Source organism: Streptomyces sp. NPDC033165, assembly GCF_055577965.1.
Genome location: NZ_JBVIPK010000004.1, coordinates 344,741 through 570,831, shown reverse-complemented (window position 1 = coordinate 570,831; position 226,091 = coordinate 344,741). Strand labels below are relative to the sequence as shown.

The following is a 226,091-nucleotide window of genomic DNA, read 5'->3' as shown; positions in this document are numbered from 1 at the left end:
CGGGCGAGAGCGGCACGCTGGCCGGGAAGATATCCGCCGACGGCCGGACCTGGACATCCGAGCGGGTGGCCGCACCGGGCACCGCGTACACGGTGCAGGCGAAGGACTCCGACGGCGGCAGTGACCAGGCAGTCTTCACCACCGCCGGGGCCGAGAAGGTCAACAAGCTGTCGCTCGCGCCCGGGAAGGACACGACCGTGGGCATCGCCCAGCCGCTGTCCGTCGTCTTCGACCACCCGGTGAAGAACAAGGCGGCCGTGGAGAAGGCCCTCAAGGTGTCCACCTCCAACGACACCGAGGGCTCCTGGGGCTGGCTCCAGGACTACTCGGGCAAGGACCGTGTCGACTGGCGGCCGAAGGAGTACTGGAAGCCCGGCACGAAGGTCACCCTGGACGCGCAGCTGAACGGCATCGACACGGGTACGGACGGCGGCTGGTTCGTCCGCGACTACAGGACGACGTTCACCGTCGGCGCGGCCCAGGTCGTCAAGGTCGACCTCGACCGGCACCGCCTCGCCCTGCACCGGGACGGGAAGCAGGTCCTGGACATCCCGATGTCGGCGGGCACCCCGGGCGGCGAGAAGGCGTCCTGGCGGGGCACCGCCGTCCTGATGTCGAAGGAGGGCACGATCAACATGCGCTCCGAGACGGTGGGCCTCGGCGACGCCTACGACAAGATGGTCGACTACTCGATGCGGCTGACGTGGTCGGGGATGTACGCGCACGCGGCCCCGTGGAACGCGGGCTATTTCGGCCAGGCCAACCGGAGTTCGGGCTGTGTCGGAATGAGTGACGCGAACGCCTCCGCGCTGTACGGACAGGTGCGGGTGGGCGACCCGTTCGAGATCACCGGAGCGGACGCCAAGGGCACCGTCGCCGAGGGCAACGGATACGGCGCGTGGAACGTGTCGTGGGCCGACTGGCAGGCCAAGAGCGCCCTGAAGTAACCGCGCGGGCCGCCACGGTCACCGGCACGAAGTCGAGCGGCACCCTCGTCGCGTATCTCCACGACGTGGGGCCGCTCGGCGTCTTGCATCGAGCACAACCCGACCGGCACGCAGCTGACCTTCTCCTCTCCCGTACGGACCCGGGTCATCTCCCGGTCCCGCCGCGCGAGAAGTGATCACCGACTGCTGCCGGGCGGGCACTGCCCGGCTACTGCCCTCCTGGCAGCAGCGTCCCTGGTTCGGCCGGGGCCACCTCGACCGCTTTGGTCTTCAGGTTGCGCCGCTGCCTCCTGGCCACCCAGGTGGCGAACCACGAGAGCAGCATGCACATCCCGATGTAGATCGGAGAGATCACCATCACCACAGGGATGAAAGGAAGATCGTAGTCGAGGTTCGACGCGATCAGCTTCCCGGCGTGGAGGAATTCCTCGTAGGTGATCAGATAGCCCAGTGAGGTGTCCTTGAGCGCGACCACCAGCTGACTGATGATGGTCGGCAGCATCGCGCGCACCGCCTGCGGGGCCAGGACGAAGGTCGTGACCTGCGTCTTGCGCATCCCCAGGGCGTACGCGGCCTCGCGCTGGCCCCGGTCCACGGAGTTGATCCCGGTCCGGAACACCTCGGCGAGCACGGAGCCGTTGTAGAGCGTCAGCCCGGCGACCAGGGCGGGCAGCGCCTGCACCTTCAGCGCGACGAAGATGAAGAAGATCATCACCAGCACCGGCATGGCCCGGAAGAACTCGACCAGCACGGTGGAGATCCAGCGGACCGGCCGGTGCACGGAGAGCCGGCCGACGGCGAGGACCGCTCCCAGCGCGAGGGAGAGGACCGCGGCGTACGCGAAGGCCTTGAGGGTGTTGCCGAGCCCGCGCAGCAGCAGTTCCTGGATGCCCGTGTACGCGAAGGGCCGCCACTTCTCCGCGGTGAACTGGCCGGTGTCGAACAGCAGGTAGAGGATCCAGCCGAACAGCGCGAGGATCACCGCCGTCGAGGCGATCCCGTAGGTGAGGTGCCGCTTGCGGGCCACCGGGCCGGGGATGTCGTAGAGCGCGGTGGCCGCGGGCAGCGACGGCTTGCGGGTACGGGTACGGGTACGGGTACGGGTACGGGTACGGGTACGGGTGGCGGTCATCGGGCGACTCCCCAGCGCTTCTCCATCACGTTGAACAGCGCGCTGATGGTCAGGGTGATGATCAGGTAGCCGACGGCGATCCAGACGAAGGTCCAGATGATGCTGTAGCCCAGCTCGTTGAGCGTCTTGTAGGTGCCGAGCAGCTCGGTGACGCTGAACGCCCCGGCGATCGCGGAGTTCTTGGCCAGCGCGATCAGCGTCGAGCCGACCGGCGGGATCACCGACCGGAACGCCTGCGGCAGCACCACGGTGCTCAGGGTCTGGCCGAAGTTCATGCCGAGGCTGCGGGCTGCCTCGCCCTGACCCTTGGGCACGGTGTTGATGCCGGAGCGCAGCACCTCGCAGATGAACGCCGAGGTGTAGCAGCCCAGCGCGATGACCGCGAAGACCTGGAACGGCAGGACGAGCCCGAAGCGGGGCAGGCCGAGCAGGACCGCGAAGAACAGCAGCGTCAGCGGGGTGTTGCGGAGCACGGTGACCCAGACGGTGCCGAAGACCCGGAAGGAGCCGACGGGCGCGACCCGGAAGGACGCCATCAGGAAGCCGAGGACGAGCGCCAGCGCGGAGGCGTAGACGGTCAGTTCGACGGTGCCGAGGAAGCCCTCGCCGTAGAGGGAGAAGTTGTCGGTCAGTACATCCATGAGTGGGGCCGTCCCCTCAGTTCGCCGGGTAGCGGTCGATGGGCGGCGGGGTCGGCGCGGGCACTCCGGAGAGGCCGAGCGTCGCTTCGAACGCCTTCTTCCAGTTGCCGTTCTCCTCGTTGGCCTCCAAGGCGTCGTCGAGGGCGAGCCGCAGGGCGTTGTCGTTGCGCGGGACGCCGACGCCGTACGGCTCCTCGGAGAACGGCTTGCCGACGACCTTCATCTCGTCGGGCGCCTTGGCAGCGAAGCCCAGCAGGATCGCGTCGTCGGTGGTGACGGCGTCGACCTGGTAGGTCAGCAGGTTGTCGACGCAGATGGAGTACGTGTCGTAGGCGACGAGCACCGCCTTGGGGAAGTCTGCGGCGATGCGCTGGTAGGGCGTGGAGCCGGCGGCCGAACACACGGTCTTGCCGTCCAGGTCCTGGGGGCCGTTGATGTCGTCCTCGTCGGTGCGCACCAGCAGGCCCTGACCCGCCATGTAGTACGGCCCGGCGAAGCCCACGAGCTTCTTGCGCATGTCGTTGATGGTGTAGGTGCCCACGTAGTAGTCGATCTGGCCGTTCTGGAGGGCGGTCTCGCGGTTGGCGGAGGCGATCGTGCGGAAACTGATCGTCTTCGGCTCGAAGCCGATCGAGGCCGCCAGCATCCGGGCGATCTCGATGTCGAACCCGGAGTAGATCCCGCTCGCCGGGTCCTTCTCCCCCAGGTACGGCTGGTCCTCCTTGGCGCCGATCACCAGGTGGCCGCGCCGCTTGGCCTTGGCCCAGGTCGGCGATTCGGGCAGCTCGAAGCCGGTGTCGACCTCGTACACCGGCAGCGCTTCGAGCCTGGGGCCCTTGACCGGGGGGCTGCCGTCCTTGCCGCAGCCCGCGGCGAGTGCGGCGAGCAGGAGACCGGCCACGAGGGCGGCGGCCCGGCCCGTACGCGTGTTCCTCGTACGCAACATGGAAAGCCCCCCTCAGTGCTTGAGGATCTTGGACAGGAAGTCCTTGGCGCGGTCGCTCGACGGGGACGTGAAGAAGTCCTCCGGGGTGCGGTCCTCGACGATGCACCCGTCGGACATGAACACCACGCGGTTGGCCGCGGAGCGGGCGAAGCCCATCTCGTGGGTGACCACGACCATGGTCATGCCCTCCCGGGCGAGCTGCTGCATGACCTCCAGCACTTCGTTGATCATCTCCGGGTCGAGCGCCGAGGTGGGCTCGTCGAAGAGGAGCGCCTTGGGGTCCATGGCCAGGGCGCGGGCGATGGCCACGCGCTGCTGCTGGCCGCCGGAGAGCTGGGCGGGGTACTTGTCGGCATGGGCGGAGAGACCGACCCGCTCCAGCAGCTCCCGGGACCGCGCGTCGGCCTCGTCCCGCTTGCGCTTGCGGACCTTGAGCTGCGCGAGGGAGACGTTGTCCAGCACGGTCTTGTGGGCGAAGAGATTGAACGACTGGAAGACCATGCCGACTTCGGCGCGGAGCTGGGCCAGGCCCTTGCCCTCCTCGGGGAGGGGTCTGCCGTCGATCGTGATCCGGCCGGACTCGATCGTCTCCAGGCGGTTGATCGCCCGGCAGAGCGTGGACTTCCCGGAGCCGGAGGGGCCGATGACCACCACCACCTCCCCGCGGCCGACGGTGAGATTGATGTCCTGAAGTACGTGCAGCTCTCCGAAGTGTTTGTTGACGTCCCTCAGTTCGATCAACGGATCGTCGGCCATGCGCTGCCCTACCCACTTGTCGCTGTGTCTGTCGCTGTGTCGAGGTCAGCGCAAACTATCCATCGCGACAAGGGACTTCGCAGCCGACACGCGCAAATGGTGCAATAAGGCTGTTTATCTAGATTAGGTGACGGGAGACGGCTCGCCGGTCAGCTCTCGGCGGACTCCGCGTAGACCTGGGACAGCTCGGGGCTGCCCGAGATCGCCCAGTCGAGACCGGCCGCCACGACGTCGATCTCCCGGCCGGAGATCAGCCGCACGACGGGCCGGCCGCTCGGCCAGATGTCCCACGTGGCACCCGTGACGGTCCGCACGATCACCGTGCCGAGGTAGAGACCGGCGTCGTTGCCGAGCCAGGGCAGCTCCTCCGGGTCCTCGCGCCAGCGGGGCGACAGCTGGTCGAGTGCGGACAACGAGGCAGGGGTGTCGTCGAGTTCGAGTCCTTGCTGCCCCGCCCGGACACGCAGCAGTTCGCACTCGGCGAGCAGTTCGGCCACGCCGTCGGGATCCGCCTCGACGGCGGCCGCGAGCCCGCTCCCCTGCGTACCGCCCTGACGCTTACGCCAGTTGTCCAAGAAGGGGATGTTCATACCACTAGGGTCCCATCCCGGCCAGTTTCCGCACCACAGGGCGCGCGGCCTTCACCGTTCCGGCACCCTGCCCCGGCCCCGCCCCCGAGCGGGCGCTTAGGGTACGGACATGAGTTCACAGGGGTACGTGGCGGAACTGTTCTCGCTGGAAGGCCGGGTGGCGGTGGTGACCGGCGGCAGCTCCGGCATCGGGCGGGCGATCACCGGCGCACTGGCCCGGGCGGGTGCGTCCGTCGTCGTGGTGGCCCGCCGGGAGGCCGAGCTGAGGGCGACCGTCGACGAACTGACCGCGGAGGGCTGCCGGGCGGCCTGGGTGAGCGCGGACCTGAGCACCGCCGAGGGGGTACACACGGGCGCGGCGGGGGCCGTCGAGCCCTTCGGGGAGCCGGACATCCTGGTCAACTGCGCGGGGGTCAACCTCCGCCCGCCGATGAACGACCTCGGCGAGGACGTCTGGGACACCACGATGGCGGTGAACCTGAAGGCCCCGTTCCTGCTGGGGCAGCGCTTCGGTCCCGGCATGGCCGAGCGGGGTTACGGGCGGATCATCCACGTCACTTCGCAGCAGGCGCACCGGGCCTTTGTCGACAGCGGTGCGTACGGGGTGTCCAAGGGCGGTCTGGAGTCGCTGGCCCGGTCACAGGCGGAGGCGTGGTCGCCGCACGGCGTCACCGTGAACACCCTGGTACCCGGGTTCGTGCTGACGCCGCTGAACGCGCGGCTGCAGTCGGACCCGGAGAAGGTCGCGTCGCTGGCCGCCCGGACCCTGGTCGGGCGCAACGGGCTCGCGGACGACTTCGCGGGGGCCGCGGTGTTTCTGGCGGGGCGGTCCTCGGCGTACGTCACCGGGCAGTCGGTGTTCGTGGACGGCGGGTTCTCGGTGCACTGAACCACTTCTCGACGGCCTCGCTCAGACCATCGAGGCGAACGCAGGGTGCGGCGGGAAGAGGCTGCGTCATGCGGCAACCCAAGGGTTGACACCTCAGGGGTGTCAACCTTGGGTTGCCACGCGATGCGCAGCGCGCTCTTCCGCCTCCCCGGGCTCAGAGATCGAGGTCGACCACCACCGGGGCGTGGTCGGACGCCCCCTTGCCCTTGCGCTCCTCGCGGTCGACGTAGCTGTCCTTGACGGCGGCGGTGAAGGGGGCGTTGCCGAAGGTCAGGTCGATCCGCATGCCCTTGTTCTTGGGGAACCGCAGCTCGCGGTAGTCCCAGAAGGTGTACGCGCGGTCGTACTTGAGGGGGCGGGGCAGGACCTCGCTCAGGCCCTCCGCCTCCAGGGCCGCGAGGGCGGCGCGCTCGGCGGGGGTAACGTGCGTGGCCCCCACGAAGAGAGCCGGGTCCCAGACGTCCTCGTCGGTCGGGGCCACGTTGAAGTCGCCCAGGACCGCGAACGGGAGGGTCCCCGCGGCGTCCGCCGCCACGGCCTTGCGCAGCGCCTCCAGCCAGGCCAGCTTGTACGGATAGTGCGGGTGCTCCACCTCCCGGCCGTTGGGCACGTAGACCGACCACAGGCGCACCGGCCCGCAGGTCGCGGAGATCGCGCGGGGCTCCTCCACCCCGTCGTACTCCGGGCCGCCGGGCAGCCCCGTGACGACGTCGGAGAGGCCGACCCGGGAGAGGATCGCGACTCCGTTCCACCGGCCCGTGGCGTTGACGGCGGACTCGTACCCCAGCTCCCGCAGGGCGTCGGCGGGGAACTGCTCCGCCGCGCACTTGGTCTCCTGGATGCACAGCACATCGGTGCCGCTGCTCTCCAGCCAGGCCAGCAGCCTCGGCAGCCGGGCGGTGATCGAATTGACGTTATAGGTGGCGATGCGCATGGCAGTAAACCTATCGGCTCCCACTGACAGCGGGGCTCACAGCTCGGTGACCCCGCCCGGGGCGAGCCGCCCGTGGTCCGCGCCGCCCAGGGCCCCGATCTGGTTGTCGTAGATCGGCCGCGCGAGATCCGTCAGCAGGGCGTCGTGCACGTCGATGGCGCGCCGCGGCTTCACTTCGCGTACGTAGTCGATGACCTCGGAGATCTTGTTCCAGGGGGCCATCACCGGCAGTAGCAGGGTGTCCACGGGCCGCTCGGGAACGGTGAGCGCGTCGCCGGGGTGGAAGACCGAACCGTCGACGAGATAGCCGATGTTGGTGATCCTCGGGATGTCCGGGTGGATCACCGCGTGCAGTTCGCCGTGCACGGTGACGTCGAACCCGCCGGCCGAGAACGCGTCGCCGTCGCCCACGGTGTGCACCCGTCCGGGAAAGGCGGCCGAGAGCTGGTCGGCCACGCTGCGCAGGGTCCAGATCTCGGCCGCCGGGTTCGCCTCCAGGCCCGCCCGCAGCCGGGCCTCGTTGAAGTGGTCCGGGTGCTCGTGCGTGACCAGCAGAACGTCGGCACCGATGGCCGCGTCGTCCTCGGAGAAGCCGCCGGGGTCGATGACCAGGACGCGCCCCTCCTTCTCGATCCGCACGCAGGAGTGGGTCTTCTTGGTGAGGGTCAGTGCCCGAGGCGATGCGTTCATGGGGCCATCCTGCTACGCGGGCGGGGTGGTTTCCTCCTGGATCACGGACTGCGCGACGGAGAAGGCGGCGCCTGCTGCCGGGACGCCGCAGTAGACGGCGGTCTGGAGCAGCACCTCCTTGATCTCGACGGGCGTCAGGCCGTTGCGCAGGGCGGCCCGGGTGTGGGCGGCCAGGCCCTCCAGACGGCCGGAGGCGACGAGCGCGGTGAGCGTGATGACGCTGCGGGTACGGCGGTCCAGGCCCTCGCGGCTCCAGACGTCGCCCCAGGCGTACCGGGTGACCAGCTCCTGGAAGTCCTCGGTGAAAGCGTCGGCCGAGGCGTTCACCGCGTCGACGTGGGCGTCCCCCAGCACCTCGCGGCGCACCTTCGTCCCGCGCTCGTACCGATCGTCCGGTGCCGGCGCCGGTGCCTCGGGCGCCGCGGTGGCCGGGGCGATGTCGGCCACGGGCGCGAACGGGGCGACCGGGGCGGCGGGCCCGGGGACGGAGGGCAGCACGGGGATCGCGGCCGAGGTGTCCTGCTGCCAGGCGGTGGAGAAGTGCGTCAGGAGCAGGTCGCTGACGGCGGCGGGCTGCTCGACCGGGGCGAGGTGGGACGCGCCGGGCACGAGCGCGAGGCGCGCGTCCGGTATCCCGGCGACCAGCGTCCGGGCCTCGGCGGGCCCGGTGACCTGGTCCTCCGCCCCGACGAGCACGAGGGTGGGCACGCCGATCCGGCCCAGCGCCCCACGGATGTCGAACGCCGCGAGCGCCTCGCAGGCCGCGATGTAGCACCCCGGATCAGTGGTGCGGACCATCTGCACGGCCCACTCGACGATCGCGGGCTGCGCGGCGGCGAACCCTGGGGTGAACCACCGCTCCGGTGCGGTGCGGGCGATCGGCTCCAGCCCGTTGGTGCGCACGATCACCCCTCGCCGACGGAACTCGTCGGCCGTGCCGAACCGGGGCGAGGAGGCGACGAGCGCCAGCGAGGCGACCCGGTTCGGGTGCCGCAGCGCCAGGTCGGCACCGATCGCCCCGCCGATCGAGCAGCCCACGTAGCCGAAACGCCGGACCCCGAGCCCGTCCAGCGTGGCGAGCAGCCGGTCGCCCAGCTCGGCGACGGAGGCGGCCACGTCGGCCGGGGCGCCGCCGTGGCCGGGCAGGTCGTAGCGGAAGACCCGCCAGTGCTGGGACAGCTCGGGAGTCTGGCGGTCCCACATGTGCCAGGTGGTCCCGAGCGAGGGCCCGATCACCAGGACCGGGGCGTCCTCGGGCCCGTCGAAGCGGTACTGAAGCGTCCGCGGGGCCCCGGCCGGGGGTGCTGCCTGCGGGGCGGGCGAGGCGGGTACGACGGCCTGCGGGACGGCCGGGCCGAGCGGGGCGGGAGCGGCAAGCGAGGCGGGCGACGCGGGTGCGGTGGCCTGCGGGGCGGGGTACCCGGGCACGGCGTCCGGTCCCTGCTGCGGGGCCGGGGCCACCGGCTGAGGTGTTCCGGGGTGCGGGGCGGGCCCACCGGGGCGGGGGGTCTGCGCGGGCTGCGGGGTCGTCTCGCTCACTTCGCTCACTCGCTCCAGGTTAGTGAGCGCGCCTCCGGCTCCGGGTCAGGGGGTCGCCGCCGAGACGACATAGATGACAGGGCTGGCCGGATCGGTCATATTGACCGTGATGTTCTGGGTGGGGCGCGGCTTCTTGTTGCGGTGCGTGGTGCTGGCCCAGTGCTGGTCCGGGCCGAAGTGCCAGCCGGTGATCCTGATGTCCCGCGCGCTGATGTCGATCTCGTCGGGTTCCAGCGCCGCGCGTCCGGTGCCGACGCCGGTCAGGAAGCGGTCGAGACCGGCGGATGTCGTCCGGAACTTCACGTACATCCGGCTGGCTTTCCAGTTGTTCGTCTCGTAGTACTGGACCCCGCTGCCGTTGCCGGGGATCGGTACCTCGAAGATCCGGCGCTGCATCTTGGAGGGCCAGCCCTCGCGGAGGCCCTGGGCGGCCGCCTCGGCCTCCTTGTCCTTGCCCGAGCGGCGGCTCTGGCCCGCCGAGATCAGCAGGTAGCCCGCCGGGATGCCGATCAGCAGCACGATGATCGTGGCGGTGATGAACCGCCGCTTGAAGACCCGTCGGCGGTCCTCCGGCGGCTTGCCCTCGCCGTCTCCCGGAGACTCCGGCTGGTGGCGCACCACGGGGTGCTCGGCTGCGATCATGATCAGGTGGTCCCTAGGGTGCTGCGGTCATGGCGTTGGGGTGGGACGCCGGAGGGGCGGCCCCGGTTCAGTCGGCGGTGCGGGTGGAGCGGGTGTTGCGGATGGTGCTCGCCGCCTGGTCGTAGATCTGGGCATACCGCTCGTAGCGCTCGACGCGGCGCCGGTTGGCGCGGCGGAACCGGCGGGCGACCAGCCGCGCCAGGTCCGCGGCGCCGACCATACCCGCCTCGGGGCCGAGCTGTGCCTTGGCGATCCTGGCCTCGGGGCGGTAGCCGCGTCCGGTGAGGTGGCGTTTGAAGGCGTCCCGGGCGGGGTTGATCAGCAGGTCGTCGGCGGCGCTGACGCCGCCCCCGATGACGAAGCACGAGGGGTCGAGCGCGGCGGCCAGGTTGGCGATGCCGACGCCGAGCCACTGGCCGATGTCCTGGAGGAGCTCGATGCACATCGCATCGCCCTCGCGGGCCAGTTCGGTGATGAGCGGGCCGGTGATGTCGGGGATGTTCCCCTTGACGCGGTCCAGCAGGTAGTGGGCGACCGGGGAGTCGGCGGCGGCCAGCTCCCTGGCCTCGCGGACCAGGGCGTTGCCGGAACTGTACTGCTCCCAGCAGCCCCGGTTGCCGCAGGGGCAGCGGTGGCCCGAGGGCACGACCTGCATGTGGCCGAACTCACCGGCCACGCCGTACTTGCCGCGCTTGACCTGGCCGCCCTCCAGGATCGCGCCGCCGATCCCCGTACCGAGGGTGATCATGACGAGGTGGTCCTCGCCCCGGCCCGCGCCGAAGCGCCATTCCGCCCAGGCCGCCGTGTTGGCGTCGTTGTCGACCATGACGGGGACGACGAGGCGGGAGGCGATGGCGTCGCGCAGGGGTTCGTCGCGCCAGGCGAGGTGCGGGGCGAACAGGACCTTGGAGCGGTCGGCGTCCACCCAGCCCGCCGCGCCGATGCCCACCGCGTGGACGTCGTGGCGGTCGGAGAGGTCCAGGACCAGTTCGACGATGGTGTCCTCGACGACCTTGGGGCTCTTGGACTTGTCGGGGGTCTCGGTGCGCAGCTGTTCCAGGATGTTGCCGTCGGCGTCGACGACGCCCGCCATCACCTTCGTACCGCCGATGTCGATCCCGACCGTGGGGACTCGGGGCGCGGTCAGGTGCGAGCGGCGTTCCTTGGTGCCGACCGTCTTGAGGACGGTGGCGCGGGCGGAGCCGCGGTGGGCGAAGTCGCGGTACGTGCTCATCGTCCCTGCGTGGTTGAGGAGGCCGGTCGGCTGGGGCACCCGGCGGCGGACGGCGCCCGCCGCGCTCGATTCTGCCACTGCCGGGCCCCGGGGGCCGCCGGTCGGGGTCGGCCGCGCCGGGGCGGGTCGGCCGTCAGGACGCTTCGTCGGTCGCGGCCGGGCTGCCCGGGAGGGTGGGTGTCGGGGTGCGTTCCAGCTCGTGGCTGAGCTCCTCCAGCTCGCTGCCGCCCGCCATCTGCCGGGTCAGCTCGTCGAGCGTGACGCTCTCCTTGGTGTGGCTGCCGGACATCGCGCCGCGCTTGAGCAGGATGAACCGGTCGCCGACGAGGTGGGCGTGGTGCGGGTTGTGCGTGATGAGGACCACGCCGAGCCCGGCGTCGCGGGCGGCCGCGACGTACTTGAGGACCACGCCGGACTGCTTGACGCCGAGGGCGGCGGTCGGCTCGTCGAGCACGAGGACCTTGGCGCCGAAGTAGACGGCACGGGCGATGGCCACGCACTGGCGCTCGCCGCCGGACAGGGTGCCGATGGGCTGGTCGACGTCGCGCAGGTCGATGCCCATGCGGAGCAGTTCCGTACGGGTCGTCTCGCGCATCCGGCGGACGTCGAGGCGCTTGAAGGGGCCGACGCCGGTGGTCGGTTCGGAGCCGAGGAAGAAGTTCCGCCAGACCGGCATCAGCGGGACGACGGCGAGGTCCTGGTAGACGGTGGCGATGCCCCGGTCCAGGGCGTCGCGCGGGTTGGCGAGCGCGGTCTCCTCGCCGTCGATCAGGAAGCGTCCGGCGTCGTGCCGGTGCAGCCCCGCGATGATCTTGATCAGGGTGGACTTGCCCGCGCCGTTGTCGCCGAGGACGCAGGTGATCTCGCCCGCGTGGACCTCCAGCGAGACGTGTTCCAGGGCCTTGATGTTGCCGTAGAACTTGGCTACGTCGTCCAGCTCGACCAGCGGGCCGGGGGCCGGTCCGGAGGTCTCTTCGGGAGTGGCCGTCATGACGTCGCCTCCGCGCGCTTGCGCACCCACGCGTTGAGCAGGGTGGCCAGGAGCAGCATCGCTCCCAGGAAGAATTTGAACCAGTCCGGGTTCCACTCGGCGTACACGATGCCCTTGCTGGTCATGCCGAAGATGAAGGCACCGACCGCCGAGCCGATCGCCGAGCCGTAGCCGCCGGTGATCAGGCAGCCGCCGATCACGGCGGCGATGATGTACGTCAGCTCGTTGCCGACGCCCTCGCCGGACTGGACGACGTCGTAGCTGAACAGCAGGTGCTGGCCGGAGACCCAGGCGGCGAAGGCGACGCCGAGGTAGAGCCCGATCTTCGTACGGGTGACGGGGACGCCGACCGCGCGGGCCGCGTCGGCCTCGCCGCCGACGGCGAAGATCCAGTTGCCGAAGCGGGTACGGAGCAGGATCCAGGTGGCGATCGAGACGAGCGCCGCCCACCACAGGATCGTCACCTTGAACTCGACGCCGCCGAGGGTGAGCGTCGATGCGAACAGGGACCGGGCGGACTCGAAGCCCTCCATGTCCCCGATGGCCTTGGTGGAGACGGTGCCGCTGATCAGCTTGGTGAAGCCGAGGTTGAGGCCCGTCAGCATCAGGAACGTACCGAGCGTGATGATGAAGCTGGGCAGCCCGGTGCGGGTCAGCATGAACCCGTTGAACGCGCCGATGGCGAGCGTGACCAGCAGCGACACGAAGACGCCGACCCAGACGTTGGCCGTCATCTGGTAGCTGAACATCGAGGAGATCAGCGCGGAGCTGGTCACCATCACCCCGGCGGAGAGGTCGAACTCGCCGCCGATCATCAGCAGCGCCACCGGCGCGGCCATGATGCCGAGGACGGAGGCCGCGTACAGCACGGTCCCGAAGCTGGAGGCCTGGAGAAAGCTGTCGGCGACGATCGCGAAGAAGAGGAAGACGGCTGCCGCGCCGACGACCGAGCCGAGCTCGGGGCGGCCGAGCAGCTTGCGCAGTGCTGAGGTGCGCACCAGCCGCTCGTCCACCTGCGTCGGCTTTTCCGGTGCGGCGGTGGAGCCGCTCATCGGGTGCCCCGCTTGGTGTAGCCGGCCAGGGCTTCCGCGTCGTCGGCGGTGATGACCTGCGGCCCGGTCAGGACGGGCCGGCCGCCGCCGAGGACGTTGAGGTTGGAGCGGTAGAGCCAGAGCAGGTCGACGGCCTCGTACCCCTGGAGGTAGGGCTGCTGGTCGACGGCGAAGCCGAGCTTGTCGGTCTGGAGGCCGGTGGCGACCTTGGCGTTCAGGTCGAAGGTGTTGATCTCCGCCTTGCTGCCCGCCGTCTGCTTGGCCTGGACGGCGGCGTCGGCGAAGGGGGCGCCGAGGGTGACGACCGCGTCGATGCTCTTGTCGGACTGGAGCTTGGCCTCGATGGACGCGGTGACGTCGGGCATGTTGGTGCCGTCGACGTACAGGTTCTGCATCGTGCCGTCGAAGGTCTTCTTCGCCCCGGCGCAGCGCTGCTCGTGGCCGACGTTGCCCTGCTCGTGCAGGACGCACAGGGCCTTCCTGCGGCCCCGCTCGTTCAGCTCGTCGCCCACGGCCTCGCCGGCGACGGACTCGTCCTGGCCGATGTGGGTCAGGGCGCCGAACTCCCTGGACTCCGCGGAGCCGGAGTTGACCGTGACGACCGGGATGCCCGCCTTGACGGCCTTGGCGACCACGGCCTTCATGGCGTCCGGCTTGGCCAGCGAGACGATCAGCCCGTCGACCTTCTTGTCGATCGCGGTCTGGACGAGTTGGGCCTGCTGGTTGGCCTCGTCGTCGTGCGAGTAGAGGAAGTTGATGTTGTCCTTGACGGCCGCCTGCTCGGCGCCCTTCTGGACGATGTCCCAGAAGGTGTCACCGTCGCCCGAGTGGGTGACCATGGCGAAGGTCCAGCGGGGCGTGTTCACCGCGGCCCGCCCCTCGGCGGCCTCGGCCGCGCGCTCTTCCGCCCGCTTGCCGCCGGTGCTGCTGCATCCCGCGAGGGAGGCGCCGAGCACCACTGCCAGCACGGCGCCCATCGCGCGTACCCCTGTCCGAACCCTTGCCACGACGCGGTGCCCTTCTCCTGCTGCTCGCTGTGCGCTTGACCGGGCCGGGGAGCGTACGGCCCCGGGCCGACTGCCCAGTATCCCCGAGCCGGGAGGGCGCCCGCCCGGCAGGGGCCGGTCCCCCGCCCGCCCGGGCCCTTCCAGCCCGCCCGGGGCCCGCCCCAGCCCGTCCGGCGTTCGAGGACGGGGCCGTCGACGTGCGCGTCGGTTGCCCTCGGGAATCCCCTGCCTCAGGATCCTCCGCCCGCGGGCCCGGCCGCGCAAGGGTCCGTCCTCCGACACCGGGCGGGCTTGATTCGGCGCTCCGCTCAGGCGCGTACCAGCAGCTGGAACTCGAACGCGTACCGCGCCGCCCGGTAGACGTGCGAGCCGAACTCGACCGCCCGGCCAGTGTCGTCGTACGTCGTGCGCGCCATCGTCAGCAGCGGCGCGCCCGGCTCCTCGTGCAGGGCCCGCGCCTCGCCCGCCGTGGCCGCGCGTGCTCCGACCGACTGGCGGGCGCTGTGCAGGGTGATGCCCGAGGCGCGCATCAGCCGGTACAGACCGGTGGCCTCCAGCTCCTCGGCGGTGAGGGGGAGCAGGCCCGGGGGCAGGTGGTTGCGCAGGAGGGCCATCGGCTCGTCGTGGGCGCTGCGCAGCCGCTCGACGACCTGGACCTCGCTGCCCTCGGCGACACCGAGCGCGGCGGCGACCTCGGCGGTGGCCGGTTCGGTGGTGTTGCGCAGGACGCGGGTGGCGGGGCGCTGACCGGCCGCCTCCAGGTCGTCGTAGAGCGAGCTGAGCTCCAGCGGACGGCGGACCTGGCTGTGGACGACCTGGGTGCCTACGCCGCGCCGGCGCACCATGAGCCCCTTGTCGACCAGGGACTGGATGGCCTGGCGGACGGTGGGACGGGACAGACCGAGGCGGGCGGCGAGGTCGATCTCGTTGCCGAGCAGCGTGCCGGGGGCCAGCCGGCCCTGTTCGACGGCGGCCTCCAGCTGCTGCGCCAGCTGGAAGTAGAGCGGCACCGGGCTGGTGCGGTCCACGCTCAGCGGCAGCGGCTGATCGGTTCCTTGTGCGGTCACGGGGCGAGCGTAGTTCGCTTGTCCGGACAAAGCCATGGCGCGTCGGGGCGGGAACCGCGATCGATGCGGCCGCCATTTGTCAGGACAAACGCTTGACATGATGACCGGGCGAACGCCACCTTGGGGGCCATGCGCATCGGACTGATCGGAACGGGACGGATCGGCACGTTCCACGCGGAGGCGCTCAGCCGTCACCCCGCCGTGGACGCCCTGCTGCTGGCGGACGCGGCCCCGGAGCGGGCCGCCGGAGCCGCCGCGCGGACGGGGGCCACGGCCGTACCGGTGGACGCGCTGTTCACGGGCGGGGGCGAGGCGGGGGCCGGGGGTCTGCCCGACGCGGTGGTCATCTGTTCGGCGACCGCCGCCCACGCCGGGCTCATCGCCCGGGCCGCCCGCGCCGGACTGCCCGCGTTCTGCGAGAAGCCGATCGCCCTGGACCTGCCCGGCACGCTGACCGCGCTGGCTGAGGTCGAGGCGGCGGGCACCGTCCTCCAGCTCGGCTTCATGCGCCGCTTCGACGCGGGGTACGGCGAGGCCAGGGCCGCCGTACGGGAGGGCAGGCTCGGACGGCTGCACACCGTGCGGGCGGTCACCTCGGACCCTGCCCCGCCGCCCGCCGCCTATCTCCCGCTCTCCGGCGGGCTGTACCGGGACTGCCTGGTCCACGACTTCGACATCCTGCGCTGGGTGACCGGCCGCGAGGTGTCCGAGGTGTACGCCACCGGGTCGGACCGCGGGCCCTCGGTGTTCCGCGCGGCGGGCGATGTGGACACCGGCGCCGCCCTGCTCACCCTGGACGACGGCACGCTCGCCACGGCCACCGCCACCCGGTGCAACGGCGCCGGGTACGACGTACGCATGGAGCTGGCCGGTGAGCTGGACCAGATCGCCGTCGGCCTGGACGACCGCACGCCCGTGACCTCGGCCGAGCCGGGGGGTCCCGGCGGTCCGGCGAAGCCCTGGCCGGGCTTCCTGGAGCGGTTCGCCCCGGCGTACGAAGCGGAGCTGGACGCGTTCCTGCGCGTGGTGCGCGGTGAGCTGGCCAACCCGTGCGACGGGCGGGAGGCCCTGCACGCCCTGCGCATCGCCGAGGCGTGCGAGCTCTCCCGCCGCGAACGCCGGCCGGTGGCGATGGCCGAGATCCCGGGTGAGTGAGCGGGGGCGGATGCTCCCGGGCCCCAGCTCCCTGCCGGGCCCGCCCTCCTCACCAGGCGACCGGGCAGGCTCAGCGGCCCCCGCATCGGCATCCCGGTCCGCCGGGCGAGCGTCACCGGGGAGCCGGTCGCCGTCCCCGTCGGCGGTGTGGATCAGCGCGCTCGGCAGATTCATCGCAGGGCGGAGGGACATCCGCATACGGGATGTGTTCGGGCGTTCCGACAACGCGGCCGGGTGCCGTCGCTGTCGTCGTGTGCCCCCCGGGGATCACGGGACAGCCCTCAGAGGTCGCCCTCACCCTCGTCGCCCGGGTCGAGGAGCCCGGCGTCATGGACCAACAGGGCGATCTGTACGCGGTTGTTGAGTTCGAGTTTGGCGAGAACGCGCGAGACGTGGGCCTTGACGGTGGCGACGCTGAGGTAGAGCGAGCCCGCGATCTCCGCGTTGGAGCTGCCGCGTGCCACCGCGACGGCCACCTCCTGCTCCCGTTCGGCCAGTTGGGCGAAGCGCCTGCGTGCTCGGTCGGCGCGGTTCGCCCGCTCGTCGTGCGCGCCGCCCGCGGCCCGGTCCATCAGCTGGCGGGTGACGGCGGGCGAGAGGACCGGGTCCCCAGCGGCGACCCGGCGTACGGAGTCCACGATCCGGGCGGGCGGGGTGTCCTTCAGGACGAATCCCGCCGCCCCGGCCCGGATGGCCCGGAGCACCTGTTCATCGGCGTGGAAGGTGGTGAGGACGACGACTTCGGGGGCCCCGGGGCGGCCGCGCAGCTTCTCGGTGGCGGTGAGCCCGTCCATGCCCGGCATCCGGATGTCCATGAGGACGACGTCGGGGTGGAGCCGTTCGACCAGCTCCGCGACCTCGTCGCCGTCCGCGCCCTCCCCCACGATGTCGATGCCTTCGTCCCCGCCGAGCATCAGGGTCAGTCCGGCCCGGACGAGCGGGTCGTCGTCGACGATCAGCAGCCGTACGGGCGGGCCGGGCGAGGGCGTTGCGTTCATGACGGCCACCGTAGCCAGCCGGCGCCCCTCCTCATCCTGCGGGCCACGGCAGCCGGGCGCGGACCGCGAATCCGCCGTCCTTCGTCGGGCCGTGCTCCAGGCCGCCCCCGGCCAGGGTGGCGCGTTCGGTGAGGCCGATGAGCCCCTGGCCGGAGCCGGGGACGCGCTCGAAGGGTTCGACGGGAGCCGGGTTCGCCACCGCGATGGTGAGGCCTTCGCCGGGGCCGCCGGTCACGGTGACGGTGACCTCGGTGCCGGGGGCGTGCTTGCGGGCGTTGGTCAGGCATTCCTGCGCGATGCGGTAGACCGTGCGGCCGGTGGCGGCGGGGGCGCCCCGCGGATCGGTGACCCGGTTGTCGAGGGCGACCTTCATGCCCGCGAGCCGGGACTCGTCGACGAGGGCGTCCAGACTGGTGAGGGTGGGTTGCGGGCGCTCGCCCTCGTCGGTGTCGCCGGGGCCGCGCAGGACGCCGATGATCTCGCGGAGGTCCTGGAGCGCCTCGTGGGCGCTGTCCCGGATGACCCCGGCGGCCCGGCCGATCTGGGCCGCCGGGGCGTCGGGCCGGAATTCCAGCGCCCCGGCGTGCACGCTGAGCAGGGTGAGGCGGTGGGCCAGGACGTCGTGCATCTCGCGGGCGATGGCCTCCCGGGCGAGGCGCTGGGCCTGCTCGGCGCGGAGTTCCGCCTCCGCCTCGGCGCGGTGGGCCCTCTCGTGGAGGGTCAGGACGAGCTGGCGCCGCGACCGTACGCCCATGCCCCAGCTGAGCGCCAGCAGGATCAGCATGATCCCGAAGAGGACCGAGACGAGGAAACCGGTCTGCGGGTCGGGGCGCAGGAGGGGCTGGACGGGCACCGTGAGCAGCGCGCCCGCGCCGACGATCAGCGTCGGCTTGAGGGGGCGGTGGACGGCCAGGCTGAACAGGGCGACCAGCATCGCTCCGGCGGCGACGGGCTCGACGAGGGAGAGGACGGTCAGGGACACGGCGAGCCCGACGGGCCAGCGCCGCCGGAGCCAGAGCGCGCAGCACGCCGCCGCGCCCACCACGGAGTCCACGAAGACCACCACGTCCGCCGTGGTCTCGTCGGCGTCGACCGCGGCGAGGGCGAGCATGCCGATGAACGCGGCGGAGAGGAAGGCCGCGATGTCGACGACCCAGTCCCGCACGGTCCGGCGCGCCCGGGCACGGTCGCCGGGCAGCTCGGGGTCGGCCATCGCCGAGGGGAGCAGCCAGCGGTACTCGGTGCGCGTCATATCGACAAAGTTACGCAGAAGGGCGGCCCGGAAGGGCAGCGCGCGGCGCGAAGGCGACCAAAGTCGTCCGGCTCGCTACTTTCGGCGCGGCGGACGGGACCGGTGGCCGAAGCGGCGGGCCCGGGGTGGCCGCAAGGCTCGACGTATGAAGAAAATCGTCGAGACGATCGGGTTCCTCGTCTTCATCCAGGGCGTCGGCGGGCTGGTCTTCGAGTGGACGGGCTGGTTCCGGCTGTGGACGGTGGTGCGGCACATCGACTTCCTCAGCGACCGCGGGCTGTTCGTCAACATCGTGCTGATCGTGACTGGGGCGGCGGTGATGATCGCCGCGGACGCGATCAAGACCTGACCGGGGCGCCCCGGCTCACGCCCCGCCGCGCTCCCGGTCCGCGCTGCGCCGGCCCCAGGCGGTGCCCGCCAGGACGAGGACCGCACCGGCCACCCCGACGACGCCCAGCCGCTCCCCGCCCAGGCTGATCCCGACGGCGGCGGCCCACAGCGGTTCCGTACCGAGCAGCAGGCTGACCCGGGACGGCGAGGTGCGGCGTACGGACCACATCTGCACGAAGAACGCGAACAGCGTGCAGAACACCGAGAGGAAGACCAGGCCCGCCCACTCCCGGGGGCCGAAGTCCGCCGCCGCGCTCCAGGGCGAGGCGCCGGTTCCCGGGACGGCGGCGAGGACCGCGAAGACCGCGACCGCGCTGCCGAGCTGGACGGTGGTCAGGGAGAGCGAGTCGGCGCCCTCGACCGCCTTGATGCGGGCCATCGCCAGTACGTGCACGGTACGGGCGAGGGCCGCGAGCAGCATCAGCAGATCACCGGTCGAAGGGCTGGTGAACCCGCCGCCCTGGGTCAGCAGCACCACCCCCGCCACCGAGAGCCCGGCCGCCGCGACGAAGCCCCCGGACGGCCGGACGCGGGTGACCGCGGCCTCGGCGAGCGGCGTGAAGATCATGGTGAGACTGATGATCAGCCCGGCGTTGGTGGCGGAGGTGTGCACCACCCCGTACGTCTCCAGCAGGAAGATCCCGCTCAGCACCAGGCCCAGCAGTCCGGCACCCCGCCACTGCGGGAGGGTCAGCGCCCGCAGCTTGCGCCATCCGGTCGCCACGAGCACCGGCAGCACGATCGCGAAGCGCAGGACGAGGACGGCGATGACGGTGTGCGCGGTGGTGATGCCCTTGGCGGCGAGGTAGCTGGCTCCCCACACGACGGCGACGGCGAGCACCGGCAGGTCGGCGCCCCAGGCGCGGCGCGGGGTTGCGAGGTCGGGCACGGCGACAGCGGACACCGGGTTCTCCTGGATCTCCACGGAAGGTGTTGTGGAGACCTCACCGGCTCGCACTGGGAACGATCACGCTACCCGCCGGGCTCCGAAGAAGGGAACACCTGTCTCAGCGGTCGGATCATCGCGAGGCATTGCCCGTGGTCACAGGGGCAATGCCCGTGGTCAGGGCCGTCCGGACGGCCGGACGGGGGTCCGGCGCCCGCTCCCCCGTTCCCTAGACTGACGCCTCGATAACTCTGAGACACGGAGTGGTCACATGGCGTTGGTCAGGGCGGACGGGCGGGTCGAGCGGGGGAACCAGACCCGGCGGATGATTCTGGGACGGGCGGTGCAGATCGCCTCGGTCGAGGGTCTTGAGGGGCTGTCGCTGGGGCGGCTGGCGACCGAGCTGGGGCTGAGCAAGAGCGGCGTGTTCGCCCTCTTCGGCTCGAAGGAAGAACTCCAGCTGGCCACCGTGCGGGCGGCGGTCGCCGTCTACGTCGACCATGTACTGCGCCCCACCCGCTCGGCGCCCCCGGGGCTCCGCCGGGTCTGGCGGCTGTGCGAGGCGTGGACCGCGTACTCCCGCGAGCGGGTCTTCCGGGGCGGCTGCTTCTTCTACGCCGCCACCGCCGAGTTCGACGCCCGCAGCGGCAAGGTGCACGACGCCCTGGCGTCCGCGCAGACGGGCTGGGTCACGTTCGTGGAGCAGACGATCGACGAGGCGAGGGCCGCCGGGGAGCTGGCCCCGGACACCGACGTGTGCCAGCTGGCGTTCGAGGTCATCGCCTTCCTGGAGCTGGCCAACGCCGAATCGGTGCTCCAGAACAACAACCTCGGCTACCACAAGGCGGCCCGGTCCATCCTGGGACGCCTGCGAAGGGCGGCGACGGACCCGACGCTGCTGCCGGACACGCCGCACCAGCCGGACTCACCCGTGGCGTAGGGACGTTCCGCTCGTAGGGGCGTTCCGCGTCATTCGCCGATGGTGCCGAACCGCGCCGGGCCGCCGCGCCGGTACGTCTGGATCGCGATGCCGCTCGACGTGGTGCGGGCCGAGGTCAGCTCCAGGGCCGTCGGGGCGCCGCCCTCGCCGAAGAGCCGCCGCCCCGCGCCGAGGAGGACCGGGAAGACGAGCAGGCGGTAGGTGTCGATCAGCCCCGCCTCGTGCAGGGCCCGGGCGAGCTGCCCGCTGCCGTGCACCTGGAGCTCACCGCCCCGCGTCTGCTCCTTGAGGCGGGTGATTTCCGTGACGAGGTCGCCGTCGAGCACGGTCGTGCCCTGCCACTGCGGGTCCCGGAGCGTCGAGGAGACGACGTACTTGGGCAGCTCGTTGAGTCCGGCGGCGATGGGGTCGTTCTCCTCGGTGGCCTTCGGCCAGTACGCGGCGAAGATGTCGTAGGTGCGCCGGCCGAGCAGGAAGGCCGCGGGGTGCCGGAACACCTCCTCCATGAACGCACCCATCTCCTCGTCGGCGTACGGGAAGACCCATCCCCCGTACGCGAAGCCCCCGCTGGTGTCCTCGTCGACACCGCCGGGGGCCTGGTACACGCCGTCCAGGGTGAGGAACGTGGTGAGCGTCAGCTCGGCCATGGCGGATCTCCTTCGGCTGTCGGCCGGACCTCGTGGCGGTCCGGCGGTCCTGCCCTTACGACCCGGCTCCCGGCCGGAACTCATCGGTCCGGCCGGAAGCCGCCTCCGCGCACCGGCCGTGGGTGTCCGATACCCGCCGGTACGCAACGTCCCACCGCAGTTGGCTGGGGACATGCCGTCGGAGCGACGGCGTCCCCGGAACAAAGGAACCAGTCATGTCCAGCACCCCTTCCACCAGCATTTCCCCGCGGGCCGCACTCGTCACCGGAGGCAGCCGGGGCATCGGCGCCGCGACCGCGCTGCGGCTCGCCCAGGACGGCGCGGACGTCGCGGTCACCTATGTCCAGGACGAGGCGGCGGCCCGCGCGGTCGTCGCGAAGATCGAGGGCTTCGGCCGCCGCGGTGTCGCCCTGCGCTGCGACGCGGCGGACGCCGGTGCCGCCGCCGGGGCCGTGGACCGGGCGGCGGACGCGCTCGGCCGGCTCGACGTCCTGGTCAACAACGCGGGCATCGGCGTCCTCGGCCCGATCTCCGCGCTCGCCGGGCCGGAGGTGGACCGGGTGCTGGCCGTGAACGTGCGGGCGGTGTTCCTCGCCTGCCGGGCGGCGGCGGAACGGATGGCCGACGGCGGCCGCATCGTCTCCGTCGGCACCGCGCTGAGCCGGTACGCGGGCGGGCCGGGCGGCACGCTCTACGCCCTGAGCAAGTCCGCCCTGGCCGGGCTGACCAAGCCGCTGGCCCGGGAACTGGGGCCGCGCGGCATCACGGTGAACCTGGTCCAGCCCGGGCCGGTCGACACCGATCTCAACCCGGCCGACGGACCGCTCGCCGAGGGCCAGCGCGCGGCCACCGCCCTGGGCCGGTTCGGGACCGTGGACGAGGTCGCCTCGCTGGTCGCGTATCTCGCGAGCCCGGACGCGGCCTTCATCACCGGGACCGAGGTCGTCGTGGACGGCGGCCACGCGGCCTGAGTCCGGCGGCCCCCGGAGGCGGGGCGCGCCCCGCCGAGCTGCCCCGCCACGGCCGCGCCCCTACGCTGGCCGGGACGGGGCAGCGACGGGAAGGACGGGACGGGCATGTCCGGCGCACCGGTTCACACGCTCAACGACGGCACCGAGATCCCGGCGGTGGGGCTCGGCACCTACCCGCTGGACGACGACGCCGCCGAGGAGGCCGTCGCCGGGGCCCTGGAGCTCGGGTACCGCCTGGTCGACACGGCCCTGAACTACGGCAACGAGACCGGCACCGGGCAGGGCATCGTCCGCAGCGGCGTCCCCCGCGAGGACGTCCTCGTCACCACGAAGGTCCCCGGCCGCCACCAGGGGTACGAGGAGACCCTCGCCTCGTTCGAGGCGTCACGGGCCCGCCTGGGCGTCGAGTACGTCGACCTCTACCTGATCCACTGGCCGCTCCCCCGTGTCGACAAGTACGTGGACACCTGGAAGGCGATGATCAGGCTCCGCGAGGACGGTTTCGTCCGCTCCATCGGCGTGTCCAACTTCACCGCCGGTCATCTGGAGCGGCTGGAGCGGGAGACGGGCGTGCTGCCCTCGGTGAACCAGATCGAGATGCATCCCCTGCTCCCGCAGGAGGAGCTGCGGGCGGTGCACGCGGCGAAGGGCGTCGTCACGGAGGCCTGGAGCCCGCTGGCCCGGGGACGCGAAGTGCTGGACGACCCCTCGACCGTGGCGATCGCGGAGGACCACGGGGTGACCCCCGGCCAGGTGGTGCTGCGCTGGCACACCCAGCTGGGGGCGGTGCCGATCCCGAAGTCGGCGGACCCGGGGCGGCAGCGCGAGAACCTCGACCTGTTCGGATTCGAGCTGAGCGCCCAGGAGCTGACGACGATCGCGTCCGGGCGGCAGCGGCGCTTCGGTGGCGACCCGGAATCGCACGAGGAGTTCTGAGGGCTGCCCCGGCTCAGCGGTTGCGCGGGGTGACCTCCGCCATCCGGGACCAGCCGGTGCCTTCCACCTCGACATTGATGATCTCGGGGACCTCGGCCACCATCTCCGACATCGTCTCGATCGCCGCCTTGAAGTGGTCGGAGTTCACGTGTGCCTCCCCGGCCGCCGCGTCGGCGAAGGCCTCCAGCAGGACGAACTCGTTGGGGTTCTCCACGCTGTAGGACCAGTCGAAGAAGACGTTGCCGGGCTCGCTGCGGGTGGCGACGGTGAAGCCCTCCAGCCTGGGGAGCCAGTTGTCGCGCTCGGCGACGAGGGCGGTGAACTTGACGGCGATGAAGATCATGGGGGGGCTCCTGGTCGGGACGTCGGAAGGTGCGGCGAGAGACCCGCTGAGGCCTTGCTCGCCGCACCCGTACCAGGGTGGCACACCCTCACGCAAGGGGACCGTGCGGGCACACCGCGATCCCCCGGCGACCGCGATGGCACTCCGGTCCGGTGTCAGCCCCCGAGCTCGCGGTGACGGGCCGCCAGCCCCGTCGCGCCCTCGTCCGTGAGCGATCCGTACAGCCGGAGCCGGGAGATCCCGCCGTCCGGGAAGATGTCGATCGTGACGTGGGTGGCACGCACCGGCCCGTCCAGGACGAAGCGGTGGTTGGTGTCGGGCTGGAGCCGGGTCCGGGGCAGGACCTCGGTCCAGTCGCCGCTCTCCCCGTCCCGTACCGAAAGGCTCGCCCAGCCCGCGGAGTTGCCCTTGAGGTAGGCGGTGTCGATCTCGACGGCCCGGATCTCGGACTGGGCGGCGAGGCGGTAGCGGATCCAGTCGTTGCCCTTGTCGCGCCGGCGGCGGGTCTCCCAGCCGTCGTCCATCTTGCGGGAGCGGCCGGGCTGGATGGTGTTGGTGGCCGGGGAGTAGAAGCGGTCGGAGGCGTCCTCGACCTGGCCGCCGTTCTCCAGGGCGGCGAGGTCGAACGTGCCGAGGGCCCTGAGCCAGGCCGGGTCCGGGGCGACCTCGCCGTAGACGCGCAGCCGGGCGATCCCGCCGTCGGGGTGCTGGTTGACCCGCAGGTGGGTGAAGCGCTGCTCGGCGTCGACGGCGAACCCGTTGGCCGCGTGGCCGCCGACCGGCGTGCGCGGGACGAGCGTCGTCCACTTCACGTCGGGGGCGAGGAGGTCCTCGGGGGACGGGGAGCCGGGCAGGGACACCGCCTCGACGGAGACGGCCTGCGGGTAGTTGCCGCGGAAGTGGGCGGTGTCCAGGACGATGCCCCGGATGACGCCGGGCGCGCCGAGGCGGACGAGGGCCCAGTCGTGGTCGTCGGCGGTGGGGTGCGGCTCGGCTGCGCTGACCCCACGTCGGCGGCGGGTCTCCCAGCCGTCCATGATCTTGCCCTTGTGCCCGAAGTGCTCCGGGTCGAAGACGGCGGGCTCGGGCTTGAGCAGGTTCTCGCGCTCGGCGAAGAACTCGTCGTTGGCGGCGATGACCCCGGCCCCGAGGCGGCGGTCGGCCAGGTCCACGAGGTGGGTGAAGGGAAAGTCGGCCGTGCGGTGGTCGGCGTAGGGGTCGCCGCCCGCGTACGGGTCGGCGTCACCGGTGAAGCGGGGTATCGCGGCGTCCGTCATGGTCGGGGGTTCCTTTCGGGGGCGGTCGGTGGTCTCGTACGAGGGGGCGTCCGGGGCGCGGTCAGTGGTCCCGTACGGGAACGGGGCCGGCGGGCGCGGTCACTGGTCGCGGTCGAGGAGGCGGCCGGTGGGCTCGGCGAGGACGCCGTCGGAGGCGATGCGGACACCGCGCAGCCAGCTGGAGCGGACCACGCCGTGCAGGGTCTTCCCGGCATAGGCGGTGACCTGGTTGCGGTGGAAGAGCTCGGCGGGGTCGACGGTGAAGGTGGCCTCGGGGGCGAGGACCGCGAAGTCGGCGTCACGCCCGGCCTCGATGGCGCCCTTGCGGGTCAGCCCGGCGAGCTCGGCGGGGGCGGCGGACATCCAGCGGGCGACGTCGTCGAGACCGTGGCCGCGCCTGCGGGCCTCGGTCCAGATGGCGGGCAGGCCGAGCTGGAGGGAGGAGATCCCGCCCCAGGCGGAGGCGAAGTCCGGGGTCTTCAGGTCGGTGGTGCAGGGCGAGTGGTCGCTGACGACGCAGTCGATCGTGCCGTCGGCGAGCCCGGCCCACAGGGCGTCCTGGTTGGCGGCCTCGCGGATGGGCGGGCAGCACTTGAACTCGGTGGCCCCGTCCGGGACCTCCTCGGCGGTGAGCGTGAGGAAGTGCGGGCAGGACTCGACGGTGACGCGGACGCCCTCGCGCTTGGCGGCGGCGATCAGCGGCAGGGCGTCGCTGGAGGAGAGGTGCAGGACGTGGACCCGGGCGTCGAGCCGCTTGGCGTGGGCGATGAGCCCTTCGATCGCGGTGTTCTCGGCGTCGCGCGGGCGGGAGGCGAGGAAGTCGGCGTAGGCGGGCCCTGGGCGCTGCGGGGCCTCGGCCAGGTGGTGCGGGTCCTCGGCGTGCACGATGAGCAGGCCGCCGAAGCCGGTGATCTCGGCCATGGAACGGGCCAGCTGCTCCTGGTCCAGCTCCGGGAACTCCTCGACGCCCGAGGGCGACAGGAAGCACTTGAACCCGAAGACCCCGGCCTCGTACAGCGGGCGCAGGTCCTTGACGTTGGAGGGGATCGCACCGCCCCAGAAGCCGGTGTCGACGTGCGCCTTGGGGGCGGCGACCCGCTGCTTGATCCGCAGGTTCTCGACGGTGGTGGTGGGCGGCAGCGAGTTGAGCGGCATGTCCAGGAGCGTGGTGACACCGCCCGCCGCGGCCGCGCGGGTGGCGGTGTAGAAGCCCTCCCACTCGGTGCGGCCGGGGTCGTTCACATGGACGTGGGTGTCGACGAGGCCGGGCAGCAGGACGTCGTCGCCGAAGTCCTGCAGCCGGGCGCCCGCGGGCACCTCGGTGTCGTGCGGCAGGACCGCGTCGATCGTCCCGCCCGCGACGGCCACTGCCGCGGGGCGGGTGCCCTCGGGGGTGACGACGCGCGTCGAGCGCAGTATCAGGTTCACGTCCGCACCGGACACCTGTGCTCCTTCACTCCAGGAATTCAACGAACTGTTGAAGCTTCGATGGAGTCTTCACTCGGGAATCGCCCTCGTCAAGACCCACCTTCCGGCACGGAGGGCCGACCGGCCAGCCCTGCCACCCCGACTGGAGGTTTCCACAAAGTAAAAGTCATATTTCGAACTGCGGAACGTAGCATGGGCCAGAAGGGGCACGGCCGAACCGCTCGTACCGACCGTCTCCACCCGGACAAAACAGGCCCTGACCGGCACGGACGCCAGCCGGGAGCTGTGGGCCGACCGGGCAGGGCCCGGTAGGCTGCTGCCTTGCCTTCCGCTTCGAAAGGATCGCCCACGTGCCGCCGTCCCACGCCAGCACAGCCGACTCCAAGCCCTCCGGTTCCAGCGGTGGGGTGCAGTCCCTTGAGCGCGCCTTCGATCTGCTGGAGCGGATGGCCGACGCCGGGGGCGAGGTCGGGCTGAGCGAGCTCTCCGCGAGCAGCGGTCTGCCCCTGCCGACCATTCACCGGCTGATGCGCACCCTGGTCGTCTGCGGCTACGTACGCCAGCAGCCCAACCGCCGTTACGCGCTCGGCCCCCGTCTGATCCGGCTCGGCGAGTCCGCCTCCCGGCTGCTCGGCACCTGGGCCCGCCCCTACCTCAGCCGACTGGTGGAGGAGACCGGCGAGACGGCCAACATGGCGCTGCTGGACGGGGACGAGATCGTGTACGTCGCCCAGGTGCCGTCCAAGCACTCCATGCGGATGTTCACCGAGGTGGGCCGCCGGGTCCTCCCGCACTCCACCGGCGTGGGCAAGGCGCTCCTCGCGCACACCCCCGCCGACGAGGTCCGCGCGCTCCTGTCCCGTACGGGCATGCCCGCCGCCACGGAGAAGACGATCACCACGCCTGAGGGCTTCCTCGACGCCCTGGAGCAGGTGCGCCGGGCCGGATACGCGGTGGACGACAACGAGCAGGAGATCGGGGTGCGGTGCCTCGCGGTCTCCGTGCCGAACTCCCCCACCTCGGCCGCCATCTCCATCTCGGGCCCGGCGGGCCGGGTGACGGAGCAGGCGACGGAGCGGATCGTGCCGATCCTCCAGCAGGTCGCCGAGGAGCTGTCGGACGCGCTGGCGAGCAGCGGTACGAACGGGGGCTGAACCCGCCCCGCCGTACCGCCGCTCGTCTCAGACCCTCGCCGGTACGGTCAGCCGCCCGTCGTCCATCGTCACCGTGCGGTCCATCCGGTCCAGGTGGGCCAGGTCGTGGGTGACGAGCACTGTGGCGGTGGCGCGCTCCCGGGTCAGGGCCACCAGCAGGTCGAGCACGGCCGCGCCGCGCTCGTGGTCGAGCGCGCTGGTCGGCTCGTCGACGAGGAGCACCTCCGGCTCGTTCATCAGGGCCCGGGCGATGTTGATCCGCTGGCGCTGGCCGCCCGAGAGCTGGTGCGGCCGCCGGTCCGCGAGGTCGGCCAGACCGACCGCGTCCAGCAGCTCCAGAGCCCGGCGGCGCGCGGCGCGCGCGGACCCGCCGGACAGGTGCCGCATCACCTGGAGCTGCTCGGCGGCGGTCAGCGATGGCAGCAGGCTGGGCTGCTGGAAGACGATGCCTATGTGCTCCCGGCGCAGGGCCGCCCGCCCGGCGCGGCTCAGTCCGGCGGTCCGGACGCCGGCCACGGAAACCTCCCCGGAGTCCGGGGTGACCAGGGTCGCGGCCGCCGCGAGCAGGCTGGACTTCCCCGAACCGGACGGCCCGACGACGGCCGTGAGAGTGCCGGGGGGCACGTCCAGCGAGACCCGGTCCAGGGCGGTGAGGCGGCCCTCGCCGTCCGGGTAGGTGAGGGTGACGTCGGTCAGGGTGAGCGTCATCGGGCACTCCCGAGTGCGGTGAGCGGGTCGACGGCGGTGATCCGCCGGATGGACAGGGCGGCGCCGAGCGCACCGAGGGCGATCATGACGGCGGCGGGGACGAGGACGGTCGCCGCGTCCAGGACGAACGGCACGGCTCCCCCGCCGATCAGGGCCCCGGCTCCGGCGGCGAGGGCGGTGCCCAGTCCCGTACCGAGGACGAGCATCACCACCGCCTGCCCGAGGGCGTCGCGCAGCAGGTACGGCGTCGATGCGCCGAGCGCCTTCAGTACGGCGACATCGCCGCTGCGCTGGATGGTCCAGACGGTGAAGAAGGCTCCGATGACGAGGGCGGAGATGGCGAAGAGGAAGCCGCGCATCAGTTGCAGCGAACCGTTCTCCGCCTGGTAGGAGCCGATGGCGGTGAGGGAGTCGTCGAGGGAGAGCGTGCGGGTGCCCGCCGCCTCGTCCCCGGCCGCCAGGTCGGCGCCGCCCGTGGTGGTCAGGGCGATCACGGTCGCCTGCTCGGCGGGCCCGGCGCCGTCGTGGCCGATCTGCTGCCAGTCGTCGAGGCTCGTCCAGACGACGGGCGTGTGGCTGTACGAGGCGTCCGTGGCGACGGCGGCGACCTCGCGCTCGGCCCGCCCGAGCGCGATCCGGTCACCGGCCGAGGCGCCCAGCTCCTCGGCCGCCTTCCCGGAGAGCACGACCCGCCCCGGGCCGATCCCCTCCGGCCCGAGGGTGCCGTCCGGCTCGACGCCGAAGGCCGACACGGCGGCCGTACGCTCGCCCGCCGCGGTGGCGTTCAGGGTCCGGATGCCGACCGGCTGCGCGGCCTCGACCCCGGGCCGCCCGGCCCAGGCCCGCCAGTCGTCCTCCCTGACCGTCGAGTTGGTGAAGGACACCGGCTGATCGCCCGGCGGTGCGGCGAAGGCGAGGTGGTCGGCGTCAAGTCCGGTGACGGCCGAGGTGTTCTCCCGGGCCAGACCGGCGGTGAGGCCGGACAGCAGGCCCACGAGCAGCGTGATCAGGACCACGACCGACCCCATGAGCGCGAACCGGCCCTTGGCGAACCGGAGGTCTCTCCATGCGACGAACATGGCTCCATCGTCGGTGGCCCGGGGCGCGGAAAACATCGCGCGGCGGACGGGCCCGGTATCAACCTTTCGATTGACCGGCCCCCGGGCCGCCGCCGCTAGGCTGGACGGACCATGGATTCGCGATCGCACACCCACGTCACCGCCGGTCTGCGGCTCTGTCTGCACGCGCTGCTGACGGGCCTGCTGGCACTGGCCGCGCTCCGCGCGGTGGGCCGGGACGCACCGCACGCCGTGGCGGTCGTGGGCCTGTCGGTGCTGATGGCGGGCCTGTACGCGGCGGGTGCGCTCGCCGGATCGGTACGGCTGCGAAGCCGGGCCGAGGAGCGCGATGCGGCGGCGAAGAAGCCCGAGGATGCGGCGGCGTCGCGAAGCCGAGCAGACGGGCGCGCGGCCACAGCGGCTGCGCGTGCCGCCTTCGCGGCTCCGCTCGGGGCCGGGGTCGCGGCCCTCTGGCTGGCCGGGCTCTGTGCCCTCTGGCTCGCGTTGCTCGTGCTCTCGCCGGACGCCCTGTGGGTGGCCTTTCCGCTCTACTTCCTCCAGCTTCACCTGCTGCCGACCCGCTGGGCGCTGCCCGCCGTGGTCGTCACCGCGGCGGCCGCGATCACCGGTTTCGTCGTGCACCGGCAGGAGGTCGCGCCCGGCGCGTTCATCGGCCCGCTGCTCGGTGCGGCCGTCGCCGTCGCCACGGTCCTCGGGTACGACGCCCTGTTCCGGGAGAGCGAGCGGCGGCGCGAGCTGATCGTGGAGCTGGTCGCCACCCGGGCGGACCTGGCCGAGGCGGAACGTACGGCGGGCACGCTCGCCGAACGCGAACGTCTCGCGCGGGAGATCCACGACACCCTCGCCCAGGGCCTGTCCAGCATCCAGTTGCTGCTGCGGGCCGCCGAGCGCTCGCTGCCCGACGCGGACCCGGCCGCCGTGCATGTCCGGGCCGCCCGCGAGGCCGCGCAGGCGAACCTCGCCGAGGCCCGTTCCTTCGTACGCGCCCTGACTCCGCCGGATCTGGAGCACGGTTCGCTGGCCGCCGCGCTGGAGCGGCTCTGCGCCCGGACGACCGGGCCGGAGCTGACCGTACGGTTCGCGGTCAGCGGCAGCCCGGCGGAGCTGCCGACGCCGTACGAGGTGGCGCTGCTGCGGACCGCGCAGTCGGCGCTGGCCAACACGGTGCGCCATGCGCGGGCCGGGCGGGCGGAGATCACCCTGAGCTTCATGGACACCTCGGTGGCGTTGGACGTCGTGGACGACGGACAGGGGTTCGACCCGGCCGGGGCGCCGGTCCAGGAGCGCGGCGACGGCGGCTTCGGGCTGCCCGCGATGCGCGCCCGGGCCGGTTCGCTGGGCGGGGTGCTGAGCGTGGAGTCGGCGCCGGGCCAGGGCACGGCGGTGGCGGTCACGCTGCCGCTGCCCGTGACGGACCGGGAGCGGGCGGCATGAGCGGGGACGAGATCAGGCTGTTGCTCGCGGACGACCACCCGGTCGTCCGGGCGGGGCTGCGCGCGGTGCTGGACACCGAGCCGGACTTCCGGGTCGTCGACGAGGCCGCGACCGCCGAGCAGGCGGTCGCCCTGGCGGCGGCGGGCGGCATCGACGTCGTCCTGATGGACCTCCAGTTCGGCCCGGGTCCGGGGATGCACGGCTCCGAGGCCACGGCGGCGATCACCGCCGTACCGGAGAACCCCCGTGTCCTGGTCCTCACCACCTACGACTCCGACGCGGACATCCTGGCGGCCGTCGAGGCGGGGGCGAGCGGCTATCTGCTCAAGGACGCGCCGCCGCAGGAGCTGGCGGCGGCGGTGCGTACGGCGGCGGCGGGCCGGTCCGCGCTGGCGCCCTCGGTGGCCCACCGGCTCATGGACCGGATGCGCACCCCGGCCGAGGCGCTGACCCGGCGGGAGCTGGAGGTGCTCCAGCTGGTCGGGGAGGGGCTGTCGAACCTCCAGATCAGCAAGAGGCTGTTCCTGAGCCAGGCGACGGTCAAGTCCCACCTGGTGCACATCTACGCGAAGCTGGGCGTCGACTCGCGTACGTCCGCGGTGGCGGCGGCCACGGCCCGCAGGCTTATCCGCCGCTGACCCGCCGCGCCCCGCCGGTCACCCGCGCGGCGGCTCCCCGAAGAGGTCCACCGCGTTGCGCACCTCGCGCAGGGCCGCGGCCAGGGCGCTGACCGAGCCGATCGCCCCCGCGATCAGTAACAGGGAGCGGCGCAGCCGGGGGATCTCGGGAACACCGCCGACGGCCATGGCGTCCAGCGCGGCCAGCTCGTCCTCGGCGATCGGCCGGTCGGGGAATTCGGCCCGCAGCCCGGCCAGTTCGCGGCGGAGGCGGGAGACGGCCATGCGCAGCTCAGCCACCCTCGGGTCCTCGGCGCTGCCGGTCACCCGCTTCTGCCCGACGCTTCGCAACACAGCACTCCCCCTCGCACATCCTCGTGCCGGTGTGTCCCCTCGGGCCTGTGGCCAAGTCCCCGGGTTCGCCCGCAAGTTAACGCCATAACAGGCAGTGCGCGCCAGCCCACGGAAAGAAGTCGGGGTGACCCCTGAGGGTGACATGCGTGTCGCGTGTGCGAAGGACTCAGTGGTATTCAGACCCCATGGTTACGGACATGACGTCAGACGCGGCTTTCGGGGCGAGGAATCCCAAGGTCGCCGGGGTGCTGCTGGCGGCCGGCGGCGGGCGGCGGCTCGGCGGCCGCCCCAAGGCGCTGCTGGAGCACCGGGGGCGCCCCCTGGTCGAGCACGCCGTGCGCTCCCTGCGCAACGGCGGTTGCGGCCCGCTGCACGTGGTGCTGGGCGCGGCGGCCGACGAGGTGCGGGCCCGCGCCGATCTCACGGGGTGCGCGGTGACGGTGAACCCTGGCTGGGAGGAGGGCATGGGCTCCTCGCTGCGGCTGGGGCTGGCGGCCCTGACCGGGACGCACGCGGACGCGGCGCTCGTCCTGCTGGTCGACCAGCCGGGCATCGGGGCGGAGGCGGTGGCCCGGGTGCGTTCGGCGTACCGCTCCCGGGCGAGTCTGGTGGCCGCCGCGTACGACGGGGAGCGGGGCCATCCGGTGCTGTTCGGGGCGGACCGGTGGGCGGGCATCGCGGCAGGGGCGCGAGGCGACCAGGGGGCGCGGGCGTATCTGCGCGAGCACCGCGATGCGATCACGCTCGTGGAGTGTTCCGATGTGGCCGAGGCGTACGACATCGACACCGCGCAGGACCTGAAGCATCTGGAGTGACGATCCGGGGCGGCGGAGACGGTGCGTGGCCGCACTGGCACGCTGCGCCGCCGATGGAAGGTTTCTGTCGACCCGGAGAATCTCGATATCAACAAACCATTGAACTTCCACTATGAGGAAACTACTATCCACTGGTCAGAAGCCCTCTGAACCTCAGACGGCACCCACGGCCGTATCTCGGAGCCATGGCACGCCGTGCCGTCTCAGGCGACCCGGCGGCCATGAGACGCCGCCGCCCGCTGAAGGAGTGACAGCTCATGTCCGCACCAGCGCCGTCCACGCTGGCCATCGTCGATGCCGAGCCCCTGCCCCGGCAGGAAGAGGTCCTGACCGACGCGGCCCTCGCGTTCGTGGCCGAGCTGCACCGGCAGTTCACCCCGCGCCGCAATGAGCTGCTCGCCCGGCGCGGTGAGCGCCGCGCCGAGATCGCCCGCACCTCCACGCTGGACTTCCTGCCCGAGACGGCGGCGATCCGCGCGGACGACTCCTGGAAGGTCGCCCCGGCTCCGGCCGCACTGAACGACCGACGGGTGGAGATCACCGGTCCGACCGACCGCAAGATGACCATCAACGCGCTGAACTCCGGCGCCAGGGTCTGGCTCGCCGACTTCGAGGACGCGTCCGCTCCCACCTGGGAGAACGTGGTCCTCGGCCAGCTCAACCTGACCGACGCCTACGAGCGCCGCATCGACTTCACCGACCCGGGGTCCGGCAAGTCGTACGCCCTCAAGTCCGCCGACGAGCTGGCCACGGTCGTGATGCGCCCGCGCGGCTGGCACCTGGAGGAGCGCCACCTCCAGGTGGACGGCGTCTCCGTGCCCGGGGCGCTGGTCGACTTCGGCCTCTACTTCTTCCACAACGCCAAGCGCCTGATCGACCTCGGCAAGGGCCCGTACTTCTATCTGCCGAAGACGGAGTCGCACCTGGAGGCCCGCCTCTGGAACGACATCTTCGTCTTCGCCCAGGACTACGTCGGCATCCCGCAGGGGACGGTCCGCGCGACGGTCCTGATCGAGACGATCACCGCCGCGTACGAGATGGAGGAGATCCTCTACGAGCTGCGCGACCACGCCGCCGGACTCAACGCGGGACGCTGGGACTACCTCTTCTCCATCGTCAAGAACTTCCGTGACGGCGGAGCCAAGTTCGTCCTGCCGGACCGCAACGCGGTGACGATGACCGCCCCCTTCATGCGGGCGTACACCGAACTCCTGGTCCGCACCTGCCACAAGCGCGGCGCGCACGCGATCGGCGGCATGGCGGCCTTCATCCCCTCCCGCCGCGACGCCGAGGTCAACAAGATCGCCTTCGAGAAGGTCAAGGCCGACAAGGACCGGGAGGCGCACGACGGCTTCGACGGCTCCTGGGTCGCCCACCCCGACCTGGTCCCGATCGCCCTGGCCTCCTTCGACGCGGTCCTCGGCGAGAAGCCGAACCAGAAGGACCGGCTGCGCGAGGACGTCTCGGTGGCGGCGGGCGATCTGATCGCCATCGACACCCTCGACGCCAGGCCCACGTACGAGGGCCTGCGCAACGCCGTGGCGGTCGGCATCCGCTACATCGAGGCCTGGCTGCGAGGGCTGGGCGCGGTCGCCATCTTCAACCTGATGGAGGACGCGGCCACCGCCGAGATCTCGCGCTCGCAGATCTGGCAGTGGATCAACGCGGACGTGGTCTTCGACAACGGCGAGCACGCCACCGCCGACCTGGCCCGCAAGGTCGCCGCCGAGGAACTGGCCGCGATCCGCGAGGAGATCGGCGAGGAGGCCTTCGCCTCCGGGAAGTGGCAGCAGGCCCACGACCTCCTGCTCCAGGTCTCCCTGGACCAGGACTACGCGGACTTCCTGACCCTGCCCGCGTACGAGCAGCTGCGCTGACCTCTGCGCACGCGAGCCCGTACGGACGCGCGACGGAACCGCCCCCGGCACCGCACAGCGCCGGGGGCGGTTCGCGTACCCGGCGGGTTCAGCCGCGGGCGCGGTGCAGGGTCATCTCCCACAGATCGTCCGCCGAACTGAAGCCGGACCCCGAGCCGGTCTTCCGGACCGCCGTGAGCCCCGCGTACTCGTTCACGGCCACGGGCGCGATGCCCGGCTCCAGTTCGATGTCCTGCCCGCTGCGCGCGTCGAGGACCACCGGGCCCGAAGCGGTGCTCGCGTAGACCCGGCCCTGCCGGACCGCGGTGACCTCGGGGGCGATACGGCCCGCCGCCCTGTCGGGCAGCTCCCACAGCACCTTGGCGCCGGCGACGTCGACGGCGAAGACCTCGGCCGCGCGCCGGGCCGCTCCGGGGTGCCGCCCGCACACGACGACGGACTTCCCGTCGTAACGGCACTCCACGGGACGTTCCTTGTCGGCCAGGGGCTTCTCCTTGCCCGTCTTCGCGTCCACCAGGACCAGCTGGCTGCGGGACGAGAAGATGCCGCTGCGCGTCACCTTCGTGGTGATGATCCGGTCGGGCCCCGCCGACGTCATCCACTGCGCCTGGAACGCGGGGTTCACGCCCGCGGAGCGCTTGTGGGAACGGTCCTGCCACGCCGTGTCGCCGTCCTTCATGCTCACAGCTGTCAGCACCTGGTACCGCGCGCCGTTGTCGTTCGAGGCGCCGACCGCGTTTCCCCCGGCCACGGTGTACGCCTCGAAGCCCCACTCCTCCCAGAGGGACCTGGGCCGGTCCGGGTCACTGAGGTCGACGCCGAAGGTGGTCCGGTTCGTGTTGGGCGAGGGCCGCTGGTCGTGCACGCGCGCCGAGACCGCCACCGTCCCGCCCTGCGCCCCGACCACCCGCGTCGCCGTGGCGCGGTTCCGGAAGCCGTCGCCCAGCGGGATCTCCAGGCTGCTGCGCAGCTTGCCGGTGCCGGAGTCGATGACCAGCAGCTCGACGAAGTGCCGGGAGGCCGTGGTGCCCCGGGCCGCCTTGGACACGTGGTACGGAACGAGGACGAGCGGATCGCCGCCCGCCCGCTCCAGCACGAAGGGGGCCAGGTCGTCCCGCCGGTCCGTCTTGCGGAAGTAGTCCTTCGGGAACACCCGCTGGACGGTGTTGCGCGGGGTCAGCTCCGGCCCCGCCTGCTGCCCCGTGGCCACATCCCGGACCTGGACGCCCACGATGCCCTTGGTGAAGAGGTAGCGCCCGGCCAGCGTCGAACTCAGCAGGGGCCCGGTCTGGCCGAACGATTCGCCCGTGGGATCGGCGGCGAACTTCACGGGGGCTTCGTACGCCGTGAGTTCCGGCTTCTCGGCGGGCTTCGAGGCGGCGCTCCGGCCGCCCTTGCCGTCTTTCCGGGCACCGGCGTCCGCCTCCCCGGAACTGCATCCCGCCACCGCCAGGAGTCCCACAACCAGCAGACCGGACAAGCCACTTCGCGCGCTTCGCATCTCCCCGCCCTTCACGTACCACGACCGGTGATCCAGAGTAGGCGAGACCTCTCAGGTCCACACCGCCCCCAGCGCCACGAACCCGCAGATCAAGGCGGCCAGGATCGCCAGCAGCGGCCAGACGAAGCGCAGGTACCTGTCGTAGCCGATCTTGGCCAGGGCCACCCCGCCGATGGTGACCGCCGTCGTCGGGACCCAGAGGTTCATCCAGCCGCTGGCCGCCTGCCAGGCCGTCACGACCACCGCGCGGGAGACGCCCGCGAAGTCGGCCAGGGGGGCCAGGATCGGCATCGCGAGGGTGGCGTGCCCGGAGGTGGAGGGGATGAGGAAGGCGAGCGGCAGGTTGACGAGGAAGACGTAGACCGCGAAGAGCGCCGAGGAGGTCCCCGAGACCACGCCCTCGATGGAGTGCAGCACGGTGTCGGTGATCTGCGAGTTGTTCATGATGACCGTGACGCCACGGGCGAGGACGATGACGAGCGCCGGGGAGATGAAGTCGGCCGCGCCCTGGATGACGGTCGCGCTGAGCTTCTGCTCGCCGAACCGGGCGACGACGCCCACGAGGACCGCCGCGACCAGGAACAGGGCGGCCAGTTGCGGGAAGGACCAGCCGAGTTCGAAGCCGTACGGCGTGGCGTCGGCGTCGCCGGTGAGGGCGCTGGACCAGGGGACGACCGAGAAGATCATGAAGGTGAAGACCAGGGTGACCAGGATCAGGATGATCTGGTGGAGCCGGGTCAGCTCCGGGGGCTCCGCCGCGTCCGCCGCGTTGTGGTCGCGGTCGCCGGGGAGGAAGCCGGAGAGCGAGCGTTCGGGGTTCCTGCGTACGCGGTTGGCGTACCGGATGACGTAGGCGATCGTCACCGCGGTGAGCACCACCCACATGATCGCGCGCAGCACGATGCCGTCGCCGAGCGAGATGTCCGCGGCGGACGAGGCGACGCCGGTGGCGAAGGGGTTGACCGTGGAGCAGAGCACCCCGACGCCCGCACCGAGGATGATCGTGCCGGTGGCCACCATGCGGTCGTAGCCGAGGGCCAGCATCAGGGGGATGATCAGGCCGTAGAAGCCGAGCGTCTCCTCCGCGAAGCCCTCGACCGTACCGAGCAGCGCGAAGACCAGCATCACCCCGGCGATGAGCAGCGCGCCCCGGTCGCGCAGCCGGTGGGCGAGGCGGCCGATGCCCCGGTCCAGGGCTCCGGTGGCGAACACCACCGTGATGAACGCGCCGATGGCGAGCACGAACAGGAACACGCCCGCGCTGCCGTACAGTTCGCCCGCCAGATCCGGGCCCACCTGGCCCGTCTGCGCGTCCTGGACGCCGTAGAGGCCGTTGACCGGGGAGAGGAAGAGGTCGTTCAGGCGGTCGACGAAGCTCTGGTCGGAGTCGACGCGGTGGTACGTGCCCTGGACCGGGGCGCCGTCCTCGTCGCGGTCGTAGGCGCCGGGCGGGACGAGGAAGGCCAGGGCCCAGACGGCGAGCGTGACGACGGCGAGGATCGTGAGGGCGCTGGGAAAGGTGAACTTCGGCCCGGCCGGGGGCTCCTCCTCCGGAGCCGGTTTCGTGTCGGCGGCGCTGCTCATGCGGTGCTCCCCCGGGTGCGGGAGGCGTACGTCGCCGCGTACTCCCTCAGGAACGCGGCCTCCGCGATCACCGCCGACCGCAGCTCCGAGAAGAGGACGCGTTCGTTGGGGGCGTGCAGGTTGCACATGCTGTCCTGGGCTCCGAAGAGGAGCACCTCGGCGTTCGGGACCGCCTTGGCCAGGCCGTTGACCAGCGGGATCGAGCCGCCGCTCGCGACGAAGGACGGCTCGCTCCCCCAGCCCTCCCGCAGTGCCGTGAGGGCCGCGCGGTAGGCCGGTCCGTCGGTCGCGGGTTCGAATCCGGGGCCCGTGTCGCCGGGGGTGACGGTGAGCGGGATACCGAACGGGCGCAGGGACTCCAGATGGGTGACGAGCAGGTCGCGTGCCTGTCTCGGGTCCTGCTCGGGGTGGAAGCGCAGGTTCAGCTTGGCGCGGGCGTACGGGACGACGGCGGAGGCCGCGTGGTCGACGCTCGGGGCGTCGATCCCGATGACGGTGATGGCCGGGCCGCTCCAGAGGCGTTCACCGAGGCTGCCGGAGCCGATGAGGGGCACGCCCTCCTGGACTCCGGCGAGGGAGCGGAATTCTTCCTCCGTATAGGTGGTACCCCTCCAGTCGTCGCGGCGCAGGCCCTCGACGGCGACGTCACCGTGGACGTCGTGGAGGGTGGCCAGCGCTTTGAGGAGGGCGAGCAGGGCGTCGGGGGCGGCTCCGCCGAACTCGCCGCTGTGCCGGGGCTCGGCGAGCGTGCGGACCTCGACGACGACCTCCGCGGCGCCGCGCAGGCCGGTGGTGAGGGTGGGGCTGCCGGGGCGGAGGTTGCCCATGTCCGCGATGACCATCGCGTCGCAGGCGAAGCGGTCCGGATCGGTGGGCGGGTAGTCGTCGAAGGCGCTCCCGTACTCCTCCTGGCCCTCCAGGACGATCTTCAGGCCGACCGGAGGACGCCCCTCGTAGGCGCGGAGTACGCCCAGGTGGACGATGATGTTGGACTTGTCGTCGGCGATGCCCCGGGCCCGCAGACCGCCTTCGACGGGCGTGGGCTCGAAGGGCGGGGAGAGCCACAGCGCCTCGTCGCCGGGCGGCTGTACGTCGTAGTGGCCGTAGAGCAGGACCGTCGGCGCTCCGGCGGCCGGCGGCGGGACCTCCGCGATGACGACCGGTGCGGTGTCGGGCAGGTCCAGCCGCTCCACGTGCTCCACGCCCGCGCCCCGCAGCAGCTCCACGAGGAGGTCGTGGGCCTGCCGCACGGGCTCGGGCGGGAAGCCGGGGAAGGCGATGGACGGGATGGCCGTCAGCCGTTCCAGGTCGGCGACGAGACCGTCCATCAGCGCGTCGGCCCGCGTACGCAGGTCGTCTCCCAGGTCCATGGTTCAGCCCCTTCGATCCCTCGGTCTTCTGGCCCTTCTGGGATCAATGGACCATAAGGGGCGGATCACCGCATGCCTGCGGCAGCCGGAGCGCCGACCCGCGTCAGTCGGCCAGGACGACCGTGCGCTGGGCCGAGAAGTCGCCCCACTTGCCGTCCGGCAGCTTGGCCCGGAGCTTCATGGAGTACCGGGTGCCGGGAGGGTCCGCGAGGTTCAGCCGGTAGGCGGCCCGGCCCTTCGGCGGCGTACCGCCCCAGACGATGATGGTGGTGAGCCTGCCGTTCAGATACAGCTCGTAGGCCGGTACCGCCCCGCCCGTCTCCGGCTGGTCCCAGGAGAGGTCGACGGTGAACTCCGCACCCTCCTTGCCGATCTCGGTGCGCAGCCCGGTGGGGGCGGTGCTCGCGGGGGCGCCGGGGGCCGAGGCGGTGGTGAGGTCGGCGGTGTTGCTGTCGGGCGAGGACTTGTCGGAGGCGTCGCGGGCCCGCACGGTGAAGCTGTAGACGGTTCCGGGGCGCAGGCCGGTCAGCTTCGCGGTCGTCGCGTCGCCCGGCACGCTGTGGATGCGGGAGTCCTCCTGGTAGACGTCGTACGAGGTGACGCCGACGTCGTCCTTGGCCGCCTGCCAGGTCAGGGTGGCCGCGTGGCTGCCGTCGGCCCTTCCGGTCAGCTTCGCGGGGACGGTGGGGGGCGCCTCGTCCTCGGGCGGGGTGGCCCGGGTGGTGACGGGGATGGCGGCGCTGGGGGCGGAGAGGTTCCCGGCGGTGTCCTTGGACCGGACGGTGAAGGTGTAGTCCGTCGAGGCGGTCAGCCCGTCGACGTCGATCATGCGCTTGGCCGCGGGGACGGCCTTGACCTTGGTCTTTCCTTGATAGACCTCGTATCCGGCGATCTCCCTGTCGTCGGTGGCGGGCTCCCACATCACGTGCACCGAGGTGGAGCTGCTGGCCTGCGCGGTCACGCCCTCCGGGGCGCTGGGCCGCTGGGTGTCGGCGTCGGCGGTGCCGCCGCACGCGGTGAGGGTGGCGAGGAGCAGGACGGCGGAACAGGTCAACGCGGCAGATATGTGGGGGCGTTGCACGGGGGTGCCTTCCATCCGGACAGCAATGGTCCAGACCTGTATGGCATGGTGTGGGGGCCGCCGACAAGGGTCGGGCCGGGGAACCTTCCGCTGTCCGGCGGTGTGCGCGCCGATGAGTTTCCGGCGGCGACGGAGTCTGCCCTGCATGGATACGCATGAGACTTCTGTGTCCGGCACCGCTTCGGCCCCGGACCTGGGACCGGCCGCCAGGCGGATCGCGGGCCTGCTCAGCGCGGTCGACGACGCCCGCCTGGACGCACCCACCCCCTGCCCCGACTACGCGGTGCGTGAGCTGCTCGGCCACCTCGCCATGCTCGCCGCCGCCTTCCGGGACGCGGCCCGCAAGGACCTCGGGCCCAGCACGGCCGTCGCCCCGGACAGCGCGCTCCCCGTCCTCGACGACGACTGGCGGGAGGTCCTGCCCAGGCGTCTGGAGGAGGTGGCGGCGGCCTGGCGCTCCCCCGATGCCTGGACGGGCATGACCAGGGCGGGCGGCGTGGACCTGCCCGGCGAGGTGGCGGGGGCCGTGGCGCTCGACGAACTCGTCGTCCACGGCTGGGACCTGGCCCGGTCGACGGGTCAGCCGTACGAGGCGGGCGAGGCCGAGCTGCGCTCCTGCGAGGCGCTGCTCGCCCCGGACGAGGACGACCCGGACCGCGGGGGCATCTTCGGGCCGCCGGTCGCGGTGCCGGCCGGCGCCCCGCTGCTGGACCGGGTGATCGCCCTCAGCGGCCGCCGCCCGGACTGGCGGCCGGAGGGCTGAGCGGGCGACGGCGAAGCGCCGCGGGGCCGGTCCTCAGCTGGTGAAGAACTCCGTGATGTGCGCGGCCACCTGGTCCGCGCGGGTCTGGTGCATCCGGTGGCCGCCCGGGACCGTGATCAGCCGGCAGTCCGGAATCAGGGAGGCCGTGTCGGCCTGGCGGTGCTGTTCCATCGTGCTCTCCGGGCCGCCGCCGATGATCAGCGTCGGGGCGACGATGTCGCCGAGGCCGTCCGCGGCGTCCGGTCCCGGGTCGGAGAGCTGGTCCCGTACGGCCGCCACCGCGTTCTCGTCGTAGTCCACCGGGCCCTCGGGCCGCCCCGCCGGGCCCGGGTCGCCGGGGAACGGCGCCGGGGTCTCCACCAGCACGAGCCGCTCCACCCGGTCCGAGTGCTCCTGGGCCAGCAGCCGGGCGGCGACGCCTCCCATGCCGTGGCCGACGAGGCCCACCCGGTCCAGCTCCAGTTCGTCGAGGAACCCCACGACGTCCTCGGCCATCAGCTCCAGGTCGTACGCGTCGGGCCAGTCGCTCTCGCCGTGGCCGCGCAGGTCCAGAGCGAAGACCCGCCACTCCTGGCCCAGCAGGGAGCCGGCCGCCTCCCAGTCCGCGGCCGAACCGCCCAGGCCGTGCAGCAGCACGACGGGCGAGCCGTACGAGTCGCCCCAGGTCCGGTACGCGAGGCGTACATCGCCGACATCCACCACTGACTGATCTTCCATGCCCCTGACGCTACAGCCGCCGGGCGGCGGGCGGCTCCGGGGGGCCGTCGCAGAGCCGGGTCGGACACGGCCGAGGGCCCCGCGTCGTGCGCGGGGCCCTCGCCGAGTCGGCCACCGGTCATGTCGTCAGTGGACGCCCGCCCCGGCGGGCGCCGGGACCACGTGTTCCCCGCTGTGCCGTTCTTCGTCCTCCGCGTCGGGCCTGCGGCCGAAGTGGTTGAAGGCGAGGTTCAGCACGATCGCCACCACACAGCCGGTGGAGATGCCCGAGTCGAGGACGACCAGCAGGTCCTCGGGGAAGGCGTGGTAGAACTGCGGCGCGGCGATCGGGATCAGGCCGATACCGACGGCGGCGGCGACGATCAGCGCGTTCTCGCCCTTCTCCAGGGCGGCGGTGGCCAGGGTCTGGATGCCGCTGGCCGCGACCGTGCCGAAGAGGACGATGCCCGCGCCGCCGAGCACCGGCAGCGGTACGAGGGCGATGACCGAGGCCGCGACCGGGACCAGGCCGAGCAGGATCAGAATCCCGCCGCCGACCGCGACGACGAAGCGGCTGCGGATCTTCGTCATGGCGACCAGTCCGACGTTCTGGGCGAAGGCGCTGCACATGAAACCGTTGAAGATCGGGCTGATGGCGCTGCCCAGGGTGTCGGCGCGCAGACCGCCCTCGATGATCCGCTCGTCGGCCGGACGGCCGACGATCTTGCCGAGGGCCAGCATGTCCGCGGTGGACTCGGTCATGCAGACGAGCATCACGATGCACATGGAGATGATGGCCGCGATCTCGAACTGGGGGCCGCCGAAGGCGAACGGCGTCGGGAAGCCGACCACATCGGCGTTCCTGATGGCGCCGAAGTCGGTGATGCCCGCCGGGATGGCGATCAGGGTGCCGATGATCAGGCCGAGCAGGATCGCGATCTGCTGGAGGAAGCCGCGGAGCAGCTTGCGCATGGCCAGCACGATCACCAGGGTCACGGCGGCCATGGTGATGTTGGTCATCGAACCGTAGTCGTCCGCCGCGGCGTTGCCGCCCTGGGACCAGTTGAAGGCGACGGGCAGCAGTGAGACGCCGATCAGGGTGATGACCGTGCCGGTGACGACGGGCGGGAAGAAGCGGACCAGTTTCCCGAAGTACGGGGCGAGGACGAACCCGAGCAGGCTCGCGACGATGATCGCGCCGAAGATCACGGCTATCCCGTCGTGCCCCCGGTCCTTGCCTATCGCGATCATCGGGGCGACCCCGGCGAACGAGACGCCGTTGACGAAGGGCAGCCGGGCGCCGACCTTCCAGAAGCCGATGGTCTGGAGCAGGGTGGCTATGCCCGCGGTGAACAGGCTCGCCCCCATCAGGAAGGCGGTCTCCTCGGCGGTGAGGCCGACGGCCGGCCCCACGATCAGCGGCGGGGCCACCACGCCCGCGTACATGGCGGCCACGTGCTGGAGGCCGCTGGTGAACATCTTCAGTGGGGGGAGGGTCTCGTCGACCGGATGCTTCCGGTCGGTTCCTGCCTCTGCGACGGCATCGTCCGCTGCTTCGGCGGCTGCATCTGCGTCTTTGTGAAACCTGGGCTTGGCGGCCACGGCGGTTCCTCCGGTCGGTTACACGTCGTCGGCGACGCGGGTGTCAGGGAGGTGGTGCGTAGGAGTGCGGTGGTGCGGCTCTCTCAGGTGGTGCAGGTGGTGCAGGTGGTGCAGGTGGTGCGCTTGTTACGGGCGGGCGGCGCGGTGGGGGCGCGTACGGGCAGGGGTCTTCACCGGTCCGGCGGGCGCGCACCATGGGGTGCGCGTCCGCCGGACCGGCTGCCGTGGACCCCGCTCGGGTCCACGGCGGCCGGTCTCGGGCCGTCCCCCTCGACCGGCCGGTCGGGGATTCCGCCGGGGACCAGTGGCTGCCCGGCGGTTCGGGGGTTCCGCCGGAGTCAGGCCCCGGCGGCGATCTGCGCGAGGCGGCGGGCCTCGTCGCGGGTGACACGGGCGATGGCGTCCTCGTCCACCGTGGTGAGGTGGTTGCCCTCGACGACCGGCTTGCCGTCGACGAGGGAGAGGGTCACCGGGGCGGCCGCGCCGAAGACGAGCGCGGTCACCGGGTCGGCGATCGAGGAGTGGGCCAGGGTGTCCAGCTTCCACAGGACGAGGTCGGCGAGCTTGCCGGCCTCCAGGGAGCCGATCTGGTCGGCGCGGCCCAGGACCTGGGCGCCGCCGAAGGTCCCGAGGCGCAGGGCCTGACGGGCGTTCAGGGCGGCCTCGCGGTGAGCGCCGAGGCGGTTGATGAGCAGGGCGTTGCGCAGCTCGGTGTGCAGTTCGCCGGACTCGTTGGAGGCGGTGCCGTCCACGCCGAGGCCGACCGGAACTCCCGCGGCGAGCATGTCGGGGACCCGGGCGATGCCCGCGGCGAGGCGGGCGTTGGAGGACGGGCAGTGGGCGACGCCCGTACCCGTGCGGGCGAAGGCGGCGATGTCCGAGTCGTTCATGTGGACGCAGTGGGCCATCCACACGTCGCTGCCGAGCCAGCCGGTCGACTCGAAGTAGTCGGTCGGGCCCATCCCGAACAGTTCCTTGCAGAACTGCTCCTCCTCGACGGTCTCCGACCCGTGGGTGTGCAGCCGGACGTTCTTGCGGCGGGCCAGCTCGGCACCCTGGCGCATCAGCTCGGTGGAGACCGAGAACGGCGAGCAGGGGGCGACGGCGATCTGCGTCATCGCGTCGAAGGAGGCGTCGTGGTGGGCGTCGATCGTCGCCTCGGTGGCGGCGAGCGCGCCCTCCAGGGTCTCGACGGCGAAGTCCGGCGGCAGGCCGCCGTCCTTCTCGCTGCGGTCCATGGAGCCCCGGGCGAGGGTGAACCGTACGCCCATCTCGCGGGCGGCCCCGATGATCGCACCGGACAGGTCGCCGGAGCCCTTCGGGAAGACGTAGTGGTGGTCCATGGCGGTGGTGACGCCGCCCCGGGCCAGCATGGCCAGCGAGCCCTGCGCGGCGGCGCGGGCCATCGGCTCGTCGATGCGCGCCCAGGTCGGGTAGAGGGCCACGAGCCAGTTGAAGAGGTTGTGGTCGGTGGCCAGGCCCCGGGTGATCCACTGGTAGAAGTGGTGGTGGGTGTTGACCAGGCCGGGCGTCGCGAGGTGCCCGGTGGCGTCGATGCGCCGGACGACCCCGGCGAGGCCCTCCGGTGCCTTGCCGGCGCCGACGGACTCGATGCGGTTGCCCGCCACGACGATGTAGCCGGAGGCGTACTCCGTGTCGTTGGCGTCGACGGTGGCGATCGAACAGTTCTCGATGATGATGCGCTGAGGGTCTGCCGAAGCTGCCATGGTGCTTCCTTCTTCTTTCTGTGGCGATGTGGGCACGGCAGGACCCTAGGAGGATTTGAGTGCCACAGCGGTGCGGCTGTGGGTGCCGAGATGGTGGAAGAACAGGTTGAGCACGACGGCGACCAGCGCTCCCGCACTGATTCCGGAGCCCAGGACGGTCTGCGCCCAGGCCGGGAACCCGGCGTAGAAGGTGGGCGCGGCGAGCGGGATGATGCCCGCGCCGAGCGCGACGGCGACCAGGATGATGTTGGAGCTGTCGTCGAGTCCGGCCTCGGAGAGCGTACGGATGCCGCTCACGGCGATGGAGCCGAACAGGACGATGCCCGCGCCGCCGAGCACCGGCATCGGGACGAGCGAGACGACCGCGCCGAGCACCGGGAAGGCGCCGAGGATCAGGAGCGCGCCGCCGGCCGCCGCGACCACGTACCGGCTGCGTACCCGGGTCAGCGAGACGACGCCGACGTTCTGGGCGAAGGCGCTGGTGGGGAAGGAGCCGAAGACCGGGCCGATCAGGGTCGCGATGCCGTCGGTGCGCAGCCCCCGGGTGATCGTACGGCCGTCGGTGCGGCGCTCGCAGATCTCGCCGAGGGCCAGCATGCCTGCGGAGGACTCCGTCATCAGGACGAGCATGACGATGCAGAGGGAGAGGATCGCGGCGGGCTGGAACTCGGGCGCGCCGAAGGCGAAGGGGGTCGGCAGGGCGGCGAGCGGGGCGGACTTCAGCGCGGAGAAGTCGGCGAGTCCGAACGGGATCGCGGCCAGCGTGCCGACGAACATGCCCATCAGAAGGGCGACTTGCTTGAGAAAGCCGCGCCCGAAGCGCTGGATGAGCAGGATGACGACGAGGGTGAAGGCGGCCAGCGCCAGGTACTTCATGGCGCCGAAGTCGGCGGCGGTGGCGTCGCCGCCCTGCGCCCAGGCGACCGGGACCGGCATGAGCGTGACGCCGATGAGGGTGATGACCACGCCGGTGACGAGCGGCGGGAAGAAGCGCAGCAGCCTGCCGAAGAACGGTCCGACGGTCAGGCAGAATGCTCCGGCGACGAGCACCGCCCCGTAGATCGCGGGTAGTTGGTGCCCGGGGGCGCTGGTCTCGGCGATGGCGAGCATCGGGGCGATACCGGCGGAGGAGGCGGCGTTGACGAACGGCAGGCGGTTTCCGGCGAAGCGGCCGAGGCCGATCGTCTGGAGGATGGTGGCGAGTCCCGCGATCAGGAGGCTCGCCGCGATGAGCCGGGTCATTCCGGCGGCGTCCAGGCCGACGGCCTGGCCGATGATCAGCGGAGGGGTGACGACGCCCGCGTACATGGCGGCGATGTGCTGGAGCGCGGCGGGGACGAGCCGCGCGGGAGGAAGCTTCTCGTCGACGGGGTGAACCGCCGTGTCGGCAGTGGTGGCCGGTGAGGTTCTGGCTGGGCCTTCTGCCGGCCCCGATGCAGGCTGTGCCATGGGTGTTCCCTCCGGGATGACCGGCCCCCGCCCGACTGCGGGCGGACGGGGGCCGGTTCAGTGCCGCGTCAGAGGTTGGTCATGTCGACCGGGATCTTCGGCTCGACGCCGTCCCGGAGCACGGTGGCCTCGATCAGACCGTAGGGACGGTCCGCCGCGAAGTAGACCTCATTGTCGTTCTTGAGGCCGAACGGTTCGAGGTCCACCAGGAAGTGGTGGTTGTTCGGCAGCGAGAAGCGGATCTCGTCGATCTCGCTGCGGCTGTTGATGATGCGCGAACCCATCTGGTACAGGGTCTGCTGGAGCGAGAGGGAGTACGTCTCGGCGAAGGCCTGGAGCATGTGCTTGCGCGCCTGCTCGTAGGACTTCTCCCAGTTCGGCATGCGCTGCTCGTCGCTGGTCCAGTTGTAGCGCCAGCGCGCGGAGACGTCGGTCGCCAGGATGCGGTCGTACGCCTCCTTCAGCGTCGTGTACTTGTCCTTGACGTAGCCCCAGAACTCGGAGTTGGTCGAGTTCATCACCGTCAGGTCCTTGAGGCCCGAGATGACCTCCCAGTTCTCACCGTCGTAGGTGATCTGGGATACGCGGGTCTCCTGGCCCTTGCGGGCGAAGGAGTGCTTGACGTCGTCGGCGCCGATGAACCTGGAGTTGCCGTCGGAGGTCGCGATGCGCTCCCAGGCGTACTCCTCTATCCGGATCCGGGCGCGGTGGATCGGCTCCTGCGAGGAGACGAAGTGCCGGGCGAGGTGGATGCCGAACTGCTCGGCGGACTCGATCCCGTGCTCCTTGGCGAACGCGAACACCGTGTTCTTGGTGGTGTCGGTCGGCAGGACGTTGGCGTTGGAGCCGGAGTAGTGCACGTCGTCCATGTCGCCGGAGAGGGCGACCGAGACGTTCAGGTCCTTGATGTGGTGGGTGTCGCCGTCCCGCACGATCTTGACGACGCGGTTCTCTGCTTTGCCGTACTGGTTCTGGCCGAGAATCGTGGGCATGTCGGTGCTAGCTCCCTCGGTAAACGGAGTAGCCGAACGGGTTGAGCAGCAGCGGTACGTGATAGTGCTCGCCCGGGACGACCGCGAACGCGATCGTCACTTCCGGGAAGAACGCGCCGCTGTCCCTTACGCGGGGGGCGTCCTGCTGCGCCTCGGCTTGCTTCTTGGAAAAGTACGTCTCGGTGTCGAAGTCGAGACGCACGTGGGTGGTGCCCTCCGGCAGCGCCGGCAGGTCCTTGCAACGCCCGTCCGCGTCGGTCGCCGAGGCGCCGAGCGTCACATACGGCGCGTCGCCGCCGCTGCGGGCGGCGAGCGATACGGCGACGGAAGCGGCGGGGCGGCCGATGCTGGTGTCCAGGATGTGCGTGGACACCGATGCGGTCGTGTCGGTACTCAAGACCGTCACTCTCCTAGATCTCAAGAGTCCTGTGCGGGAGCGCCCTCTGCGAGGGTCTCCTCCACGAGACGGGTCAGCCGGATGCGGTTGATCTTGCCCAGTTCGGTGCGCACGATCTCCTGCTCCTGCTCGGGCGAGTTCCCGATCCGGGACTTCACCGCGTCGCGCATCTGCTCACCGGTGGCGCCGGTGGCGCAGATCAGGAAGACATGCCCGAACCGCTCCTGGTAGGCCAGGTTCAGTTCGAGCATCTCGGTCTTGAGCTCCTCGGAGGCGCCGGCCATCCCCCGCTGCTCGCGGGAGGAGGTCGGGTCGCCGGGCTTCGGGCGGCCGATCGGCGGGTGGCCCGCCATCGCTTCGGCCAGATCCTCCGCGGTGAGCTCGGCCATGGCGGCATCGCTCGCGGAGAGGAGGGCTTCCACGGTGGCGTACGGGCGCCCGGCGAGAATGGTGCTTCCCCAGGTCCCACTGGCACACACCTCGTGGAGTACGGGAGTGGCCTCGCCGACCGCCAGGGCGTTGAACCGGGTGAGGCCCGGTGTGGAGCTCGAAGTCACGGGAGCCTCCGTGGCTGTTTTTCGCTGTGCGTTGTTCGGGCTGCGGATAGCTAACGCCCTCCACAACACGACGTCAACACTTTGTTGAAATCTCGCGAACGAAGAAAGCCGCCGTCCCGGCATGCGGACAGCGGCTTTCCTATGCGTTCGGCGTGTTCGGCCGACTACTCACCCTTGGGTGAAAGTTCCCGGTTGAGGTAGTTGTACACGGTGAACCGGGAAACCCCCAGGGCTCCGGCCACGGTTTCCACGCCATGCCGTACGGAGAAGGCACCGCGTGCCTCCAGGGTCCGGACGACGGACTGCTTGGCCTTGCGGTCCAGGTCGGCGAGCGGCATCCCGTGCCGCCTGGCCATGGCGGCGAGGATGTGGTCCAGCGAGTCGGACAGCTGGGGCAGGCGCACGGCTATGACGTCCCGGCCCTCCCAGGCGAGCACCACGTCGTCCGGCTGGGCCTGCTCGGGACCCAGCAGCTCCGCGCCCATCGCGTCGACGAGCGGCTTGACCGCGGAGACCAGAGGGTGATCGACCGGTCCGGAGGAGCGACCGGCTACCCCATGGGGCTGATCGGCGGATTCGGTCACGGCGTACCCTCCCCGATCACGTTGACCTGGAGCGAGACCCGGGTGGCGCCCGAGGCCAGGGCCTGGCGCAGCAGGGAGTCCACGGCGGTGAGCACCTCGTCCGCGCCCCCTTCCGCCGTGTTCCCGAACGGGCCGACGTCCACCGCGTCGAGCTCGACTCCCTGGATGACCTCGCGGGCCACCACCGCGTGGGCGGGCGCCTCGTCGAGATCGAAGGGCTCGGTGGTGAATTCCACCCTCAAGCGCACTGTGCCTCCCTGATGTCCTCGCCGCGGGTGCGGGCTCGCGCGGCTCGGCCACGACTGTAGCCGCTGGAGCGGACCCGCTCCCGGTGTGCGCCTGGGGCGTCCGGCCGCACCCGTCGCACAGCGGCCGGAGACCGGGCGGGCGCGACGGACCGGCGGCGGAAGGCGCCCCGGCGACCGGTTCCGCACGCCGCCGACCGGGGCGAATTTCGCGGCACCCCCTTGACAGCCCCGCCGCCCTGCGGGCAATCTTCCGTTAAGCAGAAACTAACTTCCGCAATACGGAAGGAGCGCCGAAATCCTCATGGGATACCCGGACCAGCGCTTCGATGTGAACCTTTCGATCCTCTTCACGGAACTCCCGCTCCTGGAGCGTCCCGCGGCAGCCGCCGCGGCGGGCTTCACTGCGGTCGAGCTGTGGTGGCCCTGGATCGAGACCCCCACCCCGCCGCAGGCGGAGCTCGACGCCCTCAAGAAGGCGCTCGACGACGCCGGCACCCAGCTGGTGGGGCTGAACTTCTACGCCGGACAGCTGCCCGGCCCCGACCGCGGCGCGCTCTCCGTGCCCGGCGCGGAGTCGGACCGCTTCCGGGCCAACATCGAGGTGGCGGCCGACTTCGCCGCCTCGGTCGGCTGCAAGGCGCTCAACGCGCTGTACGGCAACCGCGTCGAGGGCGCGGACCCGGTGGTGCAGGACGCGCTCGCCCTGGAGAACCTGGTGCTGGCGGCCCGCGCGGCCGACCGCATCGGGGCGATCCTCCTCGTCGAGACCCTGAACAAGCCGGAGTCGCCGCTCTATCCGCTGGTCAGCGCACCGGCCGCGATCGAGGTCGTCGACAAGGTCAACGCGGCGACGGGCCTCGGGAACGCGAAGTTCCTGCTGGACCTGTACCACCTCTCGATGAACGGTGAGGACCTGAGCCAGGTCATCAAGGCGTACGCCGCGAAGACCGGTCACGTCCAGATCGCCGACAACCCGGGCCGCGGCGCGCCGGGCACCGGCTCGCTCCCGCTGGAGCGGCTGCTCGACGAGCTGAAGGACGCCGGCTACACGGGCTGGGTCGGCCTGGAGTACAAGCCGGGCGACCGCCCGAGCGCCGACTCCTTCGACTGGCTCCCGGCGTCGGCCCGAGCGGCCCGCTGAGCGGCCGCGGGCGGGCCGGGTCCACCGGCAGGTGAGCCCAACCCCCCTTACGTACACACGTTTTTCAGGAAGGCACCCTCATGAGCAACAACCTCCCCAAGGTTGCGTGGATCGGTCTCGGCATCATGGGCTCCCCCATGTCGGAGAACCTGATCAAGGCCGGTTACTCCGTCACCGGATACACCCTGGAGCAGGACAAGATCGACCGGCTGGTCGCGGCCGGCGGCACCGGCGCCGCCTCGATCGCGGACGCGGTCGGGGACGCCGACGTCGTCATCACGATGGTGCCCGCTTCCCCGCAGGTCGAGGCCATCGCGTACGGCCCCGACGGCATCCTGGAGAACGCCAAGCGCGGCGCGCTGCTGGTGGACATGTCCTCCATCACCCCGCAGACCTCGGTGGACCTCGCCAAGAACGCGGCCGACAAGGGCATCCGGGTCCTGGACGCGCCGGTCTCCGGCGGCGAGGCCGGTGCCATCGAGGCGGTCCTGTCCATCATGGTCGGCGGTGAGCAGGCGGACTTCGACACCGCGAAGCCCCTCCTGGAGGCGCTCGGCAGGACGATCGTGCTCTGCGGCCCGCACGGCTCCGGCCAGACGGTGAAGGCCGCCAACCAGCTGATCGTCGCCGTCAACATCCAGGCGTGCGCCGAGGCCGTGGTCTTCCTGGAGAAGTCCGGCGTGGACCTCGCCGCCGCGCTGGACGTCCTCAACGGCGGTCTGGCCGGTTCGACCGTACTGACCCGCAAGAAGGACAACTTCCTGAAGCGGGACTTCGCCCCCGGCTTCCGGATCGACCTGCACCACAAGGACATGGGCATCGTGACCGACGCCGCCCGCAACGTCGGCGCGGCCCTGCCCGTCGGCGCGGTGGTCTCCCAGCTGGTCGCCTCGCTGCGCGCCCAGGGCGACGGCGGCCTGGACCACTCGGCGCTGCTCCGCTCGGTCGAGCGGCTGTCCGGCTCCCAGGTCTGAACGCCTCCGGCCCCGTGAGGGGGCGACCGGCCACGATCGCCGGTCCGCCCCCCGGGGCCACGGCCCGCACGACGGGCCCCCACAACTCCGGGCCGCGGTGGCGCTGACACCTGTCCTGTCGCGCCCAGGCGCTGCCGCGGCCCGGAACCACAAACTTCGATTTCAACAAACTGTTGACGTTGCTTCGCGGCGAATCTACGCTCCTCAAGCCGTCAGCAGCTCGTACGAAAGGTCACCCCGCCACATGGCTAAGCGTGTGCTCACGACCGAGTCAGGCGCCCCGGTCGCCGACAACCAGAACTCCGCCACCGCCGGTGTCGGTGGACCGATCCTGCTCCAGGACCAGCACCTCCTGGAGAAGCTCGCCCGCTTCAACCGTGAGCGCATCCCGGAGCGCGTGGTCCACGCCCGCGGCTCCGGCGCGTACGGCTACTTCGAGGTCACCGACGACGTCACCGGCTTCACCCGCGCAGACTTCCTCTCCTCGGTCGGCAAACGCACCGAGACGTTCCTCCGCTTCTCCACCGTCGCCGACTCGCTCGGCGGCGCGGACGCGGTCCGCGACCCGCGCGGCTTCGCCCTCAAGTTCTACACGGACGAGGGCAATTACGACCTGGTCGGCAACAACACCCCGGTGTTCTTCATCAAGGACCCGATCAAGTTCCCCGACTTCATCCACTCGCAGAAGCGCGACCCGTTCACCGGGAAGCAGGAGCCGGACAACGTCTGGGACTTCTGGGCGCACGCCCCCGAGGCGACGCACCAGATCACCTGGCTGATGGGCGACCGCGGCATCCCCGCCTCGTACCGTCACATGAACGGCTACGGCTCGCACACCTACCAGTGGACGAACGCCGAGGGCGAGGCCTTCTTCGTCAAGTACCACTTCAAGACCAACCAGGGCGTGCGCTCCCTCTCCGCCGAGCAGGCCGCCGAGCTGGTCGGCAAGGACGCCAACTCGCACCAGACGGACCTGCTCCAGGCCATCGAGCGAGGCGTGAACCCGTCCTGGACGCTGTACGTCCAGGTGATGCCCGCCGCCGAGGCCGCGGACTACCGGTTCAACCCGTTCGACCTCACCAAGGTGTGGCCGCACAGCGACTACCCGCTCCAGCGGGTCGGCCGCCTGGTCCTGGACCGCAACCCGGACAACGTGTTCGCCGAGGTCGAGCAGGCCGCGTTCTCCCCGAACAACTTCGTGCCCGGCATCGGCCCGTCCCCGGACAAGATGCTCCAGGGCCGGCTGTTCGCCTACGCGGACGCGCACCGCTACCGCCTGGGCGTCAACCACACCCAGCTGCCGGTGAACGCCCCCAAGGCGACGCAGGCCGACAACTACGGCCGCGACGGGCTGCACGCGACCCGCAACGGCTCGCGCCACGACAAGAACTACGAGCCCAACTCGTACTCCGGTCCGGCGCAGACCGACGCGGCGCTCGCCGCACCGCTCGCGATCCACGGCTGGACGGGCACGTACGAGACGGCCGCCCACGCCAAGGACGACGACTTCTTCCAGGCGGGCGAGCTCTACCGGCTCATGTCCGAGGACGAGAAGGGCCGCCTGGTCGCGAACATCGCCGGAGGCCTCTCGCAGGTCACCCGCGACGACGTGATCGAGAAGAACCTCGCCCACTTCCACGCCGCCGACGCCGACTACGGCAAGCGCGTGGAGGAGGCCGTCCGCGCCCTGCGCGAGGACTGAGCCTCTCATACAGGCCCCTGCCCGTACCGCGCACCCGGATGAGGGGTGCCGCGCGGCACGGGCAGGACGACGAGGCCGCGGCGGCTGTGCGATGCCAGTGCGGTGGTGAAGGTTCCGGGGACCGTCTTCTGACCTGAAGGAGACGCCCACACCCGGGGCCGATCGCCGCCGCCGCGGTCCCTGTCACCCACGAACGAGGGCGCGAAGTGCGGATACGGTCCCGCACTGCGCGCCCTTTTCGGCGCGCCCGCACCACCTCAGCCCGCCCGGCGCTTGAGGTGGTGCGGGTCCGCACTCGCACGCTCAGCAGGCTGGGGCGGCCGAGTTGACTTTCGTCGTACGCGACGGTGACGAACGGGTGCAGCACTCCGCCGGGGCGCCCTCTAGCGTGGCGGCGTGACTCGTGTGCGGCAGAGGGACCCGATGAAGGCGGCGGACAAGAGCGTCACGGCGCGGCTCAGGGCCGCACCGCGACGCCTGCTCCAGGTGGGCCGTGCCCTGCGCGACCCGGCGCTGTGGAGCCGTCGGCGGATGGCGGGCGAGGCGCTTCTCGCCTTGGTGCTGGCGCTTCTGGGCTGGGCCTTCACCGTGCTCCACCACGGCGCCGTCATCGCCGTGGCCTGCGGGATCGGCGTCGCGGCGCTCGGCCTGCTCCGCCGCGTGCTGCCCGCCTCGGTGCTCCTGACCGCCGCCGTCGCCGCGCTGCCGCTGGACGGATTCAACGTGCTCCTGCCGATCGCTGCCTGGTCGGTGGGACGCCGTGTCGACTCGCTGGTGCGGGCCGCCGTCGCCGTCACCCTGGCTCTCGCGGTCCAGCTCGGCGAGGCGGTGGCGGACTCGCTGCCGCACTTCTCCGGGCTGTACGCGGTCTTCGCCTTCCTGACCCTGCTCATCGTCATCGCCGGCCCGGCCTTCGCCGGCCGCTACTGGGCGCAGCGCCGCACCCTCGCCGACACGCTGCACGAGTACCGCGCCCAGATCGTCCGCGAGAACCACATGATCGCCAATGAGGCGCGGTTGCGGGAGCGGCAGCGCATCGCGCGCGACATGCACGACAGTCTCGGCCATCAGCTCGCCCTGATCTCGGTGCGGGCCGGCGCCCTGGAGGTGGACGCCGAGCTGACCGAGCGGCACCGGGAGTCCGTGGGCGTCCTGCGCGAGGCGTCGGTCGCGGCGATGCGGGAGCTGCGGGAGGTGGTCGGCCTGCTCCGGGACGGCGTGGAACCGGACTCGGGGACGGCCGGTGCGGAGGAGGCCCGGAAGGGCGTGCCACGGCTGCCCGATGCGGAAGGCGGCCGTGGGGTCGAGGGCATCGAGCGTCTGACGGATGCCTCGCGCGCGGCCGGAACGGCGGTGCGGCTCCTGCGTACGGGCGAACCCCGGCCGCTGCCTCCGGCCGCCGACCACGCGGCGTACCGGGCGGTGCAGGAGGGGTTGACCAACGTGCTCAAGCACGCGCCCGGCGCGGCGGTCACCGTGGAACTGCGCTACGAACCGGACTCCTTGGTGGTGGAGGTGGCCAACGGCCCGTCGTCGGCGCACCCGGCGGCTCGCGGCCACCGGACGGTGGTGAGCGGCGGACGCGGGCTGACCGGACTCACGGAGCGGCTGCGCCTGGTCGGCGGCATGGTGCACGCGGCACCCACGGACGAGGGCGGCTTCCGGCTGGCCGCCGTGCTGCCGTACACCCTGCCCAAGGACCCGGGCCCGGACAGCGCGTACGACACGACGTTCGTCGCGGGGACGGGCGACTTTCGCGAGCAGTCCGGGGCGACGGCCCTCGGCGACAGTGGTGCGGTCAACAGGACCGACCTGGCGAAGGACGTGGCGAGAGCGATGAGCAGGGACAACCGGAGGAAGGGACTGGCCGTGGGCTGCGGAGTGGCGGTGGCCGTCGTGCTGCTGCTGGGGGTCGCCGTGGCGGTGGGCGGCTACTTCCTGTTCAAGGAGGCCGACAAGGCCATGATCGAACCCGAGGAGTACGATGCCGTGAAGGTCGGTATGTCCGAGGCGGAGGTCCGCGACCGGCTTCCGCACGGTGACTCCTTCCTCACCGACGGCCTGGACAAGGGCGCGCCGTCCGAGCCCGCGGGAGCGACCTGCCTGAGTCTCAACTCCTCGGCGATGGGCAGCAGCTGGGACAGGTCTCCGGTCTTCCGGTTCTGCTTCCGGGACGGCCGACTGGTGGAGAAGAAGGCCTTCGAGATCAAGGAATGAGCACACCGCCGGGCGCGGCGGTGGAGGACCGAGGCGCGGCCCCGTGAACGGGCGGCCCGACATGTTCAGGAGCACAGTGATCAGGGTCCTCGTCACGGACGACGAACCACTCATCCGGGCAGGCATCCGCATGATCCTCTCCTCCGCGGAGGACATCGACGTCGTCGCGGAGGCGGCCGACGGGCGGGAGGCCGTCGGCCTGGCCCGGGAACTGATGGTGGACGTCGTCCTGCTCGACCTGCAGATGCCGGTGATGGACGGTCTGACGGCGCTGGCGGAGCTGCGCCGCACCGTGCCCTCGGCGCAGGTGCTGATCCTGACGACGTTCGGCGAGCGGGAGAACGTCCTGCGGGCGCTGACCGGCGGCAGCGCGGGCTTCCTCCTCAAGGACTCCGCGCCGCCGGACCTCCTGCGCGCGGTGCGCGCGGCGGCCGCCGGCGAGGCGTACCTCTCCCCGGTCACCACCCGTCAGGTCGTCGACCTGGTGGCGTCCGGCGACGTCGCCCACCGGGCCGGTGAGGCCCGCCGCCGCCTGGAACGTCTCTCCGAGCGGGAGCTGGACGTCCTCGCGTTGCTCGGCGAGGGCCTGTCCAACGCCGACGCGGGCCGCCGTCTGCACATGAGCGAGGGCACGATCAAGACGTACGTCAGCCGCATCCTGTCCAAGCTGGACTGCGAGAACCGCGTCCAGGCGGCGCTCCTGGCCCGGGACGCGGGCTTGCGCGGGAACACTCCCTGACCGTGAAGGCCGGCCGGTACCCCCAGCGAGGCCCCCGCACCGGATTCCTCTCCGGTGCGGGGGCCTCGTTCCGGGGTGACGGGTGATCAGGACACCGTCAGCGGGCGGATCGCGGTCGGAGCGTGGGACGGGTCCGTGGCGATGTCCTCGAACTCGTTGACCGACGCGATGTCGCTGCCGCTCATCGCGATGTTCGTGACCCGCTCCAGGATCGCCTCGACGACCACCGGCACCCGGAACTCCGCGGCCAGCTTCTTCGCCTCCTCGAAGGCGGGCAGCAGCTGGTCCGGCTCGGTGACCCGGATCGCCTTGCAGCCGAGGCCCTCGACGACCTTGACGTGGTCGACGCCGTAGACGCCCAGCTCCGGGGAGTTGAGGTTCTCGAACTCCAGGTTGACCTGGAAGTCGATGTCGAAGTTGCGCTGGGCCTGGCGGATGAGCCCCAGGTAGGAGTTGTTCACCAGGACGTGGACGTACGGGATGCGGTGCTGCGCGCCGACGGCCAGCTCCTCCAGCATGAACTGGAAGTCGTAGTCGCCGGAGAGGGCGACGACCGTGCCCTCCGGGTCCGCGGTGGCGACACCGAGGGCGGCCGGGATGGTCCAGCCGAGGGGGCCCGCCTGGCCGCAGTTGATCCAGTGGCGCGGCTTGTAGACGTGGAGCATCTGCGCGCCGGCGATCTGGGAGAGGCCGATGGTGGTGACGTAACGGGTCTCGGGGCCGAACGCCCGGTTCATCTCCTCGTACACGCGCTGCGGCTTGAGCGGCACGTTGTCGAAGTGGGTGCGGCGCTGGAGGGTCGCCTTGCGCTCCTGCGTGGAGGCGGCCCAGGCCGAGCGGTCCTTCAGCCTGCCCGCGGCCTTCAGCTCGCGCGCCACCTCGACGAAGAGCTCCAGCGCGGCCTTGGCGTCGGAGGCGATGCCCAGGTCCGGGGCGAAGATCTTGCCGATCTGGGTGGGCTCGATGTCGACGTGGACGAAGGTGCGGCCCTGGGTGTAGACGTCCAGCTTGCCGGTGTGGCGGTTGGCCCAGCGGTTGCCGATGCCGAGGACGAAGTCGGACTCCAGGAAGTTCGCGTTGCCGTAGCGGTGCGAGGTCTGGAGGCCCACCATGCCGGCGTTCAGCTCGTGGTCGTCGGGCAGGATGCCCCAGCCCATCAGGGTCGGGATGACGGGGACGCCGGTCAGCTCGGCGAACTCGACCAGGAGCTCGGAGGCGTCGGCGTTGATGATGCCGCCGCCCGCGACGAGCACCGGGCGCTCCGAGGCGTTCAGCAGTTCGACGGCCCGCTCGATCTGCTTGCGGGACGCGGCCGGCTTGTGCACCGGGAGGGGCTCGTACAGCTCGGGGTCGAACTCGATCTCGGTGAGCTGGACGTCGATCGGCAGGTCGATGAGGACCGGGCCGGGGCGGCCGGTGCGCATCAGGTGGAAGGCCTGCTGGAAGACACCGGGGACCTGCGCCGCCTCCAGGACGGTGGTGGCCGCCTTGGTGACCGGCTTGGCGATCGAGGCGATGTCGACGGCCTGGAAGTCCTCCTTGTGCAGGACGGCCGTCGGGGCCTGGCCGGTGATGCACAGGATCGGGATGGAGTCGGCGATGGCGGAGTACAGACCGGTGATCATGTCGGTGCCCGCCGGGCCCGACGTACCGATGCAGACGCCGATGTTGCCCGCCTTGGCCCGGGTGTAGCCCTCCGCCATGTGGGAGGCGCCCTCGACGTGCCGGGCCAGCGTGTGCTGCACCCCGCCGGAGGCCTTGAGGGCCGCGTAGAAGGGGTTGATCGCCGCACCCGGCACACCGAACGCGTTGCTGACGCCTTCACGCTTGAGGATCTCAACTGCCGCTCGGGCAGCGGTCATACGAGGCATTGAGTGCTCCTGCTCGGGATTGGTGGAGTCGGGCTCTGTCGCGCCACCTGAGAGCACCAATTCCGCATTACGGAAACTTAGTTCTGCTATATGGAAGCAATCTAGAACCTGGGGCGACCGCCGTCAAGGGCGTACAGCGCCGCTCGCCCGTACGAAGTGCGCCAATCCCCTCCCCAGAGCCTCGCCCCTGGTGGACGATGGCGTGACGAGGGAGGCACGGAGCGCAGTCGGCCGCGCGGCCGTGCCGGAGGGAGGCGATCGTGGAGTCCGTGCCGGTACGGTGCCCCGTCTGCAGCCGGGACCACGCCTACAGCACACCGGCCTACCCGTGCCCGTGCGGGGCGCCCACCGCCCCGCCGCTGCTGCCCGGCGCGCCGGCGGTCCAGGTCACCCACCGCAGCTGGAACGACGCGTGGGTCACCGTCCGCTGCACGTCCTGCGGCCGGGAGGACCAGTGGCCCCAGCCGGAGCTGTGCTGCCCGTGCGGGACCGTGCTGCGGATTCCGGTGCGACCGGTGACCGCCGCCCCGGCTCCGGGCTCACCGGTCTCCCCCGCCCATATCCCGCTGCCCCGCACCGCCGCGCACCCGCGCCCGACGTTCCGGCCGATGACGATCCGTACGGGCCACGACGCGGTGAGCGCGGCCGGGCTCTATCTGACCTGGCTGGGCTACCGCGACGTGGGCCGTCCCGGGGCGGGCCCCGCCTCCGGGATCGATCTGCGGGCCGACGGGCTGATCGCCCAGGTGGACTCCAGCACCCGCCCGGCCACGCTGCGCGCGGTGGAGTGCCTCTGGCTCAACGCCCTGGGCGCATCCGTGACCGGGGTGTTCTTCTCCCTCGCGGGGTACGCGGCCGACGCCCGGGCCCGTGCGGACGGCGTCGGACTCCCGCTCTTCGTCATCGACCTCACGGGGACCCCGCAGCCGGTGAACAGTCCGGCGCACGAGCTGGTCAGCACCGGAGCCTGAGCGGCGGTCCGGGCTCCGCCCCCCGAGGTTCTCCCCGAGGGTGAATCCGGCCACGGCGTACCGGTCCGCCGTCCGGCGCGGCACACTGAGTGCATGCGTATCCGCTCCGCCAGACGCTCCGATCTCCCGCTTCTCCAGGAAATCGAGCGCGCCGCAGGGGAACCGTTCCGCACCCTGGGCATGGCCTTCGTGGCCGACGACGACCCGCCCCCGCTCGACCTGCTGGAGAGCTACCGGCTCGCAGGCCGCTGCTGGGTGGCCACCGACCCGCACTCCGTCACCGGCGACCGGCCGCTCGGCTATGTGCTCGCCGACCCCGTCGACGGCGCGCTGCACATCGAACAGGTCTCGGTCGACCCGGCCGCCGCCCGCCGCGGCATCGGCCGCGCCCTCATCGACCGGCTCGCCGCCCTCGCGGTGGGACGCGGGATGAAGGCGCTCACCCTGACCACCTTCACCGATGTTCCGTGGAACGCCCCCTACTACACCCGGATCGGCTTCCGGGTGCTGGCCGAGGACGAACTCACCGACGGGCTGCGGGCCATCCGCACCGAGGAGGCCCAGCACGGCCTGGACCGCTGGCCCCGGGTCTGCATGCGACGCGACCTGGTGCCGGCCGCCCGGCCCCCGGAGGACTCGCCCACCCTGGCGGTCGGCGGCGGCGCATGAGCTGAGCGCCGGGCTCAGTCCGCGTACGACTCGCGTAGCTCGATCTTGCGGACCTTGCCGCTCACCGTCATCGGGAAGGACTCCAGAATCCGCAGCCTGCGCGGGATCTTGTAGTGGGCGAGCCGTTCCCGGCAGTGCGCGGCGAGCTCCTCCAGGCTCGGCGGGTCGGCCGGGTCGCGGGGAATGACGCAGGCCAGGATCTCCTCCCCGAAGTGCTCGTCCGGCACGCCGACCACCTGGACGTCGGAGATCTTCGGGTGGCCGTGCAGGAACTCCTCGATCTCCCGGGGGTAGACGTTCTCGCCGCCCCGGATGATCATGTCCTTGATCCGGCCGACGACCTGGACGTATCCGTCCTCCCGCAGCACCGCGAGGTCCCCGGTGTGCATCCAGCGGCCCGCGTCGATCACCTCGGCGGTGCGGTCGGGCTGGTCCCAGTAGCCGAGCATCACGCTGTAGCCCCGGGTGCACAGCTCGCCGGCGGAGCCGCGCGGCAGGGTGATGCCGGTGGCCGGGTCCACGATCTTGACCTCGATGTGCGGCAGCGCCCGGCCGACCGTGCCCGTACGGCGTTCCAGGTCGTCGTCGCGGCGGGTCTGGGTCGAGACGGGGGACGTCTCCGTCATCCCGTAGCAGATGGACACCTCGGACATGTGCATCTGCGCGACGACCCGCTTCATCACCTCGACCGGGCAGGGCGAGCCGGCCATGATGCCGGTGCGCAGCGAGGAGAGGTCGTACGCGGCGAAGTCCGGCAGGTTCAGTTCGGCGATGAACATGGTGGGGACGCCGTACAGCGAGGTGCAGCGCTCCTGCTGGACGGCGGCCAGCACGGCGGCCGGTTCGAAGGACGGGCCCGGGATCACGATGCACGCGCCGTGCGAGGTGATGCCGAGATTGCCCATGACCATGCCGAAGCAGTGGTAGAAGGGCACCGGCAGACAGACCCGGTCGGCCTCGGTGTACGCGACCGTCTCCCCGACGAAGTAGCCGTTGTTGAGGATGTTGTGGTGGGAGAGCGTGGCGCCCTTGGGGAAGCCGGTGGTGCCCGAGGTGTACTGGATGTTGATCGGGTCGTCGCAGGACAGGGCGGCCTCGCGGGCGGCCAGTTGCTCCCGGGAGACGGCGGGGGCGGCGGCGGTCAGCTCGGACCAGGACGGGTCCCCGATGTAGTGGACGGCCCGCAGGGACGGGCAGTCGGCGCGGACCTCGTCGACCAGGGCTCGGTAGTCGCTGGTGCGGTGCGCGAGGGAGGCGACCAGCAGGGAGATGCCCGCCTGCTTCAGGACGAACGCCAGCTCATGGGCGCGGTAGGCCGGGTTGATGGTGACCATGACGGCCCCGATGCGGGCGGTGGCGTACTGGACGAGCACCCACTCGGGGCAGTTGACCGCCCAGATGCCGACCCGGTCGCCCTTCTCCACGCCGGACGCCATCAGGGCGCGGGCCAGCTCGTCGACGTCCGCGCCGAGTTCCGTATACGTCCAGCGGCGGCCGGAGACCACGTCCACCAGGGCCTCGCGGTCGCCGTGGGCGGCGATCGTCCGGTCCAGGTTGCGGCCGATGGTGTCACCGAGCAGGGCGGTGGTGCCGGTGCCGTGTGCGTAGGACAGGCGGCTCCCGCGCGTCAGCTCGCTCACTTGAAGTCCCCCTCGTCGAACTCGGTGCCGTCACCGGCGGCGGTGCGTTCGCGGAGTTCGATGCGGCGGATCTTTCCCGAGACGGTCTTGGGCAGTTCCGCGAACTCCAGCCTGCGGATGCGCTTGTACGGGGCGAGGACCGTCCGGGAGTGCTCGAAGAGCGCCTTCGCGGCGTCCGGGCCCGGCTCCCAGCCCTCCGCCAGCACGACGTACGCCTTCGGGACGGCCAGCCGGAGCGGGTCGGGGGCGGGTACGACGGCGGCCTCGGCGACCGCCTCGTGCTCCAGGAGGGCGCTCTCCAGCTCGAACGGCGAGATCTTGTAGTCGGAGGCCTTGAAGACGTCGTCGGCGCGGCCCACGTACGTGATGTAGCCCTCGTCGTCGCGTGCGCCGATGTCGCCGGTGCGGTAGTAGCCGCCCGCCATCGCCTCGGCGGTGCGGTCCGGGTCGCCGTGGTATCCGGTCATCAGGCCGACGGGCCGGTCGGCCAGGTCGAGGGCGATCTCCCCTTCCGCCGCCCCGGGCCGTCCCGTCACCGGGTCGAGCAGCTCCACGGTGAAGCCGGGGCTGGGGCGGCCCATGGAACCGGTCTTGAGGTGCTGGCCGGGGGTGTTGGCGACCTGGACGGCGGTCTCCGTCTGACCGAAGCCGTCCCGGATGGTGACCCCCCACTCCCGCCGGACCGTCTCGATCACCTCGGGGTTCAGCGGCTCCCCCGCCGCGACGACCTCGCGCGGCGGGACGTTCAGCCGGGACAGGTCGGCCTGGATGAGCATCCGCCAGACGGTCGGCGGAGCACAGAAGCTGGTGACGCCCGCGCGGTCCATCTCGGCCATCAGACGGGAGGCGTCGAAGCGGGTGTAGTTGACGATGAAGACGGTGGCCTCGGCGGTCCACGGGGCGAAGAGGTTCGACCAGGCGTGCTTGGCCCAGCCGGGCGACGAGATGTTCAGGTGGACGTCCCCGGGGCGGAGACCGATCCAGTACATCGTCGACAAGTGGCCTACCGGATAGGACACATGGGTGTGCTCGACGAGCTTGGGGCGGGCGGTGGTGCCGGAGGTGAAGTAGAGCATCAGCGGCTCGTCGGCGTCCGTCCCGCGATCGGGCGTGAAGCCCGCGGGCGCCTTCGCCGCTTCCCCGTACGGCAGCCAGCCCGGCACCTCCTCACCCACCGCGATGCGGGTGTACTCCCCCGGCACCTGGTCGAACTTCGCGGTGTCCGCGTCCCGTACGAGCACATGGCGGACCCGGCCGCGCTCCACCCGGTCGCGCAGGTCGGCGGGGCCGAGCAGCGGGGTGGCGGGGATGACGACGGCACGCAGCTTCATCGCGGCCAGCGCGCTCTCCCACAGCTCGGTCTGGTTGCCGAGCATCACGAGGATGCGGTCGCCCTCCCGGACTCCTTGCTCCGTCAGCCAGTTGGCGGTCCGGTCGGAGCGCTCGGACATCGCCGCGAAGGACACCTCGGTACGCCGGCCGTCCTCCTCCACGATGTGCAGGGCGGTGCGGTCGTTGTTCTCCGCGATGACGTCGAACCAGTCCAGCGCCCAGTTGAAGCGGTCGGTCCGGGGCCAGCGGAAGCCCGCGTACGCCGTCTCGTAGTCCTCGCGGTGCTCCAGCAGGAAGTCCCGGGCGGCCCGGAACGTCTCCGTCGCGTTCGTCGCCGACATGTGCCCTCCTCGTTGCGGACCCGACCGGTCGCTTAACATCATGTAAAAAGTGACCCAGGTCTCACCACCCCCGAACGGGGGGGTCCCTCCCCGGGCGGGGCGGGCTCGGGCCGGGCGGAGGGGCGTCGGAGTGCCGGAACCGGTCGATGCGGTCGAGATGCAGGCGGCGCTGCTCAGGCTGCGCCGCACGAGCGGGCTTCCCGTGGTGTTCGGCGGTCTGCTGTCCGACGCCCGCCACGCGCGGATCGCCGAGCTGAACGGGGCGCAGACCAGTGCGCTGCGGGGCCTGGTCGTCTCCGCCGGGAGCGGTCTGGGCGGCAAGGCCATCGCACTGTCCCGCCCCTGCGCGGTGACGGACTATCCCTCCTCGCGCCACATCAGCCACGAGTACGACACGGCGGTGGCCGCGGAGGGGCTGCGCTCGGTGGTCGCGGTGCCCGTCGTCGTACGGAGAACAGTGCGGGGTGTGCTGTACGGGGCGCTGCGCACCCCGGTGGCACTCGGGGACCGGACGTTCGACGCGGCGGTGGCGGCGGCCCGCGATGTGGAGCAGGCGCTCGCCGTACGGGACGAGGCACGGCACCTGCTGGCCGCCTCCCGGGAGCGGGTGACCGATCCGGACCGGGCGCCGGGGGCCTGGGAGGACGTGCGCGAGGCCCACCGCGAACTGCGCGCCCTGGCCCCGAGGATCCTCGACCCGGATCTGCGCGAGGAGCTGCTGGAGGTCTGCGGGCGGCTGGCCACGGCGTCGGCAGCGCGGGTTCCGGCCTCCCGCGCCGTGCGGCTGGCTCCGCGCGAGGTGGACGTGGTGGCGTGTGTGGCGGCGGGGGCGACGAACGCGGCGGCCGCCGAGCGGCTGGGGCTGCGCCCCGAGACGGTGAAGGGTTATCTGCGGTCCGCCATGCGGAAGTTGGGTGCGCAGACGCGGCTGGAGGCGGTAGTGGCCGCGCGGCGGGCGGGGCTCCTGCCCTGACGTGCGGTCCGCGTCGGCTGCTGAATCGGCCGGTGATCCGTGACGACGTACGGTCCGTGGGCCTCAGTCGTGGCCGAAGTCCAGAAAGGTGCCGAAGCGGACGTCGTACGCCGTCGCGTCCGTCATCACCGCCAGCATCCCTGCCGCCTCCTCCGTGATCTCCGCACGCTCGGCGCGGGACAGCCTCCGGAGCGGCTGGACAGTGAGGGTCGCGGTGCCGCCGGTGGCTTCGACGCGCCAGACCGCCTCGAAGAAGCCGTCGATCAGGACGGTCCCGAACGACTGGTTGCCCACCCAGTTGCGCCCCTTGTTGGCCTCCGGGACGACCCGGGTGCGGTCGGCGTGGCCCAGGAGGACGTTGTCGAACTCGGGCAGGAAGCGCGGCGGGGCCGGGGTGTCCGGGTCCGGGCGCGGGGCGTCGGGGAGGTCGAACAGCTCGACGCCCCGCTCGTCCCGGAAGGTGAGCAGCCGGGGCCGCAGCCGCTCGAAGACCTCCTTCGTCCGGGTCAGCCCCGCCCAGGTCTGGAAGTCCTTCACCGAGGCGGGTCCGAACGCCGCCAGGTAGCGCAGGACGGTGGCGTCCGGCGCGGGCGCGGGTCCGGCGGACCTGCCGAGCCAGTGCTCCAGGGTGGTCAGGGCGACCTGTCCGCCGCGCCCCCACAGTCCGCGCGGGGTGACCTGGACCAGCGGCAGCAGACACCGGGCGGCCGCGGTGAGCGCGAGGGGGTCCGCGTCCGGCCAGCGCGTGAGCAGCTCCTCGCGCAACTCCTTGACCGGGCGCGGGCGCTCCTCGACCAGCTCCACGGCCACCGCGGCGAGCCGGTCCAGGTCCACCCCGTCCAGGCCGCGCCGGAAGTTCTTCAACTCCCGCTCACGCGCCGGCTGCACCAGGGGGCGCAGGGTGAGCGCGTCGTCGGCCGTATGGGTGTGGAGGGTGGAGCGCAGGCTGACGATCCGGACCACCTCACGGGACTCCATCAGGGCGGACAGCTCCTGGGGGTCGAAGTCCGCGAGCCGGGCGTACAGCTGGAAGTACGGCGGCTTGGTGTTCTGGGCCTGGAGTCCGAGGAGATGGGCGACCGCGTCCTTCGCGGACATGGCGGACCGGCGCAGCAGGAGCTGCCGGTCCAGGGTCGCCCGGTTCAGCGCCCGGTCGGAGAGGACGGCGGGGTGAGCGGGAGTTCGGTGTGCGGGGGTGCGGCGAGCGGGGGTGCGGGGCGTCTTCGCGGCCATGGTCCGCACGCTACCGGGCCTTGCGGACATCTACGGTCCGCAAGGCGGGGTCCGTGGCCGTTACGCCCACCGGACCCGTGCGCCGCGCGCCCCGGGACGGCCGACTCCATGATGGGCCGGGTGATCAGTGTTCTGTTCGCCGTCCTGACCGCCCTCAGCAATGGCTCCGCCTCGGTGCTCCAGCGCCGGGCGGCGATGGAGGTGCCCGACAGCGAGGCGATGCGGCTCTCGCTGATCGGTCGTCTGGTGCGGCAGAAGGTGTGGCTGGCCGGGATCGGACTGGTGATCGTGGCGGCGGTCTGCCAGGCGGTCGCGCTGGCCACCGGGCCGATCGCGGTGGTCCAGCCGATCTTCGTGATCGAGCTGCCCCTGACCCTGCTGATCGCGGGGCTGGTGATGCGGGTGCGGGCGGGCCGGACCGTCTGGTACGGGGTCGCGGCGGTCACGGTGGGCCTGGCGCTCGGCATGGTGTCGGCCGCGCCGGTCGAGGGCAGCGACACGGTCGCGGGCGCCGACTGGATTCCGGCGCTGCTGCTGACCGGGGTGTTCGAGGCGGGGCTGATCGTTGCCGCGCTCAGGACGCGCGGCAACCCCCGGGCAGCGCTGCTGGGGCTGGCCGCCGCCTGCGGCTATGCGCTGACGGCGGCGCTGATGAAGGACGCGATGGCGCACCTGGACGACGGCGGGGCCCTCGCGCTGCTGTCGTCCTGGGAGCTGTACGCCACGGCGGCGGCCGGGGTGGGTGCCCTGTTCCTGCTGCAGAACGCGCTTCAGGCGGGCAGTCTGGTGGCCGTTCAGCCGATGCTGACGCTGGGGGACGCGCTGATCAGCATCCTGTACGGGGTGACGCTGTTCGACGAGGAGCTGCGGACCGGCTGGTGGCTGCTGCCTGAGCTGGTCGCGCTGGCCCTGATCGCCACCGGCTGCGTGCGTCTGGCCCGCACCCCGCTGGCCAGGGGCACGCTGGCACCGCCGCCCCCGGCCCCCCGAGCGCGGTAGGCGTCCCCGAGGCGTGGGTCGTACGTACTGGCCGGCGAAGACGCGCCTCCCGGCAGGGCCGTCCGTGCCGGTTGCCTGCGCGTCCTGCATGGTCGTCCCGTTCCTGTGCGGCCGGACGGCCTCTTGTCGCCGCCGAGGATCAGGAGGCCGCTGCCGGGGGCGTACCCTCGCCGAAGGGGCGGCCGCCGAGCTGTTCGCGGTGGTGCGGGGTGGTCCAGCCGGAGAGGTCGGGGCCGAGGGGGACGATGCCGGTGGGGTTGATGCCGGTGTGGACCTCGTAGTAGTGGCGCTTGATGTGGTCGAAGTCCACCGTGTCGCCGAACCCGGGGGTCTGGTAGAGGTCGCGGACGTACGCCCACAGGACGGGGTCCTCGGTCAGCTTGTTCCGGTTGCACTTGAAGTGGCCGTGGTAGACGGCGTCGAAACGGACCAGGGTGGTGAAGAGCCGGATGTCGGCCTCGGTGACGGTGTCGCCGACGAGGTAGCGGCGGTCCGCGAGCCGGGCGGAAACCTGGTCGAGGCGGGCGAAGAGGGCCTCGTACGCCTCTTCGTACTCCTGCTGGCCGCTGGCGAACCCGGCCTTGTAGACGCCGTTGTTGATGTCCCGGTAGATGCCTTCCATGACCTCGTCGATCTCCGCGCGCAGCGGCTCGGGGTAGAGGTCGGGGGCGCCGGGGCGGTGCAGGGCGGTCCACTCGGTGGCGAGGTCGAGGGTGAGCTGCTGGTAGTCGTTGGTGACCAGCTTCCCGCTCGGTACGTCGACGATGGCGGGCACGCTGACGCCGCCGGGGTAGTCGCGCTCCCGGGCGTCGTACGCCTCGCTGAGATGGCGGATGCCGAGGACCGGGTCCTTGCCTCCGGGGTCCAGGGTGAAGCGCCAGCTGCGGTCGTCCTGGATGGGGTCGGCGACGGCGAGCGAGAGGGCGTCCTCCAGGCCGAGGAGCCGCCGGGAGACCAGGGCGCGGCTCGCCCAGGGGCAGGCCCGGCTGGCGACGAGCCGGTAGCGGCCTGCCTCGACGGGCCAGCCCTCGCGGCCGTCGGCGGTGATCCGGTCCGCGAAGTGGCTCCGGGACCGCTTGAACGGCTTGTGGCCGTAGGAGGCGTTGCCGTCGCTGTCCGCGCGGTCTGTCCCCGGACTGTCCGCTGCTGTGTCGCTCATGCCGCGCTCCTCGATGCGTCGGTCGGTGTGCGTGCTGTCCTTCGTCTGTCCCGCCGGTCCGCCCCGACCTCGGCCAGGGCCACGATCAGTGCGGCGAGTACGAAGGCGACGGAGACGATGAGCCCGTGGTCGTAGGCGTCGGCCCAGCCGTCCGGGCCGACCTGGGCGAAGAACACCGCGCCCACGGCGGCGATCCCGATCGCGGAGCCGACCCGCTGGCCGGTCTGGAGGGTGCCTCCGGCGCTTCCGGCGTGGTGGACCGGCACCTCGGCCAGGGTCAGGGTCTGGTTCGGGGCGATGACCAGTCCGCTGCCGAGTCCGGCGAGCAGCAGCGGGGCGGCCATGGCCCAGCCCGCTTTGCTGCCGGGGACCCAGTGGACGGCGAGGGCGGCGCCCGCGAGGCCGAGCGCGACCATGGCGAGGCCCGCCACCACGAGGGGCCGGCCGAAGCGCCCGACGAGCCGCCCGCCGATGGACGCGGCGACGCCGGAGCCCAGGGCGAAGGGGGTGATGGCGAGACCGGCCAGGAGCGCGGAGTAGCCCAGACCGGACTGGAGGTAGAGGGTCGTGACGAAGAAGATCGAGGTGAACCCGGCGAAGTAGAGCAGGATCAGCAGGCACCCCAGCCAGTAGGAGCGCAGCCGGAACAGCGACAGGTCCAGCACCGGCGTGGTCCGGCGGCCCCCGCACCGCGACTCCCAGGCCACGAATGCGCCGAGCAGGGCGGCGGCCAGGACGAGCAGGAGCCACTTGCCGTTGCCGGACCACTGCTGGGCCTGGACGAACGGCAGCAGCAGGGCCAGCACCCCGGTCCCGAGAAGCACCACGCCGACCGGGTCCAGGTCGCGCGGCCGCACCCGCCGCGCCGAAGGTGTGTCCGGGAGGAGGCGCCGGGCGAGCAGCAGGCAGAGGACGCCGAGCGGGAGGTTGACGTAGAACACCCAGCGCCAGCCCTGCTCGGGTCCCGCCAGCTGGATGAGCAGGCCGCCCAGCAGCGGGCCCACGGCGGTGGAGATCCCGACGACGGTGCCGAACATGCCGAACGCGCGGCCGCGCTCGCGCCCGGAGAACATCTGTTGGATCAGGGCGGAGATCTGAGGGGAGATCAGCCCGCCCGCGATGCCCTGCACCAGCCGGGCGATCACCAGCCAGAGGCTGGACTGGGCGGCCCCGCAGGCGGCGGACGCCAGGGTGAACAGGGCGAGGCCCGCCATGAAGACCGCCCGGCGGCCGCGCGCGTCGCCGAGGCGTCCGGCGGGGATGAGGAAGAGGCCGAAGGCGAGGGCATATCCGGAGAGCACCCACTGGAGGTCGGACTCGGGGGTGTTCAGGCTGTCCCGGATGGAAGGAAGCGCCACGTTGACGATGGAGACGTCCAACAGCGTCATGAAGCCCGCGACCAGGCAGACCGCGAGCGCCTGCCAGCGCCGGGGGTCGGGGCCGCCGACGTCGTGGCCGCCGGAGCCGTGGTCGCCGGAGCCGGCGTCGCGCCCGGTCGGCCCGGGATGCGCCGCGCTCCGTGCCATGGTTCGCACCCTAGGGGCCGAGGCCCCCAACGGCCCCCTCCGCCACGCGCGTTAATAGACAGGAAAGTTTCCCAACACGGTTGACGCCAATTGGAAGGAAGCTTTACTTTCAGTTCTGCCGACATGGCGCCTCCCACCCCCCTCCGAAGGGAGCACCACCATGCACCAGCGCACCAGTCCCCCCACCGAGCCCGCCCCCACGGCCGGTCGCCGCCGGTTCGCCCGCAAGGCCCTGCTCGCCGCGTCCGCGCTCGGTGTGGTCACCGCACTCATGGCTCCCGTCCGGGCGGGCGCGGCCCCGACCCCCGCCCCGGCCCCGGTCTCCCCCACCGCCGCCACCCCGCTCGCGGCCAACGGTCAGCTCGCCGTCTGCGGCGTGCGGCTCTGCAACTCCTCCGGCCGGGCGATCGCCCTCAACGGGATGAGCACGCACGGCACCCAGTGGTACGCCCAGTGCGTCACCGGCGGCTCACTCGACGCCCTGGCCCGGGACTGGCGCGCCGACGTGCTGCGCGTCTCCACCTACGTACAGGAGGGCGGTTACGAGACCGACCCGGCCGGATTCACCGCCCGTGCGCAGAAGTTCGTCGACGCGGCGCACGCGCGCGGTATGTACGCGGTGATCGACTGGCACATGCTCTCGCCGGGCGACCCGAACGCGAACCTGGGCAAGGCGAAGACGTTCTTCAGGGCGATGGCGAAGAAGTACCGGAACCACCCGGGCGTGCTCTACGAGATCGCCAACGAGCCCTCGGGGGTGAGCTGGTCGGCCATCAAGTCCTACGCCGAGAAGATCATCCCGGTGATCCGGGCCGAGGACCCCGATGCGGTCGTGCTGGTCGGGACGCGCGCCTGGTCCTCGTTCGGGGTGTCCGAGGGCTCCAACGAGTCGGAGGTCGTGAACAACCCCGTCAACGCCTCGAACATCATGTACACCTTCCACTTCTACGCCGCCTCGCACCGCGAGGCGTACCTCAGCGCGCTGGACCGGGCCTCCGACAGACTCCCCGTCTTCGTCACGGAGTTCGGGACGCAGAACTACTCGGGCGAGGGCGCCAACGACTTCGCCATGTCGCAGCGCTACCTCGACCTGATGAAGCGCAAGAAGATCTCCTGGACCAACTGGAACTACTCCGACGACCACCGCTCCGGCGCCGTCTTCAAGACCGGCACGTGCAGCGGGAGCAACTGGACGGGCACCGGGGTCCTGAAGGAGGCCGGGGTCTGGATCCGCGACCGCATCCGCAACTGACCCCGGCCCGTCCAGCCTTGCGCCGTCGGCCCGAGCGGCGGCGCGGGCAGCGGGCCGTGCGGGGAGAGCCCTCGGTGGAGCCCCGGGCCGGAGCCCGTCCGGCCCGGGGCTCCGCCGGCACGGCGTGCAGAACACACGCTTCAGGCCGACACGGCCTCGTGTCGTCAGGTGATGGATCGCCGCACGGCGTGCAACGCAGCCGGAAGGGCGTAAGCCGGTCGAAGTGCTGCCCGGAGGGTGGACGGCCACCCCAGATGGGCATTTTGCCCGGATATTGCTAGATATGACGGGCGCATGGCGGGCGTGCGACGAGCTCCCGTGGGGTTCTCGCGAGGCCCGGCAGCCGGTTCTCCATACGGGCGACGCCGGGAATTTACCGATGATGCCTTGTCATGCCCCGTTCTACGCGCATAGCTTTTGGCTCTTACCACCAAGCTGAGGGGCACCTCCCGTGCAGATATACAGATCCGGTTCCGTTCTGCTGACCGGCGCCGTCGCCGCCGCGCTCGCGGTGACCGCCCTGCCCGCCGCCCAGGCGGCCCCGTCCGCCACCGCCGTCATCTCCGAGGTGTACGGCGGCGGGGGCAACTCCGGCGCGACGCTGACCCGGGACTTCGTCGAGCTGGCCAACGCCGGCTCCGCGCCCTTCGAGGTCGGCGGCCTCAGCGTCCAGTACCTGCCGGGCAGCCCGTCGGCCGGCTCGCGGTGGCAGGTCTCCGAGCTGTCCGGGTCGATCGCGCCCGGCGGCCGCTACCTGGTCGCCCAGGCCAAGGGCAACGGCGGAACGGTCGCGCTGCCCACCGCCGACACCACCGGCACGATCGCCATGGCCGCAGGCAGCGGAACCGTCGCCCTGGTCTCCGGGACGGACCCGCTGACCTGCAAGTCGGCGGCGGACTGTGCGGCGGACACCCGGATCGTCGATCTGGTCGGCTACGGTTCCGCGGTCGTCCGGGAGGGCAGCGGCCCGGTCCCCGGCGCCTCGGCCACCGCGTCCGTCGCGCGGGCCGCCTCGCTCGCCGACACCGACGACAACGCCGCCGACCTCACCGCGGGAGCCCCGACCCCGGTCAACACCAAGGGCGAGACGTCCGGCGGCGGACAGGAGCCCGAGGAGCCCGGCCCCACCGAGCCCGGCGACGTACGGATCCACGACATCCAGGGCACCACCCGCCTCTCCCCGCTCGACGGCACGATGGTGGACGGGGTCCCGGGCGTCGTCACCGGTGTACGGAGCAGCGGCTCGCGCGGCTTCTGGATCCAGGACACCGCGCCCGACAACGACCCGCGCACCAGCGAGGGCCTGTTCGTCTACACGGGCTCCACCGCACCCTCCGTGGCGGTCGGGGACTCCGTCCTGGTCAGTGGCAAGGTCGGCGAGTACCGCCCCGGAACCAGCACCCAGTCGATCACCCAGCTCACCGCGCCCCGCATCACCGTGCTGTCCTCCGACAACGCGCTGCCCGACCCGGTCGTGCTCAACGCCCGTTCGGTACCCGGCCGTTACGTGCCGTCGGCGGACGGCGGGACGATCGACGCGCTGCCCCTGGACCCGTCCCGCTACGCCCTGGACCTGTACGAGGCGCTGGAGGGCTCCCGGGTCCAGATCGCCGACACCCGGGTGACCGGGGCGACGACCAGGTACGACGAGATCTGGGTGACCGTGAAGCCCTGGGAGAACCGCAACCGGCGCGGCGGCACGGTCTACGCCTCCTACGAGGACCAGAACACCGGCCGGCTCAAGGTGATGTCGCTGGACCCGGCGCGTCCGGTGCCGACCGCGAACGTCGGTGACGTGCTCAAGGGCCGCACCACCGGAGTGCTCGACTACGCCTCGTACGGCGGGTACAACGTGCAGGCCACCGAGATGGGCACGCTCGTCGACAAGAAGCTGCGGCGCGAGGTGACCCGCAAGCAGAGGTGGAACGAGCTCGCCGTGGCCACGTACAACGTGGAGAACCTCGACGCCCTGGACGACCAGGGCAAGTTCGACACCCTGGCCGAGGGCGTCGCGGTCAACCTCTCCTCCCCCGACATCGTCTCGCTGGAGGAGATCCAGGACGACAACGGTCCCGTGAACGACGGCACGACGGGCTCCGAGGCCACGCTGAAGCGGTTCACGGACGCGATCGTCGCGCAGGGCGGGCCGCGCTACGACTGGCGCTACATCGCCCCCGAGAACAACAAGGACGGCGGTCAGCCCGGCGGCAACATCCGTAACGTCTTCCTGTTCAACCCGAAGCGGGTCTCCTTCACCGACCGGCCGGGCGGGGACGCCACCACCGCGGTGCGGGCCGTGGACACGTGGTGGGGCGTGAAGCTCTCCGCGTCCCCGGGGCGGATCAACCCGACGAGCCCGGCGTGGAACAACAGCCGCAAGCCTCTGGTGGGCGAGTTCGTCTTCCGGGGCAGGCCCGTCTTCGTCATCGGCAACCACTTCGCGTCCAAGGGCGGCGACCAGCCGCTGCACGGCCGCTACCAGGAGCCGACACGGTCCTCGGAAGCGGATCGTATCCAGCAGGCCGCCGAGGTCAACGCCTTCGCCGCCGACCTGCTGAAGGCGGACAGGTTCGCCAAGGTCATCACGCTCGGGGACATCAACGACTTCGAGTTCTCCCCGACGATGAAGACGCTGACCAAGGGCGGAGTCCTCAAGCCCCTGATCACGACGCTGCCCGCCTCGGAGCGGTACAGCTATGTCTACGACGGCAACTCGCAGACGCTGGACCATATCCTCACGAGCCCCGGTATCCGGCGCTTCGACTACGACGTGGTGCACATCAACGCCGAGTTCGCCGACCAGGCGAGCGACCACGACCCGCAGGTGGTGCGGATCAAGGTCGGCGGGTTCTGGCACTGAGGCACTGCCCCGGCGGGCGGACCGACCGCTGTCGGGTCCGCCCCGCCGGGGTCTCTCAGGTTCGCCGCCCCACCGGGGTGCCCGCCTGGCGCGGCAGCGCGACCGCGCCGGTCACCGGCTCCCGCTCGGTGAAGAACCGGGAGACCAGCGCGGCCACCTCGCCGGCCCGCTCCAGGACCACCCAGTGGTCGGACTCCTCGATCGTCAGGAACCGGCTGCCCTCGATCGTCGCGGCGAACTCCCGCTGCCGCGCGGGCGACGTCACCGTGTCGTGCTCTCCGGCGAAGACCAGCGCCGGTACGCCGGTGAGCCCGCCGGAGAAGTCGGGCCGGTCGCCCAGCGCCCGGTGCAGGGAGTCCGCCGCGTGCGGGGAGTGGGCGAGCGCGTGCAGGAACGAGCGCCGGACATAGCGTCGGGCCAGTTCCCTGCGGTGTACGGGCCGTTCGGGGTCGAGGCACATCAGCGCGTCGGCCGCGAGCGCCGCGAACCCCTCGCGGTCCCCGCCCGCCAGCAGCTCCCGCGCCCGCTCCCAGCAGTCCACCTGGGCCTCGTCGATATGCACCGGTACGCCGCCGAGGGCGAGCCGGGCCACCCGCTCCGGATGGTGCCGGGCGAACCCGAAGGCGATGGCGGTGCCGTAGGAGAAGCCGAAGAGGTTGATCCGGGGTGCGCCGAGGTCGTCGGCGATCCGCAGGACGGCCCGGCGCAGGAGGCCGGCGCTCGGCCCGGGCGGGAGGGGGTCGGCGGTGCCCATGCCGGGCAGGTCGGCGGTGACCACGTCGGTGGCCGGGCCCAGGTGGTCGTCCATCTGGGGCCAGCCGAACATGCCCTGGAGCGCGCCGCCGAGAATGAGCGTGGGTGCGGTGGCCGGCGCCGTCCCGCCGCTGCGGTCGTACGGCAGGACGCGGTAGCCGTAGCGCACTCCGTCGACCGACAGCGTCCGGATGATCTCCTCGGGCATGTACTCCTGCGTTCCCTTCCGGTCAGGCCCTGGTGAGGACGAGTGCCGCGTTGTGGCCGCCGAAGCCGAGCGAGGTCTTGACGGCGCAGTCGAAGGAGGCGCTGCGGGCCTCCTTGGCCACCACGTCGACCGGGATCGCGGGGTCGGGCGCGTCCAGGTTGACGGTGGGCGGGATGCGTTGGTGCTGGAGGGCGAGAACGGCGAGCGCGGTCTCGATGCCGCCCGCCGCGCCGAGGGTGTGCCCGGTCATGGCCTTGGTGGAGGTGACGAGCGGGCTCTCGCCGAGGACCCGGCGGAGCATGGTCGCCTCGATCAGGTCGTTGGAGACCGTCGAGGTGCCGTGCGCGTTGACGTGCCCGACATCGGCCGGGGAGAGCCCCGCGTCGGCCAGGGCGCTGCGCAGGGCGCGTTCGATGCCGAGTCCGTCCGGGTCGGGGGCGACCGCGGAGTGGGCGTCGCTGGAGGCGCCGTAACCGCCCACGTGGGCACGGACGGTGGCGCCCCTGGCGCGGGCGTGGTCCGGGTGCTCCAGGACGAGCAGCCCGGCGCCCTCGCCGACGACGAAGCCGTCGCGGTGGGTGTCGAAGGGGCGGCAGGCGGCCTCGGGGTCCTCGCGGCGGGTGGAGACGGCCTTGAGGCGGCAGGCGCTGGCGATCAGGAGGCGGGTGCAGGTGGATTCCGCGCCGCCCGCGATGACGATGTCGCAGGCGCCGGAGCGGAGCATCTGGTGGGCGGTGCCGATGGCGACGGTGCCGGAGGAGCAGGCGGTGGAGACGGCCTGGCTGGGTCCGTGGAGGCCGAGGTCCAGACTGACGCTGCTGGCCGCGCCGTTGACGACGCAGAGGGGGGCGAGCTTCGGCGAGACCCGGCGGGGGCCGCGGTCGGCGAGGGCGGCGCTCTGCTCGTCGTAGAAGGGCAGCCCGCCGTGGGCGGAGCCGATGACGACGCCGACCCGTGCACTGTCCCAGACGGACGGGTCGAGCCCGGCGTCCGCGACGGCCTCGCGGGCGGCGATGACGGCGAGTTGGGCGAAACGGTCCATCAGCCGCTGGGCGGCGACCCCGAGCACGGCCCCCGGGTCGCAGTCGGTGACGGAATAGAAGAAGTCGCAGGGCAGTTCGGCCAGTTCGGGCCGGGGCCCGACGTTCGGCGCGAGGCCCTCGGTGACGCCGCGCCAGGCGGCGTCCGCGCCCGTACCGGCCGCGGTGACCAGGCCGACCCCGGTGACGGCCGCGGCGTACGGGGCGGGCGCCGGGCGGCGGTAGGCCCGGGCGGCGGCGCTCATGCGGCGACCTTGACGTGGACGGCCTCGACGAGCCGTCCGACGGTGTCGCGGGAGGTGAGCGCGACGTCCTCCAGGTCCACGTCCAGCCGGTCCTCGATGAGCAGCCGCAGCTCCTCCAGGGCAAGGGAGTCCAGCCGCAGCCGGTGCAGCGGGACGTCGGGGCGGATGGCCTCGGGGTCGGTTCCGAACTTCGTCACCAGCAGGGCGCTGATCTCTTCCGAAGTGCTCATTCGGCTCTCCTGGGCTCGGTGACGCGGTGACGCCGGCCGCGTGTGAGGGGAGGTGGAGGGAGGGGCCATCGGGGGACGCCGGCTGCTCCGGAAGGACCCTTTATACGCCTTCGCGGACGGGTTCCCGGTCCGCGTTCCCCCGTGCGGAGGGCGGTCAGTCCAGGTGTACGAATACCCCGCTGCGGGGTTGGGCGGATGCCAGGATGGTGCGCAGCCCGTACGGGAGAGCGAGAGAGAAGGAGCAACCGGATGACGACGGAGCAGGACGGACGCGGCGAGGTCGTGCTCAACCCCACCGAGTGGGTCGCCCGGCAGGCCGAGCTGTACGAGTCCTCCGGCGGCACCAAGGGCACCACGCAGCTCGGTGTGCCCTGCCTGCTGCTGGACTACGTGGGCCGGCGCAGCGGGCTCGTCCGGCGCACGGTGCTGATCTACGGGCGGGACGGCGAGGACTACTTGGTCGTGGCGTCCAACGGCGGCTCGGCACGGCCGCCGCAGTGGTATCTGAACCTCCAGGCGAACCCGGAGGTCGAACTCCGGGTGGAGACCGAGCGGTTCGGGGCGACCGCGGCGACCCTGCCGGCGGAGGAGAAGGCGCGGGTGTGGCCGGGCCTGGTGGAGCTGTTCCCGCGCTACGCCCAGTACCAGGCGGCAACCGAGCGGGACATCCCCGTCGTCCGGCTGACACGACGCTGAGGCAGGCCGCAGGGGCGGGCCCCGACAGCCCCGGTCCGGCAGCCCCGATGGCGGGCCGGTCCGGGCCGTACACTCCGCGATCATGACCATCGAAAAGGTTCAGACCGACCCGTCCGCCCCCGGCGGCCCCGCCCTCTTCGCCACCATGTCCACGATGCGCGCCATGCGCCGCCTCAAGCCGGACGCAGTGCCGGACGAGACGGTCGAGCAGCTCATACAGGCCGCCGTCTGGGGGCCCAGCGGCGGCAACATGCAGTGTTACGAGTACGTGGTGGTGACCGACCGCCAGGTGATGGCGCGGCTGGCGCCGCTGTGGAAGCGGTGCGTGGACGCGTATCTGGCGACGACCGGGAAGTACGCGCCCGAGGGCATGGACGAGGCGGCGTACGGCCGGATGGTGGCGGCGATCGAGTACCAGCGCGACCACTTCGCCGAGACGCCGGTGCTGATCGTGCCGTGCTACCGGTTCCCGGAACCGCGCCTGGACGAGGAGGGGCTCGCGGCCTCGGCGCGGGCGCTGGGCCCGGCGGGCACGGAGCACATGATGACCACGCAGACGCGCTTCCAGGCGCTGGCGGAGGGCTCCTGCGTCTACCCGGGTGTGCAGAACCTGCTGCTCGCGGCCCGGGGGCTGGGGCTCGCGGCGAACATCACCATCTGGCATCTGATGCTCGAACAGGAGTGGAAGCAGGAGCTCGGCATCCCGGAGGACATGGCGACGTTCGCCGCGATCCCGGTGGGGTGGCCGCGGGGCAACTTCGGGCCCGTACGGCGTCGCCCGGTGGCGGACGTCATCCACCGCGACCGCTGGTAGCCGAGGTTCCGTCAACCGGCGCGGACTCCCCTGCCGGGTGATGCCCGAGTTCACCCGGCAGGCCCGCGGAACTTTCAACTCCCTTAAAAAACAGGCATGTTGCGGCCCGACACACCCCTTCAACTCGTTGTCATGCCCAGCCCGTGTCGATAGCCTGACCATGCTCCACGTCCCTCTGGCCGACCCCGGCCGGAGGGCTTTTCTCTTCTCTCCCCACTCCACAGAGCAGGAGCCCTCATGCCCCTACGCACCGCAGCCCGCACCCGGGCCCGGGTCTGCGCCCTGGCGGTCCTCACCGCCACGGCGCTCCTCGCCACCGGGCACCCGGCCAGTGCGGCACCGCAACGGGACACGGCCGACCCGATGAACCGCGCCTTCGCCGAGGCGGCCCAGGAGCACGGCGTACCGCGCGACCTGCTGGCCGCCGTCGGCTACGGCGAGTCCCGGCTGAACGGTCACGCGGGCGAGCCCAGCCAGGCGAACGGCTATGGCGTGATGCACCTGGCGAGCAACCCGGTGAACCGCTCCCTGGAGAAGGCCTCCGAGCTGACCGGCGAGAGCACGGCGCGGCTGCGCCGGGACACAGCGGCCAACATCCTCGGCGGTGCGGCCGTCCTGCGCGACCACGCCGACGCGCTGGGCCTGGACGCCGCCGAGCGCCGCGACGTGAACGCCTGGTACCCGGCGGTCGCCCGGTACAGCGCCGCCGATGGACCGACCGCCGCGCTCTACGCGGACGCCGTCTTCACGTTCCTCGCCAAGGGTGTGACGGCGACGGTGGGCGACGGCGAGCAGGTGCTCGTACCGTCCCGGCCGGTCGACCCGGACAAGGGGGCGCTGTCGGCGTCCGACGTCTACGCCCAGAGCCAGGACTACCCCTCGGCGCGCTGGGTGCCCGCCCACTCCTCCAACTACGCCGTCAACCGAACCGCGACCGTCGACAAGGTGGTCGTTCATGTCACGCAGGGCTCGTACGCGGGCTCCATCAGCTGGTTCCAGAACCCGGCCTCCCAGGTCAGCGCCCACTACGTGATCCGCTCATCGGACGGCGAGGTCACCCAGACGGTCCGGGACAAGGACACGGCGTGGCACGCCCGCAGCGCCAACCCCTCGTCCGTCGGGATCGAGCACGAGGGGTGGGTCGACAACCCGGCCTGGTTCACGGACGCCATGTACCGCTCCTCGGCCGCCCTGACCTCCCACCTCAGCGCCAAGTTCGACATCCCGAAGAACCGGTCGCACATCGTCGGGCACAGCGAGGTTCCGGGCAACGACCACACCGACCCGGGCGACCACTGGGACTGGGACTACTACATGGAGCTGATCGGCGGCGACCCGGGCAACGGCGGCGACGGCCTGACCTTCCCCGTGTACACGACCCAGCAGTCCGGCTCGGCGGGCCCGCAGGTGACGGCCGTCCAGACGCTGCTCACCCGGCAGGGTTACGAGCCGGGCACGGTGGACGGCCGGTTCGGGCCCAACACGAAGAGCGCGGTGGAGGCGTTCCAGCGGGCCCGCTCCCTCGACGCCGACGGCATCGTCGGCCCGAAGACCTGGACGGCCCTGCTGTCGGCGGGCACGACCCCGCTCCTGTCCCAGGGCAGCTCGGGCGACGCGGTGAAGCGCCTCCAGCGCGCCCTGACAGCGGCGCTCGGCACCACCGTCGACGCGGACGGCAGCTTCGGCCCGGCCACGGAAACCGCGGTACGCAGCTACCAGAACAGCCGCGACCTGGGCGTCGACGGCAAGGTGGGGCCGGAGACATGGAGGGCGTTGCAGGGCGGACGGTGAGGCCGGAACCGGCGCGGAGCGCCCGGGCTGCCGTGCGGGCCCCCGCCCCGGTACCGTCGCCCTGTGTGCCACTACGCCATGACCCGGTACAAGCTGCACTTCGCCTGCGTCGGTTGCCGCGTCAGCTTCAAGCGGCATCCGGCGCAGGGCCGGGAGCAGCCCTGCCCGAACTGCGGCCGCGCCCTCGTCCGCGCGGGCCACGACTTCGCTCCTCCGCCGCGCCGTGACACCGCGGCCTGGGGCGCGGTGTCGGCCGTCCTGGCCGCGGGCCTGCGCTACGAGGGGCTGGCGGTGTGCGGCTGCGGCAAGGAGCCGCGCTTCCGCCCCCGCACGCGCGCGGAGGTGCGGGCCCGGCTGGCCGTGGCGGACCGCGACGGGCTGCCCGCGGCCGAGGCCCTGGCCCGCCGCGACGCGTCGGTCCCGGAGCCGGACTGACCGCTACGGCCGCCCGGGGTCGGTGCCGCTCACTCCCCTGCGTCGGCCGGGTATCCGATCTCCTCGATGTCATCGGCCAGTTCGGCGAGGGCCCGCTCCGGGTTGAGAGCGGCGACGACCTCGTCGGTGAGCGGCCGAAGGGCGTAGACGTGGCGGACCGCTTCGAGGTCGACGGGGACCTCGAAGCAGTCCTGCGCCCACTCCTGGTACGACTCGGGGGCGCCCTCGACGAGGAGCTGGAAGAGCCAGTCGGCGCCGTCGGAGTCCTCACCGTCCTCCGGGAACTCGACACCGCCCGCCCGCCAGCGGTCGTCGGCGGCCTCGCGCCAGAGGCAGGCGGTGACCACGGGCAGGCCGAACTCGTCGGCGAACGACGGCTCGTCCACGTACGGGCGGAAGACGGCGGGCACCTCGTCGAGCACCCCGGGCCAGGGCGCGTCGTTCACGTAGGGGCTCATCGGGGACTCGTGGTCGAACCCGCGCGCGTAGGCGCCCGCGGCGGAGAAGACCACGGAGTACTCGCCTCCCGACCCGTCCCGCATCGAGGCCATCGCCTCGGTGGGCGACCACCGTGCGTCGAAGCTGTGCCAGCGGTGGTCCCACTCCGGCTGCAGGATCGCGTCCAGCATCGCCAGGGAGCGGCAGAGATCGGTGAGGGCGGGTATGCCCGGCAGCCTGCGGGCCACGTCGTGAACGCTCATGGGCTCATCCAACCGCAACGGCCGGACGCGACCGCCACGCCCCTCCCTCTGCCCCGGCCGGGCGGAACGGGCGTGCGCCCCCGGGAGGGTGCCGGGCAGACTGTGGCGATGGACGCCCACCCCCGCTCGCCCCGGCAGGTCGCTCTGCGGCATGTCGCCGCCCTCTGCTCGGGGGCGCCGCTGGACCCCGCGCTGCGCATAACCCTGAACTTCCATCCCGACCGGATGGCCGCCGCGGGGGTTCCGATCCTGGAACGGCTGCGCTCGGACGGGGTGTACGTCTCGCAGTTCGTGACCGGTACGAGCAACGGCGGGCTCACCGCTCGGCCCGGCGGGGACCGGTGGCGGTGGGAGAGCCGGATGTTCGGCGGTGCGTACGACCGGGCGGTGTCCGAACTCCGCCCGGTCTACGGGGCGTTGAATGCGCGGCGTGCCGCCTTCGGGGCCGCGCCCCGGTTCGGCTCGGCCCACTTCCGACTGACGGCGGACGTCGCGGCCTCGGCGACCTTCTGCTATCCGGACAGCGCGGCCGAACCGGTCGCCTTCGGGGTGGCCGACCGGATGTCAGGACTCGTGGAGCAGGCGGCGACCGGTGGGCGCGACGCGCTGGACGACTACGTCGAGGCGCACGTCCACTCCCCGGTCCGGCTCGACCGGGACGTGGAGGCGCTGGTCCTGGATGCCGCGTTCCGGGGTACGGAGGTGGAGGCGGCGGCGCGCCGGCTGCCGTGCCCCGTGGAGTGGCACCAGGGGTTCCGGCTCTCCGTCGAGGAGCTGCGGCTCCATCCCGGCTACCGGGGGCCGGAGTTCGTCGCCCTCGGTTCCGCCCTCGCCGTCGACGGCCACCTCGACGCCCGGATCATCGGCGAAGCGGTCCGGGCCGGGCGCCACGACGCGCAGGACCTCAAGCGGGTGTGGCATCTGCTGGCCCGGTTCGGCCGGTCGCCCGCACCCGTGGTCGCCGAGGCCTGACGCACGCACCTGGTCTTTCGGGCCACCTCAGGCCACCGCTGTTTCCGGGCGCCTCAGGCCACCGAGGCGAGTGGCTGTCCGCTGCTGTCGTGGTGGATGGGGGTGTGCGCCCCGGTGAGCGGTGCGCCGCTGCCGCCGCGCCGCACCGCGACGATCTCGGCGGCGATGGACAGCGCCGTCTCCTCCGGCGTACGGGCTCCCAGGTCCAGGCCGATCGGCGAGTGCAGCCGGGCCAGTTCACGGTCGCCGAGGCCGACCTCGCGCAGCCGTTCGTTGCGTTCCAGGTGGGTACGGCGCGAGCCCATCGCGCCGACGTAGGCGACCGGGAGGCGCAGGGCGGCCTCCAGCAGCGGTACGTCGAACTTGGCGTCGTGCGTGAGGACGCAGAGCACGGTGCGGGCGTCGGTGTCCGTCCCGGCGAGGTAGCGGTGGGGCCATTCGACGACGATCTCGTCGGCCTCCGGGAAGCGCGCCGCGGTGGCGAAAACCGGTCGGGCGTCGCAGACGGTCACCCGGTAGCCGAGAAACTTCCCGGCCCGCACCAGCGCCGCCGCGAAGTCGATGGCGCCGAACACGATCATGCGGGGCGGCGGCACGCTGGACTCGACCAGGAGCTGGACGGGCCGGCCGCAGCGGGAGCCCTCTTCGCCGATGGCGAGCGGTCCGGTGCGGCCCGCGTCCAGCAGGGCCCGGGTCTCGGCGGCGGCGGTCCGGTCGAGCGCCGGGTGGCCGCCGAGCCCGCCCTCGTAACTGCCGTCGGGGCGGACCAGGAGCGGGAGCCCGAGCAGTTCCTCCGGCCCGTCCGTGATCCGCGCCAGGGCGGCCGCCGTCCCCTCGGCGGCCGCCGCGAGCGCGGCGGCGAACACCGGGCGGGCAGGGTCGTCCGCCCGTACCGGTGTGACCAGGATGTCGATGATGCCGCCGCAGGTCAGGCCGACCGCGAAGGCGTCCTCGTCGCTGTAGCCGAAGCGCTCGCGAACGGAATTGCCGTCATCGAGGGCCTGTTGGCACAGTTCGTAGACCGCACCCTCCACGCATCCGCCGGAGACCGACCCGACGGCCGTGCCGTCGCGGTCGACGGCGAGGGCGGCACCGGGCTGCCGGGGCGCGCTGCCGCCGACCGCCACCACGGTGGCGACGGCGAACTCGCGTCCCTGCGAGACCCACCGGTGCAGCTCTTCGGCGATGTCCAGCATCACGTGCCTCCTCAGGCGTGAAGGGAGGTCGGGCGTCAGTGGACGCCGAGCCAGCTCTCGATGGGGTTGAGGGCGAAGAAGACGATGAAGATCACCGTCAGCCCCCACATGAAGGCCCCGATCTCGCGGGCCCGGCCCTGGGCGACCTTGATGGCGGTGTACGAGATGACACCCGCGGCGACACCGGTGGTGATGGTGTACGTGAAGGGCATCAGGACCACGGTCAGGAAGACCGGGATGGCGACCGAGCGGTCGCTCCAGTCCACGTGCCGGGCGTTCTGCATCATCATCGCGCCGATGACGACGAGGGCGGCGGAGGCCACCTCGGTCGGGACGATCGCGGTGAGCGGGGTGAAGAAGAGGCATGCGGCGAAGAACAGGCCGGTGACGACCGACGCGAACCCGGTCCGGGCCCCCTCGCCGACGCCGGTGGCCGACTCGACGAAGACCGTCTGGCCGGAGCCGGAGGCGACACCGCCGATGACACCGCCCGCGCCGTCGACGAACAGCGCCTTGGACAGGCCCGGCATGCGGCCCTTCTCGTCGGCGAGCTTGGCCTCGGTGCCGACGCCGATGATGGTGGCCATCGCGTCGAAGAAGCCCGCCAGCACCAGGGTGAAGACGATCATGCCGACGGTCATCACGCCGACGTCGCCCCAGCCGCCGAACTCGACGTTCCCGAAGAGCGAGAAGTCGGGCATGGCGACCGCGCTGCCCTCCAGGGCGGGCGGGCCGCTGCTCCAGGCCTTGCCGTCGATGTCGACGATCGCGTTAATGGCGATGGCGACGATGGTGCCGACGATGATGCCGATCAGGATCGCGCCGGGGATGTTGCGCGCCTGGAGCATGAAGATGAGCAGGAGCGTCACGCAGAAGATCAGAACGGGCCAGCCGGCCAGTTCACCGGCCGGGCCGAGGGTGACGGGGGTCGCCTCGCCCTTGTGGACGAAGCCGGCCTTGTAGAGGCCGATGAGGGCGATGAAGAGCCCGATGCCCATGGTGATGCCGTGCTTGAGCGCGAGCGGGATCGCGTTCATGATCATCTCGCGGAGGCCGGTGACCACCAGGAGGCAGATCACCACACCGTAGATCACACACATGCCCATGGCCTGCGGCCAGGTCATGCTGGGCGCGACCTGCGAGGCGAGCACACCGGAGACGCTGAGTCCGGCGGCGAGCGCCAGGGGCACCTTGCCGACGAAGCCCATGAGCAGGGTCGTCGCGGCCGCCGCGAAGGCGGTCGCGGTGATCAGGCCGCTCTGGCTGAGGAGGTTCTCGTTGACGTCCTCCCCGCCGAGGATCAGCGGGTTGAGCAGGAGGATGTACGCCATGGCCATGAAGGTCGTGACGCCGCCGCGCACTTCGCGCGCGACCGTGGAACCTCTTTCGGATATGTGGAAGTAACGGTCGAGCCATGATCTTCCGGCGGGGACGCGCGAGCCGGGGCCCGCGGCCTCCGCGCTGGTCTTCGGTTCCACTGACTGCTGGGTCATGATGCCTGACTCCCAAGGTTCACAGGGGCACCCGCGTGGAGATTCCTGAATGCGGGATTTGGGATGACTGCGTCGGCTGCACGACCCGGGGACGGCCGGGACGAACTGTTGAGGCAGGTACGGATGTGCCGGAGGCACGGGTGTCCGTGAGGCGCTGCCGTGCGGGGAGCACGGCGAAGAACCGCGAGCGGTGCGGTGCTTGGTGTCTCCGGGCGGTGCGGGATGCGGAAAAGTGTGACGTTCTCGGCTCAGCACACCGCCCGGAGAGTCGGGGGGGACCGCTCAGAGGCCGCCGGGTGACGACCGGTGGGAGGTCACCCGGCAGGCTCTCAGGTGCCGGTGAGGTGCTCGGGTCGTACCGGTGTCCTGTTGAGCTCAAGCCCGGTCGCGTTCCGGATCGCCGCGAGGACGGCCGGGGTGGACGACAGGGTGGGGGCCTCGCCGATGCCGCGCAGCCCGTACGGGGCGTGCTCGTCGGCGAGTTCGAGCACGTCGACCGGGATCGTCGGCGTGTCGAGGATCGTGGGGAGGAGGTAGTCCGTGAAGGAGGGGTTGCGCACCTTCGCGGTCTTCGGGTCGACGATGATCTCCTCCATGACGGCGACTCCCATGCCCTGGAGCGTGCCGCCCTGGATCTGGCCGAGGACGGAGAGCGGGTTGAGCGCCTTGCCGACGTCCTGGGCGCAAGCCAGTTCGATGACCTTGACCAGCCCGAGTTCGGTGTCGACCTCGACGACCGCGCGGTGCGCGGCGAAGGAGTACTGGACGTGGCCGTTGCCCTGTCCGGTGCGCTTGTCGAACGCCACGGTGGGCCGGTGGCGCCACTCCAGCTCGATGTCGATCGTCTCGTCCTCCAGCACGTCGGCCAGGTCGGCGAGCACTTCACCGCCGTCGGTGATGACCTTGCCGCCCTCCAGGAGGAGTTCGGCGGTGGCCCAGGCCGGGTGGTAGGTGCCGAACTTGCGGCGGCCGATCTCCAGGACCTGCTCCCGGACGGCCTCGCAGGAGTTCTTGACCGCGCCGCCGGTGACGTACGTCTGGCGGGAGGCGGAGGTGGATCCGGCGGAGCCGACCTGGGTGTCGGCGGGGTGGATGGTGACCTGGTTGACGCCGAGTTCGGTACGGGCGATCTGGGCGTGCACGGTGACGCCGCCCTGTCCGACCTCGGCCATCGCGGTGTGCACGGTCGCGACCGGCTCGCCGTTGATGACCTCCATCCGCACGCGGGCGGTGGAGTAGTCGTCGAAGCCCTCGGAGAAGCCGACGTTCTTCAGGCCGACCGCGTAGCCGACGCCCCGGACGACGCCTTCGCCGTGCGTGGTGTTGGAGAGCCCGCCGGGCAGCGAGCGGACATCGACGGCGGTGCCTTCGCTGCCCGCCGTCAGCCACTCCTGCTCGGGCGGCAGCGGCCGGGCCTTGACCAGGCGCAGCAGCTCGGCGACCGGGGCCGGCGAGTCACAGGCCTGTCCGGTGGGCAGCAGGGTGCCCTGCTCCATGGCGTTGAGCTGCCGGAACTCGACCGGGTCCATGTCCAGCTTCGCGGCGAGCTTGTCCATCTGCGCCTCGTAGGCGAAGCAGGCCTGGACCGCGCCGAAGCCGCGCATCGCGCCGCAGGGCGGGTTGTTGGTATAGAGGGCGACCGCCTCGATCTCGACGTCCTCGATCTTGTACGGGCCGACCGAGAGCGAGGAGGCGTTGCCGACGACCGCCGGGGAGGCGGAGGCGTAGGCGCCGCCGTCCAGGACGATCCTGCACTTCATGTGCGTGAGCTTGCCGTCCTTGGTGGCGCCGTGCTCGTAGTAGAGCTTCGCCGGGTGCCGGTGGACGTGGCCGAAGAAGGACTCGAACCGGTTGTAGACGATCTTGACGGGCTTGCCGGTGCGGAGCGCCAGCAGGCAGGCGTGGATCTGCATCGAGATGTCCTCGCGGCCGCCGAAGGCGCCGCCGACGCCGGAGAGCGTCATACGGACCTTCTCCTCGGGCAGGCCGAGGACCGGGGCGATCTGTTCGAGGTCCGAGTGCAGCCACTGGGTGGCGACGTACAGCTCGACGCCGCCGTCCTCGGAGGGCACGGCGAGGCCGGACTCGGGGCCGAGGAAGGCCTGGTCCTGCATGCCGAAGGTGTACTCGCCCTTGACGATGACGTCGGCCCGCTCGGCGGCCTTCCCCGCGTCGCCGCGGATGATCGGCTGGTTGTGCACGACGTTGGCGTGCGGGACGTACTTGATGTACTCGTCCGTGCGGCCCTCGTGGACCAGCGGCGCGTCGTCGGCGAGCGCGGAGGCCTCGTCGGTGACGACGGGCAGTTCCCGGTACTCGATCTTGATCTTCGCGGCGGCGCGGCGCGCGGTCTCCGGGTGGTCGGCGGCCACGATGGCGACCGGCTCACCGTGGTGGCGGACCTTGCCGTGGGCGAGGACCGGGGTGTCCTGGATCTCCAGGCCGTAGTTCTTCATCTCGGCCGGGAGGTCGTCGTAGGTCAGCACCGCGTAGACGCCGGACGTCGCCAGCGCCTCGGAGGTGTCGATGGAGACGATCTCCGCGTGCGCGACGGTGGAGCGCAGCGTCTGGCCCCACAGCATGTCCTCGTGCCACATGTCGGAGGAGTACGCGAACTCCCCGGTGACCTTCAGGGTGCCGTCGGGGCGGAGCGTGGACTCGCCGATGCCGCCCTTGGTGGGCGAACCCTGGGTGATCTCGGTGGGGGTGCCGGCCGGTACGGTCTGGGCCTTCGGGGACGTGGTCATGACTGGACCGCCTCTTCCTGACGGGCGGCCGCGAGGCGGACCGCGTCGAGGATCTTCTCGTAACCGGTGCAGCGGCACAGGTTGCCGGAGAGCGCCTCACGGATGTCCTGGTCGGACGGCGAGGGGGTGTTCTCCAGCAGCTCGTCGGCGGCGACGAGCAGGCCGGGGGTGCAGAAGCCGCACTGGACGGCTCCGGCATCGATGAACGCCTGCTGGATCGGGGAGAGCGGGGCGGCCTCGCCGGTCCGGCCGTCGGTGGGCCGGGCCTGCCAGCGCTTGGCGGCGTCCAGGGTGGTGCCGCACGCGCCGGAGGCGCAGCCGCCGCCCGGGTGGGCGTCCTCGCGGTGCTTGGCGTAGTCGGCCAGGCCCTCGACGGTGACGACCTCGCGGCCCTCTACCTGACCGGCGGCGACCAGACAGGAACAGACGGGGACGCCGTCCAGGCGGACCGTGCAGGAGCCGCACTCGCCCTGCTCGCAGGCGTTCTTGGAGCCGGGCAGGCCCATGCGCTCACGCAGGACGTAGAGGAGGGACTCGCCCTCCCACACGTCGTCGGCTTCCTGCTGACGGCCGTTGACCGTGAAATTGACTCGCATGGTTACGCAGCTCCTTCCAGCGTGCGGCCCGCGCCGCGGTACTGCTCCCAGGTCCAGCCGAGCGTGCGGCGCGCCATGATGCCGACCGCGTGCCTGCGGTACTTCGCCGTGCCGCGTACGTCGTCGATCGGGTTGCAGGCGCCGGATGCGAGAGCGGCGAACTGCTTGGCGATCGCGGGGGTGATGATCTTGCCGCTCTCCCAGAACCCGCCCTCTTCGAGCGCGGCGTTCAGGAAGTTCTCGGCCTCCTTGGCCCGGATGGGCGTCGGGGCGGCGGAGCCGATGCCGGTGCGCACGGTGCGGGTCTCGGGGTGCAGCGCGAGGCCGAAGGCGCAGACGGCGATGACCATCGCGTTACGGGTGCCGACCTTGGAGTACTGCTGCGGCCCGTCGGCCTTCCTGATGTGCACGGCCCGGATCAGCTCGTCCGGCTCCAGGGCGTTGCGCTTGACGCCTGTGTAGAAAGCGTCGATAGGAATCAGCCGGATTCCGCGTACGGATTCGGCCTCGACCTCGGCGCCCGCGGCGAGCAGCGCCGGGTGGGCGTCACCCGCCGGCGAGGCGGTGCCGAGGTTGCCGCCGACGCCGCCGCGGTTGCGGATCTGCGGCGAGGCGACGGTGTGCGAGGCCAGCGCCAGGCCGGGCAGCTCGGCCCGCAGGTGGTCCATGATGCTGCTGTACGGCACGGAGGCGCCGAGCCGCACGCTCTCCTGGCCCACCTCCCACTCGGACAGCTCACCGATGCGGTTCAGGTCCAGGAGGTACTCGGGCCGCCGGTGGTCGAAGTTGATCTCGACCATCACATCGGTGCCGCCCGCGATGGGCACAGCCGTGGGGTGCTCGGCCTTGGCGGCGAGCGCCTCCTCCCAGCTGGCGGGGCGAAGGAAGTCCATGAGTGGCTCTCTTCTTCTCAATCGGGTCGTTCGCTGGGGCTGGGGACGGCCGGCCCTCGACTGGCTCGTTCTGGCTTGTATGGCTCGTTCACGTGTCGTTCATGTTCTGTGTGGCCCAGTACACAAGCCCAGCTCCGGCCGGTGCAGTCACCGAAACACTGAAGGAGTTGGCTGGTCTCCGTCCTTGTCTTGTAGATTCGAACGAATGGCGGAGATCAGTAACCTCACCGCAATTCACAGATACCCCCTGACCTCAGCGCTCCCCCACCCACGAACCCCTTCACCCACCTGCTCCTCCCCTACGGAAAAGATCGGCGGCGACGAGATGCGGCTGCGCGCACTGCTGGAGACCGACGCGCTGGGCCTGCGGCTGCTCGGCGGCGAGGACGAGCTGGACCGGACGGTCCGGGGCGTCATGACGACCGACCTGCGCGATCCCAGCCGCTACCTCTCCGGCGGCGAGCTGGTGCTGACGGGCCTCGCCTGGCGCCGGGACGCGGCGGACTCCGAGCCGTTCGTCCGCATCCTGGCGGGCGCCGGGGTGGCCGGTCTCGCGGCCGGTGAGGCGGAGCTCGGCGATATCCCCGCCGACCTGGTCGAGGCGTGTCTGCACCACCGCCTCCCACTCTTCGCCGTACACGAGACCGTGGCCTTCGCAACCATCACCGAGCATGTCGTGCGCCAGGTCTCCGGCGAGCGGGCGGGCGATCTGGCGGCCGTGGTGGACCGGCACCGCAGGCTGATGACCGCGGGCCCGGCGGGCGGCGGCCCCGAGGTCGTCCTGGATCTGCTCACCTCCGACCTGGACCTGCGGGCCTGGGTGCTGTCCCCCACCGGCCGGCAGATCGCCGGTGCGGGCGAACCGCTGCCGGGACCGCTGGGCGCGACCCTGGCCGGGCACCATCTGGCGGCCACCCGCACCGGCCGCCGGGGCCCGCACCGGGCGTCCGTCGCCGGTACGACGTACTCGCTCTTCCCGATCCGCAACACCGGCCGGGGCGCGGTCCCGGCCGCCCGCGACGTACGGGAGTCGGTGCTCTCGGACTGGCTGCTGGCCGTCGAGGCGGACGCGTCGGACTGGCCGGCGCCCCGGCTCGACCTGCTCCAGGGCGTCACCCAGCTGATCGCGGTCGAACGCGACCGCCGCGACGCGGCCCGTACGGTACGCCGCAGGCTCGCCCAGGAGGTCCTGGAGCTGGTCCAGACGGGCGCCGCACCGGCCGAGATCGCCGCCAGGCTGCGGGTCGCCGCACCGGTCCTGCTGCCCGGGCTGGGGGTGGCCCCGCAGTGGCAGGTCGTGGTGGCCCGGGTCGACTGGACCGCCCCGGGGGCGGCCCCCGATCAGGGCTCGGCGGTCATCGCGGGCTCCACGGCGGCCGCGGCCGGGGAGATCGCGAGCGGCCCGGTGGCCCAGGCGCTGCTGGAGGAGATCCTCGTCGACCCGGCGGTCAGCGGCCCCGACTCCGCCGACCGGATCGCCGTCGCCCACACGGGCGAGGAGGCCATCGCCCTCGTCCCGCTGCCCGCCCTCACCGCCCCCCTGCCGGAGGCCGGGGAGGAGGAGGGGGCGCAGGACCTCGGCGCGGAGTCCGGCGAGGACGCCGAGACAGCCGACGGGGACCCCGCGCTGCACGCCGACGCCCTGCTGGCCGCCGTCCGCGAACCGCTCTCGGCCGGGCTCGCCGACGACGGCCGGCTGACACTGGGTGTCAGCGCGGCTGTGCATTCCGCCGAAGGGCTGCGCGGCGCGCTGGAGGAGGCCCGGCACGCCCGCCGGGTGGCCGCGGCCCGTCCGGGGCGGGTCTGCGCGGCCGGTCACCACGAACTGGCCTCGCACGTGCTGCTGCTGCCGTTCGTCCCCGACGATGTCCGGCGCGCCTTCACCGCCCGGCTGCTGGACCCGCTGCGCGACTACGACCGGCGCCACCGCGCGGAGCTGATCGAGACGCTGGAGGCCTTCCTGGACTGCGACGGGTCCTGGACCCGCTGCGCGGCCCGGCTGCACCTCCACGTCAACACACTGCGCTATCGCGTCGGGCGTATCGAGCAGTTGACGGGGCGTGATCTTTCGCGCCTGGAGGACAAGCTCGACTTCTTCCTCGCCCTGCGCATGAGCTGATCCTCCGGCCCGCGCGGGGGCCCTCCCGGCCTCCGTCGAGTTCCCGCCGATTGTGAATTCTTTCACCTGACATTGTCCGGACCCCTTGGCCCGGCGTGCCGATCCGTGCTGAGATGCGGCGGTACTCAAGCACTCAACAGCACAATGGCGCGCTCGGGGAGGGCAATGTGGCGCATACCGCCATGTCTGGTTCCGGAACGACAGCAGATGACGATCCGCCGCTCCAGACAGCGGTATGGCGGCTGCGGTCCCGCGCCTGCTGGCTGGACGCGGCCGCCCTGCTGGAGCCGCACGCGGCGACCGACCCGGCGGCGGCGCTCCAGCGCACCGCCCTGCTGACCGAACGCTGTCTGTACACGGGACAGGGCTGGACCGACGCCGAGGACGCGCTGCGCACGGCGGAGGCCATCGCCCGCACCGACGACGAACGCGGTGCGGCCGCCTGCGAGCGGGGGCACCTGGCGTACGCCTCGACGCTCCTCGCGGTACGGGACCGGGCCGACGAGGCGAGCGTGGCGCTCAGCCGGTCGGCGGCCCTGCTGGCCCCCGCGTCCCCCGCTCGGCCGCTGCTGGACTTCCGGCGCGGGCTGATCGCCCAGAACATCGCGGACTCGCCGCAGTCGGCGCGCGCCGCGTTCCGCCGCGCGCACGCCGGGGCGGCCAACCAGGGCGACGAGCTGCTGCTGTCGTCCACCTGGCGGCATCTGGCCGCCCTGGCCCTGCGGGAGGGCGAGCTGGCGGAGGCCCGGCACGGCTTCTCGGAGTCCCTGCGGATACGCGAGGAGCTGGGCTTCCTGGTCGGTACGGCCCCGGCGCTGATCTCCCTCGCGGGGGCGGAGCCGGAACCGGAGGCGGCCCGGCTGCGCGCCGAGGCCGGGCGGCTGTTCCGCCTCCTCGGCGGCGTGCCCACCTGGCTGGCCCCGTACCTGGGGCCCCCGGCCCAGCGGGCGGCCGAGGCGGGCTGAGGCGGGCGGGCCGGGTGCCGGTCCGGGCGCCCGGACCGGGGCGGCCGGTCCGGGCCCGGGCGGTCCGAGGCCGGGCGGTCCGAGGCCGGGCGGTCCGAGGCCGCGCTCACCCGGGTTCCGGCCTGGCCGGTACGGGGCGGGTCGGCCCTGGCCGGTGAGAAACCGGGCCGGGCCGACGTAGGTCAGCCCTGGGTGCGGTCGTCGACCGGGTCTCCCGGTCTCCAGCGCGCGTCGGTCCAGTCCGGCTTCGGGGTCGGGCGCGGCGGCGCGGGCGGCGGGTTCGGGCCCCTGTTGGGGTTCTGCGGTACGGCTGCGGACCCGGAGCCCGCGCCGCCGCCGTTCCGGGGCGGCGGCGGGACCGGCGCCTTGGGCGGTTCCGGCTTGGCCGTGCGCGGTACGGGCAGGGTCGCCGCGGGCGAGGACCGGGGCGGGGCGGTCTCCGTGGGAGCGGGGACGGCGGTGGGGCTCGGCGAAGCGCTCCGACTCGGACTCGGTGACGTGCTCGTGCCGGGGGTCGGCGTGCCGGTGGACCCGCTCTGCGTCGGCGACGGCGTCCGGGCCGGGGGCGTACGGTCGTCCGCCCCGTCGGAGCAGCCCGCGAGCCCCGCTGCCAGGGCAGCCGCGGCCAGCGCCCCGGCGACCGGCCCCCGCACGCGTCTTCGCACCGTCGCCGACTCCGTACGGATCATCCCCGCCCCCGCTTCCCGCGCTTCCCGCGCTCTCCGCCGCGCGGAAACGATCATGATCGCGCGGTGCGGGCACACCCTATCCGCAGGGCGGCCGGGTGGATACGCGGGCCGTACCGGTCAGCCGTCGGCGCCGGCGAAGTGCTCGCGGACCAGGGCCTGGACGACGGTGAGGTCCTGGGCGATGAGGGCGTCGAGCAGGGCGGTGTGCTCGGCCGCGTCCGCCAGCAGATCGGCCCGGCGGGTGGCGGGGCCCGAGACCAACGGCCACTGGGAGCGCCGGTGGAGCTCGTCGGCGATCGCGACCAGCTGCTCGTTGCCCGAGAGCGCGAGGACCGCGCGGTGGAAGGCCCGGTCGGACTCGGCGTAGCTCGCCCTGTCGCCCACGGCGGCCGCCGCGACCGTGGCGTCCGCGAGCGGGCGCAGCGCGCCCCAGCGGGCCACCGGAACCGTACGGGCCAGGCGCAGCATCACCGGGACCTCGATCAGGGCGCGCACCTCGGCCAGCTCGGCCAGCTCGCGGGGGCCGCGCTCGGTGACCCGGAAGCCGCGGTTCGGCACGACCTCGACGGCGCCCTCAAGGGCCAGCTGCTGCATCGCCTCGCGCACCGGGGTCGCGGAGACCCCGAAGCGGGCGCCGAGGGCCGGGGCGGAGTACACCTGGCCGGGGATCAGCTCGCCGTCGACGAGCGCGGCGCGCAGGGACTCCAGAATCTGCCCCCGGACGGAGTGGCGCCGCACCACCCGGGGGGCGGGCGGTTCACTGTGGGTGTGCTCGCCCCGGGCGGAGGCCTCGCCGCGCGCCTGGTGCGGCACCCGGCCCTCCGCTTCTTGAGTGCGCGAGGACGCGCCGGGAGCGTACGCCGGACGTGCGCCCTCGTGCGCGCTGCCCTGGTCCACCCGGACCTCCTCCACCTGCCGCGGGCCGACTCGCGTACGCCGAGCCTCCTGTGCACGATAGAGGCAGGAGGCCGCAGTTCAAACATCGACGGTATCGGGTAAGGTTAGCCTTACCTGCACACGATCCCGATTCGGTGGTCCCTGCATGACCCTCTCCCCGCCGTTCACCGGTACCGCGACGTCCCCCGTGACCGCCGCGTACGCCCGACTGACCGAGGTCTTCCCCGGTCTGCGTGCCGACGTGCTCGACGGCGACGCGGTCGCTCCGTCCGGCGCGGGCTGGGTCGGCGCGGCCGAGCTGGCAGCCGGCGGAGCCGCCGTGGACGCCTTCCTGGCCTGGGACAATGCCCAGGTGCTGCGCGACTACGGCCAGCAGGCCCGCCCGGACGTGGTGGCCAGCTTCGGTCTGCACCGGTACGCCTGGCCCGCCTGCCTGCTGGTGACGGTGCCCTGGTTCCTCCACCGCCGGGTGGTGCGCATCCCGGTCGAGGACGTCTCCTTCCAGCGGGCGCTGGGGCACCTGACCGTGCGGGTGAGGGAATTCGCCTGTCTGCCGGACGACCCGGCGGCCGGACTCCCCGGGGCCAGGGTCGTCCCGGACGAGGCGGCGCTGCGGGCGGAGGTCCTGGCTTCCCTGACCGAGCACCTCGCCCCCGTCCTGGAGGGCTTCGGGCCCCGCATGCGGCGCGGCAAGCGGGCGCTGTGGGGGATGGCGACGGACGAGATCGTCGAGGGCCTCTGGTACATCGCGCATCTGCTGGGCGAGGAACGGCGCGCGATGGCCGAGCTGGAGCTGCTGCTCCCCGGCACCACGAAGCCGTACGTCGGCACCGCGGGGTTCCGCGAACTGACCGGGCCCGAGGGCCAGTCCCTGCCGACCCGCGACCGGGCGAGCTGCTGCCTCTTCTACACCCTGCGCCCCGAGGACACCTGTGTGACCTGCCCGCGTACCTGCGACGCGGACCGCGTGCGGAAGCTGAGGGCTGTCTCGTAATCCCTGGTGGGTCGGCCCTCAGCCGCGGCTCCCTGATCCACACCGCCCGTCCGGAGGACGAAGAATCGAACGCAACCCGGTTGCACCGGCCGGGAGTTCGAGAAGATTCCACCCATCGATAGCCTCTGCCACCCCCATGGCGTGCTCTTGTCCCGAAACCCCCGGAGCGGGACGGGAATTCCGTCACGATGGCGCACGAAACGCCCTACGTGACGCAAGGGACCGCGCATGAGACTGACCGACATATCGCTTGACTGGCTGCTTCCGGGCGCCGTGCTGCTCGTGGGGGTCATGGCGGCGGTGACGGTGGTCGCACGCGGCAAGCGTGCCGCCGGCAAGGCCGCGGCCGACGACTCCTGGGAACGCAGCGAGGAACGCCGCAGACGCAAGGAAGCGCTCTACGCCACCGCCTCGTACGTCCTGTTGTTCTGCTGCGCGGCGGTCGCCGCCGCGCTCTCCTTCCACGGGCTCGTCGGCTTCGGCCGGCAGAACCTGAACCTCACCGGAGGCTGGGAGTATCTGGTCCCGTTCGGGCTGGACGGTGCCGCGATGTTCTGTTCGGTGCTGGCCGTACGGGAGGCGAGCCACGGAGACGCGGCGCTCGGCTCCCGGCTGCTGGTGTGGACGTTCGCCGGGGCCGCCGCCTGGTTCAACTGGGTGCACGCGCCCCGGGGCATGGACCACGCGGGCGCTCCGCACTTCTTCGCCGGGATGTCCCTCTCGGCCGCGGTGCTCTTCGACCGCGCGCTGAAGCAGACCCGCCGGGCGGCACTGCGCGAACAGGGCCTGGTGCCCCGTCCGTTGCCGCAGATCCGGATCGTCCGCTGGCTGCGGGCGCCCCGGGAGACCTTCGGCGCCTGGTCGCTGATGCTCCTCGAAGGCGTACGCACGCTGGACGAGGCGGTCGACGAGGTGCGGGAGGACCGCAAGGAGCAGGAACAGAACCGGCTGCGCCGAAGGGAGCAGGCGAAGCTGGACCGGGCCCGCATCAAGGCCCTGAACCGGCAGAACCGCGCCTGGGGGCGCGGCCGCACCGGCCACCGGATGGAGGTCCAGAGCCTCCCCCCGGCTTCGGGCGGCTCGCCGCCGCCCGTCGCGGAGCCTGCCATAGCAGAGCCGGGACAGCTGCCTCTGCGACCCCGGCCATCCCTGCAAGCCGTCGGCCCGAAGCCGTCGGCGGACGGTTCGAGCTCGAAGAGCCTGGACGCTTCGAACCAGGGACATGACCCGCGGACGGTCGACCTCACCGCCGAGGACGACACCCAGACGCTTCCGCGGCTCGATTCACTGGAACAGAAACTCAAGGATCTGGAGCAGCAGTTCGGCTGAGCTCACTGCGCGGTGGAGGGACCCTCAGGGCCTTGCGCCGTGCAGCTCGAACCAGACCACCTTGCCCAGGGCTCGTGCCTCCACGCCCCAGGCGTCGGCCAGGCTGCGGACCAGGATCAGGCCCCTGCCGTGCGTACCGTCGTCGGCGTTCGGTACGTACGGCGCGGGCAGGTCCGCTTCGAAGTCCTGAACCTCCACGCGCAGCGTGGCGGGTGTCGCCGTCGCGGTGACGACCGCCCCGTGCCGGGTGTGGATCAGCGCGTTGGTCACCAGTTCGCTCACCAGGAGCTCCGCCGCCTCCGTCCGCTCCCGGGGACAGGAGCGATGTCGCAGGAACTCCCGTAGCTCACGGCGCACTTCCCCCACCGCCGACCGGTCGGCATGACCCACTCTGCGGCGCATCCGGGCCGCCTGCGGTGCCTGACCCGGTCTCCGGACCCGGGGGCCGCACCCCTCGACGACCCCGGCCCTCTTCTGACGCTTCGCCATTTCCCCCGCCCGCACAGTGAACCGACCTCCTCCGTCCGACTGCCCCCTCGAACAGCCTCACGGGATGCATGCCCCTGTGCGCACACGGTCACGCTTGTCCACTCATCAATAAGTGAACGGGCGGGAGCGGTGAGGGGCGCACGGGACACTCCCACCCGCGCACACCGTCATCACGCGGGCGCAGCCCCGGCCGGAGCACGAGACTGAGCCACGACGCAGGACGCCCCCTCCCCCGAGGAGCTGTGATGCACGACGACCGCACCCTGGTGGAGGGACGCCTGGAGCGGGCCCTGAACCAGTTCCTCCGCCCGGCGCAGTACGCCGCCCGCACCCCGCTCGCCCTGTCCGTGTGGCATGTGCCGGGCGAGCCGGTGCCGGTGGGTGAGGCCCTGGGCGAGGGCTTCGAGCCCTTCTCGGTCGGTACGGAGTGGGGAAGGCCCTGGTCCACGAGCTGGTTCCGGCTCGAAGGAACAGTGCCCGAGACCTGGGCGGGGCGCCGGGTGGAGGTGGTCGTGGACCCGGGGTTCACCGGACAGGGGCCCGGGTTCCAGGCGGAGGGGATGCTGTACGACCATCTGGGCGTCCCCCTCAAGGGTGTTCATCCCCGCAACCGGCACCTGACCGTCGCCCGCCCGGCGGCGGGCGGCGAGCCGGTCGCTCTGCTCCTGGAGGCGGCGGCCAATCCGGCCGTCCTGGAGCACGGCTTCGAGCCGACCCCGCTCGGTGACGTCCTGACCTCCGGTGACCGCCCCCTGTACCGCTTCGCCTCGGCCGACCTCGCGGTGCTGGACGAGGAGGTGTGGCAGCTGGTCCTGGACATCGAGGTGCTGTCCGAGCTGATGCACGAGCTGCCCGCCGACCGGTCGCGCCGGCACGAGATCCTGCGGGCCCTGGAGTCCATGCTCGACGCGCTGGACCTGCACGAGGTCTCCGGCACCGCGGCGGCGGCGCGGGCGGAACTGGCCGAGGTGCTGGCCCGGCCCGCCTCCGCGAGCGCGCACCGGATCTCGGCGGCCGGGCACGCGCATATCGACTCGGCCTGGCTGTGGCCGCTGCGCGAGACGGTCCGCAAGGCCTCCCGTACGTTCGCCAATGCCACCGCCCTCGCCAAGGACTACCCGGAGCTGGTCTTCGCGTGTTCGCAGGCCCAGCAGTACGCCTGGGTGAAGGAGCAGCAGCCGCACATCTGGGATCGGATCAAGGAGGCCGTGGCGGCGGGGCAGTGGTCGCCGGTCGGCTCGATGTGGGTGGAGTCGGACGCCAACCTGCCGGGCGGCGAGGCGCTGGCGCGTCAACTCGTCCACGGCAAGAGGTTCTTCCGCGATGAGCTCGGTGTCGACACGGAGGAGGTCTGGCTCCCCGACTCCTTCGGCTACACCGCCGCCTTCCCCCAACTGGCACGGCTGGCCGGGGTGCGGTGGTTCCTCACCCAGAAGCTGTCGTGGAACCAGCACAACAGGATGCCGCACCACACGTTCTGGTGGGAGGGCATCGACGGCACCCGGGTCTTCACCCACTTCCCGCCCGTCGACACCTACAACGCCCAGCTCAACGCCCGCCAACTGGCCCACGCGGAGCGGAATTTCGCGGACAAGGGCCGGGCCACCCGCTCCCTGGTCCCGTTCGGCTGGGGCGACGGCGGCGGCGGCCCGACCCGCGAGATGCTGGAGCGGGCCCGCAGACTGCGCGACCTGGAGGGCTCGCCCCGGGTGACGGTCGAGAAGCCCGCGGCCTTCTTCGCCGCGGCCGAGGAGGAGTACGGGAAGCAGGCCCCCGTCTGGTCGGGCGAGCTGTACCTGGAGCTGCACCGGGGGACGTACACCACGCAGGCGAAGACCAAGCAGGGCAACCGCCGCAGTGAACACCTGCTGCGGGAGGCGGAGTTGTGGGCGACGGCTGCCGCCCTGCGCTCCCCCGCGTACGCCTACCCCCACGGGCGTCTCGACCGGGTGTGGAAGACGGTGCTGCTGCACCAGTTCCACGACATCCTGCCCGGCTCGTCGATCGCCTGGGTGCACCGCGAGGCGCGGGAGACCTACGAGGAGGTGCGTGCCGAACTGGCGGACATCGTGGCGGACGCGGTGACGTCACTGGGCCCGGCCGAGGCCATGGTGGCGCTCAACTCCTCACCTTACGAACGCGTTCAGGTGATCGAGCTGGACGCCGAGGCGGCCGCGGTGCTGCCGTCCGGGGCCCAGCTCCAGGAACTGGGCGAGGGGCGGGCGGCGGTGCTCGCCCGGAGTCCGGGGCTCGGCGCGGGCCCGCTGGACGGTGCGGCGGTCCCGGAGCGCCCGGTGACGGCGGAGACGTCCGGCAGCCGCGCAATCGTGCTGGACAACGGACTGCTGCGGGTCGGGGTGGACGGCGACGGGCTGATCGCTTCGGTGTACGACGTCGCCGCCGGACGTGAGGTGCTGACCCCCGGAGCCCGTGCCAACCTCCTCCAGCTGCACCCGGACCACCCCAACCACTGGGACGCCTGGGACATCGACCGGCACTACCGGCGGTCCCGTACCGATCTCACCGCGGCCGATGCCGTGTCGCTGGTGGAGGAGGGCCCGTTGCGGGCGGCGGTGCGGGTGGTGCGGTCCTTCGGGCGGTCCACCGTCGTCCAGGAGCTGCGGCTCGCGGCGGGCAGCAGACAGCTCGACATCGAGACCGAGGTGGACTGGCAGGAGTCGGAGAAGGTCCTCAAGGCGGCCTTCCCCCTCGATGTGCACGCCGAACGGTCGACCGCCGAGATCCAGTTCGGCCACGTCCACCGGGCGACCCATGACAACACGTCGTGGGACGCGGCCCGGTTCGAGATCTGCGCGCACCGCTGGCTGCGGGTCGCCGAACCCGGCTACGGTGTCGCGCTGCTCAATGACTCGACGTACGGGCACGAGGTGACGCGGACCCCGCACCCGGAGGGGCTGGGCACCACGGTCCGGCTCACCCTGCTGCGCGCCCCGCACAGCCCGGACCCGCTCACCGATCTCGGCACGCACCGCTTCCGCTACGCACTCGCGCCCGGCGCGGAGGTGACCGATGCCGTACGGGAGGGGCTGGCGCTGAACCTTCCGCTGCGGGCGGCGGTGGCCCCGGTGGTGCCCGCGCTCGTGGCGACGGGCCATCCGGCGGTGACGGTCGAGTCGGTCAAGCTCGCCGACGACCGCGGCGGTGATGTGATCGTACGGCTCTACGAATCGGCGGGCGGCCGGGCACGGGCGCGGCTGACGGCGTCCTTCCCGGTAGCGGGAGCGCGGATCACCGACCTGCTGGAGCGGCCGCTGCACCCGGCGGCGACCGACGGGGAGGAACTCGTCCTGGAACTGCGGCCGTTCCAGATCCTGACGGTGCGCCTGACTCCGGCATGAGCTCCCGCCCGCCCTTGAGGAGACTCAGGGGCGGGGCACGTTACGGAGGTTGGAGCGGGCCATCTGGAGCATCCGGCCCACTCCGCCGTCCAGCACGATCTTGCTGGCGGAGAGCGCGAAGCCGGTGACCATGTCGGCGCTGATCTTCGGCGGGATGGAGAGCGCGTTCGGGTCGGTGACGACGTCGACGAGCGCGGGCCCCTTGTGCTTGAACGCGTCCTTGAGCGCACCCTGCACCTGCTTGGGCTTCTCCACGCGGACGCCGTAGGCACCGGCCGCGCGGGCGATCGCGGCGAAGTCCGGATTCTTGTTGGTCGTCCCGTACGAGGGCAGTCCCGCGACGAGCATCTCCAACTCGACCATTCCCAGAGAGGAGTTGTTGAACAGCACCACCTTCACCGGCAGGTCGTACTGAACCAGGGTGAGGAAGTCGCCCATCAGCATGGAGAATCCGCCGTCGCCGGACATCGCGACGACCTGCCGCCCACGGTCGGTGAACTGCGCGCCGATCGCCTGCGGCAGCGCGTTGGCCATCGAGCCGTGGCTGAACGAACCGATCACCCGCCGCTTGCCGTTGGGCGTCAGATAGCGGGCCGCCCAGACATTGTTCATGCCGGTGTCGACGGTGAACACGGCCTCCGGGTCGGCGACTTCGTCCAGCACGGAGGCGACGTACTCGGGGTGGATCGGGGTGTGCTTCTCGACCTTGCGGGTGTAGGCCTTGACCACGCCCTCCAGGGCGTTCGCATGCTTCTTCAGCATCCGGTCGAGGAACTTGCGGTCGGCCTTGGGCCTCACCCGGGGCGTCAGACAGCGCAGGGTCTCACGTACATCGCCCCAGACCGCGAGGTCGAGCTTGGAGCGGCGGCCGAGGCGCTCGGGGCGGACATCCACCTGGACGATCTTCACATCGTCCGGGAGGAAGGCGTTGTAGGGGAAGTCGGTGCCGAGCAGGATGAGGAGGTCGCACTCGTGGGTCGCCTCGTAGGCGGCGCCGTAGCCGAGCAGCCCGCTCATCCCCACGTCGTACGGATTGTCGTACTGGATCCACTCCTTGCCGCGCAGGGCGTGCCCGACCGGTGACTTGATCTTCCCGGCGAACTCCATGACCTCGGGGTGCGCCCCTGCGGTGCCGCTGCCGCAGAACAGCGTCACCCGTTTGGCCTCGTCCACCATCCGGCAGAGCCGGTCGATCTCGTCGTCGCCGGGCCGGACGGTCGGCCGTTCGGTGACGAGCGCGTGCTCGATGCTCTTCTCGGGGGCCGCCTTGGAGGCGACGTCCCCCGGCATCGAGACGACGCTGACGCCGCCGCGCCCGATGGCGTGCTGGATCGCCGTCTGGAGGAGCCTCGGCATCTGTTCCGGGTTGGAGATCATCTCGTTGTAGTGGCTGCACTCCTGGAACAGCAGTTCCGGATGGGTCTCCTGGAAGTAGCCGAGGCCGATCTCGCCGGAGGGGATGTGCGAGGCGAGGGCCAGCACCGGGGCCATGGAGCGGTGGGCGTCGTACAGGCCGTTGATGAGGTGCAGATTGCCGGGCCCGCAGGAGCCGGCACAGGCCGCGAGGCTGCCCGTGACCTGGGCCTCCGCACCGGCCGCGAAGGCGGCGGTCTCCTCGTGGCGGACGTGGATCCAGTCGATGGACGGATTACGCCGGACGGCGTCCACCACGGGGTTCAGGCTGTCACCGACGACACCGTACAGACGTTTGACGCCTGCCCTGGCGAGGATGTCGACGAACTGCTCCGCCACGTTCTGCTTGGCCATGGATGCGCACCCTTCCTTGCCCGTGCTCCGTGCACTTCGGCTGTCCGGACTGCGGAACCCGAGACTCCGGCGGATCGGGCTCCGCAGTCCATCAACCCACGGCGGGCGCGGTTACGCCTCCCAGACGGCGGCACAGGTGCGGTCGTCGGCGTACCCCTTGATCCGGAGCTGGGTGTCGGCGAGGAAGGCGGGCAGTCCGGGCGGTCCGCCGGTCCCCCAGCGCTCGGCCAGCTCTCCCGGGAGCGCCGCCTCGCCGCGCATCGGCTCGGCGAGCCCGTTGCTGCACAGGAGCAGCGTGTCACCGGGGCGGGCGACGGAGGCCCGGAAGCGGAAGGGCTGGGCGGGCGGTGGGACGGAGCCCTGGATGTGGGGCGACGGGGAGGTCGTGATCTGGAGGTCCATGGTCAGCCGGTCCCCGTCCGGTCCTTCCTCCTGCTCGCCCGCCGCCTGTGGGGCGCCGCCCTCCGGGATCAGGGGTTCCAGGTCCTGCCAGAGGCCGTCGCGGAGCCGGAACAGTCCGCCGCTGCCGACGCCGAAGAAGACGCGGGTGCGGCAGTCGGGGTCGGCGGACAGCAGCAGACAGCGCAGGCTCGCGGTGTACTCGGCGGGTTCGACGCCCAGTTCGGCGGCGCGGGCACGGAGCTTGCCGTAGGTACGGTCGGTGAGCCGGTGCAGCCCCGACTTCAGGTCGCCCCGGCGGCCCGCCCTTATGTCCTCGGAGAGCCGGACGTGGCTGCGGGCGACGGCCCCGCCGATCCAGCGGCAGGCGTCGGCCGCGGCGAGGTGCGCCGCCTCACTGGCCCGCGCGCCCCCGGCGACGGCGACGAGCACGAGGGCGCTCTCGCCCGCCCCGAACCGGGCGGTGAGCAGCCCGTCGCGCCGGGGTTCGCCGCGGAACCGGGCGGAGTCGCCCCGCACGGACGCGACGCGCAGGGTGTACGTCCCGTACCGCGCGCCGTCCAGCACGGTGTCGGGGACCAGACCGTCCAGGTTGTCCGAGGTGGCGGAGGGCAGGGCGGCGGGCTCGGCGTCGTAGGTGGGCGGCCGGTCCCCGAGATGCCCGACGACCGGCCGCGCGCCGGGGGCCCCGGCGACCGCGGGGTCCGGCGGCAGTGCGTGCAGGGCGCTCGGGTCGGCCGCGACGTCCGGCTCGGGCGCGACCGGGGGCCCGGGCGGCCGGGGCGCGGCGAACGTCCGCGGACCGCTCCGCCCGGCGGGCGGCTCCCAGGGGGCCGGGAAGGCGGTGGTACGGGGAGCGGCGGGGGGCGGGGGCGGGACGGGCGCGACGGGATTCGGCGGAGGCGGGGGCGGGGCGGACGTGGCTGCGGGCGTCGACGGCGGTACGGAAGCGGCGGCCGGGCCGGGTGGCATGGCGTCGGTCCCGGGCCTGGCCGCCCGGCGGTTCGGCAGCCCGGCCGGAACGGCGTCGCGCGCCTCCGGCACGGCGACCGGCCCGTGCCCCGTGCCCGCCTCCGGCGCCGCCCCAGCCCCGGGCGCGGGGGTGGCCCGGTCGATGGCGGGTGCGGGTACGGCCGGGCGCCGGTCGGGCTCCGGGATCGTGTCGCGCTTCGCATACGGGTCCCAGGCGGACCGCGGGTCCGGCGTGAGGTGCGGGTCCGGCGTGAGGTCGGCGTCCGGCGTGAGGTCGGCGTCCGGCGTGAGGCCCGGGTCCGGCGCAGTGCCCCGGTCCGGTGTGAGGCCGGGGTCCGCCTCCGGGTCCCACAGTGCCGCTCTGTCCGCCTCCGGGTCCGGGTCCTCCGCGGCCCCCGCGAACCTGCCCGTGCCCGCCTCCGGCGGCCGGTATATGTCCCGGCGGTCGCCCGCCGTCCTGCTCACCGTGTACGACACGGAGTCGAAGCGGTCGTCGAGGCTGTCGGGCGCGCTGCTGGGACCGGTGTCCGGCGCGGTCTCGTCGTACAGCTTCCGCCACCAGTCGTCCTCATGGGCGGCGGGCTTCTGACCCTGCTGACTCATGCCCCTATTGTCCACCGCGGACAGCGCCCGAAAACGGGGCATCGGGAAAAAGTGGCCCGTAATCGCGGCCCGTGAACGAGGTCTGCCGGGCGACCCCACCCCCGAGGGAGGGACGCCCGGCAGACCGTTCGAGGTGATAGCCGTATCGGCGTATCAGCTGTTCATCCGCTTACCTCACGGCGTAGGCGTCGTTGACGGTCTGGACGACGGCGTTGCCGTTCGCGTCGGTCAGCTCGGTCCGCAGGGTGACGGACCGTCCAGCCGCGTCCGCGTGGTCCAGGGTCGCGGTCCACCGGCCGCCCCGCCGCGCGGTGGTGGCCGTGTGCCAGGTCTCGCCGCCGTCGTAGGAGAAGGAGACCTTCGCGCCGGTGAGCTTGCCGGGGGTGTATCCGGCGTGCCCGCTCGCACCGAGGCCGATCCGCCGGCCGTCCTTGGCGGGCAGGGTCTTCATCCCGTCCGACGGCAGGTCATAGCGCGGGAAGAGCAACGGCAGCCCCTGCGAGGCCACGTGCGGCTTCCGCTCGGAACGGAACTTCCAGGTGGTCCGCGTCTGCGTGGACCGCTTCCAGACCTGGGCGGGCGAACCGACCTTCGTGGTCGTCATGGTGAGTTCGTACGCGGCGCCCTCGGCCGGCACGGTGAACACACCGAACGGGTAGGCGCTGGTGCCGACGAGCTCTCCGTCACGGCTGAGCCGCATGTTGCCGATGTCGCCGAACGAGCCCTGCTGTCCCACGTGTTCGGAGTCGGTCATGAACGCCGGGGCGACGCCGATCAGGTTGTCCTGCCGTTCACCCGCCAGCAGTTCCCCGCCCGCCGCGTCGCGCGGGGCGCCCGGGACGATCAGACCTCGGTACCACTCCTCCGTCGTGGCCCGGCCCGCCTTGTACGTACGGGGGTTGCCGGTCATCAGCTCGCCCCAGGGGAAGCTGGAGGAGAGCATCTTCTGCCAGACGGTGTCGCCCGCCGTGTAGTACTCGGTGCGCTTGCCGGGGGCGGCGACCAGGGCGAGGGAGGACGCGCCGAACGTTCCGCCGTAGGGGCGGGAGACCAGGAGCGTGTCGACGAAGTCGGCTGCCACGCCCATGGATTCATGGGTGGAGACGACCGAACCGAGCTTCTTGTCCCGGACCTTGTAGGTGCGGTCCGAGGTGATCCGCCCCTTCTCCGGGAACGACAGGTTGTAGACGAACGGGCTGACCGCCGTGGCCTTCCAGGTGACGTCCGCCCCGCCCTTGCCGAGCGCCGCGGTCAGTACGGCGGCCTCGTCGGCCCGCAGGCCGAGGACCGGCAGGGGCGCCGCCCCGTAACCGATGCCGGGCTTCCAGTCGCCGGCCGAGGGCCGGTGCACCAGGAGCGCCTTCGCCCCGGCGGCCTCTGCGGCGCGTGCCTGGGTGAGGACGTTGGAGGAGTCGTCCGCGACCTCCACCAGGGCGATCCGGCCCTCGGCGCCTGCGGCCTCCAGCTCTGCCGGGCTGCCCTCACCGGCGTCGACGACCTCGGCGCGCCCCTTGCCGTCCAGGTTGACCGACCCCGTGGTGGCGGGACGCGGGTGCAGATCGGCTCCGCCGACGAGGGAGAACTTCTGGATCTGGGGGGCGTAGGCGCGCCAGAAGGAGGCGAACTCGAAGTCGCCGTCACGGGGCTTGCCCTGGACGTCGACCAGATAGTCCTTGATCAGTTCGTTGCCCGAGATGGACCCCGAGTGCAGCCAGTTGTCCCAGGTGCGCCCGAAGGCGAGGGTCGCGCCGCGCGTCTCGGCTACCCGGTCCTGAGTCCTCACCTTCAGGCGGTGGGCCTTGCGGGCGTCGAGTACGAGCGTGGTGTCCTTGGTGAGCTTCAGCTCAGGGCGAGCCAGATAGCCGACGGAGCCCACGAGTTGACCGGTCGGGTCGGTGGTGTCGGGCGAGGCGATGAAGCTGGATACGAAGTACGCGCCGGGGCGGACCCGGTAGGTCTGGTCGGCGGCGCCCTCGTTGAAGCGGCGTTCGCCGGAGGCGGTGTCGGTGCCGATGAGGTCGACCGAGGAGACGCCGTCGGCGGGCTTGCCGGTGCGGTCGATGAGCTTCACGCGCAGGGTGACGGTCTCCGGTGCCACATAGAGGGAGAACGGGGTGGAGACCCGCACTCCCCCGGGTGCGGTGGCGAGGACGCGCCCGGTGACGTCACCGTACTGGGCGGCGGCCAGCCGTGCGTCGGGGTCGAGTTCGAGGGGGACCTCGACCGTCGCCCCGGCGGGCACGGTGACGGACTTCCGGGCGAGGGCGGCGACCTTGGAGCCGACGGCGGAGCCGTCGTTGCCGGTGACGCCCGAGACCTTCAGCGAGAGCTTGACGGGCTTGCCGCCCGTGTTGGTGTAGGGCAGGCCAACAGTGGTGCGATCGCTCCTGTCCTGGGGCCAGTTGAAGGTGCCGCCCTGGACGGCGGGCGCGCCGATGACGGGCGTACGGACGGCGCGGTCGATGTCGAGGCGGCCGCCGCCGGTCTCGCGTACGTCGCCGGGCACGGCGCTGTGCGCCGAGGAGACCAGGGCCGCCTTGATCTGCTGGGCGGTCCAGTCGGGGTGGCGCTGCTTGACGACGGCGGCGGCCCCCGCGACGTGCGGGGTGGCCATCGACGTACCGGACATCGACCGGTACGCCTGTGAGCCCCGGCCGCCCGCGGCGGCGGCGGAGATGGCGACGCCGGGTGCGGCGATCTCCGGCTTCAGGGTGTGCGAGCCGATCGTGGGGCCGCGGCTGGAGAAGTTCGCGGTGGAGTCGTCCCGGTCCACCGCCCCCACCGTCAGCACGCCGGCGGCGCAGCCGGGCGAGGAGACGGTGTTCAGGGACGGGCCGAGGTTGCCCGCGGCGACCACGAACAGGGTGTCCTTGTTCTTGCCGAGCTCCTCGGCGGCCAGGCTCATCGGGTCGGTGCAGTCGGTGGGCTCCGCGCTGCCGAGGCTCATGGAGACGACGTCGGCCTTGTTGTCGACGGCCCACTGCATGCCCGCGATGATCCAGGAGGCGGCGCCGGACCCGCTGTCGTTGAGGACCTTGCCGACCATGAGGTCGGCGCCGGGGGCGACGCCCTTGTTCTTCCCGTCGCTCGCCGCGCCGGAGCCTCCGACGGTGGACGCGACATGGGTGCCGTGGCCCTGGCGGTCGTCGGTGGTGTCGGAGTCGGTGAAGTTCTCGGATGCGGTGATCCGGCCCTGGAGGTCGGGGTGTTCGGCGTCGGCACCGGTGTCCAGGACGGCGACCCTGGTGCCGGTGCCGTCGTGACCGGCCGCCCAGGCGAGGTCCGCGCCGACCTGTTTCGTCGACTTGTCGAGACTGGCCTGAACCTTTCGGTCGAGCCAGAGCTTCTTGAGGCCGGAGGCCGCCCGGGATCGGGGGGCGGTGAGATCGGCCCAGAAGTCGGCGGTGCGCTTCTTGTCGGCCTTCAGCGCGAGTCCGTCGATGGCGTCGAGCCTCTGGCCGCGCTCCGCGCCGCGCGGGGTGAGGAGGGTGCGGCGGGCAGCGTCGCCGGTGTAGGTGGCGATCAGCGGGACGGAGTCGGCGCGGCTGTCGTCGTAGCCCTGGCGGATCAGTCCGGTGACGTTGAAGAGCTCCTCGTCGACGGTGCCCGCGGCGAGCGCGGCGACGGCGGACTCCGGGTAGACGTACAGGTCGGAGCCGGACTGCCGGGTCTGGACAAGAGGGACGCTGCCGTCCGCGCGGGGCAGGGCGGTCGCGGCGGACGCCCCCGAGGCGTCGGTGGTCACGAGCACCTTGTCGCCGGTGACGAGCGTCAGGGTGACGGGCTTGGCATCCGCGGCGGCCGCCGCGCTGCCGGTGAGCGGTCTCTTCGCGTACCGCGCGTCCGATGGTGCTGCCACGGACGGTGCGATAGCGGTGACGGCGAGCACGGCGGCGGTCGCCGCCCCGAGTGCCGTACGCGATATCGGGCGCATCGCTCTCCCCAGGTCAATCCGGAATGAATCAGCCCAAGAGGCCGCATCCCGGAGGCTGTTGGTGCTGCGGTGGCGCCACAGTGGCAGAGCGACCAGGGGTACAGGGGATGATGTGAGCGGCGGGTTTACGCCGTGGCCTCTTCCCGCCACGCGGGACCCGCGGGCAGGGGCGCCGCGATGCGCGATCACCACACGGGAGGGCCGGAGAATGCTGGGGGCCATAGGTCTCGACGAGAGACAGGAAGCCACGTACCGCGCACTCGTCGCGGCGGGAGCGGCCGAGCTCACCGATCTCGCGCACCGGCTGGCCCTTCCCGAGGCGGACACCGAGCGGGTGCTGCGCCGGCTGGAGCAGCAGGGTCTGGCCGCCCAGTCCTCGGCCCGGCCGGGCCGCTGGGTGGCCGCTCCGCCCGGGGTGGCCCTGGGTGCGCTGCTGATCCAGCAGCGGCACGAGCTGGAGCAGGCGGAGCTGGCGTCCGCGCTGCTCGCCGAGGAGTACCGGGCGGAGGCGAGCGAGCCCGCGGTGCACGACCTGGTGGAGGTGGTGACAGGGGCGAGCGCCGTCACCCAGCGCTTCCACCAGTTGCAGCTGGGGGCGGTGTCCGAGGTGTGCGCCCTGGTCACCGGGAAGACGGTCGCGGTGACCGGCATGGAGAACGAGTCCGAGGAGCGCGCCACCTCGCGCGGCGTGAGCTACCGGGTGGTGGTCGAGCGCGAGGTGCTGTCGATGCCGTACGGGATTCTGGAGCTGTCGACGGCGCTGAGCCGGGACGAGCAGTGCCGGGTGGTGGACCGGGTGCCGACGAAGCTGGTCGTCGCCGACGGCAGCCTCGCGATGGTCCCGCTGACCGGGCGGGGCGAGGAGCCCGCCGCCCTGGTCGTTCATGCCAGCGGTCTGCTGGAGTCGCTGATGGGCCTCTTCGAGGCGGTGTGGCGGGAGGCGATGCCGCTACGGCTGGGCGAGGGCGGCGGGGTGCGCGAGCAGGGGGTCGGGCCCGACCCGACGGACCTGGAGGTCCTGTCGCTGCTTCTGGCGGGGCTGACGGACGCCAGCGTGGCCAAGCAGCTGGACCTGGGGCTGCGGACCGTGCAGCGCCGGGTCAAGGGCCTGATGGAGCTGACCGGGGTCTCCACCCGCCTCCAGCTGGGCTGGCACGCGTACGAACGCGGCTGGGTGTCCCGTACCACCGCCTCCTGAGGGGGTGGATCGGTGCAGGTGGACGCGGGTGCCCCGGGTGCGCTGACGGGCGCGGCGGGGCAGTCTCCGGCACGCTGGTCAGATGAGTGTGTGGCAGCTCGTCGCCGTCGGCCTGGTCATGCTGCTGGGCTTGGTCGGGGTGCTGCTGCCGGGCGTCCCCGGGCAGGCGATCGTCTGGGCGGCGGTGCTGTGGTGGGCGCTGACGGACATGACGACGGCGGCCTGGGCCGTCCTGATCGGCGCGACGGCCCTGATGCTGCTGAACCAGGCCCTCAAGCCCCTGCTGCCGCCGCGTCGCCCGGGTGAGTCGGGCGCCCCCCGCCGGACGTTGATGCTCGGCGGGGTCGCGGCGATCGGGGGGTTCTTCGTGGTGCCCGTGGTGGGCGCGGTCCTCGGGTATGTGGGGGCGATCTTCGGCGCGGAGCGGCTGCGGCTGGGCAGCCGGGGCGCGGCCTGGGCATCGGTGCGCTCGGTGATGCGGGCCACCGGCTACGCGGTGCTGGTGGAGCTGTTCGCCTGTCTGCTGGTGGCGGGGGCCTGGCTGGGCGCGGTGCTCTGGGGCTGACCGCCCGGGGTGCGGCGGGGGCGGTCAGCGGGGAGCCGCGGCCGCTTCCCGGTGGCGTACGGCGTAGGAGCGCCAGGGCCGCCAGTCCTCGGCCCCGGGCGTCCCGTACGGATCGACGTCGGGGTCGCCCAGCGCCCGCATCCGGATCAGCGCGGCGGTGCGGCGGCCGATCCCGGGGAGCGTCAGCAGCGTCCGCTCCGCCTCGCCCCGGTCGGCGCCGGCGTCCAGCCGCAGCCGCCCGTCGGCGAGCGCGGCGGCCAGGGCACTGAGCGCCGGATCCTCGGTAGAACCGGCGAGCGCGCCCGGATCGGGGAACACATGGGTGAGCCCGCCGCACGGCACGTCCAGCGCCTTTCCGTACCGCTCCACCAGCTCCTCGGCCCGCTCCCGCCCCACCAGGGCCCGTACGGCGGCCTCTTCCGGGTCCGCCGCGCCCGGCGAGCGCAGTCCGGGGCGGGCGGCGACCAGCGGGGCGAGGCCGGGGTCGGCCGCGAGGGCCTCGTCCACGGCGTACGGGTCGGCGTCCAGGTCGAGGAGTCGGCGCAGCCGCTGGACGGCGGTGGTCAGGTCACGCAGGTCGGTGAGCTGGATGCGGGCCTCCAGCCACGGGCCGGGCGACGATTCGTCGACCGCGACGAGCCCGGAGCCGTACGGCAGCCTCAGGGTGCGACGGTAGGTACGGCGCCCCGGCTCCCCCACGACCTCCTCGACCCGGGCGACCGCCTCCGCGGCCAGCAGGTCGAACATGGCGGCGGTGGCGTACGGGCGCCGATGGGCGAGCCGCAGCGGCACCCCGGCCCGCGCCCCCTCGCGGCGTCCGCCACCGAGCCCCGTCCCGGCCTCGGCGCGCAGAGCACTGGGGGTGCGGGCGTAGATCTGCCGGATGGTGTCGTTGAACTGCCGGACGCTGGCGAACCCGGCGGCGAAGGCGATCTCGGTGACCGGCAGCCGGGTGGTCTGGAGGAGCACCCGGGCGGTGTGGGAGCGCTGGGCACGGGCGAGCGCGACGGGTCCCGCGCCCAGCTCGGTGTTCAGCTGGCGCTGGACCTGGCGGGCGCTGTAGCCGAGCCGCCCGGCGAGCCCGGGCACCCCCTCGCGGTCCACCACGCCGTCGCCGATCAGGCGCATGGCCCGGCCGACGACGTCCGCGCGGGCGTTCCACTCGGCGGAGCCGGGCACGGCGTCCGGGCGGCAGCGGCGGCAGGCCCGGAAGCCGCCCGTCTGGGCGGCGGCGGCGGTGGGGTAGAAGCGCACATTGGCGCGTTTGGGAGTGACGGCGGGGCAGCTCGGCCGGCAGTAGATGCCGGTGGTCACGACGGCGAAGAAGAACACTCCGTCGAACCGTGCGTCGCGGCTGCTCACCGCCTCGTACCTGGTCCGTTCGTCCATCACACCGTCCAGTGTGCGGCAGCCGCCGCTGCCGCACTCGCGGTTTTCGGACATCGAACCGTACGCCTGCGGCTACCGCACCCGGCCCCGCTTGGCCTGCATCGCCGCCCGCCCCTCGGAGCCCTTGCGCTTCCAGTCCCGCAGGATCTCGCTGCGCACGCGCGCGTCGGTCTTGGCGACGATCCGCTGGTTCTCGCGGAGCAGCTTGCGGTAGCTGTCGAGGCGGCGCTCGGGCAGGGTGCCGTCCTCCAGCGCGCCGAGCACGGCGCATCCCGGTTCGACCGTGTGGGAGCAGTCGTGGAACCGGCACAGCGCGGCCAGCTCCTCGATCTCGGAGAACACCTCGCCGACCCCTGCCCCGGCGTCGAAGAGGCCGACGCCGCGCAGACCGGGGGTGTCGATGAGGACGCCACCGTGCGGCAGGACGAGCAGGTTGCGGGTCGTGGTGGTGTGCCGGCCCTTGCCGTCGACCTCCCGGGCGGCCAGCACCTCCATCACATCCATGCCGAGCAGGGTGTTGGCCAGGGTCGACTTGCCCGCGCCGGAGATGCCGAGCAGCACGCTCGTACCGCCGGAGACGAGGGCGCCGAAGACGTCGAGCCCCTCGCCCGTGGTGGAGCTGACGGGCAGCACCTGGACGCCGGGGGCGATCGCCTCGACGTCCCGGACCAGGTGGGAGACGGTGGCCGCGTCGGGCACCAGGTCCGCCTTGGTAAGGAGCACGATCACCTCGGGCTGGTGCTCGGTCTCCCGCCCGTCCCCGAGCAGGGCGGCGCCGCTGGAGCTGGACAGGGCCAGCGCGAGGAAGCGCTCCAGGCGTCCGAGGTCCAGTTCGACGGCGAGCGAGACGCAGATGGCGATGTGATCGATGTTGGTGGCGAGCACCTGCCCCTCGGACCGCTGCGAGGAGGTCGAGCGGACGAAGGCGGTACGGCGCGGCAGCAGCGTACGGACGAAGCGCGGGTCACCGTCCGCGTCGAGCGCCACCCAGTCACCGGTGCAGACGATCCGCATCGGGTCACGCGGCACCACGAACGCGGTGTCGGCGCGGACCGGGCCGTCAGCGGTGATCACGTCACACTGACCGCGGTCCACCCGCACCACCCGCCCCGCGACGAGCCCCTGCTCGGCGTACGGGAAGAAGGCGGCCGCCCAGTCCTCGTCCCAGCCGTACGGGGCCAGCGGGTGCGAAGAAGAGCAGGAAGAAGCTGCCGGAGAAAACGAGAAAGACAAGGGAAACCCTTCACAGGGTGGCCCCGGCACGCGCGCTCGGCGCGGGAGTTGCGAGAAGTGGTCAGCCGGTGGCCACGGAGATAAGGACGATGCTCTTCCGGTTGTGGGCAGTGCCCATCGCAACGACAGTCATCAATGTCCTCACCTCCTGATTCCTCTTGTCTGCCGCACGCGTCACTGCGGCGTGCGGAACGGTGTTCACCCTAGACCGGCTCCCGGGAGCGGCGCCAACAGTTTTTTTCGCCGGAGTTACCCATAGATCTCCCTCGATCGAGTGATACGCGTGCATAGGTGCTGGTCCATGACCGTTAGGGTGCCGAGCATGACCACACCCCAGACCTCCACCGGCACGTTCACACCAGCCCAGTTGGGCACCCAGATCCTGATCGGCTGGAGCGGCCGGCAGCCCGACGCCGACCAGGACACCGCCTTCCTCCTCTCCTATTCGCTGGGCGACGGGCAGGACGGTCCGGAGGTCGGCCGCGAGGCCCTGCGCAGCGCGCTGGAGCGTGCGGGCCTCCAGGTCGGCGGCTCGATCCAGGACGCGGCCACGACCCCCGGCATCCAGGCGACGCTCCTCGTCCAGGCGGGCCAGGCCGTCCTGACGCTGCCTCACCTCAAGGCGCAGTACCCCGCCCCCGCCGAGTGGCTGGCGGCCGCCCAGGCACAGGGCCAGGTGTACGGCATGTTCGCCACCGCCCCATGGCCGGAGGCCGTGCCCGGGCAGCCGGTCAGCGAGGACCAGCTGCGGGCCTTCGCGGCCGACGAGGAGGTCGTCCGCACCTCCGCGCACTGTCTGCTCCCGGTCCGCTCCCTGGGCTGACCGCCCCGCACCAGCACACGACGAGGCCCACCACCCCCCGTGGAGTGGTGGGCCTCGTCGTACGGCGGTGCCGGTCGTGCGGCGTGCCGCGGAAGCGCGGAAATGAGGACGGGCGGTCCGGAGGGTGACCTCGGGACCGCCCGTGCTCGATACGTCAGTTGTTGCCGACGCCGTTGCCCGAGAGCACCGGGATGTCGTCCAGGATGTGCGACAGCGGCTCGTCGCCCTTGGCCTGGGTGGAGTTGTCGGCGCACTGCTGGTTCTGCGGGTTGGACAGGACGTTGATGTCCTGGACCGTGACCGGCACGACGCCGACGAGCGAGCCGACGTTGACCTTGGCGGGCAGGCCGATGCAGAGCTTGTTCAGGGTGCCCTGGACAACCTGGGTCTGCGGGCTCCAGTCACCCTTGGTCACAGCGTTGCCGAACTTCGACTCGGCGCCGTTGCCGTTGACCGTGGTGGTGCCACCGTCGTTACCGATCGCCATGGCCGCGGGAGCCGCGACCGCGGACAGACCGAGCATGGACACGGCCACTGCAGCGCCGGCCATCATCTTCTTCATCAAGCTTCACCTTTCGGAGCGTCCCGGTGTGGAACGTACTGATCAACCGACGCGGACCGCGATCGGTTGCGCACTGCCACTCAAATGGGTTCGATCCGGCGCAAGGTCGACGCCGCTGCTCAGTTCTCGGCCACCTCGTCCGAGGTGCGGGCCGCCGGGACGAAACCACCGCGGTGCGCGGTCGGCTCCTGAGGCGCTTGCGGAACGGGGTCGTGTCCGGCCGCCCGCCACTCGGCGAGGAGCCGGTCGAAGATCGGTGTGCCGCTCGGTGGGGGCTGCTCTCTGCGCTGCGGGGGCTGGCTGCCGTACGGGTCCATGGAGAGGCTCTACCCGGACGGGGCCGGATCCTCAGCCGGTGCTACGGCATCCGGCCCAACCCCCGCACCGCCCGCGCCCGTCGGACACGGCGCCGGACGCGCCCACGCACGACGAAGGGCCAGCCCGTCCCGTCCGGCGAAGAGCGTTCGCCGGACGGGGGGACTGGCCCCGCGTGGTTCGGTCTGTGCGGCGTCAGTTGTTGGCGGCGCCGTTGCCCGAGAGGATCGGGATGTCGTTCAGGATGTGCGAGAGGGCCTCGTCACCCTTGGCCTGGGTGGAGTTCTCGGTGCACTGCTGGTTCTGCGGGGAGGACAGGACGTTGATGTCCTGGACCGTGACCGGCACGAGGCCGACGAGGGAGCCGATGTTCGCCTTGGCGGGCAGGGCGATGCAGGGCTTGTTCAGCGAGCCCTGGATGAGCGCGAACTGCGGGCTCCAGTCGCCGTGGGTCGCGGAGTTGCCATAGGCCTGCGAGGCGCCGTTGCCGTTGATCGACGTGGTGCCGCCGTCGTTGGCGATCGCCATGGCGGACGGGGCGGCCGCAGCGGAGGCACCGACGACCGTGGCAGCGACGGCCGCCGAGGCCATAATCTTCTTGATCATGAAAAGCCCTTCTGGGATGAAACGTGTGCCCGCCTGTCCGGAGCATTCTGCTCAACTCGGCCCGGCGGATCTGGTTATGCCCATTCACTCGAACGGTGCTTTTCCTGCCGTGCGTTCGCGGAGAAATGCGAGGCCGACACGGGAGGAAGTCGGAACGGGAGGAATGGTGGCGCCGAAAGCGCTGAGAGGTTCGCCGTTCCGCGGCGGTCAGCCGCCGATGGGCACTCCGCCGAGCAGTGGAGCGGCCCCTCCGGCCGCGCCGGTGGCCTCACCCGCCAGCTTGCCGACCGTGCCGTCCTTCGAGACCGTCTCGGTGGTGTCGCCGACGGTGTCGACCAGCGGGTCCACGACCTGCGGGGCACTGGCCACGACCTGGTTGAGGCCCCGGTCGAGGCTGAAGTTGGGGGCCATGGCGTCAGTAACGGCGAAGGCGGGGGCAGCCGTTCCGAGGGCGGCCACGGAACCGGCAACGATCGCGGCGGTCTTCGCGTACTTCACTTCGGGGTTCCCTTCTGCACGGCATCTGCTTCGGTCACGTTCCCGTGCCGCACACAAGCTTTCTTTACCTGTGACTTCTGCCGCTTTCTCCATGGACAACGATCAGGCCGCATTCGGGAAACTGTGCGGCGTCATCTTTCTCGGCTGTCGGCGGCAGTCGTTCAACGAAAAGGCCCCGGACGGCGGTTGCCGTCCGGGGCCGACCGGTCCCGGGCTGTCCGCCCGGCCGGTCAGTTGTTCACTGGTTGATGCAGGTGTTGCCGAAGGCCGGGTTCAGCGCACCGATCAGGTTGACGGTGTTGCCGCAGACGTTGACCGGAACGTGGATCGGGGCCTGGAGGATGTTGCCGGACAGCACGCCCGGGGAGTGCGCGGCGACGGCCTCGGCACCCGAGTCGGCCATGGCCGGCGCGGCGGTGCCCATCGCCATGAGCGTTCCGGCGGCGACGGCGGCAACCTTGGTGTACTTCACTTTGTGTCCCTTTCCTCGGCGGAGTCCGGGGCGGTCACGACTCTCGTGCCGCCCGAGCCCGATTTTGATCGCTCGTGACTCCGGCGCTGTCATTCGTAACGATGAACGGCCGGAATCGAAACTGCCCGGGAAGCGGAATCCCGGAGAACCGCCCGAATGACGCAACGTCGATTCGGCGTCGGTTACGGGAATGGGGGCGGCCGGAAAGCCACCACGCATTCCCGGGGAAAGCAGCGGGCCCGGACCGCTCGGTGGAGGAACGCCGAGGGCCCGGGCCCGGGTATTCAGCCGTATCAGCCGTTGCCGGCGCCGTTGCCCGAGAGGATCGGGATGTCGTCCAGGATGTGCGACAGAGCCTCGTCACCCTTGGCCTGGGTGGAGTTCTCGGTGCACTGCTGGTTCTGCGGGGAGGACAGGACGTTGATGTCCTGGACGGTGACCGGCACGACGCCGACGAGTGAACCGACGTTGCCCTTCAGCGGAAGACCGACACAGGGCTTGTTCAGCGAACCCTGGACCAGGCCGAACTGCGGGCTCCAGTCACCGTGGGTCTCGGCGTTGCCGAAGGACTGCGAAGCGCCGTTGCCGTTGATCGAGGTGGTGCCCCCGTCGTTGGCGATCGCCATGGCCTGCGTGGCGCCGAGGCCGAGGACGGAGGCGGCGACAGCGCCCGTAGCCAGAACCTTCTTGATCACGATTAACCCTTCTCGCACTGGTTGCCCCGCGGCGGAGCGCCCTGATCAACTCGGCGCGCGGCGTTTGGTTCCGCCCATTCACCCGAATGCCGGACACGGGGGGGCGTGCGGCGCCGGAGCGCGACCGCCGTACGGATTCGCACACATCGCCCCGCCTCCGTTCGTACGTCCACCCGTTCGTACCGGCGGAATCGTTTTTCTTTACCCGCGGACCGGCAAGTGCGGGATACGTACACGCCATCCATCCGGGTGATGACAGAATTTTCACGCAACTCCAAGTTTCCCCCACAGCCCTCGTTCGTTATGGCAGTCGTCCAGCGCGCATGTGTGAGGGAAGGGCAAGTAACAAGTAATGCGACAAGTCTTGAACAAGAGCTTCATCGTCGTGGCGGCCGCCTCAGGTCTCCTGGCCGCGGTCGGCGGCACCGCACACGCCGACGCGTCGGCCGAAGGCGCTGCCGTCGGTTCGCCGGGCGTCGGTTCGGGCAACACCCTGCAGGCTCCGGTGAACATCCCGGTCAATGTGTGCGGCAACACGGTCAATGTGATCGCCCTGCTGAACCCGGCCTTCGGCAACAAGTGCGTGAACGCCGACGGCCCGAAGCACGACCACCCGCCGGTGGACAAGCCCCCGGTGGACGAGCCGCCCGTCGACGAGCCCCCGGTCGACGAGCCCCCGGTCGACGAGCCCCCGGTGGACGAGCCGCCCGTCGACGAGCCCCCGGTCGACGAGCCCCCGGTCGACGAGCCCCCGGTCGACGAGCCCCCGGTCGACGAGCCCCCGGTCGACGAGCCCCCGGTCGACGAACCGCCGGTGGACGAGCCGCCCGTCGACATGCCTCCGACCGACACCCCCGGCACGGACACTCCGGGTGCAGACACCCCCGGTTCCGGTACGCCCGGCTCCAACACCCCGGGTGCGCACCTGGCCGACACCGGTGCCGCCGATCTGGGGCTGGCCGCCGGTGCGAGCGCCGCGCTGCTGCTCGGCGGGGCGGTGCTGATGCGCCGTACCCGTGACGCGCGGGACTGAATCACCACCGCGCCTGCGTGAGAAACGAGGTCCGGCCGGACAGCGGGGACTGTCCGGCCGGGCCTTTCGTCGTGTGCGGTGACCGGTTTCTCCCGGGGTGCGGGTGCGCCGGGTGCGGGTGCGCCGGTCGGCCGGTGAGGCCGTGATGGCCCCGGCTCCCCTCAGGCCGCGATGCGTTCGAAGACCGCCGCGAGGCCCTGGCCGCCGCCGATGCACATCGTCTCCAGGCCGTAGCGGGCCTCACGGCGGTGGAGTTCGCGGGTGAGGGTGGCGAGGATACGGGCTCCGGTGGCGCCGACCGGGTGGCCGAGCGAGATGCCGGAGCCGTTGACGTTGATCCGCTCCTCGTGGTCCTTCTCGCCGAGGCCCAGCTCCCGGGTGCAGGACAGGACCTGGGCGGCGAAGGCCTCGTTCAGCTCGATCAGGTCGAGGTCGGCGAGCGAGAGTCCCGCCCGGTCGAGGGCGGTGCGGGTGGCGGCTACGGGTGCGATGCCCATCGTCGCGGCGGGGACCCCGGCCCGGGCGAAGGAGACCAGGCGGACCAGCGGGGTGAGGCCGAGGCGTTCGGCGGTTCCGGCGCTGGTGACCAGGCAGGCGGCCGCCGCGTCGTTCTGGCCGCTGGCGTTGCCCGCCGTGACGGTGGCCTCCGGGTCGGACTCGGCCATCACCGGGCGGAGGGCGGCGAGTTGTTCGGCGGTGGTGTCGGGGCGGGGGTGTTCGTCGGCGGTGACGACGGTCTCGCCCTTGCGGGTGCGTACGGTGACGGGGACGGTCTCCGCGTCGTAGCGCCCCTCGGCGGCGGCGCGGGCGGCCCGCTGCTGCGAGCGCAGGGCCAGGGCGTCCTGGTCGGCGCGGCTGATGCCGTACTCCCGGCGCAGGTTCTCCGCCGTCTCGATCATGCCGCCGGGGACCGGGTGGTTGAGGCCGCCCGCGGTGACCCGGCCCCGGGCGAGGGCGTCGTGGAGCTGGAGGCCGGGGCCCTTGATTCCCCAGCGTCCGTCGTGGGTGTAGTAGGGGGCGCCGCTCATGACGTCGACGCCGCCCGCGATCACGACGTCGCTGAACCCGGCGCGGATCTGCATCGCCGCGTCCAGGACCGCCTGGAGCCCCGAGCCGCAGCGGCGGTCGGTCTGGGAGCCGGTGACCGTGGTGGGCAGTCCGGCGTCCAGGGCGGCGACGCGGCCGATGGCGGGGGCCTCGCTGGTCGGGTAGGCGTGGCCGAGGACCACCTCGTCGACCCGGTCGGGGTCGATGCCGGTGCGGGTGACGATCTCCGCGATGACGCGTGCGGCCAGCGCGGCCGGTGTCTGCTGGGCGAACGCCCCGCCGAACCGGCCGATCGGGGTGCGCAGGGGTTCGCAGATGACGACGTCGAGCGGCACGGGCGGGCCTTCCTTCAGGGCGACGGACGGGGCGCGGGTGGTGGGGTGACCTTCGCATCCGGTGACTGAGCCGGTCCAATACCGGATCGGCCCCGGATCGAGAGCCCCGGCGTCTCAGTCGGTTCGCCGTCCGGTCGGCGTACGGGGGTCGGAAGGGCGTCCCGGGCGACGGCGAGCACGGCGTGCAGGGCGGCCGAGGGGTTGTCCGCGCGCCAGGCGAGGGCCGCCTGGCGCCGGATGGGCGGTCCGGTGAGGGGCCGGTAGACGAGTCCGCTCTGCTGGATGTGGCGTACGGAGGTGACCGTGAGGGTGACGCCGACCCCGGCCGCGACGAGCGCCATGATCGTGTACGAGTCGGGGGCCTCCTGGATGACGCGCGGGGTGAACCCGGCGCTCTCGCAGGCCTCGGTCATCGCGTCGCGGACCGTGGAGCCGGTGTTGGCGGGGAAGGAGACGAACGGTTCGTCGGCCAGTTCGCCGAGCGGCACCGCCTCGCGCCGGGCGAGCGGGTGGTCGAAGGGCAGGGCGCAGAGCAGTTCCTCCTCGTCGATCACCCGGTAGGAAACTCCCGCACGGGTGACCGGCAGGCGGACGAAGCCGAGGTCGAGCGAGCCGTCGGCCACCCGGGACAGCGCGACGTTGGCGTACGTCTGGCCGGTCATGACCAGTTCGAGGCCGGGGTGGGCGGCGCGTACGGCGCGGGTGAGCCGGGGCAGCGTCTCGTGGCTGGAGGCTCCGGCGAAGCCGATGGTGACCCGGCCGTACTCGCCCCGGCCCGCCGAGCGGGCGGCTCGTACGGCCGTGTCGAGGTCGTCGAGGATCTTCGTCACGGGTTCGAGGAAGGCCTCTCCCGCGCCGGTGAGCCGGACGGAGCGCGTGTTGCGGCGGAAGAGCTGCACGCCGAGCTCCTTCTCCAGCTGCCGGATCCGCTGGCTCAGCGGCGGCTGCGCCATCTGGAGGCGCTTGGCGGCGCGGCCGAAGTGCAGTTCTTCGGCCACGGCGAGGAAGGCCTTCAGGTGGCGCAGTTCCATGGGCGCTCCTCGCGTCTTTGATGCTCCTCACGTCTCGGTCCGAGCCTAATTCGGTATTGGACAGCCATCAATGGGGGCTGACACCGTGGGGTCGGCGCATGCGGACGATGGGGAGCACGGTGGACCGGACGGCCGACAAGGTCATGTCGATGAGGGAGGCCGTCGCCTCCTTCGTCCACGACGGGGACACCGTGAGCCTCGAAGGGTTCACCCATCTCATCCCGACCGCGGCCGGGCACGAGATCATCCGGCAGGGCCGTCGCCGACTGACGGTCGTGCGGATGACGGCGGACATCGTGGTGGACCAGATGGTGGCGGCGGACTGTGTCACCCGGCTGGTCTCCTCCTTCGTCGGCAACTCCTCCGCCGGTTCGCTCGGTGAGCTGCGGCGGCGGATCGAGCGGGCGGACCCCGAGCCGCTGGCGTTCGAGGAGTACAGCCACTACGGGATGGTCTGCCGCTATCTCGCCGGTGCGCAGCGGCTGCCGTTCCATCCGCTGCGGTCGTACGGCGGGAGCGATCTGCCGTCCGTCAACCCCGGTATCCGCAAGGTGACCTCGCCCTATCCCGGGCCGGACGGGCAGGCTCCCGAACAGATCTACGTCGTACCGCCGGTCAACCCGGATGTGACGATCGTCCACGCCCAGCGCGCCGACCGCCGGGGCAACACCCAGATCTGGGGGCTGACCGGGGTCCAGGCCGAGGCGGTGTACGCGGCGGACCGGGCGGTCGTGGTCGTGGAGGAGCTGGTCGGGGACGAGGTGGTCCGCTCGGACCCGAACCGGACGCTGATCCCGGCGCACGCGGTCGACGCGGTGGTGGTCTGCCCGCGCGGGGCGCACCCCTCGTTCGCGCAGGGCTACTACGACCGGGACAACGCCTTCTACCGGTCCTGGTCCGCGATCAGCCGGGATCCGGTCCGGCTGCGGGAGTGGCTGGCGGAGTGGGTGTACGGCACCGCCGACCACGCGGAGTACGTGGCGAAGCTCGGCGAGGAGTACTGGGCGGGGCTCGCGGTGGGCGAGGCGCTGAGCGCCCCGGTGAACTACGGGCGGCGGCTGTGAGCGGGCAGGGCCCGGCTGAGGGGGGCGGGGCGGTGCGCGGTCACGGTCGGACCGCCTTGGCGGGCGGAGGCGGTTCCACCGTTCCCGTCACCTCCTCCGAGCTGCTGTCCGTCGTCGCCTCCCGTGAACTGGCCGAGCGGCGCACCGTGTTCGCGGGGATCGGGCTGCCGACGCTCGCGGCCGAGCTGGCGCGGCTGACCGTCGCGCCGGGCATCGAGGTGGTGTACGAGTCCGGGGTGTGCGGGGCGCACCCCTCCCACCTCCCGGAGACCATCGCGGACGCGGTCCTGATCACGGGCGCCGAGGCGGTCGTGTCGATGCCCGCCCTGTTCGGTTCGGTGCTCCAGGGCGGGCATATCGACGTGGGGTTCCTGGGAGCCGCGCAGATCGACCGCTGGGGCAACCTCAACACCTCCGTCATCGGGGACCCTTACCGCCCGTCGGTGCGGCTGCCGGGCTCCGGGGGCGCGGTCGAGGTGATGGCGAACGCCCGTGAGGTGTTCGTGGTGATGCGCCGCCACACCCCTCGCTCCTTCGCCGCGGTGCTGGACTTCTGCACCACGCCGGGCCCGGACCGGGCGCTCGCGGACGGAATCCGTCCGTTCGGCGTCGGCGTCACCCGGGTCGTCACCGAGCTGGGCGTCCTCGCCCGCGAGGGCGTCGGCGACGAACTGCGGCTGGCCGCCGTGCACCCCGGGGTCACCGTCGAGCAGGTCCGGGCCGCGACCGGCTGGGAGCTGAAGGCCGCCGACCGGGTCACGACGACGGCCCCGCCCACACCTGCGGAGCTGCGGCTCCTGCGCGACGATGTCGACCCGAACCGTGTCTACCTCCGCTGAAGACCGTGCCTGCCTCTGCCGAAAGGGCCCCACTGCCATGCGTATCAGGATCGTCGGAGCCGGGGCCATGGGCCGTGGCATCGCCCAGTGGGCGGCGAGCGCCGGGCACACCGTGGAACTCGCCGACGTACGGCCCGAGGCGGTGACCGAGGCCCTGGAATTCGTCGCCTCGATGCTGGACCGGGCGGTGGCCAAGGGCCGGATGACCGCCGCGGACCGGGACGGGGCGGTGGCCCGGCTGGTGCCGCTCGGTGATCCTTGGGCGGCCGGTCCGGAGGTGGAGCTGGTCATCGAGGCGGTACGGGAGGACCTGGCCACCAAGGCCGAGGTGTTCGGGAAGCTGGAGCGGGCGCTGCCCTCGTCCGCCGTCTTCGCCACGAACACCTCGTCCCTGTCGGTGACCCGGATCGCGGCGACGCTCCAGGACCCCTCGCGCCTGGCCGGGCTGCACTTCTTCAACCCCGTGCCGCTGATGAGGATCGTGGAGGTGGTACCGGGCGCGGCGACCCGTCCGGACATCCCGGCCCGGCTGACCGAGCTGGTCGAGGGGTGCGGCCACCGGGCCGTCACCGTCGCCGACACCCCCGGGTTCCTGGTCAACCACGCCGGGCGGGGGCTGGTGACCGAGGCGCTGGCGCTGCTGGAGGAATCGGTGGCGGACCCGGCGGAGATCGACCGGATCGCCCGGGACGTCCTGGGGCTGCGGATGGGCCCCTTCGAGCTGATGGACCTGACCGGTCTCGATGTGACGGCCGCGGTGATCGACTCGATCTGGGAGGGCTTCCGGTACGAGGACCGGCTGCGCCCCTCCTTCCTCACCCCGAACCGGGTGGTGGCGGGGCTGCACGGCCGCAAGACGGGCCGGGGCTGGTACGCGTACGGGGACGGGGCGTCCGGCCCCGCGCCGGAGAGCCCGGTCGGCGGGAACGCGGAGCGCCCGGTGTTCCTGGCCACGGCGGGGCGGCGGGAGGTCGCGGCGTACGAGGAGGGTCTGACCGGTTCGCTGGAGGCGGCGGGGGTCCGCGTCGAGCGGGGCGGCGGGCCGTCGGCTCAGGCCGTGGTCCTGGTGCCGGTGTGGGGGACGTCGGTGGCGGCGGCGATCGCGGAGGGCGGACTCCCCCGGGAGCGTACGTTCGGGGTCGAGGTGCTGCCTCCGGCCGGACGGCGGCGGGTGCTCGCGGTGACGCCCGCCTCCGACCGGGGGGCCGCCCGCGACGCGCGCGGGGTGCTGGCGCGGGCCGCCGAGGGCGGGGAGCCGTACGGGGTGTCGGTCGTGCGGGACACGGCGGGGTCGGTCGCGCAGCGGCTGCTGTCCTCCGTCGTCGCGGTCGGCTGTTCGATCGCGGAGCGCTCGCTGGCCGCGCCGGCCGACATCGATCTCGCGGTGACCGCGGGCCTCGGCTATCCGGCCGGGCCGCTGGCGTGGGGCGAGCGGATCGGGGCCGCAGGAATGCTGGAGCTCCAGCGGGCACTGCACGCGACGACGGGCGACCCGCGCCACCGGCCGACGCGGTGGATCACCGAACGGGCCTCCCTGGGCCTGGCCCTGACCGACCCGGGGACCTCGCCCGCGGACTGCCTGGAGTGAGGGGCGGGGGCGGGCGTCCGATTCGTACAAGACGGCCGGGACGGCGTGCGCCTACGGTCGGGGCATGACTCCACGACTCGACGCGATCGGCATCATCACGGCGGACCTGGCGGCCTCGCTCGCCTTCTACCGGCGGCTCGGCCTCGACATCCCCGAGGGGGCGGAGTCCGCGCCCCATGTCGAGGTGACCCTGCCGGGCGGCCAGCGGCTGCTGTGGGACACCGAGGAGGTCATCGCCTCGTTCGACCCCGCATGGAAGCGCCCGGCGGGCGGCGAGCGGCTCGGGCTGGCGTTCGCCTGCGAGGGCCCGGCGGAGGTGGACGCCCTGTACGCGGACCTCGTCGAGGCCGGTCACCGGGGCTATGCGAAGCCCTGGGACGCGGAGTGGGGGCAGCGCTATGCGGTGGTGCTGGACCCGGACGGCTGCGGGGTCTCGCTGTTCGCCCCCGCGTCCCCTGCGGCGAAGTAGGCCCCGAGCGTCGTTCCGGCGAGGTCGCGCATCTCGCGGGCCAGGTGGGCCTGGTCGGTGCAGCCCGCCCGGCATGCGGCCTCGGCGTACGGGAGGCCGGTGCGGATGAGGGTCAGGGCGCGCTGGAGGCGGAGGATCCGGGCCAGGACCTTGGGGCCGTAGCCGAAGGCCGCGAGGGAGCGGCGGTGCAGTTGGCGGGCTCCGAGGCCGGCCTCGGCGGCCGTCGCGGCGACGGACCGGCCGCGTCGCAGCCGGTCCGCGACCGCCACGGTGAGCGGGTCCGGCGGTCCGGTGCCGGCGGCCAGGTCCAGGGCGGCGTCCTCCAGGGCGACGGCGGGGTCGGGGGCCCGGTCGATCCGCTCGACGAACCTGCGGGCGGCGCTCCGGGGCCAGAGGGCATCCAGCTCGACCCGGTGGTCGCGCAGCACGTGTGCCGGTACGCCCAGGAGCGTCGGCGCGGTGCCGGGGGCGAAGCGGATCGCGGCGCAGGAGCCCCGGTTGCGCGAGTCCACCTCGAAGGCGTGGGTGTCGGGTCCGGCGACGATCAGGCGGCCGCCGGTCCAGATCAGGTCCATGCAGCCGTCGGGGAGCACGGACCGGGCGGGCTGCTCGGAGCCGGGCGGGGCGTCCAGGGTCCAGACGACGGCGCCGTCCAGCCGGGACGGCCTCTCCTCGTACCGCTGGCGGGGCATGCTTCCACGCTAGCGCGGCGTCAGGACGACGGCGGTTCCCTGGAGGTCCTGGACTCCTTGGAGTCCTTCTCCCAGGTCGCGTGCAGCCGGGACTTCACGTCGTCGGGCGGCAGGAAGCGGGACCATCGCTCGGGGAACTCGGAGGGCATGTACGCGGGGCCGTCGTCCTCGTCGTCGTCCGTGTCCGTGCTCTCGTAGGCGGTCGGGCGGGTCCGGGCGACGAACTCGGCGGCCTGCGCGGCCCGGACGCGTTCGGTGGCCTCGCGGGCTTCGGCGGTGGCGAGCGAGGGCCACACCCGGTCGATGGCCGCGTTGACCGCCGCGCCGACCAGGACCGCGAAGGCGGAGATGCCGATCCAGAGCAGGACGGCGATGGGCGCTGCCAACGAACCGTAGATCGTGGGGCCTTCGACCGTGTTGGTGAGGTAGATGCGCAGCAGGAAACTGCCGAGCACCCACATGCCGAGCGCCACGAGTGCTCCGGGGACGTCCTCGATCCAGGGCGAACGCACGGGGACGGACACGTGGTAGAGCGTGGTGAGGAACGCGATGGTCAGCAGCATGACGAGCGGCCAGTACAGGACGGCTATGACCTCGGTGCCCCAGGGGACGAACTCGACCACCCGGTCCGGCCCGACGACCAGCAGCGGCAGCACCACCGCGCCCAGCAGCAGGGCGATGACGTAGAGCAGGAAGGCGAGCAGCCGGGTCTTGACGATGCCGCGGTGGCCGTCGAGTCCGTACATCACGGTGATGGTGTCGATGAAGACGTTCACCGCACGGGAGCCGGACCACAGGGCGATGGCGAAGCCGATGGAGATGATGTCGGGGCGGGCCCCGGTCGTGACGTCGGCGAGCAGCGGTTTGGCGAAGTCGTTGACCCCGCGCTCGGAGAGCACGGTCTGGGCGGCGGAGAGGATGTTGCGCTCGATGGAGGCGACCGTGGTGGTGGTCGTCCACTCGTCGACGTAACCGAGCAGTCCAATCAGGCCGAGCAGCAGCGGGGGCAGCGAGAGCAGGGTGAAGAACGCCGCCTCGGCCGCGAGTCCCAGGATGCGGTACTCGATGCACGAGTTGACGGTGTCCTTGAGCAAGTGCCATGCCATCCGCCGCTTGGAGACGTTGCGGTAGAGCACTCGCGCACGGTGGAGCCGGCCCGATGGCCGCTCGGGTGTTTCATTTGCTGCCTGCACCTCCTTACCGTATCCGCATGGCAGCCACCACCCACACAGTGACCAATCAGGTTCCGCCGCTGGTCGGCTATGACGTCTTCGCCGCCGACCGGGCCCTTACCGAGGCCGTCGAACGGCACATCGAGACCGGAGTTCTGCCCGCGGCGCTGACGGAGCTCGGGGAGCTCGGCCGGTCCGCGGGATCCGCCCAGGCCCAGGAATGGGGGGCGCAGGCGAATACGTATACGCCCGTTCTGCGGACCCATGACCGCTATGGGAACCGGATCGACGAAGTGGAGTTCCATCCGTCCTGGCACCGGCTGCTGAGCCATGCCGTGTCGGCCGGTCTGACGGACGCCTGGGGGCGTCCGGCCGGTCATGTGCGGCGCGCGGCCGGGTTCCTGGTCTGGACGCAGGCCGAGGCGGGGCACGGCTGCCCGCTGTCGATGACACATGCCGCGGTGCCCGCGCTGCGGACCGATCCGGCGCTGGCCGCCGAGTGGGAGCCGCTGCTGACCTCGCACACGTACGAGGAGGGGCTGCGGCCCGCCGGGCACAAGAGCGGGGTGCTCTTCGGGATGGGCATGACGGAGAAGCAGGGCGGCACCGACGTGCGGTCCAACACCACGCGGGCGGAGCCGCTGTCCGGCGAGGGCGAGTATCTGCTCACCGGGCACAAGTGGTTCTGTTCGGCGCCGATGTCGGACGGTTTCCTGGTGCTGGCGCAGGCGCCGGGCGGGCTGAGCTGCTTCCTGGTGCCGCGCGTGCTCCCGGACGGTACGCGCAACGTGTTCGCGATCCAGCGGCTGAAGGACAAGCTGGGCAACAGGTCGAACGCGTCCAGCGAGGTCGAGTTCGACGGGACATGGGCCCGCCGGGTCGGCGAGGAGGGGCGCGGGGTGCGCACCATCATCGAGATGGTGGCGGCCACCCGGCTCGACTGCGTGGTCGGTTCGGCGGCGCTGATGCGGCAGGCGGTGGCACAGGCGATCCATCACAGCGCGTACCGCAGCGCGTTCGGCGGGCTGCTGATCGAGAAGCCGCTGATGCGCAACGTGCTGGCCGACCTGGCGCTGGAGTCGGAGGCGGCGACGGTCCTGGCGATGCGGCTGGCCTCGGCGTACGACACGGACACCGAGGAGGAGCGGGCCTTCCTGCGGCTCGCGGTGCCCGCCGCGAAGTACTGGGTCACCAAGCGGTGCACGGCCGTGGTCGGCGAGGCGCTGGAGTGCCTGGGCGGCAACGGGTACGTGGAGGAGTCGGGGATGCCCCGGCTGTTGCGGGAGGCGCCGCTGAACTCGATCTGGGAGGGCTCCGGCAACGTCCAGGCGCTGGACGTGCTGCGCGCGCTGCAACGGGAGCCGCAGGCGCTGGACGCGTTCCTGCGTGAGGTGGGGAAGGCGCGCGGGGCGGATCACCGGCTGGACGCGGCGATCAAGGATCTGCTGACCGAACTGGCGGACCTGGAGGGCGTCGAGGCGCGGGCCCGGCGGCTGGTGGAGCGCATCGCGCTGGTGCTCCAGGGTTCGCTGCTGGTGCGCTGGGCGCCGCCGGAGGTCTCCGACGCCTTCTGCGCCTCGCGGCTCGGCGGGGACTGGGGCGCGGCGTTCGGGACGCTGCCGCACACGCTGGATCTGGCGTCGGTGGTGGCACGGGCCCGGCCGGACGCCTCGTAGGCCGTGAGCCCCTGAGGAGGGGCCGGGGGCGGGTGAGCGACAGAGGGTGGTGCTGCGCCGACACGGCACCACCCTCCATGCTTCTGCACCACCGAAGAACCGGAACAGGCCCGGCCCACGGTGTTCTGCCACTCTCGTACGGTCGCGCGTCGCGTCGCCAGAGTTGCAAAGGGTTGCAACCATTGTGTGCACTGGGAGGAAGCGTCCGGGGGGAACGGGGGACTCGGGGGAACGGGGATGGGGGCCATGACGGAGAAGGGGTCTGCCGGGGTGGTGCGGGTGACCGGCGAAGGGGCGGACCGCGGGGCGACGCGGCTGCTCCACCGGGCCCGGGAGGCCCGGCTGACGGGTGAGCGGACCAGGGTCGCGCCCCGGGCCGAGATCGACGCCTCCTGGAACCGCGTGGTGCGCAGCGGCATCGACCCGGAGCAGTCGCCGGAGAGCGAGCTGCTGGAGGCGGACGAGATCGAGCACCGGCGGCGCAGCACGGCGCTCGGTGAGCTGATGCCGCTGCTGCGGTCGGGGCTCGCCTCGATCGCGGACGCCGCGCAGCAGATCATGGTGGTCACCGACACCGAGGGCCGGGTGCTGTGGCGGCAGGGCAATACCGGGGTGCTGCGCCGGGCCCACGACATCTGCCTGGAGGAGGGGGCTGCCTGGGCGGAGGCGGCGACGGGGACGAACGCGATCGGTACGGCGCTGGCGGCGCGGGCCCCCATCCAGGTGCACTCGGCCGAGCACTTCATCCGGGCGCTGCACGGCTGGACCTGTGCGGCGGCCCCGGTGCGCGATCCGCGCGACGGGCGGCTGATCGGGATCGTGGACATCAGCGGCCCGGCGTCCACGTTCCATCCGGCGACACTGGCGCTGGTCGACTCGGTGGCCCGGCTCGCCGAGGGCGAGATCCGCAACCGGCACCTGGCGGAGATCGAGCGGCTGCGGGCGGTGGCCGCGCCGATCCTGTGCCGGATCGGCGGGCGGGCGCTGGCGGTGGACACGCACGGGCGGCTGGCGGCGGTGACGGGGATGCCTCCGGTGGACCGGCTGCCGCTGCCGAAGTCGCTGCGGCCGGGCCGGGTGTGGCTGCCCTCGCTCGGCATGTGCCGGGTGGAGCCGCTGCCGGGCGGCTGGCTGGTGCAGGTGAGCGACGGCGGGGCGGAGGGGCCGCCCCGCCGGGTGGTGCTGGATCTGAGCCGGCCCCGGGGGCTCGCGGTGCATCTGACCGGTCCGCTGGGCACCAGCACCCAGCGGCTCTCGCCGCGCCACGCGGAGCTGCTGTTCGCGCTGTCCGTGCACCGGGAGGGGCGGACGGCGTCCGAGCTGGCGCGGGACATCTTCGGGGACGCGACCCGGACGGTGACGGTCCGGGCCGAGATCTCCCGGCTGCGGCGCCATCTGGCCCCGGTGCTGGCGCACCGCCCGTACCGCTTCGGGGACGGGGTGGAGGTGGAAGTGGTCCACCCGGAGCACCCGGGCGATCTGCTGCCGCACTCGAAGGCGCCGGTGGTGACGGGCGCCCGCGGGAGGGCGGGGACCGGCTGAGGCGGGGCCGCCGTGCGCGGGGGCTGGGCGGCATGGTTCTCTGGCCGTCATGAGTGACTTCCCGCAGCCCGCAGCGACGACCACCGAGGTGACCGTCTGGTCGCTGGAGCAGACCTCGCCCGCCGATCTGCGTCCGTCGGCCGTGCCGGAGGGGGACGTACGCATCGTGCGGTCCGAGGTGCCGCTGCCGGAGTTCAGCCGCTTCCTCTATACGGCCGTGGGCGGCGACATCCGGTGGACGGACCGGCTGGGGATGACGTACGCCCAGTGGCAGGCGGCACTGGAGCGGCCCGGGGCGGAGACCTGGGTGGCGTACGCGAACGGGACTCCGGCCGGGTATGTGGAGCTGGACCCGCAGGACGACGGCGTGGTCGAGATCATGTACTTCGGGCTGATCCCGGCGTTCCGGGGCCGGCGGATCGGCGGCCACCTCCTGTCGTACGGAGTGGCGCGCGCCTGGGACCTGGCGGAGCGCTGGCCGGAGCGGCCCGCGACGAAGCGGGTGTGGCTGCACACCTGCTCGAACGACGGCCCGCACGCGATGGACAACTATCTGCGGCGCGGTTTCCGGCTCTACGACACGAGGACCGAGGTGGAGCCCGAGGTGGCGACGCCCGGACCGTGGCCCGGGGCGTACGGCTCCTGACCGCCCGGCCCCCGGCCTCCCTCTCGGGGCGTTTTGTCGGCAATGCCACGGGCAGCCCCTGTGACCGGCACCACACCATCTCACTCTTCGGGACCAGGTCGTCCACATAATGGATAGTGGTGGACTGTCCCGAGATGCGCGTGACACGCTTCCGTCATGCCTGGAACTGGAATTGCCTTGGTGAGTCGACGCCACGTCGACCTCGGCCGCATGTCCAGCGCCATCTGTCCGGCGAGCTGAGAGCCTCAGCACCCGCCGCACCCTCTTACCTCTGAACCGCCCCTGCGCACCGCCGCGCCTCAGCGCGAGTGCGCCGCTCAGAGCCGCCCTCCTGCAGTCCCGAAGGACGTACTGTCATGGCCGCTACCCCGGAACAGCCTGCGACCGCCACATCCCGCCGCAAGGCCGGACGCCACCGTGGTGAGGGTCAGTGGGCCGTGGGCCACCACACCCCCCTGAACGGGAACGAGCAGTTCAAGAAGGACGACGACGGTCTCAACGTACGGACACGTATTGAGACGATCTACTCCAAGCGCGGCTTCGACTCCATCGACCCGAACGACCTGCGTGGACGTATGCGCTGGTGGGGGCTGTACACCCAGCGCAAGCCCGGCATCGACGGCGGCAAGACGGCCGTCCTTGAGCCGGAGGAGCTGGACGACAAGTACTTCATGCTGCGCGTCCGCATCGACGGGGGGCGGCTGACCACGCAGCAGCTGCGGGTGATCGGTGAGATCTCCCAGGAGTTCGCGCGCGGCACCGCCGACCTCACCGACCGGCAGAACGTGCAGTACCACTGGATCCGGATCGAGGACGTGCCCGAGATCTGGCGGCGCCTCGAAGAGGTGGGCCTGTCCACCACCGAGGCCTGCGGTGACACGCCCCGCGTGATCCTCGGCTCCCCCGTCGCGGGCATCGCCGAGAACGAGATCATCGACGGCACGCCCGCGATCGACGAGATCCAGCGCAGGTTCATCGGCAACCCCGACTTCTCCAACCTGCCCCGCAAGTTCAAGTCCGCGGTCTCCGGCTCCCCGCAGCTGGACGTGGCGCACGAGATCAACGACATCGCCTTCGTCGGCGTGAACCACCCGGAGCACGGCCCCGGCTTCGACCTCTGGGTCGGCGGCGGCCTCTCCACCAACCCCAAGCTCGGGGTCCGGCTCGGCGCCTGGGTGCCGCTGGACGAGGTGGCCGACGTGTACGGCGGGGTCATCGGGATCTTCCGCGACTACGGCTACCGGCGGCTGCGCACCCGCGCCCGCCTGAAGTTCCTGGTCGCGGACTGGGGCGCGGAGAAGTTCCGCCAGGTCCTGGAGGACGAGTACCTCAAGCGCAAGCTGGTCGACGGGCCCGCGCCCGAGCAGCCCGCCCAGACCTGGCGCGACCACCTCGGGGTGCACCGGCAGAAGGACGGCCGCTTCTACGTCGGCTTCGCCGCGCGGGTGGGCCGGGTCGACGGGACCACGCTCACCAAGATCGCCGACCTGGCGGACCAGCACGGCTCCGGCCGGGTGCGGACCACCGCCGAGCAGAAGATGATCGTGCTGGACGTGGCCGAGGAGCAGGTCGAGTCCCTGGTCGCCGGCCTGGAGGCGCTGGACCTGCGGGTCACGCCCTCCCCGTTCCGGCGCGGCACGATGGCCTGCACCGGCATCGAGTTCTGCAAGCTGGCCATCGTCGAGACGAAGGCGCGCGGCGCGTCCCTCATCGACGAACTGGAGCGCCGCATCCCGGAGTTCGACCACCCGATCACCATCAACATCAACGGCTGCCCGAACGCCTGCGCCCGTATCCAGGTCGCGGACATCGGTCTCAAGGGCCAGCTGATGCTGGACGACGAGGGCAACCAGGTCGAGGGCTACCAGGTGCACCTCGGCGGCGCGCTCGGGCTGGAGGCCGGGTTCGGCCGCAAGGTCCGTGGCCTGAAGGTCACTTCGGCCGAACTGCCGGACTACGTCGAGCGGGTGCTCGGCCGTTTCCAGGAGGAGCGCGAGGACGGTGAGCGCTTCGCGGCCTGGGCGGCGCGCGCCAGTGCGGAGTCGCTGTCATGAGCGAGCGAGCCGCCCCGTTCTACTGCCCGTACTGCGGCGACGAGGACCTCCGTCCCAACGAGACCGGCCACGGCGCCTGGGAATGTGCCTCCTGCAACCGTGCGTTCCAGCTGAAGTTCCTGGGCCTGCTGACCCGGGGCGTTCAGCGCAACGACGTTGGAGAGGACCGGATATGACGGACACTCTGCTGAGTGGAGAGCTCACCGACCGAGAGCTCCGGGAGCTGGCCGAGCAGGCCGGACGGGAGCTGGAGGACGCCTCCGCGACCGAGATCCTGAAGTGGGCGACCGACGCCTTCGGGCCGCGCTTCTGCGTCACCTCCTCGATGGAGGACGCCGTGGTCGCGCACCTGGCGTCGCGGGTGCTGCCGGGCGTGGACGTGGTCTTCCTGGACACCGGCTACCACTTCCCGGAGACCATCGGGACGCGGGACGCGGTGGACGCGGTGATGGACGTCAACGTCATCACGATCACCCCGCGGCAGACGGTCGCCGAGCAGGACGCGGAGCACGGCGCGAAGCTGCACGACCGCGACCCGGACCTGTGCTGCGCGCTGCGCAAGGTCAAGCCGCTGGAGGACGGCCTGACCGCGTACGCGGCATGGGCGACGGGGCTGCGCCGCGACGAGTCCCCCACCCGGGCGAACACCCCGGTCGTGGGCTGGGACGCCAAGCGCCGCAAGGTGAAGGTCTCCCCCATCGCCCGCTGGACGCAGGACGACGTGGACGCCTACGTCGCCGAGCACGGGGTGCTCACCAACCCGCTGCTGATGGACGGTTACGCCTCCGTCGGCTGCGCGCCCTGCACCCGCCGGGTGCTGGAGGGCGAGGACGCACGGGCCGGCCGCTGGGCCGGCCGGGGCAAGACCGAATGCGGGCTGCACGGCTGATGACGACTGATCAGGAGAGTTCGATGAGCGTGACGGAGACGGGAGCCACGATCTGGCTCACCGGTCTGCCGAGCGCGGGCAAGACCACCATCGCGTACGAGCTGGCGGGCCGGCTGCGGACCGAGGGCCACAAGGTGGAGGTGCTCGACGGCGACGAGATCCGGGAGTTCCTCTCCGCGGGCCTCGGCTTCTCCCGCGAGGACCGGCACACCAACGTGGCCCGGATCGGCTTCGTCGCCGAGCTGCTCGCCGCCAACGGCGTGAAGGTGCTGGTCCCCGTCATCGCCCCGTTCGCCGACAGCCGCGAGGCCGTCCGCAAGCGGCACGCCGCCGAGTCCACCACCTACCTGGAGGTGCACGTCGCGACACCCGTCGAGGTGTGCTCCGTACGCGATGTGAAGGGGCTGTACGCCAAGCAGGCCGCGGGCGAGATCAGCGGGCTCACCGGGGTCGACGACCCCTACGAGGCCCCCGAATCGCCCGACCTGCGGATCGAGTCGCACCAGCAGACCGTGCAGGAGTCAGCGGCGGCGCTCCACGCGCTGCTCACCGAGAGGGGCCTGGCGTGAGTGCCGTCACCACCGTGCCGGAGGGCACCGTCCATCCGTTCGCGCTCAGCCACCTGGACTCGCTGGAGTCCGAGGCGGTCCACATCTTCCGTGAGGTGGCGGGAGAGTTCGAGCGGCCGGTGATCCTGTTCTCCGGCGGCAAGGACTCCATCGTGATGCTGCACCTGGCGCTGAAGGCGTTCGCGCCCGCGCCGGTGCCGTTCACGCTGCTGCACGTGGACACCGGGCACAACTTCCCCGAGGTCCTGGACTACCGCGACCGTACGGTGAAGAAGCACGGGCTGCGGCTGCACGTCGCCTCCGTGCAGGAGTACATCGACGCCGGGAAGCTCCGCGAGCGCCCCGACGGCACCCGCAACCCGCTCCAGACCGTCCCGCTCACCGAGGCGATCCAGCAGCACCGCTTCGACGCGGTGTTCGGCGGCGGGCGGCGGGACGAGGAGAAGGCGCGCGCCAAGGAGCGGGTGTTCTCGCTGCGCGACGAGTTCTCCCAGTGGGACCCGCGCCGGCAGCGGCCCGAGCTGTGGCAGCTGTACAACGGCCGGCACGCCCCCGGTGAGCACGTCCGGGTCTTCCCGATCTCCAACTGGACCGAGCTGGACGTCTGGCAGTACATCGAGCGTGAGGGCATCGAGCTGCCGGAGATCTACTTCGCCCATGAGCGCGAGGTGTTCAACCGCAACGGCATGTGGCTGACGGCCGGTCACTGGGGCGGGCCCAAGGACCACGAGGTCACCGAGACCCGTCTGGTGCGCTACCGCACCGTCGGCGACATGTCCTGCACCGGTGCCGTCGACTCCGACGCCACCACGCTGGACGCCGTGATCACCGAGATCGCCGCCTCCCGGCTCACCGAGCGGGGCGCGACCCGCGCCGACGACAAGATGTCCGAGGCCGCGATGGAAGACCGCAAGCGCGAGGGGTACTTCTAAGATGACCACACCCATCCTGTCGGCCGAGCAGTTGTCGGCCACCACCCTTCTGCGGTTCGCCACCGCCGGGTCGGTCGACGACGGCAAGTCCACCCTCGTGGGGCGCCTCCTGCACGACTCCAAGTCGGTCCTCACCGACCAGCTGGAGGCCGTCGAGCAGGCCTCGCTGAGCCGCGGCCAGGATGCGCCGGACCTGGCGCTGCTGACCGACGGGCTGCGGGCCGAGCGCGAGCAGGGCATCACCATCGATGTCGCCTACCGCTACTTCGCCACCGCCCGCCGCCGGTTCATCCTCGCCGACACCCCGGGCCATGTGCAGTACACCCGCAACATGGTGACGGGCGCATCCACCGCCGAGCTGGCCGTGGTCCTGGTCGACGCCCGCAACGGGGTCGTCGAGCAGACCCGCAGGCACGCCGCCGTCGCAGCCCTGCTGCGCGTCCCGCACGTGGTGCTGGCCGTCAACAAGATGGACCTGGTCGACTACGCGGAGCCCGTGTTCGCCGCGATCGCCGAGGAGTTCACCGCGTACGCCGCATCCCTCGGCGTCCCGGAGATCACCGCGATCCCGATCTCGGCGCTGGCCGGGGACAACGTGGTGGAGCCGTCCGCGCACATGGACTGGTACGGCGGGCCGACCGTCCTGGAGCACCTGGAGACCGTCCCGGTCAGCCATGACCTGACCGCCTGCCACGCGCGCTTCCCCGTGCAGTACGTGATCCGCCCGCAGAGCGCCGAGCACCCCGACTACCGGGGTTACGCCGGTCAGATCGCCGCCGGGGCCTTCCGCGTCGGCGAGTCCGTCTCGGTGCTTCCCTCCGGGCGCACCACGACGATCACGGGCATCGACGCCCTCGGCGAGAGTGTGGACATCGCCTGGGCGCCGCAGTCGGTGACGCTCCGGCTGGCCGACGACATCGACATCTCGCGCGGCGATCTGATCGCCCCCGCCGTGGACGCGCCGCCGGTCACCCAGGACGTCGAGGCGACCGTCTGCCACGTGGCCGACCAGCCGCTCTCAGTGGGCCAGCGGGTGCTGCTGAAGCACACCACCCGGACGGTCAAGGCGATCGTCAAGGACATCCCCTCCCGGCTCACCCTGGACGACCTGTCCCAGCACCCGGCCCCCGGGCAGCTGGTCGCCAACGACATCGGCCGGGTCGTCGTGCGGACCGCCGAGCCGCTCGCGCTCGACGCCTACGCGGACTCCCGACGCACCGGGTCCTTCCTGCTGATCGACCCGGCGGACGGTACGACGCTGAGCGCCGGTATGGCCGGGGCGTCCTTCGCCGCGGTGGCCGAAGCAGGCGGCAGCGCGGCCGACGACGCCGAGTGGGACTTCTGATGGGCGGCGACTTCTTCTCCACCTTCGCGAAGGAGGGCGGCCGCGTGGGCAGCGGCGCCCTCGGCAGCGGCCAGGGCGGGGTCGGGCGATGTGCGTGATGACGTACGCGCACCGCTTGCGCGCCCACCCGTACCACCCGCGCCCGCAGCGTCCCTACCGCCCAAGAGCTGCCGATCTCCCGGCCGCGCCCCCCTGAGCACCAGTGGGACGTGAGGACCGGGCCAAGGAGAGGAACACCTTCCGTGTCTGCCCCACGTTCCCGCGTGCGCCGCGGCCTGGTCGCCGCCGCCGCCCTGCCCCTGCTCGCCCTGGCCGCCACCGCCTGCGGCTACGGCTCCCAGGCCCAGGCCGACGACGTGAAGGCGAACGTCTCCACCGGGGGCAGGAAGCTCTCCGCGGACACCGTGAAGGTCGGCTACCTTCCGAACATCACGCACGCCACCGCCCTGGTCGGTATCCAGGAAGGCACCATCCAGAAGGAGCTGGGCGGCACCGAGGTCGAGTCGACGGCCTTCAACGCCGGTCCCTCCGAGATCGAGGCGCTCAACGCCGGGTCCATCGACATCGGCTTCATCGGCCCCTCCCCCGCCATCAACGCCTACGTCAAGACCCAGGGCAAGGGCCTGCGGATCGTGGCCGGTTCGGCCTCCGGCGGGGTGAAGCTGGTGGTCGACCCGGAGAAGATCAAGACCGTGGACGATCTGAGGGGCAAGCGGATCGCGACCCCGCAGATCGGCAACACCCAGGACGTGGCCTTCCTCAACTGGATCGCCGAGAAGGGCTGGAAGGTCGACCCGCAGAGCGGCGGGGGCGATGTCTCCGTGGTCCGCTCGGACAACAAGGTGACGCCCGACGCCTACAGGGCCGGTTCCCTGGACGGCGCCTGGGTCCCCGAGCCGACCGCGTCGAAGCTGGTCTCCGAGGGCGCGAAGGTGCTTCTCGACGAGAAGGACCTGTGGCCGGACAAGAAGTTCGTGACCACGCACATCGTCGTGTCGCAGAAGTTCCTCGACAAGCACCCCGACGTCGTCGAGGCCGTGATCAAGGGGTCGATGTCCACCAACCAGTGGATCGACGACAACCCCGAAAAGGCCAAGGCGTCAGCGAACAAGGCGCTGGAGAAGCTGAGCGGCAAACCGCTGCCCACCGAGATCCTCGACCCGGCGTGGGAGTCCATCGAGTTCACCAGCGACCCGCTGGCCACCACGCTCAGGACGCAGGCGGGGCACTCGGTGCGGGCCGGTCTGCTGGAGGACGCGAAGCTGTCGGGCATCTACGACCTCGGCCCGCTGAACAGGATCCTCAAGGCCGAGGGCCGGCCCGAGGTCGCCGACGCCGGTCTCGGCGCCAAGTAGCCAACCCGTACAGGACCCAGGAATCCCAGGAGGTGACGACCATGGCGACCAGCACCCTCACCAAGGCCGAGGACCGTACGGCGGTCGAGCACGCCGCCCGTCTCACGCACGTCTCGAAGTCCTTCGCCGGGCCCACCGGGCAGCAGCTCGTCCTGGACGACATCAACCTCGATGTCGCTCCGGGTGAGTTCGTCACCCTCCTGGGAGCCTCCGGGTGCGGAAAGTCGACGCTGCTCAATCTGGTGGCCGGACTCGACCGCCCGTCCGTGGGGTCCATCGAGACCCCCGGCGGGCGGCCGGCCCTGATGTTCCAGGAGCACGCCCTCTTCCCGTGGCTGACCGCGGGCAAGAACGTCGAACTGGCCCTGCGGCTGCGCGGGGTGCCCAGGTCGCAGCGCCGCGGCGAGGCGGAGCGGCTGCTCGAACTCGTCCGCCTCGGCGGCGCGTACGGCAAGCGGGTGCACGAGCTCTCGGGCGGTATGCGGCAGCGGGTGGCGATGGCTCGCGCGCTCGCCCAGGACAGCCAACTGCTGCTGATGGACGAGCCGTTCGCGGCGCTGGACGCGATCACCCGCGATGTGCTGCACGACGAGCTGACCCGGATCTGGCGGGAGACGAACGCCTCGGTCCTCTTCGTCACGCACAACGTGCGTGAGGCGGTACGGCTCGCGCAGCGCGTCGTACTGCTGTCGTCGCGGCCCGGCCGGATCGCCCGGGAGTGGACGGTCGACATCGAGCAGCCGCGCCGCATCGAGGACAAGGCGGTGGCGGAGCTGTCCGTTGAGATCACCGAACAACTGCGTGGGGAGATCCGCCGACATGGCCAGCACTGACATCACGTCCGGCCGGAAGCGGCCGGACGGGCCATCCGGTCCCGCCGACGCGAGGCCCGACGACCTGGCGGGCCTGGAGGCGGGCCTCGACGCCCTGGACGCGGTGCAGATCCGCCGCACCCCGGTCGGCGAGGTCCTGCGGAACAAGGTGCTGCCGCCGGTCGTGGCGGTGGCCCTGGTCCTCATCGTCTGGGAGCTGCTGGTCCGCGCCGAGTTCACCGAGGTCCACAAGCTGCCGCCGCCGTCCGCGGTGTGGGACAGCGCGAGGGACATGTGGCTCAAGGGGACGCTCCTGGAGGTCGTCTGGACCAGCGTCTCTCGCGGTCTGCTCGGCTTCCTCCTCGCGGTGGCCATCGGTACGCCGCTGGGGCTGCTGGTCGCCCGGGTGAAGCTGGTCCGGGCGGCGATCGGGCCGATCCTGGCCGGGCTCCAGTCGCTGCCGTCGGTGGCGTGGGTGGCCCCGGCGGTGATCTGGCTCGGGCTGAACGACCAGATGATGTTCGCGGTGATCCTGCTGGGCGCGGTGCCCTCGATCGCCAACGGGCTGGTATCGGGCGTGGACCAGGTGCCGCCGCTGTTCCTGCGGGCGGGCCGCACCCTGGGCGCGACCGGCATCCGCGGGACCTGGCACATCGTGCTCCCGGCCGCGCTGCCCGGCTATCTGGCGGGCCTCAAGCAGGGCTGGGCCTTCTCCTGGCGCTCGCTGATGGCCGCCGAGATCATCGTCTCCTCGCCCGAACTCGGCCTGGGCCTGGGCCAGTTGCTGGAGAACGGTCGCAGCAACTTCGACATGCCCGGGATCTTCCTCTCCATCCTGCTCATCCTGTTCGTCGGCATCGCGATCGACCTGCTGATCTTCAGTCCGCTGGAGCGGTGGGTGCTGCGCAGCCGCGGTCTCCTCGTCAAGAACTGAGTCACGCCATGTCCCAGCCCGTTCTTCTCCTCATCGCCCACGGCAGCCGCGACCCGCGGCACGCCGCGACCGTGCACGCGCTCACCGAGCGGGTGCGCGCCGAGCGGCCGGGGCTGCGTGTGGAGACGGGATTCCTGGAGTTCAACGCTCCTTCCGTGCCCCGGGTGCTGGAGCGCCTGGCCGCGGAGGGGGCTAACGAGGTGACCGCCCTGCCCCTGCTCCTGACCCGGGCGTTCCACGCCAAGACCGACATCCCCTCGGTCCTGCGCGAGGCCCGGGCCCGGCTGCCGCGGCTGCACATCCGCCAGGCGGACGTGCTCGGCCCCTCCCCGCTGCTCAACGCCACCCTGGCCCGGCGGCTGCGGGAGGCCGGGGTCCGTCCCGGCGACCTCCCCCGGACCGGGCTCGTCCTGGCCTCGGCGGGATCCACAGACCCGGAGGCGATCGCAGTGATCGCTGAAATCGCGCGGGAGCTGCGGCACACCGGTTGGTGCGCCGTGCGGCCTGCGTTCGCCTCCGCTGTTCAGGCCGGCGGCTTCTCCCGTACCGAGGACGCGGTACGGGCCCTGCGCGCCGAGGGGGTCCGCCGGGTGGCGGTGGCCCCTTACGTCATCGCGCCCGGCCGGCTCCCCGACCGCATCGCGGCGGGCGCCGAGGCGGCCGGGGCGGATGTGCTGGCCGACGTGCTGGGCCCCGCGCCGGAGCTGGCGCGGCTGCTGCTGGACCGGTACGACGAGGCACGGGTGACGGTGGGGGCGTCGTTGTCGGCGTAGCGCTGCGCCACGGCCGGTCCGCTGATCGCACAGCCGACTGCCGCGCCCGGGACATCTCCCGGCCGCTCAGTCGTAGGACAGCCCGCCCGAGCGCGCCCGCTTGAGCTCGAAGAACCCCTGGTGGTCGGCCAGCACCCGGAAGCTGTCGAAGAGCTCCGCCGCCTCCTCGCCGCGCGGGATCGCGTTGAGGACCGGGCCGAACCACACCGTGCCGTCGACGTGGATCGTCGGCGTGCCCACGTACGCCTCCTGCTCCGGGTCCTTGCCCGCGTCATGGCAGCGGGCGACCTCTTCGTCGTACGCCGTGGAGTGCGCGGCCCCCGCCAGGGCTGCGGGCAGGCCCAGTTCGGCGAGGGCGGCGGCGATCACCGCGTCGAAGTCCTCCTCCTTGTGCCGGTGGATGCGGGTGCCGAGGGCGGTGTAGAGGTCCCGCAGGATGCCGTCGCCGTGGGCGGCGGCCGCGGCGACGGCTACGCGGACCGGGCCGATCGATCTGTCGACCAGTTCGCGGTACCAGTCGGGCAGTTCATTCCCCTGGTTGTGCAGATACAGGCTCATGGGGCGGAAGCGGAGCTCGATGTCCCGTTGCCGCTCCACCTCCAGCATCCAGCGGGAGGTGATCCAGGCGAAGGGGCAGGCCGGGTCGAAGAAGAAGTCGACGGAGGTGCGGGCGGAGGTGGGGCGGTGCGTGCTCATGCGCCTCAGCCTAGGCAGTGATTGGTGTGGGTTCCCGGGCCAATGAGTACCTGGTGCGGTGGGCCACTTCGGTTCGCCTGCCGGGTGCGGGAACGGCCGAACAGGCGCCGTTGACGAGCAACGGGCCTCATGTCAGCGTCGGTTCGCGCGGAACGGCCGTGCGCGGTCCCGTCGGCACGGCGGGCGTCCGGGAGGGGAGCCATCATGAGAAGACGCAGGTCCACGACGATTCCGGCGTTGGCGCTGGTGCTGTCCGGAGCGCTGCTCACCGCCGGGGCGGCCGCACCCGCCCTGGCCGTCGGCAGCGGGCACTCGGGGGCGACGGCGACCGCCGAGGCGTTCCGGTTCCAGGCCGATCCGACGCCCGATGAGCAGGAGCGTCTGAGGGAGATCGCGGGCGCGATCTGGACGCCGCAGCTGGCCGCCGGATGGAACATGAACGCCGAGGTCGCCGGGGTGCTCTCGCAGGCGACCGAACGCATCCTCCAGTGCTCGGAGGCGTTCGCCCTCGTGCCCCGGCCGCCGGGCTTCGTACCGGGCCTCGGGTATCTCGTCCAGTACTGGAAGAACCTGCGGGACTACTTCCTGGTGGTGAAGGACAACCGCACCTACCGCGCGTGCGTGGTCTCGACCGCCGCCTACTACCGCTCCATCATCGAGATGGCGTCCGCGGGCATCTGAGTCCGGGACGGACGGACGGGCTGCCGTACGGCCGGTACGTGCGGCGGCCCGTCAGGCGAGCGTCTTGTGCGGCTGGTCGGGGTCAGGGGTGTGGTGGCGGCCCACCGGGATCACCAGCGGGGTCCGGCTCACCGGGTCGGTGGCCACCTGGCAGCGGAGGCCGAAGACGTCCTCGACGGTTTCGGCGGTGATGACGTCGGCGGGTGCGCCCTCGGCGACGACGCTGCCCTTCTTCATCGCGATGACGTGATCGGCGTACCGGCAGGCCTGGTTGAGGTCGTGCAGGACCATCACGACCGTGCGCCCCTCGCGGCGGTTGAGGTCGACGACCAGGTCCAGGACGTCGATCTGGTGGGCGAGGTCGAGATACGTGGTCGGCTCGTCGAGGAGGAGGACCGGGGTTCCCTGGGCGACGGCCATGGCGATCCAGGCGCGCTGGCGCTGGCCGCCGGAGAGTTCGTCCACCGCGCGGTCGGCGAGGTCGGTGGTGCCGGTGGCGGCGAGCGCGTCGTGCACCGCCTGTTCGTCGGCCTTGGTCCACTGCCGCCACCACGTCTGGTGCGGGGAGCGGCCCCGGTTGACCAGGTCGATGACGGTGAGGCCCTCCGGGGCGACCGGGGACTGCGGGAGGATGCCGAGCCGCTGGGCCAACTCCCGGGTGGGGATGGTGTGCAGGGCGCGGCCGTCCAGGCTGACCGCGCCTTCGCGGGGGGCCAGCAGCCGGGCCAGGGCGCGCAGCAGGGTCGACTTCCCGCAGGCGTTGGCGCCGATGATGGCGGTGATCCGGCCGGGCGGGACGGCCAGGTCCAGGCCGGAGACGACGGCCCGGTCGTCGTAGCCCAGGTGCAGTCCCTCGGCCCGCAGGTCGGGTTCGGCGGTGGTCATCGGTCAGCCTCCTGAGCCCGCGCGGTTGACGCGGATGAGCAGCCAGAGCAGCACCGGGGCGCCGAGCACTCCGGTGACGATCCCGACGGGCAGTTCGGTGCCGGGGATCAGTTCGCGTGCGAGGACGTCGGACGCGAGGACGACGAGGGCGCCGGTGAGTCCGGCGGCGAGCGGGGGCGGCCAGGCGGTGCGGCAGAGGCGCTGGGCGATCTGCGGGGCGGTGAGCGCCACGAACGCGACCGGTCCGGCGGCCGCTGTGGCGAAGGCGACCAGGCCGACGCCGGTGATCAGGACGGTGAGGCGGACGGTCTGGACCCGCGTGCCGAGCCCCTTGGCGACGTCGTCGCCGAGTTGCAGCGTACGCATCAGGCGGCCGATCAGGAGGGCCGCGGGCACCAGGACGAGGAGGGAGACGGCGAGCGGTGCGGCCTGCTGCCAGTCGCGGCCGTTGAGGTTGCCGACGAGCCAGCCGAGCGCGGCCTGCGCCTGGAAGCGGCCGCCCCGGGCGAGCAGGAAGTCGGTGATGCTGAGGCAGACCCAGGAGACGCCGATTCCGACGAGGATGATGCGGTAGCCGGTGGTGCCGCGCCGCCAGGCGAGCCCGTAGACCAGCAGGGCGCTGGTGAGGGCCCCGAGGAGGCCGAGAGCCTGGGTGCCGAGGCCGAAGTCCCAGCCCAGCACGATGCCCGCGACGACGGCGGTCCCGGCGCCCTGGGTCAGGCCGATCATGTCGGGACTGGCCAGCGGGTTGCGGGTCATCGTCTGGAACAGCGCCCCGGACATGCCGAACGCGATGCCCGCGAGCAACCCGGTCATGGCGCGGGGCAGCCGCAGTTCCCGGACGACGAGGAGGGTGCCCGGGTCGCCGGAGCCGGTCAGCGCGCGGGCGACGTCGGTGAGGGGGATGCCGTACTCCCCGATGGAGACGTTCCAGCACAGGGCCAGGAACACGGCGAAGGCCAGCGCGGCGCAGACCGCGAGCTGCCGGGGGCGCAGGGTGCCGGAGACCGGCGGGAACGCCAGCCGGAAGGGGCGGGCGGCCGACTTCGCGGCCGGGCGCGGCTTCGTGGGCAGGGTGTCGGTGGTCATGGTCATACCTCCGCGAGGCGGCGTCGGCGGACCAGGGCGATGAAGAACGGCCCGCCGATGAAGGCGACGATGATCCCGGCCTGCACCTCGACGGGCCGGGCGATCACCCGGCCGAGGATGTCCGCACTGAGCAGCAGACTCGCGGCGAGGGCGGCCGAGAGCGGCAGCAGCCAGCGGTGGTCCGGGCCGAGTCCGGCGTACTGGGCGAGGACCCGGGCTACGTGCGGGACGACCAGGCCGATGAAGACGACGGGGCCGATCACCGCGACCGCCCCGCCGGTGAGGAGGGTGATGGCGATGACGCCCTGGAGGCGGACGAGGCCGAGCTTGCGGCCGAGCGAGGCGGCCACGTCGTCGCCGAGGGCGAGGCTGTTGAGCGCGGGGGCACTCGCCAGGGCGAGGAGCGCGCCGAAGGCCAGGAAGGGCAGGACGCGCAGCACGGTGGAGGCGTCCTGCTCGGCGAGCGAACCGGCCGACCAGAAGCGGTAGCGGTCCAGCGCGTGCGGGTCGGTGAGGACGATGGCGCTGGTCAGCGACGTCAGGACGGCGGTGACCGCGACTCCGGCCAGGGCCAGCTTCACCGGAGTCGACCCCGAACGCCCCATCCTTCCCAACAGATAGACGACGACGCCGGCGGCCATCGCCCCGGCGAACGCGAACCAGATGTAGCCGAGCAGCGAGCCGATCCCGGCGACCCCGGCGGCCAGCACGATGGCGAACGCGGCCCCGGCGCTCACCCCGAGGATGCCCGGGTCGGCCAGCGGATTGCGGGTCAGCGCCTGCATCACGCAGCCGGAGAGGCCGAGCGCCGCGCCCGCCGCCAGGCCCAGCGCCGTACGCGGGATGCGCACGGACCAGATCACGTCCTCGACGCGGGGCCCGGCCGGCCGGCCGATGAGCGCCTTGAGCACGTCGCCGGGCGGGATCTGGAGCGCGCCGAGCCCGATCGAGAGCAGGCACAGCACAACCAGCACGGTGCCGAGCGCGGCCACGAGCAGGGCGGGTCGCCATCGGGCGGGGCGGGTCACGGGGCTGGCTCCACGGTCCGGTTCCTCAGGGGTGGTTCGACGGGGACGGGGCGGTGTCCGTCCCGGCGGACGGGACGGACACCCAGGACGCGTCAGGACGGGTCAGGGCTCGTCAGAACGGGGGCAGGACAGGGGCAGGACGGTTCAGGACGCGGGCTGGACGACCTTCGTGTCCGTCTTGCCGTCGACGGCGGCGGACAGCATCGGCACCAGGCGGTCGACGGTGTACGGGATGCTGAGCGGGGTGACGAAGGAGATGGCGCTGCCGAAGTGGCTGCTCTCCTTCACCATCACCTCGCGGCCCTCCTTGACCACGTCAAGCTTTCCGTAGAGCGGGTTGGCGTGGAGCTTCTTGGCGTCCTTGTCCGGGTCGGCGACGATCCAGACGGCGGCGTCCGTGTCGAGGAGATCGGTGCGCTCCTTGCTGATGTTGGCGCCGAACGCGTCGCCGACGACCTTGTCCAGGCCGGCGGGCAGCTGGAAGCCGAGGCCGTTCAGCACCCGGGAGCGGTTGTCCTGCGAGCCGTAGACGTACATGCCCTCGTACGGGGTGGCCATGACGGCCGTCTTCCCCTTGAACTCGGGGTGCGCGGCGGCGGCGTCGGTGATGTGCTTCTCGGTCTTCGCGACCAGCTCCGCGGCCTCCTCGCTCTTGCCGAGGGCCTTGCCGACCTGCGCGGTCTGGTCCTGCCAGGAGATGCCCCAGTCCGGACCGTCCTTGGGCTGGGCCACGACCGGGGCGATCTTGGAGAGGGTGCGGTACTGGTCCTTGGTGAGGCCCGAGTACAGGGCGAGGATCAGGTCGGGGCGCAGGGAGGCGATCTTCTCGACCTGGGGCCCGGTGCCGTCGTCGTGCAGGACGGTGGGCCGGGGCTTGTCGCCGAGGGCCTTCTCGGCCCAGGGGCCGATGGCGCCCTTGAACTCGCCGAACCACTCGGTGGTGCCGACGGGGACCTTGCCGAGGGCGAGCACGGCGTCCTGGTCGGAGAGGCCGACCGTGACGATGCGCTGAGGCTCGGCCTTGAGGGTGGTGGCGCCGTACTTGTGGTCGAGGGTGACCGGGTAGGCGCCCTTCCGCGGGCTGTCGTCGGCGGACGGGGCGGCCGCGTCGCCGCTCTCCTCGGACCCGCAGGCCGCGGCTCCGAAGAGCAGCAGGGCGGACGCGGCCACGGCGGTCAGCCGGGTGCGCTGGAACAAGCGGAACATGAGTGATTCCTTCGGGGACGGTGGACGTGCCACGGGGAGGCGGGAACGGGGGGATGGTGCGTGGGGTCAGGGGTGCGGTGCGGTGCGGCTGCCGGACCAGGCGCGCCACAGCGCCGCGTAGGGTCCGTTCGCGTCGCGCAGTTCGTCGTGGGGACCGCTCTCGACGACCCGGCCCGCCTCCAGCACGACGATCCGGTCGGCGGCGACGGCCTGGGTGAGGCGGTGGGCGACGACCAGGGCGGTGCGGCCGGACAGGGCGGCCTCGGCGGAGCGTTCCAGGACGCGCGCGCCCGCGCTGCCCGCCTCGGCGGTCGCCTCGTCGAGGACGGCGAGGACGGGGTCGGCCAGGACGAGCCGGGCGAGGGCCAGTTGCTGGGCGCGGGCCGGGGCGAGGCGGTGGCCGCCCTCGCCGACGACGGTGGCCAGTCCGTCGGGCAGGGCTGCGGCCCAGTCCAGGGCGTGCACGGCGGCCAGGGCGGTACGCAGGTCGGCGTCGGTGGCGTCGGGGCGGGCGAGCCGGAGGTCGTCGGCGAGGGTGCCGGTGAACACGTGGACTTCCTGGGTGACCAGGACGACGGGGCGTTGTCCGGTGGCCGCGCGGGCGGTGACCGTACCGGTGGTGGGCTGTTGGACGCCCGCGACGATCCGGGCGAGCGTCGATTTCCCGGCTCCGCTGGTTCCGACGAGCGCCACGTGCTCGCCGGGCTTCAGGGTGAGGGAGACGTCGTGCAGGACGGGGCGGCCGGGCCCGTAGGCGTGGCCGACCCCGTTCACGGTGACGGCGGCCGCCTCGGGCGCGATGCGCTGCCGCGGTACGGCGACGGGCTCCGCCTGCTGGGTGAGGTCGGTCACCCCGACCAGCCGGGCGAGTCCGGCCGCCGCCGACTGGGCGTCGTCGAGCAGCACCAGGGCCGCGTTGACGGGCCCGAAGAGGCTGTGGAAGTAGAGGGCGGCGGCCGTCGCCGTACCGATCGACACCGCCCCGTCGCCCACCAGCAGGAACCCGGTGACGAGGACGGCGGCCAGCCCCAGGTACTCGGCGATGTGGAGGCGTCCGTAGAAGCCCAGCACCAGGTTGACGCTGCGCATGGTCAGTCCGACGGCCTCGCGGGAGCGTTCGGCGGTGCGTTCGGTGTGCTGTTCCGCCAGCAGGTGGCCGCGTACGGTCACGGCCCCGCCGATGGTCTCCAGGAGCTGTTGCTGCTGGGCCCCGTTGGCGACCCGCTGGTCCGCGTAGAGGGTGACGGCCCGGCGCACGTACCAGCGCGCGGTGAGCAGTTGGACGGGGACCGCGAGGAGCGCGGCGAGCAGGAACCGTACGTCCAGCAGGGCCATCGCGCCCAGAGTGAGGACGATCGCGAGGACGGAGCGGGCCATCTCGGGCAGCGCGGAGCGTACGGCCTCGGCCACCCGGGCGACATCTCCGGTGACGCGGGCGGTGAGGTCTCCGGCCCCGGCGCGCTCCAGCCGGTCGGCGGGGAGGTTCAGGGCGCGTTGGACGAACTGCTCGCGCAGCCGGGCCAGTACGGTCTCGCCGAGGCGGGCGACCCTGGTCAGCCCGACCGTCGTGGTGAGGCCCTGGACGGCGGCGACCACGACGAGGAGGACCACGGGGAGGGTCAGGTCGGCGGCGGGGCGGCCGTCGGCGACGATGTCGACGATCCGGCCCAGCAGCGGCTGGACGAGGAGGCCGACCGCGGTGGCCGCGACCAGGACGCCGATGCCGGTCAGGGCGAGGCCCCGGTCGGGCCGGATCAGCGCGCGCAGGGCGGCCCGGGTGCGGGCGGCCGTGGCGACGGGGAGCAGTTCCCTGCCGTCACCACCCTCACCTGTGCCCGGTATTTCCGCTGTCGTGGTCATGTGAGCACCGCCGTGCGGTAGACGGGATGGTCGCGTACGAGGTCCTCGTGCGGGGCCTCGGCGGCGATCGCGCCGCCGTCGATGAGGACGACGCGGTCGGTGGCGGCGAGCAGCGCGGGGCTGCTGGTGACCAGGACGGTGGTGCGGCCGGTACGGGCGCGGCGGATGCCCGCGGCGATCCGGGCCTCGGTGGCGGCGTCGACGGCGGTCGTCGGGTCGTGGACGACCAGGACACCGCGGTCGGCGGCGAGCGCGCGGGCCAGGGCGACGCGCTGGCGCTGGCCACCGGAGAGTGAGCTGCCGCGTTCCCCGATCCGGCCGTCGGCGCCGCCGGACAGGGCGGAGGCGACCTCGTCGACGGCGGCGGCGTCCATCGCGGGGCGCGGGTCGGACCCGGCGGGCGCGGCGGCGGTGACGTTCTCCAGGAGGGTGCCGTCGAAGAGCTGGGCGTCGTGCTCGGCGACGAGCAGCGCGGAGCGCAGGGCGGCCGGGGCCAGTTCGGTGAGGGGTACGCCGTCGAGTTCGACGCGGCCCCGGTCCGGGTCGCAGCGCCGGGCCAGGCAGCGCAGCAGGGTCGCGGCGTCGGCCGGGTCGGTGACGACGACGCCGAGGTGTTCACCGGGGCGGACGGTCAGGTCGAGGCGGTCGAGCCCGGCGTGGCCGAGGCCGTGCAGGCGCAGTTCGCCGGGGCCGGCAGCCGCCGTTTCGGTGGTGCCGCCGGTGGTCTCGCCGGGGGCGGCCAGCACGTCGGCGATCCGGGCGGCGGAGGCGCGGGCCTTGGCCAGCTCGGCGCCGACCCAGGCCAGCACACCGATCGGGCCGGGGAGGAAGAGGGCGAGGCCGACGGCGGAGACAAGGGCGCCGAGACCGATGGAGTCGTTGAGGACCAGGCGGCCGCCGACGAGGGCGACGAGCGCGATGAACGAGCCGGTCAGCGTGAGCATCAGGCCGGTCTGGAGGGCGGCGGCGCGGGCGGCCCGCACGTTGGCCTCGCGGGAGGCCTGGCTGGTGGCCCGGTAGCGGTCGACGGCGGCGTGCTCCGCCCGCAGTCCCTTGAGGACACGGACCCCGGCGACCAGGTCGGCGGCGACCCCGGAGGCGTGGGCGGCGCGTTCCTGTTCGGCTTCGCTGCGGTGCTCCAGGGGGCGGGCCAGGAAGTGGCCGAGCGCCATGAGGGCCGGGGCGCCGATCAGGACGAGGAGCCCGAGGGGCAGGGAGGCGCGGAGCAGGAGCACCGCGCCCGCCACGACGCCGACGACGGCGGCGATGCCGAGGGTCAGGGCCATGTTGGCGGCCCCCACCCGGCGGGCGTCCTCGGTGGCCACGTTCACCAGGGCGCCGGGCGGCCGTCCGGCCTCCGCTCCGCCGTGCGGAGCGAGGACCCGGCGTACGACATCCAGGCGCAGGTGGTGCGCGGCCTGTTCGGCGGCGCGCTCACCGGCCCGGGCACCGAAGCGGAAGCCGTAGGAGAGCATGGCGTAGACGACGGCGAGGACCACCAGCCAGAGGGCCAGCGCTCCCCCGTCGGGGCGGACGACGGCACGGTCGACGATCATCCCGATGAGGACGGGGACGAGGGCCTCGCCGATCTGGTGCCCGGCGCCGAGCACCGATCCGACGACGACATCGCGACGCTGCCCTGCAACGGCGCGGCGGATGACACCGCGCCCGGCCGTATCAGCCCCCACTCACCTGCTCCTCAGCGTGTCGCGAACAGCGGAGGGGCGACTTTCGGCCACCCACCTCCAGACAAACGAAGGTAAGGCTAACCTAAATCGAAAGCGGCCGGGAACCCTGGCCTCCGGACGGGCGGAGCAGCGGCGCTCAGGCCCCGGCGAACGGGCCGTCGGACAGCGGATCGCGGGTCAGCGAGTCGTCGCTGAACGGCGTCGCCTGGTGGAAGTAGAGCCGCCACCCCTCCGGGGTCAGCCGCCACAGGGAACTGCGGTGCGAGCGGAGCCCCTTGGACTCCGTGTCGAAGGTCAGGTGCACCAGGTCGGGGCAGACCTGCACCCCTCGCATCCGGGACGCGGTCAGCGGGCCGGGGAGCGGGGCGTCCTCCGCGGTCAGCGACGCGATGATCGTCTCCCGGTTCCAGAGCCTGCCGCTGCTCCCGATCTCCTGGAACTCGGGGTGCAGCAGCTCGGCGAGGAGACCGGCGCAGGCCCGTACCGCCGGGTCCAGCAGGCGGAGCTCGCCTTCGATGGCTGCGGCCACGGCGGGCGACGGCTCAGACACGGGTCATCTCCACGAGTTTGGCCACGGTGTTCCAGTTACGGGTGGTGGCGGTGAGGCCCTTGGTGTGGCGGGGGCGCCCCAGGGCGTCGGCCAGCTTGGAACGGCCGAGCCCGTCGGGGGCGTACAGATACAGGCAGCGGTCGCCGAGCCGGAACTCCTCCGGCAGGAAGGCGGGGGCGTCGAGGTCCGCGAAGCGGTCGGCGTCCACGGGCCGGTCGAAGTAGGTGACGTGGAGCTGCTTGCCCGCCAGTTCGGCGGCGGGGAAGGGGCAGGCGTCGGCGACGGCCGCGAGATAGCCGCTGTCGCGGACGAGGCAGTCGACAGCGAACCCGAACCGCTGGTGCAGGGCCTTCCGCAGGTCGGCGGCGAGGGCGCTCTCGTCCTCGCGGTCGCTGCGGAAGACGGCGTTGCCGCTCTGCAGATAGGTGGCGATGCCGGTGTGGCCCAGCCCGGTGAGCACGTCGCGCAGTTCGGGCATCGGGACCCTTTTGCTGCCGCTCACGTTGATCCCGCGCAGCAGTGCCGCGTACGTCGTCGTCATGGCCACCCACCCTAGAGCGATCCCCGCGCACACCGCGGCCGCCGCGCCCCGTGGGGGAGAGCGCGGCGGCCGCGGTGGCGGGAGAACGAGGGCCACTGGACTCGTTGCAACAGTCCAACGACTGCTCCCAGCAGGACAGTTCGACCTAGCTCTTCGCGTTGGCATCGGCATCGATCTCGGCCTCGATGAGGTCGGCGGCGTGCGGTGTGCCTCCCTCCCTCACCATCTGCTCGCGCAGCCGCGCGCACCGGGCGGCCACCTCGGGGTCGTCCACCAGGGCGAGCACCGCCTCGGCGAGGCTCGTGGCGTCAGCGTCCTCCATCGGGAGGTGTCGGGCCACGCCGAGCGACTGGAGCATGTCGGCGTTGCCGAACTGGTCGACGGCCTGCGGGACCGCGACCATCGGGGTGCCGGTGGCGAGCCCTTCCTGGCTGCCGCCCGCCCCGGCGTGGGTGATGAAGACGTCGGCCTGCCGCAGCACGGACAGCTGCGGCACCCACCGACACACCTCGACATTGCCGGGTACGTCACCGAGTTCCGCCGGGTCGACGTGTGCGCCGATCTGGAGCACCACATGCCAGCCGGGCCGGTCGCCGAAGGCCGTGACGCACTCCCGGTAGAAGGCGGGCTGCTTGGTGAACGAGGAGCCCAGCGAGACCAGCAGCACCTTCTCCGCACCGGCGGGCCGCCGCCACTCCCCCTGGTCGGCACGGTCGCCCTGGCAGGCGCCGACGAAGGTGTACATCTCGCGGTCGACCCGGTCGGCGTTCGGCTGGAGCGCCTCGGGGATCAGGACGAGGCCGCGGCGCGGGCGGGCCACGAAGTCGTCGGAGGAGACATGGCCCAGGCCGTTCTCGGCGAGCCAGCCGTCGAAGCGCGCGTAGTACGCCTTGCCGCGCTCGGTCTGCTTCAGCCCGGCGGTCATCGGCTCACCGACCTCCTTCTCGTACCCCTCCCAGGGCACGAAGTTGGGCCAGAGGGAGACGGCGGGGACGCCCCAGCGGTGGGCGAGGACGCGGGCGGGATAGGAGGTGATGTCGTGCAGGACGAGGTCGGGCTCGTCGCCCACGAAGGCCTCGGCCAGCTGCGGGAGGGCCTGGATCGCGTCATTGAGGAAGGGTTCGATGTTGTCGATCAGCTCGGTGCCCCAGGCCTCGGGGTCCTCGTCGGTCGGCAGGGTCGAGGTGTAGATCACGGGCTCGGCGCCGGTGGCGGCGACCTTCTCGGCGAAGGAGGCGGGGATGGCGTAGCTGACGCGGTGTCCACGGTCGACCAGTTCACGGATGACGTCGAGGCTCGGGTTCACATGTCCGTGGGCGGCGATGGAGAACATGGCGATGTGGGCACGCGGGGATTCCGTCATGCCGGCACCGTAAACGAGACGAGACGTCTCGTGCAATCTGTTTCCGCCCCCGTTCCTCTTGTCCCTCTCGGCTTCTCCCCCTCGGCTTCTCCCCCTCAGCGCTGGTAGCGCGCCAGCACCCTGTTCCCGTCGTCTACCAGCCGTTTGCGCAGTTCACCGATGTCGATCGCACCGCTGTAGAACTCTTGGAGGGCGGGGGTGGCCACCTTGTCCTTCCATTCGGGACAGCCGCGCACACTCCGGGCGGGCACCGGGCGCAGCCCCCGGGCCAGTCACACCATGTTCGACGGCCGCAGCAGGAAGTCGATGAAGGCCACGGCCTCCTTCTTCTGCGGGCTGTCCTCGGCGACCGACAGCGTCGGCGTCGGCGTCGGCGTCGGCAGAACCGTCCAGTCGAACCCCTCGGGCGCCTGCTGGATGATCTGCTGACGGTACGAGAACCCGAGCGGCACCATCGCGTACTTGCCGCCGAAGAAGCCGGGCAGGGAGTCCGACCCGCCCATGCCCAAGGCGCTGCGGGCGGCGCTGCCGTCGGTGTTGACCTGGTCGTGGATGGTGCCGGGCACCACCCGGTCGCCCTCCTCGAAGGGCAGCGACCAGACGACGCAGACCATGATCACCCCCCACAGGGTGTTGATCAGATACAGGTTCTTCAGCACCAGGAGGAGCGGGATGGTCACCAGGGCGAACGGGAACGCCTGACTGACCACGACCCGGCCGGTCGCGGCGGTGGCGAGCCGACCCCGGTGATGCACTTGGTGCACCCGAGGCGGACGTCGTTCCCTTCCGGCCGGCCGTGAGCCTTCGTCATCGTGCTGACGGCCCGTCGGTTCGTCAAGGGCGGCCCCCGGGGGTGCGAAAATCGCACCCATGGACGAGAAGCGTGCGCGTGAGGTGCTGACGGCTGCCGGGCTTCCCGGCACGGCGGAGCTGCTCGCGCTGGGCGAGAACGCGGTGTTCGCCGACGGCGACCTGGTGATCAAGGTCGGGCGGGACGCCACCGGCCACCCCGAGCTGCGCGAGCGGGCCGAGCGGGAGGTGGCCCTCGCCGACTGGCTGGCCGCGTCCGGCGTCCCGGCCGTCCGCGCGGCCGAGCACCGGCCCCGGCTGGCCGACGGCCACCCGGTGACGCTGTGGCACCGGCTCCCCGCCCCCGTACGGCCCACCGAGCCACGCGACCTCGCACCGCTGCTGACCCTGGTGCACGCGCTGCCCGCCCCGGCGGACTTCACCCTGCCGCGCCGCGAGCTGCTGGGCGGTGTGGAGCGGTGGCTTAACCTGGCGGGCGACGCGATCGACCCGGCCGACGCCGACTTCCTCCGCGAGCGCCGCGACGGCTTCGCGGCCGCGGCCGCCGCCCTGGTCCCCCGTCTGCCGCCGGGCCCGATCCACGGCGACGCGCTCCCGCGCAACGTCCACGTCGGTCCCGACGGCCCGGTCCTGGTCGACCTGGAGACGTTCTCCGCCGACCTGCGCGAACACGATCTGGTGGTCCTGGCCCTGTCCCGCGACCGCTACGCCCTCGATCCCGCGGCCTACGACGCCTTCACCTCCGCGTACGGCTGGGACGTCCGGGAGTGGGACGGCTGCGCGGTCCTGCGGGGCGCCCGCGAGACGGCCAGCTGCGCCTGGGTCGCCCAGCACGCCCCGGCCAACCCGAAGGCACTGGAGGAATTCCGCCGCCGCGTGGCCTCGCTGCGGAACGGCGATCCGGGAGTGCGGTGGTATCCCTTCTAGGCCCGCACGCCGACTCGCTCCGAGGTTGCGCGCTGGCTGGTGCGTACGAGGGGCGTGGGCCCCTCAGTGCGCTTCCGGCCAGTTCCTGTCCCGCCATCCCCCTGAAGGGAGCCCGCACGACACCACGGGCGCCGGCTCACCGCCCGCGCGGGATCACCGGCCAGGACGGCTCGACCACGGCCGCCGGGTCGGCGGTGCGACGCAGATAGGCCTGGAGGGAGGCCGACTGCTCGGCGGCCGCCCGGATCTGGAGGGCGTGCAGCTCGGCGGGGGGCAGGGTGCCGACGGGGCGGTGCCGCTCGCCCATCCGGCGCACCACGCGCACGGCGGCCACCGCGTCCGCCGTCGCGTCGTGGGCTCCGTCGAGCGTCACCCCGTAGTGGTCGCAGAGCGCCTGGAGGGCGCGCTTGCCCTTGCGGTACTTGTCGACGTGCTTGTCGATGACCAGCGGATCGATGACGGGCGACGGCGCCCCGCCCACCCGGTCCTCGACCGACGGCAGTCCGTACCTGCGGCACTCGCGGTCCAGGAGCGAGAGGTCGTAGCGGGCGTTCATCACCACCAGCGGGACGTCCGAACGCAGCACCTCGGACACCGCCCGGGCGATCTCCTCGACAGCCGAGGCCGCCCGGGCGCCGTGCTTGCGGGCGTGGTCCGTGCCGATCCCGTGGATCGCGGAGGCCTGCTCCGGTATCGCCACCCCCGGATCGAGCAGCCAGGTCCGCTGCTCGGCGACCGTGCCGTCCGGCTCCAGCCGGACGAGTGCGGCGGTGACGATCCGGTCGGTCTCGACGTCGGTCCCCGTCGTCTCCAGGTCGAAGCCGACCAGTGTTCCCCGGTGCCAGCTCATCCGGATACCTCCTTCGTGGTGCGCTCCCCCGACTGATGACCACCCTGCCACGGGCCACTGACAGCGCCCTGCGGCACCCCCGCGGACCACGGTCCGTCAGGAGACCGGGCGCGAATCCGTCCAGACCGACTCGAACTCCTCGCGGTAGATCTCGAAGAGGCCGTGCTCGCTGTCCTGCCCGGCCCGCACCACCGTGCGCCGCCCGCCGCCGCGCAGCACCAGGACGGGGGCCTCCATGCCCCGGGCGCGGCGCAGATAGGGCTGGACGACGCCCACGGCGTCCGGGCCGTCGCCGTCCACCAGGTACGCGGTGAAGCGCGGGGTCTCGTCGAAGACCTGGATCTCGAAGGCGCCGGGGTCGCGGAGCCTGGAGCGGACGCGGCGCATGTGGAGGATGTTCATCTCCACCGAGCGGCTCAGCTCGCCCTTCTTGAGGCCCAGTTCCCGCTCCCGGCGGCGGACCGCGCTGCTGGCCGGGTTGATGAACAGCAGCCGGACCCGGCAGCCCGACTCGGCGAGCCGGACCAGGCGGCGGCCGGAGAAGTTCTGCACGAGCAGGTTGAGGCCTATCCCGATGGCGTCAAGCCGGCGCGCTCCGCCGAACAGGTCCTCGGCGGGCAGCTGGCGCTGGAGCCTGACCCGGTCCGGATGGACGGAGACCACGTCCGCGTACCGGTCGCCGACCAGTTCCTCCACGGCGTCCACCGGGAGCCGGTCGGCGGAGGGCACTCCGGTCCCGCTGCCGAGGATGTCCAGGAGGCGGGCCGAGGCGCGTTCGGCCTGGGCGAGGACCGCCTCGTTCAGGGCGCGGTTGCGGGAGACCACGTTGCGCGCGACCTCCAGCTCGTCGAGGGCCAGCTCGACATCGCGCCGGTCGTCGAAGTACGGCTCGAAACACGGCCAGTGCTGGACCATCAGCTCGCGCAGCTGGGGCAGCGTCAGGAAGCTGAGGACGTTGTCGTCGGCCGGGTCCAGCAGATAGCCCTTGCGGCGCGAGACCTCGCGTACGGCGACGGCGCGCTGCACCCACTCCTGTCCGGCGGGCCCGGCCGCGGCCACCACCCACTCCTCGCCGTGCACGGGCTCGTAGATCGGCCGGAGCACCGCGGCGACCACCGCCCGCAGACGCTGTTCGACCAGATTCAGCCAGATATAGGCGCGCCCCGCCCGCTGGGCGCGCGTGCGCACCTCGCCCCAGGCCTCCGCTCCCCAGTCCAGCTCGGCGCCTATCTCCAGGGGCTGCGCAAGGGACACCGCCCCGGGCGGGGCATCGGTCGATTCCCCCTCGTGACCTGCGTCACCTGGGGGCAGCTCGAACCCTCCCGAGCTCACCCGCGTACCGCCTTCCACTCCCCCACCCAACGATCAAGGAAGAGTACTCCGGGAGCGTGATCCGATGCAGCCCGATGCGCAGGCGACTTTCTCAACTCCCCTGCGGACGCGGCCAATTCCTTGCGGCGAGATCGGGTGGAGTGAGCGGATTCATAGTGATTGGGCACCCTGTTCCGGGCCGGCAACCGGACGCCGGGCGCGCCACGGTGTCCGTAAGCGCGTCCGGGGCGGCACCGGAGTGTCCGAAGTTGACCGGTGCGGCGGGGCCCGGCGACAGGACTCGGCCGCACCGGGCGACGTCCTAGGTGAGCGCACCGTTTTCGGGGAGTATTCGGGGAGCATTCGGTGAGTATCGGGCCGAGGAAAGCCACCGCACCCGGATCAGAAGTGGAAGAGTCTTCATCATGCAGGTCTGGCCGGGACACGCGTATCCCCTCGGCGCCACGTACGACGGCGCCGGTACCAACTTTGCGGTCTTCTCTGAGGCCGCCCACCGGATCGAGTTGTGCCTGTTGCACGACGACGGTTCAGAGACGGCGGTGGAGCTCCGCGAGACGGACGCCTTCGTGCGCCACGCCTACCTGCCCGGGATGATGCCGGGCCAGCGGTACGGCTTCAGGGTGCACGGCCCCTACGAGCCCCAGCGCGGGCAGCGGTGCAACTCCGCGAAGCTGCTGCTCGATCCGTACGCCCGCGCGGTGGCCGGGAAGATCGCGTGGGGCGAGGAGGTGTACGGCTATCCGTTCGGCAGGCCGGACGCCCGCAACGACCTCGACTCGGCGCCGCACACCATGAGCTCCGTGGTGGTCAACCCGTACTTCGACTGGGGCGACGACCGCCGCCCCCGGACGGACTACCACCGAACCGTCATCTACGAGGCCCATGTGAAGGGCCTGACCATGCTCCATCCGGGGCTTCCGCCCGAGCTGCGCGGTACGTACGCGGGCCTGGCCCACCCCGAGGTGATCGCCCACCTCACCGAACTGGGCGTCACCGCGATCGAACTGATGCCCGTTCACCAGTTCGTCCAGGACCACCGGCTGGCGGACATGGGGCTCGCCAACTACTGGGGCTACAACACCATCGGCTTCTTCGCCCCGCACAACACCTACGCCTCCTGGGGCGAGCGCGGCGAACAGGTGCTGGAGTTCAAACAGGCGGTGAAGGCCCTGCACCAGGCGGGCATCGAGGTCATCCTCGACGTCGTCTACAACCACACGGCCGAGGGCAACCACCTCGGACCGACGCTCTCCTTCCGGGGCCTCGACAACGCCTCCTACTACCGTCTGACCGACGATCAGCGGTACTACATGGACACCACGGGCACCGGGAACTCCCTGCTCATGCGGTCCCCGCACGTCCTTCAGATGATCATGGACTCGCTGCGGTACTGGGTGACCGAGATGCATGTGGACGGCTTCCGCTTCGACCTGGCGGCCACGCTCGCACGCCAGTTCCACGAGGTCGACCGGCTCTCCTCGTTCTTCGACCTGGTCCAGCAGGACCCGGTGGTCAGCCAGGTCAAGCTGATCGCCGAGCCGTGGGACGTGGGCGAGGGCGGCTACCAGGTGGGCAACTTCCCGCCGCTGTGGACCGAGTGGAACGGAAAGTACCGCGACACGGTCCGCGATCTGTGGCGGGGCGAGCCGCGCACCCTGGCGGAGTTCGCCGGACGGCTGACAGGATCGTCCGACCTCTACCAGGACGACGGGCGCCGCCCGCTGGCCTCGATCAACTTCACCACCTGCCACGACGGTTTCACCCTCAACGACCTCGTCTCGTACAACGAGAAGCGCAACGACGCCAACGGGGAGAACAACCGGGACGGCGAGAGCCACAACCGGTCCTGGAACTGCGGCGCCGAGGGCGAGACGGACGACCCGGAGGTCCTGGCGCTGCGGGGCCGGCAGATGCGGAACTTCATCGCCACGCTGATGCTGTCGCAGGGCGTGCCGATGCTGAGCCACGGCGACGAGTTCGCCCGTACGCAGCAGGGCAACAACAACGCCTACTGCCAGGACAACGAGCTGTCCTGGATCGACTGGCCCGACCCGACGGACCCCGAGGACGACCCCCGCCGCGCCCTGCTGGAGTTCACCCGGACCATGGTGTGGCTGCGCCGCGACCACCCGGTGTTCCGGCGCCGCCGCTTCTTCCACGGGCGGCCGGTGGAGGGCACCCACGACGAGCTGTCCGACATCGCCTGGTTCACTCCCGAGGGCGAGGAGATGACGCAGCAGGACTGGCAGGCGGCCCACGCCAAGGCGATGACCGTGTTCCTGAACGGCCATGCGATCTCCGAGCCGGGGCCGCGCGGGGAGCGGATCTCCGACGACTCGTTCCTGCTGATGTTCAACGCGAGCGCCGAGACGCTGGAGTTCGCCGTCCCGGTCGACCACGGGGAGCAGTGGCAGGTCGTCGTCGACACCGCACGGCCGGAGGGGGTGCCTCCGGGGACGGGGCCGAAGGTGGCCGAGGGCGAGCGGGTCACCCTGATCGGACGCAGCCTGACGGTGCTGAAACGCCCGGCCTGAACGGCGGCGGGGAGGAACGAGGGGGGTGAGCGTCCCGCCCGGGGTGACACAGATCGCCCCGGGCGGGGTACGTAGGAGTCCATGACGCCCTCCGCCACGTACCGGCTTCAGCTCCAGCCCGACTTCCCGTTCGCCGCAGCCGAGAAGGCCGTGCCGTACCTCGCCGCGCTCGGCGTCTCGCATCTGCACCTGTCACCCGTCCTGGAGGCGGTCCCCGGCTCCCGGCACGGCTACGACGTGGTCGACCACAGCCGGGTCCGGTCGGAGCTGGGCGGTGAGGACGGACTGCGGTCGCTGGCCTCGGCGGCCCGGGAGCACGGGCTCGGCCTGGTCCTGGACATCGTGCCCAACCACATGGCGGCCGCGCCCCGGCACAACCGTCAGCTGTGGGAGGTGCTGCGTGAGGGCCCGTCGTCCCCGTACGCCCGCTGGTTCGACATCGACTGGGCGGCCGGCGGCGACAAGGTGCTGCTGCCGGTGCTCGCGGGCCCGCTCGGCCAGGAGCTGGACGCCCTGGCCGTGGACGGCGACGTGCTGCGCTACAAGGACCTGGAGTTCCCGCTGCGGGCGGGCACGGCCGGGCTTCCGCTGCCAAGGCTGCTGGACGCCCAGCACTACCGGCTCGGCTGGTGGCGGCTGGCGCGCACCGAGCTGAACTACCGCCGCTTCTTCACCGTCTCCGAGCTGATCGGGGTCCGCGTCGAGCACCCCGAGGTCTTCGACGCCACCCACGGCAAGGTCATCGAACTGCTGAGCGACGGGGTGCTGGACGGGCTGCGGATCGATCACCCGGACGGCCTCGCCGCCCCCGCCGCCTATCTGGAGCGTCTGAACGAGGCGAGCGGCGGCCGCTGGACGGTGGTGGAGAAGATCCTGACCGGCGACGAGAGCCTGCCCGTGGAGTGGGCGGTGGCGGGCACGACCGGTTACGACGCGCTGCACCGGATCGACGGGCTGTTCACCGATCCGTCCGGCGCGGCGGAGCTGCTCGGCCGCTACCGGGAGTTCGCGGGCCCGCCCGGCGACCGGGGCGGCTACTGGAAGGCGACGGTGCGGCGGGCCGCGTACCGGGTGGCGACCCACGAACTGGCCGCCGAGACGGCCTGGCTGACCCGGCTGGCGGCCGGGATCTGCGGCCGCGACCCGGCGCTGCGCGATCACGCGCCCTGGGCGCTGCGGACGGCGGTCCGGGAACTGCTGGTACGCATTCCGGTCTACCGCCCGTATGTCACGGCGGGCGAGCCGCCGACCCGCATCGCGGAGGCGACGCTGACCGACGAGGCGGTACGGGAAGCGAAGTCGGTGTTCTCCGTGCCGGAGGAGGCAGCGGCCGTCGACGTCGTACGGGATCTGGCGCTCGGGCGGCTCGGGGACGGGGAGGAACAGACGTCTTTCTGCGCCCGGTTCGCGCAGACGGCGTCCGCGCTGCACGCCAAGTCGGTGGAGGACACCGCGTTCTACCGGTACGTCCCGCTGATCTCGGCCACCGAGGTGGGCGGGGACCCGGGCCGGCCGGCCGTGCCACCGGCGGAGTTCCACGCCTTCGCCGCCCGGATCGCCCGCGACTGGCCCGCCACCGGCACGGTCCTGACCACCCACGACACCAAGCGCAGCGCGGACGTACGGGCCAGGATCGCGGTGCTGTCCCAGTGCCCGCAGCGGTGGGCGGCGCTGATGACCGAACTGACGGCGGCCACGGCCGTCGGGGCCCCCGACCCGCAGCTGGCCTGGGCGGCCTGGCAGTCGGCGTACGGCTGCGCGGAGCTGCCCGCCGACGAGCTGGCCGGACGGCTGGAACCGGCCCTGCTGAAGGCGGTACGCGAGGCGGGCCTGTTCACCAGTTGGACGGAGCCGGACCCGGCGTACGAGCGGGCGGTGTCGGACTTCGTCGCCGCCGGGCCGGGCAGCGCGTCGGGGCTGCCCCGGCAGCTGGTCACGGAGTTCGCGGACGCCCTCGCCCCGCATGTCCGCGCCCAGGTACTGGGGGCGGCGCTCGTGCAGCTGACGATGCCGGGGGTGCCGGACCTCTACCAGGGCACGGAGAGCGAGTACCTGGCCCTCGTCGACCCGGACAACCGGCGCCCGTTCCGGCGGCCCGAGGCCCCGGACGAGAAGCAGACGCTGACGGCGGCCGCGCTGGGGCTGCGGCGGGAGCTGCCCGAGGCGTTCGGGGAGTCGGGGACGTACGCCCCGCTGGAGACCCGGGGCCCGGCGGCGCCCCACGCGGTGGCGTTCTGCCGGTCGGACGAGGTGGTCACGGCGGTGACCCGGCTGTCGCTGCGGCTGGCGGAGGAGGGCGGCTGGCGCGACACGGTGGTGGACCTGCCGTACCCGGGGCCCTGGCGGGATGTGCTGTCGGCCTCGCCTGGCCGGGAGTTCGCGGGCGGCACGGTGGCGGCGCGCGAGCTGTTCGCGGAGCGGCCGGTGGCGCTGCTGCGGCGGGTGGGGCGGGATGCGTAGGGGCTCACGCCTGCGGTGGGTGGGGCGGGCAGGGACTCACGACTCCGGGGGCGGGCGGGGCACGCGAAAGGCCCCCCTCCCCCTGCGCCTCGCGGAGCGAAGCACGTTGGGGCTCGCACTCCGGGGGCGGGCTGGGGCACGCGAACGCCCGCCCCGGCACCGCGCGGGGCGGAGCACGTACGGGCCCCTCCCCCGCACCGCGCGGGCTGTGGTGGTCAGGACGCCCGTACCAGCAGGGTGCGCGGGCCTCGGGTGAGGAAGCCCGCCTGCCACCGGCCGGAAGCCGTCGGCCCAGCGGATGCCGGGCATCGCCGTGAGCAGGGCCCGCAGTCCTTGTTCGGCCTCCAGCCGGCCGAGCAGGGCGGCGGGGCAGCCCGCAGGGCCGGTGATCAGGAGAGCCCGGCCGCCCCGGCGGGGAGCCACCGGCAGAACTCGCCGACCAGGTCCGCCCCGCCGTGCCCGGCTGTGCGGCGGGCCAGGACGCAGGCGGTGCGCTCGACGAAGGAGGCGGTGCCCGGGTCCGGTACCCCGCCGGCTGGCAGCGGGGTGCGGACCACGCTGCCCCGGCAGAGCCCGAGCGGCATGGTCCATGGCAGGGGTGGGCTGGTGAAGGCGGTGGCCGAGCGGGCGGGCCGGGTGCTGGGTGTCCATCTCGTCGGCCCGCACGTCTCGGAGATGATCGCGGAGAGCCAGCTCGTGGTCGGCTGGGACGCGGAGCCCGCCGATGTCGCCCACCGCATCCACCCGCATCCGACGCTCGCGGAGGCGGTCGATGAGGCCTTCCTCACGCTGGCCGGGCGGGGGCTGCACCAGCAGCACTGACCGGAGGCATCAGGCGGGCGGAAGGCCGGGACCGGGCGGCGGAAGTTCGGGGGCGGGCGGTGGCAGCTCGGGCGGACGGGCGGCGGAGGGCCGGGGCGGGTGCGGCGGCAGCTCGGGCGGGCGGTGGGCCGGAGCGGTGAGGCGGAAGCTCATCCGGCCGAAGCTCACCTGGTCCCCGTCCCGCACCGGGATCGAGCCGACGAGCCGCTGTCCGTTGACCCAGGTGCCGTTGGTCGAGCCGAGGTCGCGCAGCACCCAGCGGCCGTTCTGCACGGTCAGTTCGGCGTGCAGCCGGGACACCGTCTCGTGGTTGAGGCGCAGCCCGTTCGCCGGGTCGCGGCCGACGAGCAGCGGGTGGGGGCTCGGGGCGGGGAGCAGCAGCTTGGGGAGCCGCTCGGTCTGCCAGGCCCGGCGCAGCCTGCCGGGGAAGGCGGAGATCCCGCCGACCGCTCGGACGAGCCCCTGCGACCAGCGGCTGCCGCCGGTCTCCAGGTCGGAGGTGAGGGCGGCCAGTTCCTCGGGGCGACGGGCGACGAGGGCGAGCTCCATGCGGCGCATGAACGTGTCGTGCGACAGCTTGCCCTGTGCGGCACCCTCTCTGAGCACGCCGAGGACACGGTCGCGCTGGGCGTCCGACAGCCGAGCGGGAGACGTGTGGAACTCGAAGGAGGATGTCACACGGTCGATTGTCGGCCCGAGGGGCCCGGGGTGTCCAGGCGAGCCGGGTTTCCTCCCGCGCTGACCTGCGTGGCTCCCACGCGGGGCCGCTTGCCCGGTGCTCAACACAGGTCGGGGACCTGCCCCGTTGAATCCGGTGGACAGCGGGCGCGGGCAACGGCTACGGTCGGCACCGGCATCCGGCCCAGTCGTGAAAGGAGGTGGGACCGTGCGTGAGCACACCACCGGCAACACCGGCATCCGCAGCTTCTCACCCCCGCGTTCCCGCCCCGTCCACCGGGCGGTGTCGGACTCCGTCTGACCGGGAGCGCGGCACTTCGTCTCCGGAGGACACCTTCCATGACCGATCTGGTCATTCGCGCGCTCACCCCGAGCGACGCCGATCTTTTCCACTCTTTTCAGGACGCCGCTCTCGTCGGCCGCGGAGCGTTCGGCCATCGTTACGCCACCGTGGCGGACGGCGGCGAGTACCGTCCCGACTGGTCCTGGGTCGCCCTGCGCGAGAACACCGTGGTCGCCAGGGCCGCCTGGTGGGGCGGGCCCGACGACACCGAGCCCGTCGTGCTCAACTGGTTCGACTTCGCGGACGGGGAGGCGGAGGCGGGCGCCGAACTCCTGCGCCGCGCCCCGTTCGACAAGGAGTACGAGCTGATCGCGCCCGCCAAGTGGCGGGACGATCCGGCGGTGCGGTCCGCCGTCGAGGCGCGGGTCGCCGCCGCGACGGCGGCCGGCATGAAGCCGCTGGTCGAGCGCTACCGCTACCGGTGGACCCCCGACTGCCCGCTGCCGGAGCGGACCGGGCGGCTCACCTTCCGCCCCGAGCCGGACGACACGGTCATCCTCGATGTGCTGCGCCGCGTGCACTCGGCGACCCTGGACGCCCACGCCCGCAAGGCCATCGAGGGCCCCGGCGGTCTGGAGGCGGCGGCCCAGGAGGAGTTGGACTTCTTCCACTGGTGCCCCTCGCCGCGGGAGTGGTGGCGGCTCGCGTACACGCCGGACGGCGAGGTGGCGGGCATCCAGGTGCCCGCGCACAACCCGTCGGGGCCCTGCGTCGGCTTCATCGGGGTCGTGCCCGAGGCGCGCGGGCACGGCTACGGCTACGACCTGCTGGTGGAGTGCACGCGCTTCCTCGTCGAGCAGGGCGCCGAGTTCGTCGCGGGTGCGACGGACCGGGGCAACGTGCCGATGGCCGCCGCGTTCGCCCGCGCCGGGTACCCGATCACCCAGGAATGGGTCCATCTGGTGTGAGGGCCCCGGCCTCCTCGGCCAGCCACTCCAGGCGGAGTTGCTGCTCGGCGGGGATCGTCGCGTCCTCGCCGCGCGGCCCCACGTTGAGCAGCACGTTTCCGCCGTCGGCCGCCGTGTCGCGGAGCAGGGTGGACAGCGTGGGACGGTCGATGAAGGCGTCCGGGGCGGAGTCGCGGTTGTAGCCGAAGCTGTGGTCGACGCCCCGGGTGATCTCGTACGGGTCTGAGCCGGTGTAGCGGGCGTACTCCGGGGTGCGGAAGTCGAAGACGGGCGGTGTGCGCGGGACGAAGCCCTCGCCCTGTGCCACCGTCCGGCGGTCCCACCAGTTGTACAGCGCCTTCGCGCCCGGGAGGCGCAGGCCCCGCCAGTGCGGTGCGTACGGCAGCAGACGGTCGTTCACGACGCCGTGCGGGACGGTGAAGCGGTAGAAGTCGACCAGTGAGCGGATCTCGGTGGCGGAGGCGGGCCAGGCGATGTCGTTCCAGAGGATGTCGGGGCGGTAGCGGCGGATCAGCTCGCGCAGCTGCGCGTCGGCGTAGGCGGGGTAGCGGCCGCGCGGGACGGCGGAGAACATGTCGGCGGCGGTGCCGATGGGCCGGTCGTCGAAGGTCCAGTCGAGCCCACCGGAGTAGTAGACGCCGAAGCGAAGACCCTCGGCCCGTACGGCTTCGGCGAATTCTCCGACCACGTCCCGGGTGGTGTGCCAGCCGGTGCGGTGGGGGTTCTCCGTCTTCGAGGGCCAGAGGCAGTACCCGTCGTGGTGCTTGGCGACCAGGACCGCGTACCCCGCGCCCGCCTTCCGGAAGGAACTGGCCCAGGCGGCCGGGTCCCAGGCGGCGAGCCCGTCCTCGAAGTCGCGGCCGAAGTCCGTGTAGGGGCGGGTGCCGTAGGTGGCGCGGTGATGGGCGGCGACCGGGGAGCCGGGGAAGCGGAGCGCGTTCTCGTACCACTCCGCGTATGAGGTCCAGCCGAGCGGCGCACGCCGGCCCGCCGCCGGGAGTTCGGCGGCGGGGACGTGGGGCGGGGCCCAGCCGGGGACGGAGGCGGGTGTCCAGTGAACGAAGATCCCCAGCCGGGCCCGGGACCACCATGAAGCGACCATGGCGGGAGTATTGATCATGGGGGCGGCGCTGCGTAAGTCCCCTCGGCCGCTTCGTTCCCCTTCTGCTGCTTCTGCTGCTTCTGCGCGCGGATCAGGTCGCGGTACCAGGCGTACGAGGCCTTCGGCGTACGGGTCAGCGTCTCGTAGTCGATGTGGACCAGGCCGAACCGCTGGGAGGCCCCCTCCGTCCACTCGACGTTGTCGGTGAGCGACCAGGTGAAGTAGCCGCGTACGTCCACCCCGGCGTCCATCGCCGCGCGCAGGGCGGTGAGGTGGCTCTCCAGATAGGCGATACGGCGGTCGTCGGCGTGCGGTTCGTCCAGGGCGCAGCCGTTCTCGGTGATGAGGAGCGGGGGGAGCCGGTCGCCGTAGCGGGTGTGCAGCCGGGTGAGGATCTCGGTCAGCCCCTCGGGGACGACGGGCCAGCCGAATCCGGTCTTCTCGTACCCCTCGATCTCCCTTATGCCGAAGGGGAGTCCGGTGGGGATCGTGAAGCCGGAGAAGGTCTCCAGCGCCTCCGGGCGGGGAGCGCCGACCAGGGTGGGGTTGTAGTAGTTGACGCCGTACCAGTCGAGCGGCGTGGAAATGACCTTCAGGTCGTCGGCGACCGGTCCCGGCATCAGCGCGGCGAGGTTCTCGTCGGGGTAGCGGCCGGTGAGGATCGGCTCGGCGAACAGCCAGTTGGTGAGCGTGTCGTACAGCTCCGCGCCGAAGCGGTCCTCGTCGGTGTCCCCGGCCGTCCAGACCGGGGCGTGCGAGAGGGCGGCGCCGATGTTGTCCGCGCCCGCCGCGCGCAGGGCCCGTACGGCGAGGCCGTGGGCGAGGAGCTGGTGGTGGGCGGCGGGCAGGGCGTCGAAGAGCAGGGTGCGGCCGGGGGCGTGCTCGCCGAGCGCGTAGCCGAGCAGGGTGACCTCGGCGGGCTCGTTGATGGTGATCCACATCGGGACGCGGTCGGCGAGGCGCTCGGCGACGATCCCCGCGTACTCGGCGAAGCGGTGGGCGGTGTCCCGGTCGAGCCAGCCGCCCGCCTCCTCCAGCGGGAGCGGGGTGTCCCAGTGGTAGAGGGTCGGGGCGGGGGTGATGCCGTGGGCGCAGAGCTCGTCGACGAGCCGGTCGTAGAAGTCGAGCCCGTCGGCGTTGACGGCTCCGCTGCCGCCGGGCACCACGCGGGGCCAGCTGACGGAGAACCGGAAGGCGTCGGCCCCGAGGCCCGCGAGGAGGGCGACGTCCTCGCGGTAGCGGGTGTGGAAGCCGGTGGCCCGGGTGGTGTCGGTGCCGTCCTTGATCCGGCCGGGCAGCGCGGCGAAGGCGTCCCAGCCGGAGGGGCCCTTGCCGTCCGCGTCGACCGCCCCTTCGGTCTGGAAGGCGGAGGCGGAGGCTCCCCAGAGGAAGCCCGGCGGGAACAGCGGTACGGTCATAGCGGCCTCCAGCAGCCGTACGTACGAGCAGAGCCAGTACGTATGAGCAGAACCTGTATGAGCGGGAACCTCGGCGGGCAATGATCAGGACCAGACCTTAACGGCCGGTGACGGGCTCGTTCCAGAGGCCGGAGCCGTGCAGGGCCTGTCCAGGGACGAGGAGTGGTGGATGCAGTTCGAGGTGTGGGCCCCCGAGGCGGACTCGGTCGTACTGGAGGCGGCGGACGTCCGCTCCCCGATGGAGCGCGATCCGCTGCGGGAGGGGTGGTGGGGCGTCGAGGCGGAGGCGGCGGACGGGGACCGCTACGGGTTCCGGTTGGACGACGGGCCGCTGCTGCCCGATCCGCGCTCGCGGCGCCAGCCGGACGGGCCCGACGGGCCGAGCGCGGTCGTCGACCAGGAGGCGTACGCCTGGCGCAACGGGTGGGCGGGGCGACGGCTGAACCGCGCGGTCCTGTACGAGCTCCATGTGGGGACGTACACCCGGGAGGGCACGTTCGACGCGGCGGCGGCCCGGCTGGGCCATCTGGCGGAGCTGGGCGTCACCCATGTGTCGCTGATGCCGGTCTGCCCGTTCCCCGGCACCAACGGCTGGGGGTACGAGGGTGTCTCGCTGTGGGCGGTCCACGAACCGTACGGCGGGCCGGAGGGCCTCAAGCGCTTCGTCGACACGGCGCACGGGCTGGGGCTCGGCGTGGTCCTGGACGTCGTCCACAACCACCTGGGCCCGTCCGGCAACCATCTGCCCGCCTTCGGCCCGTACTTCACCGACACCCACCACACCCCGTGGGGCGCGGCGGTCAATCTGGACGCGCCGGGCTCGGACGAGGTGCGGGCGTTCCTGCTGGGCAGTGCGCTGGCCTGGTTGCGGGACTACCGGCTCGACGGGCTGCGGCTCGACGCGGTGCACGCGCTCGCCGACACCCGGGCGCTCACCTTCCTGGAGGAGTTGTCCACGGCCGTCGACGCGCTCGCCCTGGAGCTGGGCAGGCCGCTCGGCCTCATCGCCGAGTCCGACCTCTGCGACCCGCGCACCACCACCCCCCGCACGGCGGGCGGCCTGGGACTGCACGCCCAGTGGAACGACGACTTCCACCACGCGCTGCACACCGCGCTGACCGGCGAGTCCCAGGGCTACTACGCGGACTTCGCCCGTGCCCCGCTCGCCGCCCTGGCCAAGACGGTGACGTCCGCGTTCTTTCACAACGGGACCTACTCCAGCTTCCGGGGCCGCACCCACGGCCGCCCGGTCGACGTGAGCCGCTCCCCGGCGCACCGCTTCGTCGGGTACGCGCAGACCCATGACCAGATCGGCAACCGGGCGCTCGGCGACCGGCTCGCCGCCTCGCTCTCCCCCGGCCTCCAGGCATGCGCGGCGGCGCTCGTGCTGACCGGGCCCTTCACGCCGATGCTGTTCATGGGCGAGGAGTGGGGTGCGCTCACACCCTGGCAGTTCTTCACCGACCACACGGACCCGGAGCTGGCGGAGGCCGTACGCGTCGGCAGGCGGCGGGAGTTCGGGGCGCACGGCTGGGCGGAGGAGGAGATCCCCGACCCGCAGGACCCGGCCACCCGGGACCGCTCCTGCCTGGACTGGTCCGAGCCGGAGCGCGAACCGCACGCGCGGCTGCTCGTCTGGTACCGCGAACTGATCGCGCTGCGGCGGACGTTGCCCGATCTGCACGATCCCGACCTGGCCTCGGTGAAGACCGCGTTCGACGAGGACGCGCGCTGGCTGGCGTACCGCAGGGGCGATCTGCGGATCGCGGTGAACCTGGCGGACAAGCCCGCCGCGATCCCGCTGGGCTGGGGCCGCCACCGGCGGGCCGGGGGGCGAGTACTGGCGGCCTGGGAGCCGGTGGAGGCGCCGGGGGCGGACGGGGTGCTGCATCTGCCGCCGGAGTCGTGCGTGGTGCTGGCGGACGACTGAGCCGCGCGCCGGACCCGGGGGCCGGGGGCCGGGGCCCACGACTGAACCGTGCCGGACCCCGGGGCCGACGACCGAACCGTGCCGGACCCGAGGGGGGGCCGGGGCGCGCTACTCCACGACGGCCAGTTCGCGGGCGGTGGTGTTCAGCCGCCGTCCGCCGTCCTCGGTGACGGCCACGATGTCCTCGATCCGGACGCCGAACCGGCCCGGGAGGTAGACGCCCGGCTCCACGGAGAAGCACATGCCGGGGACGAGCGGCTGCTCCTCGCCCTCGATCATGTAGGGCGGCTCGTGGGTGGTGACGCCGATGCCGTGGCCGGTGCGGTGGATGAACCGGTCGCCGTAGCCGAACTCGGTGATCACCGCGCGGGCGGCCCGGTCGATCTCCTGGCAGGCGACTCCGGGCCGGACGGCGGCGCAGCCCGCCTGCTGGGCCTCGCGGACGATGTCGTGGACCCGCTGCTCCTCGGCGGTGGGCTCGCCGACATGGACCGTACGGGAGGTGTCGGAGCCGTAACCGTGCTTCAGGCCGCCGAAGTCGAGGACGACCATGTCACCCCGCTCGATGGTACGTGTCCCCGCCTCGTGGTGCGGGTTGGCCCCGTTGGGGCCGGAGCCGACGACGGTGAAGTCGACCTGTGAGTGTCCGAACTCCCGGAGCAGGGCGGCGAGATCGGTCGCCACGTCGACCTCCCGGCGGCCGGAGAACCTGACCTTCAGGATCTCCTCGTACGCGGCATCGGCGGCGGCCCCGGCGGCCGCGAGCCGTTCCAGCTCGGCGACGTCCTTCACCGCGCGGAGCATCGGGAGCGCCTCGGTGAGCGCGGTGTAGGAGGTGCCGGGCAACTCCCGCTGAAGGCCGAGGAGATGCATCGCCCAGGTGTTGTCGCTGACGCCGAAGCGGCCCCCGGCGTCCAGCAGCGGGGCGGTCACCGCGTACGGGTCCTTGCCGTCGGTCCAGTCCCGCAGGGTGAGCGCGGGCGCCCCGGTGGCGGCGGCCGCGTCGGGCGCCTCCAGGGTCGGGACCACGAGGACCGGGTCCTGCCCGGCCCGCAGCACGAGGAGCGTGAGGCGTTCGGTGCTCACGGGCCGGTAGCCGGTGAGGTGGACGAGGTCGGGCCCCGGCGCGACGATCACCCCGGCGAGCCCGGCCTCGGCGGCGGACTCGGCGGCCCGCGCCATCCGGGCCCGGTAGTCGTCGGCGGTGAAGGGCACGGGCGGGGCGGACCGCTGGGCGGACGGGCTGGTGCTGGGCATCGTGACTGACCTCCTGGCAACACTGCTCGGCTCGGCACACAGCATCCTGCCCGTTGGGCGGGGCGACCGCGACCGGCTCGGGCCGGACACGGCCTAGCGCTCGCGCGTCGGCTGCCGCACGATCAGGTCGGCCCGGCCGCGGCCGCTGAGCACCAGCCGGGCGTTCGCCTCGTCGGACCGTGCGACCCACTCGCGTGCGTACGGACGGGGCTTGCCGTACCGCACATGGCGCTCGACGAGCCGGTGCACCCGGATCTCCGGGTCGAGGTCCAGGAACCACACCTCGTCGAGCAGCCCGCGCACCGGCGCCCACGGCCCGTCCTCCAGCAGCAGGTAGTTGCCCTCGGTGATGACGAGCGGCACGTCCGGCGGTACGGCCAGGGCCCCGGCGACCGGCTCCTCCAAAGCCCGGTCGAAGGCCGGTGCGTACACCGGATGGACCGGGTCCGGGTCGCGCAGCCGCCGCAGGAGCGCCGCGTACCCGGCCGCGTCGAAGGTGTCGGGGGCGCCCTTGCGTTCGGCGCGGCCGAGGCGGTCCAGCTCGGCGGCGGCGAGGTGGAAGCCGTCCATGGGGACGAGGACGGCACGCCCGTCCAGGGTGGCCACCAGGCGCTCGGCGAGTGTGGACTTCCCGGCTCCGGGCGGGCCCGCGATCCCGAGGACCCGCCGCTGCCCGCCCTCCGCGAGCGCGCGGGCCCGGTCCGTCAGCGCGGCCCGGCCGCCGGTGGTCGTACCGTCCAGGAAGTCCATGCGGGGCATTGTGCGGGGCGGGGGCCGAAAGCGTTAGTGTTACGTATAACTACTTCTGCCTCACGCCTCTTGCCCGCCTCGTGCCTGTGGAAGGACCCTCATGTCCCATATCGCCCTGGTCACCCTCGTCGTCCGCGACTACGACGAGGCCCTCGCCTTCTACCGCGACGCGCTCGGGTTTGAACCCGTGGAGGACACCGACCGGGGCGACGGCACCCGCTGGGTGGTGGTGCGCCCGCGCGGGGCGGCGGCCGGTACGGGGCTGCTGCTGGCCCGTGCCAAGGACGAGGACCAGGCCGCACGGGTCGGGGCGCAGACCGGCGGGCGGGTCGGCTTCTTCCTGCACACCGAGGACTTCGCGGCCGACCACGCCCGGATGACCGCGGCCGGGGTGCGCTTCCTGGAAGAGCCGCGCCACGAGACATACGGCTCGGTCGCGGTCTTCGAGGACCTCTACGGCAACCGGTGGGACCTGTTGCAGCCCGCGAACTGACCCGGAACGCGGGTCGGGCGACGACAGCGCGCACCACGGCCGGCTTCCCGCGCATCAGCACTGTCCTTCCGGATTCGGGCGACATGGTGCTTCTCTTGCGCTTGCGCGTAGGGATGATATTGCGAGAACCGTGGGGAGCTGGGTCGTTGCCGGTACAGGCCCTACTGGAGTTCGCTGAAGCGTTCGGTCGCCCGGGTGCGTCCGGCGACGATGATGGTGTCGTCCGCCTCGACGACCGTTTGGGGAGTGGCATAGGTGAAGCCTTCCCCGGGGCGCTTGATGGCGACGACCGTGATGCCGTGGCGGGAGCGGACTGCGCTGTTGGAAAGGGGCAACCCGATGATGTCGGCGGGCGGGTTCGTTTTGACCATGGCGAAGTCGTCCTCGAACTCGATGTAGTCGAGCATGCGGCCCCGTACGAGGTGGGCGACGCGCTGGCCCATGTCGTGTTCGGGATAGACGACGTGGTGGACGCCGAGCTGGGTGAGAATGCGGCCGTGGGCTTCGCTGATGGCCTTGGCCCAGACGTTCTCGATGCCGAAGGAAACCAGCAGCGAGGCGGTGAGGATGCTGGCTTCGAGGTCGGTGCCGATGGCCACGACGGCACGGTCGAACTCGTGGACACCCAGCTGACGCAGGGCGTCCTCCTTGGTGGAGTCCGCCCGCACGGCATGGGTGAGGGCACCTGAAAGGCCCTGGACCACCTCCGCGCTCTCGTCGATGCCGAGCACTTCGGTGTCCTCGTCGACGAGTTCGAGCGCCAGGGCGCGGCCGAAGCGGCCCAGGCCGATGACGACGACGGAGCCCCGCACTCCTGTACGGCGCTTCCTGGGGTTGGGTTTCCTAGCCAATGATGGGTCTCTCCTCGGGCAGGTCGTACAGGCGGTGGCGGGTGCGCAGGGCGAGGGCTGAGGCGACGGTGATGGGGCCGAGCCGGCCGATGAACATCAGCGCGATCAGCAGCAGCTGCAGGCCGGGGGGCAGGTCGGCGGTGATCCCGGTGGACAGGCCGACGGTGGCGAACGCGGAGGTGACTTCGAACAGCGACTCGTCGAGGCTGTGGTCGGAGAAGACCATGAAGGCAACGGTGGTGATGGCCACGGCGGCCACGGACAGCAGGACGACGGTGAGGGCCTGGCGCTGGAGGTCGCCGTGCAGACGGCGGTGGAAGATGTTGACTGCGCCCTCGCCGCGGATCTCGGCGTATATGACAAAGAACAGCACGGCGAAGGTGGTGACCTTGATGCCGCCGGCGGTGCCCGCGCTCGCCCCGCCGATGAACATGAGCACGTCCGTGCCCAGCCAGCTCGCGGGGTTCATCTGAGATGTGTCGATGCTGTTGAATCCGGCGGTGCGCGGCATGACGCCCTGGAAGAACCCTGCCAGCAGTTTCCCCGGAACGTGCAGGGGGCCGAGCGTGGCCGGGTTGGACCATTCGAGGGCGGTGATGAAGGCGCTGCCGCCGACCAGGAAGACGCCGGTGGCCCACAGCACGATCTTGGTGTGCAGAGACCAGCCGCGCGGCTTACGGAACCGACGGCGCAGCTCGAACAGGACCGGGAAACCCAGTCCGCCGGCGATGACGGCCAGGGCGATGGGCAGGCAGATCCACGGGTCGGTGACGAAGCCGATCAGACTGTCGGAGTACAAGGCGAATCCGGCGTTGTTGAACGCCGAGACGGCGTGGAAGAGACCCAGCCAGGCCGCTCGCGGCCAGGGCTCGTCGTAGGCGATCGCGAACCGCAGGGCCAGTGCCAGGGCGGTGACGGCCTCCAGCAGGAGACTGACCTTGACCACACCGGTCACGACCGAGCGGACGTCGCCGAGCCCAAGCGTCTTGGTCTCCGCGGCGGCCGTCATCCGCGCTTTGAGGCCCATGCGGTGGGAGACCAGGAGTACCAGCAGGGAGGCGAAGGTCATGATGCCGAAGCCGCCCACCTGGATGAGCGCCAGAATCACGGCCTGGCCGAACCCGGTCCAGTATCCGGGTGTGTCCACCACGATCAGGCCGGTCACACACACTGCGGAGGTGGAGGTGAACAGCGCCTCCAGCACACCGGCACCACCGGGCCCGGCCTTGGCCACCGGCAGCATCAGCAGGCCGGCCCCGGCCGCGATCGCTGTGGCGAAACCGGCCACGACCACCTGCGCCGGATGGCGAAGACGCGGCCACCGCGGCGTCACCACCTCAAGCCCTCCACCCTGCGGGCGGGCACCACGATTGTTCGCACTGGAAAACGATAGACAACCTTGACGCCGACTTCGTCACGAGGCCCTGCCATCTGCCCTCCGCCGTGTCTAGGCTTGAGCCATGCGCCCCCGAAGAGGCACCCGTCCGCCCCCCTTCGCACCGGCCCGTACCGGGCATCCGGGCGGCCGGGACAAGGGCCCGGATTTCACCCGGGGCCTGCAGCGCACTGAGTACACGCTGTTTCTGGCCGCCGTGCTTCTCATCACAGCCGGGGCTGTCGGTGACTCGTGGTGGCTGATCGGCGGCGGGGCGTGGGCTCTCATCTCCGCCGTCCTGATCGAAATGATCTACCGACCGTGACCAGCTCTGGCTGGTACTCGGCGATCGGCTGGAGCCAGCCGGGCATGGTGTCGGCCGGGATGAAGGCGCCGGAGATGAGGGGGAGGAGGATCAGCGGCATGGCCATGTTGCCGGCGGCCTCGGGATGGGGGCCGGCCAGGCCCATACCGACGTACTCCCCGAAGGCACGGGCATGACCGGGCCAGGTCTCACCGGCCGACTCGACCACCTCGGTGGACAGGACCTGCGGCGGCTTCCGACGGTCGGCCGGTCCGCGTCTGTTCGCGCGGCGCCGAGCCGAACGAACCGCTCGTGCGGGCCACGCCCACGGACAGGAGGCGGCGGGCGCTACTTCTCCGCCGCGCCGGTTTGCCTGGCGATGGACTCCTGGTAGACGTCCGCATAGGTGCGTGAGTCCTTGACCAGGTCGTCGCAGAACGCGGCGACGTCCGTGCCGATCAGTTCCAGGACCCCCTTGCCCGCGGCGACGCCTTCCTCGAAGAAGTCGACGATCCCGGGAAGCAGTGGCCCGTCAGGCAGGTCGACCGGTCCGATCTTGAAAAGGTACTTCTGCATCTCCTTGTAGACGATTTGGTAGTCCGGCGGGAGCGCCTTGACCCGAGCCGTATGCGCGCGCCACTGTTTCTTGCCCTCGATGATGTCCTGGATACCCACGTCAGCCTCCCAGCCGGTTCAGTTTCCTCGCGACGTTCCTGTTCAACTGCTCGCGCCACCGGTCTCGGTAGGTGCGGGCCCCTTCTCCGCCGGCCAGCGCCGTGCAGAAGCCGGGGATGTCGTCTCCGAGCACCTCGTGGACGCCCTGCCCGTCCGCCGCCGCCTCTTCGAGCAGCCCCAGGGCGGCATCGAGGATCGGCATCAGGTTGCGGCCGGTGAAGTCCCCATGGGGAACGATGTGGACCTTGACCTGTCCCCAAGCCTCCCGGTGGTCGTCCGGCAGGGCCTCGGCCCGCGCTTCGAACGCCTTCCACTCCCTGGTGAGATCGCTGCCGGTGATGGTCTCCCAGAAGTTCATCTCCCGCCCTCCTTGAGCCTGTCGATGCGTGATGAGACGTACTGCCATTTCGTCCAGAACTTCGCGAGCTCCTCGCGTCCGGCGGCGTTGAGCGCGTAGAACTTGCGCGGCGGACCGACGCCGGACGGCCGTTTCGTCACCTGGACGAGTTTGTTCCTCTCCAGTCGCAGCAAGATGGTGTACACCGTCCCCTCGATGACGTCGGTGAAGCCGAGCTCGTTCAGCTGACGGGTGATGGCGTAGCCGTAGGTTTCCTCGCTACCGATGATTTCGAGCACGCACCCTTCGAGCGTGCCTTTCAACATCTCCGTCAGGTCATCCATCGCGAGTCCTCCTCGGCCCAGCGGTACTGCGTAGCACCGAGTACCACTATACGGTATCACCGAGTAGTGGGGGCTGTCAGCGATCCGCTCACGTGGACCGGACGCTGCGACCCGCAAAGCGAAGGCGGAGATCCAACGCGCCCCTGCCCCAACACGCTGAACCTGGCAGAGAAGTCGTCCGCGACGACAACGAGGCCGTCGCCTCATACCGTGACGCGCCCGGCTTGAACCGGTGGAGGACACCGACCGGGGAGACGGCACCCGCTGGGTGGTGGTGCGCCCGCGCGGGACGGCGGCCGGTACAGGGCTGCTGCTGGCCCGCACCAAGGGCGTCGGTCATCGTGCTGGGCGAAGGGGCCATCGCGGCGCTGCCGCGCGGGGCGGCCGGATCACGGGGGGGGCGGGTCCATGGGCCGCGGGATCGGACGTTCGGTCCGCCTCATCCGGCCGGGAGGTGCGGTGCTCACGCCCGCGCGAGTCCCGCCTCCCGTACCGCCACCGCCTCCATCGCCGCCAGCACCGGCCGGATCAGCGGATGGCCCTCGGCCCCCTGGCGTACGGCCGCGAAGACCCGGCGGGTGGGGGCGCTGCCCTCGACCGGGCGGACGACCACCCGGGTCAGCTCCATCCCGCGCAGGGCCGAGCGCGGCACCAGCGCCACCCCCGCGTCCGCCCCGGCCAGCGCGACCACCGCCCGGAAGTCGTCCGACGAGTGCTCCAGGCGCGGGGCGAACCCGGCGAATTCGCAGGCCAGGACCACCACGTCATGGCAGGGGTTCCCCGGGTAGGGACCGATCCACGGGTCCTTCGCGAGGTCCGCGACCGCCACCTGGGCCTGGTCCGCGAGGCGGTGGTCCACCGGGAGCACCGCGTCGAAGGGCTCCGAGTACAGAGGGACGCGGGTGAGACGGCGGTCGTCCTCGGCGGGGGCGCCCCGGTACTCCACGGCCACCGCCACGTCGACCTGCCGGTCCAGCACCATCGGCACGCTCGCGTCGCCCTCCGCGTCCTGGACCCGGACCCGGATGCCGGGCGCGGTGCGGGCGAGCTCCGTGAGGGCGGGGGCGAGGACGAGGCCGATGCCGGTGGCGAACGCGGCGACCGTGACCGTACCGGCGATGCCGGCGCTGTAGTCGGCGAGCTCCGCCTCGGCCCGCTCCAGCTGGGCCAGGACCACGTTGGCGTGGCTGAGGAGGATCTCGCCCGCGGAGGTGAGCCGGGCCCCGCGCGCCCCGCGTTCGACGAGCCGGTGACCGGTCTCCTGCTCCAGGGCGGCGAGCTGCTGGGACACCGCGGAGGGCGTCAGGTACAACGCGGCGGCGGCCGCGGTCACCGTGCGGTGGTCGGCCACCGCACGGAGGATTCGCAGCCGCCGCGCATCGATCATGTGCCCATTGTCCCAGGTGGCGGAGGACCGCCCACCCGGTGAGCGGTTACGCCTCCGCGTCCAGCGCCGCCCGCGCGTCGACGAACGCGTCCACCGCGCGGTTCACGTCGGCGGTGGAGTGCGCGGCCGAGAGCTGGACCCGGATACGGGCCGCGCCCTGCGGGACGACGGGGTACGAGAACCCGATCACGTACACACCGCGCTCCAGGAGCAGTTCCGCCATCCGGCCCGCCTTCGCGGCGTCCCCGATCATGACGGGGGCGATGGCGTGGTCGCCGGGCAGGACGTCGAAGCCCTCCGCGGTCATCCGGGTACGGAACAGCTCGGTGTTGGCGTTGAGCTGCTCGCGCAGGTCCCCGGCCGACTCCAGCAGGTCGATGACCTTGAGGGACGCGGCGGCGATGACCGGGGCGAGGGTGTTGGAGAAGAGGTACGGGCGCGAGCGCTGGCGCAGCAGGGCGACGATCTCGGCGCGGGCCGCGACGTAACCGCCGGAGGCCCCGCCGAGTGCCTTGCCGAGGGTGCCGGTGATGATGTCGACCCGGTCCATGACGCCGTGGAGCTCGGGCGTGCCGCGGCCGCCGGGACCCACGAAGCCGACGGCGTGCGAGTCGTCGACCATGACCATCGCGTCGTAGCGGTCTGCCAGGTCGCAGATCTCCTGGAGCGGGGCGACGTAACCGTCCATCGAGAAGACGCCGTCGGTGACGATCAGACGGCGGCGGGCCCCGGAGGCCTCCTTGAGCTGCTTCTCCAGGTCGGCCATGTCCCGGTTGACGTAGCGGTGGCGCTGAGCCTTGGAGAGCCGGATGCCGTCGATGATCGAGGCGTGGTTGAGGGCGTCGGAGATCACCGCGTCCTCCGCGCCGAGCAGGGTCTCGAAGACACCGCCGTTGGCGTCGAAGCAGGAGGAGTAGAGGATCGTGTCCTCCTGGCCGAGGAAGGCCGAGAGCCGCTGCTCCAGCTCCTTGTGGACCTCCTGGGTGCCGCAGATGAAGCGGACGGAGGCCATCCCGTAGCCCCAGCGGTCCAGCGCCTCGTGGGCGGCGGCGATGACCTCGGGGTGGTCGGCCAGGCCCAGGTAGTTGTTGGCGCAGAAGTTGAGGACCTCGCCGGGGCGGCCGCCGGAGGTGACGGCCACGGTCGCGGACTGCGGGGTGCCGATGACGCGCTCGGGCTTGTGCAGCCCGGCGGCGCGGATCTCGTCGAGGGTGGTGCGCAGATCGTCGCGTACGGAGTCGAACATGCCGGATTCCTTTAAGGGTTCGAGGAGAAGTTCGAAGGTCAGACGGGTCAGACGGTCCAGTCGAGGATGACCTTGCCGCCGAGGCCGCTCGCGGCGTCGTCGAAGGCCGCCTCGAAGTCGCGGTAGCCGTACCGGCCGGTGATCACGGGGGCGAGGTCGAGGCCGCCCTCCAGCAGGACGGACATGGCGTACCAGGTCTCGTACATCTCGCGGCCGTAGATCCCCTTGACGGTGATCATCGAGGTGACGATCCGGGACCAGTCGACGGCGAACTCCTCGGCGGGCAGTCCGAGCATCGCGATCCGGCCGCCGTGCGTCATGTTCGCGACCATGTCGCGCATCGCCTCGGGGCGGCCGGACATCTCCAGGCCGATGTCGAAGCCCTCGCGCAGGCCGAGCTCGCGCTGTCCGTCCGCGATGGTCCGGTCCGCGACGTTGAGGGCGAGGCTGACGCCGACCTTGCGGGCGAGCGCGAGGCGGGCCTCGCTGACGTCCGTGATGACCACATTGCGGGCACCGGCGTGCTTGGCGACGGCGGCGGCCATGATGCCGATCGGTCCGGCGCCGGTGATCAGGACGTCCTCGCCGACCAGCGGGAAGGACAGCGCGGTGTGCACCGCGTTGCCGAACGGGTCGAAGATCGCGGCGATGTCGAGGTCGACGGGGACCCGGTGCACCCACACATTGGAGGCGGGCAGCGCGACGTACTCGGCGAACGCGCCGTCCCGGCCGACGCCGAGGCCGATCGTGGAGCGGCAGAGGTGACGGCGGCCCGCGAGACAGTTGCGGCACTTGCCGCACACGAGGTGGCCCTCGCCGCTGACCAGGTCGCCGACCGCGATGTCGACGACGTCGGAACCGGTCGCGGCGACCTCGCCGACGAACTCGTGGCCGAGGACGAGCGGGGTGGTGACCGCCTGCTGCGCCCAGCCGTCATAGGCCCGGATGTGCAGGTCGGTGCCGCAGATCCCGGTGCGCAGGACCTTGATCAGGACGTCGGTGGGGCCGTACTCCGGCTCCGGCACGTCCATCAGCCACAGTCCCGGTTCGGCCTTCTGCTTGACGAGTGCCTTCACGGCTGCGGCTCCCTGACGTGGTGCGCGGGTGGTGGACACCCCGGGCCTGGGGGCATGTCGGAGGAACCCTGCGGCCCGGGGTGGTCTTTTCGGGGTGACCCCTTGCGAAGGGGCACGGCGGGACGGGACGGAGCACGTCGTACGTCGCGCAGCTCCACGCGCCGTCCTCGGCCGTCACGGAGAAATCTGCCGTACGGACGGGGCCGGGGTCCATCGAGGATTTCTTAAGCGCGCCCGCAGGAGATCTTCATGCCTGGCCGTGGCTTCACCGACCGCTGCCGCCGGCTGCCCGGTGCCGGCCCGGCTCAGAGCTCGTCGTACGGGCCCAGGAAGCGCGGGCGGCCGTTCTCGATCCGGTAGAGGAAGATCCCGTTCTCGTGCCGCGCCTGGCGGGTCGAGGCGTGGAAGGCGAGGGTCCGCACGATCCCCCGGTGCTCGGTCCGGACGAGCCGGCGGGCCATGCCGCTGCGCAGCTCGGCCGAGGCACTGGTGGCCCCGGCGGCGCGGGCGATCAGGTGGACCGCGTCGTACGCCTCGGCGGCCCAGGTGGCGGGGGGTGCGCCGAAGCGCTTGCGGTGGGCGGCGGTGAACGCCCGGGCCGCGGGGAGGGCCGCGGGGTCGGCGTACGCCTCGGCGAAGACCCAGCCGTCGGCGGCCCGGCCCGCTCCGGTGAGGAAGGCGGGCCCGAGGGCGGGCCCGGCGGCGAGCCGGGTGCCGGTGAAGCCCGCGTCCGCCAGGGCGGTGGCCAGCCGGGCGGCCCGGGACGCGTCGCCGCCCGCGTGCACGACGGCGTCCGCCCGGGCGGTCACGGCTTTGCGGGCAGCCCCGCCGTAACCCGCGGCGCCCCGGGGAAGCGGGTGCTCGACGAGGGTGGCGCCGGTCGGGGTGGCGTTGCGGAGCGCGCCGCCGATCTCGCCGCCGAGCACCGGATCGGCCGCGTCCTGGACGAGGAGGATGCGCTTGGCGGGGCGGGCGTGGACGAGGTAGCCGATGAGGCCGGTGGCGAGCGCGCGGTCGAGGGTGCGGGTGAGGCAGAGGTGGAGGTCGGCACCGGAGCCGGTCTCGACGGTGGTGGCCCCCGCCGCGACGACGACCGCGGCGAGCCGCGCCCTGGCGTACCGCTCGACGGTCTCCTCCCGCAGCACGTCACCAGTCGGCCCGACGACCGCGATGACCTCGGGGTCCGCGCCCAGCCGGTCAGCCGTCCGGAGTGCCTGCCGGGGGTCCCCGGCGTCGTCCTCGGTCCGCAGGGCGAGCCGGAGCGCCGGGTCCTTGCGGGCGTTGTGGTCGGCGACCGCGAGTTCGACGCCGCGCCGGTGGGCCAGGCCCGTGGCCCGCCCGGGTCCGCTGAGATCGGCGTGGAGCCCGATCGTGTACGTGGGCGGCTCCCCGGAGCCCGCGGAGGGAACGCCGCTCCCCGCTCGACGCTGCCGCCCGGCGAGCCACGCGGCGGTGGAGCCGCCGGTGAGGAGGACGGCTCCGGCCGCCCCTGCGGTCAGGAGCCTCCGCCGGGAGAGCCGGGAGAGCCGCAAGCGGCGGGGCTCTGTGCCGTCCTCGCCGCCGTCCCGGGTGCGGTCCTCGCCGCCGTCCCCGGCCGGGGTGAGCGTGGTCGGCAGCGGCTCGGGGTCGGGCAGCGCGAGGGCGGCGGCTGACCGCTCGGCGATCAGCGCGGTGAGCCCGGCGGGGATGACCCAGGGGGTCGAACCGTCCGGTCCCGTCCCCGGTTGCCCCCAGGCCTCGCGGGGGTCGCGGGGGTCGGGAGGCGACGCCCCTGCGCCCGGATCCGCCGCGATCCGCCGGGCGGGCGGGCGGTCCGACGGGTCCTTGGCCAGGCAGGCGGTGATCACGGGGAGCAGGGCGGGGGGCACGCCTGTCAGGTCCGGGTCCTCGTGGATCGTGCGGTACAGGACGCCCGCCGCGCCGCCCTCGCCGAACGGGGGGCGGCCAGTCGCCGCGTACACGAGGACGCAGCCGAGCGAGAACACGTCGCACGCCGGTCCGAGCGGCCCGGCCGTCGCCTGTTCGGGGGCGAGGTAGCCGGGGGTGCCGATCACCGCGTCGGTGGCGGTCAGCGCGGTCGCGCCCTCGTGGCGGGCGATCCCGAAGTCGATGAGGCGGGGGCCGTCGAGGGCGAGGAGCACGTTGCCGGGTTTCACGTCGCGGTGGATCAGCCCGGCCGTGTGCACCGCGGCGAGCGCCTCCGCCAGCCGGCGGCCCAGCGCCGCCACGGTGTCGGGCAGCAGTGCACCCCCGGCGCCTACCACCTCGCCCAGCGAGGGGCCCGGGACGTACGCGGTCGCCAGCCACGGTTCGCGGGCCTCCGTGTCCGCGCCGAGCACCGGGACGGTCCAGGGGCCGGAGACCCTGGCGGCGGCCTCGGCCTCGCGGCGGAAGCGGGCCCGGAACGCGGGGTCGGCGGCGTGCTCGGCCCGGATCACTTTGACGGCGGCGAGCGCCCCGCCCGCCGAGCGCGCCAGGTGGACCACGCCCATGCCGCCCGCGCCGAGCCGGGCCAGGGTCCGGTAGGGGCCGATGGTGCGGGGGTCCTCGGAGGTGAGGGGCCGCACGTCAGCTCTGCGGCTTCGGGGCCGGGCCGAGGTAGCGGTGGCGGCCGTCCTCCACCCGGTACAGGTGGGCGTCCTGGCCGACCAGTTGCTGGTCCTCCTTGTCGAACGCGTAGGTGCGGGAGATGCCTTCGTACTGGGCGGCGGCGATCGCCGCCGTGAGCTCCGGGCGGGTTGGGCGGCCGTCCCCGGAGGGGGACGCGCTCGGCCCGCGGCTCGGGGTCGCTCCCTTCGTGGCGCTGTCGGCCAGGGCGCCCAGTTCGCGGGCGACGAGGCCTGTGACGTCGTACGCCTCGGCGGCCCAGGGTGCGGGCGGCGCGCCGAAGCGCTTGCGGTGGGCGGCGGTGAACGCGGTCGCCGCGGGTGCGCTCGCGTCGGTGAACGGCGTGACGAACTCCCACCCGTCGGCGGACTTGCCGGCCCGCTCCAGGAACTCCGGTGCCATGGCGGTGTGCTGGGCCAGGCGCGGGCCCTTGAAGGGGGTGGCGGCCAGGGCGCGGGCGGTACGGGCCGCCCCTGCCGCGTCTCCTGCGTAGAAGATGGCGTCGCTGCGGTGGTCGAGGAAGTCGGCGACGACCGGGGCGAGTTCGGTGGCCCCGGCGGGCACCACGCGCGGGTGGGTGGTACCGGTGGTGAGGCTTGGCGTCAGCAGGTTCGTGGCGTAGCCCGCCTGGTATGCGGCCTGCCCGCCGGACCGGTCGATCAGGACGCCCAGCCGCTCGACGTCGGGACGCAGGAGGAGGCGGCGGACGATGGGGAACGAGAGGACCGCGTAGGAGGGGGCGGCCTGGAAGAAGGAGCCGTTGACCCGGGCCGGGAAGGTGATCTGGAGGGCCGACACCGTCAGGACCGCCAGCGCCGCTTCGTCGTACGCGGCGAGCGCCGCCCCCGTCGTGGCGTCACCGGTGGGGCCGATGACCGCGAGGACCTCCGGGTCGCGGGCGAACTCCTCGGCGACCCGGGCGGAGCGGCCCGGGTCCCCCCGGTCGTCGAGGACCTTCACGGCGAGCCTGAAGGGCTGCCCGTCCAGCGAGTTGAAGCGGTCGACGGCGAGGCGCACACCGCGCTCCTGGGCCCGCCCGGCCGCCTCCTGAGGACCCGTCAGGTCGGCGTGCACGCCGATGATCACTCGGCGTCCACCGGACGCGCCGCCCGTCCCGCCGCCCCCGGTGCCGCTCCCGGTCAGCCGTACGGCGGCGAAGGCTCCCGCACCGAGGGCCGCCGCGCCGCCCGCCGCGTACAGCAGGAACCTCCGCCGGTCGGGGGTGGGCGGCGGCGGGGCGGGTTCGTCGGCGACGGTGGCGTCGATGCCGGGCAGGGCCAGCAGGGCGGCGGACCGGTCCGCGATGATCCGGACGACGTCCTCGGGCAGCCAGTCGGCGCTCGCCCCGCCCGGCGCGTCCCCCGGTATCAGCGTGCCGAGGTCGGCGGCGGCCGGGCGCGCCGCCGGGTCCTTGTCGAGGCACCGCTCCAGCAGGCGGCGCAGTGCCGGGTCGTCGATGCCGTCCAGGTCCGGGGCGTCGTGCACGGTGCGGTAGAGGAGGGCGTCGACCGCGCCGCTGCCGAAGGGCGGCTGCCCGGTGGCCGCGTAGGCGAGGAGGCAGCCGAGCGAGAAGACGTCCCCGGCGGGCCCGGCGCCGTCGCCGGACGCCTGCTCGGGCGGGAGGAAGCCGGGGGTGCCGACGATGAGTCCGGTGGCGGTCAGCGCGGTGGCGTCGGCGGTGCGGGCGATCCCGAAGTCGATCAGCCGGGGCCCGTCGGCCGTGAGGAGGACGTTGCCCGGTTTGACGTCGCGGTGGACGAGTCCGGCCGCGTGCACCGCGCCCAGTGCGCGGGCGAGCAGTCCGCCGAGGACGGTGACGCTGCGCACGGGCAGCGGCCCGCGCCGGACGACGACGTCCGAGAGGGTCGGCCCGGCAACGAACTCCGTTGCCAGCCAGGGCCGTTCGGCCTCGGTGTCCGCTCCGGTGACGCGCACGGCCCAGGGGCTGTCCACCCGCCGTGCGGCCTCGGCCTCGCGGCGGAACCGGGTCCGGAAGTCCTCGTCCCCGGCGTACTCGGGGAGGATCACCTTGATGGCGGCGAGCCTCCCGGCGTCGGTGCGTCCGAGGTAGACGACGCCCATGCCGCCCGCTCCGAGGCGGCCCAGGAGCCGGTGTCCGCCGATCCGGGCGGGGTCGGTGGGTCGCAGATCGTCCATCGGCCGGCCTCAGCTCTGCTTCTCGACGGCGGATTCGAGCCGGACCAGCATGGCGGCCTGCGCCTCGGTGACCAGGGCGTCGACCTCCCGCGCGGTGCGGCCCTTCGCCCCCTTGCCGGTCACGGCGATGGTGAACTGGAGGACCTGCGCCTGCTGCCAGGAGTAGGGGTGCGGCCCGCCCAGCTCGGCGCTCCGGTACTCCCCCGACTCGTTCAGGAAGTCCTCGGAGTTGTTCTGGTTCACCTCGCCGCCGAGGAGCGCGCCCGCGACCAGGGAGGCGATCCGCTCGCCCGCGCGCAGGTGCTGGGTGGGGCAGCGCATGGACTCCTCGATCGACTCCGCCATCTCCCAGGCCGCGTCCTCGCGGGTGCGGTGGACGGTGACGACGGCGGCGAGGCGCAGCGGCCCCTTGTCCGCTTCGGCGGGCACCTCGAAGGACCGGGTGAGCGTGGCCAGGACGTGGGCGGCGGGCTTGCGCTGCTGCCAGACGCAGTCCGTCCCGAGCACGGCCCAGGTCGCCGGTCCGCTCTCGTACGGGCTCCGCTTGACCACCCCGGGCCCGAAGCTGCCGGGGTCGGCGATGACGCGGCCGATGAGGTCGAGCGCGGCCGCCCGGGTCTTCGGGAGCCGGGCGGGGTCCGGTTGGATCGCGTACGGGGCTTCGGCGGACGGCCCGGCCCCGGCCTCGGTGCTCCGGCCAGACTCCTCGGGGGCGTTGGAGCGCTCGGCCCCGGGGGTGCCCGTGTCCGCCGTGCAGCCGGTGAGCAGGAGAGGCAGAAGCACCAGCGGAAGAACGGACCGGACTCTCGTTAACGGCACCCGACTGTTCACAGCGCTCTCCCCGTTTCCCCTCGACGCCACGTCGATCATAGGTTCGCCCGGCCGGTCGGGGGGTGTCGTTCGGGGACTGTTGCGCCATCGGTACGTAAGGGCGGGCACCCGTCAGCCCGGTTCGGAACGGGCGATGGCCAACATCCGCTCGGCGCGGGAACGCTGGACCGGCTGACCGAGGAACTCCACCGGCGGGTGCGCACGGACGAACTCCTCCGGCATGGCCCGACGGCTCCGGCCGGAAGCCCGCCGGAACGACGGGCGTGCCGCCCCCTCGCAAGGACGGCACGCCCGTCACCGTGGCCGCGCCCCTACGCGCTGCCGCGGCGGCCGCGAGTGCGGCGGCCAGGTGGACGACGGCTCCCGCGCCGAACGCCCAGGCATACCCGCCGCGTTGCGTGGGCCCCCGCGTCGACCACGACGACCCGGCGGCGGGCCCGTGCCAGGGCCAGCGCCGCGTTGAGGCCCCCGGCCCCGGCCCCGATGACGACGACATCGGCGTCGCTGCCGCGCTCGAACCCGACCCGTGAACCGCTCCGTGAACCCGTCATGTCCGTCCCTCTCGTTCCACTCGTGCTGCCCCGCGCCCGCCCCTCGACCGGCACCGCCCACAGGGTGCGATCCGCGTCCCGCACCGGACAACGTTTGTTGCCGATTCCGCAACGGGCGGGCGGAATGAGCAACATGAAACGTTCGCCTGCGCTCTCCCAGGTCCTCGACGAGGTGGGTCCCCGGCTACGCCGACTGCGTACGCGGCGGGGGCTGTCGCTCACCGCGATCGCCGAGGCGACCGGCACTGGTTCGGCACCACGGGGGAAGGTCCGGTGGAGGTGCTCAGCCTGTTCGGGCGGCAGGGGGAGCGTATGCACGTGCGGGCAAGGCCCCGCGCCGGGGGCGGACGGTCTGGTGGAGCGGGTCCAGCAGACGGTGTTCGACGCGGGCCGCTTTCCGCACCCCCGCATGGCGCCGACGGAGGTGCTGCTGACCCCGGCCGGTCGCACGGTCCTTGATAACGTCGCCCCCGCGACTGTGGACTTCTCCCCCGACCCGGTCGCGCGGGTGGGCGGAAGGGGACCGGGCGCGGCAGGACGAAGAGGGCCGACAGATGAGCCTTGCACAGGTGCACTACACCTCCGACGCGCCGGGGGACGAGGGAACGGCGGTCCGTATCAAGGCTGTTGGGCCCGGGGTGTCGGGAGCGCTGCGCACGGAGATCGAACCGCTGGTCGCGTACGAGCTACCCGAGGGGCCCGCGCACTCCCCCACCGAACTGCACGCGCTGCCGCAGGCGTTCACCTATGCCGTGCTCTCCGACGGCAGCCGTCTGGTCGGCCGAACGGCTCCGGCGCGCGGCGATGGGCCGGGGCGCGTACGGTTCCACACGCACGCGGTGCACATACCCGCGGAGGTGCCGCTGCCCGGCGACCGGCTGCCGGTGGAGGCGTGGCGCTCGCCGCACTGGGCCACCGCGGCCCCGTCCGGTGGGACGCCGCCCGACCCGATCACCGCGCTGCCCCCGGGTCCCGCCCCCGTACGGGAGGGGCTCGACGACTTCGCCGTCTCGCGCGGCCCGTGGCTGGCGGCGGTCCTCGCCGATCTGCGCCGGGCGAGCGAACCGGAGCCGCCCGGTGGCGGCCCGGTGGTGCTGGTGGAGAGGCGCAGTGCGGACGTGGCGCGCTGGCTGGGGCTCGCGGCGGTGGCGCTGCCGAGGGAGAGCGTGGAGCGGCTGACGTTCACCACGTACACGCGGCGGCCGGGGAGTTCGGCGTTGCGGGTCGTGGGGGTGCCGCCCGAGGACGCGGCGGCGGCGCGGGAGGCGGGACTGCGGGTCCATGTGTGCGCGGACCGGCCCCCGGTGGACGGCCCCCGGGATGCCTGGGCCCGGACGGCTGCCCGGGTGTGGCGGAGCCGGGCGCCGGAGCTGTTCCAGGAGGCCCGCGAGCTGCCCGGGGGTCCCTTCGCCGCCGGGCCGTTGGCCGTGACGGCCCTGTGCGCCGGGATCGCGCTCGGGCCGGAGGAACGTGCGGCGGCCGCCGCGTGGACGGCCGAGCGGCCCTACGCACTGGACGCGAAGCGAATCGGGCAGTTGGTGGAGGCGCTGACCGGGCCAGGCGTGGATGACCGTACAGGCTCCGAATTCGACGCGGTGGGGCGGCTGTTCGGCGCGCTGGACGGCCGGTGCCCGGCGTCGGTGACCGCGCCGCTCGCCGCGATGCTGGTGACGGAGGCGGTGCGGGGCGGCAACGGTTCGCTGGAGCTGCCCCGCAGGGACGCGTTCGCGGGCCCGGACGGGCAGGCGCTCGCCGAGGCGCTCGCCCCGGAGATCCTGACCGAACTGGAGAGCGGTACGGGCAGGCCCGTACCGGTGGCACGGACCCTGCAACTTCTGCGAGTGGCACGACTGTTGGGCGTCGGGATAGCGGAACTGCTGCCGGACACCGTGGACCGGCTGGCCCGGGAACTGCCGGCCGAGGCCGATGGATCGCCGGAGACACCGGCGTTCGCACCGGCCCTCCTGGAGCTGCTGGACGAGCAGTTCGACGTGCGGACGGCGTTGCTCGCCGCGCTGGACCGGATCACACCGGACGCCCCCGGGGCGGTGGCCCGGTTCCTGACGGCCGTCCCGCTGCCGTTCACCGGCACGCAGGCGCTGCCGCATCTGCGGATGTGCGCCGAGGCGCCGGGGGCGATGGCGACCCTGGGCGGCGACCGGACGGCGGTGTGGCACCGGGTGCTGCGGGCGGCGGGCCTGTCCCCCTTCACCGAGCCACAGGTCCTGCGCACGGCGGTCGGCCTGGTGTGGGAGGACCGGCCCCCGACCGTCGAGGAGGCCCGGCTGCTGCTGGAGGCGGCCACGTCGGACGCGCACCGGGCGGCGGGAACCTGGTCCCGCCCGGTCGACGCGGCCCTCGGCGCCCCGGCCGCCGGTACGGACGAGGCCGCCGCACTCGCCCACGACCTGCTGCGCGCCTTCCCGCAGGAGATCGGCGGCCGCGAGCGGGCCGCACTCCACCTCCTGGACCTCTGCCGCGACCTGCGCACGGGAGCGCCCGAGCCCGGCTGGGCGGAGCGTGTCCGCACCCTGTGCACCCGGGCAGAGCCACTCGAACCGGCCCTGCGGGAAAGGGCGTTCACCGCCCTGGCCGAACGCCTGCTGGCCCCGGACCGCCCCGGCGCGGAGCTGTACGCCTTCATCCACGGCGACGACGCCGAACTGATCGCCGCTTACGACCACGCGGCCCGCACACCCCCGGTCGCCACCCGCCTGCGCACCCAACCCGCCTACGCGGCGGACTGCTTCACCGCCTGGACGTCCCACCCGCACGCGGGCCACGCCTGGACCACCACGGCGAACGCCCTCCTGGACGAGGTGCTGCGCCCTGCCGTACGCGGAATGACGGCGGAGGCCGTCGCGGAGGTCGAGGAGACAGTGAGCCGGACGGGCAGCAGCGGCCGGGCGAACGCCTTCCGCGACTGGAACCGGTCGAGCACGCTGGGGCGGCTGGGTCGCCGGATCGCGGGGCGGGTACGGCGGGGGTGACGCCCCTCCCGACCCCCACCGGCCAAGGGCGGCCGCAGGTCGGCCCCATAGAGTCGGAGGCATGACGACACCCCTCGCCAACAGCGCTTTCGACTCGCTCAGCCTCGACGCCGTACGCGACCAGGAGGCGCTGCGACGGGCCTACGCACTCCCCGGCGACGCGGCCGTTCGCAAGCAGATGACCGAACTCACCGAACAGGCAAGGCGGTTGATCGGCTGCTCCTCGCTGGTCCTGGTCGCCAGCGCGGACGCCGAGGGCAACTGCGACGTCTCCCCGCGCGGCGGTCCCGCCGGGTTCGTCGCCGTCCTGGACGCACGGACGGTGGCGATACCGGACGCGACCGGCAACAAGCGGCTGGACACCCTGCAGAACGTCATCGCCACCGGAAGGGCCGGGCTGCTGTTCGTCATCCCCGGGCGGAGCACCACCCTGCGGGTGAACGGCCGGGCGGTCGTGTCCACCCGCCCGGAGCTGCTGTCGCAGCTGACCGCCGTGGGAAAGCCGCCGGCCAGTGCGCTGGTGCTGGGAATCGAGGAGGTCTACCCGCACTGCCCGAAGTCGCTGCTGCGCAGCGGGGCGTGGAAGCCGGAGCAGTGGCTTCCGACGGACGCCCAGCCGACCTCGGCCGAGGTGACGCTGGCCCAACTGCGGATGCCGGAGCTGACGATCGCCGACATCGAGCAGGCGGAGGCGGACTCGCTGAAGTACCGGTACGAGTAGCGGGCCGGTCCGCACCTGAACACCGGTCGGCCAACGCCCGTGGCCTGCACACCCCAAGAACAGTCGCCCGTCCGCCGTCCGCGTCGGCCTCGTCCGCGTCCCGGCCGGGAGGGCGACGAACTCCGCGTACTGAGCCGGGGCTGACGACGGGGCCGACTGCGGGCCCGCCCCGGCAGTCAGTACAGCAGGTCCAGTTCCGCCCGGACCGTCTTGCCCGGCGGTTCACGGTCGATGACGGCCCAGCGGTCCGCCAACGCGTCCACGATCAGCATCCCGCGCCCGCTGTCGTCACCGTCGGCCGGTGCGGTGATCTCGCCGGGCCCCGGCGGGCGGCACTCACCCCGGGTGTCGGACACCTCGATCCGCAGGACGCCGATGACCTCCCGGTCGCCGGGCGCGTGCGTCAGGCACAGCTCGAAGTCGCGGCCGGGGACCCGCCCGTGGGTCACCGCGTTGGCCGTCAGCTCCCCGATGATCAGCGCCGCCGACTCCGAGGCGTCACTGAGGTACGGGATGCCCCAGGTGTGCAGCTGGTAGAGACCGACCCGGCGGGCGAGCCGGGCACCGCGTGGGTTCGAGCTGAATCGACGCCTGAACACACGTACGGTTACGTCGGGTTGGGCCTTCAAGGGAGCTTCCATGGCCCCAGATTCCCGGCCCACGACGCCTACGCACCAGGTCACCAACTCGTACGCTGAGTCAGCGTACGGGTGCGAAGGGTGGACGGTACGGGTCACGTTCCGTAAGCATGGACGGGTTGGCGAACCAGGGCGGGCGCACGGGGAGGTGGCCGTACATGACGCACGGCACGGATGGCATCGACAGCACGATCGACACGTACGGGACCTTCGGCAACGGCGGCGGGAGCCGCACCGAACCCGAACCGCAGTACACCCTCAAGATGTTCGGAGAAGTAGTCAAGAACTTCCGCAAGCGTGCGGGGCTGACGCAGGAACAGTTCGCCCCGCTCGTCGGGTACTCGACCGAGACCATCGCTTCCGTCGAGCAGGGCCGTCGACTCCCGCCCCCGGACTTCGCGGAGCGCGCGGACGGGGTGCTCGACGCGTTCGGGGTGATCCTGGGCGCGGCGAAGCATCTGACGCGACGGAAAGGGCTGGCGCGTTGGTTCCGGCAGTGGGCGAACCTGGAGCTGACGGCGCTGAGCCTGTACACGTACGAGTGCCGGTTGGTTCCGGGGCTGTTGCAGACACCTGCGTACGCACGGACGCTGTTCACGGACCAGTTGCCGCCGCTCGCCGACGAGCAGATCGAGGCGCAGCTCGCGGCTCGGCTGGAGCGTCAGCAGCTCCTGCGTAACCGGCCGAATACCGCGTTCAGCTTCATCCTCGAAGAGCACCTGTTCCTGAGGGACTTGGGTGGCGAGGAGGTAACCATGGAGCTGATCGACCACATCCTCGACCTGTCCGAGCTGCGCAATGTGGACATCCAGATCATGCCGCTGGTGCGGCATCACCACGCGGGCCTGGACGGGCCGATGCGGCTGCTGGAGACGCCGGAGCACCAGTGGCTCGGCTACTTGGAGGGGCAGGAGCACGGACAGTTCATCTCCGACCCCAAAGTGATCAGCGCGCTCCAGATGCGGTGTGCCAGTATGCGTTCACAGGCTCTCTCGTTGGACGACTCCAAGAGCCTGATGCGGCGGATGCGAGGAGCGAGATGAGCACCACAGACCTGGCCTGGTTCAAGAGCAGCTACAGCGGCGGCGACGGCGACTCCTGCGTGGAGGTCGCCCTGGAGTGGCACAAGTCCAGCTACAGCGGCGGCTCGGGCGACGACTGCGTCGAGGTCGCCGCCTGCCCCTCCACCGTGCACGTCCGCGACTCCAAGATCGAGGAGAGCCCGCAGCTCGCCCTCGCCCCGGCCGCCTGGACGCGCTTCCTCGCGTACGCCGCCCAGGGCTGAGCCCCCCGTTCCTCCGAGGAGCACGCCCGGAGGCTCCGTACGTGCCGGACAGGTACCGTAAAGAGGTACCGATACGACTCGTGGGCCTCCTGGCGGGCTGCGTGAACCCCAGGAGGAACCGACATGACGACCAACCGTGGACGCAAGGACGTCATCCGCGACCGGATGGCCGCCACCGGCGAGTCGTACAACGTCGCCGCCCGCAACCTCAAGGCCATGAAGGACATGGCGGCCACCCGCGACGCCGTCCTCGTGCAGCGGTGGTCGCCCGCCGACGGCTTTGACGTGCCGTGTCCGTGCGGCGGGACCTGTGAGCCCGGCGAGACCTGCGACCGCTGCCACGCCCGCCACCGTCATGTGAAGCGCTACCCCGGCTCCACCACCGAGGTCGAGACCTGGGCCGACCGCTACGAGTGCACCGGCTGCTCGTCCTCGTACACCCTGACCGTCCACCTGGCCGGACGGCCCTGGGGGGTCGCGGAGACGGTCGTGCAGGGCGGATCGGCCGAGGAGGTCGTGCAGGCGACCGTCTTCCCCGGGGTCATCCATCCGCTGCTGCGCGACGAGGGGTGACGCGGGCCCGGACGTGGCGTGCCACGTCCGGGCCGGGGCGCTTCCGTGCGGCCTCGGGCCTCAGCTCTCGTCCGGCGCCAGCCGCAGCGAAATCGAGTTGATGCAGTACCGCTGGTCCGTGGGGGTCGGGTAGCCCTCGCCCTCGAAGACGTGGCCCAGGTGCGAGCCGCAGCGGGCGCAGCGGACCTCGGTGCGGACCATGCCGTGGCTGCGGTCGTCGATCAGCTCGACCGCGTCCGTGTCCTTCGGGTCGTAGAAGGACGGCCAGCCGCAGTGGGACTCGAACTTGGTGTCGGAGCGGAACAGCTCCGCCCCGCAGGCGCGGCAGGAGTAGACGCCCGCCGTCCTGGTGTCGGTGTACTCGCCCTTGAACGCGGGTTCGGTGCCGGCCTGGCGCAGTACCGCGTACTCGGCGGGGGTCAGCTCCGCCCGCCACTGCTCGTCCGGCTTCTCGACGTCGTACGACACGTCCCGCTCCTCAGCTCGACAGGTGATCGCTGGACAGGTGGTCCAGGATGCGCGGGCCGAGGTCGGTGACGTCGCCCGCTCCCATGGTGAGAACCAGATCACCGGGCTTCGCCATTCCCGCGACGGCGGCCGGGACGTCGGCCTGGTCGTGGACGGCGGTGACCTCGGCGCCCGCCGCCTTCGCCGCGTCGATGATCAGGGCACTGGTGATGCCGGGGATCGGGTCCTCGCGGGCCGGGTAGATGTCCAGGACCACGGAGGCGTCGGCCAGAGCGAGGGCCTGGCCCATCTCGACGCCCAGCTCCTGGGTGCGGGAGAACAGGTGGGGCTGGAAGACGACCAGGAGGCGGGCGTCGGCGGCCGCGCCGCGCATGGCCTCCAGGTCGGCGGTCATCTCGGTGGGGTGGTGCGCGTAGGAGTCGATGACCTGCACGCCCGCCGCCTCGCCCTTGAGCTGGAGGCGGCGCTTGACCCCGGTGTACGTGCCGAGGGCCGAGGCCAGGTTGTGTGCCGGGATGCCGAGGGCGACGCCTGCGGCGAGGGCGGCGACCGCGTTGTGGGCGTAGTGGCTGCCGGGGACGGAGACGGTGAAGGTGAGGAACTTCCCGTTGAGCAGGACCGTGACCTCGCTGGTCAGGCCGCGCGGGGTGACCTTGTGGACGCGGACGTCGGCGTCCTCGGCGGAGCCGTAGGTGACGACCTTGAGGTCGGAGAGGTCGCGGACCCGGCGGGTCAGCTCGACCGCGCCGGGCTGGTCGGCGGAGACGACCAGGGTGCCGCCGGGGACGACCTTGCCGACGAACGTCTCGAAGGAGTCGTAGATCTCGTCCATCGAGGCGTAGTTCGCATGGTGGTCCAGTTCGACGTTGAGGACGATCGCGACCTCGGGGTCGTACTTCTGGAAGCTGCGGTCGCTCTCGTCCGCCTCCGCGACGAAGATGTCCCCCTCGCCGTGGGTGGCGTTGGTGCCGGGGCCCTCCAGGTCCCCGCCGATGGCGTACGAGGGGGCCAGGCTCAGCGAGGAGAGGGCGACGGCCAGCATCGACGTCGTCGTGGTCTTGCCGTGGGTGCCCGCCACCGCGATGGCGCGCAGGCCGTTCATCAGGGAGGCCAGCGCGTCCGAGCGGTGCACCACGGGGATGGACAGCTCGTTGGCGCGCAGCAGCTCGGGGTTGTCCGCGCGGATGGCGCTGGAGACGACCACGCAGGACGCGTCGTCGGCCAGATGGTCCGCCGCGTGCCCGATGTGCACGGTCGCCCCCAGCGCCCGCAGCGATTCGGCGGTGGCGGACTCCTTGGCGTCGCTGCCCGCCACCTTCGCACCCCGCTGGGCGAGGATCTTCGCGATGCCCGACATCCCGGCGCCGCCGATGCCGATGAAGTGCGGTCGTTCCATGGCGGCGGGAATACCGGGTGCCATCGTTGAGTCCTCCGAGGTTCTGGTGAGAGTCCCACGCGGTTCCGGGTTGCCCTCCGGCACCCGCGCGGCCTTCAGCCTATTCGCTGTGCGCGAAGAGCTTGAGCACCGGGACGCCGACCTTGTGCCGGGCGCGGGAGGCCCAGTCGCGGTGGAAGAACTCCTCCACGTAGTGCGGGGCGGTCAGGACGATGACCTCGTCGGCGCCCGCCTCCTCGACCACGGTCTTGAGTTTGTCCAGGGGGTGATCCTCGACCACCTGTCCGACCGCGTCGGAACCCGCCTCGCGCAGGGCCCGTAGCGAGTACTCCAACCCGATCTCGGCCGGTTCCCGGGCCTCCTTGCCCTCCGGCTCCTCTCCCTCGCGGACCGCTTCCTTGAGCTCCCCCATCGCCACGTCGTCGATCGCGCGCAGCAGGACATCGGCCTGGTCACCGCGCGGCTGCAACAGAACGACGAACGAGATCCGCTCCTCTCCGTGAAGGGTGGTGACAAAGTCCACGTCCTCAGGAGTCAGCGGCTTCTCGATCATCAAAACGCTTGTGAACACGACAGGCGCCCTTCCGCTTCTTCGTCTCGTCGACCGCAGCATCGGCCGTCGACGGTCGTTTGCTGAAACCATCCTTCCCCGTGCTTCCACGGGGGACAGGGGTAAGTGTGCCCAGCCCGAGCTAAGCGGAACGGGAAATTCCGCTAACCGTCAGTCCGACGGTACCGAGTGAAGAGGAACCCGGCCTCTTCCAGCAACGATGTCAGGAAAAAACGTTCCGGCACGGCGACCCCGGGCCCTCCGGCGATCCGCTGAGCATCACCGGCTGTGAGCATCGGGGAGACCGTCAGGCACAGCTCGTCCAGCACGCCGCCCGCCACGAACTGGCCCAGCAGCCGGGGCCCGCCCTCGGTCAGCTGCCGGGTCAGCCCCCGGTCGGCCAGCTCGCGCACCGCCCGCGCCGGGTCCACCCGGGTGCCGTCCCCCGCGATCACGACCTCGGCGCCCGCCTTCCGGGCCGCCGCGATCCGGTCCGCCGACGCCCCCGCACCGGTCACCACGAGCGTCGGGACCAGCGGCTCGGTGAACAGGGGCAGCGAGAAGTCCAGGTCCATCGAGCCGGTCACCACCGCCACGGCCGGAGCGGGGCCCTGTCCCGCCGCCGCCCGCCGCGCCGCGAACGCCTCCCGGGCCCGGGCCGGGCGGTACCCCTCCAGGCGTACGGTCTCGGCTCCGGCGATCACCACGTCGGCCAGGGCCCGCAGCGTGCCGAAGATCCGCATGTCGGCGGCGCAGGAGATGGGCTGCGAGCGGCCGTCGTGCTGGGCGGCCCCGTCGAGGGTGGAGACCATGTTGGCGCGCAGCCAGGGAGTCCCGGCGGGGAGGTCCGCCGGGTAGGCGTAGGCGTCCGCCAGCTCGTCGAGGCTCCACTCGCGGTCGGCGAGCGGTCCGGGCTCGCGGTCGGCGAGCAGTCCGGACGGGCCCTCGCCCGTGGAGCTGCTGGTTGTCAGGTCCGTCACAGGGAACAGGCTTCGCATGGGTTGCAGTCTGGCACGGGCCTTAGGGTGGAGAGTTGTGTCGTCATCCACCGCCGTTCCGGGGCAGAGCCCCCTTGCCGAAGCGGCCCCGCTGTCCCTGTGCGCCCGCGAGCCGCACGTCCCCGCAGACCGTCTGGTCGCCGAGATGGTGCCGCCGCCGCGCTTCGACTCGGTGCGCTTCGACACGTACCTACCCGACCCGAACCAGCCCAGCCAGAGCGAGGCGGTCACGGTCCTCGCGGGCTTCGCCGCCGGACTCGGCGGGTCGCACGCGACCGGTGCCGGGCGCCGGAAGTGGTTCGGGAGCAGGAAGCCCGCGGCGCCGACCGGGCCGCGCGGGGTGTATCTGGACGGCGGCTACGGCGTCGGCAAGACCCACCTCCTCGCTTCCCTCTGGCACGCCACGCCCGCCGAGCCCTCGCTGAAGGCGTTCGGCACGTTCGTGGAGCTGACAAACCTCGTGGGTGCGCTGGGCTTCCAGCAGACCGTACGGACCCTCAGCGGGCACCGGCTGCTGTGCATCGACGAGTTCGAGCTCGACGACCCCGGCGACACGGTGCTGGTGTCCTCGCTGCTCAGCCGGCTGGTGGAGAACGGGGTCGCGCTCGCCGCGACCTCCAACACCCTGCCCGGCAAGCTCGGCGAGGGCCGGTTCGCCGCCGCCGACTTCCTGCGTGAGATCCAGGGCCTGTCCGCGCACTTCCGCCCGCTGCGCATCGACGGCGAGGACTACCGGCACCGCGGACTGCCCGAGGCCCCGCCGCCGTACACCGACGACCAGGTCACCCGGGCCGCGTACGCCACGCCGGGGGCGTCCCTCGACGACTTCCCCGGGCTGCTGGATCACCTGGCCCGGGTGCACCCGAGCCGGTACGGCGCGCTGACCGACGACATCGGCGCGGTCTGTCTGACCGGGGTGACGGCGGTGCCCGACCAGTCGACCGCGCTGCGCCTGGTGGTGCTGGCCGACCGGCTCTACGACCGGGAGGTCCCGGTGCTCGCCTCCGGGCTGCCCTTCGACCGGCTCTTCAGCGACGAGATGCTGAACGGCGGGTACCGGAAGAAGTACTTCCGCGCGATCTCCCGGCTGACGGCGCTGGCGCGGGACGCGAAGGGGCTGGTGGCGCAGTAGGTTCGGGGGCGTAACTCAGCGGGGTACGGCGCACGACGGGTCTGCCCCGCGTTGTCCCGTACAACCGCGCACACCGTTCGAAGGGATCCAGCATGGCTACCACGCGTCAGGCGCACACGGTCTGGGAAGGCAACCTGATCGAGGGCAAGGGTGTCGTCACTTTCGACTCCTCCGGCATCGGTGAGTACGACGTCTCCTGGCCGTCCCGCTCGGAGCAGGCGAACGGGAAGACGAGCCCCGAGGAGCTCATCGCGGCCGCCCACTCCAGCTGCTTCTCGATGGCGCTGTCCCACGGTCTCGCCGGGGCGGGCACCCCGGCCACCAAGCTGGAGACGAAGGCCGAGGTGACCTTCCAGCCCGGCACCGGCATCACCGGCATCCACCTCACGGTCCAGGGCGAGGTCCCCGGTCTCGACGAGGCGGACTTCCTGAAGGCGGCCGAGGACGCCAAGGCGAACTGCCCGGTCAGCCAGGCGCTGACGGGCACGACGATCACACTGTCGGCCTCCCTGGCCTGATCCGCGCGAGGCGGCGGCGGCCGACAGGGCCGTCCCAGCAGCAACACGAGGCGCGGGGGCGCGCATGGTTCCCCCGCGCCTCCGTGCGTGCTACACACGTGCGGGTCACTTCACCTGTCCGCCAACAGGGAGTTGCCTCATGACATCCGCACCTCGACACCTCGCAACACGACGACAGGTCCTGGCAGGCGGCGGCGCGGCCGCCGCGGTCGCCTTCACCGGGGCCTTCAGTGAACTCTTCGCGGGCACCGCCGCCGCCCGCGGACACGGCGGCTACGGCCCCCTGGTCCCCGATCCGGACGGCCTCCTCGATCTGCCGAAGGGGTTCCGCTACCGGGTGCTGTCCCGGGAGGGCGAGCCGCTGCGCTCCGGCGAGGGGCGGGTGCCCGGCAACCACGACGGGATGGCCGCCCTCGCGGGCCGGAACGGGCGGGTCCACCTCGTCCGCAACCACGAGAACCGGCCCACCGCCGCGATCGGCGTGCCGACCGTCGAGGGGCTGACGTACGACCCGGCGGCCAAGGGCGGCTGTACGGTCCTGGAGCTGGACGGCCGCAACAAGGTGCTGGGCGAACGCGTCGCCATCGCCGGTACGGCGGTCAACTGCGCGGGCGGCCCCACTCCTTGGCGTACCTGGCTGACCTGCGAGGAGACCGAGGACAAGGCCGGAACCAACGGGTACACCAAGGACCACGGCTTCATCTTCGAGGTGGACGGCGCCGACCCGCGCCGCACCGGGGCGATCCCCCTGACCGCGATGGGCCGCTTCCAGCACGAGGCGATCGCCGTCGACCCGAGGACGGGGATCGTGTACGAGACGGAGGACGCGTTCGACAAGCCGTTCGGGCTCTTCTACCGCTTCCTCCCCGAGAAGCCGCTCGGCGGCACCGGTTCGCTGCGGGCGGGCGGGGCGCTGGAGGCGATGCGGGTGCCCGGCGTGCCGGACCTGTCGGCCGTCCAGGAGACGGGGACGAGCTTCGACCGGATCGAGTGGGCGCCCGTACCGGATTCGCTGGCGGCCGGGACCGCGATCCGTTTCCAGGACTTCGGGCCGAAGGGCATCACGCACGCGCAGAAGCTGGAGGGCTGCTACTGGGGAGGCTCCTCCGTCTACTTCGTGTCCAGCTTCGCGCACCGGGACGAGGGCTCGGCGGCCGACCACTACGGCCAGGTCTGGCGCTACGAGCCGAGGAAGCGGCGGCTCACGCTGGTCGTGATCTTCGGCCCGGACACCGACGTCCAGCTCCCCGGGGAGTCCCCCGACAACATCTGCCTGGCCGCCGACGGCGGGCTGATGGTCTGCGAGGACGGCGGCGGCGCCCAGCACGTGCTGGGGGTGACCCGGCGGGGCGAGGTGTACCCGATGGCTCGTGGGCGGCAGAACATCGGCACGCCCGAGGAACCGGCGTGGGGCGAGTTCGCGGGGGTCGCCTTCTCGCCGGACGGCTCGACGATGTACGTGAACTGCTACACGCCGGGGACGACGTTCGCGGTGACGGGGCCGTGGTGCTGATCGGGGCGCGGCCTCTGCCGTGATCCACCGGGCCGAGCCCTCGGTACTCGCGGCGATGGGCACTCTGCTGAGAGTGCCGCCTGCGGCCTGAGGGCCCTCACCGCTCCTCGATCACGGCCACCGCGTCGAGCCCGGAGCTCCGCAGTGTCCGCCGGACGGCGCGCCGGGCCCTGTGGATCGTGAGCTCGGCGGGCTCCTCCCGCAGGGTGACGGCTCGCAGCAGGGCGTAGGCGCAGGCGAGGTCGAAGTGCGTGACGCCGCTCATGTCCAGGGTCCAGGCGGCGGCGCGGCCGAGCCGTGGGTCGTCGAGGAGTTCTTCCAGCCCGCTCAGGGATTCGGCCCCGATCTCCCCGGCCAGGACCAGTGCGGCGTGCCGGCCGTCGGCGGCGGAGACCGCCATGGTCACGGCAGGTCCGGACGGTCCGGGCCGACCGACCGGTCCGGCCGGTTCGCTCGACGGGGTGGAGGGGTGTGCCATGCCGTTGCCCTTCGCGGTCCGGTCGGAACTCCGCTGTCCTTCCATGGTCCCCCGGTAGGGGCCCCGGGCGCGCGCCCGGGGCCCCTACCGGACTGAGCCCGGCCTTCCCCGGCAGGACCTACCGCGGCTGGCCCCTCGAAGACCCCGTGGCAGAGGCGTCACACCATCTGCCCGATACACCACATTCGACTGATACACCCGGTACACCCGATCCGCGACGTGATCAGGACACGCGTCGAGGCACTGATAGCCGAGGTCAATCCACTGATATCCGATATTTTCCGTTAATGATCAGATCATCACGGAAAGTGGCTGCCATGGTGGTTGCGGGGGCGGTGCTCGGCGGCGCCGTCCTGGCCGGGTGCGCGAGCCCTGCCGACTCGCGTACCGAAGCCGCCGACTCCCCTACGGCTGCCACCGCCTCACCCCCGGTCGCCCCGAAGAAGCCGCCCACCATGGCTCCGGGCCCGGCGGGCCGCACCCCGGTCTTCGAGCGACGGCCGTCGGGCGACGGCGCGGACCGCTCGGCGGAGAAGGTCGTGGCGCTCACGTTCGACGCCGACATGACGGCCGATCAGGGCTCCCGGGCGGCGTCGGGCGAGCGCTTCGACAACCCCGAGCTGATCGCGCTGCTGCGGCGGCTGAAGGTGCCGTCGACCGTGTTCATGACCGGGCGCTGGGCCGAGGAGTACCCGGCCCAGGCCAAGGCCATCGGCACGGACCCGCTGTTCGAGATCGCCAACCACTCCTACAGCCATTACGCCTTCAGCACCCCCTGCTACGGCCTGCCGGTGGTCGAGAAGGCCGCGATGACCCGTGACGTGGAGCGCGCCTTCGCCGCGTTCCGGAAGGCGGGGGCCCGGAACGTCGTGCCCTACTTCCGCTTCCCCGGCGGCTGCTACGACGACGCCACCCTGCGCGCACTGGCCCCGGCGAAGGTGACGGCCGTGCAGTGGGACGTGGTCAGCGGCGACGCGTTCGCCACGGACGCGGACGCGGTGGCCGATCAGGTGCTGGCCGGGGTGCGTCCGGGCTCGCTCGTCGTGATGCACTGCACCCGCAGCGCGGCCCCGGCCACGGAGGCGGCGGTACGCCGGATCGTGCCGGAGCTGCGGGAGCGCGGCTACCGCTTCGTGAAGGTGTCGGAGTTGATGGAGGGGTAGGCGGCGGGGCGGAGCGGTACGACAGGTCCTTGGGCGTCCGACGCAGGCCGGGCGGTGATCCTGCTCTCGGTCGGGGTGTCGATCCCGGCGAGGAGCCGCAACAGGGTCGGCTTCCCCGTGCCGTTGGCCCCCTCGACCCGGACGAGAGCCCGCGCGGGCAGAGTGAGGCCGACCCCGCGCAGGACCCAGCGGCCGCCGTACCGATGGCCCACGTCCCGTGGCCGCCCGGGTCAGTTGGAGGTCTTCTCGGGCCTGGCCTCGCTGGGGCGCACGATGACGAAGCCCTCGCCCTGGAGCATCAGCTGGACGGCCTCGCCGGAGCCGCCGCGCACCATCGAGCCGACGCTCTGGGAGCGGTGCAGGCTGCTCGTGAGCTGCTGGCTCCAGCCGACGACCGCGTCCGTGTCCACGTACACCGGCTGGGCCGCCGTCACGGGGATCACGATGGGGGTGCCCTCGCACATCAGGCCGAGCTTGCCGTAGCCCGTGAAGACGCTGTTGAAGAGGCCGCCGCCGACCATTCCGGCGCCCTTCACCGTCTTGATCTCGTAGGAGAGTGTGGCGTCGAAGCAGAGGACGTTGCGGCCGTTGATGGTGAGCGAGTCGCCCTGGTCCATCTCCACGATGAAACAGTTGGCGGCCTCGTGCGCGAACCACGCCTCGCCCTGGCCCCGGACCGCCATGAGCGCGAGTCCCTCGCCGGTGACCGCGCGCTTGAGCAGACCGCCGATGCCCTGGCCCTTGCGCTCGAACTGGAGGTTGCCGCGGAAGGCGATCATCGACCCCTGCCGGGCGTGCATCTCCCCGTTGACGACGTACTTGATCGACTTGCTGTTCTGCAGAGTCATGCCGGGGGCGGTGGCCGGCTGGGCCATGTGCTCGCTGGAAAAGAGATCGCTCTTCATGGGGAGCATCCTCACCCGGACCTGCCCTCTCCGCCAAGCAGGTGACATCCCGGGCCTGGCAGACTGGGACGGTGATCAGCAACGACGTCCCCGCGCCCGAGAGCCCGTTCGACGACGGTCCGGCCGACCGTGACCAGGCTCGGCAGTTCGTGCTGCCGCTGGTGCTCCACCTGGAGAAGACGGACCCGCCCGCCCGCACGGACGCGCTGCGGACCGCCGCCCGCGCGGTGCTCACGATCCTCTCCGACGAGCGGTCCATCGGCGACGGGGAGTGGGCCGGGGCGATGCGGGACTGGCAGGACGCGCGCATCCGCAAGGTCGTGCGCCGGGCGCGCGGCGCGGAGTGGCGCAAGGCCGCGGCGCTGGAGGGCATCATGGTCACGGGCGAGGAAGGCGCGGAAGTACGGGTGTTCCCGCCGGTCCCGCTGGACGGCTGGCCCAAGGAGCTGGCCAAGCTCCAGGTGTCGGGCACCGAGCTGGACGACCCCGGGCCGCCCGCCGCCCCCGAACCCTCGGGCCCGGTGCTGTGGCTCAACCCCGACCTGGACATGTCGGCGGGCAAGACGATGGCCCAGGCCGGGCACGGGGCGCAGCTCGCCTGGTGGGAGCTGTCGGAGACCGAGCGCAAGGCGTGGCGCGAGGCAGGCTTCCCGCTCTCCGTGGCGACGCCCGGCCCGGAGCGCTGGCGGGAGCTGACGGTGAGCGGGCTGCCGGTGGTCCGCGACGCCGGGTTCACCGAGATCGCCCCGGGTTCCTGCACGGTGGTGGCCGACCACCCGGCGCTGCGCCGCACTGCGTAAGGGCCGCCCGGAAGTCCCGCCGTTCGCCCGGAACGCGGGGACCGGGCATGACTTTCCGGAGACGACCGGGGCCCCCGACCCGGACGGGCCGCCCGGGGCTGAGCATTTCTGCGACCACTTACGTACCTCCCGGTACTGCCGCACCGGCATTACCGCCAAGTAGCCTGCGCGGCGAGTCGGTTGGCGGTTGATTGACGCCTGATGGACGCTGTCACGCTTCGGCCCGGGAGACACCTTGTTGCGACGCATCAACGGAACGGCCCTCATCATCGCTGCGCTGGTCGCCACACTGGTCGCGATCGCGTTCCCCGTCTGGTCCTACGCGGACCGTTCGGGCACCGGCGAGGCGAACCTCAACGCCTCCAGCGTCGCCACCCAGTGGGGGCCGCTGTCCGCTACCGACCGGGACTTCCTGGTGAAGGTGCGGCTCGCCGGACTGTGGGAGCTGCCCGCGGGGCAGCAGGCGATCGAGCGGGCGCCCAGTGAGGCGACGAAGGCCGCCGGGGACCACCTCGTCGTCGGACACGCGGACCTGGACCGGCGGGCCCGGGACGTGGCGGCCAAGCTCGGGGTGGAGCTGCCCAACCAGGCGACCGAGCAGCAGCAGGCGTGGCTGCGGGAGCTGACGGCGGCGAGCGGCGACGAGTACGAGCGGAAGTTCGCCAATATCCTGCGGGCCGCCCACGGGAAGGTCTTCGGGCTGATCGCCCAGGTCCGGCACACGACCCGCAACACCCTGATCCGGCAGCTCGCGAGCGATGCGAACCAGACGGTGCTGGACCACATCACCATGCTGGAGGGCACCGGCTTCGTCGACTTCGACGCCCTGGCGCGCGAGGCGGTGAGCGGGTCGACCGCCAGCCCCTCGGGCCCGTCGATGCCCCGGGACGGACAGGCCCCCCTGGCCCCCGTACCGGCGACGCCGACCGGCGACCAGTCCTTCACCTCTCGCCCGGTGCCGCCCACGATGATGCCGATGCCATAACGGGGGCGGCGGTCCCGGAACCTCAAATCCAGCTCTGAACGTCCCCCTGGTCGGGTTCATCGCCGCTCGACGGGGCCATGACCCCTGGACAGAACGAGGTGAGCAGGGGGGACACCATGAAGCTGGGCATAGGGATCGGCTGGCGGCCGGAGATCGCCGCAGAGGTGGAGGCGCTGGAGGGGATCGACTGGGTCGAGGCGGTCGCGGAGAACCTCTGCGCCGACCACCTCCCGGACTCCCTCGTACGGCTCCGGCAGCGCGGGGTGAGGATCGTTCCGCACGGGGTGGGCCTCGGCCTGGGCGGTGCGGACCGCCCGGACCCGGCGCGCCTCGTCGGCCTCGGGGCGCGGGCCGAGCTGCTGGGGGCGCCGCTGGTGACCGAGCACATAGCGTTCGTACGGGCCGGGGGGCCGCTGACCGCGTCGCCGCGGCTGGAGGCGGGGCACCTGCTGCCGGTGCCGCGCACCTGGGACGCACTGGACGTCCTGTGCGAGAACGTGCGCATCGCGCAGGACTCGCTGCCGGTGCCGCTGGCCCTGGAGAACATCGCGGCGCTGATCACCTGGCCCGACGAGGAGCTGACCGAGGGGCAGTTCCTGGCGGAGCTGGTCGAGCGGACCGGGGTGCGGCTGCTGATCGACGTGGCCAACCTGCACACCAACCACGTCAACCTGGGCCAGGACCCGGCGAAGGCGCTGGACGAACTGCCGGTGGAGGCCATCGCGTACGTGCATGTGGCGGGCGGCGTCGAGAGGGACGGCATCTGGCACGACACGCACGCCCACCCGGTGACCGGCCCGGTCCTGGACGTCCTGGCCGAGCTGCGTTCCCGGGTCGACCCGCCGGGCGTCCTGCTGGAGCGAGACGACGCCTTTCCTCCGGGGGCCGAGCTGGCGGCTGAACTGGACGCGATCCGGGCCGCGCTGAGCACGACGACGGCTGCCGCTGCGCGGTCCGCGCCGCCCGCCGGGGCGACCCGTGACACGGTCGCCGCCGCCCCCCGTCCCAGCGTGCGCGACCGTCTCGCCGTCTCCCAGACCGCTTTGCTGTCCGCGCTCGTGGCGGGGACCCCGGCACCCGAGGGGTTCGATCACCGGCGGCTGCGGGTGCAGAGCCGGGCACTGGCCGCCAAGCGGGCCGATGTCGTCGCCAAGGTGGCGCCCGAGCTGCCGGAGATCCTCGGCGACGGCTACCGCGCCGCGTTCCTCGCGTACGCCCGGCGCCGCCCGATGTCCGGCAGTTACCGGCGCGACGCCCTGGACTTCGCGGAGCACCTGCTGACCACGGGCGCCCCCGCTGATCCCGCCGAGCGGCGCCGGCTGACGTACTGGTGGCAGGACCGGTCCGCCGCCCGGCCGCCCCGCCGCACCACCCGCCTGGTCCGGGCGGCACGTGCCGCCCTCGTGGGGAAGTAGGACAACCCGGTCCTCGACGAACCGGCCGCCGCGTCGGCCCGGTGCTCCAGCGCCGGCTGATCACGGCGGCACTGCCGGACCGTCCGCTCGGGCGGCCGCTCGGGTGCGGGCCACGGCGGCGGTGGCCCCTGAACCAGATTCCGGAGCAAGGATTCCGATCGGCCGTCGGGGGCATTCCTCCGGACACGCCGGGGCGGTGCTGGACATCACCGCCCGCACGCCCGACCATCCCCCTCCGCATCCGCAGAGAGGCCCCGCGCGTGAGAACAGCTGCGCTGTACACATCGATCGGCTCCCTGGTCCTGTCCGCCCTGACCGTCGCTCCGGCGGCCGCCTGGGAGGGTCCGGTCGACGCCGAGGCCCGGGGCACCGCGATCGCCGCCTCCCGCGCCACCGCCGCCGGGATCGACTTCGTCCCCTGCCCCGAGGAGGAGATGCTGCCGGACTCCCTGAAGTGCGGCACGGTGAAGGTGCCCCTGGACTACGCGGAGCCGGACGGGCGGCAGCTCGAACTGACCGTCAGCCGCACCCTGGCCACCGGCCCGGCGAAGGACCGGCAGGGTGCGCTGGTCTACAACCCGGGCGGCCCCGGTGCGTCCAGCGTCACCTTCCCGCTGGTCGGGGAGCTGCCCGGGTGGAAGGAGCTCGCCGAGGCCTACGACCTGGTCGGTTACGCCCCGCGCGGGGTGAACGGCTCCTCGGCCCCGCTGACCTGCCAGGACCCCTCCGCGTACACGAAGGGCCCGACGCAGGCGCCGACCCACCCCACGCAGGAGTACAAGGAGCAGCGCATCGCCCGTGCGAAGGCGTACGCGCAGGGCTGCGCACAGCACGCGGGTGAGGCGCTGCGGCACTACACCTCGCTGAACAACGCCCGTGACCTGGACGTCCTGCGGGCCGCGCTCGGCGAGCCGAGGCTGACGTTCATGGGGGCGTCCTACGGGACGTACTTCGGCGCGCTGTACGCGACGCTCTTCCCCTCCCACGTACGGCGCATGGTCTTCGACTCGGTGGTCGATCCGGACCCGGAGCAGATCTGGTACCGCTCCAACATGAACCAGTCGCTGGCCTTCGAATCGCGCTGGGAGGACTTCCGCCGCTGGGTCGCCGACCACGACGACGTGTATCACCTCGGGGCCACACCGGAGTCGGTGCAGCGGCACTACGACGAGGTGCGCGCCGAGCTCGCCGTGGAGCCCGCGGGCGGCAAGGTCGGGCCGGGCCAGCTGCACTCGGCGTTCCTGGGGGCCGGTTACTACGACGACTACTGGGCGATGCGGGCGACGGCGCTGTCGGAGTACGTCCGGGGCAACCCGGAGCCGTTGATCGCGCAGGCCTCCCCGCGCGCGGTGGCGGCCGAGGACAACGAGAACGCGCAGGCGGTGTACACGGCCGTCGAGTGCAACGACGCGCCGTGGCCCGAGGACTTCGAGGTGTGGGACCGCGACCACACGGACCTGGCGCGCATCGCGCCCTTCGAGACGTGGGACAACGCCTTCACCAACCTGCCGTGCGCCTTCTGGCCCGCGCCCCGGCAGCGGCCGCTGGAGGTCGGCACGCGGTGGGGCGAGCTGCCGCCGGTGCTGATCCTGGCGGCGGAGCGGGACGCGGCGACCCCGTACCGGGGGGCGCTGGAGCTGCGGAAGCGGCTGCCCGGTTCGTCGCTGGTGACCGAGCGGAACGCGGGTACGCACGGTGTCGGCGGGGCCGGCAACGCCTGTGTCGACGACCATCTGCGCACGTATCTGCTGACCGGCCAGGTGCCGGGGCGGGGTGCGGACTGCGCCGCGCGTCCGGAGCCGAACCCGGTGTCGCTGGACTGATCCGGCGGGCGGATACGGAGCGGGGGCCGTCGCACCGTGATCGGTGCGACGGCCCCCTGAGCCGAACCCGGTGTCGCTGGAACGGCGGGCGGCACGGTCGGTGCCTGGTGCCCGTCTTCTGATCTTCCGGGTTGGGGTGGTGCGGGACTCGCTGGTTATGCGAGCCCGGCCACCAGGTCTGCGACGCTCTTCCTGCGGCCCGTGTAGAACGGGACCTCCTCGCGCACGTGGAGCCGTGCCTCGGAGGCGCGCAGGTGGCGCATCAGGTCGACGATGCGGTAGAGCTCGTCCGCCTCGAAGGCGAGGATCCACTCGTAGTCGCCGAGCGAGAACGAGGCGACGGTGTTGGCGCGGACGTCAGGGTAGCCCCGGGCCATCTTGCCGTGGTCCGCCAGCATACGGCGGCGGTCCTCGTCGGGGAGCAGATACCAGTCGTAGGACCGGACGAAGGGGTAGACGCTGATGTAGTCGCGGGGCGTCTCGTCGGCGAGGAACGCCGGGATGTGCGACTTGTTGAACTCGGCCGGGCGGTGCAGCGCCATGTTCGACCAGACCGGGTCGAGCGCGCGGCCGAGCTTCGTGCGCCTGAAGAGGTTGTACGCGTCCTGGAGCTGGTCCGAGGTCTCGGCGTGCCACCAGATCATGAGGTCGGCGTCGGCGCGGAGACCGGAGAGGTCGTAGGTGCCGCGGACGGTGACGTCCTTGGCCGCGAGCTGGTCGAACAGCTCCTGGACCTCGTCGGCGTACCCCGCGCGGTCCAGCGGCAGCACGTCGCGCAGCTTGAAGACCGACCACAGGGTGTAGCGGATGACCTCGTTGAGGTCCTTGGCCTTCTTTCCGGCGTTCGGACTCTTGCTTGATGTCACAGTCTCAGGGGCACTCATACGGCTATTGTCCCGCCTCGCTCCCCGTGCCCCGAACCAGGGTCGGCGTGGCGATGATCTCTCTCGTGATCTCGTCGGCCGCGCGCTGGGCGCTCGCGATGCAGGCGGGGATGCCGACCCCGTCGTAGACGGCGCCGCAGACGCGCAGTGCGGGGAGGACCGCGACCTCGTCGCGAATGCGGGCGACCCGGGCGAGGTGGCCGACCGGATACTGCGGCAGGCCGCCGATCCAGCGGGTGACCTCGGTGTCGACGGGCCGGGCGGTGAGCCCGGTGGCCTCGGCGAGGTCGCGCAGGGAGACGGCGACGAGTTCTTCGTCGTCGCGGTGGATGTGGTCCTCCTCGCCGTAGCGGCCGACGGAGGTGCGGAGCACGAAGAGGTCCGGGGCGGCGTCGGCGACCCACTGCCACTTGTTGCTGGAGAAGGTGGACGCCTTGATGGTGCGGCCGTCGACCGGCGGCACCAGAAAGCCGGAACGGCCGCGCAGGGCCTCGTGCGCCTCGATGTCGGCGCGCCGGAAGGCCAGGGTGACCAGGGCCATCGAGGCGTACTCGACACCGGACAGCTCGGCGGCGGCAGCCGGGGACTCGGCGGCCAGCAGGGTCCCGGCGGACCAGGCGGGGGTGGCCAGGACGATGCCGTCGGCGGGGATCACCCGGGTGTCGGTGCGGACGGCCCAGCCCCCTTCCCTGCGGGTGAGGTCGAGGACGGGGGTCTGGGTGAGGATCTCGCCGCCCCCGGCCCGTACGGCGTCGCCGACGGCGCCCGGCAGAGTGCCGATGCCGCCCTCGATGCCCTGGAAGACCGGTCCGCTCCGCTGGAGGGCGGCGGCCCGCTCCTGGACACGGCGTACGGCCTCCAGCAGCGGGCCGCCCTCCCGCACCGCCTCGAAGAGCTGGGGTACGGCGGCGCGCATGGAGATCCGGTAGGCGTCGCCCGCGTAGACCCCGCCGAGGAGGGGTTCCACCAGCCGGTCGACGACCTCGCGGCCGAGCCGGTCGGCGACGTACGCGCCGACCGCGACGTCGTCGCCGACGGGGGTCGGGGTGAGGTCGCGCTCCTCGGCGATCCGGGCGAGCCCTTCGGGCGAGAGCACGTCGCCGAGGGCGGCCGGGTCGGCGGGGACCCCCATGACGTGGCCCTTGGGCATCGGGCGCAGCGCGTCGCGCGTCCAGAGGGACGCGGTGGCGGTGGCGGGCGGCTGGAGGCGGCCGGCGAGGCCCACCGCCTCGGCCAGGGCGACCGCTTCGGGGCGGCGGGCGAGCATCGACTCGGCCCCCAGGTCGACCTGGACGCCCGCGATCCGGCCCGTCATGAGCTTGCCGCCGAGCCGGTCCGTCGCCTCCAGGAGGGTGACGCGCAGACCGGTGGTGACCAGGCGGTGGGCGGCAGCCAGGCCGGCGATGCCGCCGCCGATGACGACGACGTGGCCCGCGGTGGTGTCCGCCCGCTGATCGGAACGCTGAGAACGCTGCATGGGTCCACTCTCTCAAACCCGTTCCGAGTCCCGACCGTGACCGCTTCGAAACCGCCGGCCGGCAACCGGCTCCGGGGGCGCCGCGTCGAACCGGCACGATCAACCACCGTCCTGGGGGGACTGGTTATGACAAGGAAGACCGATCGATCCGTGGCCCGGCCGCCTGCCGCGCCGCGCGCCCGGCGGGGGTACGGCCGCGGCCGGGCGGCGCTCCTGGCCGGGGTGCTCGGCGCGCTGCTCGCCGTCGGCGGCTGCGGGGCGGGCGACGCCTCGGACAGCGGCGCGAAGACAGCGGACAGCGAGTACGCGGGGCGGGAGAAGGGGAGGGAGGACCTGTCCGAGGAGCAGGCGGGGGCGGGCGCCGAGGACGGGTCCATGGCGTCGGAAGCGCCGGCGGACGGCAAGGCTGCCGGGAGGAAGGCCCCAAGGCCCGGGGCCGCGGCCACCCACGTCATCCGTACGGCCACGCTCTCCGTCGAGGTCAAGAGCGTGCCGAAGGCCGTCGCCGCCGCCCGCAGCACGGCGGAGGGCGCCGGTGGCCTGGTGGCGACGGAGAACACCGAGCGGATGGACGACACGTACGAGACCTCGCGTCTGGTGCTGCGGGTGCCGCAGGACCGGTTCCAGGAGGTGCTGCGCACCCTCGCCGGTTCCGGGAAGCTGCTGTCGCGCACCTCCGACGCGAAGGACGTCACCGACCAGGTGGTCGACGTGGAGAGCCGGATCGCCACGCAGCGCGCGAGCGTGGCCCGGGTGCGGGAGCTGATGGACAAGGCGGAGCGGATCAGCGATGTGGTGACCCTGGAGGGAGAGCTGAGCAGCCGTCAGTCCGACCTGGAGTCGCTGCTCGCCCAGCGGGCGAGCCTGAAGGACCGCACCTCGCTGGCGACGATCACGCTGGACCTGACGCCGCCGGACGCCCCGGGCGACGACGGGGAGAAGGAGGACCCGGGCTTCCTGGACGCGCTGGGCGGCGGCTGGGACGCGTTCGTGGCGATGCTCCGGTGGATCGCGGTGGCGTTCGGGGCCGCGTTCCCGTTCCTGACCACCGCGGCCCTGGCGCTGATGGTCTGGCGGGTGCTGCGCGCCCGGCGGGCGGCACGCAGGGTCCCGGCAGCTCCCCGGCCCGAGGCGGAGGGCACCCCGGCGCCCTGATCGCCGTAGCGTGGCCCCTGACGCGGCTGAACTCGGCGAAAGGGACCCGGTATGGCAACGGAGCGACTGGTGGTCGTCGGGGGTGACGCGGCGGGCATGTCCGCCGCGTCACAGGCCCGCAGGCTGAAGGGGCCGGAGGCGCTGGAGATCGTCGCCTTCGAGCGCGGCCACTTCACCTCGTACTCCGCCTGCGGCATCCCGTACTGGGTGAGCGGTGACGTGGAGCGGCGCGAGGACCTGATCGCCCGTACCCCCGAGGAGCACCGGGAGCGGGACATCGATCTGCGGATGCGGACCGAGGTGACGGAGCTCGACGTGGCGGGGCGCCGGGTGAGGGCGCTGGACCGGGAGAGCGGGACGACGTACTGGACGGGCTTCGACAAGCTGGTGATCGCCACCGGGGCGCGTCCGGTGCGCCCGGAGCTGCCCGGTATGGACGCGCCCGGGGTGCACGGGGTGCAGACCCTGGACGACGGGCAGGCCCTCCTGGACTCGCTGGACGCCCTGGGCTCCGGCACGCGGCGGCGGGCGGTCGTGGTGGGCGCCGGGTACATCGGCGTCGAGATGGCCGAGGCGATGCTCAAGCGGGGCTTCGAGGTGACCGTCCTCAACCGGGGCGAGCAGCCGATGGCGACGCTCGACCCGGACATGGGACGGCTCGTCCACGAGGCGATGGACGGCCTGGGCATCACCACGGTCAACAGGGCGGCGGTCACCGGCATCCTCACGGGTCCCGACGGCCGGGTGAGCGAGGTGGCGACGGACGCGCGGACGTATCCGGCGGACGTGGTGGTCCTCGGCATCGGCGTCGAACCGGAGACGGCGCTCGCGCGGGAGGCGGGTCTCCCCGTCGGCCCGCACGGCGGACTGCTCACCGATCTGTCGATGCGGGTGGTGGGCCACGAGAACATCTGGGCGGGCGGCGACTGCGTGGAGGTCCTGGACCTGGTGGCGGGCCGCACCCGCCACATCGCGCTGGGCACCCACGCCAACAAGCACGGCCAGGTGATCGGTTCCAACGCCGGGGGCGGCTACGGCACGTTCCCGGGCGTGGTCGGTACGGCGGTGAGCAAGGTCTGCGATCTGGAGATCGCCCGGACCGGGCTGCGCGAGAAGGACGCCCGCGCGGTCGGGCTGCGCTATGTCACGGCGACGATCGAGTCGACACAGCGGGCGGGTTACTACCCGGGGGCGAAGCCGATGACGGTGAAGATGATCGCGGAGCACCGTACGGGACGGCTGCTCGGGGTGCAGATCGTCGGGCGCGAGGGGTCGGCGAAGCGCGTGGACGTGGCGGCGGTGGCGCTGACGGCCGGGATGACGGTGGAGCAGATGACCGCGCTCGACCTGGGCTACGCTCCGCCGTTCTCACCGGTGTGGGACCCGGTGCTGGTGGCGGCCCGCAAGACGGTGGCGGCGGTGCGGGGCGCGGGGAGCTGACGAGGCCCCCGCGCCCGGGGCACCTCGGGTCAGCGTGCGGTCTGCTCGTGCACGTACTGCACGAGCCGGGTGAGCGCGTCCGGGTCCATGGACGGCATGACGCCGTGGCCCAGGTTGAAGATGTGGCCCTCAAGCCCGGCGGCCTGGTCCAGCACCTCGCGGGTCTTCGCCTCGACCGCCGGGGTGGGCGCGAAGAGCACCGCCGGGTCGAGGTTGCCCTGGAGCGCCTTGCCGGGGCCGACGCGGCGCGCGGCCTCGTCCAGCGGGACCCGCCAGTCGACGCCGACGACGTCCGCCCCGGCCTCGCCCATCAGGCCGAGGAGTTCGCCGGTGCCGACGCCGAAGTGGATGCGGGGGACGCCGTAGGGGGCGACGGCGTCGAAGACCTTCGCGGAGGCGGGGAGCACCGAGCGGCGGTAGTCGGCGGGGGCCAGGGCCCCGACCCAGGAGTCGAAGAGCTGGACGGCCGAGGCGCCGGCCTCGATCTGGACCTTGAGGAAGGCGCCGGTGATCTCGGCGAGCCGGTCGACGAGGTCGGCCCAGAGCTGCGGGTCGCCGTACATCATGGCCTTGGTGCGCTCGTGGCTGCGCGAGGGGCCGCCCTCGACGAGGTAGCTGGCGAGGGTGAAGGGGGCCCCGGCGAAGCCGATGAGCGGGGTGGCGCCCAGCTCGGCGGTGAGCATCCCGATGGCCTCGGTGACGTACGGGACGTCCTCGGGGGTGAGGTCGCGCAGTCGGGCGAGGTCGGCACGGGTGCGGATCGGCTCGGCGATGACGGGGCCGACTCCGGGCTTGATGTCGAGGTCGATGCCGATGGCCTTCAGCGGCACGACGATGTCGCTGAAGTAGATCGCGGCGTCGACCTTGTGGCGGCGTACGGGCTGGAGCGTGATCTCGGTGACCAGCTCCGGCATCATGCAGGAGTCGAGCATCGCGATGCCCTCGCGGACCTTCAGGTACTCGGGCAGGGAGCGCCCCGCCTGGCGCATGAACCAGACCGGCGTGTGGGGCACGGGTTCGCGCCGGCAGGCCCTGAGGAACGCGGAGTCGTGGGTGGCCGCGCGGCCCGCGTCGTGGCTGGCGGAGGTCGTCGTCTGCTGGCCCGAAGGGCTGTCGTTGGCGCTCACGCACAGAATCTTCGCACGCACGCGAAGGAGCCCGGCCCCGCACGGGTGTCTCTCCCTGCACGAGGCCCGCGTTCCCTTTACCCTTCCCGGCATGGCTCCGGCTCAGGGACAATTTTCCGATCATTCCGATGGCGTTGACAGCAAGGAGAGCGCGCAGGGGCCTTCCGTGCCGCCCGCGTTCCGCGCGGCGGTCGACGCACTGCGCTCCGCCCGGCTGCGCCCGGAGCTGGAGGTGGAGCCGACCAGGCCGCCCCAGCGCCTCGCGCCGCACGCGTATGCCCTGGAGGCGGCGGTGGTGGACGGGGAGGACGATCTCGCGGACGGCAGGCTGGTGCTGCTGCACGATCCGGCGGGGCACGACGCCTGGCAGGGGGCCTTCCGGCTGGTGACGCTGGTGCGGGCGGAGCTGGAGCCGGAGATGGCGGCGGACCCGCTGCTTCCGGAGGTGTGCTGGACCTGGCTGACGGGTGCACTGGACGCGCGGGGGCTGTCCTACGGGGAGGCCGGCGGGACAGTGACGCGCGCCGGATCGCACTACTTCGGTGCGCTGTCCGCGCGCCGTCCGGCGACGCAGATCGAGATCCGGGCCTCGTGGACGCCCCGGGAGGGGCGCGGCGGGGTGCCGGACGCGGCGTCGCACCTGATGGCCTGGGGTGATCTGCTGTGTCAGATCGCGGGTCTGCCGCCGTCCGACCCGACGGACGCGGCGGTGGTGACGCTGCCGCAGCGGCGCGGGCCGCAGGTTTCGTAGCGCTTCGTCATCCCGGCCACCCGCTTCGCCCTGGTGTTCGTAACGCTCCGTCACCCGTATCGCACAGCACCGGCTCTCTTTTCGTACAATCGATCGCGCGTCCTATTTGCCCGAATTGTTACTCACCAAATCGTGATCTTCCCCTAAAGGAGGACGGGTCCGCTGCCGAAGAGGTCAATGACCCTTCAAGCACGGTTTCGCCCCCGGCTTCATCCCCTGAGCCGGCCCGTCCCGCCACTCCCCCCAGGAGGCCTGGTGTCCGTTCTCCTTGAGCAGCCCGCAAGCCTGGTCGCCTACCGCCCGAACAAGCCGACGGCCATGGTCGTCGTGGCCGACCCGCGCGTCCGTTCCACCGTCACCCGCCATCTGTGGGCCCTCGGAGTACGTGACGTCATCGAGGCGTCGTCCATCGCGGAGGCCCGCCCCCGCGTCGGCAACCCGCGCGACATCTGCATTGCCGACGTCCACCTGCCCGACGGTTCCGGGCTGACCCTGCTTTCCGAGACCCGAGCCGCAGGCTGGCCGAACGGTCTCGCCCTCTCCGCCGCCGACGACATCGGCGCCGTTCGCAACGCCCTCGCGGGTGGCGTGAAGGGCTACGTCGTCACCGGCACCCGAACCAACATCGGCCACCCCACCCGCCCCGGCGTCGCCCCCATCGGCGCCAACGCGGCCCGGATGCACCGCAGGCCCCCCGGATCCCCGAGCCACCCGGGCGGCTACCGCGAACTGTCCGGCCGCGAAGTGGAGGTGCTCCGCCTGGTCGCCGAGGGCCAGTCCAACAAGGCCATCGGCGTCTCGATGGGCCTCTCCGCCCTGACCGTCAAGTCCCACCTCGCCCGGATCGCCCGCAAGCTGGGCACCGGAGACCGCGCCGGCATGGTCGCCGTGGCCCTGCGCACGGGCATCATCCACTGACCCCACCCCGCCGGGACGTGCACCGATGCGCCCCCGGCTGGAATATGCGCATGGCCACCCGTCGACGGAACGTTCCGTCGACGGGTGGCGCGTATACACCTATACCCTTGAGGCGTGACCGACGCCCAAGAGACCGCAGCAGACACTTCACTGCGAACCACCGGGGGCGCTCCCCCGGACGACGTCGCCCCGGCGCCGATCCCCTTGCTCGAACCGCGCGAGGGCATTCCCCCGGTGGTGACGTCCGACGACGCCCTCGCCCGGGTGATCGCCGCATTCGCCGCGGGCACCGGCCCGGTGGCCGTCGACGCCGAACGCGCTTCGGGGTACCGCTACGGCCAGCGCGCCTATCTCGTACAGCTGCGCCGCGAGGGCGCCGGCAGTACACTGGTCGACCCGGTCGGCTGCCCCGACCTCTCGGGCCTCGGTTCCGCACTGAGCGACACCGAGTGGATCCTGCACGCGGCTACCCAGGACCTGCCGTGCCTGCGGGACATAGGCATGACCCCCACCTCGCTGTTCGACACCGAGCTGGCCGGACGGCTCGCGGGCTTCCCGCGCGTCGGCCTCGGCGCGATGGTGGAGAACGTCCTCGGTTACGCCCTGGAGAAGGGCCACTCCGCGGTCGACTGGTCCACCCGCCCGCTGCCCGAGCCCTGGCTGCGCTACGCCGCGCTCGACGTGGAGCTCCTGATCGACCTGCGCGACGCGCTGGAGAAGGAGCTGGAGCGGCAGGGCAAGCTGGAGTGGGCCCGGGAGGAGTTCGACGCCATCGCATCCGCGCCGCCGGCCCCGCCCCGCAAGGACCCCTGGCGCCGGACCTCGGGCATGCACAAGGTGCGCCGCCGCCGTCAGATGGCGGTCGTCCGCGAGCTGTGGACCACCCGTGACCAGGTCGCCCAGCGCCGCGACGTCTCGCCGGGCAAGGTCCTCGGCGACGCGGCGATCGTCGAGGCCGCGCTCGCGCTGCCGGTCAACGTGCAGGCCCTGACCGCGCTGCCGGGATTCGGCCACCGCATGGGCCGCCGCCAGCTGGAGCAGTGGCAGGCCGCCGTGGACCGGGCCAGGGCGCTGCCGGAGTCGGAGCTCCCGCAGCCCGGCCAGCAGCCCGCCGGGCCGCCTCCCCCGCGCTCCTGGGCCGACAAGGACCCGGCCGCCGCCGCCCGGCTCTCGGCCGCCCGCACCGCCGTCTCGGAGCTGGCCGAGCGCCTCCACATGCCCCAGGAGAACCTGATCACCCCGGACACCGTGCGCCGGGTCTGCTGGGAGCCCCCGGCGAACCCCACCCCGAGCGCCGTCGAGGACACCCTCGCCGGATACGGGGCGCGGAACTGGCAGATCCAGCAGGTCGCACCCCTGCTGCTCCGGGCTCTGGACACCGGCGCCTGATCCCGTACACACGCGCCCCCGGACACCCCCCGGCCGACGGCCGGGGGGTGTTTCACTTCTCCGGCCGGAACGAGGACGGCGACGGAGCCGGACTCGTCGACAAAGCGGAGGCGGACGGCGACGCAGCGTATGCGTCGGCGGTGCGGATGCGCGTCGCCGAGGGGCGAAATCACGCCAGGTTGCCGGCGCTCCTGCCGGCGGCCGGAGGCGCTCCGGTGATCGACTCGCACGGGAGCGACCGGATCTTCGCGGCGCTGCGGCGCGCGCTGGGCCTCCGCCTCGAACCGCTGGTCCTGATGGCCGCCGAGGTGCCCGCGAGGCGTCGCACCGGCCGCCGTCCCGGTGTGACCTTCGACGCTCCGGCCGTGGGGGGTGGGCAGTCTGGTTACCCGCAAGTAGCATGATGGGCAGGCGGCGCGCCCCGTGGCGTGCCCCGCAGCAGTGCCATCCCGCACCCTGGAGGAGAGCCACCGTGCCTCGTACCATCCGGGACGTCGTCTTCGTCGACGGCGTCCGCACCCCGTTCGGCAAAGCGGGCCCCAAGGGCATCTACCACGAGACCCGCGCCGACGACCTCGTCGTGAAGGCCATCCGGGAGCTGCTGCGCCGCAACCCGGACCTGGACCCCAAGAAGATCGACGAGGTCGCCATCGCCGCGACCACGCAGATCGGTGACCAGGGCCTCACGCTGGGCCGTACCGCCGGAATCCTGGCCGGTCTGCCGCAGTCCGTCCCGGGCTACTCGATCGACCGCATGTGCGCGGGCGCGCTGACCGCCGTCACCTCGACGGCCGGTTCCATCGCCTTCGGCGCGTACGACGTCGTCGTGGCCGGTGGCGTCGAGCACATGGGCCGCCACCCGATGGGCGAGGGCGTCGACCCGAACCCGCGCTTCGTGTCGGAGAAGCTGGTCGACGAGTCCGCCCTGTTCATGGGCATGACGGCGGAGAACCTGCACGACCGCTACCCCACGATCACCAAGGAGCGCGCCGACGCCTACGCGGTGCGCTCGCAGGAGAAGGCCGCCAAGGCGTACGCCAACGGCAAGATCCAGCAGGACCTGGTACCGGTCTCGGTGCGCCGCACCAACGCCGAGGCGGGCGAGACGGGCTGGGGCCTGGTCACCGCCGACGAGCCGATGCGCCCGGGCACCACGATGGAGTCCCTCGCGGGCCTGAAGACCCCCTTCCGCGCCCACGGCCGGGTGACGGCCGGTAACGCCGCGGGGCTCAACGACGGCGCCACCGCCTCGCTGCTCGCCGCCGAGGACGTCGCAGTCGAGCTGGGCCTCCCGGTCAAGATGCGCCTGGTCTCCTACGCCTTCGCGGGCGTCGAGCCGGAGGTCATGGGCTACGGCCCGATCCCGGCCACGGAGAAGGCGCTGGCCCAGGCCGGTCTGACCATCGACGACATCGGCCTCTTCGAGATCAACGAGGCCTTCGCCGTGCAGGTGCTCGCCTTCCTGGAGCACTACGGCATCGCCGATGACGACGCCCGCGTCAACCAGTACGGCGGCGCCATCGCGTACGGCCACCCGCTGGCCTCCTCCGGTGTCCGGCTCATGACGCAGCTGGCCCGGCAGTTCGAGGAGCAGCCCGAGGTCCGCTACGGCCTGACGACGATGTGCGTCGGCTTCGGCATGGGCGCCACGGTCGTCTGGGAGAACCCGCACTTCAACGCTGACGGAGGCAACAAGTGAGCTCCACCACTGAGCTTCTGAAGGGAGCGGCCGAGCTGTTCCCCGGCGAGGTCGTCACCCAGGCGCACGTACGCCACCTGGACCTGCCGTACGGCGCCGGGCGGTTCGCGCTCATCACGCTGGACAACGGCCTGGACCACACCAAGCCGACCACCTTCGGACCGCAGTCGCTGGCGAACCTGAACGCCGCGATCGACCAGGTCGAGAAGGAGGCGTCCGAGGGCACCATCACCGGTGTCGGCATCACCGGCAAGCCGTTCATCTTCGCGGTCGGCGCCGACCTCAAGGGCGTCGAGCTGCTGAGCCGTCACGAGGACGCGCTGGCCATCGGCAAGGGTGGCCACGACGTCTTCCGCCGCCTGGCCGGCCTCGCGGTCCCCACCTTCGCGTACTACAACGGCGCGGCCATGGGCGGCGGTGTCGAGGTGGGTCTGCACTGCACCTACCGCACCGTCTCCAAGGCGCTCCCGGCGTTCTCGCTGCCCGAGGTCTTCCTCGGTCTGGTCCCCGGCTGGGGCGGCTGCGCGCTGCTCCCGAACCTGATCGGCGCCGACCGCGCGGTCTCGGTGATCATCGAGAACTCGCTGAACCAGAACCGTCAGCTCAAGGGCAAGCAGGTCTTCGAACTCGGCATCGCGGACGCGCTGTTCGAGGGTGCGGACTTCCTGGAGCAGTCGCTCGTGTGGACCGCGAACGTGCTCAAGGGCTCGGTCACGCCTCAGCGCGCGGAGATCGACCGCGGTGAGGCCTGGGACCAGGCCGTCGCCCGCGGCCGGGCCATCGCGGACTCCAAGGTGCACGGCGCGGCCCCGGCGGCGTACCGCGCGCTGGACATCATCGCGGCGGCCAAGGACGGCGACCTGAGCGCCGGCTTCGACGCCGAGGACCAGGCGCTGGCGGACCTGATCATGGGCGGTGAGCTGCGCAGCGGCATCTACGCCTTCAACCTGGTCCAGAAGCGCGCCAAGCGCCCGGCCGGCGCCCCGGACAAGAACCTGGCCCGCCCGGTCACCAAGGTCGGCGTCGTGGGCGCCGGTCTGATGGCCAGCCAGCTGGCGCTGCTGTTCCTGCGCCGCCTTGAGGTCCCGGTCGTCCTCACGGACATCGACCAGGAGCGCGTCGACAAGGGTGTGGGCTACGTCCACGCCGAGATCGAGAAGCTGCTCGGCAAGGGCCGCATCAACCAGGACAAGGCCAACCGCCTCAAGGGCCTGGTCTCCGGTGTCCTCGACAAGGCCGAGGGCTTCGCGGACGCGGACTTCATCATCGAGGCCGTCTTCGAGGAGATCGGCGTCAAGCAGCAGGTGTTCGCGGAGGTCGAGGCGGTCGCCCCGGCGCACGCGATCCTCGCCACCAACACCTCCTCGCTCTCGGTGACGGAGATGGCGTCGAAGCTGAAGAACCCCGAGCGGGTCGTCGGCTTCCACTTCTTCAACCCGGTCGCGATCCTCCCGCTCCTGGAGATCGTCCGCGGCGAGCAGACCGACGACGCCTCGCTGGCGACGGCGTTCGGCGTGGCCCGCAAGCTGAAGAAGACCGCGGTCCTGGTGAAGGACGCCCCGGCGTTCGTCGTCAACCGCATCCTCACCCGCTTCATGGGCGAGATCCAGAACGTCATCGACGAGGGCACCCCGGTCGAGGTCGCGGAGAAGGCCGTCGAGCCGCTCGGCCTGCCGATGTCCCCGCTGGTGCTCCTGGAGCTGGTCGGCCCGGCCATCGGCCTGCACGTCTCCGAGACCCTGAACCGCGCCTTCCCGGAGCGCTTCACGGTCTCCGAGAACCTCGCGGCGGTCGTCAAGGCGGGCAAGCGCGGCTTCTACGTCTACGACTCCGGCGCGCCGGTCCTCGACCCCGAGGTCGCCGCCCTCCTCAAGCAGGGCGACACCGTCCTCACCGAGGATCAGACCCGCGACCGCGTGCTCGACGCGGTGGCGCAGGAGATCGGCCTGATGCTGGACGAGGGCGTCGTCGCCGAGGCCCAGGACATCGACCTGTGTCTGATCACCGGCGCCGGCTGGCCCTTCCACCTGGGCGGCATCACGCCGTACCTGGACCGCGAGGGCGTCTCCCAGCGGGTGAACGGCAAGCCGTTCCTGGAGCAGGGCGTGGCGAGCGTGCCCGCGTAGTACGCACGGCAGGCGAACGGCCCGGCACACGTGGTGTGCCGGGCCGTTTCCGTGCGTGTGCTACCGGGCCGTTCTGGAGTTCACAGGGGTACGACGACGAGGGCGTCGGCGACCGCGCGCTCCCCCACCTCCGCGCCTTCGCCGGACCGGGGTCGGTTCCGGAGACGACCGTTCACGATCATGGTGGTGGAGCCCCCGCCGTCGAGGTTCATCGCGTCGTGGGCGCCCAGCGAGCGCATCAGCTCCGCCGCCTCGTCGAAGGTCGCCCCGACGCTGCCGCCGGGCTCGCGGCCGTCCACGGTGACCAGCAGCAGTGTGCCGTCCTCGGCGACCCCCGCCAGGGTCCGGGGGTGGCGCTGCCGCAGGGCCGTGGCCGCGACTCCGTTGGCCTCGATGTTGATGTCGGTCGCGCCGCCCCGCAGCAGTCGGGGGCCCGCCCCGAGCATTCCCGCCCCCTCCTCCGGGATGCGGCGCCCCGTCTCGTCGAAGACCTGCGAGTCGAGGGTCAGGACGGCGGAGCCGGCGGCGTGCCGACGCAGCCATGCCGCACCCTCCCCGATGCCTTGCAGGACGCGGCCGTGGGCGGGCACCGGTCCGGCGGAGCGACGCAGGTCGAGGACCCGGCCGTCGGCGGCCAGGACGGCTTCCACCACCTCGTCCCCGCCCGCGGCGGTGGCGGGGCCCCAGTGGGGCGTGAAGAGGACCAGCTCCCCGCTGTCCGTGCACAGCTGGTTGTGCACGGGACGGGTCATGGCGCGCCCCGTGCGCCGCAGGACGTCTCCTCCGATGCCGCCGCACCCGACGATCCGCCCCGGCACCCGGTTGACGCCGTCGACCGGGCGGCTCGTGCCGTCCGCGGTCGTCACCCGGGTCACGGACCGCGCTTCGACGATGCGCGGGCCCGCGCCCCGCACACCGAGCACCAGGGCGGTACGCCCGTTCGCCGCCTCGCTGAGCAGGGTTCCGTTCTCCATCAGGAGCCCGAGCGGGTCTCCGTCGTAACCGCTGAAGACCGCGCTCGTACGGATGTCGAAGAAGGACCCGTTGACGGCCGCGACCGCACCGGCGTCGCGGGCCATGGACCGTACGGTCCGCGCGGAGTCGAGCCGGTCGCCGTGCACCGGACTCACCCGCACCGGCGCCGAGCGGGCGATCGTCAGGACCTGGTGGCGCACCGGGCCCCCGGACATCCGCACCGTGCGCTCCGCATAGGTCACCCCAGGCGGCAGCGGGACGGTCGGCCTCCGTGGCGGTTCCGGCGGGCGGGAGGCTCCGGCGGACGGCCCCCGGGCGTCGTCGGCCGCCGGGGCGTCCGGGGAGCGGCACCCGCTCAACGCCCAGGCCGCCGCCCCGGCCGCCAGCAGCCGTCGCCGGTTCATCCTGTGTGGACTCCGGGGAACAGACCGGGAGTCAGGCCCACGTCGTCCCCGGCGTACACGGTCACCTCGGACCAGTTGCGCGTCCCGGCGGCGTTTTCGTAGCAGACGGAGAACCGGTCGTAGCCGGTGGCTCCGGGCACACCGGTGTAGGTGATGCTGCCGTCGGGCAGCGCGCTGACGCCCCCGTACTGGGGAAGCCCCACGCCCACCACCCGAAGGCCCGCCTCGGCCGCCTCCCGGTCGGGGCCGATGACCACCCGGCCCCCGGGCGGAATCGCGATGTTGCGGCCCGGGAGCCACGCGCGCCGCACCCAGAATCCGGCGTCGGTGATCTGCGCGGAGGACACCAGCTTCTCACCGGCGTACGAGATCACCCCGACGCACACCTTGGGCAGCAGGACCGCGCCTTCGGGGGCGTCGTCGGAGACCTTGAGGACAGCGGTCACGGCGCGGGGCTCGTTGCCCCGGGCGTAGGTCGCGTACCGCCCGTTGGGGAGGTGGCCGAGGCCCTGGAGGTTCGTCATCGTGGCGTGCTCCGCCACGATGTCGTCGAAGAGGTAGCCGTACGCCCGGTAGGGCCCGCCCGTCGGGGTCACCTGAAGGTGCAGGCAGATCTCCTGGCCGGGGACGACCGCGAGCGCGGGGTCCGTGTCGGCGTGCAGTTCCAGAACGGCCGACACCGTCGTGCGTTCGGGGTGAGCGACCTGAATACGTGCCAGCGGATGCCAGTCGTTCATATGACCACCTCCAGGGTCCGGGTGCGGGTGAGCTCGTCGAAGTCGTGGTCCTCCAGCCAGGCGACGCTGTCCTCAAGGACGTCAGGGCGTTCCATACGGGTGAAGTGGTCGGGCTCCAGCATGGCGCGGCCCTGGAGTTCACCGGCCACGAACCGGGCGCACTCGATCGCTCCGGCCGCCCGGAGGTGGGTGTGGTCAGCCACACCGTCGGGAAAATTGGGATGCTCCCCCGGCTCCAGGTGCAGGAAGATCCGCCGGGTGCCGTGCGGCCCCGCCCGCCGCCACCGCCGGACGCTCCACTCGTTGAGGTCGATCAGCGGTACGGAGTCCGTCTCCGCGATCTCCTTCATCGCCAGCGGGTACAGGCCGAGCAGCCGCCGCAGGTTGCCCTGCGCGTCGAAGACCCCGCGCTCCTGGCTGGTGACCAGCACGGGATGTGCCCCGCGGTCGCGTGCGCCGTCGACGCAGCGTCGGAGGTAGTGCTGGAAGTCGGTGAACGGCTCCGTGAAGCGTCCGGCGCAGCGCTTCATGTCGATGAGGCCGAACGAGACCAGCAGCAGATCGCCCGGGCGGGCCTCCCGCAGAATCCACGCCAGCCTGCCCCGCTCGACGAAGCTCCGCGAACTGGCCCCGGCCCGCGCGCAGTTGGTCACATTGACGCCCCTGAGGAAGAGCGGGAGCGCCTGGCCCCAGCCGGCCATGGGCGCGAGGCTGCGCGGCCGGCTCGTGACGCTGGAGTCACCGGCGAGGAACAGGGTGCGCGGGCGCGGCACTACGCCCACTCCCGGTGCCGGTCCGGCTCGCGGAACCCCGTCCCGCCGTCCGGTCCGATGCCGGGCATCGACCGTGACGTCGCCGGTGCGTCGGTCGCCCGGCTGCTCTCCACGGCCGATTCGAGTCCCTCGATGGCACGGAAGACCCGCTCCGAGTTGCTGGTGTCCCGGCGCCCGAAGAACGCGTCCACCCTGGCCCGGTACTGGGGCTCGACCGTGAAGTTGCGGTGCACCGTGTCGATGATCTCCCGGACGGTGGAGTCGACGTCACGGCAGACGGGGCCGAATCCGTCCCGCTCGAACTCGTAGTAGCCGCGCTTGTAGTGGTTGCCGTAGAAGTCCTCCTCGTCGAACGGCGTGTACACGATGGGCGTGCCCATGTACGCGACGTCGAAGAAGACCGAGGAGTAGTCGGTTACCAGCAACGAGCATTCGCGCATGGCCAGTTGGACGTCCCGCCCGTCACCGGTGACCGTGACGGAGGGGTGGTCGATGCGGAAGTGGTGCAGATAGGGGCGGATCTCGTAGTGCGGCATGAACTCCAGGTCCACACCGCACTGCTCCAGCACGGACAGGAGGCGTTCGTCGCGCAGCAGTGTGGAGAAGAACCGGAAGTACTCCGAGGCGGCGAACGGGATCTTCGCCTTGGCCGCCTTGTCGTACGAGGGCGCCACGATGTCCCGCCGCCAGGTGGGCATCAGCAGGATTCTCGGGCGTTCGGAGCGCACCGGCTTCAGCGCGTCGAACCGGGGGAAACCGGCTGCAGCGACGCGCGCGTAACCGTATCCGCAGTGCTCGGCGAAGTACGACCGCTCGGCCTGACCGACCGTCAGGAGCAGGTCCACGCTGGTGACCTGGTGATGGACCGAGGGCGCCACGTCGTTGTAGGTGACCCCGTGCTGGAGGAAGACCCGGCGGTAGTTGAGCAGGTCGCCGTAGCCGCGCAGGAAGGAGCTCTTGCTGAGCTCGGGGAAGCCGAGGTAGGCCTCCAGGTCGTAGGGGTTGATGAGCCGTTTGGCGTGCAGCAGATAGACGCGGTACTTGCGGGACGTCCGGTCCAGCACACGCCCGTACGGAGCGACCTTGGCGCGGTCCTTGGCGTCGCCGTTGATCGCGTAGTAGACCTTGCGGCGCGGGTGGTTCTCCCTGATCCAGCGGAACAGGTGGTAGGCGTTGTCCTGGGCCGTGTCGGCCCGCTCGCCGATGATCCAGATGTCCTTGCGGTGCAGCCGGGGATAGCTCAGCAGGTACGCCAGCCGGGTCCGCCAGCCGGGGCGGCCGGGCAGCGCGGCGCGGGCCTGGCGCAGCAGGTGCCAGATCCGGCCGCGCAGCTTCTGCCCGGCACCGGTGAAGTACCGGAACACCACGGAGTCGTCCGCACGGACACCGAGCCACAGCCGGTCGCTGCCGATGCGGCGCATGCCCTTGAAACGGTGGAGCATCAGCCGGGCGGCGACGGGGGCGTCGGTGTGGCGCTCGCCGTCGTGGAAGCGGAGTGAGACCGTCAGGTCGCGTCCGGAGAGCGGTGCGAGGACCGAGGGATCGGCGGAGGCGCGCCAGCCGCCGTACCAGTCGCGCTCCTTGCGGACACGCCAGCGGTCGCGGCGGTAGACCTGCTCCGCCTCGATGGCCACGGACCGGTTCCCGTCCGTGCAGACCAGCTCGAAACGGTTCGTGAGGAGCTGGGCGATGTCCACGCCGGTCAGCGTCATCACGCCTTCGAACTGCAGCTCGCCGTCGCGGTACCGGATGCTTTCGAGCACGCCGCGCTGCCGCTCCACCCGCAGCAGCCGGGAGGCCACCGGGTCGGCGGCCAGCTGCCGGTACATGCCCTGTTCGTCCAGCCGGACCCTGGGCTCGTAGTCCGCGCCGCCCAGCGGATCGCAGAAGAGCTCGAAGTTCCTGGTCCGAACGGCGTGGTGCTGCACCCGGGACACCGGGTGGACGACGTACTGGAGCAGCAGGTCCTCGGGCAGGCGGGCGTAGACGGCGCAGAGTTCGTCGAAGACCTCCGCGATCTCGGACCGGTTCATGATCCGGTGGAAGTTGCGCAGATAGGGCTGGTACGAGCGCACCACGAACCGGTGGATCAGCCGGGCCGAGGGCGCCTCGATCAGGTCGCCGAAGTCCAGCAGGAAGCGGTTCAGCCGCAGCCGCCGGCGGACCTTGGCCGGGTCGTTCCAGTCGACGTCGAAGAGCGAGTCGTTACGGGCGGGGTCGCGGTCGAAGTAGACGTAGCGGTCCACCAGGCTGAAGGAACGGGCGGCCAGCACGGCCACCAGGCTCAGCCAGACGTCGGCGAAGGGGCCGCCGTCCGCCGCCCTGAGCCCCTGGCCGCGCAGCAGCGAGACCCGGAAGAGCTTGTTGCCGAGGTCGGTCGAGAAGACCATGTGCGGGGCCTTCCTGACCAGGTCGGTCACCCCGCGCGCACCCTTGCCGAAGTACCTCTTCCACGGCTCGTCGGCGTTGCGCCGGGGTCCGGGGAAGGTGTCGTAGTTGCCGATCACCACGTCGATGTCGTGTTTGTCGGCCGATTCGGTGAGCTGCCTCAGACAGTCGGCCCCCAGGATGTCCCGGCCCCGTGCGAACAGCACGTAGGGCGCGGTGACCTGGGCCAGCCCCTGGTCGTACGCGAGGGCGGCGCCCCGGGCCGGGAGCCGCAGCACGCTCGCGTTGCGGTAGTAGGCCGCGAAGTTGTCCAGCAGTTCGGCCGTGCGGTCGGTGGAACCGTCGTCCGCGAAGATGACCTGGGTCTCGGCGAACAGGGACTGGGCGGCCAGCGAGTGCAGGAACTCGTACAGGTGGTGCTCGTCGTTGTGGCAGTGGACGACGACCGCCGCCCGGTAGGAGTGCAGGGCGGGCAGGGGCGGGGGCTCCTCGTTCCCCTGCCACCAGTGCCAGGGGGTCCCCCGGCGGGTGTCCTGCTGGGTGCGCTCCCGGGTCTCCGGCCGCAGGGCGACGTTGCCGCTGACGGTCTCGTACATCTCGACCGGGCCCGAGGGCGCCTGGTAGCGGTCGCGGGTGATGTCGAGGCCGTGCACGGCGACGGTCGTGGTGGCGCGCGCTCCGGCGTGGCGCACCTGGACGAAGAGGTTCCACACTCCGTCGTCGGCGGCCGCTCCGATGCTGGATGCGAGGTCGAGCACGGACTGGTAGTGGACCCGGTGGTCGTCGATCTCGATCGCGTTGACGGGGAAGACGTGGTCGCGTTTGGTGCTGCGCAGCCGCAGGACGGCCTTGAGCTCGACCTTTCCGTCGGCGGAGAACCTTCCGAACTGGTTCAGGATGAATCCGGAGAGGTGGAGCTCACCGTCCCTGATCTCCAGTTCCGTCGCCTGGTTGAAGAGCCGGGCTTCGCCCAGGGGCTTGCCGGTGAGTTCCAGGTCGGTGACGTCGAGGAAGCGCTCCGCCTGCGGGAAGTGCAGGAGCGATTCCGACCAGTAGACGCGGCCGTCCCGCTCGACCAGGTCCGAGCTGAGCACGCTGCGCCGCTGGCTGTAGTCCGAGACGGACAGCGCGAGGTCCACCCGCTCGTGGATGAGGCAGAAGGCCCGCACCCGCTCCATCACGCCGCACAGTTCGTAGACGGAGGGTTCGAGGGAGCGCAGATAGGGCGCCACGATGCCCGCGAAGGCCTTGCGGTAGCGCTCGTCGCCGGAGCGGAGCTCCCGGGCGTACAGATGGAGGTCGTGGGAGAGGAACTTCACCACCTTGTGGGCCAGGAGTTCCCGCTCGCCGACCTGGCGCAGGAACGCGTCCGTGTACTGGTGGACGGCGACCCGGTCCCGGATGCTGCGCAGCTCGCCCCGCCGGTTGGTGATGGAGGGGGCCGAGGAGTCCCGTTCCCACATCCAGCGGTAGACCGGGGCGGTGATGAAGGTGATCGAGGACGCACGGTAGTTGGCGAGCGTCGAGAAGTAGGTGTCCTCGTAGTACACGCCTTCGGGGAAGCGCACGCCGTTGTTGTGCAGGAAGTCGAGCCGGTACAGCTTGCCCGCCGCGATCGGGTCGTCGAAGAGCTGGGGCAGGGCGCGCAGCCCGGCGACGGTGCGCGGCGCGGTGTACAGCTGCGGCTGCCAGACGGAGGTCTCATCGGTGTTGAGGTTGACGCGCAGCGTCCGGCCGGCGGTGATGTCCGACCCGGTGGCCGCCGCCGAGGCGAGCAGTTCCTCGCAGCCCTTGAGCGGAAGCTCGTCGTCCGCGTCGAGGAACATGACGTACTGTCCGGTGGCGGCCATGATGCCGTCGTTCCGGGGAGCGCCGACCCCGCCGCTGTTCTCGGGGCGCTCGATGATCTGTACACGATGGTCCTGGGCGGCGAACTCCCTCGCCACCGTGAGCGTTCCATCGGCCGAGGCGTCGTCGACGACGATCACCTGGACATTGCGATGCGTCTGGGCGAGAGCGGACCGCAGGGCCCGGCCGAGGGTGGCGCTCGCGTTGTAGGCCGGAACCACCACGGAGACCGTGTACGCGGACGGGTCGACCGGGGAACTCATCGTACGGATCCTTCGTTTTCCACCCAGTAGGGCAGGGCCCTGAGCTGCTGGGTCTCGATGTCCTGCGCGTGCTGCGGGTACGGCTGGGGGTAGGGCTGGAACCCCAGGTCGTCGTCCTGCTCGGGCAGGGGGAACTGCCGGGTCAGGGTCTCCTGACGCGAGGGCTCGTCGAGGGCGGCGGGGCGGCGGTGGCGGCCCCGGTGCAGGTGCTCGGCGATGGTTCCCGCGCTGGGCGGCGTCGGGGCGAGCTCCTCCATGAGGCGGGTGAAGTCACGCGTGGAGAGCCAGAACTTGTACATGATGACGAGCTCGAAGGCTCCGAGGGCCAGGGCCGATATCGCCGTCGTCCACAGGATCTGGTTGATCAGCGGTGCGACGATGAAGATGAACATCTGGAATTCGATACCGCTGATCAGATGCGGCCGGATGCGGCTGCGCAGCAGGGCCTGGCGGAACCGGGTGTACCAGGGGAAGCGGTGCCGGAACTGCGCGTGCAGGTCGACGACCTCGCCCGTCTGCTGCTTGAGGACCTCGGCCTCCACGCCCGGGTTCTCCCGGAGCAGGTCCTCGATGAAGACGACCTTGGGCTGCTCGGGCTCGGGCTCGGCCGGACGGTGGGCGGCCGCGCGGGCTTCCCGCTCGGCCTCTTCCTCGTCCAGCCGCTGGCGTTCCAGCGTGACCTTCTCGATCTTCATGCGCATGGACATGCGCATCTTGTAGATCTGCAGGGCGTCGACGTACCGGAGCATGTCGAGGAAGACCACGACCAGGGCTGCCAGCAGGTAGAGCTCGTCGTGCGTGCGCAGGTACTGCCCGCCCATCAGGGCGAGCGCGCAGAACAGGACCCTGATGCGGTCGAAGACGTAGTCGAGCCAGCCGCCGAAGACGGTGCCGTTGCCCTTGAGCCGGGCGAGTTTGCCGTCGATGCAGTCGAGGATGAAGCTCAGGTGGTAGAGGCCCGCCCCGATCGCCAGCGACCAGGCGTCGCCCTTGAGGAAGAAGTACGCGGACCCGAGGCCCACGAAGAGAGCCGCCCAGGTGACCCGGTTCGGGGTGATGAACTTGAACTTCGCCATCCCGATCAGCATGCGGGTGGCGACCGGGTCGACCAGGAGAACCGTCCACCAGGCGTCGCGCTTCTTGCACGTCAGCTTCTGAACAGCTCTCAGCGACAGCTTCCCCATAACCCCTCAGACCTTGCGTACCGGCGAGCACGCCCCAGCGGCTTGCAAGAACACGCGATCAAGGGGGCATTCACATCGTGGGCACAGTTGCTTCACCCGTTGTCCACGTAAGTTTCAGGTCAAGACCATAGCAAGTTCAAAGACGATCTAAAACTGTCAATGGTTGTACGCGTGCGAACTGGATCGATCATTGATCCTGTATGACCGCTATGTCACCGAACCGTGATCCACGAGCCGAAGGCCAGCCCGCTCGCGCCCGGCTCCTGGCGCGCGACCCTCAGCCGGCCGTCGGCCCCCAGCAGGGTGATGACGGCCCGGCCGTACCCGTCGACGGCCACCGCGGGCGGCACCAGCGAGGTCTCCCCCGCGTCGAACCACCAGACGCCGCCCTCCGGCCGGCCGTCCTCGTGGGCTCCCACCGCGCACGACCCCGCGTGGCCCCACCTCGCCAGCACGGTGCAGCCCCAGCCCTGGATGTCCACTCCGGCGACAGCGGCGATCGGCCCGGCCCCGTCCGCGCCCCCCAGCCCCACCGGACCGCCTCCCGGCACCCCGGCACAGACCTCGTTGGTGGCCGCGTAGCGGAAGCGGACCGTACCCGCCTCGGGCGCCGCCGAAAGGCTCCCCGGATAGGGGCTCACCATGGGCTCCGCGTCCAGGGTCCACGCACCTTGCGGCGCCTCCTGGTGCCAGCGGACCGCCGAAGCCGTGTCCCTCGCCCGGGCCCAGATCTCGGCGCCGCCGAGCCGGCCGGGCAGCGCGATCAGCTCATCGGCGACGGCCATGCCCCGCAGGTGCTGCCACGCACTCCACTTCCCGTCAGGTGACTGGCGGCGGGTGCTGACGCCGTGTCCGAAGTTGCGCACGAAGACGTGCAGGTTTCCCGCGGTGTCGAAGACCGCCGCCGGGAAGCCCACCTCCCGCGCCTTGGCCCGGTCGTTGGCGTTCGGGTTGCCCACCGAATGCCACGGGCCGATGGGGCGTCCGCTCTGGTACTGCGTCGTGTGGACGATGTCGACATGCTCCTTGCCGTCGGCGCTCTTCCGGCGCCGCAGACCGATCAGGTGCGCATAGCCGTCGCCGTCCTGGAGCACGGTCAGCCCCGGCAGGAGGTCGGGGCCCTCCAGCAGTTCGGGGCCCGCCCAGTCGTCCCGCCCCGCCGTCCGCTCGGTCCAGCGCAGCACGCCCGCGGCGGACGGCAGATACGCGGAGAGTCGGCCGTCCGCGCCCCGGACGAGCCACCGCGTGGACCGGGGGTGGCGGGCAGCCGCCTGCGCCCCCAGCCGGGGATCCACCCCGGCCCGCCGGCAGTCGACGAAGACCGGCGCACCGCAGGTGCGCTGATACCTGCGCGCCGCCGCGATCGTGGCCCGTGCCACACTGCCCCGCAGCGGCGGCTCGGCGATGACCGGGCGCTTGGCCTCGGCGTCGAAGGCCACGTGCGCCGGATCGGGGTCCAGCGTCCGCACGCGCAACGGCCGCAGCTCGTGCAGGACGTCGAGCACCAGGGCTGTGATCTTTCCCACCTCGGCGTCGATGACCCAGGCGTCCCCCGCCACCCGGACACCCCTGCGTGCGGCGTCCTCCACGGCCCGGTCGAGGGCGGCGCGCTCGTCGGCCGTGCCGGGCTGGGCGCAGACGATGTGCACGGCGGCCCCGGGCTCCTCCCCGGCCAGCAGCGCAAGCGCGTCCGCCGGTGTGGCCACGACGATCGCCACCGCCTCGGAGCGGGCGGTCGGGGAGGTCCCCGACCCGTGCGGCGCCCTGCCCTCACGCCCGCCTCGGCGTCCCCCTCTGCGTGCCATGAGCCCGACGATCCCCTCTGGAGCGGAACCGGGCGTTCCGATGCATCCCGGCTCCCAAGAAGATATGCGCTCTCCCTTCCGGTCCAGAAATCTGTCTATAGTTCTCCAGCATCTGATTGATCCGAGCATGTTCGATCAACAGGTGTCCTCCTGCGGTCCTGCTGTCCCAGCATCCGAACCGTGGCGAGCATCCGCACGATCCCCTCCTGCGGCTTCGGCAGCCGATCCCCAAGGAGGGTCCGACACGCCTCAGTGGTTACCCCACTGACCCAGGGGCCCAGACGATGACGAGCTGTGTGTATGTCTGACGACTCCGACCTGCCCTCCCGCCGCAAGCCCAAGAGCCGCCGGGCCCCGAAGGCTCGTACCCGCGGGCAGCGCGTACGGCGAGGAATTCTCTTCACCCTGCTCGCGCTGGTGCTGGCCGCCGGAGGGACCGTCTACTGGCTCTACAGCCAGCTCGACGGCAACATCAAGGGCGTCGACATCGACAAGGCGCTCGGCGACGAACGCCCGGAGAAGCTCCCCACCGCCGGGCAGAACCTGCTGGTGCTCGGCTCCGACTCCCGGGCGGGCGCCGAGAACAAGGAGCTGGGCGGCGGCGGGGCGGTGAGCGGTGCCCGTTCCGACACGGCGATGGTCGTGCACATACCCGAGGGCCGCACGAAGGCGGTCGCGGTGTCCATCCCCCGCGACACGCTCGTGACCCGGCCCTCCTGCTCCGCGTCCGACGGCTCGGAACTCCCCGAGGCGAACCGGGTGATGTTCAACTCGGTGTATTCGCTGGCCGGTCCGGCCTGCGTCGTCAAGACGGTCGAGAAGATGTCCGGGGTCCGGATCGACCACTATCTGGAGATCAACTTCGCCGGGTTCAAGGACCTGGTCGACGCCATCGGCGGAGTCACCGTCGATGTCCCCCAGGACATCAACGACAAGGCCTCCGGCCTCAACCTCACCGCCGGACCGCACAAGCTCAACGGCACCGAGTCCCTCGCCTACGTCCGGACCCGGCACGGCATCGGCGACGGCAGCGACCTCGGCCGCATCGGCCTCCAGCAGCAGTTCCTGCTGGCGCTGCTGAGCGAGATCAAGTCGCAGGACCTGCTGGGCAGCCCGGCGAGTTCGTACAAGATCGCCAACTCGGCCACCAAGGCGCTGACCACCGACTCCGGGCTCGCCTCCCTGACCTCGCTCGCGGAGTTCGGCCGCTCGATGAACGGGGTCGACCCGGGCTCGATGGAGACGATCATGCTTCCGGTGGCGTACGACAAGCAGGACCGCAATCGGGTGGTCGCCGCCGAGCCGCAGGCAGGCGAACTGTGGGAGGCGATCCGCACGGACTCCACGATCCCCGAATCGGCCAAGAAGTCCCCGGCCACGGGCGGCTGACACCGGACCGGACCGGAACGACCGACGCGGGGGGGGGGGGGGGGGGGGGGGGGGGGGGGGGGAGGGGGAGGGGGGGGGGGGGGGGGGGGGGGGGGGGGGGGGGGGGGGGGGGGGGGGGA

The 226,091-nt window shown here is 72.2% G+C and carries 201 protein-coding genes and 7 pseudogenes (1 of these 208 cut by a window edge); 89 read left to right on the top strand and 119 right to left on the bottom strand.

The genetic code is table 11. The features are described from left to right. Together ACZ5WC_RS13690 and ACZ5WC_RS13685 are read left to right on the top strand one after the other, a co-directional pair. Positions 1-947 carry the 3' portion of a L,D-transpeptidase gene (locus ACZ5WC_RS13690; RefSeq protein WP_468540986.1) on the top strand. Its footprint begins 235 nt before the window's first position, so only the last 947 of its 1,182 coding nucleotides appear in the window; the start codon falls outside the window, past its left edge; the stop codon is at positions 945-947. Beyond that, positions 917-1,123 (top strand): annotated as a pseudogene (locus tag ACZ5WC_RS13685) (acyl esterase); the annotation flags it as partial. The gene ACZ5WC_RS13690 and the pseudogene ACZ5WC_RS13685, both read left to right, overlap by 31 nt. A 32-nt stretch (positions 1,124-1,155) precedes the next feature. Here the strand turns inward: ACZ5WC_RS13685 and ACZ5WC_RS13680 are convergent. From ACZ5WC_RS13680 to ACZ5WC_RS13660, 5 genes are all read right to left on the bottom strand, one after another. Further along, a complete protein-coding gene (locus tag ACZ5WC_RS13680) occupies positions 1,156-2,079 on the bottom strand; it encodes an amino acid ABC transporter permease (RefSeq protein WP_468540954.1) in 924 nt (307 codons plus the stop codon). Next, on the bottom strand, positions 2,076-2,720 hold the full coding sequence (locus tag ACZ5WC_RS13675; RefSeq protein ID WP_468540953.1) for an amino acid ABC transporter permease: 645 nt from the start codon (positions 2,718-2,720) through the stop codon (positions 2,076-2,078). Before ACZ5WC_RS13675 ends, ACZ5WC_RS13680 begins: the two co-directional genes overlap by 4 nt. Before the next feature lie 16 nt (positions 2,721-2,736). Then, positions 2,737-3,666: a glutamate ABC transporter substrate-binding protein gene (locus ACZ5WC_RS13670; protein WP_468540952.1), complete on the bottom strand. Its 930-nt coding sequence runs from the start codon at positions 3,664-3,666 to the stop codon at positions 2,737-2,739. 12 nt (positions 3,667-3,678) lie between these two features. Continuing rightward, a complete protein-coding gene (locus ACZ5WC_RS13665; protein ID WP_096625370.1) occupies positions 3,679-4,422 on the bottom strand; it encodes an amino acid ABC transporter ATP-binding protein in 744 nt (247 codons plus the stop codon). Positions 4,423-4,571: 149 nt separating this feature from the next. Next, complete coding sequence (locus ACZ5WC_RS13660; protein ID WP_468540951.1) at positions 4,572-5,012, bottom strand: DUF6278 family protein; 441 nt, start codon at positions 5,010-5,012, stop codon at positions 4,572-4,574. A 109-nt stretch (positions 5,013-5,121) separates the two neighbouring features. Between ACZ5WC_RS13660 and ACZ5WC_RS13655 the strand changes: the two genes are divergently transcribed. After that, positions 5,122-5,901: an SDR family NAD(P)-dependent oxidoreductase gene (locus ACZ5WC_RS13655; protein ID WP_468540950.1), complete on the top strand. Its 780-nt coding sequence runs from the start codon at positions 5,122-5,124 to the stop codon at positions 5,899-5,901. Between the two features lie 154 nt (positions 5,902-6,055). Here the strand turns inward: ACZ5WC_RS13655 and ACZ5WC_RS13650 are convergent, their stop codons facing one another. From ACZ5WC_RS13650 to ACZ5WC_RS13610, 9 genes are all read right to left on the bottom strand, one after another. Then, the gene (locus ACZ5WC_RS13650) at positions 6,056-6,835 is read right to left on the bottom strand and encodes an exodeoxyribonuclease III (RefSeq protein WP_468540949.1); all 780 of its coding nucleotides are present in this window, start codon (positions 6,833-6,835) and stop codon (positions 6,056-6,058) included. Between the two features lie 36 nt (positions 6,836-6,871). Then, positions 6,872-7,525: an MBL fold metallo-hydrolase gene (locus ACZ5WC_RS13645; RefSeq protein ID WP_096625377.1), complete on the bottom strand. Its 654-nt coding sequence runs from the start codon at positions 7,523-7,525 to the stop codon at positions 6,872-6,874. Positions 7,526-7,537: 12 nt separating this feature from the next. After that, positions 7,538-9,073 carry a bifunctional 3-oxoadipate enol-lactonase/4-carboxymuconolactone decarboxylase PcaDC gene (gene pcaDC / locus ACZ5WC_RS13640; RefSeq protein ID WP_468540948.1) on the bottom strand — a complete coding sequence of 512 codons (1,536 nt, stop codon included), beginning with the start codon at positions 9,071-9,073 and terminating at the stop codon, positions 7,538-7,540. Between the two features lie 36 nt (positions 9,074-9,109). After that, the gene (locus tag ACZ5WC_RS13635; protein ID WP_468540947.1) at positions 9,110-9,706 is read right to left on the bottom strand and encodes a hypothetical protein; all 597 of its coding nucleotides are present in this window, start codon (positions 9,704-9,706) and stop codon (positions 9,110-9,112) included. A gap of 67 nt (positions 9,707-9,773) precedes the next feature. Further along, positions 9,774-10,940 carry an ROK family glucokinase gene (locus ACZ5WC_RS13630; protein WP_468540985.1) on the bottom strand — a complete coding sequence of 389 codons (1,167 nt, stop codon included), beginning with the start codon at positions 10,938-10,940 and terminating at the stop codon, positions 9,774-9,776. A 133-nt stretch (positions 10,941-11,073) separates the two neighbouring features. Further along, positions 11,074-11,931, bottom strand: coding sequence for an ATP-binding cassette domain-containing protein (locus tag ACZ5WC_RS13625; RefSeq protein WP_468540946.1), 858 nt, complete (start codon positions 11,929-11,931; stop codon positions 11,074-11,076). Then, the gene (locus ACZ5WC_RS13620; protein ID WP_468540945.1) at positions 11,928-12,983 is read right to left on the bottom strand and encodes an ABC transporter permease; all 1,056 of its coding nucleotides are present in this window, start codon (positions 12,981-12,983) and stop codon (positions 11,928-11,930) included. The genes ACZ5WC_RS13625 and ACZ5WC_RS13620 overlap by 4 nt, the downstream gene beginning before the upstream one ends. Further along, positions 12,980-13,990: a sugar ABC transporter substrate-binding protein gene (locus ACZ5WC_RS13615; protein WP_468540944.1), complete on the bottom strand. Its 1,011-nt coding sequence runs from the start codon at positions 13,988-13,990 to the stop codon at positions 12,980-12,982. The genes ACZ5WC_RS13620 and ACZ5WC_RS13615 overlap by 4 nt, the downstream gene beginning before the upstream one ends. Before the next feature lie 308 nt (positions 13,991-14,298). Continuing rightward, on the bottom strand, positions 14,299-15,057 hold the full coding sequence (locus ACZ5WC_RS13610) for a GntR family transcriptional regulator (protein ID WP_468540943.1): 759 nt from the start codon (positions 15,055-15,057) through the stop codon (positions 14,299-14,301). Positions 15,058-15,186: 129 nt separating this feature from the next. On the opposite strand from ACZ5WC_RS13610, the gene ACZ5WC_RS13605 reads away from it, so the two are divergent. Further along, complete coding sequence (locus ACZ5WC_RS13605; protein WP_468540942.1) at positions 15,187-16,212, top strand: Gfo/Idh/MocA family protein; 1,026 nt, start codon at positions 15,187-15,189, stop codon at positions 16,210-16,212. A gap of 281 nt (positions 16,213-16,493) precedes the next feature. On the opposite strand, the gene ACZ5WC_RS13600 is transcribed toward ACZ5WC_RS13605, so the two are convergent. After that, the gene (locus tag ACZ5WC_RS13600; protein ID WP_468540941.1) at positions 16,494-17,210 is read right to left on the bottom strand and encodes a response regulator; all 717 of its coding nucleotides are present in this window, start codon (positions 17,208-17,210) and stop codon (positions 16,494-16,496) included. Between the two features lie 31 nt (positions 17,211-17,241). Further along, positions 17,242-18,462, bottom strand: a complete 1,221-nt coding sequence (locus ACZ5WC_RS13595) for a sensor histidine kinase (protein ID WP_468540940.1) — start codon at positions 18,460-18,462, stop codon at positions 17,242-17,244. A gap of 145 nt (positions 18,463-18,607) precedes the next feature. Here ACZ5WC_RS13595 and ACZ5WC_RS13590 point away from each other — a divergent pair, with 145 nt between their 5' ends. Continuing rightward, on the top strand, positions 18,608-18,811 hold the full coding sequence (locus ACZ5WC_RS13590) for a hypothetical protein (protein WP_096625397.1): 204 nt from the start codon (positions 18,608-18,610) through the stop codon (positions 18,809-18,811). Positions 18,812-18,826: 15 nt separating this feature from the next. Here the strand turns inward: ACZ5WC_RS13590 and ACZ5WC_RS13585 are convergent, their stop codons facing one another. Then, positions 18,827-19,756 (bottom strand): DMT family transporter, encoded by a 930-nt coding sequence (locus tag ACZ5WC_RS13585; protein WP_468540984.1) that lies wholly within the window; start codon positions 19,754-19,756, stop codon positions 18,827-18,829. Between the two features lie 253 nt (positions 19,757-20,009). Here ACZ5WC_RS13585 and ACZ5WC_RS13580 point away from each other — a divergent pair, with 253 nt between their 5' ends. Then, complete coding sequence (locus tag ACZ5WC_RS13580) at positions 20,010-20,678, top strand: TetR/AcrR family transcriptional regulator (RefSeq protein ID WP_468540939.1); 669 nt, start codon at positions 20,010-20,012, stop codon at positions 20,676-20,678. Between the two features lie 29 nt (positions 20,679-20,707). On the opposite strand, the gene ACZ5WC_RS13575 is transcribed toward ACZ5WC_RS13580, so the two are convergent. Beyond that, positions 20,708-21,325, bottom strand: a complete 618-nt coding sequence (locus tag ACZ5WC_RS13575; protein ID WP_468540938.1) for a dihydrofolate reductase family protein — start codon at positions 21,323-21,325, stop codon at positions 20,708-20,710. 215 nt (positions 21,326-21,540) lie between these two features. Here ACZ5WC_RS13575 and ACZ5WC_RS13570 point away from each other — a divergent pair, with 215 nt between their 5' ends. Continuing rightward, complete coding sequence (locus ACZ5WC_RS13570; protein ID WP_468540937.1) at positions 21,541-22,296, top strand: SDR family NAD(P)-dependent oxidoreductase; 756 nt, start codon at positions 21,541-21,543, stop codon at positions 22,294-22,296. Between the two features lie 105 nt (positions 22,297-22,401). Further along, entirely contained in the window at positions 22,402-23,232 is an 831-nt protein-coding gene (locus tag ACZ5WC_RS13565) for an aldo/keto reductase (protein ID WP_468540936.1), read from the top strand. Positions 23,233-23,245: 13 nt separating this feature from the next. Here the strand turns inward: ACZ5WC_RS13565 and ACZ5WC_RS13560 are convergent, their stop codons facing one another. From ACZ5WC_RS13560 to allB, 3 genes are all read right to left on the bottom strand, one after another. Beyond that, on the bottom strand, positions 23,246-23,575 hold the full coding sequence (locus ACZ5WC_RS13560; RefSeq protein WP_096625407.1) for a putative quinol monooxygenase: 330 nt from the start codon (positions 23,573-23,575) through the stop codon (positions 23,246-23,248). Positions 23,576-23,730: 155 nt separating this feature from the next. After that, positions 23,731-24,852 (bottom strand): allantoicase, encoded by a 1,122-nt coding sequence (gene alc / locus ACZ5WC_RS13555; RefSeq protein ID WP_468540935.1) that lies wholly within the window; start codon positions 24,850-24,852, stop codon positions 23,731-23,733. A gap of 99 nt (positions 24,853-24,951) precedes the next feature. Further along, complete coding sequence (gene allB / locus ACZ5WC_RS13550; protein ID WP_468540934.1) at positions 24,952-26,295, bottom strand: allantoinase AllB; 1,344 nt, start codon at positions 26,293-26,295, stop codon at positions 24,952-24,954. Between the two features lie 335 nt (positions 26,296-26,630). Between allB and ACZ5WC_RS13545 the strand changes: the two genes are divergently transcribed. Next, complete coding sequence (locus ACZ5WC_RS13545; protein WP_096625413.1) at positions 26,631-27,434, top strand: IclR family transcriptional regulator; 804 nt, start codon at positions 26,631-26,633, stop codon at positions 27,432-27,434. 27 nt (positions 27,435-27,461) lie between these two features. Here ACZ5WC_RS13545 and ACZ5WC_RS13540 read toward each other — a convergent pair whose 3' ends face one another. Both ACZ5WC_RS13540 and ACZ5WC_RS13535 read right to left on the bottom strand, forming a co-directional pair. After that, positions 27,462-28,142, bottom strand: coding sequence for an ABC transporter ATP-binding protein (locus ACZ5WC_RS13540; RefSeq protein WP_468540933.1), 681 nt, complete (start codon positions 28,140-28,142; stop codon positions 27,462-27,464). Then, positions 28,139-29,221, bottom strand: a complete 1,083-nt coding sequence (locus ACZ5WC_RS13535; protein WP_468540932.1) for an ABC transporter permease — start codon at positions 29,219-29,221, stop codon at positions 28,139-28,141. Before ACZ5WC_RS13535 ends, ACZ5WC_RS13540 begins: the two co-directional genes overlap by 4 nt. A gap of 111 nt (positions 29,222-29,332) precedes the next feature. Between ACZ5WC_RS13535 and ACZ5WC_RS13530 the strand changes: the two genes are divergently transcribed. Beyond that, the gene (locus tag ACZ5WC_RS13530; protein WP_468540931.1) at positions 29,333-30,655 is read left to right on the top strand and encodes a sensor histidine kinase; all 1,323 of its coding nucleotides are present in this window, start codon (positions 29,333-29,335) and stop codon (positions 30,653-30,655) included. After that, positions 30,652-31,293 carry a response regulator gene (locus ACZ5WC_RS13525; RefSeq protein ID WP_096625421.1) on the top strand — a complete coding sequence of 214 codons (642 nt, stop codon included), beginning with the start codon at positions 30,652-30,654 and terminating at the stop codon, positions 31,291-31,293. The genes ACZ5WC_RS13530 and ACZ5WC_RS13525 overlap by 4 nt, the downstream gene beginning before the upstream one ends. An 18-nt stretch (positions 31,294-31,311) precedes the next feature. Here ACZ5WC_RS13525 and ACZ5WC_RS13520 read toward each other — a convergent pair whose 3' ends face one another. Next, entirely contained in the window at positions 31,312-31,626 is a 315-nt protein-coding gene (locus ACZ5WC_RS13520; protein ID WP_468540930.1) for a DUF5955 family protein, read from the bottom strand. A gap of 185 nt (positions 31,627-31,811) precedes the next feature. On the opposite strand from ACZ5WC_RS13520, the gene ACZ5WC_RS13515 reads away from it, so the two are divergent. Together ACZ5WC_RS13515 and aceB are read left to right on the top strand one after the other, a co-directional pair. Further along, positions 31,812-32,441 carry a nucleotidyltransferase family protein gene (locus ACZ5WC_RS13515; protein WP_468540929.1) on the top strand — a complete coding sequence of 210 codons (630 nt, stop codon included), beginning with the start codon at positions 31,812-31,814 and terminating at the stop codon, positions 32,439-32,441. A 257-nt stretch (positions 32,442-32,698) separates the two neighbouring features. Further along, positions 32,699-34,318, top strand: coding sequence for a malate synthase A (gene aceB, locus ACZ5WC_RS13510; RefSeq protein ID WP_468540928.1), 1,620 nt, complete (start codon positions 32,699-32,701; stop codon positions 34,316-34,318). Between the two features lie 88 nt (positions 34,319-34,406). Here aceB and ACZ5WC_RS13505 read toward each other — a convergent pair whose 3' ends face one another. The 4 genes from ACZ5WC_RS13505 to ACZ5WC_RS13490 form a co-directional block, all read right to left on the bottom strand. Beyond that, the gene (locus tag ACZ5WC_RS13505) at positions 34,407-35,765 is read right to left on the bottom strand and encodes a hypothetical protein (protein WP_468540927.1); all 1,359 of its coding nucleotides are present in this window, start codon (positions 35,763-35,765) and stop codon (positions 34,407-34,409) included. 105 nt (positions 35,766-35,870) lie between these two features. Further along, complete coding sequence (locus tag ACZ5WC_RS13500; RefSeq protein ID WP_096625431.1) at positions 35,871-37,403, bottom strand: YfcC family protein; 1,533 nt, start codon at positions 37,401-37,403, stop codon at positions 35,871-35,873. Then, positions 37,400-38,773, bottom strand: a complete 1,374-nt coding sequence (locus ACZ5WC_RS13495) for a M20/M25/M40 family metallo-hydrolase (protein ID WP_468540926.1) — start codon at positions 38,771-38,773, stop codon at positions 37,400-37,402. The genes ACZ5WC_RS13500 and ACZ5WC_RS13495 overlap by 4 nt, the downstream gene beginning before the upstream one ends. Before the next feature lie 103 nt (positions 38,774-38,876). Next, complete coding sequence (locus ACZ5WC_RS13490; RefSeq protein WP_468540925.1) at positions 38,877-39,869, bottom strand: fibronectin type III domain-containing protein; 993 nt, start codon at positions 39,867-39,869, stop codon at positions 38,877-38,879. Between the two features lie 130 nt (positions 39,870-39,999). On the opposite strand from ACZ5WC_RS13490, the gene ACZ5WC_RS13485 reads away from it, so the two are divergent. Then, on the top strand, positions 40,000-40,617 hold the full coding sequence (locus ACZ5WC_RS13485) for a TIGR03086 family metal-binding protein (RefSeq protein WP_468540924.1): 618 nt from the start codon (positions 40,000-40,002) through the stop codon (positions 40,615-40,617). Between the two features lie 33 nt (positions 40,618-40,650). Here ACZ5WC_RS13485 and ACZ5WC_RS13480 read toward each other — a convergent pair whose 3' ends face one another. The 9 genes from ACZ5WC_RS13480 to ACZ5WC_RS13440 all read right to left on the bottom strand — a co-directional run bounded on the left by ACZ5WC_RS13480 (position 40,651) and on the right by ACZ5WC_RS13440 (position 48,869). Then, a complete protein-coding gene (locus ACZ5WC_RS13480; RefSeq protein ID WP_468540923.1) occupies positions 40,651-41,334 on the bottom strand; it encodes an alpha/beta fold hydrolase in 684 nt (227 codons plus the stop codon). A 126-nt stretch (positions 41,335-41,460) separates the two neighbouring features. Further along, complete coding sequence (locus tag ACZ5WC_RS13475; RefSeq protein ID WP_468540922.1) at positions 41,461-42,915, bottom strand: nucleobase:cation symporter-2 family protein; 1,455 nt, start codon at positions 42,913-42,915, stop codon at positions 41,461-41,463. A 338-nt stretch (positions 42,916-43,253) separates the two neighbouring features. Further along, positions 43,254-44,642, bottom strand: coding sequence for an 8-oxoguanine deaminase (locus ACZ5WC_RS13470; RefSeq protein ID WP_311122120.1), 1,389 nt, complete (start codon positions 44,640-44,642; stop codon positions 43,254-43,256). Between the two features lie 45 nt (positions 44,643-44,687). Then, the gene (locus tag ACZ5WC_RS13465) at positions 44,688-46,091 is read right to left on the bottom strand and encodes a nucleobase:cation symporter-2 family protein (RefSeq protein ID WP_468540921.1); all 1,404 of its coding nucleotides are present in this window, start codon (positions 46,089-46,091) and stop codon (positions 44,688-44,690) included. Between the two features lie 68 nt (positions 46,092-46,159). Then, positions 46,160-47,083 (bottom strand): factor-independent urate hydroxylase, encoded by a 924-nt coding sequence (pucL, locus tag ACZ5WC_RS13460; protein ID WP_468540920.1) that lies wholly within the window; start codon positions 47,081-47,083, stop codon positions 46,160-46,162. A 7-nt stretch (positions 47,084-47,090) separates the two neighbouring features. Then, positions 47,091-47,480, bottom strand: coding sequence for a hydroxyisourate hydrolase (gene uraH, locus ACZ5WC_RS13455; RefSeq protein WP_073881777.1), 390 nt, complete (start codon positions 47,478-47,480; stop codon positions 47,091-47,093). 20 nt (positions 47,481-47,500) lie between these two features. Further along, positions 47,501-48,037 carry a 2-oxo-4-hydroxy-4-carboxy-5-ureidoimidazoline decarboxylase gene (gene uraD / locus ACZ5WC_RS13450; RefSeq protein WP_468540919.1) on the bottom strand — a complete coding sequence of 179 codons (537 nt, stop codon included), beginning with the start codon at positions 48,035-48,037 and terminating at the stop codon, positions 47,501-47,503. Between the two features lie 164 nt (positions 48,038-48,201). Continuing rightward, positions 48,202-48,621 (bottom strand): helix-turn-helix domain-containing protein, encoded by a 420-nt coding sequence (locus ACZ5WC_RS13445; RefSeq protein ID WP_468540918.1) that lies wholly within the window; start codon positions 48,619-48,621, stop codon positions 48,202-48,204. After that, positions 48,618-48,869: a YkoF family thiamine-binding protein gene (locus ACZ5WC_RS13440; protein WP_468540917.1), complete on the bottom strand. Its 252-nt coding sequence runs from the start codon at positions 48,867-48,869 to the stop codon at positions 48,618-48,620. Before ACZ5WC_RS13440 ends, ACZ5WC_RS13445 begins: the two co-directional genes overlap by 4 nt. 301 nt (positions 48,870-49,170) lie before the next feature. On the opposite strand from ACZ5WC_RS13440, the gene ACZ5WC_RS13435 reads away from it, so the two are divergent. The 5 genes from ACZ5WC_RS13435 to ACZ5WC_RS13415 all read left to right on the top strand — a co-directional run bounded on the left by ACZ5WC_RS13435 (position 49,171) and on the right by ACZ5WC_RS13415 (position 55,642). Next, the gene (locus tag ACZ5WC_RS13435) at positions 49,171-50,010 is read left to right on the top strand and encodes a TIM barrel protein (protein ID WP_468540916.1); all 840 of its coding nucleotides are present in this window, start codon (positions 49,171-49,173) and stop codon (positions 50,008-50,010) included. An 80-nt stretch (positions 50,011-50,090) separates the two neighbouring features. After that, on the top strand, positions 50,091-50,984 hold the full coding sequence (locus ACZ5WC_RS13430; protein WP_468540915.1) for a 2-hydroxy-3-oxopropionate reductase: 894 nt from the start codon (positions 50,091-50,093) through the stop codon (positions 50,982-50,984). A gap of 244 nt (positions 50,985-51,228) precedes the next feature. Then, positions 51,229-52,686, top strand: coding sequence for a catalase (locus ACZ5WC_RS13425; RefSeq protein WP_468540914.1), 1,458 nt, complete (start codon positions 51,229-51,231; stop codon positions 52,684-52,686). A gap of 396 nt (positions 52,687-53,082) precedes the next feature. Next, entirely contained in the window at positions 53,083-54,903 is a 1,821-nt protein-coding gene (locus ACZ5WC_RS13420; protein WP_468540913.1) for a sensor histidine kinase, read from the top strand. A gap of 76 nt (positions 54,904-54,979) precedes the next feature. Further along, entirely contained in the window at positions 54,980-55,642 is a 663-nt protein-coding gene (locus tag ACZ5WC_RS13415) for a response regulator transcription factor (protein WP_468540983.1), read from the top strand. 86 nt (positions 55,643-55,728) lie between these two features. Here the strand turns inward: ACZ5WC_RS13415 and gcl are convergent, their stop codons facing one another. Further along, a complete protein-coding gene (gene gcl, locus ACZ5WC_RS13410) occupies positions 55,729-57,513 on the bottom strand; it encodes a glyoxylate carboligase (protein ID WP_468540912.1) in 1,785 nt (594 codons plus the stop codon). 260 nt (positions 57,514-57,773) lie between these two features. Here gcl and ACZ5WC_RS13405 point away from each other — a divergent pair, with 260 nt between their 5' ends. Further along, positions 57,774-58,484 carry a hypothetical protein gene (locus tag ACZ5WC_RS13405; RefSeq protein WP_468540911.1) on the top strand — a complete coding sequence of 237 codons (711 nt, stop codon included), beginning with the start codon at positions 57,774-57,776 and terminating at the stop codon, positions 58,482-58,484. A 93-nt stretch (positions 58,485-58,577) separates the two neighbouring features. Beyond that, positions 58,578-59,153 (top strand): GNAT family N-acetyltransferase, encoded by a 576-nt coding sequence (locus tag ACZ5WC_RS13400; protein WP_468540910.1) that lies wholly within the window; start codon positions 58,578-58,580, stop codon positions 59,151-59,153. 14 nt (positions 59,154-59,167) lie between these two features. Here the strand turns inward: ACZ5WC_RS13400 and ACZ5WC_RS13395 are convergent, their stop codons facing one another. Together ACZ5WC_RS13395 and ACZ5WC_RS13390 are read right to left on the bottom strand one after the other, a co-directional pair. Then, positions 59,168-60,793: an AMP-binding protein gene (locus tag ACZ5WC_RS13395; RefSeq protein ID WP_468540909.1), complete on the bottom strand. Its 1,626-nt coding sequence runs from the start codon at positions 60,791-60,793 to the stop codon at positions 59,168-59,170. Then, positions 60,790-62,466 (bottom strand): AMP-binding protein, encoded by a 1,677-nt coding sequence (locus ACZ5WC_RS13390; RefSeq protein WP_468540908.1) that lies wholly within the window; start codon positions 62,464-62,466, stop codon positions 60,790-60,792. The genes ACZ5WC_RS13395 and ACZ5WC_RS13390 overlap by 4 nt, the downstream gene beginning before the upstream one ends. A 130-nt stretch (positions 62,467-62,596) precedes the next feature. Here ACZ5WC_RS13390 and ACZ5WC_RS13385 point away from each other — a divergent pair, with 130 nt between their 5' ends. Continuing rightward, a complete protein-coding gene (locus ACZ5WC_RS13385) occupies positions 62,597-63,439 on the top strand; it encodes a response regulator transcription factor (protein WP_468540907.1) in 843 nt (280 codons plus the stop codon). A gap of 63 nt (positions 63,440-63,502) precedes the next feature. On the opposite strand, the gene ACZ5WC_RS13380 is transcribed toward ACZ5WC_RS13385, so the two are convergent. Continuing rightward, entirely contained in the window at positions 63,503-64,672 is a 1,170-nt protein-coding gene (locus tag ACZ5WC_RS13380; protein ID WP_468540906.1) for a winged helix DNA-binding domain-containing protein, read from the bottom strand. A 120-nt stretch (positions 64,673-64,792) separates the two neighbouring features. Here ACZ5WC_RS13380 and ACZ5WC_RS13375 point away from each other — a divergent pair, with 120 nt between their 5' ends. After that, positions 64,793-65,671 carry a DMT family transporter gene (locus ACZ5WC_RS13375; RefSeq protein WP_468540905.1) on the top strand — a complete coding sequence of 293 codons (879 nt, stop codon included), beginning with the start codon at positions 64,793-64,795 and terminating at the stop codon, positions 65,669-65,671. 139 nt (positions 65,672-65,810) lie between these two features. Here the strand turns inward: ACZ5WC_RS13375 and ACZ5WC_RS13370 are convergent, their stop codons facing one another. Beyond that, entirely contained in the window at positions 65,811-66,830 is a 1,020-nt protein-coding gene (locus ACZ5WC_RS13370) for a glutathione S-transferase family protein (protein ID WP_468540904.1), read from the bottom strand. Then, the gene (locus ACZ5WC_RS13365) at positions 66,827-68,356 is read right to left on the bottom strand and encodes an MFS transporter (protein WP_468540903.1); all 1,530 of its coding nucleotides are present in this window, start codon (positions 68,354-68,356) and stop codon (positions 66,827-66,829) included. The genes ACZ5WC_RS13370 and ACZ5WC_RS13365 overlap by 4 nt, the downstream gene beginning before the upstream one ends. A 160-nt stretch (positions 68,357-68,516) precedes the next feature. Here ACZ5WC_RS13365 and ACZ5WC_RS13360 point away from each other — a divergent pair, with 160 nt between their 5' ends. Together ACZ5WC_RS13360 and ACZ5WC_RS13355 are read left to right on the top strand one after the other, a co-directional pair. Further along, positions 68,517-69,608, top strand: a complete 1,092-nt coding sequence (locus ACZ5WC_RS13360) for a glycoside hydrolase family 5 protein (RefSeq protein WP_468540902.1) — start codon at positions 68,517-68,519, stop codon at positions 69,606-69,608. A 451-nt stretch (positions 69,609-70,059) separates the two neighbouring features. Then, a complete protein-coding gene (locus ACZ5WC_RS13355; protein ID WP_468540901.1) occupies positions 70,060-72,468 on the top strand; it encodes an endonuclease/exonuclease/phosphatase family protein in 2,409 nt (802 codons plus the stop codon). A 55-nt stretch (positions 72,469-72,523) separates the two neighbouring features. On the opposite strand, the gene ACZ5WC_RS13350 is transcribed toward ACZ5WC_RS13355, so the two are convergent. The 3 genes from ACZ5WC_RS13350 to ACZ5WC_RS13340 are packed head-to-tail and all read right to left on the bottom strand — an operon-like array spanning position 72,524 to position 74,944. Then, complete coding sequence (locus tag ACZ5WC_RS13350; protein WP_468540900.1) at positions 72,524-73,429, bottom strand: alpha/beta fold hydrolase; 906 nt, start codon at positions 73,427-73,429, stop codon at positions 72,524-72,526. A gap of 22 nt (positions 73,430-73,451) precedes the next feature. Further along, a complete protein-coding gene (locus tag ACZ5WC_RS13345; RefSeq protein WP_468540899.1) occupies positions 73,452-74,714 on the bottom strand; it encodes a beta-ketoacyl-[acyl-carrier-protein] synthase family protein in 1,263 nt (420 codons plus the stop codon). Then, positions 74,711-74,944, bottom strand: a complete 234-nt coding sequence (locus ACZ5WC_RS13340) for an acyl carrier protein (protein WP_468540898.1) — start codon at positions 74,942-74,944, stop codon at positions 74,711-74,713. The genes ACZ5WC_RS13345 and ACZ5WC_RS13340 overlap by 4 nt, the downstream gene beginning before the upstream one ends. 249 nt (positions 74,945-75,193) lie before the next feature. On the opposite strand from ACZ5WC_RS13340, the gene ACZ5WC_RS13335 reads away from it, so the two are divergent. The 4 genes from ACZ5WC_RS13335 (at position 75,194) to ACZ5WC_RS13320 (ending at position 78,680) form a co-directional block, all read left to right on the top strand. Continuing rightward, the gene (locus tag ACZ5WC_RS13335; RefSeq protein WP_468540897.1) at positions 75,194-75,640 is read left to right on the top strand and encodes a nitroreductase family deazaflavin-dependent oxidoreductase; all 447 of its coding nucleotides are present in this window, start codon (positions 75,194-75,196) and stop codon (positions 75,638-75,640) included. 82 nt (positions 75,641-75,722) lie between these two features. Next, a complete protein-coding gene (locus ACZ5WC_RS13330) occupies positions 75,723-76,454 on the top strand; it encodes a nitroreductase family protein (protein WP_468540896.1) in 732 nt (243 codons plus the stop codon). A 237-nt stretch (positions 76,455-76,691) separates the two neighbouring features. Further along, positions 76,692-78,245, top strand: a complete 1,554-nt coding sequence (locus ACZ5WC_RS13325) for a peptidoglycan-binding protein (protein ID WP_468540895.1) — start codon at positions 76,692-76,694, stop codon at positions 78,243-78,245. A 63-nt stretch (positions 78,246-78,308) separates the two neighbouring features. Next, positions 78,309-78,680 (top strand): hypothetical protein, encoded by a 372-nt coding sequence (locus tag ACZ5WC_RS13320; RefSeq protein ID WP_468540894.1) that lies wholly within the window; start codon positions 78,309-78,311, stop codon positions 78,678-78,680. A gap of 29 nt (positions 78,681-78,709) precedes the next feature. Here the strand turns inward: ACZ5WC_RS13320 and ACZ5WC_RS13315 are convergent, their stop codons facing one another. Further along, positions 78,710-79,381 (bottom strand): hypothetical protein, encoded by a 672-nt coding sequence (locus ACZ5WC_RS13315; RefSeq protein WP_468540893.1) that lies wholly within the window; start codon positions 79,379-79,381, stop codon positions 78,710-78,712. 108 nt (positions 79,382-79,489) lie between these two features. Here ACZ5WC_RS13315 and ACZ5WC_RS13310 point away from each other — a divergent pair, with 108 nt between their 5' ends. Then, positions 79,490-80,353 carry a DUF3626 domain-containing protein gene (locus ACZ5WC_RS13310; protein ID WP_468540892.1) on the top strand — a complete coding sequence of 288 codons (864 nt, stop codon included), beginning with the start codon at positions 79,490-79,492 and terminating at the stop codon, positions 80,351-80,353. A gap of 53 nt (positions 80,354-80,406) precedes the next feature. On the opposite strand, the gene ACZ5WC_RS13305 is transcribed toward ACZ5WC_RS13310, so the two are convergent. The 5 genes from ACZ5WC_RS13305 to ACZ5WC_RS13285 all read right to left on the bottom strand — a co-directional run bounded on the left by ACZ5WC_RS13305 (position 80,407) and on the right by ACZ5WC_RS13285 (position 87,278). Continuing rightward, a complete protein-coding gene (locus ACZ5WC_RS13305) occupies positions 80,407-81,549 on the bottom strand; it encodes an XdhC family protein (RefSeq protein ID WP_468540891.1) in 1,143 nt (380 codons plus the stop codon). Positions 81,550-81,584: 35 nt separating this feature from the next. Next, on the bottom strand, positions 81,585-83,042 hold the full coding sequence (locus tag ACZ5WC_RS13300; protein WP_468540890.1) for an NCS2 family permease: 1,458 nt from the start codon (positions 83,040-83,042) through the stop codon (positions 81,585-81,587). Between the two features lie 329 nt (positions 83,043-83,371). Then, positions 83,372-85,789 carry a xanthine dehydrogenase family protein molybdopterin-binding subunit gene (locus ACZ5WC_RS13295; protein ID WP_468540889.1) on the bottom strand — a complete coding sequence of 806 codons (2,418 nt, stop codon included), beginning with the start codon at positions 85,787-85,789 and terminating at the stop codon, positions 83,372-83,374. Next, a complete protein-coding gene (locus tag ACZ5WC_RS13290; RefSeq protein ID WP_468540888.1) occupies positions 85,786-86,385 on the bottom strand; it encodes a (2Fe-2S)-binding protein in 600 nt (199 codons plus the stop codon). Before ACZ5WC_RS13290 ends, ACZ5WC_RS13295 begins: the two co-directional genes overlap by 4 nt. A gap of 2 nt (positions 86,386-86,387) precedes the next feature. After that, on the bottom strand, positions 86,388-87,278 hold the full coding sequence (locus ACZ5WC_RS13285) for an FAD binding domain-containing protein (protein ID WP_468540887.1): 891 nt from the start codon (positions 87,276-87,278) through the stop codon (positions 86,388-86,390). A gap of 325 nt (positions 87,279-87,603) precedes the next feature. Here ACZ5WC_RS13285 and ACZ5WC_RS13280 point away from each other — a divergent pair, with 325 nt between their 5' ends. Both ACZ5WC_RS13280 and ACZ5WC_RS13275 read left to right on the top strand, forming a co-directional pair. Beyond that, positions 87,604-89,397 carry a PucR family transcriptional regulator ligand-binding domain-containing protein gene (locus ACZ5WC_RS13280; protein ID WP_468540982.1) on the top strand — a complete coding sequence of 598 codons (1,794 nt, stop codon included), beginning with the start codon at positions 87,604-87,606 and terminating at the stop codon, positions 89,395-89,397. Positions 89,398-89,579: 182 nt separating this feature from the next. Further along, complete coding sequence (locus ACZ5WC_RS13275) at positions 89,580-90,362, top strand: hypothetical protein (RefSeq protein ID WP_468540886.1); 783 nt, start codon at positions 89,580-89,582, stop codon at positions 90,360-90,362. Between the two features lie 182 nt (positions 90,363-90,544). Here the strand turns inward: ACZ5WC_RS13275 and ACZ5WC_RS13270 are convergent, their stop codons facing one another. Both ACZ5WC_RS13270 and ACZ5WC_RS13265 read right to left on the bottom strand, forming a co-directional pair. Next, positions 90,545-91,051 carry a hypothetical protein gene (locus ACZ5WC_RS13270; RefSeq protein ID WP_468540885.1) on the bottom strand — a complete coding sequence of 169 codons (507 nt, stop codon included), beginning with the start codon at positions 91,049-91,051 and terminating at the stop codon, positions 90,545-90,547. Between the two features lie 117 nt (positions 91,052-91,168). Then, the gene (locus ACZ5WC_RS13265) at positions 91,169-91,948 is read right to left on the bottom strand and encodes a GntR family transcriptional regulator (protein WP_468540884.1); all 780 of its coding nucleotides are present in this window, start codon (positions 91,946-91,948) and stop codon (positions 91,169-91,171) included. Between the two features lie 145 nt (positions 91,949-92,093). Here ACZ5WC_RS13265 and ACZ5WC_RS13260 point away from each other — a divergent pair, with 145 nt between their 5' ends. Then, positions 92,094-92,942, top strand: coding sequence for a (2Fe-2S)-binding protein (locus tag ACZ5WC_RS13260; RefSeq protein ID WP_468540883.1), 849 nt, complete (start codon positions 92,094-92,096; stop codon positions 92,940-92,942). 228 nt (positions 92,943-93,170) lie between these two features. Then, entirely contained in the window at positions 93,171-94,271 is a 1,101-nt protein-coding gene (locus ACZ5WC_RS13255; RefSeq protein ID WP_468540882.1) for a DUF2637 domain-containing protein, read from the top strand. A 24-nt stretch (positions 94,272-94,295) separates the two neighbouring features. Here ACZ5WC_RS13255 and ACZ5WC_RS13250 read toward each other — a convergent pair whose 3' ends face one another. Next, the gene (locus tag ACZ5WC_RS13250; protein ID WP_468540981.1) at positions 94,296-94,661 is read right to left on the bottom strand and encodes an ATP-binding protein; all 366 of its coding nucleotides are present in this window, start codon (positions 94,659-94,661) and stop codon (positions 94,296-94,298) included. 344 nt (positions 94,662-95,005) lie between these two features. Between ACZ5WC_RS13250 and ACZ5WC_RS13245 the strand changes: the two genes are divergently transcribed. Next, on the top strand, positions 95,006-98,119 hold the full coding sequence (locus tag ACZ5WC_RS13245; protein ID WP_468540881.1) for an alpha-mannosidase: 3,114 nt from the start codon (positions 95,006-95,008) through the stop codon (positions 98,117-98,119). Between the two features lie 24 nt (positions 98,120-98,143). Here ACZ5WC_RS13245 and ACZ5WC_RS13240 read toward each other — a convergent pair whose 3' ends face one another. From ACZ5WC_RS13240 to ACZ5WC_RS13230, 3 genes are all read right to left on the bottom strand, one after another. Beyond that, positions 98,144-99,886 (bottom strand): pyruvate dehydrogenase, encoded by a 1,743-nt coding sequence (locus tag ACZ5WC_RS13240; protein WP_468540880.1) that lies wholly within the window; start codon positions 99,884-99,886, stop codon positions 98,144-98,146. 111 nt (positions 99,887-99,997) lie between these two features. Further along, positions 99,998-101,860, bottom strand: coding sequence for a protein phosphatase 2C domain-containing protein (locus tag ACZ5WC_RS13235; RefSeq protein ID WP_468540879.1), 1,863 nt, complete (start codon positions 101,858-101,860; stop codon positions 99,998-100,000). Between the two features lie 169 nt (positions 101,861-102,029). Continuing rightward, positions 102,030-105,794 (bottom strand): S8 family peptidase, encoded by a 3,765-nt coding sequence (locus ACZ5WC_RS13230; RefSeq protein WP_468540878.1) that lies wholly within the window; start codon positions 105,792-105,794, stop codon positions 102,030-102,032. Between the two features lie 208 nt (positions 105,795-106,002). Here ACZ5WC_RS13230 and ACZ5WC_RS13225 point away from each other — a divergent pair, with 208 nt between their 5' ends. After that, a complete protein-coding gene (locus ACZ5WC_RS13225) occupies positions 106,003-106,992 on the top strand; it encodes a helix-turn-helix domain-containing protein (RefSeq protein ID WP_468540877.1) in 990 nt (329 codons plus the stop codon). An 82-nt stretch (positions 106,993-107,074) separates the two neighbouring features. Further along, on the top strand, positions 107,075-107,557 hold the full coding sequence (locus ACZ5WC_RS13220) for a DUF456 domain-containing protein (RefSeq protein WP_468540876.1): 483 nt from the start codon (positions 107,075-107,077) through the stop codon (positions 107,555-107,557). Here ACZ5WC_RS13220 and ACZ5WC_RS13215 read toward each other — a convergent pair. Further along, positions 107,482-108,946, bottom strand: a pseudogene (locus ACZ5WC_RS13215) (DNA-3-methyladenine glycosylase 2 family protein). The gene ACZ5WC_RS13220 and the pseudogene ACZ5WC_RS13215 overlap by 76 nt on opposite strands. 72 nt (positions 108,947-109,018) lie before the next feature. After that, positions 109,019-110,179: a ribosome small subunit-dependent GTPase A gene (rsgA, locus tag ACZ5WC_RS13210; RefSeq protein ID WP_468540875.1), complete on the bottom strand. Its 1,161-nt coding sequence runs from the start codon at positions 110,177-110,179 to the stop codon at positions 109,019-109,021. A gap of 322 nt (positions 110,180-110,501) precedes the next feature. Between rsgA and ACZ5WC_RS13205 the strand changes: the two genes are divergently transcribed. Continuing rightward, positions 110,502-111,002 (top strand): DUF5949 family protein, encoded by a 501-nt coding sequence (locus ACZ5WC_RS13205; RefSeq protein ID WP_468540874.1) that lies wholly within the window; start codon positions 110,502-110,504, stop codon positions 111,000-111,002. Positions 111,003-111,156: 154 nt separating this feature from the next. Here ACZ5WC_RS13205 and ACZ5WC_RS13200 read toward each other — a convergent pair whose 3' ends face one another. The 6 genes from ACZ5WC_RS13200 to ACZ5WC_RS13175 form a co-directional block, all read right to left on the bottom strand. Further along, positions 111,157-111,564 (bottom strand): rodlin, encoded by a 408-nt coding sequence (locus ACZ5WC_RS13200; protein WP_311122084.1) that lies wholly within the window; start codon positions 111,562-111,564, stop codon positions 111,157-111,159. A gap of 119 nt (positions 111,565-111,683) precedes the next feature. Next, positions 111,684-111,881, bottom strand: coding sequence for a hypothetical protein (locus ACZ5WC_RS13195; protein ID WP_468540873.1), 198 nt, complete (start codon positions 111,879-111,881; stop codon positions 111,684-111,686). A 193-nt stretch (positions 111,882-112,074) separates the two neighbouring features. Beyond that, positions 112,075-112,485 carry a rodlin gene (locus tag ACZ5WC_RS13190; protein WP_468540872.1) on the bottom strand — a complete coding sequence of 137 codons (411 nt, stop codon included), beginning with the start codon at positions 112,483-112,485 and terminating at the stop codon, positions 112,075-112,077. 207 nt (positions 112,486-112,692) lie between these two features. Next, the gene (locus ACZ5WC_RS13185) at positions 112,693-112,983 is read right to left on the bottom strand and encodes a hypothetical protein (RefSeq protein WP_096626234.1); all 291 of its coding nucleotides are present in this window, start codon (positions 112,981-112,983) and stop codon (positions 112,693-112,695) included. Positions 112,984-113,221: 238 nt separating this feature from the next. After that, the gene (locus ACZ5WC_RS13180) at positions 113,222-113,455 is read right to left on the bottom strand and encodes a chaplin (protein ID WP_468540871.1); all 234 of its coding nucleotides are present in this window, start codon (positions 113,453-113,455) and stop codon (positions 113,222-113,224) included. A 293-nt stretch (positions 113,456-113,748) separates the two neighbouring features. Then, positions 113,749-114,150 (bottom strand): rodlin, encoded by a 402-nt coding sequence (locus ACZ5WC_RS13175; RefSeq protein ID WP_096626230.1) that lies wholly within the window; start codon positions 114,148-114,150, stop codon positions 113,749-113,751. Between the two features lie 352 nt (positions 114,151-114,502). Between ACZ5WC_RS13175 and ACZ5WC_RS13170 the strand changes: the two genes are divergently transcribed. Then, a complete protein-coding gene (locus ACZ5WC_RS13170; protein ID WP_468540870.1) occupies positions 114,503-115,183 on the top strand; it encodes a chaplin in 681 nt (226 codons plus the stop codon). Between the two features lie 161 nt (positions 115,184-115,344). On the opposite strand, the gene ACZ5WC_RS13165 is transcribed toward ACZ5WC_RS13170, so the two are convergent. Together ACZ5WC_RS13165 and ACZ5WC_RS13160 are read right to left on the bottom strand one after the other, a co-directional pair. Continuing rightward, complete coding sequence (locus ACZ5WC_RS13165) at positions 115,345-116,565, bottom strand: acetyl-CoA C-acetyltransferase (RefSeq protein WP_468540869.1); 1,221 nt, start codon at positions 116,563-116,565, stop codon at positions 115,345-115,347. Between the two features lie 14 nt (positions 116,566-116,579). Continuing rightward, the gene (locus ACZ5WC_RS13160) at positions 116,580-117,596 is read right to left on the bottom strand and encodes a LysR substrate-binding domain-containing protein (protein ID WP_468540868.1); all 1,017 of its coding nucleotides are present in this window, start codon (positions 117,594-117,596) and stop codon (positions 116,580-116,582) included. A gap of 107 nt (positions 117,597-117,703) precedes the next feature. On the opposite strand from ACZ5WC_RS13160, the gene ACZ5WC_RS13155 reads away from it, so the two are divergent. The 4 genes from ACZ5WC_RS13155 to ACZ5WC_RS13140 all read left to right on the top strand — a co-directional run bounded on the left by ACZ5WC_RS13155 (position 117,704) and on the right by ACZ5WC_RS13140 (position 121,556). Then, positions 117,704-118,660, top strand: a complete 957-nt coding sequence (locus tag ACZ5WC_RS13155; RefSeq protein WP_468540980.1) for a CoA transferase subunit A — start codon at positions 117,704-117,706, stop codon at positions 118,658-118,660. Positions 118,661-118,692: 32 nt separating this feature from the next. Further along, positions 118,693-119,499: a CoA-transferase subunit beta gene (locus tag ACZ5WC_RS13150; RefSeq protein ID WP_468540867.1), complete on the top strand. Its 807-nt coding sequence runs from the start codon at positions 118,693-118,695 to the stop codon at positions 119,497-119,499. 37 nt (positions 119,500-119,536) lie between these two features. Continuing rightward, entirely contained in the window at positions 119,537-121,087 is a 1,551-nt protein-coding gene (locus ACZ5WC_RS13145) for a 3-hydroxyacyl-CoA dehydrogenase (protein ID WP_468540866.1), read from the top strand. Positions 121,088-121,151: 64 nt separating this feature from the next. Continuing rightward, positions 121,152-121,556: a VOC family protein gene (locus tag ACZ5WC_RS13140; RefSeq protein ID WP_468540865.1), complete on the top strand. Its 405-nt coding sequence runs from the start codon at positions 121,152-121,154 to the stop codon at positions 121,554-121,556. Here ACZ5WC_RS13140 and ACZ5WC_RS13135 read toward each other — a convergent pair. Continuing rightward, a complete protein-coding gene (locus ACZ5WC_RS13135) occupies positions 121,484-122,248 on the bottom strand; it encodes a DUF6597 domain-containing transcriptional factor (protein ID WP_468540864.1) in 765 nt (254 codons plus the stop codon). The genes ACZ5WC_RS13140 and ACZ5WC_RS13135 overlap by 73 nt on opposite strands. A 20-nt stretch (positions 122,249-122,268) precedes the next feature. Next, positions 122,269-123,384 (bottom strand): YihY/virulence factor BrkB family protein, encoded by a 1,116-nt coding sequence (locus tag ACZ5WC_RS13130; protein ID WP_468540863.1) that lies wholly within the window; start codon positions 123,382-123,384, stop codon positions 122,269-122,271. A 74-nt stretch (positions 123,385-123,458) separates the two neighbouring features. Between ACZ5WC_RS13130 and ACZ5WC_RS13125 the strand changes: the two genes are divergently transcribed. From ACZ5WC_RS13125 to ACZ5WC_RS13060, 14 genes are all read left to right on the top strand, one after another. Further along, the gene (locus tag ACZ5WC_RS13125) at positions 123,459-125,096 is read left to right on the top strand and encodes an acyl-CoA dehydrogenase family protein (RefSeq protein ID WP_468540862.1); all 1,638 of its coding nucleotides are present in this window, start codon (positions 123,459-123,461) and stop codon (positions 125,094-125,096) included. Positions 125,097-125,342: 246 nt separating this feature from the next. After that, entirely contained in the window at positions 125,343-126,638 is a 1,296-nt protein-coding gene (locus ACZ5WC_RS13120) for a GAF domain-containing protein (protein WP_468540861.1), read from the top strand. A 49-nt stretch (positions 126,639-126,687) separates the two neighbouring features. Then, entirely contained in the window at positions 126,688-127,284 is a 597-nt protein-coding gene (locus ACZ5WC_RS13115; protein ID WP_468540860.1) for a GNAT family N-acetyltransferase, read from the top strand. Positions 127,285-127,440: 156 nt separating this feature from the next. Next, complete coding sequence (locus ACZ5WC_RS13110) at positions 127,441-127,524, top strand: putative leader peptide (RefSeq protein WP_310739661.1); 84 nt, start codon at positions 127,441-127,443, stop codon at positions 127,522-127,524. A gap of 116 nt (positions 127,525-127,640) precedes the next feature. Then, positions 127,641-129,338 carry a nitrite/sulfite reductase gene (locus tag ACZ5WC_RS13105; RefSeq protein WP_468540859.1) on the top strand — a complete coding sequence of 566 codons (1,698 nt, stop codon included), beginning with the start codon at positions 127,641-127,643 and terminating at the stop codon, positions 129,336-129,338. Beyond that, a complete protein-coding gene (locus ACZ5WC_RS13100) occupies positions 129,335-129,514 on the top strand; it encodes a hypothetical protein (RefSeq protein WP_096626210.1) in 180 nt (59 codons plus the stop codon). The genes ACZ5WC_RS13105 and ACZ5WC_RS13100 overlap by 4 nt, the downstream gene beginning before the upstream one ends. Further along, the gene (locus ACZ5WC_RS13095; RefSeq protein WP_468540858.1) at positions 129,511-130,227 is read left to right on the top strand and encodes a phosphoadenylyl-sulfate reductase; all 717 of its coding nucleotides are present in this window, start codon (positions 129,511-129,513) and stop codon (positions 130,225-130,227) included. The genes ACZ5WC_RS13100 and ACZ5WC_RS13095 overlap by 4 nt, the downstream gene beginning before the upstream one ends. A 23-nt stretch (positions 130,228-130,250) precedes the next feature. After that, complete coding sequence (cysC, locus tag ACZ5WC_RS13090; RefSeq protein ID WP_010059288.1) at positions 130,251-130,796, top strand: adenylyl-sulfate kinase; 546 nt, start codon at positions 130,251-130,253, stop codon at positions 130,794-130,796. Beyond that, positions 130,793-131,728, top strand: coding sequence for a sulfate adenylyltransferase subunit CysD (gene cysD / locus ACZ5WC_RS13085; protein ID WP_468540857.1), 936 nt, complete (start codon positions 130,793-130,795; stop codon positions 131,726-131,728). Before cysC ends, cysD begins: the two co-directional genes overlap by 4 nt. Position 131,729: 1 nt before the next feature. Further along, entirely contained in the window at positions 131,730-133,073 is a 1,344-nt protein-coding gene (locus ACZ5WC_RS13080; RefSeq protein WP_311122070.1) for a sulfate adenylyltransferase subunit 1, read from the top strand. Positions 133,074-133,315: 242 nt separating this feature from the next. Next, positions 133,316-134,428, top strand: a complete 1,113-nt coding sequence (locus tag ACZ5WC_RS13075; RefSeq protein ID WP_468540856.1) for an ABC transporter substrate-binding protein — start codon at positions 133,316-133,318, stop codon at positions 134,426-134,428. A gap of 41 nt (positions 134,429-134,469) precedes the next feature. Beyond that, positions 134,470-135,261, top strand: coding sequence for an ABC transporter ATP-binding protein (locus tag ACZ5WC_RS13070; protein WP_468540855.1), 792 nt, complete (start codon positions 134,470-134,472; stop codon positions 135,259-135,261). Next, on the top strand, positions 135,248-136,174 hold the full coding sequence (locus ACZ5WC_RS13065; RefSeq protein ID WP_468540854.1) for an ABC transporter permease: 927 nt from the start codon (positions 135,248-135,250) through the stop codon (positions 136,172-136,174). Before ACZ5WC_RS13070 ends, ACZ5WC_RS13065 begins: the two co-directional genes overlap by 14 nt. 8 nt (positions 136,175-136,182) lie before the next feature. Further along, positions 136,183-136,947: a sirohydrochlorin chelatase gene (locus tag ACZ5WC_RS13060; RefSeq protein ID WP_468540853.1), complete on the top strand. Its 765-nt coding sequence runs from the start codon at positions 136,183-136,185 to the stop codon at positions 136,945-136,947. A gap of 66 nt (positions 136,948-137,013) precedes the next feature. On the opposite strand, the gene ACZ5WC_RS13055 is transcribed toward ACZ5WC_RS13060, so the two are convergent. Then, positions 137,014-137,643, bottom strand: a complete 630-nt coding sequence (locus tag ACZ5WC_RS13055; protein ID WP_468540852.1) for a mycothiol-dependent nitroreductase Rv2466c family protein — start codon at positions 137,641-137,643, stop codon at positions 137,014-137,016. A 204-nt stretch (positions 137,644-137,847) separates the two neighbouring features. Between ACZ5WC_RS13055 and ACZ5WC_RS13050 the strand changes: the two genes are divergently transcribed. After that, the gene (locus ACZ5WC_RS13050) at positions 137,848-138,324 is read left to right on the top strand and encodes a hypothetical protein (protein ID WP_468540851.1); all 477 of its coding nucleotides are present in this window, start codon (positions 137,848-137,850) and stop codon (positions 138,322-138,324) included. Between the two features lie 51 nt (positions 138,325-138,375). Here the strand turns inward: ACZ5WC_RS13050 and ACZ5WC_RS13045 are convergent, their stop codons facing one another. The 10 genes and pseudogenes from ACZ5WC_RS13045 to ACZ5WC_RS13000 form a co-directional block, all read right to left on the bottom strand. After that, a complete protein-coding gene (locus tag ACZ5WC_RS13045; protein ID WP_468540850.1) occupies positions 138,376-139,209 on the bottom strand; it encodes an ABC transporter ATP-binding protein in 834 nt (277 codons plus the stop codon). 3 nt (positions 139,210-139,212) lie between these two features. Then, the gene (locus ACZ5WC_RS13040) at positions 139,213-140,298 is read right to left on the bottom strand and encodes a FecCD family ABC transporter permease (RefSeq protein WP_468540849.1); all 1,086 of its coding nucleotides are present in this window, start codon (positions 140,296-140,298) and stop codon (positions 139,213-139,215) included. Between the two features lie 2 nt (positions 140,299-140,300). After that, positions 140,301-141,326, bottom strand: coding sequence for a FecCD family ABC transporter permease (locus ACZ5WC_RS13035; protein ID WP_468540848.1), 1,026 nt, complete (start codon positions 141,324-141,326; stop codon positions 140,301-140,303). Between the two features lie 144 nt (positions 141,327-141,470). Continuing rightward, positions 141,471-142,532 (bottom strand): ABC transporter substrate-binding protein, encoded by a 1,062-nt coding sequence (locus ACZ5WC_RS13030; RefSeq protein WP_468540847.1) that lies wholly within the window; start codon positions 142,530-142,532, stop codon positions 141,471-141,473. Positions 142,533-142,598: 66 nt separating this feature from the next. Continuing rightward, entirely contained in the window at positions 142,599-144,392 is a 1,794-nt protein-coding gene (locus ACZ5WC_RS13025) for an ABC transporter ATP-binding protein (protein ID WP_468540846.1), read from the bottom strand. Continuing rightward, positions 144,389-146,080 (bottom strand): ABC transporter ATP-binding protein, encoded by a 1,692-nt coding sequence (locus ACZ5WC_RS13020; RefSeq protein WP_468540845.1) that lies wholly within the window; start codon positions 146,078-146,080, stop codon positions 144,389-144,391. The genes ACZ5WC_RS13025 and ACZ5WC_RS13020 overlap by 4 nt, the downstream gene beginning before the upstream one ends. A gap of 136 nt (positions 146,081-146,216) precedes the next feature. Further along, positions 146,217-146,630 (bottom strand): nuclear transport factor 2 family protein, encoded by a 414-nt coding sequence (locus ACZ5WC_RS13015; protein ID WP_468540844.1) that lies wholly within the window; start codon positions 146,628-146,630, stop codon positions 146,217-146,219. Next, positions 146,623-147,171, bottom strand: coding sequence for a DUF1697 domain-containing protein (locus tag ACZ5WC_RS13010; protein WP_468540843.1), 549 nt, complete (start codon positions 147,169-147,171; stop codon positions 146,623-146,625). The genes ACZ5WC_RS13015 and ACZ5WC_RS13010 overlap by 8 nt, the downstream gene beginning before the upstream one ends. Before the next feature lie 145 nt (positions 147,172-147,316). Next, positions 147,317-148,534: a macrolide-inactivating glycosyltransferase gene (mgt, locus tag ACZ5WC_RS13005; RefSeq protein WP_468540842.1), complete on the bottom strand. Its 1,218-nt coding sequence runs from the start codon at positions 148,532-148,534 to the stop codon at positions 147,317-147,319. A 95-nt stretch (positions 148,535-148,629) separates the two neighbouring features. Then, positions 148,630-149,127 (bottom strand): annotated as a pseudogene (locus tag ACZ5WC_RS13000) (extracellular solute-binding protein); the annotation flags it as partial. A gap of 277 nt (positions 149,128-149,404) precedes the next feature. On the opposite strand from ACZ5WC_RS13000, the gene ACZ5WC_RS12995 reads away from it, so the two are divergent. Further along, a complete protein-coding gene (locus ACZ5WC_RS12995) occupies positions 149,405-150,271 on the top strand; it encodes a phosphotransferase enzyme family protein (RefSeq protein WP_468540841.1) in 867 nt (288 codons plus the stop codon). 136 nt (positions 150,272-150,407) lie between these two features. Here ACZ5WC_RS12995 and ACZ5WC_RS12990 read toward each other — a convergent pair whose 3' ends face one another. Together ACZ5WC_RS12990 and ACZ5WC_RS12985 are read right to left on the bottom strand one after the other, a co-directional pair. Continuing rightward, the gene (locus ACZ5WC_RS12990; protein WP_468540840.1) at positions 150,408-151,121 is read right to left on the bottom strand and encodes an exonuclease domain-containing protein; all 714 of its coding nucleotides are present in this window, start codon (positions 151,119-151,121) and stop codon (positions 150,408-150,410) included. A 96-nt stretch (positions 151,122-151,217) separates the two neighbouring features. Next, positions 151,218-152,453: an SAV2148 family HEPN domain-containing protein gene (locus ACZ5WC_RS12985; protein ID WP_468540839.1), complete on the bottom strand. Its 1,236-nt coding sequence runs from the start codon at positions 152,451-152,453 to the stop codon at positions 151,218-151,220. 404 nt (positions 152,454-152,857) lie between these two features. Here ACZ5WC_RS12985 and glgX point away from each other — a divergent pair, with 404 nt between their 5' ends. Both glgX and treY read left to right on the top strand, forming a co-directional pair. Continuing rightward, a complete protein-coding gene (glgX, locus tag ACZ5WC_RS12980; RefSeq protein ID WP_468540838.1) occupies positions 152,858-154,987 on the top strand; it encodes a glycogen debranching protein GlgX in 2,130 nt (709 codons plus the stop codon). 81 nt (positions 154,988-155,068) lie between these two features. Next, on the top strand, positions 155,069-157,447 hold the full coding sequence (gene treY, locus ACZ5WC_RS12975; protein ID WP_468540837.1) for a malto-oligosyltrehalose synthase: 2,379 nt from the start codon (positions 155,069-155,071) through the stop codon (positions 157,445-157,447). Positions 157,448-157,836: 389 nt separating this feature from the next. Here the strand turns inward: treY and ACZ5WC_RS12970 are convergent, their stop codons facing one another. Continuing rightward, positions 157,837-158,031: a hypothetical protein gene (locus ACZ5WC_RS12970; RefSeq protein WP_468540988.1), complete on the bottom strand. Its 195-nt coding sequence runs from the start codon at positions 158,029-158,031 to the stop codon at positions 157,837-157,839. Here ACZ5WC_RS12970 and ACZ5WC_RS12965 point away from each other — a divergent pair. Further along, positions 158,024-158,269, top strand: a pseudogene (locus tag ACZ5WC_RS12965) (dihydrolipoyl dehydrogenase); the annotation flags it as partial. The gene ACZ5WC_RS12970 and the pseudogene ACZ5WC_RS12965 overlap by 8 nt on opposite strands. 9 nt (positions 158,270-158,278) lie before the next feature. Here ACZ5WC_RS12965 and ACZ5WC_RS12960 read toward each other — a convergent pair. Next, a complete protein-coding gene (locus tag ACZ5WC_RS12960) occupies positions 158,279-158,947 on the bottom strand; it encodes a DUF1707 and FHA domain-containing protein (protein WP_468540836.1) in 669 nt (222 codons plus the stop codon). A 339-nt stretch (positions 158,948-159,286) separates the two neighbouring features. Here ACZ5WC_RS12960 and ACZ5WC_RS12955 point away from each other — a divergent pair, with 339 nt between their 5' ends. Further along, entirely contained in the window at positions 159,287-160,198 is a 912-nt protein-coding gene (locus ACZ5WC_RS12955; protein WP_468540835.1) for a GNAT family N-acetyltransferase, read from the top strand. Here the strand turns inward: ACZ5WC_RS12955 and ACZ5WC_RS12950 are convergent. Next, positions 160,170-161,300, bottom strand: coding sequence for an alpha-L-fucosidase (locus ACZ5WC_RS12950; protein WP_468540834.1), 1,131 nt, complete (start codon positions 161,298-161,300; stop codon positions 160,170-160,172). The two genes, ACZ5WC_RS12955 and ACZ5WC_RS12950, sit on opposite strands and share 29 nt — an antisense overlap. A 14-nt stretch (positions 161,301-161,314) precedes the next feature. Then, on the bottom strand, positions 161,315-162,718 hold the full coding sequence (locus ACZ5WC_RS12945) for a GH1 family beta-glucosidase (protein WP_468540833.1): 1,404 nt from the start codon (positions 162,716-162,718) through the stop codon (positions 161,315-161,317). A gap of 169 nt (positions 162,719-162,887) precedes the next feature. On the opposite strand from ACZ5WC_RS12945, the gene treZ reads away from it, so the two are divergent. Next, on the top strand, positions 162,888-164,648 hold the full coding sequence (gene treZ, locus ACZ5WC_RS12940) for a malto-oligosyltrehalose trehalohydrolase (RefSeq protein ID WP_468540832.1): 1,761 nt from the start codon (positions 162,888-162,890) through the stop codon (positions 164,646-164,648). 108 nt (positions 164,649-164,756) lie between these two features. Here treZ and ACZ5WC_RS12935 read toward each other — a convergent pair whose 3' ends face one another. Together ACZ5WC_RS12935 and ACZ5WC_RS12930 are read right to left on the bottom strand one after the other, a co-directional pair. After that, positions 164,757-165,905, bottom strand: coding sequence for a M24 family metallopeptidase (locus tag ACZ5WC_RS12935; RefSeq protein ID WP_468540831.1), 1,149 nt, complete (start codon positions 165,903-165,905; stop codon positions 164,757-164,759). 93 nt (positions 165,906-165,998) lie between these two features. After that, the gene (locus ACZ5WC_RS12930; protein WP_468540830.1) at positions 165,999-166,655 is read right to left on the bottom strand and encodes a nucleoside/nucleotide kinase family protein; all 657 of its coding nucleotides are present in this window, start codon (positions 166,653-166,655) and stop codon (positions 165,999-166,001) included. Between the two features lie 100 nt (positions 166,656-166,755). Between ACZ5WC_RS12930 and ACZ5WC_RS12925 the strand changes: the two genes are divergently transcribed. Further along, on the top strand, positions 166,756-167,148 hold the full coding sequence (locus tag ACZ5WC_RS12925; protein WP_468540829.1) for a VOC family protein: 393 nt from the start codon (positions 166,756-166,758) through the stop codon (positions 167,146-167,148). A 161-nt stretch (positions 167,149-167,309) separates the two neighbouring features. Here the strand turns inward: ACZ5WC_RS12925 and ACZ5WC_RS12920 are convergent, their stop codons facing one another. From ACZ5WC_RS12920 to ACZ5WC_RS12895, 6 genes and pseudogenes are all read right to left on the bottom strand, one after another. After that, complete coding sequence (locus ACZ5WC_RS12920) at positions 167,310-167,999, bottom strand: potassium channel family protein (RefSeq protein ID WP_468540828.1); 690 nt, start codon at positions 167,997-167,999, stop codon at positions 167,310-167,312. Beyond that, positions 167,992-169,332, bottom strand: a complete 1,341-nt coding sequence (locus ACZ5WC_RS12915) for a TrkH family potassium uptake protein (protein WP_468540979.1) — start codon at positions 169,330-169,332, stop codon at positions 167,992-167,994. The genes ACZ5WC_RS12920 and ACZ5WC_RS12915 overlap by 8 nt, the downstream gene beginning before the upstream one ends. 374 nt (positions 169,333-169,706) lie before the next feature. After that, positions 169,707-169,850: pseudogene (locus ACZ5WC_RS12910) on the bottom strand (ABC transporter permease); the annotation flags it as partial. A 176-nt stretch (positions 169,851-170,026) separates the two neighbouring features. After that, complete coding sequence (locus tag ACZ5WC_RS12905; protein ID WP_468540827.1) at positions 170,027-170,353, bottom strand: DUF1048 domain-containing protein; 327 nt, start codon at positions 170,351-170,353, stop codon at positions 170,027-170,029. A 1-nt stretch (position 170,354) separates the two neighbouring features. Then, on the bottom strand, positions 170,355-170,711 hold the full coding sequence (locus tag ACZ5WC_RS12900) for a DUF1048 domain-containing protein (RefSeq protein ID WP_468540826.1): 357 nt from the start codon (positions 170,709-170,711) through the stop codon (positions 170,355-170,357). Then, the gene (locus ACZ5WC_RS12895; RefSeq protein ID WP_384058974.1) at positions 170,708-171,034 is read right to left on the bottom strand and encodes a PadR family transcriptional regulator; all 327 of its coding nucleotides are present in this window, start codon (positions 171,032-171,034) and stop codon (positions 170,708-170,710) included. The genes ACZ5WC_RS12900 and ACZ5WC_RS12895 overlap by 4 nt, the downstream gene beginning before the upstream one ends. Positions 171,035-171,177: 143 nt before the next feature. Here ACZ5WC_RS12895 and ACZ5WC_RS12890 point away from each other — a divergent pair. Continuing rightward, positions 171,178-171,425: pseudogene (locus ACZ5WC_RS12890) on the top strand (VOC family protein); the annotation flags it as partial. Positions 171,426-171,497: 72 nt separating this feature from the next. On the opposite strand, the gene ACZ5WC_RS12885 reads toward ACZ5WC_RS12890, so the two are convergent. The 7 genes from ACZ5WC_RS12885 to ACZ5WC_RS12855 all read right to left on the bottom strand — a co-directional run bounded on the left by ACZ5WC_RS12885 (position 171,498) and on the right by ACZ5WC_RS12855 (position 180,889). Further along, a complete protein-coding gene (locus tag ACZ5WC_RS12885) occupies positions 171,498-172,421 on the bottom strand; it encodes a LysR family transcriptional regulator (RefSeq protein WP_468540825.1) in 924 nt (307 codons plus the stop codon). A 46-nt stretch (positions 172,422-172,467) separates the two neighbouring features. Beyond that, complete coding sequence (locus tag ACZ5WC_RS12880; RefSeq protein WP_096626128.1) at positions 172,468-173,667, bottom strand: glycine C-acetyltransferase; 1,200 nt, start codon at positions 173,665-173,667, stop codon at positions 172,468-172,470. A 47-nt stretch (positions 173,668-173,714) separates the two neighbouring features. Then, positions 173,715-174,743, bottom strand: a complete 1,029-nt coding sequence (tdh, locus tag ACZ5WC_RS12875) for an L-threonine 3-dehydrogenase (RefSeq protein ID WP_468540824.1) — start codon at positions 174,741-174,743, stop codon at positions 173,715-173,717. Between the two features lie 305 nt (positions 174,744-175,048). Further along, complete coding sequence (locus tag ACZ5WC_RS12870) at positions 175,049-177,310, bottom strand: bifunctional serine/threonine-protein kinase/ABC transporter substrate-binding protein (RefSeq protein ID WP_468540823.1); 2,262 nt, start codon at positions 177,308-177,310, stop codon at positions 175,049-175,051. 1 nt (position 177,311) lies between these two features. Then, positions 177,312-179,507: a bifunctional serine/threonine-protein kinase/ABC transporter substrate-binding protein gene (locus ACZ5WC_RS12865; protein ID WP_468540822.1), complete on the bottom strand. Its 2,196-nt coding sequence runs from the start codon at positions 179,505-179,507 to the stop codon at positions 177,312-177,314. A 9-nt stretch (positions 179,508-179,516) separates the two neighbouring features. Beyond that, positions 179,517-180,284, bottom strand: coding sequence for a hypothetical protein (locus ACZ5WC_RS12860; RefSeq protein WP_468540978.1), 768 nt, complete (start codon positions 180,282-180,284; stop codon positions 179,517-179,519). Positions 180,285-180,649: 365 nt separating this feature from the next. After that, complete coding sequence (locus tag ACZ5WC_RS12855; RefSeq protein WP_468540821.1) at positions 180,650-180,889, bottom strand: FAD-dependent oxidoreductase; 240 nt, start codon at positions 180,887-180,889, stop codon at positions 180,650-180,652. A 243-nt stretch (positions 180,890-181,132) separates the two neighbouring features. Between ACZ5WC_RS12855 and ACZ5WC_RS12850 the strand changes: the two are divergent. The 3 genes and pseudogenes from ACZ5WC_RS12850 to ACZ5WC_RS12840 form a co-directional block, all read left to right on the top strand. Then, a pseudogene (locus tag ACZ5WC_RS12850) lies at positions 181,133-181,348 on the top strand (hypothetical protein); the annotation flags it as partial. A 95-nt stretch (positions 181,349-181,443) separates the two neighbouring features. Beyond that, on the top strand, positions 181,444-183,879 hold the full coding sequence (locus tag ACZ5WC_RS12845; protein ID WP_468540820.1) for a GTPase-associated protein 1-related protein: 2,436 nt from the start codon (positions 181,444-181,446) through the stop codon (positions 183,877-183,879). 61 nt (positions 183,880-183,940) lie between these two features. Then, positions 183,941-184,600: an MSMEG_1061 family FMN-dependent PPOX-type flavoprotein gene (locus ACZ5WC_RS12840; protein ID WP_468540819.1), complete on the top strand. Its 660-nt coding sequence runs from the start codon at positions 183,941-183,943 to the stop codon at positions 184,598-184,600. A gap of 176 nt (positions 184,601-184,776) precedes the next feature. Here the strand turns inward: ACZ5WC_RS12840 and ACZ5WC_RS12835 are convergent, their stop codons facing one another. Further along, on the bottom strand, positions 184,777-185,241 hold the full coding sequence (locus ACZ5WC_RS12835; protein WP_468540818.1) for an ATP-binding protein: 465 nt from the start codon (positions 185,239-185,241) through the stop codon (positions 184,777-184,779). A 155-nt stretch (positions 185,242-185,396) separates the two neighbouring features. On the opposite strand from ACZ5WC_RS12835, the gene ACZ5WC_RS12830 reads away from it, so the two are divergent. The 3 genes from ACZ5WC_RS12830 (at position 185,397) to ACZ5WC_RS12820 (ending at position 187,096) form a co-directional block, all read left to right on the top strand. Beyond that, on the top strand, positions 185,397-186,281 hold the full coding sequence (locus ACZ5WC_RS12830) for a helix-turn-helix domain-containing protein (protein ID WP_468540817.1): 885 nt from the start codon (positions 185,397-185,399) through the stop codon (positions 186,279-186,281). Beyond that, positions 186,278-186,523 carry a DUF397 domain-containing protein gene (locus tag ACZ5WC_RS12825; protein ID WP_468540816.1) on the top strand — a complete coding sequence of 82 codons (246 nt, stop codon included), beginning with the start codon at positions 186,278-186,280 and terminating at the stop codon, positions 186,521-186,523. The genes ACZ5WC_RS12830 and ACZ5WC_RS12825 overlap by 4 nt, the downstream gene beginning before the upstream one ends. 123 nt (positions 186,524-186,646) lie before the next feature. Further along, entirely contained in the window at positions 186,647-187,096 is a 450-nt protein-coding gene (locus tag ACZ5WC_RS12820) for a hypothetical protein (RefSeq protein ID WP_468540815.1), read from the top strand. A 60-nt stretch (positions 187,097-187,156) separates the two neighbouring features. Here the strand turns inward: ACZ5WC_RS12820 and msrB are convergent, their stop codons facing one another. The 4 genes from msrB to ACZ5WC_RS12800 form a co-directional block, all read right to left on the bottom strand. After that, complete coding sequence (gene msrB, locus ACZ5WC_RS12815; protein ID WP_096626082.1) at positions 187,157-187,564, bottom strand: peptide-methionine (R)-S-oxide reductase MsrB; 408 nt, start codon at positions 187,562-187,564, stop codon at positions 187,157-187,159. A gap of 10 nt (positions 187,565-187,574) precedes the next feature. Beyond that, entirely contained in the window at positions 187,575-188,984 is a 1,410-nt protein-coding gene (murC, locus tag ACZ5WC_RS12810; RefSeq protein ID WP_468540814.1) for a UDP-N-acetylmuramate--L-alanine ligase, read from the bottom strand. Positions 188,985-189,060: 76 nt separating this feature from the next. Then, positions 189,061-189,513 carry an indole-3-glycerol phosphate synthase gene (locus ACZ5WC_RS12805; protein WP_468540813.1) on the bottom strand — a complete coding sequence of 151 codons (453 nt, stop codon included), beginning with the start codon at positions 189,511-189,513 and terminating at the stop codon, positions 189,061-189,063. Positions 189,514-189,674: 161 nt separating this feature from the next. After that, the gene (locus ACZ5WC_RS12800) at positions 189,675-190,508 is read right to left on the bottom strand and encodes a pyrimidine reductase family protein (RefSeq protein ID WP_468540812.1); all 834 of its coding nucleotides are present in this window, start codon (positions 190,506-190,508) and stop codon (positions 189,675-189,677) included. Positions 190,509-190,545: 37 nt separating this feature from the next. Here ACZ5WC_RS12800 and zapE point away from each other — a divergent pair, with 37 nt between their 5' ends. From zapE to ACZ5WC_RS12785, 3 genes are all read left to right on the top strand, one after another. Then, a complete protein-coding gene (zapE, locus tag ACZ5WC_RS12795; protein ID WP_468540811.1) occupies positions 190,546-191,640 on the top strand; it encodes a cell division protein ZapE in 1,095 nt (364 codons plus the stop codon). Positions 191,641-191,732: 92 nt separating this feature from the next. Beyond that, positions 191,733-192,158, top strand: coding sequence for an OsmC family protein (locus tag ACZ5WC_RS12790; RefSeq protein ID WP_311122025.1), 426 nt, complete (start codon positions 191,733-191,735; stop codon positions 192,156-192,158). Between the two features lie 139 nt (positions 192,159-192,297). Continuing rightward, positions 192,298-193,671 carry an alkaline phosphatase PhoX gene (locus tag ACZ5WC_RS12785; RefSeq protein ID WP_468540810.1) on the top strand — a complete coding sequence of 458 codons (1,374 nt, stop codon included), beginning with the start codon at positions 192,298-192,300 and terminating at the stop codon, positions 193,669-193,671. Positions 193,672-193,768: 97 nt separating this feature from the next. On the opposite strand, the gene ACZ5WC_RS12780 is transcribed toward ACZ5WC_RS12785, so the two are convergent. Beyond that, positions 193,769-194,149 (bottom strand): STAS domain-containing protein, encoded by a 381-nt coding sequence (locus tag ACZ5WC_RS12780; protein ID WP_468540809.1) that lies wholly within the window; start codon positions 194,147-194,149, stop codon positions 193,769-193,771. A gap of 317 nt (positions 194,150-194,466) precedes the next feature. Between ACZ5WC_RS12780 and ACZ5WC_RS12775 the strand changes: the two genes are divergently transcribed. Then, positions 194,467-195,312: a polysaccharide deacetylase family protein gene (locus ACZ5WC_RS12775; protein ID WP_468540808.1), complete on the top strand. Its 846-nt coding sequence runs from the start codon at positions 194,467-194,469 to the stop codon at positions 195,310-195,312. On the opposite strand, the gene ACZ5WC_RS12770 is transcribed toward ACZ5WC_RS12775, so the two are convergent. Both ACZ5WC_RS12770 and ACZ5WC_RS12765 read right to left on the bottom strand, forming a co-directional pair. Beyond that, positions 195,273-195,524: an ATP-binding cassette domain-containing protein gene (locus ACZ5WC_RS12770; RefSeq protein ID WP_468540807.1), complete on the bottom strand. Its 252-nt coding sequence runs from the start codon at positions 195,522-195,524 to the stop codon at positions 195,273-195,275. The genes ACZ5WC_RS12775 and ACZ5WC_RS12770 overlap by 40 nt on opposite strands. Positions 195,525-195,542: 18 nt before the next feature. Beyond that, positions 195,543-196,217 (bottom strand): AIM24 family protein, encoded by a 675-nt coding sequence (locus ACZ5WC_RS12765; RefSeq protein WP_468540806.1) that lies wholly within the window; start codon positions 196,215-196,217, stop codon positions 195,543-195,545. A gap of 41 nt (positions 196,218-196,258) precedes the next feature. On the opposite strand from ACZ5WC_RS12765, the gene ACZ5WC_RS12760 reads away from it, so the two are divergent. The 4 genes from ACZ5WC_RS12760 to ACZ5WC_RS12745 all read left to right on the top strand — a co-directional run bounded on the left by ACZ5WC_RS12760 (position 196,259) and on the right by ACZ5WC_RS12745 (position 201,240). Further along, positions 196,259-197,017 carry a peptidyl-tRNA hydrolase gene (locus ACZ5WC_RS12760; protein ID WP_468540805.1) on the top strand — a complete coding sequence of 253 codons (759 nt, stop codon included), beginning with the start codon at positions 196,259-196,261 and terminating at the stop codon, positions 197,015-197,017. 238 nt (positions 197,018-197,255) lie between these two features. Beyond that, complete coding sequence (locus ACZ5WC_RS12755) at positions 197,256-198,002, top strand: DUF4142 domain-containing protein (protein ID WP_179500050.1); 747 nt, start codon at positions 197,256-197,258, stop codon at positions 198,000-198,002. A gap of 116 nt (positions 198,003-198,118) precedes the next feature. Beyond that, the gene (locus ACZ5WC_RS12750) at positions 198,119-199,417 is read left to right on the top strand and encodes an MbnB/TglH/ChrH family RiPP precursor modification enzyme (protein ID WP_468540804.1); all 1,299 of its coding nucleotides are present in this window, start codon (positions 198,119-198,121) and stop codon (positions 199,415-199,417) included. A gap of 260 nt (positions 199,418-199,677) precedes the next feature. Continuing rightward, entirely contained in the window at positions 199,678-201,240 is a 1,563-nt protein-coding gene (locus ACZ5WC_RS12745) for an alpha/beta hydrolase (RefSeq protein WP_468540803.1), read from the top strand. 155 nt (positions 201,241-201,395) lie between these two features. On the opposite strand, the gene hemQ is transcribed toward ACZ5WC_RS12745, so the two are convergent. Together hemQ and hemG are read right to left on the bottom strand one after the other, a co-directional pair. Then, positions 201,396-202,124, bottom strand: coding sequence for a hydrogen peroxide-dependent heme synthase (gene hemQ / locus ACZ5WC_RS12740; RefSeq protein WP_468540802.1), 729 nt, complete (start codon positions 202,122-202,124; stop codon positions 201,396-201,398). Between the two features lie 4 nt (positions 202,125-202,128). After that, positions 202,129-203,601, bottom strand: a complete 1,473-nt coding sequence (hemG, locus tag ACZ5WC_RS12735) for a protoporphyrinogen oxidase (protein ID WP_468540801.1) — start codon at positions 203,599-203,601, stop codon at positions 202,129-202,131. A 126-nt stretch (positions 203,602-203,727) separates the two neighbouring features. Between hemG and ACZ5WC_RS12730 the strand changes: the two genes are divergently transcribed. Both ACZ5WC_RS12730 and ACZ5WC_RS12725 read left to right on the top strand, forming a co-directional pair. Beyond that, positions 203,728-204,756, top strand: coding sequence for a DUF4349 domain-containing protein (locus ACZ5WC_RS12730; protein WP_468540800.1), 1,029 nt, complete (start codon positions 203,728-203,730; stop codon positions 204,754-204,756). 51 nt (positions 204,757-204,807) lie between these two features. Further along, entirely contained in the window at positions 204,808-206,196 is a 1,389-nt protein-coding gene (locus tag ACZ5WC_RS12725) for an FAD-dependent oxidoreductase (protein WP_468540799.1), read from the top strand. Between the two features lie 29 nt (positions 206,197-206,225). Here ACZ5WC_RS12725 and hemE read toward each other — a convergent pair whose 3' ends face one another. Next, on the bottom strand, positions 206,226-207,323 hold the full coding sequence (gene hemE / locus ACZ5WC_RS12720) for a uroporphyrinogen decarboxylase (protein WP_468540798.1): 1,098 nt from the start codon (positions 207,321-207,323) through the stop codon (positions 206,226-206,228). A 91-nt stretch (positions 207,324-207,414) separates the two neighbouring features. On the opposite strand from hemE, the gene ACZ5WC_RS12715 reads away from it, so the two are divergent. The 6 genes from ACZ5WC_RS12715 (at position 207,415) to ACZ5WC_RS12690 (ending at position 214,206) form a co-directional block, all read left to right on the top strand. Beyond that, the gene (locus tag ACZ5WC_RS12715) at positions 207,415-208,074 is read left to right on the top strand and encodes a DUF3000 domain-containing protein (RefSeq protein WP_468540797.1); all 660 of its coding nucleotides are present in this window, start codon (positions 207,415-207,417) and stop codon (positions 208,072-208,074) included. A 255-nt stretch (positions 208,075-208,329) separates the two neighbouring features. Then, positions 208,330-208,992, top strand: a complete 663-nt coding sequence (locus ACZ5WC_RS12710) for a response regulator transcription factor (RefSeq protein WP_003965521.1) — start codon at positions 208,330-208,332, stop codon at positions 208,990-208,992. A gap of 114 nt (positions 208,993-209,106) precedes the next feature. After that, complete coding sequence (locus ACZ5WC_RS12705) at positions 209,107-210,381, top strand: HRDC domain-containing protein (protein WP_468540796.1); 1,275 nt, start codon at positions 209,107-209,109, stop codon at positions 210,379-210,381. A gap of 47 nt (positions 210,382-210,428) precedes the next feature. Then, on the top strand, positions 210,429-210,785 hold the full coding sequence (locus tag ACZ5WC_RS12700) for a hypothetical protein (RefSeq protein ID WP_468540795.1): 357 nt from the start codon (positions 210,429-210,431) through the stop codon (positions 210,783-210,785). 68 nt (positions 210,786-210,853) lie between these two features. Continuing rightward, positions 210,854-212,080, top strand: coding sequence for a thiolase family protein (locus ACZ5WC_RS12695; RefSeq protein ID WP_311122005.1), 1,227 nt, complete (start codon positions 210,854-210,856; stop codon positions 212,078-212,080). Beyond that, a complete protein-coding gene (locus ACZ5WC_RS12690) occupies positions 212,077-214,206 on the top strand; it encodes a 3-hydroxyacyl-CoA dehydrogenase NAD-binding domain-containing protein (protein WP_468540794.1) in 2,130 nt (709 codons plus the stop codon). Before ACZ5WC_RS12695 ends, ACZ5WC_RS12690 begins: the two co-directional genes overlap by 4 nt. A gap of 80 nt (positions 214,207-214,286) precedes the next feature. Here ACZ5WC_RS12690 and ACZ5WC_RS12685 read toward each other — a convergent pair whose 3' ends face one another. The 6 genes from ACZ5WC_RS12685 to ACZ5WC_RS12660 form a co-directional block, all read right to left on the bottom strand. After that, on the bottom strand, positions 214,287-215,585 hold the full coding sequence (locus ACZ5WC_RS12685; RefSeq protein ID WP_468540793.1) for a phosphodiester glycosidase family protein: 1,299 nt from the start codon (positions 215,583-215,585) through the stop codon (positions 214,287-214,289). Continuing rightward, complete coding sequence (locus ACZ5WC_RS12680; RefSeq protein ID WP_468540792.1) at positions 215,582-216,322, bottom strand: Ig-like domain-containing protein; 741 nt, start codon at positions 216,320-216,322, stop codon at positions 215,582-215,584. Before ACZ5WC_RS12680 ends, ACZ5WC_RS12685 begins: the two co-directional genes overlap by 4 nt. Continuing rightward, positions 216,319-217,095, bottom strand: coding sequence for a rhamnogalacturonan acetylesterase (locus tag ACZ5WC_RS12675; protein ID WP_468540791.1), 777 nt, complete (start codon positions 217,093-217,095; stop codon positions 216,319-216,321). The genes ACZ5WC_RS12680 and ACZ5WC_RS12675 overlap by 4 nt, the downstream gene beginning before the upstream one ends. Further along, positions 217,095-221,594, bottom strand: a complete 4,500-nt coding sequence (locus ACZ5WC_RS12670) for a bifunctional glycosyltransferase/CDP-glycerol:glycerophosphate glycerophosphotransferase (RefSeq protein ID WP_468540790.1) — start codon at positions 221,592-221,594, stop codon at positions 217,095-217,097. Before ACZ5WC_RS12670 ends, ACZ5WC_RS12675 begins: the two co-directional genes overlap by 1 nt. Further along, on the bottom strand, positions 221,591-222,778 hold the full coding sequence (locus ACZ5WC_RS12665; RefSeq protein ID WP_468540789.1) for a CDP-alcohol phosphatidyltransferase family protein: 1,188 nt from the start codon (positions 222,776-222,778) through the stop codon (positions 221,591-221,593). The genes ACZ5WC_RS12670 and ACZ5WC_RS12665 overlap by 4 nt, the downstream gene beginning before the upstream one ends. A 212-nt stretch (positions 222,779-222,990) precedes the next feature. Next, positions 222,991-224,583 carry a PLL family lectin gene (locus ACZ5WC_RS12660; RefSeq protein ID WP_468540788.1) on the bottom strand — a complete coding sequence of 531 codons (1,593 nt, stop codon included), beginning with the start codon at positions 224,581-224,583 and terminating at the stop codon, positions 222,991-222,993. 300 nt (positions 224,584-224,883) lie between these two features. Here ACZ5WC_RS12660 and ACZ5WC_RS12655 point away from each other — a divergent pair, with 300 nt between their 5' ends. Further along, entirely contained in the window at positions 224,884-225,972 is a 1,089-nt protein-coding gene (locus tag ACZ5WC_RS12655) for an LCP family protein (protein WP_468540787.1), read from the top strand. The last annotated feature ends 119 nt before the right edge of the window (positions 225,973-226,091 follow it).

Coding starts and splice junctions, on each gene's coding strand:
- ACZ5WC_RS13680 (WP_468540954.1), bottom strand. CDS start 2,079: ATGACCGCCACCCGTACCCGTACCCGTACCCGTACCCGTACCCGTACC.
- ACZ5WC_RS13675 (WP_468540953.1), bottom strand. CDS start 2,720: ATGGATGTACTGACCGACAACTTCTCCCTCTACGGCGAGGGCTTCCTC.
- ACZ5WC_RS13670 (WP_468540952.1), bottom strand. CDS start 3,666: ATGTTGCGTACGAGGAACACGCGTACGGGCCGGGCCGCCGCCCTCGTG.
- ACZ5WC_RS13665 (WP_096625370.1), bottom strand. CDS start 4,422: ATGGCCGACGATCCGTTGATCGAACTGAGGGACGTCAACAAACACTTC.
- ACZ5WC_RS13660 (WP_468540951.1), bottom strand. CDS start 5,012: ATGAACATCCCCTTCTTGGACAACTGGCGTAAGCGTCAGGGCGGTACG.
- ACZ5WC_RS13655 (WP_468540950.1), top strand. CDS start 5,122: ATGAGTTCACAGGGGTACGTGGCGGAACTGTTCTCGCTGGAAGGCCGG.
- ACZ5WC_RS13650 (WP_468540949.1), bottom strand. CDS start 6,835: ATGCGCATCGCCACCTATAACGTCAATTCGATCACCGCCCGGCTGCCG.
- ACZ5WC_RS13645 (WP_096625377.1), bottom strand. CDS start 7,525: ATGAACGCATCGCCTCGGGCACTGACCCTCACCAAGAAGACCCACTCC.
- ACZ5WC_RS13635 (WP_468540947.1), bottom strand. CDS start 9,706: ATGATCGCAGCCGAGCACCCCGTGGTGCGCCACCAGCCGGAGTCTCCG.
- ACZ5WC_RS13630 (WP_468540985.1), bottom strand. CDS start 10,940: ATGAGCACGTACCGCGACTTCGCCCACCGCGGCTCCGCCCGCGCCACC.
- ACZ5WC_RS13625 (WP_468540946.1), bottom strand. CDS start 11,931: ATGACGGCCACTCCCGAAGAGACCTCCGGACCGGCCCCCGGCCCGCTG.
- ACZ5WC_RS13620 (WP_468540945.1), bottom strand. CDS start 12,983: ATGAGCGGCTCCACCGCCGCACCGGAAAAGCCGACGCAGGTGGACGAG.
- ACZ5WC_RS13605 (WP_468540942.1), top strand. CDS start 15,187: ATGCGCATCGGACTGATCGGAACGGGACGGATCGGCACGTTCCACGCG.
- ACZ5WC_RS13600 (WP_468540941.1), bottom strand. CDS start 17,210: ATGAACGCAACGCCCTCGCCCGGCCCGCCCGTACGGCTGCTGATCGTC.
- ACZ5WC_RS13595 (WP_468540940.1), bottom strand. CDS start 18,462: ATGACGCGCACCGAGTACCGCTGGCTGCTCCCCTCGGCGATGGCCGAC.
- ACZ5WC_RS13590 (WP_096625397.1), top strand. CDS start 18,608: ATGAAGAAAATCGTCGAGACGATCGGGTTCCTCGTCTTCATCCAGGGC.
- ACZ5WC_RS13580 (WP_468540939.1), top strand. CDS start 20,010: ATGGCGTTGGTCAGGGCGGACGGGCGGGTCGAGCGGGGGAACCAGACC.
- ACZ5WC_RS13575 (WP_468540938.1), bottom strand. CDS start 21,325: ATGGCCGAGCTGACGCTCACCACGTTCCTCACCCTGGACGGCGTGTAC.
- ACZ5WC_RS13570 (WP_468540937.1), top strand. CDS start 21,541: ATGTCCAGCACCCCTTCCACCAGCATTTCCCCGCGGGCCGCACTCGTC.
- ACZ5WC_RS13565 (WP_468540936.1), top strand. CDS start 22,402: ATGTCCGGCGCACCGGTTCACACGCTCAACGACGGCACCGAGATCCCG.
- ACZ5WC_RS13560 (WP_096625407.1), bottom strand. CDS start 23,575: ATGATCTTCATCGCCGTCAAGTTCACCGCCCTCGTCGCCGAGCGCGAC.
- alc (WP_468540935.1), bottom strand. CDS start 24,852: ATGACGGACGCCGCGATACCCCGCTTCACCGGTGACGCCGACCCGTAC.
- ACZ5WC_RS13540 (WP_468540933.1), bottom strand. CDS start 28,142: ATGACGCTCACCCTGACCGACGTCACCCTCACCTACCCGGACGGCGAG.
- ACZ5WC_RS13535 (WP_468540932.1), bottom strand. CDS start 29,221: ATGTTCGTCGCATGGAGAGACCTCCGGTTCGCCAAGGGCCGGTTCGCG.
- ACZ5WC_RS13530 (WP_468540931.1), top strand. CDS start 29,333: ATGGATTCGCGATCGCACACCCACGTCACCGCCGGTCTGCGGCTCTGT.
- ACZ5WC_RS13525 (WP_096625421.1), top strand. CDS start 30,652: ATGAGCGGGGACGAGATCAGGCTGTTGCTCGCGGACGACCACCCGGTC.
- ACZ5WC_RS13515 (WP_468540929.1), top strand. CDS start 31,812: ATGGTTACGGACATGACGTCAGACGCGGCTTTCGGGGCGAGGAATCCC.
- aceB (WP_468540928.1), top strand. CDS start 32,699: ATGTCCGCACCAGCGCCGTCCACGCTGGCCATCGTCGATGCCGAGCCC.
- ACZ5WC_RS13500 (WP_096625431.1), bottom strand. CDS start 37,403: ATGAGCAGCGCCGCCGACACGAAACCGGCTCCGGAGGAGGAGCCCCCG.
- ACZ5WC_RS13495 (WP_468540926.1), bottom strand. CDS start 38,773: ATGGACCTGGGAGACGACCTGCGTACGCGGGCCGACGCGCTGATGGAC.
- ACZ5WC_RS13490 (WP_468540925.1), bottom strand. CDS start 39,869: ATGGAAGGCACCCCCGTGCAACGCCCCCACATATCTGCCGCGTTGACC.
- ACZ5WC_RS13485 (WP_468540924.1), top strand. CDS start 40,000: ATGGATACGCATGAGACTTCTGTGTCCGGCACCGCTTCGGCCCCGGAC.
- ACZ5WC_RS13480 (WP_468540923.1), bottom strand. CDS start 41,334: ATGGAAGATCAGTCAGTGGTGGATGTCGGCGATGTACGCCTCGCGTAC.
- ACZ5WC_RS13470 (WP_311122120.1), bottom strand. CDS start 44,642: ATGGCAGCTTCGGCAGACCCTCAGCGCATCATCATCGAGAACTGTTCG.
- ACZ5WC_RS13465 (WP_468540921.1), bottom strand. CDS start 46,091: ATGGCACAGCCTGCATCGGGGCCGGCAGAAGGCCCAGCCAGAACCTCA.
- pucL (WP_468540920.1), bottom strand. CDS start 47,083: ATGCCCACGATTCTCGGCCAGAACCAGTACGGCAAAGCAGAGAACCGC.
- ACZ5WC_RS13435 (WP_468540916.1), top strand. CDS start 49,171: ATGGGATACCCGGACCAGCGCTTCGATGTGAACCTTTCGATCCTCTTC.
- ACZ5WC_RS13430 (WP_468540915.1), top strand. CDS start 50,091: ATGAGCAACAACCTCCCCAAGGTTGCGTGGATCGGTCTCGGCATCATG.
- ACZ5WC_RS13425 (WP_468540914.1), top strand. CDS start 51,229: ATGGCTAAGCGTGTGCTCACGACCGAGTCAGGCGCCCCGGTCGCCGAC.
- gcl (WP_468540912.1), bottom strand. CDS start 57,513: ATGCCTCGTATGACCGCTGCCCGAGCGGCAGTTGAGATCCTCAAGCGT.
- ACZ5WC_RS13400 (WP_468540910.1), top strand. CDS start 58,578: ATGCGTATCCGCTCCGCCAGACGCTCCGATCTCCCGCTTCTCCAGGAA.
- ACZ5WC_RS13390 (WP_468540908.1), bottom strand. CDS start 62,466: ATGTCGGCGACGAACGCGACGGAGACGTTCCGGGCCGCCCGGGACTTC.
- ACZ5WC_RS13380 (WP_468540906.1), bottom strand. CDS start 64,672: ATGGCCGCGAAGACGCCCCGCACCCCCGCTCGCCGCACCCCCGCACAC.
- ACZ5WC_RS13370 (WP_468540904.1), bottom strand. CDS start 66,830: ATGAGCGACACAGCAGCGGACAGTCCGGGGACAGACCGCGCGGACAGC.
- ACZ5WC_RS13365 (WP_468540903.1), bottom strand. CDS start 68,356: ATGGCACGGAGCGCGGCGCATCCCGGGCCGACCGGGCGCGACGCCGGC.
- ACZ5WC_RS13360 (WP_468540902.1), top strand. CDS start 68,517: ATGCACCAGCGCACCAGTCCCCCCACCGAGCCCGCCCCCACGGCCGGT.
- ACZ5WC_RS13350 (WP_468540900.1), bottom strand. CDS start 73,429: ATGCCCGAGGAGATCATCCGGACGCTGTCGGTCGACGGAGTGCGCTAC.
- ACZ5WC_RS13345 (WP_468540899.1), bottom strand. CDS start 74,714: ATGAGCGCCGCCGCCCGGGCCTACCGCCGCCCGGCGCCCGCCCCGTAC.
- ACZ5WC_RS13340 (WP_468540898.1), bottom strand. CDS start 74,944: ATGAGCACTTCGGAAGAGATCAGCGCCCTGCTGGTGACGAAGTTCGGA.
- ACZ5WC_RS13335 (WP_468540897.1), top strand. CDS start 75,194: ATGACGACGGAGCAGGACGGACGCGGCGAGGTCGTGCTCAACCCCACC.
- ACZ5WC_RS13330 (WP_468540896.1), top strand. CDS start 75,723: ATGACCATCGAAAAGGTTCAGACCGACCCGTCCGCCCCCGGCGGCCCC.
- ACZ5WC_RS13325 (WP_468540895.1), top strand. CDS start 76,692: ATGCCCCTACGCACCGCAGCCCGCACCCGGGCCCGGGTCTGCGCCCTG.
- ACZ5WC_RS13315 (WP_468540893.1), bottom strand. CDS start 79,381: ATGAGCGTTCACGACGTGGCCCGCAGGCTGCCGGGCATACCCGCCCTC.
- ACZ5WC_RS13310 (WP_468540892.1), top strand. CDS start 79,490: ATGGACGCCCACCCCCGCTCGCCCCGGCAGGTCGCTCTGCGGCATGTC.
- ACZ5WC_RS13305 (WP_468540891.1), bottom strand. CDS start 81,549: ATGCTGGACATCGCCGAAGAGCTGCACCGGTGGGTCTCGCAGGGACGC.
- ACZ5WC_RS13300 (WP_468540890.1), bottom strand. CDS start 83,042: ATGACCCAGCAGTCAGTGGAACCGAAGACCAGCGCGGAGGCCGCGGGC.
- ACZ5WC_RS13295 (WP_468540889.1), bottom strand. CDS start 85,789: ATGACCACGTCCCCGAAGGCCCAGACCGTACCGGCCGGCACCCCCACC.
- ACZ5WC_RS13290 (WP_468540888.1), bottom strand. CDS start 86,385: ATGCGAGTCAATTTCACGGTCAACGGCCGTCAGCAGGAAGCCGACGAC.
- ACZ5WC_RS13285 (WP_468540887.1), bottom strand. CDS start 87,278: ATGGACTTCCTTCGCCCCGCCAGCTGGGAGGAGGCGCTCGCCGCCAAG.
- ACZ5WC_RS13280 (WP_468540982.1), top strand. CDS start 87,604: ATGCGGCTGCGCGCACTGCTGGAGACCGACGCGCTGGGCCTGCGGCTG.
- ACZ5WC_RS13275 (WP_468540886.1), top strand. CDS start 89,580: ATGTCTGGTTCCGGAACGACAGCAGATGACGATCCGCCGCTCCAGACA.
- ACZ5WC_RS13270 (WP_468540885.1), bottom strand. CDS start 91,051: ATGATCCGTACGGAGTCGGCGACGGTGCGAAGACGCGTGCGGGGGCCG.
- ACZ5WC_RS13260 (WP_468540883.1), top strand. CDS start 92,094: ATGACCCTCTCCCCGCCGTTCACCGGTACCGCGACGTCCCCCGTGACC.
- ACZ5WC_RS13255 (WP_468540882.1), top strand. CDS start 93,171: ATGAGACTGACCGACATATCGCTTGACTGGCTGCTTCCGGGCGCCGTG.
- ACZ5WC_RS13245 (WP_468540881.1), top strand. CDS start 95,006: ATGCACGACGACCGCACCCTGGTGGAGGGACGCCTGGAGCGGGCCCTG.
- ACZ5WC_RS13240 (WP_468540880.1), bottom strand. CDS start 99,886: ATGGCCAAGCAGAACGTGGCGGAGCAGTTCGTCGACATCCTCGCCAGG.
- ACZ5WC_RS13235 (WP_468540879.1), bottom strand. CDS start 101,860: ATGAGTCAGCAGGGTCAGAAGCCCGCCGCCCATGAGGACGACTGGTGG.
- ACZ5WC_RS13230 (WP_468540878.1), bottom strand. CDS start 105,794: ATGCGCCCGATATCGCGTACGGCACTCGGGGCGGCGACCGCCGCCGTG.
- ACZ5WC_RS13225 (WP_468540877.1), top strand. CDS start 106,003: ATGCTGGGGGCCATAGGTCTCGACGAGAGACAGGAAGCCACGTACCGC.
- ACZ5WC_RS13220 (WP_468540876.1), top strand. CDS start 107,075: ATGAGTGTGTGGCAGCTCGTCGCCGTCGGCCTGGTCATGCTGCTGGGC.
- ACZ5WC_RS13205 (WP_468540874.1), top strand. CDS start 110,502: ATGACCACACCCCAGACCTCCACCGGCACGTTCACACCAGCCCAGTTG.
- ACZ5WC_RS13200 (WP_311122084.1), bottom strand. CDS start 111,564: ATGAAGAAGATGATGGCCGGCGCTGCAGTGGCCGTGTCCATGCTCGGT.
- ACZ5WC_RS13195 (WP_468540873.1), bottom strand. CDS start 111,881: ATGGACCCGTACGGCAGCCAGCCCCCGCAGCGCAGAGAGCAGCCCCCA.
- ACZ5WC_RS13190 (WP_468540872.1), bottom strand. CDS start 112,485: ATGATCAAGAAGATTATGGCCTCGGCGGCCGTCGCTGCCACGGTCGTC.
- ACZ5WC_RS13170 (WP_468540870.1), top strand. CDS start 114,503: ATGCGACAAGTCTTGAACAAGAGCTTCATCGTCGTGGCGGCCGCCTCA.
- ACZ5WC_RS13160 (WP_468540868.1), bottom strand. CDS start 117,596: ATGGAACTGCGCCACCTGAAGGCCTTCCTCGCCGTGGCCGAAGAACTG.
- ACZ5WC_RS13155 (WP_468540980.1), top strand. CDS start 117,704: ATGGGGAGCACGGTGGACCGGACGGCCGACAAGGTCATGTCGATGAGG.
- ACZ5WC_RS13145 (WP_468540866.1), top strand. CDS start 119,537: ATGCGTATCAGGATCGTCGGAGCCGGGGCCATGGGCCGTGGCATCGCC.
- ACZ5WC_RS13140 (WP_468540865.1), top strand. CDS start 121,152: ATGACTCCACGACTCGACGCGATCGGCATCATCACGGCGGACCTGGCG.
- ACZ5WC_RS13135 (WP_468540864.1), bottom strand. CDS start 122,248: ATGCCCCGCCAGCGGTACGAGGAGAGGCCGTCCCGGCTGGACGGCGCC.
- ACZ5WC_RS13125 (WP_468540862.1), top strand. CDS start 123,459: ATGGCAGCCACCACCCACACAGTGACCAATCAGGTTCCGCCGCTGGTC.
- ACZ5WC_RS13120 (WP_468540861.1), top strand. CDS start 125,343: ATGACGGAGAAGGGGTCTGCCGGGGTGGTGCGGGTGACCGGCGAAGGG.
- ACZ5WC_RS13115 (WP_468540860.1), top strand. CDS start 126,688: ATGAGTGACTTCCCGCAGCCCGCAGCGACGACCACCGAGGTGACCGTC.
- ACZ5WC_RS13110 (WP_310739661.1), top strand. CDS start 127,441: ATGCCTGGAACTGGAATTGCCTTGGTGAGTCGACGCCACGTCGACCTC.
- ACZ5WC_RS13105 (WP_468540859.1), top strand. CDS start 127,641: ATGGCCGCTACCCCGGAACAGCCTGCGACCGCCACATCCCGCCGCAAG.
- ACZ5WC_RS13100 (WP_096626210.1), top strand. CDS start 129,335: ATGAGCGAGCGAGCCGCCCCGTTCTACTGCCCGTACTGCGGCGACGAG.
- ACZ5WC_RS13095 (WP_468540858.1), top strand. CDS start 129,511: ATGACGGACACTCTGCTGAGTGGAGAGCTCACCGACCGAGAGCTCCGG.
- cysC (WP_010059288.1), top strand. CDS start 130,251: ATGAGCGTGACGGAGACGGGAGCCACGATCTGGCTCACCGGTCTGCCG.
- ACZ5WC_RS13080 (WP_311122070.1), top strand. CDS start 131,730: ATGACCACACCCATCCTGTCGGCCGAGCAGTTGTCGGCCACCACCCTT.
- ACZ5WC_RS13070 (WP_468540855.1), top strand. CDS start 134,470: ATGGCGACCAGCACCCTCACCAAGGCCGAGGACCGTACGGCGGTCGAG.
- ACZ5WC_RS13065 (WP_468540854.1), top strand. CDS start 135,248: ATGGCCAGCACTGACATCACGTCCGGCCGGAAGCGGCCGGACGGGCCA.
- ACZ5WC_RS13060 (WP_468540853.1), top strand. CDS start 136,183: ATGTCCCAGCCCGTTCTTCTCCTCATCGCCCACGGCAGCCGCGACCCG.
- ACZ5WC_RS13055 (WP_468540852.1), bottom strand. CDS start 137,643: ATGAGCACGCACCGCCCCACCTCCGCCCGCACCTCCGTCGACTTCTTC.
- ACZ5WC_RS13050 (WP_468540851.1), top strand. CDS start 137,848: ATGAGAAGACGCAGGTCCACGACGATTCCGGCGTTGGCGCTGGTGCTG.
- ACZ5WC_RS13045 (WP_468540850.1), bottom strand. CDS start 139,209: ATGACCACCGCCGAACCCGACCTGCGGGCCGAGGGACTGCACCTGGGC.
- ACZ5WC_RS13040 (WP_468540849.1), bottom strand. CDS start 140,298: ATGACCACCGACACCCTGCCCACGAAGCCGCGCCCGGCCGCGAAGTCG.
- ACZ5WC_RS13030 (WP_468540847.1), bottom strand. CDS start 142,532: ATGTTCCGCTTGTTCCAGCGCACCCGGCTGACCGCCGTGGCCGCGTCC.
- ACZ5WC_RS13025 (WP_468540846.1), bottom strand. CDS start 144,392: ATGACCACGACAGCGGAAATACCGGGCACAGGTGAGGGTGGTGACGGC.
- ACZ5WC_RS13010 (WP_468540843.1), bottom strand. CDS start 147,171: ATGACGACGACGTACGCGGCACTGCTGCGCGGGATCAACGTGAGCGGC.
- mgt (WP_468540842.1), bottom strand. CDS start 148,534: ATGACGGAATCCCCGCGTGCCCACATCGCCATGTTCTCCATCGCCGCC.
- ACZ5WC_RS12995 (WP_468540841.1), top strand. CDS start 149,405: ATGGACGAGAAGCGTGCGCGTGAGGTGCTGACGGCTGCCGGGCTTCCC.
- ACZ5WC_RS12990 (WP_468540840.1), bottom strand. CDS start 151,121: ATGAGCTGGCACCGGGGAACACTGGTCGGCTTCGACCTGGAGACGACG.
- glgX (WP_468540838.1), top strand. CDS start 152,858: ATGCAGGTCTGGCCGGGACACGCGTATCCCCTCGGCGCCACGTACGAC.
- treY (WP_468540837.1), top strand. CDS start 155,069: ATGACGCCCTCCGCCACGTACCGGCTTCAGCTCCAGCCCGACTTCCCG.
- ACZ5WC_RS12970 (WP_468540988.1), bottom strand. CDS start 158,031: ATGCCGCTCGGGCTCTGCCGGGGCAGCGTGGTCCGCACCCCGCTGCCA.
- ACZ5WC_RS12955 (WP_468540835.1), top strand. CDS start 159,287: ATGACCGATCTGGTCATTCGCGCGCTCACCCCGAGCGACGCCGATCTT.
- ACZ5WC_RS12950 (WP_468540834.1), bottom strand. CDS start 161,300: ATGGTCGCTTCATGGTGGTCCCGGGCCCGGCTGGGGATCTTCGTTCAC.
- ACZ5WC_RS12945 (WP_468540833.1), bottom strand. CDS start 162,718: ATGACCGTACCGCTGTTCCCGCCGGGCTTCCTCTGGGGAGCCTCCGCC.
- treZ (WP_468540832.1), top strand. CDS start 162,888: ATGCAGTTCGAGGTGTGGGCCCCCGAGGCGGACTCGGTCGTACTGGAG.
- ACZ5WC_RS12935 (WP_468540831.1), bottom strand. CDS start 165,905: ATGCCCAGCACCAGCCCGTCCGCCCAGCGGTCCGCCCCGCCCGTGCCC.
- ACZ5WC_RS12930 (WP_468540830.1), bottom strand. CDS start 166,655: ATGGACTTCCTGGACGGTACGACCACCGGCGGCCGGGCCGCGCTGACG.
- ACZ5WC_RS12925 (WP_468540829.1), top strand. CDS start 166,756: ATGTCCCATATCGCCCTGGTCACCCTCGTCGTCCGCGACTACGACGAG.
- ACZ5WC_RS12900 (WP_468540826.1), bottom strand. CDS start 170,711: ATGAACTTCTGGGAGACCATCACCGGCAGCGATCTCACCAGGGAGTGG.
- ACZ5WC_RS12895 (WP_384058974.1), bottom strand. CDS start 171,034: ATGGATGACCTGACGGAGATGTTGAAAGGCACGCTCGAAGGGTGCGTG.
- ACZ5WC_RS12885 (WP_468540825.1), bottom strand. CDS start 172,421: ATGATCGATGCGCGGCGGCTGCGAATCCTCCGTGCGGTGGCCGACCAC.
- ACZ5WC_RS12880 (WP_096626128.1), bottom strand. CDS start 173,667: ATGTTCGACTCCGTACGCGACGATCTGCGCACCACCCTCGACGAGATC.
- ACZ5WC_RS12865 (WP_468540822.1), bottom strand. CDS start 179,507: ATGGACGATCTGCGACCCACCGACCCCGCCCGGATCGGCGGACACCGG.
- ACZ5WC_RS12855 (WP_468540821.1), bottom strand. CDS start 180,889: ATGACGGGTTCACGGAGCGGTTCACGGGTCGGGTTCGAGCGCGGCAGC.
- ACZ5WC_RS12845 (WP_468540820.1), top strand. CDS start 181,444: ATGAGCCTTGCACAGGTGCACTACACCTCCGACGCGCCGGGGGACGAG.
- ACZ5WC_RS12840 (WP_468540819.1), top strand. CDS start 183,941: ATGACGACACCCCTCGCCAACAGCGCTTTCGACTCGCTCAGCCTCGAC.
- ACZ5WC_RS12835 (WP_468540818.1), bottom strand. CDS start 185,241: ATGGAAGCTCCCTTGAAGGCCCAACCCGACGTAACCGTACGTGTGTTC.
- ACZ5WC_RS12830 (WP_468540817.1), top strand. CDS start 185,397: ATGACGCACGGCACGGATGGCATCGACAGCACGATCGACACGTACGGG.
- ACZ5WC_RS12825 (WP_468540816.1), top strand. CDS start 186,278: ATGAGCACCACAGACCTGGCCTGGTTCAAGAGCAGCTACAGCGGCGGC.
- ACZ5WC_RS12820 (WP_468540815.1), top strand. CDS start 186,647: ATGACGACCAACCGTGGACGCAAGGACGTCATCCGCGACCGGATGGCC.
- murC (WP_468540814.1), bottom strand. CDS start 188,984: ATGGCACCCGGTATTCCCGCCGCCATGGAACGACCGCACTTCATCGGC.
- ACZ5WC_RS12805 (WP_468540813.1), bottom strand. CDS start 189,513: ATGATCGAGAAGCCGCTGACTCCTGAGGACGTGGACTTTGTCACCACC.
- ACZ5WC_RS12800 (WP_468540812.1), bottom strand. CDS start 190,508: ATGCGAAGCCTGTTCCCTGTGACGGACCTGACAACCAGCAGCTCCACG.
- ACZ5WC_RS12790 (WP_311122025.1), top strand. CDS start 191,733: ATGGCTACCACGCGTCAGGCGCACACGGTCTGGGAAGGCAACCTGATC.
- ACZ5WC_RS12785 (WP_468540810.1), top strand. CDS start 192,298: ATGACATCCGCACCTCGACACCTCGCAACACGACGACAGGTCCTGGCA.
- ACZ5WC_RS12780 (WP_468540809.1), bottom strand. CDS start 194,149: ATGGCACACCCCTCCACCCCGTCGAGCGAACCGGCCGGACCGGTCGGT.
- ACZ5WC_RS12775 (WP_468540808.1), top strand. CDS start 194,467: ATGGTGGTTGCGGGGGCGGTGCTCGGCGGCGCCGTCCTGGCCGGGTGC.
- ACZ5WC_RS12765 (WP_468540806.1), bottom strand. CDS start 196,217: ATGAAGAGCGATCTCTTTTCCAGCGAGCACATGGCCCAGCCGGCCACC.
- ACZ5WC_RS12750 (WP_468540804.1), top strand. CDS start 198,119: ATGAAGCTGGGCATAGGGATCGGCTGGCGGCCGGAGATCGCCGCAGAG.
- hemQ (WP_468540802.1), bottom strand. CDS start 202,124: ATGAGTGCCCCTGAGACTGTGACATCAAGCAAGAGTCCGAACGCCGGA.
- hemG (WP_468540801.1), bottom strand. CDS start 203,601: ATGCAGCGTTCTCAGCGTTCCGATCAGCGGGCGGACACCACCGCGGGC.
- ACZ5WC_RS12730 (WP_468540800.1), top strand. CDS start 203,728: ATGACAAGGAAGACCGATCGATCCGTGGCCCGGCCGCCTGCCGCGCCG.
- ACZ5WC_RS12725 (WP_468540799.1), top strand. CDS start 204,808: ATGGCAACGGAGCGACTGGTGGTCGTCGGGGGTGACGCGGCGGGCATG.
- ACZ5WC_RS12715 (WP_468540797.1), top strand. CDS start 207,415: ATGGCTCCGGCTCAGGGACAATTTTCCGATCATTCCGATGGCGTTGAC.
- ACZ5WC_RS12685 (WP_468540793.1), bottom strand. CDS start 215,585: ATGAACCGGCGACGGCTGCTGGCGGCCGGGGCGGCGGCCTGGGCGTTG.
- ACZ5WC_RS12680 (WP_468540792.1), bottom strand. CDS start 216,322: ATGAACGACTGGCATCCGCTGGCACGTATTCAGGTCGCTCACCCCGAA.
- ACZ5WC_RS12670 (WP_468540790.1), bottom strand. CDS start 221,594: ATGAGTTCCCCGGTCGACCCGTCCGCGTACACGGTCTCCGTGGTGGTT.
- ACZ5WC_RS12665 (WP_468540789.1), bottom strand. CDS start 222,778: ATGGGGAAGCTGTCGCTGAGAGCTGTTCAGAAGCTGACGTGCAAGAAG.
- ACZ5WC_RS12660 (WP_468540788.1), bottom strand. CDS start 224,583: ATGGCACGCAGAGGGGGACGCCGAGGCGGGCGTGAGGGCAGGGCGCCG.
- ACZ5WC_RS12655 (WP_468540787.1), top strand. CDS start 224,884: ATGTCTGACGACTCCGACCTGCCCTCCCGCCGCAAGCCCAAGAGCCGC.